This window comes from Romboutsia lituseburensis DSM 797, from assembly GCF_900103615.1.
Classification (GTDB): domain Bacteria; phylum Bacillota; class Clostridia; order Peptostreptococcales; family Peptostreptococcaceae; genus Romboutsia_F; species Romboutsia_F lituseburensis.
This window is the reverse complement of the sequence record NZ_FNGW01000001.1, coordinates 115,344-346,029: the sequence shown is the minus strand read 5'-3', so window position 1 is coordinate 346,029 and position 230,686 is coordinate 115,344. Positions and strand designations below refer to the sequence as shown.

The 230,686-nt window shown below is 26.9% G+C and carries 205 protein-coding genes, 8 tRNA genes, 2 riboswitches and 1 other annotated feature (2 of these 216 only partly in view); of the genes, 184 read left to right on the top strand and 29 right to left on the bottom strand.

From position 1 onward, the window contains the following. Together BLP75_RS01580 and BLP75_RS01575 are read left to right on the top strand one after the other, a co-directional pair. A protein-coding gene (locus BLP75_RS01580; RefSeq protein WP_242872358.1) for a DUF975 family protein crosses the window boundary here: on the top strand, window positions 1-177 show its end. It extends 450 nt beyond the left edge of the window; the window shows 177 of its 627 coding nt (coding positions 451-627); the start codon falls outside the window, past its left edge; its stop codon occupies window positions 175-177. Window positions 178-330: 153 nt separating this feature from the next. Next, window positions 331-1,620, top strand: coding sequence for a DUF308 domain-containing protein (locus BLP75_RS01575; RefSeq protein WP_092722198.1), 1,290 nt, complete (start codon window positions 331-333; stop codon window positions 1,618-1,620). A gap of 53 nt (window positions 1,621-1,673) precedes the next feature. Here BLP75_RS01575 and BLP75_RS01570 read toward each other — a convergent pair whose 3' ends face one another. Continuing rightward, window positions 1,674-2,036: a C-GCAxxG-C-C family (seleno)protein gene (locus BLP75_RS01570; protein ID WP_092722196.1), complete on the bottom strand. Its 363-nt coding sequence runs from the start codon at window positions 2,034-2,036 to the stop codon at window positions 1,674-1,676. 362 nt (window positions 2,037-2,398) lie between these two features. Between BLP75_RS01570 and BLP75_RS01565 the strand changes: the two genes are divergently transcribed. From BLP75_RS01565 to BLP75_RS01490, 16 genes are all read left to right on the top strand, one after another. Further along, window positions 2,399-2,731: a rhodanese-like domain-containing protein gene (locus BLP75_RS01565; RefSeq protein ID WP_092722194.1), complete on the top strand. Its 333-nt coding sequence runs from the start codon at window positions 2,399-2,401 to the stop codon at window positions 2,729-2,731. A 254-nt stretch (window positions 2,732-2,985) separates the two neighbouring features. Next, window positions 2,986-5,481, top strand: a complete 2,496-nt coding sequence (cdr, locus tag BLP75_RS01560) for a CoA-disulfide reductase (protein WP_092722192.1) — start codon at window positions 2,986-2,988, stop codon at window positions 5,479-5,481. 156 nt (window positions 5,482-5,637) lie between these two features. Continuing rightward, window positions 5,638-6,351: a LytR/AlgR family response regulator transcription factor gene (locus BLP75_RS01555; protein WP_092722190.1), complete on the top strand. Its 714-nt coding sequence runs from the start codon at window positions 5,638-5,640 to the stop codon at window positions 6,349-6,351. Beyond that, complete coding sequence (locus BLP75_RS01550) at window positions 6,345-7,709, top strand: ATP-binding protein (RefSeq protein ID WP_092722187.1); 1,365 nt, start codon at window positions 6,345-6,347, stop codon at window positions 7,707-7,709. The genes BLP75_RS01555 and BLP75_RS01550 overlap by 7 nt, the downstream gene beginning before the upstream one ends. A 130-nt stretch (window positions 7,710-7,839) precedes the next feature. Continuing rightward, entirely contained in the window at window positions 7,840-10,392 is a 2,553-nt protein-coding gene (locus BLP75_RS01545) for an ABC transporter permease (protein ID WP_092722185.1), read from the top strand. Between the two features lie 152 nt (window positions 10,393-10,544). Further along, window positions 10,545-10,910 (top strand): hypothetical protein, encoded by a 366-nt coding sequence (locus BLP75_RS01540; RefSeq protein WP_092722183.1) that lies wholly within the window; start codon window positions 10,545-10,547, stop codon window positions 10,908-10,910. 188 nt (window positions 10,911-11,098) lie between these two features. Further along, window positions 11,099-12,415, top strand: coding sequence for an ABC transporter substrate-binding protein (locus BLP75_RS01535; protein WP_092722182.1), 1,317 nt, complete (start codon window positions 11,099-11,101; stop codon window positions 12,413-12,415). A gap of 156 nt (window positions 12,416-12,571) precedes the next feature. Beyond that, a complete protein-coding gene (locus BLP75_RS01530; protein ID WP_330385768.1) occupies window positions 12,572-13,516 on the top strand; it encodes a carbohydrate ABC transporter permease in 945 nt (314 codons plus the stop codon). Further along, window positions 13,516-14,334, top strand: coding sequence for a carbohydrate ABC transporter permease (locus tag BLP75_RS01525; protein ID WP_092722180.1), 819 nt, complete (start codon window positions 13,516-13,518; stop codon window positions 14,332-14,334). The genes BLP75_RS01530 and BLP75_RS01525 overlap by 1 nt, the downstream gene beginning before the upstream one ends. Window positions 14,335-14,715: 381 nt before the next feature. After that, a complete protein-coding gene (locus tag BLP75_RS01520) occupies window positions 14,716-15,729 on the top strand; it encodes a LacI family DNA-binding transcriptional regulator (RefSeq protein ID WP_092722179.1) in 1,014 nt (337 codons plus the stop codon). A gap of 21 nt (window positions 15,730-15,750) precedes the next feature. Continuing rightward, window positions 15,751-16,431, top strand: coding sequence for a beta-phosphoglucomutase (gene pgmB, locus BLP75_RS01515; protein ID WP_092722177.1), 681 nt, complete (start codon window positions 15,751-15,753; stop codon window positions 16,429-16,431). A gap of 26 nt (window positions 16,432-16,457) precedes the next feature. Next, window positions 16,458-18,770 carry a glycoside hydrolase family 65 protein gene (locus BLP75_RS01510; protein WP_092722175.1) on the top strand — a complete coding sequence of 771 codons (2,313 nt, stop codon included), beginning with the start codon at window positions 16,458-16,460 and terminating at the stop codon, window positions 18,768-18,770. A gap of 198 nt (window positions 18,771-18,968) precedes the next feature. After that, window positions 18,969-19,982 (top strand): SH3 domain-containing protein, encoded by a 1,014-nt coding sequence (locus tag BLP75_RS01505; RefSeq protein ID WP_092722173.1) that lies wholly within the window; start codon window positions 18,969-18,971, stop codon window positions 19,980-19,982. A 227-nt stretch (window positions 19,983-20,209) separates the two neighbouring features. Further along, window positions 20,210-21,877, top strand: a complete 1,668-nt coding sequence (locus tag BLP75_RS01500) for an NEAT domain-containing protein (RefSeq protein ID WP_092722171.1) — start codon at window positions 20,210-20,212, stop codon at window positions 21,875-21,877. Then, window positions 21,870-22,475, top strand: coding sequence for a class D sortase (locus BLP75_RS01495; RefSeq protein ID WP_092722169.1), 606 nt, complete (start codon window positions 21,870-21,872; stop codon window positions 22,473-22,475). Before BLP75_RS01500 ends, BLP75_RS01495 begins: the two co-directional genes overlap by 8 nt. A 295-nt stretch (window positions 22,476-22,770) precedes the next feature. Continuing rightward, window positions 22,771-23,730: a hypothetical protein gene (locus BLP75_RS01490; RefSeq protein ID WP_170139087.1), complete on the top strand. Its 960-nt coding sequence runs from the start codon at window positions 22,771-22,773 to the stop codon at window positions 23,728-23,730. A gap of 50 nt (window positions 23,731-23,780) precedes the next feature. Here BLP75_RS01490 and BLP75_RS01485 read toward each other — a convergent pair whose 3' ends face one another. Next, window positions 23,781-24,704 carry a CPBP family intramembrane glutamic endopeptidase gene (locus tag BLP75_RS01485; RefSeq protein WP_092722165.1) on the bottom strand — a complete coding sequence of 308 codons (924 nt, stop codon included), beginning with the start codon at window positions 24,702-24,704 and terminating at the stop codon, window positions 23,781-23,783. A gap of 297 nt (window positions 24,705-25,001) precedes the next feature. Between BLP75_RS01485 and BLP75_RS01480 the strand changes: the two genes are divergently transcribed. From BLP75_RS01480 to BLP75_RS01375, 22 genes are all read left to right on the top strand, one after another. Beyond that, window positions 25,002-25,358 (top strand): GntR family transcriptional regulator, encoded by a 357-nt coding sequence (locus BLP75_RS01480; protein ID WP_092722163.1) that lies wholly within the window; start codon window positions 25,002-25,004, stop codon window positions 25,356-25,358. Between the two features lie 11 nt (window positions 25,359-25,369). After that, window positions 25,370-26,062: an ABC transporter ATP-binding protein gene (locus BLP75_RS01475; protein ID WP_092722161.1), complete on the top strand. Its 693-nt coding sequence runs from the start codon at window positions 25,370-25,372 to the stop codon at window positions 26,060-26,062. Further along, window positions 26,055-26,882 carry a hypothetical protein gene (locus tag BLP75_RS01470; protein WP_092722159.1) on the top strand — a complete coding sequence of 276 codons (828 nt, stop codon included), beginning with the start codon at window positions 26,055-26,057 and terminating at the stop codon, window positions 26,880-26,882. Before BLP75_RS01475 ends, BLP75_RS01470 begins: the two co-directional genes overlap by 8 nt. Before the next feature lie 15 nt (window positions 26,883-26,897). Continuing rightward, window positions 26,898-28,133, top strand: coding sequence for a hypothetical protein (locus BLP75_RS01465; RefSeq protein WP_092722157.1), 1,236 nt, complete (start codon window positions 26,898-26,900; stop codon window positions 28,131-28,133). 42 nt (window positions 28,134-28,175) lie between these two features. Further along, the gene (locus BLP75_RS01460; protein WP_092722155.1) at window positions 28,176-28,811 is read left to right on the top strand and encodes a VanZ family protein; all 636 of its coding nucleotides are present in this window, start codon (window positions 28,176-28,178) and stop codon (window positions 28,809-28,811) included. An 85-nt stretch (window positions 28,812-28,896) separates the two neighbouring features. Next, window positions 28,897-29,412 (top strand): VanZ family protein, encoded by a 516-nt coding sequence (locus BLP75_RS01455; RefSeq protein WP_092722153.1) that lies wholly within the window; start codon window positions 28,897-28,899, stop codon window positions 29,410-29,412. A 359-nt stretch (window positions 29,413-29,771) separates the two neighbouring features. Beyond that, window positions 29,772-31,745, top strand: a complete 1,974-nt coding sequence (locus BLP75_RS01450; RefSeq protein WP_092722151.1) for a sensor histidine kinase — start codon at window positions 29,772-29,774, stop codon at window positions 31,743-31,745. Between the two features lie 237 nt (window positions 31,746-31,982). Next, window positions 31,983-32,636 carry a hypothetical protein gene (locus BLP75_RS01445; RefSeq protein ID WP_092722149.1) on the top strand — a complete coding sequence of 218 codons (654 nt, stop codon included), beginning with the start codon at window positions 31,983-31,985 and terminating at the stop codon, window positions 32,634-32,636. A 91-nt stretch (window positions 32,637-32,727) separates the two neighbouring features. Next, window positions 32,728-32,928 carry a hypothetical protein gene (locus BLP75_RS01440; RefSeq protein WP_092722147.1) on the top strand — a complete coding sequence of 67 codons (201 nt, stop codon included), beginning with the start codon at window positions 32,728-32,730 and terminating at the stop codon, window positions 32,926-32,928. A 145-nt stretch (window positions 32,929-33,073) separates the two neighbouring features. Continuing rightward, entirely contained in the window at window positions 33,074-33,721 is a 648-nt protein-coding gene (locus BLP75_RS01435) for a response regulator transcription factor (RefSeq protein ID WP_092722145.1), read from the top strand. After that, window positions 33,714-35,102 carry a sensor histidine kinase gene (locus BLP75_RS01430; RefSeq protein ID WP_092722143.1) on the top strand — a complete coding sequence of 463 codons (1,389 nt, stop codon included), beginning with the start codon at window positions 33,714-33,716 and terminating at the stop codon, window positions 35,100-35,102. Before BLP75_RS01435 ends, BLP75_RS01430 begins: the two co-directional genes overlap by 8 nt. Window positions 35,103-35,342: 240 nt before the next feature. Then, a complete protein-coding gene (locus tag BLP75_RS01425; RefSeq protein ID WP_092722141.1) occupies window positions 35,343-35,711 on the top strand; it encodes a GntR family transcriptional regulator in 369 nt (122 codons plus the stop codon). Beyond that, window positions 35,711-36,409: an ABC transporter ATP-binding protein gene (locus BLP75_RS01420; protein WP_092722139.1), complete on the top strand. Its 699-nt coding sequence runs from the start codon at window positions 35,711-35,713 to the stop codon at window positions 36,407-36,409. The genes BLP75_RS01425 and BLP75_RS01420 overlap by 1 nt, the downstream gene beginning before the upstream one ends. Continuing rightward, a complete protein-coding gene (locus BLP75_RS01415; protein ID WP_092722137.1) occupies window positions 36,403-37,185 on the top strand; it encodes a hypothetical protein in 783 nt (260 codons plus the stop codon). The genes BLP75_RS01420 and BLP75_RS01415 overlap by 7 nt, the downstream gene beginning before the upstream one ends. 320 nt (window positions 37,186-37,505) lie before the next feature. Then, window positions 37,506-38,207: a response regulator transcription factor gene (locus BLP75_RS01410; RefSeq protein ID WP_092722135.1), complete on the top strand. Its 702-nt coding sequence runs from the start codon at window positions 37,506-37,508 to the stop codon at window positions 38,205-38,207. Window positions 38,208-38,316: 109 nt separating this feature from the next. Continuing rightward, window positions 38,317-39,708, top strand: coding sequence for a metallophosphoesterase (locus BLP75_RS01405; RefSeq protein ID WP_092722133.1), 1,392 nt, complete (start codon window positions 38,317-38,319; stop codon window positions 39,706-39,708). Between the two features lie 24 nt (window positions 39,709-39,732). Continuing rightward, complete coding sequence (locus tag BLP75_RS01400; RefSeq protein WP_092722131.1) at window positions 39,733-41,124, top strand: metallophosphoesterase; 1,392 nt, start codon at window positions 39,733-39,735, stop codon at window positions 41,122-41,124. An 18-nt stretch (window positions 41,125-41,142) separates the two neighbouring features. Beyond that, window positions 41,143-42,531, top strand: coding sequence for a metallophosphoesterase (locus BLP75_RS01395; protein ID WP_092722129.1), 1,389 nt, complete (start codon window positions 41,143-41,145; stop codon window positions 42,529-42,531). A gap of 24 nt (window positions 42,532-42,555) precedes the next feature. Continuing rightward, window positions 42,556-43,947, top strand: coding sequence for a metallophosphoesterase (locus BLP75_RS01390; protein WP_092722127.1), 1,392 nt, complete (start codon window positions 42,556-42,558; stop codon window positions 43,945-43,947). 24 nt (window positions 43,948-43,971) lie between these two features. Continuing rightward, window positions 43,972-45,363 (top strand): metallophosphoesterase, encoded by a 1,392-nt coding sequence (locus BLP75_RS01385; protein ID WP_092722125.1) that lies wholly within the window; start codon window positions 43,972-43,974, stop codon window positions 45,361-45,363. A 39-nt stretch (window positions 45,364-45,402) separates the two neighbouring features. Beyond that, the gene (locus BLP75_RS01380; RefSeq protein WP_092722123.1) at window positions 45,403-47,529 is read left to right on the top strand and encodes a HAMP domain-containing sensor histidine kinase; all 2,127 of its coding nucleotides are present in this window, start codon (window positions 45,403-45,405) and stop codon (window positions 47,527-47,529) included. Between the two features lie 163 nt (window positions 47,530-47,692). Next, complete coding sequence (locus BLP75_RS01375) at window positions 47,693-50,002, top strand: glycoside hydrolase (RefSeq protein WP_092722121.1); 2,310 nt, start codon at window positions 47,693-47,695, stop codon at window positions 50,000-50,002. Between the two features lie 97 nt (window positions 50,003-50,099). On the opposite strand, the gene BLP75_RS01370 is transcribed toward BLP75_RS01375, so the two are convergent. Next, on the bottom strand, window positions 50,100-51,428 hold the full coding sequence (locus BLP75_RS01370; RefSeq protein ID WP_092722119.1) for a uracil-xanthine permease family protein: 1,329 nt from the start codon (window positions 51,426-51,428) through the stop codon (window positions 50,100-50,102). Window positions 51,429-51,747: 319 nt separating this feature from the next. Here BLP75_RS01370 and brnQ (BLP75_RS01365) point away from each other — a divergent pair, with 319 nt between their 5' ends. From brnQ (BLP75_RS01365) to BLP75_RS01350, 4 genes are all read left to right on the top strand, one after another. After that, a complete protein-coding gene (gene brnQ, locus BLP75_RS01365; protein ID WP_092722117.1) occupies window positions 51,748-53,070 on the top strand; it encodes a branched-chain amino acid transport system II carrier protein in 1,323 nt (440 codons plus the stop codon). Window positions 53,071-53,355: 285 nt separating this feature from the next. After that, a complete protein-coding gene (locus BLP75_RS01360) occupies window positions 53,356-54,252 on the top strand; it encodes a glycoside hydrolase family 73 protein (RefSeq protein WP_092722115.1) in 897 nt (298 codons plus the stop codon). Between the two features lie 99 nt (window positions 54,253-54,351). Then, window positions 54,352-54,981, top strand: coding sequence for a hypothetical protein (locus tag BLP75_RS01355; RefSeq protein ID WP_092722113.1), 630 nt, complete (start codon window positions 54,352-54,354; stop codon window positions 54,979-54,981). 27 nt (window positions 54,982-55,008) lie between these two features. Further along, complete coding sequence (locus BLP75_RS01350) at window positions 55,009-55,488, top strand: LURP-one-related/scramblase family protein (RefSeq protein WP_092722111.1); 480 nt, start codon at window positions 55,009-55,011, stop codon at window positions 55,486-55,488. Between the two features lie 88 nt (window positions 55,489-55,576). On the opposite strand, the gene BLP75_RS01345 is transcribed toward BLP75_RS01350, so the two are convergent. Further along, complete coding sequence (locus BLP75_RS01345; protein ID WP_092722109.1) at window positions 55,577-57,199, bottom strand: carbon starvation CstA family protein; 1,623 nt, start codon at window positions 57,197-57,199, stop codon at window positions 55,577-55,579. Continuing rightward, the gene (locus BLP75_RS01340) at window positions 57,196-57,693 is read right to left on the bottom strand and encodes a DUF8052 family protein (protein ID WP_092722107.1); all 498 of its coding nucleotides are present in this window, start codon (window positions 57,691-57,693) and stop codon (window positions 57,196-57,198) included. The genes BLP75_RS01345 and BLP75_RS01340 overlap by 4 nt, the downstream gene beginning before the upstream one ends. Before the next feature lie 259 nt (window positions 57,694-57,952). On the opposite strand from BLP75_RS01340, the gene BLP75_RS01335 reads away from it, so the two are divergent. Together BLP75_RS01335 and BLP75_RS01330 are read left to right on the top strand one after the other, a co-directional pair. Further along, window positions 57,953-59,419 carry a DEAD/DEAH box helicase gene (locus BLP75_RS01335; protein ID WP_092722105.1) on the top strand — a complete coding sequence of 489 codons (1,467 nt, stop codon included), beginning with the start codon at window positions 57,953-57,955 and terminating at the stop codon, window positions 59,417-59,419. A 21-nt stretch (window positions 59,420-59,440) separates the two neighbouring features. Next, window positions 59,441-60,301 (top strand): RelA/SpoT domain-containing protein, encoded by an 861-nt coding sequence (locus BLP75_RS01330; protein ID WP_092722103.1) that lies wholly within the window; start codon window positions 59,441-59,443, stop codon window positions 60,299-60,301. Between the two features lie 49 nt (window positions 60,302-60,350). Here BLP75_RS01330 and BLP75_RS01325 read toward each other — a convergent pair whose 3' ends face one another. Then, the gene (locus BLP75_RS01325) at window positions 60,351-62,324 is read right to left on the bottom strand and encodes a sensor histidine kinase (protein WP_092722101.1); all 1,974 of its coding nucleotides are present in this window, start codon (window positions 62,322-62,324) and stop codon (window positions 60,351-60,353) included. A gap of 302 nt (window positions 62,325-62,626) precedes the next feature. Here BLP75_RS01325 and BLP75_RS01320 point away from each other — a divergent pair, with 302 nt between their 5' ends. From BLP75_RS01320 to orr, 8 genes are all read left to right on the top strand, one after another. Further along, on the top strand, window positions 62,627-64,024 hold the full coding sequence (locus tag BLP75_RS01320) for a sigma-54 interaction domain-containing protein (protein WP_092722099.1): 1,398 nt from the start codon (window positions 62,627-62,629) through the stop codon (window positions 64,022-64,024). Between the two features lie 347 nt (window positions 64,025-64,371). Beyond that, the gene (gene ord / locus BLP75_RS01315; RefSeq protein ID WP_092722097.1) at window positions 64,372-65,436 is read left to right on the top strand and encodes a 2,4-diaminopentanoate dehydrogenase; all 1,065 of its coding nucleotides are present in this window, start codon (window positions 64,372-64,374) and stop codon (window positions 65,434-65,436) included. A 102-nt stretch (window positions 65,437-65,538) separates the two neighbouring features. Next, on the top strand, window positions 65,539-65,847 hold the full coding sequence (gene ortA, locus BLP75_RS01310) for a 2-amino-4-oxopentanoate thiolase subunit OrtA (protein WP_092722095.1): 309 nt from the start codon (window positions 65,539-65,541) through the stop codon (window positions 65,845-65,847). Beyond that, window positions 65,840-67,264 carry a 2-amino-4-oxopentanoate thiolase subunit OrtB gene (gene ortB, locus BLP75_RS01305; RefSeq protein WP_170139090.1) on the top strand — a complete coding sequence of 475 codons (1,425 nt, stop codon included), beginning with the start codon at window positions 65,840-65,842 and terminating at the stop codon, window positions 67,262-67,264. Before ortA ends, ortB begins: the two co-directional genes overlap by 8 nt. Before the next feature lie 47 nt (window positions 67,265-67,311). Beyond that, complete coding sequence (locus BLP75_RS01300) at window positions 67,312-67,686, top strand: ornithine aminomutase subunit alpha (RefSeq protein ID WP_092722093.1); 375 nt, start codon at window positions 67,312-67,314, stop codon at window positions 67,684-67,686. After that, complete coding sequence (gene oraE, locus BLP75_RS01295) at window positions 67,680-69,887, top strand: D-ornithine 4,5-aminomutase subunit OraE (RefSeq protein ID WP_092722091.1); 2,208 nt, start codon at window positions 67,680-67,682, stop codon at window positions 69,885-69,887. The genes BLP75_RS01300 and oraE overlap by 7 nt, the downstream gene beginning before the upstream one ends. Before the next feature lie 3 nt (window positions 69,888-69,890). Further along, window positions 69,891-71,282: a GlmL-related ornithine degradation protein gene (locus BLP75_RS01290; protein ID WP_092722089.1), complete on the top strand. Its 1,392-nt coding sequence runs from the start codon at window positions 69,891-69,893 to the stop codon at window positions 71,280-71,282. Next, window positions 71,267-72,361, top strand: coding sequence for an ornithine racemase Orr (gene orr, locus BLP75_RS01285; protein ID WP_092722087.1), 1,095 nt, complete (start codon window positions 71,267-71,269; stop codon window positions 72,359-72,361). Before BLP75_RS01290 ends, orr begins: the two co-directional genes overlap by 16 nt. A gap of 66 nt (window positions 72,362-72,427) precedes the next feature. Here orr and BLP75_RS01280 read toward each other — a convergent pair whose 3' ends face one another. After that, on the bottom strand, window positions 72,428-72,967 hold the full coding sequence (locus BLP75_RS01280) for a hypothetical protein (RefSeq protein ID WP_092722085.1): 540 nt from the start codon (window positions 72,965-72,967) through the stop codon (window positions 72,428-72,430). 415 nt (window positions 72,968-73,382) lie between these two features. Here BLP75_RS01280 and BLP75_RS01275 point away from each other — a divergent pair, with 415 nt between their 5' ends. Continuing rightward, the gene (locus BLP75_RS01275) at window positions 73,383-76,598 is read left to right on the top strand and encodes a ligand-binding sensor domain-containing protein (RefSeq protein ID WP_242872357.1); all 3,216 of its coding nucleotides are present in this window, start codon (window positions 73,383-73,385) and stop codon (window positions 76,596-76,598) included. 177 nt (window positions 76,599-76,775) lie between these two features. Next, window positions 76,776-77,762: a TIM barrel protein gene (locus tag BLP75_RS01270; protein WP_092722083.1), complete on the top strand. Its 987-nt coding sequence runs from the start codon at window positions 76,776-76,778 to the stop codon at window positions 77,760-77,762. Between the two features lie 127 nt (window positions 77,763-77,889). Here BLP75_RS01270 and BLP75_RS01265 read toward each other — a convergent pair whose 3' ends face one another. Further along, a complete protein-coding gene (locus BLP75_RS01265; protein ID WP_092722081.1) occupies window positions 77,890-78,237 on the bottom strand; it encodes a winged helix-turn-helix transcriptional regulator in 348 nt (115 codons plus the stop codon). Window positions 78,238-78,390: 153 nt separating this feature from the next. Between BLP75_RS01265 and BLP75_RS01260 the strand changes: the two genes are divergently transcribed. From BLP75_RS01260 to BLP75_RS01240, 5 genes are all read left to right on the top strand, one after another. Further along, entirely contained in the window at window positions 78,391-79,110 is a 720-nt protein-coding gene (locus BLP75_RS01260; RefSeq protein WP_092722079.1) for an SDR family oxidoreductase, read from the top strand. A 130-nt stretch (window positions 79,111-79,240) separates the two neighbouring features. Further along, window positions 79,241-79,972, top strand: coding sequence for an SDR family NAD(P)-dependent oxidoreductase (locus BLP75_RS01255; protein WP_092722077.1), 732 nt, complete (start codon window positions 79,241-79,243; stop codon window positions 79,970-79,972). Window positions 79,973-80,120: 148 nt separating this feature from the next. After that, window positions 80,121-80,196: riboswitch (cyclic di-GMP riboswitch) on the top strand. Window positions 80,197-80,422: 226 nt separating this feature from the next. After that, window positions 80,423-82,498 (top strand): methyl-accepting chemotaxis protein, encoded by a 2,076-nt coding sequence (locus BLP75_RS01250; RefSeq protein ID WP_092722075.1) that lies wholly within the window; start codon window positions 80,423-80,425, stop codon window positions 82,496-82,498. Window positions 82,499-82,712: 214 nt separating this feature from the next. Continuing rightward, a complete protein-coding gene (locus BLP75_RS01245; protein ID WP_092722073.1) occupies window positions 82,713-83,303 on the top strand; it encodes a class I SAM-dependent methyltransferase in 591 nt (196 codons plus the stop codon). Between the two features lie 16 nt (window positions 83,304-83,319). After that, window positions 83,320-83,838: an ECF transporter S component gene (locus tag BLP75_RS01240; RefSeq protein WP_092722071.1), complete on the top strand. Its 519-nt coding sequence runs from the start codon at window positions 83,320-83,322 to the stop codon at window positions 83,836-83,838. 59 nt (window positions 83,839-83,897) lie between these two features. Here BLP75_RS01240 and BLP75_RS01235 read toward each other — a convergent pair whose 3' ends face one another. Next, window positions 83,898-84,428: a hypothetical protein gene (locus BLP75_RS01235; protein ID WP_092722069.1), complete on the bottom strand. Its 531-nt coding sequence runs from the start codon at window positions 84,426-84,428 to the stop codon at window positions 83,898-83,900. 269 nt (window positions 84,429-84,697) lie between these two features. Between BLP75_RS01235 and BLP75_RS01230 the strand changes: the two genes are divergently transcribed. The 4 genes from BLP75_RS01230 (at window position 84,698) to BLP75_RS01215 (ending at window position 90,385) form a co-directional block, all read left to right on the top strand. Beyond that, window positions 84,698-85,402 carry a response regulator transcription factor gene (locus tag BLP75_RS01230; RefSeq protein WP_092722067.1) on the top strand — a complete coding sequence of 235 codons (705 nt, stop codon included), beginning with the start codon at window positions 84,698-84,700 and terminating at the stop codon, window positions 85,400-85,402. After that, window positions 85,374-87,572: a sensor histidine kinase gene (locus BLP75_RS01225; RefSeq protein WP_139149815.1), complete on the top strand. Its 2,199-nt coding sequence runs from the start codon at window positions 85,374-85,376 to the stop codon at window positions 87,570-87,572. Before BLP75_RS01230 ends, BLP75_RS01225 begins: the two co-directional genes overlap by 29 nt. A 361-nt stretch (window positions 87,573-87,933) precedes the next feature. After that, on the top strand, window positions 87,934-88,533 hold the full coding sequence (locus BLP75_RS01220; protein ID WP_092722063.1) for a hypothetical protein: 600 nt from the start codon (window positions 87,934-87,936) through the stop codon (window positions 88,531-88,533). A 145-nt stretch (window positions 88,534-88,678) separates the two neighbouring features. Continuing rightward, window positions 88,679-90,385, top strand: a complete 1,707-nt coding sequence (locus tag BLP75_RS01215) for a PAS domain-containing sensor histidine kinase (protein WP_092722061.1) — start codon at window positions 88,679-88,681, stop codon at window positions 90,383-90,385. A 42-nt stretch (window positions 90,386-90,427) separates the two neighbouring features. On the opposite strand, the gene nhaC is transcribed toward BLP75_RS01215, so the two are convergent. Next, window positions 90,428-91,864 (bottom strand): Na+/H+ antiporter NhaC, encoded by a 1,437-nt coding sequence (nhaC, locus tag BLP75_RS01210; protein WP_092722059.1) that lies wholly within the window; start codon window positions 91,862-91,864, stop codon window positions 90,428-90,430. Window positions 91,865-92,219: 355 nt separating this feature from the next. Here nhaC and BLP75_RS01205 point away from each other — a divergent pair, with 355 nt between their 5' ends. After that, entirely contained in the window at window positions 92,220-93,014 is a 795-nt protein-coding gene (locus BLP75_RS01205; RefSeq protein ID WP_092722057.1) for a putative ABC transporter permease, read from the top strand. Between the two features lie 39 nt (window positions 93,015-93,053). On the opposite strand, the gene BLP75_RS01200 is transcribed toward BLP75_RS01205, so the two are convergent. Beyond that, window positions 93,054-96,215 (bottom strand): DEAD/DEAH box helicase, encoded by a 3,162-nt coding sequence (locus BLP75_RS01200; RefSeq protein WP_092722055.1) that lies wholly within the window; start codon window positions 96,213-96,215, stop codon window positions 93,054-93,056. 332 nt (window positions 96,216-96,547) lie between these two features. Here BLP75_RS01200 and BLP75_RS01195 point away from each other — a divergent pair, with 332 nt between their 5' ends. The 34 genes from BLP75_RS01195 to BLP75_RS01030 all read left to right on the top strand — a co-directional run bounded on the left by BLP75_RS01195 (window position 96,548) and on the right by BLP75_RS01030 (window position 124,053). Then, window positions 96,548-97,426: an N-acetylmuramoyl-L-alanine amidase family protein gene (locus BLP75_RS01195; RefSeq protein WP_170139091.1), complete on the top strand. Its 879-nt coding sequence runs from the start codon at window positions 96,548-96,550 to the stop codon at window positions 97,424-97,426. Window positions 97,427-97,524: 98 nt separating this feature from the next. Beyond that, complete coding sequence (locus BLP75_RS01190) at window positions 97,525-98,457, top strand: DNA-processing protein DprA (protein WP_092722051.1); 933 nt, start codon at window positions 97,525-97,527, stop codon at window positions 98,455-98,457. A 129-nt stretch (window positions 98,458-98,586) separates the two neighbouring features. Then, window positions 98,587-99,123: a hypothetical protein gene (locus BLP75_RS01185; RefSeq protein WP_092722049.1), complete on the top strand. Its 537-nt coding sequence runs from the start codon at window positions 98,587-98,589 to the stop codon at window positions 99,121-99,123. Between the two features lie 145 nt (window positions 99,124-99,268). Beyond that, window positions 99,269-100,318 (top strand): endonuclease/exonuclease/phosphatase family protein, encoded by a 1,050-nt coding sequence (locus BLP75_RS01180; RefSeq protein ID WP_242872356.1) that lies wholly within the window; start codon window positions 99,269-99,271, stop codon window positions 100,316-100,318. 190 nt (window positions 100,319-100,508) lie between these two features. Beyond that, on the top strand, window positions 100,509-100,730 hold the full coding sequence (locus BLP75_RS01175; protein WP_092722045.1) for a YdbC family protein: 222 nt from the start codon (window positions 100,509-100,511) through the stop codon (window positions 100,728-100,730). A 366-nt stretch (window positions 100,731-101,096) separates the two neighbouring features. Beyond that, entirely contained in the window at window positions 101,097-102,965 is a 1,869-nt protein-coding gene (locus BLP75_RS01170) for a sensor histidine kinase (protein ID WP_170827920.1), read from the top strand. Between the two features lie 194 nt (window positions 102,966-103,159). Further along, a complete protein-coding gene (asnB, locus tag BLP75_RS01165; RefSeq protein WP_092722041.1) occupies window positions 103,160-104,998 on the top strand; it encodes an asparagine synthase (glutamine-hydrolyzing) in 1,839 nt (612 codons plus the stop codon). Window positions 104,999-105,228: 230 nt separating this feature from the next. Then, the gene (locus tag BLP75_RS01160; RefSeq protein WP_092722039.1) at window positions 105,229-105,873 is read left to right on the top strand and encodes a hypothetical protein; all 645 of its coding nucleotides are present in this window, start codon (window positions 105,229-105,231) and stop codon (window positions 105,871-105,873) included. A gap of 6 nt (window positions 105,874-105,879) precedes the next feature. Continuing rightward, window positions 105,880-106,557, top strand: coding sequence for a nitrite/sulfite reductase domain-containing protein (locus tag BLP75_RS01155; RefSeq protein WP_092722037.1), 678 nt, complete (start codon window positions 105,880-105,882; stop codon window positions 106,555-106,557). A 2-nt stretch (window positions 106,558-106,559) separates the two neighbouring features. Next, on the top strand, window positions 106,560-106,745 hold the full coding sequence (locus tag BLP75_RS01150; RefSeq protein ID WP_092722035.1) for a DUF1858 domain-containing protein: 186 nt from the start codon (window positions 106,560-106,562) through the stop codon (window positions 106,743-106,745). 126 nt (window positions 106,746-106,871) lie between these two features. Beyond that, entirely contained in the window at window positions 106,872-107,699 is an 828-nt protein-coding gene (locus BLP75_RS01145; RefSeq protein ID WP_092722033.1) for a DUF3298 and DUF4163 domain-containing protein, read from the top strand. Window positions 107,700-107,892: 193 nt separating this feature from the next. Then, complete coding sequence (locus BLP75_RS01140) at window positions 107,893-109,314, top strand: NAD(P)/FAD-dependent oxidoreductase (protein WP_092722031.1); 1,422 nt, start codon at window positions 107,893-107,895, stop codon at window positions 109,312-109,314. Between the two features lie 2 nt (window positions 109,315-109,316). Next, window positions 109,317-110,210 carry an FAD-dependent oxidoreductase gene (locus tag BLP75_RS01135; RefSeq protein ID WP_092722029.1) on the top strand — a complete coding sequence of 298 codons (894 nt, stop codon included), beginning with the start codon at window positions 109,317-109,319 and terminating at the stop codon, window positions 110,208-110,210. A 241-nt stretch (window positions 110,211-110,451) separates the two neighbouring features. Further along, window positions 110,452-111,180: a DUF975 family protein gene (locus BLP75_RS01130; RefSeq protein ID WP_092722027.1), complete on the top strand. Its 729-nt coding sequence runs from the start codon at window positions 110,452-110,454 to the stop codon at window positions 111,178-111,180. A gap of 189 nt (window positions 111,181-111,369) precedes the next feature. Continuing rightward, window positions 111,370-112,056: a GntR family transcriptional regulator gene (locus BLP75_RS01125; RefSeq protein ID WP_092722025.1), complete on the top strand. Its 687-nt coding sequence runs from the start codon at window positions 111,370-111,372 to the stop codon at window positions 112,054-112,056. A 235-nt stretch (window positions 112,057-112,291) separates the two neighbouring features. Then, window positions 112,292-113,143, top strand: coding sequence for an SDR family oxidoreductase (locus BLP75_RS01120; protein ID WP_092722023.1), 852 nt, complete (start codon window positions 112,292-112,294; stop codon window positions 113,141-113,143). A gap of 9 nt (window positions 113,144-113,152) precedes the next feature. Further along, the gene (locus tag BLP75_RS01115; RefSeq protein WP_242872355.1) at window positions 113,153-113,767 is read left to right on the top strand and encodes a bifunctional 4-hydroxy-2-oxoglutarate aldolase/2-dehydro-3-deoxy-phosphogluconate aldolase; all 615 of its coding nucleotides are present in this window, start codon (window positions 113,153-113,155) and stop codon (window positions 113,765-113,767) included. Beyond that, window positions 113,748-114,767 carry a sugar kinase gene (locus BLP75_RS01110; protein WP_092722019.1) on the top strand — a complete coding sequence of 340 codons (1,020 nt, stop codon included), beginning with the start codon at window positions 113,748-113,750 and terminating at the stop codon, window positions 114,765-114,767. Before BLP75_RS01115 ends, BLP75_RS01110 begins: the two co-directional genes overlap by 20 nt. Before the next feature lie 16 nt (window positions 114,768-114,783). Beyond that, complete coding sequence (gene uxuA, locus BLP75_RS01105) at window positions 114,784-115,830, top strand: mannonate dehydratase (protein ID WP_092722017.1); 1,047 nt, start codon at window positions 114,784-114,786, stop codon at window positions 115,828-115,830. 252 nt (window positions 115,831-116,082) lie between these two features. Next, window positions 116,083-117,483 (top strand): glucuronate isomerase, encoded by a 1,401-nt coding sequence (gene uxaC, locus BLP75_RS01100; RefSeq protein ID WP_092722015.1) that lies wholly within the window; start codon window positions 116,083-116,085, stop codon window positions 117,481-117,483. Window positions 117,484-117,502: 19 nt separating this feature from the next. Beyond that, window positions 117,503-118,513 (top strand): TRAP transporter substrate-binding protein, encoded by a 1,011-nt coding sequence (locus tag BLP75_RS01095; protein ID WP_092722013.1) that lies wholly within the window; start codon window positions 117,503-117,505, stop codon window positions 118,511-118,513. A gap of 22 nt (window positions 118,514-118,535) precedes the next feature. After that, complete coding sequence (locus BLP75_RS01090) at window positions 118,536-119,042, top strand: TRAP transporter small permease (RefSeq protein ID WP_092722011.1); 507 nt, start codon at window positions 118,536-118,538, stop codon at window positions 119,040-119,042. Between the two features lie 18 nt (window positions 119,043-119,060). Then, complete coding sequence (locus BLP75_RS01085; protein ID WP_092722009.1) at window positions 119,061-120,368, top strand: TRAP transporter large permease; 1,308 nt, start codon at window positions 119,061-119,063, stop codon at window positions 120,366-120,368. Window positions 120,369-120,680: 312 nt separating this feature from the next. Continuing rightward, window positions 120,681-121,619 carry a metal ABC transporter solute-binding protein, Zn/Mn family gene (locus BLP75_RS01080; protein WP_170139093.1) on the top strand — a complete coding sequence of 313 codons (939 nt, stop codon included), beginning with the start codon at window positions 120,681-120,683 and terminating at the stop codon, window positions 121,617-121,619. Between the two features lie 9 nt (window positions 121,620-121,628). Beyond that, a complete protein-coding gene (locus tag BLP75_RS01075; RefSeq protein WP_092722005.1) occupies window positions 121,629-122,351 on the top strand; it encodes a metal ABC transporter ATP-binding protein in 723 nt (240 codons plus the stop codon). A gap of 18 nt (window positions 122,352-122,369) precedes the next feature. Next, window positions 122,370-123,197 carry a metal ABC transporter permease gene (locus BLP75_RS01070; RefSeq protein WP_242872354.1) on the top strand — a complete coding sequence of 276 codons (828 nt, stop codon included), beginning with the start codon at window positions 122,370-122,372 and terminating at the stop codon, window positions 123,195-123,197. 176 nt (window positions 123,198-123,373) lie between these two features. Further along, a tRNA-Lys gene (locus BLP75_RS01065) sits at window positions 123,374-123,449 on the top strand. Between the two features lie 5 nt (window positions 123,450-123,454). Continuing rightward, window positions 123,455-123,543 (top strand) — tRNA-Ser (locus tag BLP75_RS01060). A gap of 6 nt (window positions 123,544-123,549) precedes the next feature. Further along, window positions 123,550-123,626: transfer RNA gene (locus BLP75_RS01055), tRNA-Arg, on the top strand. A gap of 13 nt (window positions 123,627-123,639) precedes the next feature. Continuing rightward, window positions 123,640-123,715: transfer RNA gene (locus BLP75_RS01050), tRNA-Lys, on the top strand. Window positions 123,716-123,720: 5 nt separating this feature from the next. Next, window positions 123,721-123,809: transfer RNA gene (locus tag BLP75_RS01045), tRNA-Ser, on the top strand. Between the two features lie 5 nt (window positions 123,810-123,814). Next, window positions 123,815-123,890 (top strand) — tRNA-Asn (locus tag BLP75_RS01040). Between the two features lie 4 nt (window positions 123,891-123,894). After that, window positions 123,895-123,969, top strand: a tRNA-Thr gene (locus BLP75_RS01035). A 7-nt stretch (window positions 123,970-123,976) separates the two neighbouring features. Continuing rightward, window positions 123,977-124,053, top strand: a tRNA-Arg gene (locus tag BLP75_RS01030). A gap of 93 nt (window positions 124,054-124,146) precedes the next feature. On the opposite strand, the gene BLP75_RS01025 is transcribed toward BLP75_RS01030, so the two are convergent. Next, on the bottom strand, window positions 124,147-125,337 hold the full coding sequence (locus BLP75_RS01025; RefSeq protein ID WP_092722003.1) for a dicarboxylate/amino acid:cation symporter: 1,191 nt from the start codon (window positions 125,335-125,337) through the stop codon (window positions 124,147-124,149). 322 nt (window positions 125,338-125,659) lie between these two features. On the opposite strand from BLP75_RS01025, the gene BLP75_RS01020 reads away from it, so the two are divergent. The 6 genes from BLP75_RS01020 (at window position 125,660) to BLP75_RS00995 (ending at window position 134,227) form a co-directional block, all read left to right on the top strand. After that, window positions 125,660-127,633 (top strand): sensor histidine kinase, encoded by a 1,974-nt coding sequence (locus BLP75_RS01020; protein WP_092722001.1) that lies wholly within the window; start codon window positions 125,660-125,662, stop codon window positions 127,631-127,633. A 91-nt stretch (window positions 127,634-127,724) separates the two neighbouring features. Next, window positions 127,725-127,985 (top strand): hypothetical protein, encoded by a 261-nt coding sequence (locus BLP75_RS01015; RefSeq protein WP_092721999.1) that lies wholly within the window; start codon window positions 127,725-127,727, stop codon window positions 127,983-127,985. Between the two features lie 294 nt (window positions 127,986-128,279). Further along, window positions 128,280-128,383, top strand: a riboswitch (glycine riboswitch). A gap of 189 nt (window positions 128,384-128,572) precedes the next feature. Next, window positions 128,573-131,098, top strand: coding sequence for an aminomethyl-transferring glycine dehydrogenase subunit GcvPA (gene gcvPA / locus BLP75_RS18545; RefSeq protein WP_092721997.1), 2,526 nt, complete (start codon window positions 128,573-128,575; stop codon window positions 131,096-131,098). Window position 131,099: 1 nt separating this feature from the next. Then, on the top strand, window positions 131,100-132,557 hold the full coding sequence (gene gcvPB / locus BLP75_RS01005) for an aminomethyl-transferring glycine dehydrogenase subunit GcvPB (protein ID WP_092721995.1): 1,458 nt from the start codon (window positions 131,100-131,102) through the stop codon (window positions 132,555-132,557). A 184-nt stretch (window positions 132,558-132,741) separates the two neighbouring features. Then, the gene (locus tag BLP75_RS01000) at window positions 132,742-133,218 is read left to right on the top strand and encodes a C-GCAxxG-C-C family protein (protein ID WP_330385767.1); all 477 of its coding nucleotides are present in this window, start codon (window positions 132,742-132,744) and stop codon (window positions 133,216-133,218) included. A gap of 22 nt (window positions 133,219-133,240) precedes the next feature. Continuing rightward, the gene (locus BLP75_RS00995) at window positions 133,241-134,227 is read left to right on the top strand and encodes a TDT family transporter (protein WP_092721991.1); all 987 of its coding nucleotides are present in this window, start codon (window positions 133,241-133,243) and stop codon (window positions 134,225-134,227) included. Window positions 134,228-134,272: 45 nt separating this feature from the next. Here the strand turns inward: BLP75_RS00995 and BLP75_RS00990 are convergent, their stop codons facing one another. After that, window positions 134,273-135,229, bottom strand: a complete 957-nt coding sequence (locus tag BLP75_RS00990; RefSeq protein ID WP_092721990.1) for a calcium/sodium antiporter — start codon at window positions 135,227-135,229, stop codon at window positions 134,273-134,275. 271 nt (window positions 135,230-135,500) lie between these two features. Here BLP75_RS00990 and BLP75_RS00985 point away from each other — a divergent pair, with 271 nt between their 5' ends. From BLP75_RS00985 to BLP75_RS00965, 5 genes are all read left to right on the top strand, one after another. Continuing rightward, a complete protein-coding gene (locus BLP75_RS00985) occupies window positions 135,501-137,024 on the top strand; it encodes a YceG family protein (RefSeq protein ID WP_242872353.1) in 1,524 nt (507 codons plus the stop codon). A gap of 23 nt (window positions 137,025-137,047) precedes the next feature. After that, window positions 137,048-138,130, top strand: a complete 1,083-nt coding sequence (locus BLP75_RS00980) for a toxic anion resistance protein (protein ID WP_092721988.1) — start codon at window positions 137,048-137,050, stop codon at window positions 138,128-138,130. A 92-nt stretch (window positions 138,131-138,222) separates the two neighbouring features. Continuing rightward, window positions 138,223-138,822 carry a TerD family protein gene (locus tag BLP75_RS00975; protein WP_092721987.1) on the top strand — a complete coding sequence of 200 codons (600 nt, stop codon included), beginning with the start codon at window positions 138,223-138,225 and terminating at the stop codon, window positions 138,820-138,822. Between the two features lie 30 nt (window positions 138,823-138,852). Continuing rightward, window positions 138,853-139,434 carry a TerD family protein gene (locus BLP75_RS00970; protein ID WP_092721986.1) on the top strand — a complete coding sequence of 194 codons (582 nt, stop codon included), beginning with the start codon at window positions 138,853-138,855 and terminating at the stop codon, window positions 139,432-139,434. Window positions 139,435-139,446: 12 nt separating this feature from the next. Beyond that, the gene (locus tag BLP75_RS00965; RefSeq protein WP_092721985.1) at window positions 139,447-140,034 is read left to right on the top strand and encodes a TerD family protein; all 588 of its coding nucleotides are present in this window, start codon (window positions 139,447-139,449) and stop codon (window positions 140,032-140,034) included. 64 nt (window positions 140,035-140,098) lie between these two features. On the opposite strand, the gene BLP75_RS00960 is transcribed toward BLP75_RS00965, so the two are convergent. Continuing rightward, window positions 140,099-141,259, bottom strand: coding sequence for a site-2 protease family protein (locus tag BLP75_RS00960; RefSeq protein ID WP_092721984.1), 1,161 nt, complete (start codon window positions 141,257-141,259; stop codon window positions 140,099-140,101). Window positions 141,260-141,393: 134 nt separating this feature from the next. Further along, the gene (locus BLP75_RS18320; protein ID WP_242872352.1) at window positions 141,394-142,173 is read right to left on the bottom strand and encodes a nucleoside triphosphate pyrophosphohydrolase; all 780 of its coding nucleotides are present in this window, start codon (window positions 142,171-142,173) and stop codon (window positions 141,394-141,396) included. A gap of 584 nt (window positions 142,174-142,757) precedes the next feature. Between BLP75_RS18320 and surE the strand changes: the two genes are divergently transcribed. The 5 genes from surE to BLP75_RS00930 all read left to right on the top strand — a co-directional run bounded on the left by surE (window position 142,758) and on the right by BLP75_RS00930 (window position 148,002). Then, window positions 142,758-143,516: a 5'/3'-nucleotidase SurE gene (surE, locus tag BLP75_RS00950; protein ID WP_092721983.1), complete on the top strand. Its 759-nt coding sequence runs from the start codon at window positions 142,758-142,760 to the stop codon at window positions 143,514-143,516. 174 nt (window positions 143,517-143,690) lie between these two features. After that, complete coding sequence (locus BLP75_RS00945; RefSeq protein ID WP_092721981.1) at window positions 143,691-144,173, top strand: deoxycytidylate deaminase; 483 nt, start codon at window positions 143,691-143,693, stop codon at window positions 144,171-144,173. 203 nt (window positions 144,174-144,376) lie between these two features. Beyond that, window positions 144,377-145,354, top strand: coding sequence for an SPFH domain-containing protein (locus BLP75_RS00940; RefSeq protein ID WP_092721979.1), 978 nt, complete (start codon window positions 144,377-144,379; stop codon window positions 145,352-145,354). Between the two features lie 306 nt (window positions 145,355-145,660). Next, complete coding sequence (locus BLP75_RS00935) at window positions 145,661-146,236, top strand: beta-class carbonic anhydrase (RefSeq protein ID WP_092721977.1); 576 nt, start codon at window positions 145,661-145,663, stop codon at window positions 146,234-146,236. A 404-nt stretch (window positions 146,237-146,640) separates the two neighbouring features. Next, a complete protein-coding gene (locus tag BLP75_RS00930; RefSeq protein WP_092721975.1) occupies window positions 146,641-148,002 on the top strand; it encodes a short-chain fatty acid transporter in 1,362 nt (453 codons plus the stop codon). A gap of 72 nt (window positions 148,003-148,074) precedes the next feature. Here BLP75_RS00930 and brnQ (BLP75_RS00925) read toward each other — a convergent pair whose 3' ends face one another. After that, window positions 148,075-149,421, bottom strand: a complete 1,347-nt coding sequence (gene brnQ, locus BLP75_RS00925; protein WP_092721973.1) for a branched-chain amino acid transport system II carrier protein — start codon at window positions 149,419-149,421, stop codon at window positions 148,075-148,077. Window positions 149,422-149,529: 108 nt separating this feature from the next. Further along, window positions 149,530-149,788 (bottom strand) — a binding site (T-box leader). 103 nt (window positions 149,789-149,891) lie between these two features. Beyond that, window positions 149,892-150,425: an ECF transporter S component gene (locus BLP75_RS00920; RefSeq protein WP_092721971.1), complete on the bottom strand. Its 534-nt coding sequence runs from the start codon at window positions 150,423-150,425 to the stop codon at window positions 149,892-149,894. 358 nt (window positions 150,426-150,783) lie between these two features. On the opposite strand from BLP75_RS00920, the gene BLP75_RS00915 reads away from it, so the two are divergent. The 10 genes from BLP75_RS00915 (at window position 150,784) to BLP75_RS00870 (ending at window position 160,040) form a co-directional block, all read left to right on the top strand. Then, a complete protein-coding gene (locus tag BLP75_RS00915) occupies window positions 150,784-151,554 on the top strand; it encodes a dimethylarginine dimethylaminohydrolase family protein (protein ID WP_092722815.1) in 771 nt (256 codons plus the stop codon). Window positions 151,555-151,964: 410 nt separating this feature from the next. Continuing rightward, window positions 151,965-152,642: a YczE/YyaS/YitT family protein gene (locus BLP75_RS00910; protein ID WP_092721969.1), complete on the top strand. Its 678-nt coding sequence runs from the start codon at window positions 151,965-151,967 to the stop codon at window positions 152,640-152,642. Between the two features lie 173 nt (window positions 152,643-152,815). Beyond that, window positions 152,816-153,280, top strand: coding sequence for a MarR family winged helix-turn-helix transcriptional regulator (locus BLP75_RS00905; protein WP_207645414.1), 465 nt, complete (start codon window positions 152,816-152,818; stop codon window positions 153,278-153,280). Next, window positions 153,277-153,777 (top strand): GNAT family N-acetyltransferase, encoded by a 501-nt coding sequence (locus BLP75_RS00900; protein WP_092721965.1) that lies wholly within the window; start codon window positions 153,277-153,279, stop codon window positions 153,775-153,777. The genes BLP75_RS00905 and BLP75_RS00900 overlap by 4 nt, the downstream gene beginning before the upstream one ends. 261 nt (window positions 153,778-154,038) lie before the next feature. Continuing rightward, window positions 154,039-154,524: a thiol peroxidase gene (gene tpx, locus BLP75_RS00895; protein WP_092721963.1), complete on the top strand. Its 486-nt coding sequence runs from the start codon at window positions 154,039-154,041 to the stop codon at window positions 154,522-154,524. A 284-nt stretch (window positions 154,525-154,808) separates the two neighbouring features. Further along, entirely contained in the window at window positions 154,809-155,723 is a 915-nt protein-coding gene (locus BLP75_RS00890; protein WP_092721961.1) for an ABC transporter ATP-binding protein, read from the top strand. Further along, on the top strand, window positions 155,723-156,973 hold the full coding sequence (locus tag BLP75_RS00885; RefSeq protein WP_092721959.1) for an ABC transporter permease: 1,251 nt from the start codon (window positions 155,723-155,725) through the stop codon (window positions 156,971-156,973). Before BLP75_RS00890 ends, BLP75_RS00885 begins: the two co-directional genes overlap by 1 nt. A 133-nt stretch (window positions 156,974-157,106) precedes the next feature. Next, window positions 157,107-158,132 (top strand): PspC-like choline-binding domain-containing protein, encoded by a 1,026-nt coding sequence (locus tag BLP75_RS00880; RefSeq protein WP_092721957.1) that lies wholly within the window; start codon window positions 157,107-157,109, stop codon window positions 158,130-158,132. A gap of 44 nt (window positions 158,133-158,176) precedes the next feature. Further along, a complete protein-coding gene (locus BLP75_RS00875; protein ID WP_092721955.1) occupies window positions 158,177-158,950 on the top strand; it encodes an EFR1 family ferrodoxin in 774 nt (257 codons plus the stop codon). Window positions 158,951-159,203: 253 nt separating this feature from the next. Next, window positions 159,204-160,040, top strand: coding sequence for a class I SAM-dependent methyltransferase (locus tag BLP75_RS00870; protein ID WP_092721953.1), 837 nt, complete (start codon window positions 159,204-159,206; stop codon window positions 160,038-160,040). 53 nt (window positions 160,041-160,093) lie between these two features. Here BLP75_RS00870 and BLP75_RS00865 read toward each other — a convergent pair whose 3' ends face one another. Next, a complete protein-coding gene (locus BLP75_RS00865) occupies window positions 160,094-160,663 on the bottom strand; it encodes a hypothetical protein (protein ID WP_092721951.1) in 570 nt (189 codons plus the stop codon). A 183-nt stretch (window positions 160,664-160,846) separates the two neighbouring features. On the opposite strand from BLP75_RS00865, the gene BLP75_RS00860 reads away from it, so the two are divergent. The 3 genes from BLP75_RS00860 to BLP75_RS00850 all read left to right on the top strand — a co-directional run bounded on the left by BLP75_RS00860 (window position 160,847) and on the right by BLP75_RS00850 (window position 163,606). After that, complete coding sequence (locus BLP75_RS00860; protein ID WP_092721949.1) at window positions 160,847-161,227, top strand: CGGC domain-containing protein; 381 nt, start codon at window positions 160,847-160,849, stop codon at window positions 161,225-161,227. Window positions 161,228-161,539: 312 nt separating this feature from the next. Further along, window positions 161,540-162,088, top strand: a complete 549-nt coding sequence (locus BLP75_RS00855) for a DUF4878 domain-containing protein (RefSeq protein WP_170139095.1) — start codon at window positions 161,540-161,542, stop codon at window positions 162,086-162,088. Between the two features lie 171 nt (window positions 162,089-162,259). After that, window positions 162,260-163,606, top strand: a complete 1,347-nt coding sequence (locus BLP75_RS00850) for an MATE family efflux transporter (RefSeq protein WP_092721945.1) — start codon at window positions 162,260-162,262, stop codon at window positions 163,604-163,606. 85 nt (window positions 163,607-163,691) lie between these two features. Here the strand turns inward: BLP75_RS00850 and BLP75_RS00845 are convergent, their stop codons facing one another. After that, window positions 163,692-164,405, bottom strand: a complete 714-nt coding sequence (locus tag BLP75_RS00845; RefSeq protein WP_092721943.1) for a carbonic anhydrase — start codon at window positions 164,403-164,405, stop codon at window positions 163,692-163,694. Window positions 164,406-164,659: 254 nt separating this feature from the next. Between BLP75_RS00845 and lexA the strand changes: the two genes are divergently transcribed. The 6 genes from lexA to BLP75_RS00805 all read left to right on the top strand — a co-directional run bounded on the left by lexA (window position 164,660) and on the right by BLP75_RS00805 (window position 169,622). Then, complete coding sequence (gene lexA, locus BLP75_RS00840) at window positions 164,660-165,265, top strand: transcriptional repressor LexA (protein ID WP_092721941.1); 606 nt, start codon at window positions 164,660-164,662, stop codon at window positions 165,263-165,265. Window positions 165,266-165,391: 126 nt separating this feature from the next. After that, entirely contained in the window at window positions 165,392-165,994 is a 603-nt protein-coding gene (locus BLP75_RS00835) for a hypothetical protein (RefSeq protein ID WP_092721939.1), read from the top strand. Window positions 165,995-166,252: 258 nt separating this feature from the next. Beyond that, window positions 166,253-167,008 (top strand): hypothetical protein, encoded by a 756-nt coding sequence (locus BLP75_RS00830; RefSeq protein ID WP_092721937.1) that lies wholly within the window; start codon window positions 166,253-166,255, stop codon window positions 167,006-167,008. Between the two features lie 374 nt (window positions 167,009-167,382). Continuing rightward, window positions 167,383-168,033 (top strand): YidC/Oxa1 family membrane protein insertase, encoded by a 651-nt coding sequence (locus BLP75_RS00820; RefSeq protein WP_092721933.1) that lies wholly within the window; start codon window positions 167,383-167,385, stop codon window positions 168,031-168,033. Between the two features lie 676 nt (window positions 168,034-168,709). Continuing rightward, a complete protein-coding gene (locus tag BLP75_RS00810; protein WP_092721929.1) occupies window positions 168,710-169,285 on the top strand; it encodes a hypothetical protein in 576 nt (191 codons plus the stop codon). Window positions 169,286-169,298: 13 nt separating this feature from the next. Continuing rightward, entirely contained in the window at window positions 169,299-169,622 is a 324-nt protein-coding gene (locus BLP75_RS00805; protein ID WP_092721927.1) for a hypothetical protein, read from the top strand. A gap of 32 nt (window positions 169,623-169,654) precedes the next feature. On the opposite strand, the gene BLP75_RS00800 is transcribed toward BLP75_RS00805, so the two are convergent. Beyond that, window positions 169,655-171,067: a bifunctional metallophosphatase/5'-nucleotidase gene (locus BLP75_RS00800; protein WP_092721925.1), complete on the bottom strand. Its 1,413-nt coding sequence runs from the start codon at window positions 171,065-171,067 to the stop codon at window positions 169,655-169,657. A gap of 270 nt (window positions 171,068-171,337) precedes the next feature. Between BLP75_RS00800 and BLP75_RS00795 the strand changes: the two genes are divergently transcribed. From BLP75_RS00795 to BLP75_RS00775, 5 genes are all read left to right on the top strand, one after another. Then, window positions 171,338-171,745: a helix-turn-helix domain-containing protein gene (locus BLP75_RS00795; protein ID WP_092721923.1), complete on the top strand. Its 408-nt coding sequence runs from the start codon at window positions 171,338-171,340 to the stop codon at window positions 171,743-171,745. A 13-nt stretch (window positions 171,746-171,758) separates the two neighbouring features. Beyond that, a complete protein-coding gene (locus tag BLP75_RS00790) occupies window positions 171,759-172,079 on the top strand; it encodes a hypothetical protein (protein ID WP_092721921.1) in 321 nt (106 codons plus the stop codon). 82 nt (window positions 172,080-172,161) lie between these two features. After that, a complete protein-coding gene (locus tag BLP75_RS00785) occupies window positions 172,162-173,022 on the top strand; it encodes an SDR family oxidoreductase (RefSeq protein WP_092721919.1) in 861 nt (286 codons plus the stop codon). 252 nt (window positions 173,023-173,274) lie between these two features. Then, window positions 173,275-174,336, top strand: a complete 1,062-nt coding sequence (locus BLP75_RS00780) for a helix-turn-helix domain-containing protein (RefSeq protein ID WP_170139096.1) — start codon at window positions 173,275-173,277, stop codon at window positions 174,334-174,336. 65 nt (window positions 174,337-174,401) lie between these two features. Then, the gene (locus BLP75_RS00775; protein WP_092721915.1) at window positions 174,402-175,256 is read left to right on the top strand and encodes a PhzF family phenazine biosynthesis protein; all 855 of its coding nucleotides are present in this window, start codon (window positions 174,402-174,404) and stop codon (window positions 175,254-175,256) included. A 78-nt stretch (window positions 175,257-175,334) separates the two neighbouring features. Here BLP75_RS00775 and BLP75_RS00770 read toward each other — a convergent pair whose 3' ends face one another. The 3 genes from BLP75_RS00770 to BLP75_RS00760 all read right to left on the bottom strand — a co-directional run bounded on the left by BLP75_RS00770 (window position 175,335) and on the right by BLP75_RS00760 (window position 176,617). Further along, the gene (locus BLP75_RS00770) at window positions 175,335-175,835 is read right to left on the bottom strand and encodes a hypothetical protein (RefSeq protein ID WP_092721913.1); all 501 of its coding nucleotides are present in this window, start codon (window positions 175,833-175,835) and stop codon (window positions 175,335-175,337) included. Between the two features lie 210 nt (window positions 175,836-176,045). Further along, window positions 176,046-176,249: a helix-turn-helix transcriptional regulator gene (locus BLP75_RS00765; protein WP_092721911.1), complete on the bottom strand. Its 204-nt coding sequence runs from the start codon at window positions 176,247-176,249 to the stop codon at window positions 176,046-176,048. Window positions 176,250-176,254: 5 nt separating this feature from the next. Further along, window positions 176,255-176,617, bottom strand: a complete 363-nt coding sequence (locus BLP75_RS00760; RefSeq protein ID WP_092721909.1) for a DUF3796 domain-containing protein — start codon at window positions 176,615-176,617, stop codon at window positions 176,255-176,257. A gap of 1,091 nt (window positions 176,618-177,708) precedes the next feature. Here BLP75_RS00760 and yjeM point away from each other — a divergent pair. The 3 genes from yjeM (at window position 177,709) to BLP75_RS00740 (ending at window position 181,188) form a co-directional block, all read left to right on the top strand. Then, window positions 177,709-179,229 (top strand): glutamate/gamma-aminobutyrate family transporter YjeM, encoded by a 1,521-nt coding sequence (yjeM, locus tag BLP75_RS00750; protein WP_092721905.1) that lies wholly within the window; start codon window positions 177,709-177,711, stop codon window positions 179,227-179,229. A gap of 343 nt (window positions 179,230-179,572) precedes the next feature. Continuing rightward, window positions 179,573-179,953 (top strand): hypothetical protein, encoded by a 381-nt coding sequence (locus BLP75_RS00745; protein WP_092721904.1) that lies wholly within the window; start codon window positions 179,573-179,575, stop codon window positions 179,951-179,953. A gap of 278 nt (window positions 179,954-180,231) precedes the next feature. Beyond that, window positions 180,232-181,188 (top strand): DMT family transporter, encoded by a 957-nt coding sequence (locus BLP75_RS00740; RefSeq protein ID WP_092721902.1) that lies wholly within the window; start codon window positions 180,232-180,234, stop codon window positions 181,186-181,188. A gap of 74 nt (window positions 181,189-181,262) precedes the next feature. Here BLP75_RS00740 and BLP75_RS00735 read toward each other — a convergent pair whose 3' ends face one another. After that, window positions 181,263-181,631, bottom strand: coding sequence for a helix-turn-helix domain-containing protein (locus tag BLP75_RS00735; RefSeq protein ID WP_170139097.1), 369 nt, complete (start codon window positions 181,629-181,631; stop codon window positions 181,263-181,265). 196 nt (window positions 181,632-181,827) lie between these two features. Between BLP75_RS00735 and BLP75_RS00730 the strand changes: the two genes are divergently transcribed. The 4 genes from BLP75_RS00730 to BLP75_RS00715 all read left to right on the top strand — a co-directional run bounded on the left by BLP75_RS00730 (window position 181,828) and on the right by BLP75_RS00715 (window position 187,007). Continuing rightward, entirely contained in the window at window positions 181,828-182,637 is an 810-nt protein-coding gene (locus BLP75_RS00730; protein ID WP_092721898.1) for a hypothetical protein, read from the top strand. Window positions 182,638-182,779: 142 nt separating this feature from the next. After that, complete coding sequence (locus BLP75_RS00725; RefSeq protein WP_092721896.1) at window positions 182,780-183,583, top strand: Fic family protein; 804 nt, start codon at window positions 182,780-182,782, stop codon at window positions 183,581-183,583. 695 nt (window positions 183,584-184,278) lie between these two features. Then, entirely contained in the window at window positions 184,279-185,565 is a 1,287-nt protein-coding gene (dcm, locus tag BLP75_RS00720) for a DNA (cytosine-5-)-methyltransferase (RefSeq protein WP_092721894.1), read from the top strand. Between the two features lie 77 nt (window positions 185,566-185,642). Next, window positions 185,643-187,007, top strand: coding sequence for a Sau3AI family type II restriction endonuclease (locus BLP75_RS00715; RefSeq protein ID WP_092721892.1), 1,365 nt, complete (start codon window positions 185,643-185,645; stop codon window positions 187,005-187,007). 479 nt (window positions 187,008-187,486) lie between these two features. Here the strand turns inward: BLP75_RS00715 and BLP75_RS00710 are convergent, their stop codons facing one another. After that, window positions 187,487-188,638: a PDDEXK family nuclease gene (locus BLP75_RS00710; protein WP_170827919.1), complete on the bottom strand. Its 1,152-nt coding sequence runs from the start codon at window positions 188,636-188,638 to the stop codon at window positions 187,487-187,489. A gap of 368 nt (window positions 188,639-189,006) precedes the next feature. On the opposite strand from BLP75_RS00710, the gene BLP75_RS00700 reads away from it, so the two are divergent. From BLP75_RS00700 to BLP75_RS00595, 23 genes are all read left to right on the top strand, one after another. Next, window positions 189,007-189,240 carry a hypothetical protein gene (locus BLP75_RS00700; protein ID WP_092721890.1) on the top strand — a complete coding sequence of 78 codons (234 nt, stop codon included), beginning with the start codon at window positions 189,007-189,009 and terminating at the stop codon, window positions 189,238-189,240. A 225-nt stretch (window positions 189,241-189,465) separates the two neighbouring features. Further along, on the top strand, window positions 189,466-189,627 hold the full coding sequence (locus tag BLP75_RS18050; RefSeq protein ID WP_170139098.1) for a PDDEXK family nuclease: 162 nt from the start codon (window positions 189,466-189,468) through the stop codon (window positions 189,625-189,627). 674 nt (window positions 189,628-190,301) lie between these two features. Further along, on the top strand, window positions 190,302-190,745 hold the full coding sequence (locus BLP75_RS00695; protein ID WP_092721888.1) for a hypothetical protein: 444 nt from the start codon (window positions 190,302-190,304) through the stop codon (window positions 190,743-190,745). 62 nt (window positions 190,746-190,807) lie between these two features. Beyond that, complete coding sequence (locus BLP75_RS00690; protein WP_092721886.1) at window positions 190,808-191,575, top strand: hypothetical protein; 768 nt, start codon at window positions 190,808-190,810, stop codon at window positions 191,573-191,575. Between the two features lie 251 nt (window positions 191,576-191,826). Further along, complete coding sequence (locus BLP75_RS00685; protein ID WP_092721884.1) at window positions 191,827-192,648, top strand: SH3 domain-containing protein; 822 nt, start codon at window positions 191,827-191,829, stop codon at window positions 192,646-192,648. A 189-nt stretch (window positions 192,649-192,837) separates the two neighbouring features. Then, a complete protein-coding gene (locus BLP75_RS00680) occupies window positions 192,838-193,740 on the top strand; it encodes a LysR family transcriptional regulator (protein WP_092721882.1) in 903 nt (300 codons plus the stop codon). Window positions 193,741-193,982: 242 nt separating this feature from the next. Further along, window positions 193,983-195,188: an acetyl-CoA C-acetyltransferase gene (locus BLP75_RS00675; RefSeq protein WP_092721880.1), complete on the top strand. Its 1,206-nt coding sequence runs from the start codon at window positions 193,983-193,985 to the stop codon at window positions 195,186-195,188. Window positions 195,189-195,381: 193 nt separating this feature from the next. Further along, a complete protein-coding gene (locus BLP75_RS00670; RefSeq protein WP_092721878.1) occupies window positions 195,382-196,194 on the top strand; it encodes an enoyl-CoA hydratase-related protein in 813 nt (270 codons plus the stop codon). A 49-nt stretch (window positions 196,195-196,243) separates the two neighbouring features. Beyond that, window positions 196,244-197,086 (top strand): 3-hydroxybutyryl-CoA dehydrogenase, encoded by an 843-nt coding sequence (locus BLP75_RS00665; protein WP_092721876.1) that lies wholly within the window; start codon window positions 196,244-196,246, stop codon window positions 197,084-197,086. Window positions 197,087-197,200: 114 nt separating this feature from the next. Further along, complete coding sequence (locus BLP75_RS00660) at window positions 197,201-198,325, top strand: acyl-CoA dehydrogenase (protein ID WP_092721874.1); 1,125 nt, start codon at window positions 197,201-197,203, stop codon at window positions 198,323-198,325. Between the two features lie 28 nt (window positions 198,326-198,353). Then, complete coding sequence (locus BLP75_RS00655; RefSeq protein ID WP_092721872.1) at window positions 198,354-199,151, top strand: electron transfer flavoprotein subunit beta/FixA family protein; 798 nt, start codon at window positions 198,354-198,356, stop codon at window positions 199,149-199,151. Window positions 199,152-199,207: 56 nt separating this feature from the next. After that, complete coding sequence (locus tag BLP75_RS00650) at window positions 199,208-200,182, top strand: electron transfer flavoprotein subunit alpha/FixB family protein (protein ID WP_092721870.1); 975 nt, start codon at window positions 199,208-199,210, stop codon at window positions 200,180-200,182. 80 nt (window positions 200,183-200,262) lie between these two features. Then, window positions 200,263-200,643: a 3-aminobutyryl-CoA ammonia lyase gene (kal, locus tag BLP75_RS00645; RefSeq protein ID WP_092721868.1), complete on the top strand. Its 381-nt coding sequence runs from the start codon at window positions 200,263-200,265 to the stop codon at window positions 200,641-200,643. Between the two features lie 22 nt (window positions 200,644-200,665). Continuing rightward, window positions 200,666-201,511 carry a 3-keto-5-aminohexanoate cleavage enzyme gene (gene kce / locus BLP75_RS00640; RefSeq protein ID WP_092721866.1) on the top strand — a complete coding sequence of 282 codons (846 nt, stop codon included), beginning with the start codon at window positions 200,666-200,668 and terminating at the stop codon, window positions 201,509-201,511. A gap of 21 nt (window positions 201,512-201,532) precedes the next feature. Beyond that, window positions 201,533-202,186 (top strand): 3-oxoacid CoA-transferase subunit A, encoded by a 654-nt coding sequence (locus BLP75_RS00635; RefSeq protein WP_092721864.1) that lies wholly within the window; start codon window positions 201,533-201,535, stop codon window positions 202,184-202,186. After that, window positions 202,187-202,846 carry a 3-oxoacid CoA-transferase subunit B gene (locus tag BLP75_RS00630; RefSeq protein WP_092721862.1) on the top strand — a complete coding sequence of 220 codons (660 nt, stop codon included), beginning with the start codon at window positions 202,187-202,189 and terminating at the stop codon, window positions 202,844-202,846. It begins immediately after the preceding gene. 16 nt (window positions 202,847-202,862) lie between these two features. Next, a complete protein-coding gene (kdd, locus tag BLP75_RS00625) occupies window positions 202,863-203,894 on the top strand; it encodes an L-erythro-3,5-diaminohexanoate dehydrogenase (protein ID WP_092721860.1) in 1,032 nt (343 codons plus the stop codon). A gap of 18 nt (window positions 203,895-203,912) precedes the next feature. Beyond that, the gene (kamA, locus tag BLP75_RS00620) at window positions 203,913-205,163 is read left to right on the top strand and encodes a lysine 2,3-aminomutase (protein WP_092721858.1); all 1,251 of its coding nucleotides are present in this window, start codon (window positions 203,913-203,915) and stop codon (window positions 205,161-205,163) included. Between the two features lie 110 nt (window positions 205,164-205,273). Then, window positions 205,274-206,293, top strand: coding sequence for a lysine 5,6-aminomutase reactivase subunit KamB (kamB, locus tag BLP75_RS00615; RefSeq protein WP_092721856.1), 1,020 nt, complete (start codon window positions 205,274-205,276; stop codon window positions 206,291-206,293). A 33-nt stretch (window positions 206,294-206,326) separates the two neighbouring features. Continuing rightward, window positions 206,327-207,766 (top strand): lysine 5,6-aminomutase reactivase ATPase KamC, encoded by a 1,440-nt coding sequence (kamC, locus tag BLP75_RS00610; protein WP_092721854.1) that lies wholly within the window; start codon window positions 206,327-206,329, stop codon window positions 207,764-207,766. A gap of 18 nt (window positions 207,767-207,784) precedes the next feature. After that, window positions 207,785-209,362, top strand: a complete 1,578-nt coding sequence (kamD, locus tag BLP75_RS00605) for a lysine 5,6-aminomutase subunit alpha (RefSeq protein WP_092721852.1) — start codon at window positions 207,785-207,787, stop codon at window positions 209,360-209,362. Next, complete coding sequence (kamE, locus tag BLP75_RS00600) at window positions 209,362-210,147, top strand: lysine 5,6-aminomutase subunit beta (RefSeq protein ID WP_092721850.1); 786 nt, start codon at window positions 209,362-209,364, stop codon at window positions 210,145-210,147. Before kamD ends, kamE begins: the two co-directional genes overlap by 1 nt. 235 nt (window positions 210,148-210,382) lie before the next feature. Beyond that, window positions 210,383-211,867 carry a Na+/H+ antiporter NhaC family protein gene (locus BLP75_RS00595; protein ID WP_092721848.1) on the top strand — a complete coding sequence of 495 codons (1,485 nt, stop codon included), beginning with the start codon at window positions 210,383-210,385 and terminating at the stop codon, window positions 211,865-211,867. Between the two features lie 176 nt (window positions 211,868-212,043). Here the strand turns inward: BLP75_RS00595 and katG are convergent, their stop codons facing one another. Next, window positions 212,044-214,239 (bottom strand): catalase/peroxidase HPI, encoded by a 2,196-nt coding sequence (gene katG, locus BLP75_RS00590; protein WP_092721846.1) that lies wholly within the window; start codon window positions 214,237-214,239, stop codon window positions 212,044-212,046. Window positions 214,240-214,439: 200 nt separating this feature from the next. On the opposite strand from katG, the gene BLP75_RS00585 reads away from it, so the two are divergent. The 6 genes from BLP75_RS00585 (at window position 214,440) to BLP75_RS00560 (ending at window position 222,665) form a co-directional block, all read left to right on the top strand. Further along, window positions 214,440-215,129: a hypothetical protein gene (locus BLP75_RS00585; protein WP_092721844.1), complete on the top strand. Its 690-nt coding sequence runs from the start codon at window positions 214,440-214,442 to the stop codon at window positions 215,127-215,129. 13 nt (window positions 215,130-215,142) lie between these two features. Next, entirely contained in the window at window positions 215,143-215,895 is a 753-nt protein-coding gene (locus tag BLP75_RS00580; RefSeq protein ID WP_092721842.1) for an EFR1 family ferrodoxin, read from the top strand. A 168-nt stretch (window positions 215,896-216,063) separates the two neighbouring features. Continuing rightward, complete coding sequence (locus BLP75_RS00575) at window positions 216,064-216,996, top strand: hypothetical protein (protein ID WP_092721840.1); 933 nt, start codon at window positions 216,064-216,066, stop codon at window positions 216,994-216,996. Between the two features lie 92 nt (window positions 216,997-217,088). Next, window positions 217,089-218,417 (top strand): putative DNA modification/repair radical SAM protein, encoded by a 1,329-nt coding sequence (locus BLP75_RS00570; protein ID WP_092721839.1) that lies wholly within the window; start codon window positions 217,089-217,091, stop codon window positions 218,415-218,417. An 11-nt stretch (window positions 218,418-218,428) separates the two neighbouring features. Further along, the gene (locus tag BLP75_RS00565; RefSeq protein WP_092721837.1) at window positions 218,429-219,190 is read left to right on the top strand and encodes a TIGR03915 family putative DNA repair protein; all 762 of its coding nucleotides are present in this window, start codon (window positions 218,429-218,431) and stop codon (window positions 219,188-219,190) included. 190 nt (window positions 219,191-219,380) lie between these two features. Continuing rightward, window positions 219,381-222,665 carry an efflux RND transporter permease subunit gene (locus BLP75_RS00560; protein ID WP_092721835.1) on the top strand — a complete coding sequence of 1,095 codons (3,285 nt, stop codon included), beginning with the start codon at window positions 219,381-219,383 and terminating at the stop codon, window positions 222,663-222,665. 56 nt (window positions 222,666-222,721) lie between these two features. Here BLP75_RS00560 and BLP75_RS00555 read toward each other — a convergent pair whose 3' ends face one another. After that, a complete protein-coding gene (locus BLP75_RS00555) occupies window positions 222,722-222,934 on the bottom strand; it encodes a DUF378 domain-containing protein (protein ID WP_092721833.1) in 213 nt (70 codons plus the stop codon). Between the two features lie 189 nt (window positions 222,935-223,123). Here BLP75_RS00555 and BLP75_RS18045 point away from each other — a divergent pair, with 189 nt between their 5' ends. From BLP75_RS18045 to BLP75_RS00530, 6 genes are all read left to right on the top strand, one after another. Further along, complete coding sequence (locus BLP75_RS18045) at window positions 223,124-223,273, top strand: hypothetical protein (RefSeq protein ID WP_170139099.1); 150 nt, start codon at window positions 223,124-223,126, stop codon at window positions 223,271-223,273. Then, a complete protein-coding gene (locus tag BLP75_RS00550) occupies window positions 223,270-223,998 on the top strand; it encodes a protein kinase domain-containing protein (RefSeq protein WP_330385770.1) in 729 nt (242 codons plus the stop codon). The genes BLP75_RS18045 and BLP75_RS00550 overlap by 4 nt, the downstream gene beginning before the upstream one ends. A gap of 86 nt (window positions 223,999-224,084) precedes the next feature. After that, window positions 224,085-224,651, top strand: coding sequence for a hypothetical protein (locus BLP75_RS00545; protein ID WP_092721829.1), 567 nt, complete (start codon window positions 224,085-224,087; stop codon window positions 224,649-224,651). A gap of 175 nt (window positions 224,652-224,826) precedes the next feature. Then, window positions 224,827-226,188, top strand: a complete 1,362-nt coding sequence (locus tag BLP75_RS00540; protein ID WP_092721828.1) for a radical SAM protein — start codon at window positions 224,827-224,829, stop codon at window positions 226,186-226,188. Between the two features lie 25 nt (window positions 226,189-226,213). Beyond that, window positions 226,214-227,209 (top strand): lysylphosphatidylglycerol synthase transmembrane domain-containing protein, encoded by a 996-nt coding sequence (locus BLP75_RS00535; protein ID WP_092721826.1) that lies wholly within the window; start codon window positions 226,214-226,216, stop codon window positions 227,207-227,209. Window positions 227,210-227,276: 67 nt separating this feature from the next. After that, window positions 227,277-227,849 carry a TetR/AcrR family transcriptional regulator C-terminal domain-containing protein gene (locus BLP75_RS00530; RefSeq protein ID WP_092721824.1) on the top strand — a complete coding sequence of 191 codons (573 nt, stop codon included), beginning with the start codon at window positions 227,277-227,279 and terminating at the stop codon, window positions 227,847-227,849. 102 nt (window positions 227,850-227,951) lie between these two features. Here the strand turns inward: BLP75_RS00530 and BLP75_RS00525 are convergent, their stop codons facing one another. Beyond that, a complete protein-coding gene (locus tag BLP75_RS00525) occupies window positions 227,952-228,890 on the bottom strand; it encodes a LysR family transcriptional regulator (protein ID WP_092721822.1) in 939 nt (312 codons plus the stop codon). A 177-nt stretch (window positions 228,891-229,067) separates the two neighbouring features. Between BLP75_RS00525 and BLP75_RS00520 the strand changes: the two genes are divergently transcribed. Together BLP75_RS00520 and BLP75_RS00515 are read left to right on the top strand one after the other, a co-directional pair. Further along, a complete protein-coding gene (locus BLP75_RS00520) occupies window positions 229,068-230,258 on the top strand; it encodes a M20 metallopeptidase family protein (protein WP_092721820.1) in 1,191 nt (396 codons plus the stop codon). Window positions 230,259-230,358: 100 nt separating this feature from the next. Further along, window positions 230,359-230,553 carry a (2Fe-2S)-binding protein gene (locus BLP75_RS00515; RefSeq protein ID WP_092721818.1) on the top strand — a complete coding sequence of 65 codons (195 nt, stop codon included), beginning with the start codon at window positions 230,359-230,361 and terminating at the stop codon, window positions 230,551-230,553. Window positions 230,554-230,605: 52 nt separating this feature from the next. Here BLP75_RS00515 and BLP75_RS00510 read toward each other — a convergent pair whose 3' ends face one another. Further along, window positions 230,606-230,686, bottom strand: partial view of a sporulation protein gene (locus BLP75_RS00510; protein WP_170139100.1) — the final stretch only. 693 nt of this gene lie beyond the right edge of the window; 81 of the gene's 774 nt are visible here — the last part of the coding sequence; its start codon lies off the right edge, out of view; its stop codon occupies window positions 230,606-230,608.

Genomic DNA, 230,686 nt, shown 5'->3' with positions numbered 1-230,686 from the left:
TCTATGATGAAAGGTCATAAAATGGAATTATTTATACTAGAATTAAGCTTCTTAGGATGGTTTATATTAAGTATAATTTCATTTGGAATAGGATTTATATGGTATATGCCATACTATGAAATGACAGTAACTAATTTCTACTTAAACTTAAATAAAAAAGAAATACTAGATATATAATAAAAGCTCACCTTATAAGGTGGGCTTTTATTATATAGTGTTCGTTATCATAGCTTTAAAAATATGTAATAAATTTAAAAAATATGTTACAATATGGATGAAATAATTTGAATTACTATTTATATATGATATTAAAAATGGGGGGAGGAAAAAATGAAAATATCTATAAATAAATCATATGTTAACAGAGGAAATTTAATTTTTACGGGAATCTCATTAATGATTATAGGGGCCATTATTTTATATGGAAAGACTAACTTCTTAAATATAATTATAAAAGCTATTGCAATTGCATTAATTATAAATGGAACTTCTCAAATTATAAGTAGGTTTGTAAAAAGAAAAGATAATATAAGCCAAAATATTACGTTAGGTCAATCTATGTTAAATTTAGCATTAGGATTTGGAATATTTTACTTAAAAAATATATCTCTATCTTTATTACCTATAGTATTTGCATTATATTTAATAATAAATGGTACAGTTAAGCTAATTTCAATATATATATACGCTAAAAACCATACTAATATAAAATTAGGACTAATAATTGAATGTATAGTATATTTTAGTTTTGGAATTACATCTTTATTTTCACCATTAATGCATTTAGATACAGTACTTGTAATTATAGCTATTTACTTTATTTTATTTGGAATTAACTTTATAAAAGACTTTATAAGAGAAATACTACCTGTAAGTACAAAGACAAAATTAAAAAGAAAAGTCAGAATAACATTACCTGCTTTTTTAGTAGCACTAATACCACATACAGTTTTAAAAAAGATAAATGAATATCTTGAAATTAATGATTATACTATAGATGACATAGATAAAAAAGTTGATGATGATGTAGACTTAGAAGTGTTTATACATGTAACATCTAATGGATTTGGAGTAGTAGGCCATGTAGACTTATATTACAATGGAGAGATAATATCTTATGGAAATTATGATGAATCTTCATATAAACTATTTGGAATAGTTGGAAAAGGAACATTATTTATTTGTGATAAATCTAAGTATATCAAGTTTTGTACAAGTTATTCAAAGAAGACATTATTTAGTTATGGATTAAAATTAAATGATGAACAACGAAAAAATATAGAAGAAAAAATAAATGAAATTAAATCGAATTTAGTAGAATGGAAGCCTCCTATTGTTTTAGCTAATGATGAACATAATATAGATAATTATAAAGATTATGCAAGCGAGTTATATAAATCAACTGGAGCAAAGTTTTTCAATTTCAAATCAGGAAAGTTCAAAACTTATTTTGGACTAAATACAAACTGTGTATTATTAGCCGATAGTGTAATCGGTAATTCGGGAACAGACATACTTGGAATAGGTGGGATAATAACACCTGGTACGTATTATGAATATCTAAAACGCGAATTTACGAAAAGAAATAGTATCGTAGTTAGTAGAAACATATATAGATAAATATATAATATAAAAAATGATTCCTATTATTTATTAGGAATCATTTTTTTATACTAACTTTCTAATACTTCATTTAGTGCATCATAGCTAAAATCTATTATCTCAGAACAGCTAATTTTATTTTGCTTTAATTCTTTACATATTTCTGTATTATACTTCTCTTTAACTTTAGTCATCAACTCTTTTGAATATTTTCTAGCTTCATTTTGATCTAATTTATCATCTCTTCCTTTTAGATATCCAATTACAACAACTGAAGCATTTACAGCACCGCAAATACTACCAACTGTCATACCAACACCCATACCACTACCAATTGATATTGGTATATCTGTATTATGCTCTTCATTATATGATTTAATTATTGACTCAGCACAAGTATATCCTTGGCTATGGTAAACTGATGGTTTTGTCATTTTATTCATCCTTTCTGATGTTAAAAATTATTTTTAGATTCATAGGTTATATTAAACGATCCAAATTTACAAACTTTATTATTTGAATGGTTTAATAAATAGTATTTGTTAAATAATCAAAATTAATTTAATTACTAAATATCTTTTTAAAATTACTACATAAGGTATATTTTTCTTAAATATTTAAGATATATATTATTGTTTTAAATTAATATGATTTTTAGTTTAATATAAAGGAAAACATAAGTATGTGATAACATCACAAATTTATAGATATGTGATATTATCACATACTTATAAAGAATATTTTTTTATAATTAAATACTAAGATCAAAATATAAAAAAACAAAGGAGAGCAAATTATGAAGTTTTTTTATGACTTATTTAAAGGAAAAAAATACAGTGATATAGATGGTGAAGAATTAAAAGAGATGATAAAAAATGATAAAAAATTGATATTACTAGATGTTAGAAGTAAGGGAGAACATAGTTCTTTTAACATTCCAAAGTCTAAAAATATACCATTAGGTGAATTAAGTTTAAGTTTAGATAAATTAAAATCATACAAAGACCGTAACATAGTAGTTTACTGTGCATCTGGAGCTAGAAGTAGATCTGGAGCAAAAATACTTACTAAAAATGGATTTGAAAATGTTTATAATTTAAAAGGAGGAGTATATAGTTATAAAAAATAGGTTTTAAATAATAGAGATAGAAAGGAATTATAAGATTAATTATAAAGAATAATAGTTGAAATTTAAGGGTGTAAAGATAGTTAAATATTTTTACACTTTCTTTATGTGACAAAGTTACAGAACTATTTTTGAATAGATAATATAATGTAAATATGTTAAATAATTAATTACCATTTTTGAGATATTAAAAAGATAATTAACAAACAATATAATTATTTAAATATATAATTTATATTTGGAATAGGAGAGAAATTATGTCTAAAAAAATAGTTATTGTAGGTGGAGTAGCAGGTGGTGCATCAACTGCAGCTAGACTTAGAAGGTTAGATGAAAATGCACAGATTATAATGTTTGAAAAAGGCGAATATATATCTTTTGCAAACTGTGGACTTCCGTATTATATAGGGGGAACAATAAATGAAAGAGAAAAATTAATAGTTCAAACTGTTGAAGCTATGAGCTCAAAGTTTAATTTAAATATAAGAAACTTAAGTGAAGTTGTTAAAATAAATAAAGAAGAAAAAAAGGTAGTAGTTAAAAACCACAAAAGTGGCGAAACATATGAAGAAACTTATGATACATTAGTTTTATCTCCAGGAGCAAATCCTATAAAGCCACCAATACCAGGTATAGATGAATGTGATAATTTATTTACATTAAGAAATATACCAGATACGGATAAGGTTAAAGCATATGTAGATAATAAAAAGCCAAAGCATGCAGTAGTAATAGGTGGAGGGTTTATAGGTCTTGAAATGGCAGAAAATCTTCATGAACTAGGTATAAAAGTTACACTAGTAGAAGCAAGTGATCAAGTTATGGCTCCTCTTGATATAGAAATGGTAAGTATAGTACATGACCATTTAATAGATAAAGATGTTGAATTAATACTAAAAGACGGAGTAAATTCATTTGCTGATAAAGGTGGCAAAGTTATATTATCTAGTGGTAAGGAAATCGTTACTGACATGATAATATTATCAATTGGTGTTAAGCCAGAAACTACTATTGCAAAGGATGCTAATATTAAGCTAAACGAAAGAGGCGCAATTGTAGTTGACGAGTATATGAAAACATCTGATGAAAATATATACGCCCTAGGTGACGCTGTAGAAATAATGGACTTTGTTAACAAAAAGCCAACTATGATACCTTTAGCTTGGCCAGCAAATAGACAAGGAAGAATAGTTGCTAATAATATATGTGGTAAAAATGAAAAATACAAAGGAACATTAGGTTCTTCAGTTGCAAAAGTATTTGACTATACAGTAGCAACTACAGGAAACAATGAAAAAATATTAAAAAGACTTGGTATTGATTATGAGGTAATTCATATACATCCAGGATCACATGCAGGATATTATCCAGGGGCATTTCCTATAGCTATGAAAATGACTTTTGATCCTAAAACAGGAAAGATATTTGGGGCACAAGGTGTGGGAATGGATGGAGTTGAAAAAAGAATAGATGTTATGGCTACAGCTATAAAGGGTGGACTTACAGTATTTGATTTACAAGACATTGAGCCTTGTTATGCTCCACCATACAATTCAGCAAAAGATCCAGTTAATATGTTAGGATATTATGCAGAAAATATAATAGAAGGTATGGTTGATACTGTACAATGGCATGAAGTTGATGAAATAATTAAAGCTGGTGGTGTAATAATAGACGTCAGAGAAGAGTTTGAATTAGTTACAGGCACAATGCCTCAATTTATTCATATACCTTTAGGACAATTAAGAAATAGATTAAGTGAAATACCAACAAATAAAAAGTTATACGTTACTTGTCAAGTTGGGCTAAGAGGGTATATTGCATGTAGAATATTAAAAGAACATGGATTAGACTGTACAAATATTGATGGAGGAATAAAAACTTATCAATTTGTCAAAAGAGCAGAAAAAAGTATATCTAAGCAAAATAAAAATAATAATAAAAAATTAGAAATAAAGGATGAGAAATCAACTATGAAATTAGAAGATATAGATATAACTGAAATAAATGCACATGTTACACTAGATGCATGTGGACTTCAATGCCCAGGTCCCATAAGAAGAGTATTTGAAGAAATAAATAAAATGGAAGAAGGACAAGTGTTATTAGTAAAAGCTAGTGATCCAGGATTTAGCAAAGATATAAGTGCTTGGTGTGAAAAAACAAGAAACACATTATTAAAAGCAGAGTTTGATAAAAATCAAAAAGCATTTATTGCAATAATAAAAAAAGGGTCACAAAATATAGTAGCCAATCCTAGTTGTTCAATAGAAGCAAAAGAAAAAAATGGAGCAACAATGGTAGTATTTAGTGGTGACTTAGATAAAGCAATAGCATCATTCATAATAGCAACTGGAGCTGCATCAATGGGCAAAGAAGTAACAATGTTCGTTACATTCTGGGGACTTAATATACTTAAGAGAAAAGATAGACCTAAAGTATCAAAGGATACTATGGAAAAAATGTTTGATGTAATGTTACCATCTCATACAGGAAAACTTCCATTATCTAAAATGAACATGGCTGGAATGGGTCCTAAAATGATAGAACAAATAATGAAAAAGCACAATGTAGATGATTTAGATACATTAATAACAAATGCTATAAACATGGGTGTTAAAGTAGTTGCATGTTCTATGAGTATGGATTTAATGGGAATTAAAAAAGAAGAATTTATAGATGGAGTAGAATTAGGAGGAGTTGCTGCATATTTAGGAGCAACAGAAGATTCTGGATTAAATCTATTTATATAGTTGAAAATTATATAATCATAAATAAAAAAGCCTGGAATGAAATTTCATTTCAGGCTTTTTATTGTAAATTTATAAAGCATATAACTAGAATTGTACTATATTTTTGATATAATTAATATGGCAAGTATAAAGGGGAAACAACATTGGAGGAAGTAAATGTTTAAAATAGCAGTATGTGAAGATGAAAAAGATCAAAGAGAGTTAATAAAAGACTACTTAACAAAAATACTAGATGAAATTAATTTGTCATATGAAATAATCACATTTAGCTCAGGGGAAGAGCTTTTTGAAAATTATCCTAATGATGTAGATATATTTGTACTAGATATATTAATGGATGAAATCAATGGAATGGATATTGCAAGAAAAATAAGAGAAATAGATGATAAAAATGTAGAGATAATATTTACTACATCATTAGTTGATTATATCCAAGAAGGATATGAAGTAAGAGCATATAGATATCTATTAAAGCCATTAAAATATGAAGATTTAAAAAAACATATAACAAGTTGTATAAATGAGATAAGCAATAGAAATAAATATATATTAGTAGATAATAAAAGTAGTATATTAAAGATAAAAGTAAATGAAATAACATATATAGAAATAAAAAAAAGAGACATGACTATATATACAACTAGAGGAAATTATCAAATTAAAAGCACTATGGATAAAATAGAAAAAGATTTAGAAAATCATAATTTTTATAGATGTCATAAAAGTTTTTTAGTAAACATGGAGTATGTAGATAATATAAAACAATACATTGCCAAACTTGAAAATAAAGAAGAAGTTCCTATTAGCAGACATAGATTTAAAGATTTTAAAATTAAATTCTTTCGCTCAATGGGAGATAAGTTATGCTAGAGCTTAAAATTTACGAATCTACCCAATTAGTGAATGCTATATTTTTTGTAGTATCATTTTTTGTCCTGATAAAAAGAATGGGATATAAATATAAAGCAAAAGGTATATTTCTTAATATAATAAATATTATTTTAGTGATTTTATTAATAAAAATTGAAACAAAATATTATGTTATATCAAAAGCTATAATAAAATCGATAATTTTATTTGTTTTGATTTGTAAGGTTTCATATTCATTTAGATTAAAAAAAGCTTTAACTTATTCCGTATTATATAGCTTAATATATAAAGGTATACAAGTTACTCTTCATATTGTTATATTTGATATTTATGTAATTATGACAGACATATTTAATTTTAGATGGGATATTGAATTTGATATTTTAAATACTATAATAATAAATTTTATCATTTTATTAATTGTGTATCATTTCAATAGACTTAAAAATCTATCTATCAATAAGAAGTGTTACATTTATACTACAATCACAATAATAATAAATGCTCTAATAATATTATTTTTACGTAAAGCATCTGATGATGTATATGAACTTTATAGTGTAGTTGCTGATAATAATATAAATACAAAAAAGTTAAATTTATGTATGCCATTTATTAATTTTGGAGATTTAGTATTACCATATATAATAGTTGCTAGTAATATAATTTTTATATTTTCACTTATAAAATTTTTAAAAGCAACTCAAGAAAAAGCTAAGATTGAAGTACTTAATGAAAAAATTGATATGCAGTATAATTATTACTTAAATATAAAAGAATCTCAAGAAAAAGTCAGAAGAATTTATCATGATATAAATAATCATATGACAAACATTAATATAATTCAAAATCAAAATAAAGAAGTAAGCACTTATATAAATAGTATAAATAAAGAAATAAATGATTTTGAAAATACATATAATACAGGAAATATAATATTAGATATTATTCTAAATGAAAAAAGTAAATTGTGTAAGTTAAAAGATATAGATTTATATTGTAATATAGACTTTTCAAAATGTGATTTTATAGAGATGATAGATGTATCAAGTATATTTTCGAATTTAATAGATAATGCAATAGAGGCATGTGAAAAAATCCAAGATAAAGAATATAAAACATATATAAATATAAGAGGAACAATCGTAAAATCATATTATATTTTAAAATGTGAAAATAGTAAAATTAATAAAGTTATATCAAAAAATAATAAGATATTAACTAGTAAAAAGGACAAGTACCTACATGGTATTGGTATTGAAAGTATAAAATCATCAATTAAAAAATATGATGGAGAAGTAGATATTCAAATTGATGAAAATAAATTTACAACTACAATATATATAAAACTTAAATAAAATACATGACAGTTATGACTGTTAAAGTACCAGTTATGCTATATGTATTGAGTATAAAATTAAAGGGTGTTATCTTTTTAAATATAAAAGGTAACATCCTTTAATTTTATAAAAATAACTGGGGGAAAATATGAAAGTTAGTATTAAGTTAGCAGTAGCATATCTAATAAGTCAAAAGGGAAAAAGTCTAGCTCTTATAACTAGTATATCTTTGGCTGTAATGCTTATATTTACTTTAAATGTTATACCAGAGACTCAAAGCAAGATAAATATTGATAAAGCATATAAAAATTTTAGCGATTATCATGTAGAGTATAGCAATTTAAGTGATGATGTAAGTAATAATCTAAAAAATGAGAAAGAAATAAAAGAAATTTATGATGTAATAAACTTTGGAAATATTGTAGATAAAAATGGAGTTTCTATAAACTTAAATTCTTATAATAAAGATTTTTTAGATGCTTATGGATACAAAATGATAAAAGGGTCTTTCCCTAAAAATGATAATGAAATAGTAATAGAAGAAAAAGCATTAAGAGAAATGAATTTAAGCAATGAATTAAATCAAGAAATTAATTTTAATGTTGTTAAAAAATATGTAGATAAGAATAATGAAAATCAAATTTACACTAAACCTAATAAATTTAAATTAGTTGGAATAATACAAAAGCCAGAGGATTATTATAAGGACAATGAATTTTTTAGTGTAAAAGGATTTACTAAATTTTCAAATAGCCAAGACATAACTCCAAATGAACTTTTATCTCATAGTGGAGTTTTAAAGTTTAACACCGAAAATCCTAGTATGACTATGGCAAATAAATTTATAGGAAAATATAGATTAAATATACGTGACTTTGAATTAAATGTAGGTCTTAGTAATGTTTTAAATGAGTATCAAGAAAAAAAACTGACTAAATTTAGTATAACCAATAAACTAATTCCAATGATATCAGCAGGATTAGTTATATACAATATATTTAATATTATATTAATTGATAAAATCAATCAAATTGGAGTTCTTAGAGCTATTGGTATGAAAAAGAAAAATATAAAATATATGATGATTATTCAAAGTGTAATAGTTCTTATTATAGGACTAGTTATAGGATTTGGAGTAGGATATGTAGTTTCCTTGATAGGCATAAATAGTATTTATGGACAAAACAAAAGTATCTATGTAAGCAAAGAAAGTATAATTGAGCCTTTAATATTAGCTACAATAGTAGTTTTTATTTGTAGCATACTATCAACACATAAAGCATCAAAAATATCTCCTGTTGAAGCTATAAAAACTACCAATAGATACTCAAAAAAGCAAAAGGATAGATGTTATCATAAATTAATTAAAAAAGTATTTGGACTAACAGGCGAAATGGCTTTTAAAAATATTTTAAGAGATAAAAGTAAAACTATTTTATCAATACTTTCTATAAGTCTTGCAGGTTCACTTTTTATTAGCAAGATTGCATTTTATAATGATGATAAAAATTTGGATAACAGTAGTCTATCAATAATATCAATGGGAGATACTGATGTTATTTTAAAACATAATAGTAATAATTCAAATGAATTTTATGTTAATTATAATAAAGATTATATTGATAATATATCAAATATGGAAAATATTAGAGAAGTTATACCTAGTATAAATACGAGTGCATATTTAAAAACTAATATAAATAGTATTACAGATGATGCTAAATCACTAACATCACCAAAGCAAGACAATTTAGAAGTAAACATGGGTATAAAAGGATACAATAAAGATTTTATAAAAAGCCTTGGAAAATATATAAAGTCTGGAGGTAATATAAATGATGAATATATAGATAAAAATGATTCTTATCCTAGTGCATTAATTTCAAATTATTTTTATTCATCAGACCAACATTCAAATGATACACAAGTTTTAAAGAAAATAAAAGTAGGAGATATCCTAAAAGTCAAAGTTTGTGTAAATGAAAATGGATATTTAAAGTATAAAGATCAAAAGATAAGAGTAGCTGGTTTATTAAACAAAGATTATGTAGTAAATCAAGATGGGGGTATGGACTCTTTATTTCAAGTTATATTAAATGAAAATGATTTTAAAAGTATAACTAATATACAAAACTACAATAAATTATCAATAAAATTAGATAATAAAGACAATAAAAAAATACATAAAGACTTAGAAAAAGTAGTTAAAAATAGTTCGTTTAAAGAAATAGAAAGTAAATATAAGTATGAAAAATATGATATAGAACAATCACAACAAAATAAAAAAGAAGTATTAGTATCAGTAATTCTTACACTTATAATATCAGTAATAAATATAATTTGCATAATTAAAGCTAATATTATGATTAGAATAAAAGAATTGTCAACACTTAGAGCTATTGGTATGAGTATAAAAAATATCAAAAAAATGATTATTAAGGAAAGTATTATATATGCTATATTTAGTACAATATTGTCTGCTATATCAGCAACATTAAGTAATTTTAAATTTGCATATATGATAAATAAAGCAGGAGCTGAAGTAATTGGAGCAGAAAATAGCCTGTCTTACAGTATACCAATAAATGAAATACTTCAATTTGGAATAGTTACAATAATAATTTGCATATTAGCAACATATTTATCTGCAAATAAATTAGTAAAATTAAGTATAGTAGAAGGTTTAAAAATAAATGACTAATGGAGTAAGTAAAATGAGTAGAATATGATTTTTTATTAAATATAAAATATTAGAATAGAAATTTATTTTTACTATAGAAATGTCAAATAATATCTTTAAAATTATCAACATAGAATAGTATAGAAATGAAATAAATTGCATAGGGGATTTTTATGAGAAAAATATTATTGCCACTGACTATTCTTGTAATATGTATATTAGTAATATACATATATGGTAATTCCAAATTAGAACCTTCAAGCTATACGGTAACAAATAAATATAAATTTACTTTATATGAAGGTAACGAACTTAATTATAAAAATACAAATCGTATTTTTTTAATCATTATAGCAGTATTTACATTTGCTTTTGGAATAATAAATTCTAGAATAAAAACAATTAAAAAAAATCTTAAAAATAATGAAGAAAACTTAAATATTAAAACGAAACTTAAAAAATTAAATATACTAAAATTTGTATTAATAGCTATTTATTTAATAATTGGAGTATATTTTCTTTTTATAATAAATAGTTAATATATACTCTCTAACATTTTGTTAGGGAGTATATTTTTTGTATCAATAAGTAGCTATACAGATTTTACAAAAACTATAAAAAATTTATTCAGAAAACGGTTGCACAAAAAAGTTTCTCATGCTACAATTCAAGTATAAAGACGATGCAAGCGATTGTCTAAAAAATAAAAAATAGGGGGATTTTTCACATGGGACTAAAGAAAATATTAAGTCTAGTTACGGTAACAATGTTAGTAGCATCGAGTGTAGTAGGATGTAGTTCAAGTGGAGGTGACGCATCTAAAGACGCAAAAGGAGATCAAGTTAAAGTAGATATCTTCCAATTTAAAGTAGAGGCTAAGGACGCTCTAGAAAAAGCCGCTGAAGTTTATGAAGAAAAAAATCCTAATGTCGACATAAACATAGAAACAGTTGGTGGAGGTAATGATTACGGAGCGGCTTTAAGATCTAAATTCCAATCAGGACAAGAACCAACAATATTTAACGTAGGTGGTCCACAAGATGTTAAGGACTGGGATGGAAAGCTAGAAAATTTAAAAGATGAGCCTTGGGTAAAAGAAGCATTTGATGGAACATTAGGTTCAGTTACAACTGATGATGGAATATTCGGTATGCCATTTAACCAAGAAGGATATGGATTTATATATAACAAAGAAATATTTAAAAAAGCTGGAATAGACCCAGCAACAATAACAAGTTATGATGCACTACAAAAAGCTGTTGAAACTCTAGATTCTAAAAAAGGTGATTTAGGACTTGATTCAGTATTTGCAGTACCAGGTAAAGAAAAGTGGGTTACAGGACTTCACTTATTAAATACAGCTTTAGCTAATGAGTTTGAAAGTGGAAAGCAAGCATATGAAGCTAAAGAATTAGGATTCAAATATAACAAAGAATTAAAAGATTTATTAGACTTACAAGTTAAATATGCTTTCAAACCAGATGGAAAAAATGGATCTATAAATAGTGTTGACTACGCTATGCAAATAGAACAAAAATATTCAACTGGAAAAGTTGCAATGGTACAAATGGGTAACTGGGCATATGGAGGAATAGAGGGAGTTAACAAAGATATAGCTGCTAACTCTGGAATATTACCAATGCCAGTAAAAGGTGTTAAAGAGGATTGTATACCTGTAGGTGTTCCAATGTACTGGTCTATAAATAAAAACAAAGATGATGCTGAAAAGAAAGCAGCTAAAGACTTCTTAAATTGGTTATACACTTCAGATGAAGGTAAGAAAATGATAATAGAAGACTTCAAATTTATACCAGCATTTAAAGGATATGAAAGTGATACATTACAACCAAAAGATCCATTATCAGCAGATGTATTAAAATATGCTAATGAAGGAAAAACTATGCCATGGGTATTCATGGGATATCCAAGTGGATGGGGAGAAAATGTAGTTGGTGCTGATATTCAAAAATATATAGATGGAAGCATGAGCTGGGATGATTTAGTTAAAAATGCACAAAAAACTTGGGCAGAAGAAAGAAAATAATATATAAGTAGAAATTAACTATAGGGCGCTATTTTAGAGTAAGTTTGTACTTGTACTTTAAGGTAGCCCCTTATCTTAAAATTATAGAGATAAGAGTAAGACATAGAAGTTAAATATAATCGGAGTTTAAAAAAAATCCATTAAGGGGGAAACGTAATGTCAGTTAACACTGAAGTAGTTAAGGATGAAAATAAAGCTACTAATAAAATGAACAATAAAAAAACTAAGTCTAAAAGAAGTAAAAAAAATAACCTAGCATATTGGGCTTTTGTAGGACCTAGTTTATTTGCATTTACGTTAGTAATATTTATACCTCTAGTATTAGGTATATACTATTCATTTACTGACTGGAATGGAATCAGTTCACAAATAAATTTCGTGGGATTTGAAAATTACATAAAAGCTTTTTCAGATGAGTCATTTAGAAACTCATTCATATTTACTACTAAATTCACTGTAGCATCAGTAATAGTTATAAATGTTATAGGGTTTTTATTAGCACTTCTAGTAACTAGAGAATCGAAAATAAGTAATTTACTAAGAACAATATTCTTTATGCCAAATTTAATTGGTGGTTTAATTTTAGGATTTATATGGCAATTCATATTTGTTAATGTATTCAATGGAATAGGTGAAGCTCTAGGTCAACAGTGGCTTATGGGGTGGTTATCTAATGAAACAACAGGATTTTGGGGAATGGTAATCATAGTAGCTTGGCAAATGGCAGGATACGTTATGGTTGTATATGTAGCAGGTTTACAAAATGTTCCACCAGAATTAAATGAAGCTGCAAAAATAGATGGAGCTAACTGGTGGCAAAGATTAAGAAATATTACAATACCAATGGTTAGACCAGCATTTACAATAAGTTTATTCTTAACACTTTCTAACTCATTTAAATTATTTGATCAAAACTTAGCACTAACAAATGGTGGACCAGGTAATGCAACTCAAATGATAGCACTAAATATTTATCAGACAGCATTCTCACTTAATAAAATAAATTTAGCACAAGCTAAAGCTGTAATATTCTTTGTATTAGTTGCAGTTATAGGTTTAGTTCAAGTATATATTACTAAAAAAGGTGAGGTGGAAGCATAATGAAAAACAAAGTATCAAAATGGGGAATGAATATTTTAGGAGTTATATTAGCAATAATTTGTTTATCTCCTTTTTATATAGTAATTGTAAACTCATTTAAATCTAAAGGAGAATTATTTGAAAGTACATTAGCTCTACCTAAAGCAGCAAACATAGATAACTATACAAATGCTTGGGAAAAGCTAGATTTTATAAAAGTACTAGGAAACTCATTGTTTATAACAATTATAAGTGTTTTATTTATAATATTATTCGCATCTATGGCAGCATGGATGTTACAAAGAACTAATTCAAAGATATGTAATATAATATTAGTTATTTTAGTTGCTTCGATGTTAGTAACTTTCCAATCAATAATGTTACCTCTTGTAAATATAATGGGTAAATTAAATCTTCTTAATGTACCAGGAATTATATTTATGTATATAGGATTTGGATCAGCCTCAGCAATATTTTTATATCATGGATTTGTAAAAAGTATTCCAAAAGAACTTGATGAAGCTGCATTAATAGATGGATGTAATAAGTGGCAAACATTTAGATATATAATATTCCCACTTTTAAAACCTATATCTATAACAGTTGCAATACTTAACACTGTTTGGATATGGAATGACTTCTTATTACCATCACTTGTAATTAATACACCACAAACTAGAACTATACCTCTATCAATGTTCTTCTTCTTTGGACAATATACAAAGCAATGGGATCTAGCACTTGCAGGATTAGTTTTAACAATAATACCAGTATTAGTATTCTACTTCTTTGCACAAAAACACATAATAAAGAGTGTTACATCAGGAAGTATAAAATAGGCAAAGTTAACTCATATATTTAATATAGCTATGCTAGTTAAAAATCACCTTCCAGCATAAATTTTTAATTGTTTGTATACACATTTAGCTAGCATAGTTAGAAAAATAGTAATTAATATATACAAATTGGATAAAAATGGTTTAGTTGTATTGAAATTCTGTGGAAATACTGTAAACTTGAAGATACCATAATTTTTAATAAAAAATTAAAAATTATAAATCCTAATTACGAATACTTTTTAATATATTTAGAGTTGTTTAATATTGCCTAAAATAAAATTAAAATGGTTAATATAAGTATTTAGTAGATTTTAATTAATATAAGATGAAAATATCAGTAGAGCTTATTAATTATTAAGTACTGTTATATGGGAGGAAAAAATGAAAGTTACAATAAAAGATGTGGCTAGAGAAGCGAATGTGGCAACATCGACGGTATCTAGAGTATTATCAGATAATCCAAGAATAAGTGATGAAACTAAAAAAAGAGTAAATGAAGCTATAAAAAAGCTAAATTATAAACCAAATCCAATAGCTAGAAGTCTAGCAAAAAATGAAACAAGAATATTAGGGGTAGTACTTCCAAGTGATGCTAATGATTTACTTGCAAATCCATTCTTTATAAATGCTATGAAGGGGATGAGTATGTATGCACAAAGTAAAAACTATTATATAACTTATGCTTTTAGTAAAAATGAAGAAAATGAAGTTGAAAATATAAAAGAAATGACAAGTAGCAATTTAGTGGATGGAGTAATACTTTTAAGGGTAAGAGAAAATGATGAAAGTGTAAGATATTTAAAAGATAAAAAGTTTCCATTTGTAGTAGTTGGAAGACCTGAATATCCTAATGAAGTTTTATGGGTAGATAATAACAATTTTCAAGCTATGTACAAAGTTGTTAATCAGTTAATAAAAAAAGGTCATAGAAAAATAGGATTTGCAGGTGCTATGAAAAATCTAAACATGTCTAGAGATAGATTTGAAGGATATAAAAAAGCATTGGAAATGAATAATATAGAATTTGATGAAAATTTAGTTGTACACAAAGATGAATTTAAGGAATATGAAGGAGAAAGTGCGTGTAAAGATCTTTTACAAAACAAAGATATAACTGCCATTGTAACAATAGATGATTTACTTGCATTTGGAGTTTTAAAAGAGCTTAGAAGACAAAAGATTAAAAATATAGCAGTAGTAGGTTTTAATAATACTCAATTAGCGCAGCATCAAAAACCACCACTAGCATCTGTTGATATAAATGCAGATAAGCTAGGATATCAAGCTACTAAGCTACTTATACAAACATTAGAAGATAATAAAGAGAGTGAAACTACTCACTATATTGTAGATACTGAGTTTGTTGAGAGAAAGTCTTTTATTAGCAACAAATAAGATTAAACGGGGAGATAATAAATGATAGAAGCTTTTATATTCGATTTAGATGGGGTTATAACAGACACTGCTAAATTTCACTATTTAGCATGGAAAGAGTTGGGATTAAAAATAGATATAGAAATAGATGAAGAGTTTAATGAAAGCTTAAAAGGCATAAGTCGAATGGAGTCTTTAGAAAGAATATTAATCAAAGGAAACAAACAAAATGAGTTTACTTTAAAAGAAAAAGAAGACTTAGCTAATGATAAAAATAAATATTATGTTGAGTTAATTAAACACATTTCACCTAAAGATATATTGCCAGGAATAGAGAATTTATTAAAAGAGATAAAATTAAATAATATAAAAATAGGACTAGCTTCAGCTAGCAAAAACGCAACTATGGTTTTAAATAATCTAGGACTAAATAGTTACTTTGACTTTATAGCAGATGCAGCAAAGTGTAAAAACAGTAAGCCAAATCCAGAAATATTTATAATGGCAGCAAATGGCTTAGATGTAGATCCACTAAATAGCATAGGCATAGAAGATGCGATGGCAGGTATTGATGCTATAAACAGTGCAAATATGTACTCGGTAGGAGTTGGAGATAAAGATTCTTTAAATAAAGCAAATATAGTGTTTGAAAACACACAAACTATAGATTTCAATCAAATAGTAAATTCATATAAGGCTTGTAAGTATATAACAAATATATAAATATGAATAATTCAGGGGGATTTTTTATGAGACGTTTATTTGATAATATAAATGAATGGAAGATAATACAAGATAAAATAGAATTTGATGAAAATAGACTAGCAGAATCTATAATGAGTTTAGGTAATGGGTATATGGGGATGAGAGGAAATTATGAAGAAACATATACCAACGATAGTCATAGAGGTTCATATATAGGAGGAATTTGGTATCCAGATAAAACTAGAGTAGGTTGGTGGAAAAATGGATATCCAAATTACTTTGGAAAAGTTCCAAACAGTGTAAACTACATAGGAATAGATGTATATATAAATGGTGAAATATTAGACTTAGCAAAAGCTAAAGTAATCGACTTTTATAGAGAATTAGATATGAAAAATGGAGTGCTAACTCGTAAGTTTGTAGCCGATGTAAATGGAAAGAAGATAGAAGCATCAGTAACTAGATTTCTAAGTGTAAAAACCAAAGAATTAGGTGTTATAAAATATGAAGTTAAAGCATTAAATTTTGATGGAGAGATAACGTTTACACCGTATTTAGATAGTGATGTAAAAAATGAAGATTCTAATTATGAAGAAGCGTTTTGGGTTAATGTAAGTACTGAATCTAGTGAAAAATATGGAAATGTGGTTGCAAGAACTAAAGATAATCCATTTAATACAGAAGTATTTACAATATGTGCAAATATGAGTATAAAAACTAATAAAGAACCAAAAGAAAATACTTATATGAACAAAGAATATTATAGTGAAAATAAAATAGTATTAGATATTAAAAAAGATGAAACTGTATCTATAGAAAAGTATGTTGCAATAACTACTACAAGAGATCATAATGAAGCTCATTTAATAGAAAAGTCAGAAGAGATACTTAACGATCAAACAATCAAAGGATATGAAACAGTATTAAATGAGCATATGAATGCTTGGAACAAAAGATGGGAAAGTGCTGATATTAAAATAGAAGGCGATACATTAGCACAACAAGGTATAAGGTATAATTTATTCCAACTATTCTCAACATACTATGGTGAAGATGCTAGATTAAACATAGGACCTAAAGGATTTACAGGAGAAAAATATGGAGGGGCTACTTATTGGGATACAGAAGCATATTGTTTACCAGTTTATTTAGGCGTAGCGCCAAAGGAAGTATCAAGGAATCTTTTAGTATATAGACATAATCAATTAGATAAAGCAATAGAAAATGCTAAAAAGTTAGGTCTAAATGGGGCACTATACCCAATGGTAACATTCAATGGAGAAGAATGTCACAATGAATGGGAAATAACATTTGAAGAAATACACAGAAACGGAAGTATAGTATATGCAATTTATAACTATACAAACTATACAGGTGACTTTGAGTATATAAAAGAAAAAGGAATAGATGTAATAGTAGAAGTAGCGAGATTTTGGGCTAGTAGAGTACATTTAAACAAAAGACGTAATTTATATATGATTCATGGAGTTACAGGACCTAATGAATATGATAATAACGTAAACAACAACTGGTACACTAATTACTTAGCAAAATGGTGCTTAGAATACGCAGTTAACAATATAAAATGGTTAGAAAAAGAAAATATACAATCAGTAAATAGAAATAATGTAGATAAAAAAGAATTAGAGAATTGGTTAAAAATAAGTTCTAAAATGTATTTACCATATGATGAAGAGTTAGATATAATAGTTCAACACGATGATTTCTTAGACAAAGAACTTATAAAAGTTAAAGATTTACCAAAAGGAAATCTACCATTAAATCAAAACTGGTCATGGGATAAAATACTTAGATCATGTTTTATAAAACAAGCAGATGTATTACAAGGAATGTACTATTTTGGTAATAAATTTAGCAAAGAGGAAAAGAAAAGAAACTTTGATTTCTATGAACCATATACAGTTCATGAATCATCTTTATCACCAAGTATATACTCTATAATAGCATGTGAAATAGACAATTTAGAAAAAGCTTATGAACTTTACTCAAGAACTGCTAGACTTGACTTAGATAATTATAATAATGACACAGAAGATGGGCTTCATATAACTTCAATGTCGGGGGCTTGGCTTTCAATAGTGCAAGGATTTGCAGGTATGCAAACGTTTGAACAAAGTCTTAAGTTCGCACCAAAACTACCACAAAATTGGGATGGATATAGTTTTAATATAAATTATAGAGATAATCTATTAAAAGTTGAAGTTAATAAAGAAGATGTTAAAATATCAAATATGAGTAATAAGTCAATAAATGTTAGTATATATGGCGAAGAATATAAACTAGAAGATAAAATAGTTATTCCTATAGAAGTTAATAAAAATTTATGTAATGCTTAAACGTAAAAAAATTGATATAAAAGTACTTGATTTATGAAGGTTAATAAATCAAGTACTTTTTTTGTAATAATTTTACAAAGTGATTTCAATAACATCAATTAGTACAAACAATGTAGAATATAATATTTAAAACTAGCATTTGTCGTGTATAATAGTATTCAGGTGATATTATATAGCAATAAATGGGAGAGTATAACTATGAGCAAAATATTTTTACAATTCAAAAATAAACTTAAGGAAATCGTATTAACTATACTTTTGATTGGTACAACCGTTATAAATGTAGATGCAGTATCTAAAGAAGCCCTAACTACTGAAAATGTGAATTTAAGGACAGTAATGGATGCTAAATCTGAAATATTAACTACAATAGAAAAAAACTCTGAAATAGAAATAGTACAAGAAAATGATACTTGGTGTAAAATAAAGTACAAAAACAAAGAAGGTTATAGTGATAAAAAATACATAAAAACAATAGATAGATATGCAAGTGCATTGGGGGAAGTTTCTGTAGGTTATGATAAATTAAATGTAAGGGATAGTGCTAAAGATACAGATAATGTGTTAGGAAATCTTACGACAGGTTCTAGTGTTGAGATAATAGGAGAAGTAGGAGAGTATTATGAAATTAATTTTGAAGGTAAAGTAGGTTATGTGTTAAAAAAACATATAAAAGTAAATGACAGTAGTATTAAAAATTTAGATGCAAAAAAACGTAAATTTGTAATAGCAAATATACATACTTTAAATATGAGAAGTGGACCTGACACAACATATGAAAGGATTTCAAAAGTACGCAAAGATGCAGTATTAGATGTAATAGCTAGTTATCCTAACGAATGGTTAAAAATAAGATACAATGGCAATATAGGCTATGTTTCTAGAGACTTTGTCAAAGATATAAAAAACATAAATACTTTAAGTAAAAAAGTAAAAGTTGTAGACAATGTTGATACTTTGTATATGAGGCAAACACCTTCTTTAAATGCAAAAATAATTAAAGAATTAAAAAGTGGGCAAAAGGCAAATGCAATTATAGATGGGTCAGCTAAATCAGGATGGATAAAGATAAAAGAGGGTAATTTAGAGGGATATGTAGATGCTAACTATGTTGAAGAGTATAAGTCTAAAGGGAATAGTAGCATAAAACAAACAATAAATGATATGTTAGATAATATGGTAGATAAGATATTCAATTTTATATCAAATTAATTTTAAATAATAATCTAATTATAATAGAGCCATTGAGTGAAAAATAAATTTCACTCAATGGCTCTATATTTTTTAGCAACATTGATTTTAAAAAATAGAATTATTGGAAATATTCTAAGTGAATTAATTTACAACATTTGGTAGTCAAAGTATAATATAATATAGATTATAGGGACTAATTATGGATAAAACAAAGTTTAAAGGATAAATACCTAGGAGGATAAAATATGGCTTTAAAAAAAATTAAGAAGAAATGCTTAGCTATAGGGCTTACAGTAGTTTTTTCTGGAGGAAATATATTATTAGCTAGTGCAAATGAAACTGTAAATAATAATGATAAAATTTTAAAAATAGAAGAAAAAAATAAAAATGAAGAAATAAAAACAAGTGAATTTAAAAATAAAATAATAATGGAAAATGAATCAGATAAGGAAAAAAACTTAAATAGAGAAAATCTAAGTGAGACTAGTCATGTAGAAGAAAAAGAAGGAAAGATATATGTAACTTTAAACTTCAACGAAAAAATTGATGATAAAAATCATTTAGAAATATTAGTAAATGATAAGAAAGTAAATCATGAAACAATAGAAAATCAACTAAACAAAGATAATACAAGTGTAAAATTTGAAGTTAGTTCATTACAAGATAAAATAACTATTAAAAAGAACATAACTGATTTAAATAAACAAACTAAATATGATATTGTTTTAATTAAAGACGCTGTAAATGAAGAGTCTACAAATAAAGAAGAAAATATAAATAAACCACAAAATAATACAAAACCAGTAGATAAAAATATTCAAGCTAATGAAAATAAACAACCAAATATAGGAAAATCAGAAAATCAAACATCACAAGTTAAAAATATTAAATCTAATACAGGTAAATTAAGCTCAATAGAAAACACAATAAAAGCTAGTGATTCATCACTTGAAAGTTTAGCTAGAGAATCTCTAGGTAGTACTAGTTACATAGAAGAAATAGATGGTAAAACATATGTGCAGCTAGAATTTGTAAATAACATATCTAAAGATAAAGAATTAGAAGTAATAGTAAATAACAAGTCTGTAGACTATAATACATTATCGAAAAATTTAGATAGTGGAAAAATTACAATAAAGTATGAAGTACCAAATTTAGATACAGAATCTACTGTAATGTGTAAAATAAAAAATTCAAATGGAGAAACAAAAGACATTGAATTTAAGGTATCACTTAAAAAAGATACATTAAAATATATAAAAGATATAACAGCAACTAATATAAATAATGTAGAAAATTCAGCTAATAATAGTACAATTAAAAACTTAAATTCTACAAAAAAGACATATAATCGTGGTGGTCAGATACTACAAAAACCATCAACAAGTGGAAAATTAAGTTCTATAAAAAATGATGTTATTACATTAAGTGAAGAAGCTGAAGAATTAGCTAATGCACAGTTAAATGATATTACATTTATAGAAGAAGTTAATGGAAAAACATATGCTATATTTGACCTTGTAGATGCAGTAGAATCAGAGTCAAGTGTGAAAATAGAGGTAAATAACAAACAAGTATCATATGAAATTTTGTCTAGTCATATAGCAAAAGGTAGAATGAGAATAAAGTTTGAAATACCAAATGTATATGCAGATATAAAAGTAAAAAGCTATATGGAAAGTAAAAAGAAAGATATAGAATATAATGTAAAGCTAATCAATAGTACTTTAAAAGTTGAAAATGAAAATTCAACTCAAACAAATAATAACAACAATAACAATAATAATTCATCTACAACTACAAAGCCTAAATTGCCACAAACAGGTATTGGATTTGATGGTGCTATGATAACAGGGCTTGGGGCAACTATGATAGTAGCTGGAGCAGCCTTAACTAAGAAAAAGGATGAATAAAAAAATTAAAATGAAAAGCAAACACAGAAAAATAATAGGAATAACCCTTATAGTATTAGGATGCTGTATAGTAGGTGTTAGAGTTGGTGGAAAATATTTATTTGAGCAATCAAGTAAACAAGAGGTAAATGAATTTTTAGAAAAAGACATACCAACTATTGATACAAAAAAGAATCAATCCGTAAAAGAAATATACAAAGATATAAAACCTGGAGATAAAATAGGAGTTATTGAAATAAAAGATCTTGGAGTACAACATATAATAGTAGAGGACACACAAGAAGCGCAAATTAAAAAAAATGTAGGCCATTTTATAGAAACATCAATGCCTGGTCAGTTTGGAAATTTCTCATTAGCAGGTCATAGAAATAATTTATATAATGAAGTATTTAAAGGATTAGCGGATGTTGAAATTGGAACAGAAATAGTGATAAAAGCATTAAATGGAGAATTTAAATATCAAATATATAAAAAAGAAGTCATAGAACCAGACAATTTTGATGTTTTAAGTCAAGATTACGGTAAAAAAGAAATGACTATAATCACTTGCACAAAAGACGGAAAAAAAAGAGTTTGTGTAAAAGCTAAAATGATATAAGGATTAATAGATTAAGATTTAAAAAACATTGAAAAAAATAAAAAGCTCTTATGACTAAATCTAGTCATAAGAGCTTTTTTAATTAGCGGACGAAGTCGTTGGCGACATGAAGTGTAGTGCCCACGCAGTGGCTTAAGCGAAGCGAATTTTGTATTATAATGATAATAGACTACTAAAAAATAATACTTTAAAAGTTTAGAAATATTTAGAAAAATTACAAAAAGTTAGAAATAAAGATATATAGTTTTTAATGTGATATTATTAGTATTGAAATAGAAATATGGAGGAGTTTAAAATGAATAAACATATAATGGGGTTAGTATTAGCAGGATTAATATGTGTAGGGGCGCAAGCTGAAAAAACATATGCTAATGAAGTTCAAGTAAAAAATAATATTGTATCAGCTCAACAAAGCAAATCATTAAATGGATGGGTAGCAAATGAGTATTCTTGGAGCTACTATAAAAATGGAGTAATCTTAAAAAGTCAGTGGATAAAAGATAACGGTAAATGGTATTATGCTGATGAGTATGGTTATATAAAAGTAAACGTAACAGATAAAGTTGGAAATAAATTTTATATATTTGATCAAAATGGGGCTATAGTAGAAAAAAGTGGATGGATTAAGATGGGTTCACTATGGTTCTATGGAAATAAAGATGGAAGCATAAAAGTAAATGAATGGGTAAAAGAAAATGGTAAATGGTACCATTTAGCTGGTGAAAGTAAATTATATGACTACTATGGAATGTTGGATTCAAGACCAACAGCATATGTAAATGGAAAATGGTATATGTTTGATAAAAATGGAGCTATGCTTTCTCCTAAAAAAGGATGGGTTTCACATCGTGGAAACTGGTTTTATTCAAATGGAGATGGAACAGTAAAAAGTAGTGAATGGGTAAAAGAAAATGGTAAGTGGTATTATCTAGATGGACCATTAGAAGAACATCATTATGGTGGAATAATGGCAGCAAATAAAACAGCATATGTAAATGGAAAATGGTATATATTTGACGCAAGTGGTGCTATGAATTATAAAAAAGGATGGATTAAAGCAAACTCTTACTTTGGTGAAAGTCAAGGATGGTATTATGGCAATGGAGATGGAACTGTAAAAGCAAATCAATGGTTAAAAGAAAATGGAAAATGGTATTACTTAGGTGGATATGGAATGATGTATAGTAACACACAAGAAGATATAAATGGAAAGATGTATAATTTTGATCACAGTGGAGTATGCTTAAATCCTTAAAAATAATAAAAGCTCTTATGACTTTAGTCGTAAGAGCTTTTTATATAATTCTATAATATAGATGATTTTTTAAAACATCCTTTTTTATCTAAAAACAACAAAATTAAAATAGAAGCAACTAAAATAATAGTACTAACAATACCAGCTTCAGGACCAAAAACACCGCCTGTAACAAAATCGCTACCAATTAATTTAAAATCCATCAAACTTCCAACAGGAACATTATTACCACTAACTTCAAATCCAAATAAGTTGCCCTGAGCAAAATTCCAAGCACTATGCATTCCACAAACAGCCCATAAGTCATTTGTTTTAATAACACAAAGTCCGTAAAATAAACCAACTAAAGCTATATTTATTACAGCAATATAATTTACATTTGGATTTAATAAATGCATAAATGAGAATAATAAAGAAGAAACTATTAAACCTAAAGTTATATTATATCGAGCACCTAATACATTCATTAGCCATCCTCTTGTAAGAATCTCCTCAGTACCACCTTGAATAATCCAACCAACTAAAAATATTAAAATAACTGGTAATGTAGATAAACCAACAGGCTGAATTGGATTTTTATCAATTGTTATATAGCCAAATCCATATAGAATTAAAACAATTATACCCATCATAATAATACCAATTAAAAAGCCAATTAGATATTTTTTTATCCAACTATCCTTAGCAAATCCGATAGATGAAATCTTTCTTTTTTCGATGACTTTAACTCTAAAAAATACAAGTAATGATGAAAATGCAAATAAAACTAAAGAGATCATTAAAAGAATTGGTTCTTGATTTAAAATAAAAAATTCAGAGTTATTAAAAGCTAATAAAAATGGTAATAAAATAAGTTGACCGATTAAATTACCGCCATACATAAAAATAAGCAGCAATATTACTGCCCAAATTATATTGGGAAGTTTTTTACTTTTCCTAGCCTCATCAACAAGGCTTACATTTCGTGTAAACATAAATATCTCCTTTATAAAATTAAAAATATTGTACTCAAATTAATTATATATAAATTACCAATAAATAGCAAAGTGATAAAACCATATACTTATTTACAAAAAAATATAATTTACAATTATAAATAAGTTTTTATTATAAATAAGTATATTACTTATGTTCACAGTTTATCTAAAAACCAAAAAATAACTTATTAAATAAAAAAATAAAAAATTCACTTGCAAATAAAAGTGTATTACATATATAATACAGATATAAGGTGTATTACTTTAATAATACAGTGACACGGAGGTGTATATATGAATTTTATCGCAAATGATAGAGAACCAGTATATCTTCAAATTATAAGATATATGAGACAACAAATAGTAAAGGGAGAGCTTAAGCCAGGGGACCCTGTACCATCGAGAAGAGAGATGGCAGTAAGTATAAAGGTAAATCCAAATACTGTACAAAAGGCATATAAGGAGATGGAAGAGATGGGAGTAATAAATACAGTTAGAACACATCAAAGTAAAATAACTACTGATGAAAAAATAATATCTAAAATAAGAAAAGATCTTATACATGAATCATTAGAATTATTTATATCAAATATGAAAGCAATAGATGTTGAAAAAGAAGAAATTATCAAAATCATAAAAGAGTCTTACTAGGAGGAAAAGTTATGATAGAAGTAAAAAATGTAAGTAAAAGATATAGAAAAGTAAAAGCACTTGATGATATATCATTTACTATTGAAGAAGGAAAAATAACATGCATACTAGGTATAAATGGTGTTGGAAAATCAACAATATTAAAAGCCATAAGTGGATTAGTTAGATTAGATAGTGGCGACATACTTATAGATGGAGAAAAATTAACTTACAATACATATAACAAACTTGCTTTTGTACCAGATATAGATATACATTTTCCACAGATGACTATAAAAGAAAGTTTTGAATTTATGAAGGACTTTTATAAAAATTGGAATGAAGAAAAAGCATATGAAATGCTTAAAATGTTTGATTTAACAGATGACAGACGTATATGTAAATTATCAAAAGGGAACAAAGCAAGAGTTAAGATAATACTTGGATTTGCACAAGATGCAAAATACATTCTTTTAGATGAGCCTTTTTCAGGAATAGATATATTTAAAAGAGAAGAATTTATAGGAATTATGGCAAAGTATATGAGTGATGAACAAAGTATAGTAATAACTACTCATGAAATTGCTGAAATTCAAATGATAGTAGATGATGTAATACTAATAAACAATGGAAAGCTAGTAGAAAAATTCAATGCAGAAGAGCTTCGTGAAAAAGAAGGAATGTCTATAATTGACAAGATGAGGGAGGTTTATAAAGGTGAATAATATATTAAATTTATACGATATAGAATTAAAAAGAATATATAAATGGTACCTTGCGCTATTATCAATATTATTAGTTGGTAATATAGGAACTGTTGCAAGACATATTAGAAATATAATAATAAGAGTTGCAAGTGATACAAAATCAAAAGAAAGTTTAAGTCTAATGAGACTTCAACAAGCAAAAAAATATTTATATGAGACACATATTTTAAATATATATGAATCAACAATTTTACTATTAGGTTTAGCAGTTTTAATTTGTTTAGTGTATGCATTAATTATATGGTATAGAGATTTTGTAGGAAAAAACAAAACAGGATATACATTATTTATGTTACCAAACAATAAATTCAATGTTTATATAGCAAAAGCTATAACTATAGTAGTTATGATATTTGGAGTTATGCTAATGCAAATGTTATTTTGGGGAGTGGATATTTTAATATTAAAAACAGTAACAAATGTACCTATGAAGGAAATATTTGGTCTTGCAAATAACATGAATGGTGTTATTAGAAACTTAACATTAATTCAACCATATTTAATAGACTTTATAATGATAAATATAATAGGTGTAATACTTGCAGTTTTAGTAATATTTACAGCAGTTATGATTCAAAAGTCTTTTAAAATTAAAACACTAGGAATAGCACTAGGAATTGTATATGTATTTGCATCAATAATAATATTTGCACGTATAGGAGCAGCAACTCCATTCTCAGATAAAAATTTAATGGGACATATAATTTACTTTATAGGACTGTTTGTAGTATCAGTAGGATTATCATATACACTTTTAAATAAAAAAGTGTATATATAGAGGAGGGGAATTAGAATGAATAAAAGAGCATCAAAAATAGTATTAGTTACAACAGTAGGCCTTATGCTTTTAACAACGGTTAGTATAGGTATAAGTAATAAAGAAAATTATGAAGTTATAGATATAAATGGAAATAGAAGTGTTTTAGATAATGTAAATGTAGTGTATCAAGATCATAAAGGATATTATAAAACATCAGAAGTAAAAATATCAAAAGACAATATAGAAGTAAAAAAACATTCAAAAGATGCAGTAAGATCACTTCCACTTAAAAAGGAATATAGAGAAAATAGAGATATATTTAAATCAGTTAACAATAGTGAAAATATGTATAAGATAGAAAATAACATAGGAGAGATACATGTATCAAAAGATTACAAAACTAGTGATCATGGAGAACTGTATGCAAATGTAACAAATAGAGATTTAAAATCTAAAAAAGATGATTATTATGAAATACCTCTTAACTATAAATTTAAAAACAATAATGACAATAATTCAGTAAGTCAAACAATAGTATATAACAATGAATTATATGTATTAGTTGGGATAGATAAAAGTCCAGGGTACTTAGATGAAGAAGAAACAGTTTCAATTAGCAAAGGTTGCTTAGCTAATATATATAAATTAGATTTAGAAAATAAATCATCAGAGCTTGTAGCAAGTAGAGTAGTAGCAGATAAAGACGAGCTATCTAAATTAAGTTATACATCATTTAAATATGAAAATACACTTTATTTTATAAAGGAAACTATAGATAATTCAAATAAAGATAATATGAAGAAAAAATTTGAATTGATGAGTTATGACTTTAAAAATAATAAGTTTAATTCAGAAAAAATGCCTTTCGATATGGAAGCTAATAATAATATAAGTAATTTCTATGTTGAGGGAGATAAGGTAATATTTTTAACAAATGATATTGCTAATAAAAATAAATTATCTATGAAATTATCTACACTTGACTTAAAAAATAAAAAATGGATAAATCAAAATGAAGAGTACAACATAAGTGTAAATGATAATAAAGATGGAATATCTATAACAAGCATGAGATATATAGATAATAAATTATATCTAATAATTGACTCTAGTGAGTATGCAGAACAAACAGGACCAAGTGCTCCATTAAATAGACAATATTTATACGTTATAGACAAAAATACTAAGAAAAATTTATACTCAGGAATAATAAGAAATGACTCAACATCATATGTTTCACCAAACATATTAACAAATGATGAAATATAAATATATAGTTAAATAAGGTTTGTTTGACAAGGGGGCATTTAGATGCAAATATTAGGACGGGATATTTTAATAAGCTTATTAATTGTCATAATTATTATGTATACAACTTGCAAAAAAGATAAGCTAAGTTATATATATAAAATAGGAATTACCTTACTTTGTATAACTATGGTTATAGTATTTTCTTTAACAGGTGTTTCACCTATGAGTGGATTTAATATTAGTATAAATATACATGATATAGAATTTATCCCTTTTGCTGGGATAATTGAGATGATTAAAGGTGGGGTAACTTTTTATTTAATAATAAATATTTTAGGCAATATTATAATGTTTATGCCAATAGGATTTTTAGCACCAATATTATTCAATAAACTAGATAATTTAAAGTCAACTGCTATACTTGGATTTTGTATATCATTATTTATTGAATTTACACAGTTATTTTTAATTAGAGCTACGGATATAGATGATTTAATACTTAATACTTTTGGTACAATATTGGGCTACTTAGTATTTAGTTACTTAAAGAAATCAATTCCTGAATTTAGAAGAAACATTATTGACCAGTCAAGAATTATTCAAAATCAATTTATGTTGCCAGCATGTATAATCATTCCTTATATGGTAATTGTAATATTTGGTTTTTATGATAGATATATTTATTTTACTGGATAATTGATATAATCAATTTTCGGAGGTATTACTATTAGCAATGTAACATCAGTATTAACATAAGCGAATCAAAAGAGGGGGAGAATTTATGAAAGATAGCAGTAAAATTACAAAAACGACTAAGATACTATTTATTGTTTATTTAATTGCTATTTTTGAAATAATTGTTTTTAAATTAGAAATTCCGTTTAGTAGAATGGGTTACCTTAGAAATATAAACTTAATTCCATTTTATGAATCATTAATTGTAAACGGAAAAATTGATTTTTCAGAAATTTTTATGAATATGATAATTTTTATACCTTTGGGTATATATACAGAAATGTTATTTTCTAAGTGGTCTACTATCAAAAAAATATCTGTTATTTTCATTGTAAGTTTAATATGTGAAATATCACAATTTGTTATGGCTATAGGTGCTTCTGATATTACAGATATTATTAATAATACTTTAGGTGGCATAGTAGGATTATTGATAATGTATATTTTAGTTAAATTGTTTAAAGAGAAACATAAAATATATAAATTGATGAACATTCTTGCTACAATTGGAACAACCTTTATGGTATCTTTATTATCTATTCTTGTATTGGTTAATATATAATTTAACATTTTCAAAATATATGAAAATAGAATAACTTCATATAAGGATAGATTGTAAAATTAGAGCATGAGTTTAATTGAATTTTAATTAATAATTTTAAATACTGTAGTTTAATAAAAGTGGACAAAGCTAGCTTTGTCCACTTTTATGTGTTTCGTTATCAACCCTTATTTAAAACATAGCAAAATTTAAAATGCTTTTTTACAAAAAATAAAATTTTCGGCAAAAGACATTAACTGTTAAAAGAAATCGAAAAACGTTAAATTAGTTTACAATATTTAAATTTTAGTGTGAAAATGATATAATATTATCAAAATGAAAACGTATAAAGTACAAAATTATACGAGGGGGAAGTTTATATGGAAAGTAAAAAAGCAGGGGAAAGTGTCCGATTAATATTTGGAATTATGTTATTTATTATTAGCTTTGTAGTAACCAGCAATTATATAATTGCAGATTCAAGACCTGAATATAAACATGTTTTATATATCAGTTCATATAATCCAAATTTCGTGTCATTTAACGATCAAGTTAACGGGATAAAAAAAGAAATTGGTGATAATGTAGTACTACAAATTGAGTACATGGATACTAAAACATTTTCTAGTAAAGAAAATGAAGAAAATTTTTATAATTCAATAAAATATAAACTAAAAAATTATAAAAAATTTGATGTTGTTGTATGTGGGGATGATAGAGCTTTAAATTTTTCATTAAAGCATAGAAATGAGTTGTTTAAAGATATACCATTAGTATATTTAGGAGTAAGTGAAGTTAAATTAGCAAGTGAAGCAAATAATGAAGATAATGTTTATGGTGTAACGGAATTTCCATCTATAAAAGAAAATATAGACTTGATTAGTAGACTTCATAGTGGAAAGAATATAATAGCTATAACTGACAATCCAACTGAAGCTTCTACTGAGATAAAGGAGTTTTATAACTATAAAAATGAATATAAAAGCCTTAATTTTGAGCACATATCATTGGCTGAAATTACATTTGCAGATTTTGCAAAACGTTTAAGCAAATTAACTGACGATGATGTATTATTAGTGATTTATGCATATACAGATAAAAGTGGAAATGTATTAGGGATAGAAGAGTCATCAAAATTTATATTAGAACATACTGATGTACCTGTATATGGAGTACTAGACTACCATGTAAAAGAAGGATTCATAGGCGGTTCAACTATTAGTCATATAACTCAAGGTGAAGAAGCTGGGAAAATGGTTAAATCTTTACTTGAAGGTAAAAAACCGAAAAGAAAAATCATAACTGGAGACTCTATAAATCATTATACATTCAACTATAATACTATGAAAAAGTATGGTATAAAAAAATGGGATATACCAAGAGGAAGCGAGATATACAATGATCCAATAGATATATTAAAAGACTATAAGGAAGTTGTTATTGCAACCATTATTTTATTAATAAGTCTTATAATAGTAATAATAGTACTTGTTCTGTATATGATAAAAAGATTGCATTATGAAAAAGAATTATTAAAAGCAAAAGAATTAGCTGAAAACACAAATAAAGCTCAGAACAATTTTATATCAAATATAAGTCATGAATTAAGAACGCCTATAGCAGTTATAATGTCATCTAATCAATTATTAGAGTTAAACATAAATAAAGAAAAAAGCAATTATTTTGAAAGTAATGTACAAAAAACTAGTATAATTAAACAAAATTGTAATAGGTTGATTAGACTTACAAATAACATTATAGATATAGCAAAAATAGATTCTGGATTTATGAACTTAAAGACTAAGAATATAGATATAGTGTTTTTAATTGAAAGCATAGTAAATTCTGTTGTACCATATGCAGCAACTAAAAATATAGATATTGTATTTGATACTAATGAAGAAGAAGTTATAATGTCAATTGATCCAGACAAGATAGAAAGAATAATATTAAATTTAATGTCTAATGCTATTAAATTTTCCCAAGAAAATACAAACATATATGTAACTGTAGAAAAATCAGAAGATACACTTATGTGTTCTGTAAAAGATACTGGAATAGGTATGGAGAAAAAACATTTAGAAAATATATTTGAGAGGTTTACTCAAATAGATGATATAATGGTAAGGAAAAATGAAGGCAGTGGAATAGGATTATCTCTTGTAAAATCATTTATAAATCTACATGGAGGAGATATTAAAGTTAAATCTAGTGTTGGTGAAGGTAGTGAATTTACAGTATATTTACCAATAAAATTAGATGAAAACAGTGAATTAGAAATTACATATGAAGTAAGTGATATGGATGCGGTAGTATTAAAAACTGGCGTTGAGTTTTCTGATATTTATTTCTAAATTTGTTTATAAAATAGTAGTTTTAACGACTTAGTATTTACTTAAAATATATGATAAACAATTTGTAACAAAGGGTGTATTAATTAATGAAAAAATTCATTTTAATACATCCTTTATTAGTTTTGGTATAATTTTAAAGTGAACTATAATACACAATATACTAAAATATAAAGAAAATTAAATTAAAATAAGCTACAATTGTATTAATGATTAAAAATGTCAGGGGGGATGCTTTTAATGGATGAAAAATACATTGGAGTAATTATTAAAAATCAAGATGACAAAATATTATTATACAAAAATAATTATTACATAAAAATTAAACTACAAGAAGATGAGGACATAAGTTTAACAATAAAAAATACACTTAAAAAATATATAAATCAAGAATCATATAGGATGGTTAAATATTATGATAAAGCTATAAAAAATGAAAAAAGCTTAATTAATAAAGACGACAATATAAAAATGTATGTAGTTGAAGTTATATCATATGATGAAAAATTAAAATTTATGAAACCGCAAGAGCTATTAAATCATCTAAAAAAATCACCAAGTAAAACTTTCTATGAATTGATATTTGTAAAGTATAAGCCATACAAAGAATTAGCAGAGTCTTTATTAGCTATGGTTATGATATTTTTAAGTACTATTATGATGATTAGTACTAAATACTTAGGAGTAAATAACTTTATGCTTAAATTGCCACTTATACTTCAATTATTATTATTAGTAGTTATATTTGTAGGTGTATTTAAATATTTAACACCAGTGTTAGTAAAAGTATTTATGAGAAAAAATATAGATATTAGAAAAAGTAGTACTATAAAAAGTATAACTACAGTTATAAGTATAGTAATGATGATGGGGGTAGCTACAGGATTAATATAAAATATATTCTAAAATATCTATTAATATAGATTAATTAAAATGAATATTTATAAATATCTAAGATATAAAAATAAATATAGAGGTGGTAAAGATGATAAAAAAGATAGGTCTTATAAAAGAAATTGCTAGTAAAATAGGCAAAAAGAAAGCATATGAATTACTTGATATGGTAGAGGGTAACCAGCCTTTTGTAGCAGAAGTAAAAATAAAAAAATCAGGAATAAAATCTAAAAAAGAAGAAATAACATTAAAAGAAAATCAAAAAATAATACTTGAATACATAGAAGATTAAAAAGAAATAATAGTTTTTAAGAGGGATTTGTTAATATATAAGTTAGCAAGTCCTTTTATATTATAGTCTAATTTTGTAACGAAGATGTAACAAAATTAGACTATAATATAAATTGAAATATAATGTATAGAAATGGAAGTGCAATATGAATATATTAATAGCGGATGATGAATTAAGTATGCTAAAAATACTTCAAGCATACTTTAAAAAAGAAGGATACAATGTATTAACAGCAAAAGATGGACAAGAAGCATTAGATTTATTTTATACAAATAAAATAGATTTAGCTATATTAGATTGGATGATGCCTAAAATAGATGGAATAAATGTATGCAAAGAGATAAAAAAGAAAAGTAACACAAAGGTTCTTATGTTAACTGCAAAAAGTCAGACAGAAGATGAAATTGATGCTCTAAGTTGTGGTGCAGATGATTATGTAAGAAAGCCTTTTGATCCAAGAGTACTTATAATAAGAGCAAAAAAGTTAATAGGAGAAGATGAAATATTAAAAATAAAAGATTTAAAAATAGATTTTAAGACAAATAAAGTATATAAAGATGAAGTTGAACTAAATTTAACTAAAAAAGAATTAGAGCTTATAAAATGTTTTGTAGATAATAAAGGCATAATTTTATCAAGAGAAAAATTATTAAATTTAGTATGGGGTATAGATTACTTTGGAGATGATAGAACTGTAGATACACATATAAGAAGATTAAGAGCAAAAATAGGTGAAGAAATGATAATAACACATAGAGGAATAGGATATAGCCTGGAGGGAATTAATGACTAAATTAAATAAAAAGCTGTCTATAAGTATATGCATAGCAGTAATATTAGTATCATTTGTTTCCTTAAATATAAATAAACTATTTATTCATAGATACTATTTACACGAGAAAAAACAAATTATAAATAATCTAGGAGAAGATATATCTAAATTAAGTACGCAAAAACTAATGTCAGAAATAAACAACTTGGAACAAGAAAACAATGTAACAATTGTTTATACTCAAGTAAATTTAAACTCATCAAATGTTGAAGATGAAGTGAGTGAAAATTTCTCACATGAATTTTGGAAAAAAGGAATAAGTTTGAAAAAGTTTTGGATATCAAAGGATTCACTGTACAAACTTAATGATCAAAGTGTAAATAAGATATATAACCAAGGAAAATCAAAGTACAGCTTATTAGTTAAATTTATAAAAAAAGATGATTATATTTTTGCAATAGGAACTACAATAGAACATTCACAAGAAACTATAGAAATTATAAATAGATTTAATATAATGATGAGTGCATTTTCTGTAATATTAATCTCTATATTAACTTTTATATTATCTAATAAAATAATAAAGCCAATAGAAAAACTAAAATTACTATCTAATGATATATCAAAGTTGAAATTTAGAACAGAAGAAATAAAAACTAATGATGAGATAGAAGAACTATCACAAAGTATAAATAAAATGAGCGTAAACTTAGAAAAAGCTCACAATGAGCTTAATAATAGGAATGAAAACCTAAAGAGATTTATATCTGATGCATCGCATGAAATGAAAACACCAGTAGCACTTATAAAAGCATATGCTATAGGAATACAAGACAATATAGATGATGGCACGTTTATAGATACAATAATTGAGCAAAGTGAACATTTAACAGATCTTATAAATACATTGCTTTATTGGTCTAAATATGAAAAGAAAGAATTTAACATGTGCAATTTTGACTTAAAGGAAAAATTAATTCATTGTATTAAAAAATATGAAATCCTTATAGAAGAAAGAAATATAAAATTAAATATAAAAATAGATGATGATAATTTTATGATAAATGCTGATGAAGATAGCATAGAAATAGTTTTAAATAATTTAATAAGTAATGCAATAAAATACAATAGTAACAATAAAATAGATATATTTTTATTAAAAGATAATGATGAAATATTTGTATGTGTAAAAAATGGAATAAATAATATAAATAAAGAAGAAATAGATAACATTTGGAAGCCGTTTTATGTACTTGAAAGCTCTAGAAGCAAGGAATTATCAGGAACTGGGCTAGGACTTAGTATAGTAAAAGAGATACTAGAAGCGCACAAATTTGAGTATGGAGCAGATATAAATGATGAAGATATAGAATTTTTCTTTGTAGTTAAAAAAATGATTTAAAATAAAAATAAAAAATAAATATATAGAGTAATAAAGAGAGTGTCTCAAAATGATTTTCTTAAATCGTTAAAAGGGACACTTTCTTTTTTATATTAAAATATATCTAATTTATTTTGAAGCAGCGACTTATTCGATTAAAGTTTAAATAATCTATTATGTTTTAAAAAGATGTTTGACAAACTTAATCCAAAGATGTATCATTGTATTAAGTGATTAGTACAATAATACGGAGGTGTTAAAATGGCATTTGAGTTTAATGATAATAAACCTATATATATTCAAATAGTAGATATTCTAAAGATTAAAATAATATCGGGAGAATTAGAGGCAGGGTCAAAACTAAGGTCTGTAAGAGACTTAGCTTTAGATTTTGAGGTAAACCCAAACACAATGCAAAGGGCTTTATCAGAATTAGAAAGAGAAAACTTAATGTATAGTCAAAGGACGAGTGGTAGATTTGTAACAGATGATATAGATACGATAGTACATTTAAGAGAAGAAATGGCACGAATAGAAATAGCTGAATTATATAGTATGCTTATAAAATTGGGATATAAGAAAGAAGAATTAACACAAATTATATTAAGAAATTTAAAGGAGATGGAGTAATGGAAAACATCGTAGAAATAAAAGACCTTAATAAAAGTTACGCAAAAAAAGAAGTTATAAAAAATATGAATCTGAATATCCCAAAAGGTAAAATAGTAGGATTACTTGGGCCTAATGGAAGTGGAAAGAGCACACTAATAAAATTAATGAATGGACTACTGCATCAAGATAGTGGAGAAATATTAATAAATGGAATAAGTCCATCAATAGAAACTAAAAAAATAGTATCTTATTTACCTGAAAGAACATATTTAAATGATTGGATGAAAGTTAAAGATTTACTGGAGTTCTTTAAAGATTTTTATGAAGATTTTGATATAAATAAGGCTAATAGCATGATAGATAGTCTTAAGATAGATGTAAATGAAAAATTAAAAACTATGTCTAAGGGAACCAAAGAAAAAGTTCAATTAATATTAGTTATGTCTAGAAAAGCTAGTTTGTATATACTCGATGAGCCAATAGGAGGAGTAGACCCTGCTGCTAGAAGTTATATATTAAAAACTATACTCTCAAACTACTGTCAAGGAAGTACATTACTTATTGCAACGCACTTGATAAGTGAAATAGAGAGCATATGTGATGATGTAATATTTATATCTAAAGGAGATATTGTATTACAAGGCAATGTAGATGAGATAAGAGAAGAAAAAGGGAAATCTATAGATTCTTTATTTAGGGAGGAATTCAGATGTTAAGTAAACTACTAAAATATGAGTTAAAATCAACTGCAAGAATATTTTTACCACTTTATGTTACATTATTGATAGTTGCAACTATTAATGGATTATTTATAAATTCTGAAATATTTAATGCACAAGGATTACTAATGATGATATTTGGAGCATTACTCATAGCTTTATTTGTTATAACCGTAATAGTTTTAATTCAAAGATTTAGTAAAAATTTATTGGGAGATGAAGGTTATTTAATGTTTACTCTGCCTGTAAAATCTTCTTCAATACTTATATCTAAGTATTTAGTGACTATTTTATGGACTGTGCTTAGTGGATTTGTATCAGTGATTGCATTCTTATTAATAATATTAATATCTTCATGTATTAGTGGTGGTATTAATATATCAGAATATATGCAAATATTAAGTGAATTTATGAAAACTATATTTTCTAGTGAGTACTTATCTTCTGCTACAAATATAATGTTAGTTATATTTATTAGCTATTCAACATTTGTTTTTACTGTATACTTAGCTCTTTCTATGGGGCAGTTACCAGCATTTAATAAGCATAGAAACCTGGCATCTATTGCTAGCTTTATAGGTATAAATATTATTTTTTCTTTTATAAAGAATGCAATTATAATGATGTTAGTTAAAGCTCATGTTGAAAACATGCAAATATATGGATTAAGTGGAATGATTGGTAATTTTAGGACATTTATGAACATTATTTTACTTATAGGGCTATTCTTTGGAACTAGGTTTATATTAGATAAGAAATTAAATTTAGAGTAAGTATAATAATTAGATGATCAAATAAAACATAATATGCACTAGATGTAAATCATAAAGAAAAAGCTAATCTAAATGTTGAGATTGGCTTTTTTTCAGTATCAAATAAATCTGAAAGAATTGAAAGACTTATGTAAGGCAATTAAATAGTAATAAAAAGTTTATTAAAAATCGTAAGAAATTCGTAAGAATTATATCAGAGTTTTGTAATATTTATACTTTATTATATAAGTATAGATAAGCAAAAGTACAAAAATTAGAAAAGAGGTGACTTATATTGTATAATATATATGGAAAAAGAAGGAAAGTAGGTAAAAAAAGGGATGTACAATATATTAGTAGTGGATGACGATCAACAAATTGTAGAAGCAATAGAGATTTATTTGAAAAATGAAGGATATAAGGTATTTAAAGCTTATGACGGCATGGAGGCGCTAGAAATTCTAGTACACCAAGACATACATTTAATACTTATGGATATAATGATGCCAAAGCTAGATGGAATGAAAGCCACAATAAAAATAAGAGAAAGCAAAAACATACCAATAATAATATTATCTGCAAAAAGTGAAGATGTAGATAAAATAATGGGTCTTAACGTAGGGGCAGATGATTATATAACAAAGCCTTTCAACTTATTAGAGCTTATCGCAAGAGTAAAATCAAATCTAAGAAGATATGTAACTCTAGGAAATTATCAAGATCAGCCAGTATCCTGTAAAAAAATATTAAGTAGCGGAGGATTAGAACTAGATTCAGATACTAAAGAAGTCAGAGTAGATGGAGAAAATGTTAAAGTAACTCCTATAGAATATAAAATTTTAAAGCTTCTACTTGAAAATAAGGGGAGAGTATTTTCAATAGATGAGATATATGAAAATGTATGGAACGAAGAGAGTTTTAAAGCTGAAAATACAGTAGCAGTGCATATAAGAAGGATAAGAGAAAAAATAGAAATAAATCCAAAAGAACCTAAATATTTAAAAGTAGTATGGGGAATCGGGTATAAAATTGATAAATTATAATGATTATTTAAGTTATAAAAAATATGTTTCAATGAACTAATACTTTAATATTATATTTCACGCAAACGTGAAAAGTTAAAAAAATATCAAAAACACCAGGGGCAATATTATGAATAGAAAAGCAATAATGACAATGATAGGAATATCAACACTATTAGTATCAGGATGTAGTGCAACAAAAACAACAGAGATAAATGTATTAGCAACAACAGATTTACATGGTAGTATTCCATATGAATTAGGTGAATATGCAAAAAACGAATTAAAAAAAGAAAAAAATGTAGCACTAGTAGATGCTGGAGATTTCATAGATAGATATGATAGGGGTGCTATGGATAAATATTTTGAATTAAAATATGAGGATGAGCAGAATAATAAACAGATTCATAGAGAGGTACCTCTAGCAAAAGATATGAAAGAAATAGGATATGACGCTGTAGTGCTTGGAAATCATGAATTTATATCAGGTAATAAATTTTATTTAGATGGTATAGTATCAGATTTTAATAAACAAGGAGTAGATGTATTATCTGCAAATACATACAATAAAAATGGATCAAATTACGTAAAGCCCTATGTCATAAAGAAAGTAAAAACTTCTGATGGTGAAGTTAATCTAGGAATATTAGGACTTACAATAAAAGAAGTGGGAAGAGATTGGTATTGGGATAAAAATTGGAATAGAGTAGAAGCAAAATCAATAGAATTAAAAGACCAACCAGGGTTTGAAGATTTATATATGAAGGACTTAGTAGAAGACGCTAAAACATATGTAAAAGAAATGAAAAAAGATGGAGCCGATGTAATAGTTGCAGTAGCACATACTGGAGAAAAGCCTAAAAATCCAAAACACCCAGGAAATAGAATACAAGATTTAGCTACACAAGTAGATGGAATAGATGCAATAGTAGCAGGTCATAACCATGAACAAATAAAACAACATGATTATACAAATAAATCAGGTGAAAAAGTAATAGTGACTGAACCTGGTAAACGTGGAGAGTGTATCTCTAAAATAAATTTTAAACTAGAAAAAGACGAAGACACGTGGAAAATTGTAGAAAAATCAAGCGATTTAAAACAAATTGAGCAACCTCCTTTGAGTGAAAATTTTGATGAATTTTTTAACGGGTTCCGTGATATAGATGAAGATGTTAAAGAAATAAATTTAGAAAAAATAATATCCTTTAAATGGGATAAAGCATATTACTTTAAAACTCCAATAAATAAATCAGAAATATACGAAAAAGTAGGATACAAATATAACAGTCTTTCAGATATTGTAGATGAGAATATGCTACAAATAGTATTTATGGAAGGTGAAAAAGTAGTTTGTCATATATGCATTGATAAGAATCTATTTAAATTTGATATTAAATTTGATGAATCAGACTATGAAGGTAATACAGTAACTATTTACCCAAATAAAAATGATAAATTTAAAGTGCAAATGAAAATGAATAAAGGATATCAGAGTATATACTTAACGCATACAAAATAGCAATAAAATATAAGGGGAAGCTTTATGAAAAGAAAAATAATAATATCAATATTAGGGATATCAACACTATTAGTATCAGGATGTAGTTCGACTAAGACAACAGAAATAAATGTATTAGCAACAACAGACTTACATGGGAGTATACCATATGAGTTATCTGAATATGCAAAAAATGAGTTAAAAAAAGAAGAAAATGTAGCCCTAGTAGACGCTGGAGATTTCTTAGATGGAGATGGTGGCGGTGCTATGGATAAATACTTTCATTTAAAACGCAAGGATTATGAAAATAATAAACAAATTTATAGAGAAATGCCTTTAGCAAAAGATATGAAAGAAGTAGGATATGATGCCGTGGTACTTGGAAATCATGAATTTGTATGTAGTGATAAATTTGATTTAGATAATATAGTATCAGATTTTAATAAACAAGGAGTAGATGTATTATCTGCAAATACATACAATAAAGATGGTTCAAATTATGTAAAGCCATATATTATAAAGAAAGTAAAAACACCTGAAGGAGAAGTTAATCTAGGAATATTAGGACTTACAATAAAAGAAGTAGGCGAAAAATGGGATTTTGATGAAAATGGAAATAAAATAGAAGCGAAATCACTAGAATTAAAAGACCAGACAGGATTTGAGGATTTATACATGAATGACTTAGTAGAAGATGCTAAAACATATGTAAAAGACATGAAAAAAGATGGTGCTGATGTAATAGTTGCAGTAGCTCACACAGGAGAAAAACCTAAAAAACCAAAACATCCAGGAAATAGAATCCAAGATTTAGCTACACAAGTAGAGGGGATAGATGCAATAGTTGCAGGTCACAATCATGTACAAATAAAACAACATGATTATACAAATAAAGCTGGAGAAAAAGTAATAGTTACAGAACCAGGTAAACATGGAGACTGTATTTCTAAAATAAATTTTAAACTAGAAAAGGACAAAGATAATTGGAAGGTTGTAGATAAATCAAGCGATTTAAAACAAATTGAACAACCTCCTTATGATAAAAATTTAGACGCATTTTTTAAGGGAATAGAAAATGTAGATGAGAAAACTGAAGAAGTAAACTTAGGAAAAATAATACCATTTAAATGGGACAAGGCATATTTCTTCAGATCACCAATAAAAAAAGAAGAAATATACAATAAAGTGGGATATAAATGGAGAGACATTACAGCTGCTGAAAATCAAAATAAGATGCTAATGGCATTTATGGATGATAAAAAAGTAGTTTGTTATTTATATTTTGATATTGAATCAATGGGTATGACTGTAAAATTTGATGAATCACAATTTAAAGATAATGTAGCAACTATTTATTCAAGTAAAAATGATAAGTTTAAGATAAAAATAAATAAAGAAGATTTTAGTATTTATCTAACACATGTAAAAAATCAATAACATATAAGGGGAAATTTTATGAAAAGAAAAGTAGTAATGACAATATTAGGAATAGCAACACTATTAGTATCAGGATGTAGCACACCAAAAACAACAGAAATAAATGTATTAGCAACAACAGATTTACATGGTAGTATACCATATGAGTTATCTGAATATGCAAAAAATGAATTAAAAAAAGAAGAAAATGTAGCACTAGTAGACGCTGGAGACTTCTTAGATGGAGATGATGGTGGAGCTATGGATAAATACTTTGAATTAAGACGTGGGGATTATGAAAATAACAAACAAATTCATAGAGAAATGCCTCTAGCAAAAGATATGAAAGAAATAGGATATGATGCTGTAGTACTTGGTAATCATGAATTTGTGGCAAAGGATAAATCTGAATTAAGTAACATAATATCTGATTTTAATAAAAAAAATATAGATGTGTTATCTGCGAATACATACAATAAAGATGGTTCAAATTACGTAAAGCCATATATTATAAAAAAAGTAAAAACTCCTGAGGGAGAAGTTAATTTAGGAATATTAGGGCTTACAATAAAAGAAGTTGGTGAAAGTAAGTATTGGGATGAAGAAAGTGGAAAGCTTGTAAAAGCAAAATCACTAGAACTAAAAGACCAACCAGGATTTGAAGATTTATATATGAATGACTTAGTAGAAGATGCTAAAAAATACGTAAAAGATATGCAAAAAGATGGTGCTGATGTAATAGTTGCAGTAGCGCATACAGGAGAAAGACCTAAAAAGCCAAAAAATCCAGGAAATAGAATACAAGATTTAGCTACACAAGTAGAAGGAATAGATGCAATAGTGGCAGGCCATAATCATGAACAAATAAAACAACACGATTATACAAATAAAGCTGGAGAAAAAGTAATAGTTACAGAACCTGGTAAACATGGAGACTGTATTTCTAAAATAAACTTCAAGTTAGAAAAAGATAAAGACAATTGGAAGGTTGTAGATAAATCAAGTGATCTAAAACAAATCGAACAACCACCTTACGTGAAAAACTTAGAAGATTTTTTTGCAGGCTTAGCTAGTATAGATGAAAAAACAACAGAAATAAATTTAGCAAAAATAATACCATTTAAATGGGATAAAGTATACTATTTTAAAACTCCAATAAGTAAAGAAGAAATATACGATAAAGTAGGATATAAATGGAAAAGTATAGCAGACAATATAGATAAAAATATGCTACAACTTGTATTTATGGAAGGTGAAAAAGTAGTTTGTTATATATCTGTTGATAAAGAATTATTTAAATTTGATATGAAATTTGATGAATCGGACTATGAAGGTAATGTTGTAACTATTTATCCAAATAAAAATGATAAATTTAAAGCCAAAGTAAATAGAAATGATTTTAGTCAATATTTAACACATATAAAATAGCAATGAAATGTAAGGGGAAGTTTTATGAAAAGAAAAATAATAATATCAATATTAGGAATATCAACACTATTAATATCGGGGTGTAGCTCAACGAAAACAACAGAAATAAATGTATTAGCAACAACAGATTTACATAGTTTCATACCGTATGAATTAGGTGAGTATGCAAAAAATGAGTTAAAAAAAGAAGAAAATGTAGCCTTAGTAGATGCGGGAGATTTCATGGGTAGAGATGATTCTGGTGCTGTGGACAAATACATTAGCTTAAAGAATAATGATGATAAAAATAACAAAAAAGTTTATAGAGAAATGCCTTTAGCAAAAGATATGAAAGAAATAGGATACGATGCCGTAGTACTTGGAAATCATGAATTTGAATCAAGGGATAAATTTGATTTAGATGGTATAGTATCAGATTTTAATAAACAAGGTATAGATGTATTATCTGCAAATACATACAATAAAGATGGATCAAATTATGTAAAGCCATATATTATAAAGAAGGTAAAAACCCCTGAGGGAGAAGTTAATCTAGGAATATTAGGTCTTACAATAAAAGAAGTAGGTGAAAAATGGCATTGGGATGAAAATGGAAATAAAGTAGAATCTAAATCACTAGAATTAAAAGACCAGCCAGGGTTTGAAAATTTATATATGAATGACTTAGTAGAAGACGCTAAAACATATGTAAAAGATATGAAAAAAGATGGTGCTGATGTAATAGTTGCAGTAGCTCATACAGGAGAAAAACCTAAAAAACCAAGAAATCCAGGAAATAGAATACAAGACTTAGCTACACAAGTAGAAGGAATAGACGCAATAGTGGCAGGTCATAATCATGAACAAATAAAACAGCATGACTATACAAATAAAGCTGGAGAAAAAGTAATAGTAACTGAGCCTGGTGATCATGGAGATTGTATTTCTAAAATAAATTTCAAACTAGAAAGAGACAAAGATAATTGGAAAGTTGTAGAAAAATCAAGTGATTTAAAACAAATTGAACAACCTCCTTTAGGCAAAAATGGAGGGCAGTTTTTTGAGGCAATATTTAAGATACATGAAAATGATAAAGAAATAAATTTAGGCAAAATAATACCATTCAAATGGGATAAAGCATATTATTTTAAAACTCCAATAAGTAAAGAAGAAATATACGATAAAGTAGGTTATAAATATAAAAGTCTTCCAGATGTAGTCGATGAGAACATAGCACAACTTGTATTTATGCAAGGTAAAAAGGTAGTTTGTAATGTATCTGTTGATAAGAACTTATTTAAATTTGATCTTAAATTTGATCAATCAGACTATGAAGGTAATATAGTAACTATTTACCCAAATAAAAATGATAAATTTAAAGTGCAAATGGAAATGAATAAAGAATATCAGAGTATATACTTAACACATACAAAATAGCAATAAAATGTAAGGGGAAGCTTTATGAAAAGGAAAATAATAATATCAATATTAGGGATATCAACACTTATAGTATCAGGATGTAGTTCAACAAAAACAACAGAAATAAATGTATTAGCAACAACAGACTTGCATGGAAGTATTCCATATGAACTATCAGAGTACACCAAAAACGAAATGAAAAAAGAAGAAAATGTAGCCCTAGTAGACGCTGGAGATTTCTTAGATGGAGATGATGGCGGTGCTATGGATAAATATATGGATTTAAAACGCGATGATTTTGAAAACAAAAAACAAATTCATAGAGACATGCCTCTAGCAAATGATATGAAAGAAGTAGGATATGATGCTGTAGTACTTGGAAATCATGAATTTGTAGCAAATGATAAATTTGGTTTAGATAATATGATAGCGGATATTGAAAAACAAGGAATAGATGTACTATCTGCAAATACATATAATCAAAATCGATCAAATTATGTAAAGCCTTATATTATAAAGAAAGTAAAAACATCACAAGGAGAATTAAATTTAGGGATACTAGGTCTTACAATAAAAGAAGTCGGAGAGAAATGGGATTTAGATGAAAATGGGAATAAAGTAGAGGTATCATCCGAATTAGAAGATGACCCACTATACAAAGGGAAGCTATATATGAACGACTTAGTAGAAGATGCTAAAAAGTATGTAAAAGAAATGAAAGCAAATGATGCAGATATAATAGTTGCAGTAGCACATACAGGTGAAAAACCTAAAAAGCCAAAAAATCCAGGAAATAGAATCCAAGATTTAGCTACACAAGTAGATGGAATAGATGCAATAGTAGCAGGTCATAATCATACTCAAATAAAACAACATGATTATACAAATAAAGCAGGTGAAAAAGTAATAGTAACTGAGCCTGGTGATCACGGAGATTGCATTTCTAAAATAAACTTTAAACTTGAAAAAGACAAAGACAATTGGAAAGTTGTAGATAAATCAAGTTCTTTAAAACAAATTGAGATACCTCCTTTAAGTGAAAACTTTGAAAAGTTTTATGCTGCAATAGCCATGGTAGATGAAAAAACTAAAGAAATAAATTTAGGAAAAATAATACCGTTTAAATGGGATAAGGCATATTATTTTAAAACGCCAATAGCTAAAGAAGAAATATATAATAAAGTAGGATACAAATGGAAGAGCATACCAGATAATATAGATGAAAATTACCTTCAGTTAGTATTTATGAATGGTAAAAAAGTAGTTTGTAGCTTATCACTTGATAGAAATATATACAGATTTGATATGAAATTTAAAGATGAGGATTTTAAAGATAATGTAGTAACTATTTATCCAAATAAAAATGATAAGTTTAACATAGAGAAAAATGAAGAAAATTTCAATGTATATTTAACACATATACAAAATCAATAAATAGATACGATTTAATCTAATTATGAAAGTGAGGGAGCTATGAAAAATAATAAAAAAATAAAATTTACCCTATTAATTATATCAATGTTATCACTGGCGATATTTTTAACATCATTACCAACAATTTTCATGTATGCAATGAACAGTAATGGGGTAACAACAAGTTATATGCATGATGATAAAAAACTTATAGAAGAAGATTTCTATAAAAGTCAAGCATTTGATGAAGCAGTAATGAGACCGATTATAGGTTATCTAAATACAGCAGTTACAAGTGAAAAAGATTTGAAAAACAATGAGAAAAAAGAATTAGATCAAAATAAAAAAAGAGCAAAAGAAAATTTAAGTAATTTAAGTAATGTAGAATTTATAGTAATAAACAAGGATACAAATGAATACTACACAAATACTTCAGCAAAGGACATAGAAGAATTTGAAGGTATTGTAGCACAAAAGCAGAGAAAAGCTGGTTGTGTAGTAGCAGATATTGTATCAGAAGATAAAAGCATTCAATACAACAAAACTATAAATACAAAATTATATACAAAAATGGATTCAGAAGGAAGACTAGCTAGTTTAATAAATATAGATAATATACATATACAAGTTGCTGTTACTAAAAATATAGCATCAGGTGATTGGATATATAGAATATATAAAGGTTATCAAAATGATGTATTATTTTTCAAAGTAGCAGGAGGCGTATCTTTTGTATCATTAATAGTATGTTTATTATCTATAATACTTTATAAATTATCTAAAGTAGAATTATTTAGTAGAGATAGTTTTGCTATAAAAGTTTTAAATAAGATACCTATAGAGCTAAGGTTATTGTTAATACCAGTAGTTTTATTTTATGGATTTTGGCTAGTAAATTCACTTTCATATATATACTACGATGCATATTATTATGATGTAGTATATAGTATTGTATTCAGTATATTATATTTATTTATTGTATTTATGCTGATATATATAAGTGGGAAACAAATAAAAAGTATAAAGAGCAAAGATGATATAATAAATCAAAGTTTAATAGTAAAGATATTAATATTATCAAAAAAGATACTTAAAAATCTTAATGAAAGAAGAAAAAATATTCTTCAAAAAAGAAAAGATGCAACTACAAAATTACTTAAATCAAATCAAAATATGCCTTTAATAAAAAGAGTAATGATAATAGTAGGTATAGGGATAGTAGCAAACACAATTATAAGCTTTATATGTGTATTACTTTGGGCTAGTTTTGAATTTGTAGGTGCTATAATTGCTATGATACTAAGTAATGTTGTCTTAGTAGGATTAGCATATCTTCTAATAAAAAAACTAGCATATTTAAGTGATATAATAGAAGGAGCAGAGAACATAAAAAATGGAAATTTAAGCTACAAAATAGAAGTGAAGGATAATGACAACTTTACAACTTTAGCACAAAACATAAACAATATAGGGGAAGGTCTAGAAAACTCAATAGACAAGCAATTAAGAAGTGAAAGAATGAAAAGTGAGCTTATCACAAATGTAAGTCATGATTTAAAAACGCCTCTTACATCTATAATAAATTATATAGACCTTATAAAAGATGAAAAAAACATACAACCAGAATATATAAATGACTATGTAAACGTATTAGATTCAAAATCAAAAAGACTAAAATCATTAATAGAAGATTTATTTGAAGCTAGTAAAGCAAGTAGTGGAAATATAGAATTAAACATAGAACGTATAGAGTTTGATCAGCTAATAAGACAAGCCATTGGAGAAGTAGAAGAAAGACTATTACAATCCAATCTAGATATTAAACTTAATATACCAAAAGAAAAAATACACATAAATGCAGATGGAAAAAGACTATATAGAGTTTTAGAAAACTTATTATCAAATATAGCTAAGTATTCACTTTCAAACACTAGGGTGTATATTGACGTAACAACAGAAGATCAAAAAGTAAAATTAGTTATGAAAAATATATCTTCTTATGAACTAAATTTTGATGCAGAAGAAATAGTAGAGAGATTTAAAAGAGGAGATGAATCTAGAAATACAGAAGGTAGTGGATTAGGACTAGCTATAGCAAAAGATTTAGTTAACATACAAGGTGGAAACTTTGATATAGATATAGATGGAGATTTATTTAAAGTTACAATAGAATTTTTCACAGTTTAAATAATGAAAAGAGATAAGTAAACAAACTTATCTCTTTTTTATGCTTAAGGAAATTACGACTACATTATAAATTAATTAAATATATAATGTCTTAATTAAAAAATTTAATTTTGTAACATTTGCGTAACACAATTAATTTAAAGTAATATTCGAGGTGAATATTATGATAAAAAGAAAAAAGATTATATCTACTATTTTAAGTGTGATCATGGTAGGAGGAGTTATATCAGGATGTAGCAACAAAGATATAGGAAAAACTACAGCTAAAAAAGAAGAAGTTAAAAATCTAGATTTTACATTTGATGTTAATCCAGAGAACTTTGAAGTGACAGTAAATTCAAATAATAAAACAGAGCAAGTGTCAATGCCACAGGAAAAAAGAGAAGTAACAAATTTAAAAAAATCAGAGAATAAAGTTTCATGGACATACCCAAAAGAAAATTTGGATGTAAGTATTGAAAAAGACAATAATCATTTAGATGTGGATATAAAATCTAATAATAAAGAAGAAAATAGCTTTACATGGCCGAGCGTAAGTGGAGAAAGTTATACACTTCCTTTACAAGAAGGCAAGTTTATACCAAGTAATGATAAATATTGGAAAGAATTTTTAAATGATCAAGTTTACAATGTATTAGAAAACTTTTCAATGCAGTTTTTCTCTGTAAACAAATCAAATTATGCACTAACATATATTATAAAAAATAAATATAACAATGATATAAAGTTTGATACTAAAAATGATATAAACTTTTCATTTAAGCATGAATACCCAAGTATAAATAAAAACAAAGAATATGGATTTGAAATATATATAACAGACAACAATGTAGTTGATATAGCTAAAACATATAAAAATTATGTAGTAGAAAAAGGGGAATTTAAAACACTAGAAGAAAAGGCAAAAGAGAATAAAAATATAGAGAAGCTATATGGAGCTCCACAAATATATTTCTGGGAAAAATCAGCCATAACTGAGAGTGATATAAAGTGGCAAAATTTAAAGTCATCTATTAGCCCAGAGCTGGAAAGTTGGATAAAAGAGTTATTAACTACAAAAGTAGAAGATGGAAAAGAAGCAGCTAAGGTATTTGATGATATCAAAAAACAAGATTATATAGATAAATATCAAAAAAATCAAATAGTATCTGCATTTAATTCTATGCTTCAGCTAAAAGAATTTTATAACCAAAGTATATTTAAAAATACTAATAGTGATATAGATAGTTTAGTAAAAAAGGGTGTTGGGAATTTAAATAAAGTAGAATTAGTAAAACTTAATAAGATGTTATTAAAATCAGAATTAAAAGATAGCACAATTAATGTGAATGAATGGTCAAAACACAATACACTTGATCTGATAGATGAAATGAAAAAATCAGGGATGGACAATGCATGGATCGGATTTGATGATATAGAAGCTGGATATGTGTCTCCTGAATTTGTAAAAAAAGCTGAAGACTATGGATACTTAGTTGCCCCATATGATTCATATCACTCTATACACAAGCCAGGTGAGGAAAAGTGGAGTACTGCTACATTTGAAGATAAATCATTATATGAAAATGCAACAGTAGAAAATAAAAAAGGTAAAAAATATGAAGGATTCCAAGGGACGGGTAGAAAATTAAATCCAACTTTATCGCTACCAAGTGTAAAAGATAGAGTAAGTAAAGTTATGGAAAATGGATATGGATTTAATTCATGGTTTATAGATTGTGATGCAACTGGAGAAATATATGATGATTATTCTAAAAATCATATAACAACACAAGAACAAGATTTAAAAGCAAGACTTGAAAGAATGTCATATATTAGAGATGAAAAAAATATGGTAATAGGGTCAGAAGGTGGAAATGACTTTGCAAGCACGACAGTAGCCTTTGCACACGGATTAGAAACACCTGCATTTTCATGGGTAGACCCAGATATGAATAAAAATAAAGATAGTAAATATTATGTAGGAAGATATTATTCTAAGACAGGTGGAGTTCCAGAGGTATTTGCAAAACAAGTTCCAGTTAAAGAAAAATATAAAAAAGTATTTTTAGATTCGGAGTATTCTATACCACTATTTAGACTAGTATATAACGATTCTGTAATCACATCTTATCACTGGTTATGGGGAATTTTTAAAATACAAGATGAAGTTAATAATAGAATGATGAGAGAAATACTATATAATACGCCACCAATGTATCATATAGATAGAAATGAATGGGATAAGTACAAAAATGAAATTAAAGAACACAATGAAGTTTGGTCAGCATTTAATAAAAAAGCTATAAAAGAAGAAATGACTGATTTTAAAATATTGTCAGATGATAAATTAGTTCAAATGAGTCAATTTGGAGATGATTTAAAAGTTGTGGCTAATTTTTCAGATAAAGAATTTAAATATGAAAATGATAATGTAAAACCACACTCTCTTATAATATATGATAAAAATGAAAAAACTATATATCAACCATAAATAAAAACATATCAAAGGAGCTATCTCAAAATATAGAGAAGCTCCTTTTTATGTATAAGGAATGCATGATACTTCAAAAGTATTTATAAATATAAAGCTATTCTTCTTTTAAAATTATATTAAGTATTAATGCAGCAATAGTACCAACACTTATACCAGAACCAAAAATCATCTTTAAAGATTGAGGAAGGTTGCTTAATAAATCAGGTCGAGTAGTTACACCAAGACCTAATGCTATAGAAACTGCAATAATAAGAAGGCTTCTATTAGTCATATTAACTCTTGATAAAGTTTTTATTCCACTAGCAGCAACTACCCCAAACATTACAATTCCAGCACCACCTAAAACAGGTGTAGGTATAGACGCTATTATAGAACTTAGTTTAGGAAATATTCCAAGTATCATCATTATAATACCGGCAATAACAACCACATGTCTGCTAGCTACTTTAGTCATGGGTATAAGTCCAATATTTTGACTGAAAGTTGTATTAGGTCCACATGCTAAAAAACCAGCTATAAAGCTACTGATACCATCAGCCAAAATACCACGGCTTAAATCTTCGCTATTTAAAGTTTTTTCAGATGCTTCTCCAACACCAATTAAACATCCAACTGTTTCTATAACAGTTACAATATACGCTATAATAAACGGAATAAGCCCAGCAATGCTAAATTTAATACCGTGTTCTAAAATAAGTGGAATTCCAGGTATACCAAATAGTGATGCAGTTTTTATTGGTTCAAAATTTATAAGCCCTAAAGGTATGCAAATTAAGTATCCGAATGTCATGCCAATAAGAATTGATGCACTACTAAATACACCTTTTCCATATCTGTTTAAAAGAACAACGATAGTCATTACAATTAATGCTACACTGATATTTAATAAGCTTCCATAAGATGGATTTCCTATTCCACCGGCACACCAGTCCATTGCTACAGGAATTAATGTAAGACCTATAAGCGTTACAACTGTACCAGTAACCACAGGTGGGAAAAATCTCATTAGTGGTTTTATAAACTTGCTAAGAATCATTTCTATAAATGAACCTAATATAGTAGCTCCAAGTATTCCTCCAAGACCCATAGAAGAACCTACGGCAATAGAAGGGCCTACAAATGTGAATGAAGTTCCCATAACACAAGGCAATTTTGATCCTACTTTACTTATACCATTAGATTGTATAACAGTAGCTATTCCAGCTACAAATATTGCAGCACTAACCATCATGGCTGTAGATCTAACATCAAAGCCTAGAGCACCACTAAGAACTAAAGGAACAGCAATTATTCCTCCAAAAGCTGCAACAATATGTTGAAATCCAAGCAATATAGCGTGTTTTAAATCTGGCCTATCATTAATTTGATAATGTAAATTAGACTTTTCTTTTTTACTTTTGTGTGAATCAATTATTTGTGACATAAATAATTCCTCCTAAATATTAGACTTAACTACATTAAAGATAAGTTTTATATATTGAAATATAATTACATAAAGGGAAATTAATGACAAAAAAATATGTTAAAAATAGGTAAACTATGAACATTCAAAAATTAGGAGTATAAATTTAAATAAAGTTCCTACTTTAGGGCAAAATAATGTTAAGAATATGTTAAGAAAATGATAAGAATTCATACAAATGCTAAGAATAAGTTAAATAATTCGAATTTTATTGAATATTTAGACAAAAAAATATACAATTACTTCAATACAATAACTATAAAAAACATAGGGGGCGCTTATGAAAAAACAATATAAAGATACCATAGTTGTAGGGTTTGCATTATTTGCAATGTTCTTTGGGGCAGGAAACTTAATATTTCCTCCGTATTTAGGTCTAGTATCCGGTAGTCATTGGTTAACAGGATTTAGTGGATTTGTAATAGCAGATGTAGGATTAGCCTTATTAGCAATATTAGCAGCAGCTAAGTGTCAAGGAGATATAAGTGTAGTACTTGGCAGAAGTGGGAAAACAATTTCAAGTATATTAGCAGCAGCAATCATGATTTGTTTAGGGCCACTTTTAGCAATACCAAGAACAGGAGCAACAACATTTGAAATGGGAGTTGCACCTATATTTAGTGGATTTAGTCCAATATTATTTTCAGTAATATTCTTTGGCTTAACACTTGTACTTACAATAAAGCCATCAAAAGTTGTAGATATTATAGGACAATATTTAACTCCAGCATTATTGGTAGCACTAATATTTTTAATTATAATGGGTGTGGTATCGCCACTTGGTGACTTAAGCCAGCCAGCTAAAATAGATGCAATATTTGCAGAAGGTATATCTCAAGGATATCAAACAATGGATCCATTAGGAGCAATAGCTTTATCAGCTGTAGTAATAATATCTCTTGGACAAAAGGGATATAAAAAAGAATCTGAGAAAGTAAAATTAACATTACAAGCAGGTGTTGTTGCAGGAGTAGCACTACTTATAGTATATGGAGGTCTTGCATATTTAGGAGCTACAGTTGCTGGTCAGTTCAAAGGAGTAAATCCAGCTGATATAAATCAAACAGCATTAATAGTAAACATAACAGAGCAACTACTAGGTCAACCTGGTAAAGTAGTGTTAGCAGTTATAGTAGCACTAGCTTGTTTAACAACTTCAATAGGTCTTGTTTCAGCAACAGCTCAATATTTTTCTAAAATATCAAATGGAAAAGTAAAATATGAAACAATAGTAATTGGAGTATGTGTATTTAGTGCAGTAGTAGCTAATTTTGGTGTTAGTACAATAATCACATTCTCTGCACCAATATTATCAATAATTTATCCTGCTACAATAGTTTTAGTATTAATGACTTTATTTAGTAGTAAAATTAAAAATGATAATGCTTTTAAATTTGCAACATATGTAGCATTACTTGTAAGTGTTATTACAGTTGTAGATAGCATGGGAATTAAGATGGCATTTATACACAAATTACCTTTTGATAGTTTAGGATTTAACTGGATAGTTCCTGTTATAATTGCTGGTATAGTAGGTAGCTTAATTCCATCAAAGAAAGCGATAAATAATGATAGTTTAAATCAAGATATTATAAATAAATAAAAAAATATAACTTAAAAATTTATAAATATATTTTAAATTAAAAATAATCTAAGTGGATGTAGAAATTATATTTACTTAGATTATTTTTTTTCATTTTGTAACAATTATGAAACAAAATTAATATATACTATATTTATGGAGAAAATATGGAGAAAAAAGTAGAAAAATGTTTAAGTGCTTGTAAATAGATGGTAAAATATTATCTTGTAAATAAGTTTTTTAATATTAAACATATAAGTATGATAAGCGCTACATAATAAGGACAGTAAAGGAGATAGTTATATAATGAAAAAAAGTAAAATATTAATTTTAATTGTTGCTCTAATAGTAATAGCCGGGGGAACTGGATACGGTTGTTATAGGTGGTATTCTTTGAAAGAATTAAATAAAGAACAAATAAAAATAAGTGACTATATAGAATATACAGATCTTGCAAGTGAAAATACAGCACAAGTAAACTGGAAGTATGTAGCTGCAATAATAGGTGTTATAGAAAATAATAACTTTGAAAAAGCAACAACTAATGAAATAAAAGAAGTAGCTAAAATGTTTGTTAATGATAAGCATAAATTAAATTCTTTAGATAAAGTACTAGATAAAATAGGATTTAGTAAAAGTGAAAAACAAAGAACATACAATTATATAGAAGATTTAAAATATTATGGTTTAACACCAAGCAAATTAGAATCAGACTCTGAGTATATTAAGTTTATAGAAAGCATAAAAGAAGGGGCAACAACAAATTATAAAAAATATAAGATACTTCCTTCTATAACAATAGCTCAAGCAATACTTGAAACAGGATGGGGACAATCTGAGTTAGCAAGCAAGTATAACAATTTATTTGGGATAAAAGCAGATAAGTTTTGGAAGGGTGAGTTTGTTACTTTAGAGACTAAAGAGTTTTCTGGAACTGTAATAAATGACAAGTTCAGAAAATATAAAGATAAAGATCAATCAATATATGATCATGCCAAATTCTTATATGAAAATAAAAGATATAGAGAAAATGGAGTATTTGAATCAAATACTTATAAATATCAAGCAAATGCACTTCAAGAAGCTGGATACAGTACTCTTATGAATGACATGGGAGAGAAAATATATGCAAAACAATTAATACAGTTAATACAGCAATACAACTTACAATTAATAGACAATGAGGCTCAAGGTCAAAAATAGATAAAAAAGAAATCTCTATAAATGAGATTTCTTTTTTATTATCATAAATAATTAGTAATATCCATATAAATTACAAAATATAATTTATATGGGGGAGTTATGAATAGTATAGATATAATAAGTAAAATTAAAAAAGACCTTATTAATAACGATATAAAAGCTATACAAAAATACAAACTACAACTCATAAAAGATTGCAATATAAGAGATACTAACGACAAAGAATTAATAAAATGTTATAATTATCATGTCAAATTAATACGAAAAATTAAAAAATATCTAAAAGGGTCAACTGGTTATGATATAATTATTAATGCGAAAGAACATCAAAAATCCAATCTGATTACATTAGTTTCTAAAATAAATCCAAATGAAATAAATATAGGAATATCTGTAGATATAAGATTGCTAACAGGAAGTAGAGACGAATCTTATATGGACTGCACTTACTATCCAAGTCAAAGCACAATATATATAAATGATTTTAGGTCAAGTATAAGTAATAGAGGATATGGAAAAATTATATTAGATAATCTAGATGAAATACTAGAACATCTAAATAAAATATTAGAAAAACATTGTTTAAATAGGATAATGATCATAAGAGGAAAAATGATTGCTAATAAACATATTATAAGTGAAGAGAATCTTAAAAAAATGTATATAAAGTATGGATTTGAAGTAGATAATTCAAATAATATACTTAAAGTATTAAATGAAATAATATAGACAATCTTACATATTGGGGGAGATATAATGAGGTATTATATGAAGTCTAAGTTTTTTAAATTAAAGGAAGACTTCTGGATAAAAAATGATCAAAAAGAAAAAGTGTACTTTGTAGATAATAAGTTTTTAACAATGGGTCTTCAATTTGATATAAGCAAAGGAAATGAAATTTTATATTATGTAAAAGAGAAATTACTTACATTTATGAGTAAGTATGAAATTTTTGAACAAGATAAGGTTATAGCTAAAGTAAAACAAAAGGTAACGATTTTTAGAGAAAAAATAGAAGTAGAAAGCAAGTATGGAAATTTAGAAATAGTAGGAAGTATATTTGATTATAATTACAGGATTTATCAAAATAAAAAAGAAATAGCTCATGTTGCAAAAGAAATTTTCTCTTTTACAGATAACTATTACATAGATATAAATTTTGAAGATGAAGCTTTTATACTATGTTTAGTTGTAATAGTTGATAATATAATAGATAAAAATAATAGTGCTTCATAAATAAAAACTACTACCTAATCATATTAAACAAATATGAAAAGGTAGTAGTTTTATTAATTTATATTAAATACTTTTAAAAATTTACTTATTAGTTAGTAGATTCACTTTTTTTCTGTTTAAAGAAGTTTAATGCTTCTTTTATAAGAATTAGTGCTAATACTAAAAGGGCAAGAGCAAAAAATACTAAAATATAATTTACACCAATATTAGCTTTTATATTGAAACATAATGAAACTATAGTTACACAAAACATAAATATTATCGGTATAATAAATTCTTTGCAACCTTTTTTAGTATTATAAAGCCATATAGCTATTGCCATTAATGCAATTGCAGCAAGTAATTGATTTGCAGAACCGAATATTGGCCATATTTTTTCATATCCCATAACAGCAAGAAGTCCAGAACATAAAACAGTTATTATTGTTGAAACATACATATTAGATAAAGGATTTTTTTGAGTGGCTTCTTTATTATCAAGACCATTTGTGTCAAAGAATTCTTGGAATATAAATCTACCAAGTCTTGTAGCCGTATCAAGTGAAGTAAGAGCAAATGCAGATATTGCAAGTGCTGTAAATGTTTTACCTATGGCAAAAGGTATACCAAATGATGCCATAAAGTTAGCTATACCTTCAGAGAATACATTAACTGGACCACCATTTTTTAATAAATCTCCAAATTGAGCATTAGATATATAAGCAACAGTTATAAGAGCAACTATAGCAAGTAAACCTTCTATAAGCATTGCACCATAACCAATTTTTTTAGCATCAGATTCTTTGTATAATTGTTTAGCAGATGTACCAGAACCAACTAATGAGTGGAATCCTGATATAGCACCACATGCAACTGTGACAAATAATACTGGGAATAAATATTGACCATTTACACTAAATCCAATAAATCCATCCATTTGTATTTCTGGTCTTAATATAACTATACCTAAAAGGGCACCTATTATCATAGCGTATAATAAATATGAATTTAAATAATCACGAGGTTGAAGTAATATCCAAACAGGAGTAACAGATGCAACAAATATATATAACATAAGTATTACTATCCAAACAGGTTTAGATAAAGATAATGGGAATAAGAATCCTAAATAAATACATCCAAATAATAATATAACTCCAACAATTGTAGCAGGTAGTATAGGCATTTTAAATCTATAAACAGCTATACCAAATAAAACTGCAAGTATCATGAAAAATACAGATGCACTAGCTGCCTCTGGTGTTGATACGAAGTTGTCAGCAACTATATTTGCAAATGCGGCAACGACTAAAACTAATGTTAACCAAGCAAATAAAGCAAATAATTTTTTACCTTTTTTACCCATATTAACTTCTATTATTTCTCCGATTGATTTACCATCATGTCTAATTGATGCGAATAAAGAACCAAAGTCCTGAACGCCACCAAAGAATACACTACCGATTAAAACCCAAAGAGTAACTGGTATCCATCCAAATATAGCGGCTTGAATAGGACCAACTATAGGACCAGCTCCAGCAATTGAAGCAAAATGGTGTCCTAAAAGAATAGGAGATTTAGCAGGAACATAGTCAATACCATCATATTTTGTATGAGCAGGAGTTTTTCTATTATCATCTACTCCCCATTTTTTAGCTAGATATCCACCATAGCTTATGTATGCAATTATTAAAATAACTGCACTTACTAATAACAATGTAAATGAATTCATTTAAAGACCCCCTTATAAAAGTTTATAATATCTTTAGACTCATTATTATAGAAAAGCTCATTAGTTGATTTATCATGTAAAATAATTCTAGTGCTAGCATAGCCCTTTAATCCCAACATGTAGCTTTTCCTTTTTTTATATTTTCTTATGTAGGTTTTTAAATTAGATTCAATGAAACTGGCTGATAAAAAAAGTGTGATAACTGAAGTCATATGATTTTCATTAGTTTTTACGATGTTACTTAGTGCATAATCTGCAAAAGGAAGTACATCTTTTTCTAGATATTCTTTAGATAGGCTGTTTACTTCTTTAGCAAAAACATATTCATTATTATCATAAGAATATATTACTTTGTCTTTACTAAGAAAAAATTTAGAGTTAGTTAATAAAAATTCTCCCATAAAATCAAAACTATAATTTTCAATGCAATAATCATCATATATGTTAAATGAGTTTTGCAGAGAATTTTTTAATTTACTTAAAATATTTAACACCTCCTTAACAAATCTTAATTAAATTCTAGTACTTTGTATTCATAAATTCAACCATAAAAGAGAATTATATATATAATGTAAGTGTTAGTTAAAATTATTTTAAATTTCACAAGAAAAGTTAAGATTGTGTAAAAATATCTTAACTAAAATAACTAAGAAAAATGATAAATTGATACTAAAATTTTTGAAAGTAAAAATAATTATATAAATAGAAAATATGGTATAATTAGTAGTTGCATAAAACATAAGGAGCAAAAAAATGAGTAAAGAAAATAATACATTTAGAAAATTTAATTTAGATAAAGAAATATTAAAAGCATTAAACAATTTAGAATATAAAAGACCTTCTAATGTTCAAACGAAAACCATACCTCAATTAATAAATAAAAATGATGTAATTGTAAAATCAAAAACAGGTAGTGGGAAAACAGCAAGTTTTGCAATTCCAATATGTGAAAATATAAATGTTGAAGACAATAATGTTCAAGCTTTAGTAATCGTTCCAACAAGAGAGTTAGCACTTCAAGTAAAAGAAGAAATATCAAATATTGGAAGATTAAAAAAAGTAAGGTGTTGTGCCATTTATGGTAAACAACCTATTAAAGAACAAATATCTAGCTTAAAACAACGTGTTCACGTGGTGGTAGCTACTCCAGGAAGAATTATAGATCATATAAAAAGAGAAACTATCAATATAAAAAACTTAAACTATTTAATAATAGATGAAGCAGATAAAATGCTAAATAAAGGATTTATAGAGCAAATTGATACTATATTTGAAAACTTACCAAAAAATAAAACAGTTGGGTTATTTTCGGCAACAATTGATGAAGATATAGAATATGTATGCAAAAAATATATGAACGAAGCATTAATTATAGACGTGGAAGAATCTGAGGCAATAAATGAAAAGCAAATAGATGAAAATTTGATAAGAGTAGATCAAAATGAAAAATACAATACTTTAAAAAATATTATTTATAGTGAAAATCCTAAAACTGTAATAATATTTGCAAATACAAGAGAAAAAGTTAATAAAATTTATAATCAGATGAAAAGGGATAAATTTTTAGTAAGAGAACTTCATGGAGATATGTCACAGGATAAAAGGATATATGTTATAAAAGATTTTAAAGAAAATAAATTTAATGTATTAGTTAGTAGTGATGTTGCTGCAAGAGGAATACATATTGAAAACATTTCCTTGGTAATAAATTATGATATACCTAGAGATAAAGAAAACTATATACATAGAATAGGAAGAACGGGAAGAAAAGATAAATTTGGAAAGTCTATAAGTATAGTAACAGATAAAGATGAAAAATATATAAATGAGATACAAGACTATATAGGTTATAAAATAAATGAAATAGAAAAAATAGATGAAGATGATATTGTAAATGGAAAAATAAAATTTGAAGGTAGTCAAATCAAAATTTTAAAGAATAAAAGAAATAAAGATATTAATAAAAAGTCACATAGTGAAGTAACTAGAATATATTTAAATGCTGGAAAGAAAAAGAAAATAAGAGTTTTAGACATAGTAGGATCACTAAGTAATTTGAAAGAAATAAATGGAGATGACATAGGTGTAATAGAAGTATGTGATTTGTGTTCATATGTAGACATATTAAATCATAAGGGAGAGCAACTTCTAAAAAATTATAAGCAAATTAATATAAAGAAGAAACCTGTAAAAATAAAAAGAGACAATCAAAATATATAGTCAGATTTTTGGGAGGCATATATGCTTAGAAAAGAGGAATTTTTAATAAAGCACAATATTAGTAATGAGTATTTAATAGAAAATGATATAAGCTGGGAGAATTTAACTGAAATATATAATGATTTTAATAAATATAGAAAAAGCTATGAAACTCAAGCTGACTTAATAGCGAACATACTTAGAGGACATCATAAAGTCCATTCGGTAAAAACCAGAGTAAAAGATGCTGAGCATTTAATTGAAAAGGTGATAAGAAAAACTGAAGACAGAAGGAAAAAATATGGTCAAGATTTTAAGTTTACTGTAGATAACTATAAGGAAGAAATAACAGATTTATTAGGTATCAGGGTAATACATATATTTAAAGAGGATTGGGAAGAAATACATGATTTTATAACTTTAATGTGGAATGTAATTGAAATTGTTGCAAACATAAGAGAAGGAGACAATACAAGGAAATTTGAAGAACTTGGAATAAAGGTATGTTCTAGATTATCAGGTTATAGATCTGTACATTATCTAATTGAATCTTATCCAACAACAAAAAAAGTAATATCTGAAATTCAAGTAAGGACAATCTTTGAAGAAGGATATGGAGAGATTGATCATCAGCTTAGATATTCCTTAAATGAAATACCTGAAATACTTGAACAAAATTTAATGTTATTAAATCGTATAGCTGGAAGTTCAGATGAGATGGCATCTCTTATAAATATGTTGAGTAAGAGCTTTGATGAAATAAATTTAAAACACAATAGAAGTATAAATATAAAGGATCAAAAGATTTTAAATCTAAAGAATAGAATTAAAAATAGCAAAACATTAAATGAATATGATAAAAGTGAGTTAGTAAAAGAAATAGAAGATATATTAAAAAAATAAATTATAAAATAAAAAAGTTATCTAAAACATAGATAACTTTTTTATTAAGTTATTTAAATATATCTGATAATTCAATATCTGTGTTCCTATCTAAAGAAGGAATATCTCTATAAGATTGAGTGGATAAATTAGAGTTTATTGGAAGTTTAATAATAAATGAAGTTCCTATATTTACTTCCGACTTTACATCTATAGTTCCTTCATGTAATTTTACAAATGATTGAACTATCGATAGACCAATTCCGCTTCCCTCATTTTGCCTAGTTAGACCATTATCTATTTGCATAAATTTATCAAATATTTTAATTAAATTTTCTTCCTCTATTCCAATGCCGTTATCATCAACCCTAAACTCAAAATATTGTTCATTTGTAATTATAGTTGTAAGTATAACACCTTTTGGTTTTGAAAACTTTATAGCATTAGAAAGAAGATTTAAAACTATTCGTTCTATTTTTTCTGGGTCTACAACCATATCTAATTCCTCTGTATTTGTATCAAATACAATATCTAATTCCTTTGAATTTGCATATGGTATAACTGAAAGAACAGATTCTTCAACTAAATTTATTATATTAACTTTTTGAGGCTTTAAGCATACAAAGCCAGAATCTATTTTAGCTACATCTATAACATTATTAATTAGCCTAAGTAATCTATTTGAATTTTGATTAATTATATCTAAGTTTGAATCAATACTTTCCATAGTTTTATAAGGTATTTGATTGTGTAAGTCATTTTTTGTTAATAATATTTTTAATAGTTGATTAGCAGATGTTATAACAGCTACAGGTGTTCGAAGTTCATGACTAATAGTAGCTATAAAATTACTTTTAGCAATATTTGCATCTTCAGCAATTTTCATAGCTTTTCTTAATTCATTTTTATGCTTTACCGTTTTAAATGTATGTGAAATTAGTGCCAATAAAATTAATATAAGTCCTGCGAAAACAAAAATAACAGGGAATAATAAATCTTTGTATCTATTCCAAAAAGGTATAGGTTTATTTAATACGATGGAATCAGAAGGAATATTTCCTTCAAATATATTATTGCGCTTTAAATTACTATAATTAAACATCCAAAGATTAGATTCTTTAGGGTATATAATTTTACACTCATTTGTATTATTTGTTAGCATATTATTTAATAAATTAGATGCTAGTAAGGCTTGATTTTGGTGGTCTATAACTTTACCACCAATTATATTAGTTCCATTAACAATACTATCCATAATATCGTAGTTAAGTGTTGTAAATACTGGAGCAGAAATATTATTTTTGACAACTTCTATAGCGTCTTTAACAGATAAGGGACTTTGAATACTATCTCTATAAGGATACACAAATAAAACAACATCATTTCTACTATCAATTTTAGAGAGTTTATCTAAAAATGAATCATTTACCTTATTGGGAATTGATATATTAGTAAAATCAAAGTTTTTATATTTATCTTTAAGCTTATAAAAATCTGTAATTTCTTTATTATAAACAAGACTGTCTCCTGTTAATAATATTATATTTTTATGTCCACCATAAATTTTTCCAATAAAATCAACTGTTTCATATATTGAAGCATATTCAATAACACCAGATATATTTTTTTGCTTAGCTAATTTTATGTTATTTTCATCTGTTGCTCCAAAAAAAACAGCTGGCATATCTTTAAATAAGCTATCTCTGTATTTTAAAGCAAAGCTTAATGCAGCATCATCCCCTAATATTACAGCATCAAACTTTCCGTAGTTTTCAAATTTTAACTTTAGGTAGTTATAAAAATTTTCTTCAAAATCTTCTCCTCTAAATTTTTTTACATCTAAATATTCAATAGTTACATCATATCTTTCATCTAAACTCTTAGCCATTCCTCCAAGTTGATCATTAAAGCTTATAAACTTAGGAGAGTAAGAGCTTATGAATAAAATATCTTTTCTTTCTTCTGCATTTGACGTTTTAGGTACAAAAGCAAATAAGAAAGAAATAAAAATTATAATAGATAGTTTTATTTTTCCCTTTTTCATTTTAATCCACCTTTATGTAAAAATATATTAATAAGATAAATTATACCAAAAAATGGAATATATATCTAAGAAATAACAAAAAAATAATAAAGTTTAAATAAAATGTATAAAAACATAGAAAAATGTCAAAAAAAATCTCTTTTACAATTTTAACTCTCAATCATTATATATTAAAAAGGAAATTTATCGTTTTTGTATAATTGTTATATTAATGATGCTTTTTTTCAATAGATCCAAAAAAATAAAAATAATACATAAAGAATTAAGAACTTTTAAATAGGTGAACTTAGGGGGCAAAACTTATGAAAGAAGAAATATATAGTGAGGTAATTGAAAAAATAATAGAAAGCATTGATGAAGGCATACACTTTATAAATAAAGACGGAGAAACTATTATTTACAATAATGCCATGGCTAAATTAGAACAAATGGATAAATATGATGTTTTGAATAAACCATTTGTAGATGTATTACAAAGTATGGAGATAAAAAATAGTACATTACTTAAAGTGTTAAAAAATAAAAAGTCTATAAAAGACAATATACAAAAATATTTAAATAAAGATGGAAAAGAGATTACAACTATAAATACTACAGTACCAATAATTGTTAAAGGCGAGCTTTTAGGTGTATTGGAGATATCAAAGGATATGACACAAATTCAAATATTATCTGAACAAATTTTAAAGATGAAAGAAGTTAAAAATAACAAAATAACAAATCATGAAAAAGTAGGATATAAATTTGAGGATATAATAGGTGAAAGTGACACTATAAAAAAAGCTTTATCAATATCTAAAAAAGCATCTAAAAGTGATGCAACTGTTTTAATTTATGGAGAAACTGGAACGGGTAAAGAGTTAATAAGCCAATCTATACACTATGATAGTAAAAGAAAACAACAGCCATTTATTGCACAAAATTGTGCGGCTCTTCCTGAAAGTTTATTAGAAGGAATATTATTTGGTACTGTAAAGGGAGGATTTACAGGAGCTATAGATAGACCTGGTTTGTTTGAACAAGCGAATCAAGGAACTATATTGTTAGATGAAATAAACTCTATGCCTCTTCAACTACAAGCTAAGCTACTTAGAGTTTTACAAGAAGGCTATGTAAGAAGAGTTGGAGGGACTAAAGATATACCTGTAGATGTTAGAGTTATAGCAACAACAAATGAAAATCCTAGGGATATATTAAATGAAGGAAAAATAAGAAAAGACTTATATTATAGATTAAATGTTATTTATATAGAGATACCTCCTTTAAGAGAAAGAGGAAATGACATCATACTTTTAGCAAATAAATTTATTGAAAAATATAATAAAAAGCTAGATAAAAATATTAAGTATATTTCAGACTCAGGAATAAAAGAGCTTAGAAATCATTATTGGCAAGGTAATGTTAGAGAGTTAGAAAATACAATATATTCAAGTATGAGTATGATGGATGATGAAGATATTTTAACTAATGAGATGATAAATATAAATGAATATAGAACTAATATTGCTGAAAATGTATATGTAGTTGATGTTGATGCTAAGCCACTTGATTGGGTAGTAGCAGATATAGAAGAACGATACATAAATGAAGCATTAGATAAAACTAATGATAATGTAACTAAGGCAGCTGCTATATTAGGTTTATGCAGACAGAATTTACAATATAAAATGAAAAAATATAATATAAAAAGAAGTAAGTAATTATTTTTAGTTAAGCACTAAAATGGTATATTTTAATATTTATTGAATAATCTTTATAAAATATAATATAAGAATTAGATTAAATAGTTAAAGAGCAAAAAATTTTGCAGTATATGCAAAATTTAATGCTCTTTTTTTATTAAAAAGCAATATACGGACGAGTATTTTTTAATAATTGGAAATTTTCTAAAAATATTATTTTTTATAATTTTTAAAATAGTATTTATTTCACACGCTTTGAAACTGTTTTAAATTTTAAAAAAATAAAAAAAATAAAATTAAATAAAAATTTGGCATGGTAATTGCTTAAATAAAAGACAGAAAAAATAATAAGGGGGAATTAAAAAATGAGAAATGTTAAAGTTGGAATTTGGGGATTTGGAGCAATGGGTAGTGGAATGGCAAAAATGCTTCTTAAGAAAAAAGGAATAGATATAGTTGGCGTATGCGATATGCATCCAGAAAGAGTTAATAAAAGTATGTATGAAGTTTTAGGTTGTGAAAGAGGAGAGAAACCAGAAGTTATAATAAACTCTGATGCAAATGTAGTATTCACAGAAGAATGTGCAGATGTAGTATTAATTGCAACAGATTCTTTTACAAAAGGGGCATTTGATAAAATAAAACATGTTTTAGAAAGAAAAATAAATGTTATATCAACTGCTGAAGAAATGGCATATCCACAAGCTCAAGAACCAGAATTAGCTAAAGAGTTAGATAAAATAGCTAAGGAAAATGGAGTATCAGTTTTAGGTACTGGAATAAATCCTGGGTTTGTACTTGATTTATTAATACTTGCATTAACTGGAACTTGTGAAGAAGTAGATTACATAAAGGCTGCGAGAGTAAATGATTTATCTCCGTTTGGAACTGCTGTTATGGTAGAACAAGGAGTAGGTGTTACTAAAGAAGTATTTGAAAAAGGTGTAGAAGATGGATCTATAGCAGGGCATGTAGGATTCCCTGAGTCTATAAGAATGATAACTGACGGAATAGGATGGAACTTAGAAAAAATAGATCAAACTAGAGAACCAATAATGAGTAATGTATATAGAAAAAGTGAATATGCAGAAGTTCAAGCAGGAAATGTAGCTGGATGCAGACAGTGTGGATATGGATATGTAGATGGACAAATGAAAGTAGAGATGGAACATCCACAACAAATATTACCTCATTTAGAAGGTTTGTCTACAGGTGATTATGTAAGTATAAAAGGAACTCCAAATATAGATTTACAAATAACTCCAGAAATACCAGGTGGAATAGGAACAATAGCTATGTGTGTAAACTCTATACCACATGTAATTAATGCAATACCAGGACTTAAAACAATGTTAGATATACCAGTTCCAAGAGCTATAATGGGTGATGTACGTGAGTTAGTGCAATTAAAAGAAAATGTAGAAGCATAAAATATTTGCTTTTAAATATATAAAAATATAATTAAATATTCGTGCTAGTTAGCTGTTATGACAAAAACTTAGCTAGCACGAAATAAAAGGGAGATTGTTGATATGGATGCTAAACGTGGTGATTGGGTTATAATTCACAATATTGTACTTAATCCCAGTCAAAGAGCTCCACAAGTTCCAGAGGATACAAAAGCTCATCCTTTAGAAATGTGGGTTAAGGGATTTATAGATAATGATGCTAATATAGGAGATTTAGTAAAAGTAAATACTATAACAGGAAGATGTGCAGTAGGGAACTTAGTAAAAGTAAATCCTTATTATACACATGATTATGGAAAATGCATACCTGAGTTACTTCAAATAGGAATTCAAGCAAGAGATATACTATTTGGAGGTGAACTAGATGATTAAGGAAAATAGCTATGAAGCTGTAATGAATAGAAAAAATGAAATAATGAAAAATGCAATAGGAATAGATTATGCTGAATTTGAAAATAAAGGAGTTTCATTTGATTATGAAAAAATGATGAGAGAAACAGGTTACTCATTAGAAGAAATAGAAACTATACAATCAAATTATGCAGTAGGAAATACTCCTATAGTAGAACTTAAAAATATAACTAAATTAGCAAGAAAAGTTGCTCCAAAAGGTAAAGGGGCTAGAATATTTATAAAAGATGAAGCAGCTAATGCTTCTGGAAGTTTTAAAGCAAGAAGAGCTGCAACTGCAGTTTATCATGCAAAAAAAATGGGATATAAAGGTGTAATAGCAGCAACTAGTGGAAATTATGGTGCAGCAGTTGCATCACAAGCCGCTATGCAAGGATTAAAATGTATAATAGTTCAAGAATGTTATGATAGCAGAGGTATAGGCCAACCTGAAATCATAGAAAAAGCAAGAAAATGTGAAGCTTATGGTGCAGAAGTTGTTCAATTAACAGTAGGACCTGAGTTATTTTATACGTTCTTACTTATGTTAGAAGAGACAGGTTATTTTAATGCATCATTATATTCTCCATTTGGGATAGCTGGAGTTGAAACATTAGGATATGAAATAGCTATGCAATGTAGAGAACGATTAGGTAAAGATCCAGATATAGTAGTTTGTACAAATGCAGGTGGAGGAAACTTAACAGGAACTGCAAGAGGTTTAATAAAAGCAGGTGCAACTGACACTAAAGTAGTTGGCGCAAGTGTAAATTTAAAAGGACTTCACATGGCAAGTGATAATCAATTCAATAAAAAATCATTTACAACAGGTCATACAGGATTTGGAATACCATTTTGTACTTGGCCGGATAGATCTGATGTACCAAGATCAGCAGCAAGACCACTTCGATATATGGATAGATATGTAACAGTTAATCAAGGCGAAGTATTTTATATGACAGAGCTTCTTGCTCAATTAGAAGGATTAGAAAGAGGACCTGCAGGAAACACTTCACTTACTGCTGCATTTAGTTTAGCTCAAGAACTAGATGAAGATCAAATAATAATAGTTCAAGAAACTGAGTATACAGGAGCTGGAAAACATATAAATCCACAGCTTACATTTGCTCGTGAAAATGGTATAGAAATTAAGTTTGGAAATCCACAAGATGAAATCTGTGGAGAAAATTTAATATTGCCATCACATCCAAGTCTAATAAAATCAAAAGATATAAACATTGATAAGATAAGAAAATCATATATAAAAAATGCTATAGAAAACAATAATGTATCTTCATTAAGTGATGAAGATATAAGGTTCTTAGCTAAAGATTGTAAATGTAGTGAAGAATTTGTAAAAGATGTAGAAAAAGAGTTATTGTCTATAAAGTCTTGTTAGATATTTGCTAGTATAAACAAAACTAAAAAATAATTAGGGGGATTATCATGAAAAAAAGATTAGATGATTTTCAAGAACGAAGAACTCACTTAGCTAATTTGAGTGATCAAGAATTAAAGGATAGATTTTGGAAGTTAGCAGAAGAAATAGTTACTCCAATGCTAGAGCTTGGAAAGAAAAATACAAGTCCATCAATAGAAAGATCTGTTCTTTTAAGAATGGGATTCTCTTCACTTGAAGCTAAGGAAATAGTAAATGGTGTACTTGAAAATAATCTTATAAGTAAAGGTGCAGGTCATGTTGTATACAAATTAGCAAGAGAAAAACAGATAAGTATAAGAGAAGCAGGACTTATGTTAGTGAATGGGAAATGCTGGGATGAGGTAGTTAATTTATTTGCTAAGGAGGGTGTATCATGCTAAAAGAAAATAAAAAATTAGATATAGAATATATATTAAAAGATCTAGAAAACTACGTACCAAAAAGAAGGGGTTGGACTTGGAGAGAAAATGAAAAAGATTTAGAAATGGGACCTTTTAAATACCAAGATTGTTCAGCTCCTTTAAAAGATAGTGTAGCACTTCCATCAGCAAAATATTTTAACAATATAGATCCTCAACCAAAAGCAGTAATAACAACAGAAATAGCTTCAGGTAGATTTGAAGATGATATAAGAAGAATGAGAATGGCAGCTTACCATGGAGCGGATCATATAATGGTTATAAGAACAGCTGGTCAATCTCACTTTGATGGGCTTATAGAAGGTACACCACAAGGTATAGGGGGAGTACCTATAACTAGAAAACAAGTAAGAGCACAAAGAAAAGCTTTAGATTTTATAGAAGAAGAAGTAGGAAGACCAATAAATTACCATTCTTATGTAAGTGGAGTTGCAGGACCTGAAGTTGCTGTAATGTTTGCAGAAGAAGGCGTAAATGGAGCACATCAAGATCCTCAATACAACGTATTATATAGAAATATAAATATGATAAGATCATTTGTTGATGCTTGTGAAGCAAAAACTATAATGGCATTTTCAGATATGGCTCAAATAGATGGGGCTCATAATGCAAATGCAACTGCTAGAGAAGCTTGGAAAGTTATGCCAGAACTTATGGTTCAGCATGCTTTAAACTCAATCTTTTCTGAAAAAGTAGGAATCAAAAAAGAAAATATATGTTTATCAACAGTTCCTCCAACAGCACCGCCAGCTCCATGTTTAACTCTAGACTTACCATATGCAGTAGCACTTAGAGAACTATTTAGTGATTATAAAATGAGAGCTCAAATGAATACTAAATATATGGATTCATCAACTAGAGAAGCTACAGTAACTCATGTTCTTAACTTATTAACATCAGTTTTAACAAGAGCTGATATACAATCTACTATAACTCCAGATGAAGGAAGAAATGTTCCTTGGCATATGTATAACATAGAAGCTTGTGACACTGCAAAACAAGCACTAGTTGGTATGGATGGACTTATGGATATGATAGAACTTAAAGAAACTGGACAATTAAGAGATACTGCTCGTGAATTAAAAGAAAGAGCTGTATTATATATGGAAGAAATAATAGAAGCTGGAGGATACTTTGAAGCAGTTGAGCAAGGATTCTTTGTTGACTCAGGAAATTATCCAGAAAGAAATGGTGACGGTATAGCTAGAAAAATAAAAGACGGAGTAGGAGTAGGTACTGTTTATGAAAGAGATGAAGACTACTTAGCTCCAGTAACTGCTCACTATGGATATAATAACGTAGCTCAATATGATGGAACTTGTGCACTAGATCCTGCAAAATTGATAGATGGATGTACATTTGAAGATCCTTCAAAAATAATATATATAGATGAATTAGATGATATGGATAATGTAAATGTTAGACTTAAAGAAGTAGCAGAATTTAGAAATTCTACTAAAATAAAACCAGAAATGGAATGGTGTGCTGATGGAACAGTAATGCTTACTATGATGTTACCAACAGACAAGAGAACTGCAGAATTTGCAGCACTTGAATTTGCTAAAAAAATGAATTTAGAAGATCCAGAGGTTATAAGTAGAGAAGTAATGCACTCTGCTGAAGGTACTAGAATAGAAATAAAAGGAAAAGTTCCATTTAGTATAGATATAGCTGATTTAGTTATACCAGAAGAACAAAAAATAATGACTGATGAAGAAATAAGAGCAGATATAGAAGCAAAACCATTTAAAATAGTTTGTGCAACAGTAGGCGAAGATGAACACTCTGTTGGACTTAGAGAAGTAATTGATATAAAACATGGTGGAATAGAAAAATATGGTATAGAATGTCATTACCTAGGAACTTCTGTACCAGTTGAAAAATTAGTAAATGCAGCAATAGAATTAAATGCAGACGCAATATTAGCTTCAACTATAATAAGTCATGATGATATACATTATAAAAATATGAAAAAAATGCATGAGTATTGTATAGAAAAAGGAATAAGAGATAATATTATATTAGCCGCTGGAGGAACACAAGTTACGCCTGAAATAGCAGTTGAAAATGGAATGGACGGAGGATTTGGTAGAAGCGACAGAGGAGTTAATGTTGCTACATTCTTCGTAGAAAAAAGAAGAGAAAGAGAAGCAAATAAATAGTATATGAAAATAGATGTATTAGTTGCTGAGATAGGCTCTACAACAACAGTTGTAAATGCCTTTCTCGGCATTCATACAAATGACCCTAAGTTTATAGGTCAAGGACAAGCACCAACAACTGTATTTGAAGGCGGAGATGTAAGAAATGGTCTTAACGGAGCGATAAAAGATTTAGCTGAAAAATTAGGTGTAGATAGCATTGAATATGATGATATGTTTGCAACATCTAGTGCAGCTGGTGGGCTAAAAATGACAGTTCATGGACTTGTGTATGATATGACTGCAAAAGCAGCTAAAGAAGCGGCTTTAGGTGCAGGAGCAGTTATACACAAAGTAACAGCTGGAAAGATAAGAAGAACAGATATAAAAGAAATAAAAGAAATTAAGCCTAATATAATTTTAATAGCAGGTGGAGTGGATTACGGAGAAAGAGATACGGCAATTTACAATGCAGAGCTTATAGCAGGACTTAATTTAGGAGTACCAGTTATATATGCAGGAAATATTGAAAATCAAGAAGAAATAAAGTTAATTTTTGAAGATACAAATTATAAACTTTATATAGTTGATAATGTATATCCAAAAATTGATTATTTAAATATAGAACCAACAAGAGAAGTAATACAAAATGTATTTGAAGAGCATATAACAAATGCACCGGGAATGGAACATATAAAAGATTTAGTAAATGAAAATATAACACCAACTCCAGGAGCAGTAATGGAAAGTGCAAAACTTCTTAAAAAGCATATAGGTGACTTGATAGTTATAGATGTAGGTGGTGCAACAACAGATTTACATTCTGTAACAGAAGGTAGTGAGGGTATAAATAGAATACTAGTAAATCCAGAGCCCGTAGCAAAAAGAAGTGTTGAAGGTGATTTAGGTGTCTATGTTAATATGAAAAATATAGTAAATCTTATAGGTAAAGATAAGCTACAAGAAGAGCTAAAAGACATTAATATAGATGAAATAATGGATAATTATTTGCCAATACCAAAAACACCTCAGCAGAAAGAATTTGTTGAGAGACTAACAAGAGAAGCTGTGCTTCGTGCTACAAAAAGACATGCAGGTACTATTCGAAATGTATATGGTGCAAGTGGAAAAAGTAAAATAGCAGAAGGAAAAGATTTAACTGAAGTTAAATATGTAGTAGGAACTGGTGGAGCTTTAACAAGACTTCCTAAAAGAGTAGAAATAATGAAGTATATTTGTGAATATAACAAAAACAAAGATTTATTATTCCCAAAGGAAAAAGCAAAAATTCTAGTTGATAATGATTATATAATGGCATCTCTAGGCGTTTTATCTAAAAAATATGAAGAAGCATCCCTAAAGCTTATGTTAAAAAGTTTAAATCTAGAGGAGGAAAGTGAATGTACCCTAGGTTAGAAATAAATATTCCTAAATTAAAACATAACGTATCTACATTAAGTGATATATGTAAAACTCATAATTTAGATATGGCTATGGTTACAAAAGTATATTGTGCAATACCAGAAGTAGTAAAAGAAATAAGTCAAGAAAATGTAGATTATTTAGCAGATTCTAGAGTAGAAAATTTAAAAAACTTACAACATATAAATTTACCTAAAATATTACTTAGGATACCTATGATTAGTGAAATAAAAGATGTAATTGAATATGTTGATATAAGTTTTAACTCAGAATTAAAAACTATATATAAATTAAATGAAGAGGCTAAATCAAAAGGAAAAATTCATAAAATAGTTTTAATGTTTGATTTAGGAGACTTGAGAGAAGGATATTTTGAAGAAAATGAATTTTTTAAAGTAGTTGATGAAGTTTTAAGGTTAGAAAATATAAAACTATTTGGTATAGGAACAAATTTAACTTGTTATGGTGCTATAATGCCATCAACTGAAAACTTAGGAAGATTAGCTAGATTATCTAAACAAATAGAGAGAGATTATAATATGCCTTTAGAATTTGTTTCAGGAGGCAACTCTAGTTCAATAGATTTACTTCAAAAATGGAATATGCCAGATGGAATAACTAACTTAAGATTAGGCGAGGCTATAGCACTTGGTCGTGAAACTGCTTATGGAAATATAATAAAAGGAACATACCAAGACGCTTTTAAGTTAGTTTGTGAAATAGTTGAATTAAAAGAAAAGCCATCTTTGCCTATAGGTGAAATAGGTATGGATGCATTTGGCAATGTACCTGTATATGAAGATAAAGGAATATTAAAAAGAGCAATAGTAGGGATAGGAAAACAAGATATAAACATAGATGGTATAATGCCAGTAGATAAAAAAATAGAAATATTAGGTGCAAGTTCAGATCATATGATACTTAATGTAACTAACAGTGAGAAAAATTATTCAGTTGGAGACACTATTGAATTTTTAGTTGAATATGGAGGTCTTTTAACTGCTTGTACAAGTAAATATGTTTTTAAAGAGTTAATATATAATGAAAATAAGGAAGAAGTAGCATATAATTAAATATAAAGTATTTATAAAGCCCATTAATTTTATTAAAATTGATGGGCTTTATCTATAGTTATAATTTTATTTAAAATAAGTATAACGCCTTTTACGAGCATTACGACGTTTTTCTTCTAACTCCCTTTTATGACTCTCTCTTCTTAGTCTCATATATTCCAATTCCATTTGTTTTCTCATTTCTTTTTCGGTTATATAAATTGTAATTAAAGCTGATATGTACTTTATTGTTGCTAATAAACCTATAATTATAGAAAATAGCGGTAAAACATTGATTGTTAAAGATTTATTTAAAGTTATTTCTAATACTGCTAAGTCTTTAAAATAATAAATTAATAGACATGGAATCCATGCCGCTATAATACTTAAAAATAATAAAAATTTAGATTTATTATCTTCAGATGAGGCAGCATTTAATAATAGAAAAACTATTAAACATATAACTGTTGGTGCTAAAGAAAATTGCACAGAGTTAATCGTATTGCCAGGATTAATTTTTACGTTTAGGTATACGACGGTATATGCAACTATTTCTATTAACAGCAAAATTGAAATTAAGTTTGATATAAATTTACCTCTAATAAATTTTTCGCGTTTTTTCTTCATATTTTCCTCCGTTTATTGATTGATGAAAATTATATATGGAACTATTTTACATAAATATATCTGAATTTTATAATAACACATATTTCATGTAGAAAAATGTAAAAAAATAGGGAAAAATATTATAATATATTTTCATTCAAAAACATAATAATTTGAAATAAATTAACCTAAGATGAATTTAACCAATATAGTATATTGGTTAATACAAGAAATATAGGTTATCATAAGAAAGATTTAATTATAAAAACAATAATTTTTTATAAATAGATTATTATTTTGATTTTAATAAATAAAAATCAAAAAAAATGTAGAAAAAAGAAGAATAAATAAATGTAAAGCTTTACCAAGGCCATAAAAATAAATATAATATAATTAGGAAACATTTTACTAAAAATTAAATAATGGAGGAGCTAATTTGAAAAAAAGAGTAAGTATTAATTTAAGTGTTAAAAACAAATTAATACCTATATTGTTAGTTATATTTTTATACACAAATACTTCTTATGTATTTGCTCATAGTTCAAACATTCAATTTAAAAATATAACTATAGATGATGGATTATCTCAATCGACAGTTGAAGCTTTATATCAAGATAGCAATGGATATATATGGATAGGTACTAATGATGGACTTGATAGATATAATGGATATGAATTTAAAAAATATAAACAAGGCAATGATCCATCTACTAATATAGCTAGTAATTATATACTATCCATTAAAGATGATAATAAGAAAAATATATGGGTGGCTACAGTAAGTGGTTTAAGTAAAATTGATACAAAGAGTAATAAAGTAACTAACTACTTTGATACTAAGGAAACTGGTAATTTATCCAATTATAATGTATGTGATATACTGATTACTAAAGATAGTGAAATTTTAGTGGCAACGGGTGATGGATTAAATATATATGATGAAAAAAATGATAGTTTTAAAAGAATTCTCAAAGATAATTTAACTAGTCAAGATATATATAGTTTAGATCAAGATGAAAACGGAAATATATGGATAGGAACGTATGGTGGATTAAATAAAATAGATGTAAAAACAAAGAGTGTTAAAACTTTTTATAGTAAAGATAAAGAGTCAATAAGTGAAGATACGATTTATAAAGTTTATAGCGATAAAAATGGATATGTGTGGGTTGGTACATTTAGTTCAGGGTTAAATAAGATCAATATAAACACAAATAAAGTTACAGTATATAAAAATATAGATGAAGATAGTACTTCTCTTCCAGGAAATTTTGTTAGAAGTATACTAAAAGATAGTGAAGATAATATATGGGTAGCTACAGATAGAGGTATTGCTAAATACAATGAAGATAGTGAAGCGTTTTTGAACTATAGCAATGATTTAGGAAATCGGTACAGCTTATTAAATGATGATGTATTTTCTTTAATGCAAGATAATACCGGGTTAATTTGGATTGGAACCTATGAAGGAATAAGCTTATTTGACCCAAGAAATAATATAACACATTATAAAAAAAGGCCATCAGAAAAACAGTCTTTAAATAGTAATGTTATACATGGAATATATGAAGATGATAGTGAAAATTTATGGGTAGGAACTAGATCTAATGGCATAAACATCATAAATAGAAAGAAACATACAGTACAATATATAACTAGAGATAACGGGCTTAGCAGTAATTCTATAAATTATATAACTGGTGATAAAAACTATATATGGGTTGCAACAAATGATGGATTAAATAGGATAAATAAAAAAACAAATGAAATAAAAATTTATGGAACAAAAGAAGGAATAAAAAATAATAAAATTAAAAGCTTATGCTTAGATAGCAAAGGATATCTATGGATAGGAACTGAAAATAGTTTAGGTATATTAAATACTACAAATGATGAAATGAAAGATATGGATTATATATTTGATAAGTATAAAATAAATGATAAATATATAAGTGCTATACATGAAGATTCACAAGGAAATTATTGGATAGGAACGTTTAAAGATGGTGGATTAATAAAAGTAGATACTAAACATAATGCAATTAAAAACTATAAAAAAGATTTAAGAAATAACAATAGTATAACTTCAAACTCGATAAGATGCATAATAGATGATACTAAAGGCAATATATGGGTAGGAACAAATTATGGATTGAATAAATTTGATTTAAAGACACAAAAATTTAAATCATATACAGAAAAAGATGGTCTAAGTAGTAATACAGTGTATGGAACTTTACTAGATGATAAAAAAGATATTTGGATGAGTACTAATTATGGGATATCAAAATTAGATGCAGAAACTGACATATTTACTAATTATAATGTTGCAGATGGATTTCAAAGTAATGAATTTAATGCAGGTGCCTATTTTAAAAACAATAAAGGCGAACTTTTCTTTGGAGGCATAAATGGGTTTAATATATTTGAACCGTCTCAAATATATCAGGACAGAACGAGTATACCAAGTGTTAAATTTGATGAATTCATAGTAAACGATGTTTCATATAAAGATATAAATAATATGAAATTTGACTATACAGGAAATTCAATAAGAATAAAGTATTTTTTACCAGACTATAAAGATACAAAAAATAATAGATACTACTATAAAATAGAAGGTCATGATAGTGATTGGAATGTTACTGATAACAATGAAATAATTTATAAAGATCTTGACCCTGGTAAATACACATTTGTTATAAAAGCAATAAATCATCATGGTATTGAAAGTAAGGAAAGTAAAGTAACATTTATTATAAAGCCTCATATACTTTTAAGCTCAATGGCATTTTGTATTTATATACTAATAATATCAATTATATTGTATTTAAATGCAACTAAGGTTAAAAGGTTGGATAGGTTAGTAGATAAAAAAACTTTACAACTACAAAAAGAAATGATAAAAAATAAAAAACTTTTTGACAAACTTATAAAACTTGAACAAAATAAAACTAACTATTTTGTAAATTTATCCCATGAGTTGAGAACACCTTTAAATGTAATATCTACAACTCAGCAGCTTATATTAGAATTAAATAAAAGAGATGAAGGTATTGATAAAGAAAAAATAGATTACCATACAATAGTTATGCAAACTAATACAAATAGACTTCTTAATTTAATTAATAATATAATAGATACATCTAAAATAGAAGATGGAAGTTATAATATAGACATTAAAGAAAATGATATAGTTTATTTAGTAGAAGAAACCTGTTTATCACTAAAAGATTATATAGAATCCAATGGATTAAACCTAATTATAGATCCTGAAATAGAAGAAAAAATAATAGAGTGTGACAAAGATGAAATAGAAAGATGTATAGTTAACTTAATAAGCAATGCAAAAAAGTTTACACCTAGAGGTGGTAAAATAGAAGTAACTATAAAAGATTTAGATGATTTTGTACAAATAAATGTATGTGATACAGGGATAGGTATACCAAAAGATAAACAAGATCAAATATTTAATAGATTTAATCAAGTAGTAGATGAAAATTATCATCAAAAAGGTGGAAGTGGTTTAGGCCTTACTATTACGAAACATATAATAAATCTTCATAATGGTGATATTTATGTAAGTAGTGAAGAAAATAAAGGGAGCACTTTTACTATATTACTACCAGTTAAACTGAATAAAAATATATAGTAAAAAATAGACTATGAAGTAAATTTACATTATAGTCTATTTTTATTGATTATTTTTAAATTATGACAATATTAAGTCAAAAACAGAAAATAGTTGATTTTAATTAGAAGTTGAATTAATCTATATGTAAAATTTAGTAATTAGAAAATATATAATTTTAAAGTTGGGAGAGAAAAAATGCTTAAAATAATTAATTTATCTACATATAAATTTGATATGGATAGATATGAGAATAATAGTGAAAATATAAACAAATTTTTAAAAGATCATAAAGTAGATGCAATAGAATTATTAGCACCATTAGGATATCAAGAAGAGTTAATCTCAAAAGATATTATAAAAGGAGTACATTTAAAACATTATCCAATGTGGCTAGATTTTTGGAACGGAAATAAAGATGGACTATTAGATGACTTCAATAGTGTTGAAGATGTAATAAACTTTTATGGAGGAAATAGCAAAAAAGATATAATAGATCATTATAAAAAAGAAATAAAGGCTGCAGAAAGCTTAAATGCGGAATATGCAGTTTTTCATGTATCTCATGTAAAATTAAAGCATTGTTATAGCTATGATTTTACGTATACAGATAAAAATGTCATAGACTCAACTATAGAACTTGTAAATGAGATATTTAAAGATTTAGATACTAACATAACTATACTTTTTGAAAACTTATGGTGGCCAGGCCTTAGAATGGTAGATTGTGATTTAGTAAAATATTTTATTGAAAATATAGAATATGAGAATAAAGGATTTATGTTAGATACAGGTCATTTACTAAATACAAATTTAAATATAAATACTGAAGAAGAAGGAATAGATTTTTTAATTGACACAATAAATAATTTAGGAGAACTAAAAAAATATATAAAAGGAATTCATTTAAGCAAATCAATTTCTTCAAAATATGTAAAAGAGCAAATATCTAAATTTAGCAATACGGGTAAAAAGATTGATGTATTTAACGAAGAGGTTTATTTTCATGTAGCTAAAATAGATGAGCACAAACCATTTACGAACAAGAAAATAAAGGATTTAGTAGATATGATAAATCCAAAATACTTAGTATATGAATTTATAACAACATCTCTAGAAGAGTTAAGTAAATATATAAATATACAGGATAATACTTTAGAGCTATATAAAAAAGTGTTTATATAGAACGGTTATTATATTTTTAGAATATGCTTTAAATAATATAGTTAAGATTGTAAAAATAAATATCGATAAAATCGCAAAATAAAAAGTGTTTTATATTAAAAATATAAAACACTTTTTATTTTGAAAATTATTTACATTGTGGATTAATTAGTTCGTATCTATCATCTAAATTTTTTTCTCCCCATTCACACATTGCTTCAAGTATAGGGTATAAGCTCATTCCTTTTTCAGTTATACTATACTCAACCTTAGGAGGTACTGTTGGATAAACTGTTCTAGAAACTAAATTATCATCTTCTAATTCTCTAAGTTGATTAGTTAAAGTTTTATGAGAGGTATGATTTATAAATGATTTTATTTCTCCAAACCTTTTAGTACCATTTTCTATTAAATAATAAAGTATAAGAGGTTTCCATTTACCTCCTATAGCATTTAAAGTTATCTCCATTTCGCAAGTTAGACTACATTTTTTCATGAATTTTTTAAGACCTCCAAAAATAACGTCATTGAAATTACACAAAGGTTACCTTAGTTTCCCTATGTAACTATAATGTGCGTACTTAAATTAAAATATTAATTTATATATAATTATAACATAATTAATAAGAAATGAAGGAGAGATATAATTATGAAAAAATTAATAGTCGTGACAGGAGCAAGTTCAGGGATAGGAAGAGAGATAGCTAAGAAATTTTCAAATAATGGTCATCCAGTATTACTGCTGGCAAGAAGGTTAGAAAAAATGGAAGAATTAAATTTACCAAATTCTTTATGTAAATCAGTTGATGTTACTAATTTAGAAATGGTAAGAGAAGCTATAAAAGAAGCTGAACAAAAATTTGGAAAAGTAGATTGTTTAATTAATTGCGCTGGAATGATGTTATTAGGTCATCCTCAGGAACAAAACTTTGATGAATGGAATGACATGATAGATCTTAATATAAAAGGTATATTAACAGGAACTAATATAGTTTTAAAAGATATGGTTCAAAGAAATGAAGGAACTATAATAAATATAAGTTCAATAGCAGGAAGAAAAACTTTTGATAATCATGCAGTATATTGTGGAACTAAGTTTGCAGTCCATGCTATAACTGAAAATATAAGAAAAGAAGTATCTCAAAGTAATGTAAGAATGATAACTATATCACCAGGGGTAGTTGAAACACCTTTATTATCTCATACTACGGATGAGAATATAAAATCTGATTACAATGAATGGAAAAAAAGCATAGAAGCAGGATTAGAGCCAGAGAAAATAGCTAGTTGTATAGAATTTGCATATAACCAACCACAAGATATTTGTATAAGAGAAATTGTTATAGCAAAAACTAAGCAAGCGGATTAATAAAAGTACATTATATAGCCTACAAATTACTAAATTATAAATATAATTTAGTTAATTTGTAGGCTATAATACTTATATATTCAAATACAGACGAACTATAAATATAAAAGGTTAAGGAGAGTCTAAAACTATGTATAAAAATAAAGTAGTATTTGTAACAGGAGCTGCAAATGGATTAGGAAATGCTATAGCAAAAGCTTATGCAAAGTTAAATGCATTTGTAATAGCAATAGATATAGTAGATACAAAATTTAACGAAAAGAATATAGATTTTTATAAAGCTGACTTAAAAAGTGAAGATCAAATAAAAAATGTATTTAAAGATGTTGTAAAAAAACATGGATCAGTACACGTGCTAATAAACAATGGAGCTATAAGTAAGTTTAATAAATCTATATTTGATATAGAATTAAGTGAATTTGATGACGTTATATCAGTAAATCTTAGAGGTAGTTTTATATGTTCAAAAGAATTTATAAAGGCAAACGAAGGTGAGAACTATGGAAGAATAATAAACATAGCATCAACGAGGTTTAATCAAAATGAAGCTGGATGGGAAGCTTACGGGGCATCAAAAGGAGGATTAATATCCTTAACTAATACTATGGCTATATCTTTATCAGAAACACCTATAACAGTTAATGCAATTAGCCCTGGATGGATTAAAGTTGATGATTATGAATTATCAGATATAGATAAAAAGCAGCACCCATCTGGAAGAGTAGGTGTGCCAAAAGATATTGTTAACGCTTGTCTATTTTTAACTAATGAAGATAACGATTTTATAAACGGATCAAATATTATTATTGATGGTGGAATGACCAAAAAAATGATATATATAGATGATAAATGGAATTTATAATAAAAAATACACAAATATTATATGGGAATATTATAAATATTGAACATTTTATATTAAAATTAAAAATAATTTCATAATATTACATATTATTGTAAATATTTACAAATTTTAATTTTTATGTTAATATATGCTGAGTATTATATTATAAAAATTTAATAGGCAAACCCGGAGTGATCCGGTGACGCAAAGCTATAGGGACTTTTTTAAGTTAGCCAGTTGCATAAATTATCTTTTAAAAAAAGAGTGTAAACTATAAAAAGAGTGTAAGCGGGCTTAAGTTTATGCTCTTTTATTTTTTTGCAAAATGCAGTATGTCTAACTATTAAAATAATTAGTGAAGAGGAGGTTTATTTATACAAATATATTTAAAGTAACTAAGCTTATTTATGGGAAAACGTGTTAATAAAATAGCAAAGGAAAAATGGTAAAATATAAAAGGAGAAAATACGAATGAAATTTCAGTTCAAACTAAAAAGTAAGGATAATCAAAAAGATAAAAGTATAAAAACTCAACTTACTTTAATAATAGTATGTTTTGCAGTTATTAGTTGTGTATTTTTAGGGTCAATAACAAGTTTTTTAACTTATAAAAGCTCTGAAGAAATTTTATCGAAAACGGTTGTAGAAACTACTAAACAAGCTTCTGAAAATGCAGCAGCTAAAATAAAAAATGTTCAAAATGCAGCGATTCAAACCGGTATTATGCAAAAAATATCAGATCCTAAGGTAAGTGTTGAAGAAAAACAAGAAATTATAAAGCATCAAGAGAAATTATATGGATTAGCATTAGGTCAAATTATAGATGTAAATGGAAAAGATATCTTTAGTGGAAAGGACTATTCAGAGAGAGATTATTTCAAAATTTCTATGAGTGGTAAAGAATACTTAAGTAGTCCAGTTATAAGTAAAGTAACAGGAGATTTAACTCTTGTAGTTTCAGCTCCTATTTGGAAAGATGGTATACAAGGAAGTGAAATAGTTGGGGTTGTATCATTTGACCCACCTAAAGAACTTTTAAATGATATAGTAAAAGGAATACAAGTAAGTGAAAATAGTTATGCATACCTTATAGATAGTGAAGGTACTGTAATTGGTCATAAAGATGAAAGTCGTATAGGTGTAGCAAACTCTATAAAAGAGTCTCAAACAGACGAAAGTCAAATGCCTTTTGCAGAAGCTGACAAAAAGCTTATATCAGGACAAACAGGATATACAACAGCGAAGTTTGATGGGCAAAGATGGATGTTAGGTTATGCACCTGTAAGCAATAGTAATGGCTGGGGTATAGGTGTAATGGCAAATGCAAAAGATTTTATGGGTTCAACATATCGTTCAATGATAATAACAGCAATAACTACAATTGTAGTTACAATAATAGCATTTGCGGTAGCTATAATATTCTCTAATAAAATAGGAAATCCATTAAAATCATGTAGTGAAAGATTAAAATCATTAGCAGAAGGTGATTTAAACTCAGATACTATTGAATTAGACGCGAATAATGAAATTGGTTTAGTAGCAGATGCTACTACTAATATCGTAGAAGACTTAAGAAGTATGATAAATGAACTTACATATATGTTAACAGAAGTTAGCAATGGAAATTTAGATGTTGAAGTAGATAATGAACATTTAAATGAGTTATTTAGAAATGATTTTGCCCCAATACTATTAGCAGTAAATAAAATTGTAGAAGGTTTAAATGATACTTTATCTCAAATAAATGTAGCAGGAGAACAAGTTTCAGTAGGTTCTGATCAAGTTGCTGAGGGGGCTCAATTATTATCTCAAGGAGCGACAGAACAAGCTAGTTCGGTTCAAGAGCTTTCGGCAACAATAAATGAAGTTTCAATGCAAGTAAAGCAAACTGCACAAAATGCAGAAAGAGCAAAACAAATTTCTATACAATCAAGTGCAGCTACAGAAAAAGGTAAAAAGCAAATGCAAGAAATGATTGCAGCTATGAATGAAATAAGCAATACATCTAATCAAATAGGAAATATAATAAAAAATATAGATGATATAGCGTTCCAAACAAACATATTAGCTTTAAATGCAGCAGTAGAAGCAGCTCGTGCTGGTGAAGCTGGTAAAGGGTTTGCTGTTGTAGCAGATGAAGTAAGAAACTTAGCGGCAAAATCTGCTCAAAGTGCAAAGGATACAGCAGAGTTAATTGAAAAATCACTTTTAGCAATAGAAAATGGAAGTGGAATTGTTTCTGAAACTGCAAAATCTCTTGAAGAAGTTGTTTCTGGAGCACAAAAATCTGCTGATGTTATACAAGAAATAGCAAATGCAAGTAATGAACAAGCTCAACATATAAACCAAGTGAATATAGGTGTTGAACAAATATCAGTCGTTGTTCAAACGAATTCAGCAACAGCAGAAGAAAGCGCTGCAGCTAGTGAAGAATTATCAAGCCAAGCGGAAATGTTAAAGGAACTTATAGGAAAGTTCAAGTTAAAAGAAGAGCAAGGTGGAAAATTCTTTGACGGTAAGATATTATTTGATAGCGAAGAATTTTAAATATTAGATTATTTAATAAAATTATAGTAAATAATATTTAAAAAAATGTAATACATAAAAATATTGAGAGAAAATGTCTAACGAAAAAGATTGAAAAAGAATCATATATAATGATACTATGAAATTGTAATAAAGCCATGAAGGTTTGATACTCTTAAAAGAGTAATAATCTTTATGGCTTTTTTTATGTAAAATATATTTTTAGGGGGATAGTATGGAGCAAAGAGATTTTTTTGATAGTATAGCCAAAGAATGGGACAACATTATAGAAGTAAATGAAGAAAAAATTAACACTCTTTTATCTAAAGTAGATATTAAAGATAATGACAATATACTAGATGTTGGAACTGGGACTGGTGTCTTAATACCATTTTTAAAAAATTTAAACACAAAAGGAATTATAAAAGGGGTAGATATATCAAGTGGTATGCTAGATATAGCTAGTCAAAAATTTAAAGATACTAAAAATGTATCATTTGAAGCTTTAGATATAGAAAACTCTAGTTTAGAAGAAAAATATGATAAGATAATTCTTTATTCAATGTTTCCTCACCTAAAAAATAAAACAAATACTATTAAAATATTGGTTGAAAATAACTTAAATAAAGATGGAAAGCTTATAATAGCACATTCAAATAGTAGAGAATTTTTAAATAATATGCATAAAGAAAAAGATAAAAGCGTAAGTGAAGATAGGCTTATACCAATAAAAGATCAAAAAACTTTATTTGAACAAGTTAATTTAAATGTGTTAGATGCTTATGAGGATGACGAGATATATTATCTGGTTGTAAATAAAAAATAATAGGGGGATGATGATTATGAGAAATAAAAAAATAGTTTTATCAGGTTTATTTATAGCATTTGGAATAATATTTCCAATGATATTTCATACAGTTAATTTAGCAGGACCAATATTTTTACCAATGCACATACCAGTACTAGTAGCAGGATTTTTATTGGGACCGATTTGTGGTGCTATTGTAGGAATTTTAACTCCAATACTAAGTGGATTTATGACAGGGATGCCACCAATAATTCCAGTGATGCCAATAATGGCATTTGAACTTTGTGCATATGGGTTAATAACAGGATTTTTATTTAGAAAAACAAATCAAATATATATTTCATTAGTAGGGGCAATGATAGGTGGAAGACTATTTGCATTATTAGGTGCATACATAGTATCGATAACTATAGCACCACAAGTTAGTCCTATGATGTTTGTGTTTGGAACTTTAGCTAAAGCAATACCAGGTATGTTAATACAATTAATATTTATACCAATATTAGTTAAATTTATTACTAATAATAAGGAGATTTCAAAAGTATTAGCTTAAAATTAATCTATCTAGCTAAAAGTTAAATATATTAGCTAGATAGATTTTTTGATTATAATTTAAATATATTTAAATTGTATTTTCATATCTGAAAAGATCTTATTTACATCTCTTTTTATATTATAATTTTTCCTTTCTATAAATACTAATGTTATAGCCTGCCACAATACCACAGTAGCACAGGTATCAAATATTGAGGCTATAAGATTACTTCCAAGAGTAATTAAAAAATTTTGTATAAAATACCAAGCCATAAAAAACATTGCTGATAAAAATAAATAATAAAGAAGTCTTTTTTTTCCTGTATTTATAATAAACTTATCCATGTCAGATTTAGAATCATAAAAATTCTCAATAGCTTGTATAGCTAAAATCTCTTCTTCAACATTTTTTGAATTGTAAGGAATATAGATTTCTAAAATGACATTAGTATTCTTACTTTGTTTTAAATCTAAAACTTTATTGGATATAAAAGAATCTATATCATCTCTTAAATCTCTATTTTCAATTAAACTAAAGTCAAACTCATAAAAAAGGTCTTTATAGGAATCGACTTTTATTGGAATTATATAACTATTTTCTATATTCATATTTTCACCTATATAAATTTAATTACTAATTGTAAAATTCCCTATATCTATAAATATTATTTATTTAAGTTTAAATTTTTTACTAAATTTCTTTAGGAAATCTTTAGAATTATATACCAAAAATCTTAAAAGTTTAGATATATTATATTAACTATAGAAGAAATAACAATAGTAAAGGAGGAAAAATTAAATGTATAGATTGATGATAAATAAAAAGTTACCTATGATATTATATAATTATGTAAAAATATAATTTAGTGGGGTATAAGATGAACAATTATAATATTTTAGTAGTAGAAGATGAAAAAGATATAGCATTAGCTATACAAGCTTATTTAGTAAACCAAGGATACAATGTTTTTATAGGCTATAACGGAATTGAAGGCTTAGAAATTATAGAAAAAGAAAATATACACTTAGGTATTGTAGATATAATGATGCCTAAAATGGATGGTATAGAATTTACTATGAAAGTAAGAGAAGATTATGATTTTCCTATAATAATGTTATCTGCAAAGTCAGAAGAAATTGATAAAATAACGGGTTTAAATATTGGTGCTGATGATTATGTGACAAAACCATTTAAACCATTAGAGTTACTAGCTAGAGTAAATTCTCAGTTAAGAAGATATAGTAAATTTTTAAATATGGTTCAAAAAGATATAAAAAATGAAAATTTATTTACTATAGGAGGGCTAGAACTAGATACATCAACAAAAGAAGTAAATGTAGATGGTAATTTTATAAAAACAACTCCTATAGAATTTAAGATATTAACACTTCTTATGAAAAATCCAGGTAGAGTATTTTCAGCAGATGAAATATATGAAAAAGTTTGGAAAGAAAGAGCAGTTAATACAGATACAATTATGGTTCATGTAAGAAATATTAGAGAAAAAATAGAAATGAACCCAAAAGATCCTAAATATTTGAAGGTGGTGTGGGGTGTTGGATACAAAATTGAAAAACAATAAATTTATAATAAATATGGTAGTAATAATATCAATATTAATAGCATCAATAGGAATGTGCTTAGTTTATCCTAAAATAGAAAAAGATAGCGAAAAATTTGGTTATAATATATTTGAAGAAGGATACAGATTTTTAAAAGAAATTCATGTAGCTAATTACTCTTTATATTATCAGTGTAAAAAATATGGTGAAGAAAAACAAATAAAGCCATCAGAAATTTTGGCTGAATATAGTGAAATATACAAGCAAGAACACGAAGATGATTACTATACACAAAATGATTATTCTAATTATAAAAAAGAGCTAGATAATAAAATATATGATTTGAATAAAGAGCTCAATACTGAATTTAAAAATTTAGAATACTATGCTATTGATAAAGAAAGTAAAGAAATTAAAAAAAAATCAAATGGGAATATAGATATATTATTAGATGAAAAGGCAAGTAAAAGTGATATATTAAGTTTAAATAATAATTATAGTTTTTATTTAGTATTAGATTATGATGAAAATGCTAATATTAAAGTAGAGAAAATACATGGTGCAAATAAAGAAGTTATATTAAATAATTTAGAATCTTTGCAAAGAGATAATGTATTAGATATGAATTATGCATCAAATGGAGCTACTATAAAGCCTATATCTAATATGAAATTTGTTTATGCAGTACCAAACAAATTAGTTGCAGGAGATAAGATATATGATTTTAAAACATGGCAAGAAAATTATTCTTATACATCGGCCTCATACTTATATATAAACATAGCTATGCTATTTATAGTATTACTGTTTATAATAATTCCATATAAAGAATTAAAAAATATATTTAAATTTGATAAATTGAGTAAAATACCTTTTGAGATAGTTGCCTTTATAGTGTTAATGGCAATTGCATTTATATATGGAAGCAGTGAAATCATAATAAGTCCAACTATAAAGCAGCAACTTATTGATTTTAATCGAATTCAATTAAATGAAACTGTAAAAAATACATTAGTATATTTATTAAATATGATGTACTGGATATGTTGTTTTTCAGCAATCTTTATAGGTATTCTTACGACTAAACACATAGTTAAAATTGGAATAAGAAATTATTTAAGAGAAACATGCTTAATTTACAAAATTTTAAGATGCTTAAAAAATAAGACTAAAAACTTAATTAAATGGTGCTGTGATATAAAATTAAATAGTGAGGATAATAAAAAAATTATAATTTTGCTATTAATAAATTTTGTGGTTTTATCTATAATGTGTAGTGCATGGTTCTTTGGAATATTTGGATTAATAATATATACACTTTTATTATATGTATTAGTTAAAAAGTACCATAATAAGGTGAGACAAGATTATTTAAAATTATTAAATTTAACAAGTGAAATAAGTTGTGGAAATTTAGATATAGACACAAATGAAGATTTAGGAACATTTAATGTATTAAAGGATGAAATTTCAAATATACAAAAAGGATTTAAAAATGCAGTAGATGAAGAAGTTAAAAGCCAAAAAATGAAAACTGAGCTTATATCAAATGTAAGCCATGATTTAAAAACTCCTTTAACTTCAATAATTACTTATGTTGACTTATTAAAAGACACAAACTTAAGTGAAGAAAAAAGAGAATTGTATTTAGATACATTAGAAAAAAAATCTCAAAGATTACAAGCATTGATAGAAGATTTATTTGAAGTTAGCAAAGCTACAAGTGGCAATATAACTCTAAATAAAATAGATGTAGATGTAGTATCTTTAATGAAGCAGACATTACTTGAATTAGATGATAAGATAAAAGAATCATCTCTTATGGTTAGAAGTAATTATCCTAATGGGAAAGTAATACTTTCATTAGATAGTCAAAGGATGTTTAGAGTATTTGAAAACCTTGTAATAAATATAACTAAGTATGCTATGCAAGGATCTAGAGTATATATAGATATAATAGAAAATGAAGAATATGTAGAAATAAGCTTTAAGAATATGACTAAAGATGAAATTACATTTAATATAAATGAATTAGCAGAAAGGTTTGTAAGAGGAGACAAGTCTAGAAATACAGAAGGCAGTGGTCTAGGTCTTGCTATAGCTAAGAGTTTTGTAGAATTACAAGGTGGAATATTTAATTTAAGTATTGATGGTGATTTATTTAAAGTAGTAATAAAATTTGCTAAGTAATATATTGAATTAAATGTATGTTTATGAAATAATATAGTCGACAACATAAAAAGGGGTGACATTATGAACAAAGACTACTATTGTCCTTATTGTGAATCAAAACTTGAAGAAATGAATAGCTGAGGTTCTATAAGTTATTTTTGCATGGAATGCAAAATGTTGATTTCTAGAAGTAAAAAACTTACAAAAGAAGAACTCGAAGAAAGAAAAAAAGAAGAAAATTAGATCTATATTATAAAACTACACTCTAATTAGAGTGTAGTTTTTATTTGTATATTTAACTAAAGTTTAACATAATTTTTAAGCCGAATCTGATATAATTTACATGAAATTTTACATTGAAAAATTATGAGGTGATTCTATGGATGAGTACATAGGAATTGTTATAAAAAATCAATGGGACAATATACTATTACATGATGGAAATTTTTATATAAAAACTAAGGTGAAAGAAAATAGCGATATTATAAATACAATAAAGACAGAAATTGCTGAAAACTTAGATAAAGAAATTTTTAAAATAAAAAAAGTTTACAAGGAAAAGTTAGAACATAGATATGAAATTTTAACTATATACTTAGTTGAGGTTGGAGTATATACAAATGATTTTGAATTTTTAAAAATAGATCAAATACCTAAAGAAATATATTCATTTGAGGATAAAGCTTTTTTTGAAAAATATATCTTAAAAGAAGATGAATATACAACTTTATTATCATCTATATTTAATTTATTTATATTAATTGGAATTGTAGATATACTTCCAATAATAAAATCTTATTTAAATTTACAATTATTTTCTATGGGAGTAATATTTACAGCAATATTATTTTTTGTATTCAAGAACATTATAGGACCTAAGATAGCAGAAAATTTAATTAAATTTAATTTAAATATAAAAATAGCTAATAGTATAACCACGATAATAATAATTTATTATTGTATAAAACTTATCAGATAAGTTAATTTAAAATAGTATTTACTAAATTTACCTTTATAAAAAGTATAAGAAATATAGAAATAGTTACAAATTTATAAATTAACAAGGAAATTATCTAAAAATGTAGAATTATACTTGTAGATGAAGTCTTGTGGGGGTTATATCAATGAAACAGTTTTTGGATAATTTAGATACTTGTGTAATAATTTTAGATAAGCAATTAGATCCAGTATTATGCAATGAAAAGTTGTTAAATAAGCTAGAAATTAATAGTGAGGATATATTAGATATAAAAATAGTTATAGATGGAAAAGAAGAAAAGAATATAATAAGCGAAATTATAGAAGAAAGCAAAAAAATTAAAAAATTAAAATTAGCCATACGATTAATTACATCAAAAAAAACTATAGAGCTTGAAAGTAAAATAGTAGAGGATACTTTTTTAGACAAAGACGTGATAATAATTTTTAGTGATAATGTAAAGGTTATAAACTTTAATGAAAATGTAGAGAATACAACAATAGAAAAAAGTATAAAAAAAGAAATAGATAAGACGGCTAAATGTATAGAAAGATTAAATAAATTATTAGATAATTTAGAAGAGGGTAAAGATGTAAGTAAACTTATAAAAGCGCAAGATTTAAAAAAAGATATAGAAGTAATGTTAGGCGAAATATATAAATCTAAGCTAATAAAGAAGGATTTTGAACTATTACTAGGCATTTCTGTAGATTTAGTAGGAAGCATGGCGATTAACGGTCAAATAAAAACATCTACTAAAGCATGGAGTAAATGCTTAGGATGGAGCGAAAAGGAACTATTAAACTTTAATATATTAGATCTAGTACATGAAAAAGATAAAGATGATTTTATTAATATATTGATAAGCTCCGATGAAGAAGTAAAAACTATAGAAAATAAGATAAGATGTAAAAATAATACTTATAAATGCTTTAGGTGGAGAATTAAGCTAATAAAGGAAAGAGAAACATTTGCATTTACTATAAGAGATATAACCAAAGACGTAGAAGAACAAGAAAAAAGAAAGCAATTAGAAGAGGCTATTGCTTTAGAAAGTATAAAAAATGAATTTTTTGCAAATATGTCTCATGAATTTAAAACACCCTTAAATATAATTCTAGGTACGATGCAGTTAATTACAAAAAGTTATTCTGATGATAACATAGTTTGTAATAACAATTTTGATTTAGACAAGTATCTTAAGTTGATAAAACAAAATTCATATAGATTACTAAGACTTGTAAATAATTTAATAGATATGACTAGAATAGATAATGGATACTATGAGATTAAACTCGCAAATCACGATATTGTAAAAGTAGTAGAAGATATAACACTATCCGTTGCTCAGTATATAGAAGGTAATGGAATAAATTTAATATTTGATACTAATTATGAAGAGTACATAGTGGCATGCGATCCAGAAAAGATAGAGAGAATACTATTAAACTTATTATCAAACTCAATAAAATATACAAAACAAGGTGGATATATATATGTTAATCTTAATATAGATAAACATAATATAAACATATCCGTTAAAGATAATGGAGAGGGTATAGTAGAAGAGAAGTTACCAATAATATTTAATAGGTTTGTTCAAGGTAATCATATATTAGCTAGACCTTGTGAGGGTAGTGGAATAGGTCTGTCGTTAGTGAAATCACTAGTAGAAATGCATGATGGAAATATAAATGTTGAAAGTAAAGTTGGAGTAGGAACAGAATTTAAGTTTGATATTCCTAATAAAAAAATAGATGTTAATGAATATCAAAGTACAATATCTTCATCAGCAGAAAGTAGTAAAATTGAAAAATGTAACATTGAATTTTCGGATATATATGGCGTATAAATAAAAAATGCTTACCTAAAATTTAGGTAAGCATTTTTATTTTTAAGCTAAGCTTTGATTTTCAGGGTTTTGTAGTTTCTCTATTTCATCTTCAGATATAGTTTCAATTTTAAATTTAATAGCTATTAAGAATAAAGAAACTAAAGGATTTATTAAATTTAAAAAAGCATAAGGGAAGTAAGCAAATGTACTAACTCCTAATGTACCATATATGTAAGCACCACATGTATTCCAGGGTACTAGTGCTGAACTCATTGTACCACTGTCTTCAAGCGCTCTTGAAAGCATTTTTGGATGTAATCCTCTTTTTAAGTATTCATCTTTATACATTCTACCAGGTATAACTATTGAAAGGTATTGTTCACCAGCAACTGCATTTGTTAGGACACATGTAGCCATTGTAGCAAATACAACGCCAAATGTTCCTTTTGCAAACTTTAGTATAGAAGAAGCTAAAACTTGTAGCATTCCTGTTTTCTCTAAAATACCTCCTAAAGATAAGGCGCATATTGTAAGTGATACAGTAGACATCATAGACATTAATCCACCTTTAGATAGCAAGTCATCAACTGCAGCAACTCCACTAGAAGAAACAAATCCACTATGAGCAGTGTTAATAATATCTCCAACAGATGCTCCTTGGAATACTATAGCGAATACAAATCCTAAGACAGCACCAGCTATAAGCCCTGGAATTGCAGGAACTTTAAATATTACTAATGTTATAACTATTATTGGTGGAATAAATAAAATAGGAGATAATGTGTTAAATGAACTTGCCAGAGTTTCTCTGATTAAAGTAATTTGAGATAAATCTAAATCTTGTCCAACATATTTCATTCCCATAAAACCATAAATGATTAAACAAATAATTAATGATGGAACTGTGGAATAAAGCATAAATTTTATATGATCAAATAAATTAGTACCAGCCATAGCAGGAGCAAGGTTAGTAGTTTCTGATAGTGGAGAAAGCTTATCTCCAAAGTATGAACCTGATATTATAGAACCAGCAACTAATGGTGCGGGTATCCCTAACCCTTGACCGATTCCTAGAAGTGCAACACCCACTGTTCCCATAGTAGTCCAGGAAGAACCTGTAGCTATAGATACAATTCCACAGATTAATACAGTTGCTACTAAGAATATTTGTGGTGATAGAATTTCAAGCCCCCAGTATATCATAGCAGGAACTATACCACTGATTATCCATGTTCCAATAAGAACACCTATTATCATGATTATTAAAATAGCTTGCATAGCCATTTTTATAGTTACAAACATACTTTCTTCTAGTTCACCCCACGAATAACCTAATCTGCAAACTGCGATAAGTGCAGCAACAATAGTACCTCCAATCAATGGAACATGAGGAGAAGCCCCAAATTTAAAAATAGAAACACCTAAAAATAATACTAAACATCCTATAGGAATTAATGCATCAAATAACGTAGCTTGCCTTTTCTGTTTATCTTCCATATGGTATAAAAACCCCCTTAAATTTTTAATCTAACTTATAGATGAAAGTTACGAAAGGATATGCTTTTTAGTTTTATAAAGCAATTTTTGTGCCAAAATAAAATATAAGGCCGTAAAAATCAGATAATAAAGTTTAAATATTTAGACAATTTAGAAAATATCAATGTTAAGAAAATTTAAATATATTAAAAAAATTTAATGAATCTTTAACATTTGTGAACTGAAATTTTTAGCAAAGTGCAAATAAATATGCAGAATTGCAAAAATATTTGCACAACTAAGCTATAAGAGTAATAACAAAATATAAATACATTCATAGAATAATATAATAACTTAGAGTTTAAGGGTGATATAAATGAGGGTATTTTTAGAAATTATATTATACTTCTTCATATATGCATTTTTAGGGTGGATTAGTGAATGCATTTATTGTTCTATCGGTCATAAAAAAATTATAAATAGAGGTTTTTTAAATGGCCCAGTATGTCCTATTTATGGATTTGGTGCATTGATTGTTATTTTTTTTCTTAAAAGATATGGAAATAATATTTTTGAGCTTTTTTTATGTGGAATAATAGTAACATCCATACTTGAATATATAACTGGTTATTTGCTAGAAATGTTTTTTAAGACAACATGGTGGGATTACTCAAGAAAAAAATTTAATATAAAGGGAAGAGTATGTCTCAAAAACTCTTTATTATTTGGAGCAATGTCAGTTGTATTAATTAAAGTAATTCATAAGAGTATATCTAGTTTTATATTATCTATACCAACATTATTTTTAATATTTTTAGCAATAAACAATCTTATACTACTTTGTATTGATTTAAGTTTTACTATATTATCTATGAATAATTTAAAATACAAATTAAAATCATTAGAGGAGTTAACTATAGAGTTAAAACATATAAATATAAATCCTGAAAGATTTGATGAAGATAATATTAAGAGTTTATTGGAAAATCTTAAAAATAAAGGTGAAATAAAAACAGAGAAAATTGAAGAAATTATAAAAAAACTATATACCATAAAAAACAAATCAATAAATCAAAGGCGAATAATAAAAGCATTTCCAAATATGAAACATAAATATAGCCATGAAAGATTTAGTAGTCTTAAACAAATTATAAAAAATAAGCATAAATAAAAAAGAGTTATTATAAAAAATTATAATAACTCTTTTTTATTAATTAAATAAATCAATTATTTCTTTATCAGAAAGACTTCTAAGAGTATTTTGATTAGAGAGATCACCATTTATAAATTCTTCAATAAGTTCGTTTTTATTTTCTTGAAGTTTTATTATTTTTTCTTCTATAGTTCCTTTAGCTATTAATTTAATAACCTCAACAGCATTTTTTTGACCAAATCTATGAGCTCTGTCACTAGCTTGGTTTTCAACTGATGGATTCCACCAAGGGTCAAAATGTATAACAACATCTGCACTAGTTAAGTTAAGACCTGTTCCACCTGCTTTTAAAGATATTAAGAATACTTTATTATTGTCGCTAGTATTAAATTCATCAACAAGTTTTAGTCTTTCCTTAGCAGGTGTTTGACCATCTATATAAGAATAAGATATATTATTTTTATTAAGTTCATTTCCTAAGTTTTTAAGAACAGAAGTGAACTGAGAGAATAAAAGTATCTTATGACCATTTTCAATGTAGTCATTTAAAAGTTCTATTGTAGTTTCTATTTTTGAACTTTTTTTATTATAGTCCTCTAAAATTATTCGAGGATCTAAACATAATTGTCTTAATTTTGTTAAGTAAGAAAAAATAACTATTCTATCTTTTTTAACATCTTTTTCTTGAAGTTTTTTACTTAAGTCAGAAACATAAGTACTATATATTTTTCTTTGATCTTTATTTAATTCTACAAAGAACTTTTTCTCGATTTTCTCTGGTAATTCTTTCATAACCTCAGATTTAGTTCTTCTTAGAATAAATGGCTTTATTAATTTTTTTAAGTTTTCACTATTATTATCACTATATATAAATAAGTCTTGGAATTTACTTTTATTATATAAATATCCCGGCATAACAAAATCAAAAATAGACCATAATTCCATTAAATTGTTTTCTATAGGTGTACCAGTAAGAGCAAACTTAACTTTAGCATTAACATTTTTTACAGCTTCTGTACTTAATGCAATTGGATTTTTTATATTTTGTGCCTCATCGATTATACAGTAATTAAATACTGTATTTGAATAGCTTTCTAAGTCATTTCTAAGTGTTCCGTAAGTTGTTATAACTACATCATATTCATTTATTGATTCAATTGCCTTTTCTCGATCTTTTTTATTTCCATGAACTAATAAAACTTTTATTGTAGGTGCAAAAGTTTCAAATTCATTTTTCCAATTATAAATTAAAGACGTTGGTGTAATTATTATACTTTTACACGTATCACTTTTTTTAGATAATAAGAAACTTATAGTTTGTAAAGTTTTACCAAGTCCCATTTCATCTGCAAGTATTCCACCAAACTCATAATGATTTAATGTGTTAAACCAATTAAGACCATCAACCTGATATTCTCTTAAGTTAGCTTTTAAATCATTTGGAACATCGATCTTTAAAGTTTTTATATTTTCAAATTTTTTAGATATATCTTTTACTAAATCTTTTCCTGAAATAAAATCTAAATTTTTATTTTCAAAAAAGTCATTTAAGTAAAGCATTTTACTATTATGAATTTTAGATGACTCACTATTATTAACTAAGTCTAAATTGTCTAAAAGTTCAAAGAAATCTTTTGTTTCTTTTTGCTCAAGATTTAAAAAGTTACCATTTTTTAATTTATAAAACTTAGAATTTTCTTTAAATGCTAATATAATATCTTTGTATTCATCTTTGTTTATATCTTCTATATTAAATGAAAAGTCTAAGTATCCATCAACTCCATCTCTTAGTGATGCTTGAATAGATGATGAGTTATATATTTTCTTAGCTTTGAATTTATCTGAATAATAAACATCTCCAATTTCTTTTAAGTTTATAATCTCTTCACTTAGAAGTTCATAAAGTTGTTCATCAGTGCCTTTAAATACAAAAAAGTTACTTTCAAAACTAAACCCTAAAGATGTAATCTTATCTTTTATTATTTGTTCTTTATCTAAATCATTAAGTATAAATTTAGTTCCATTTTCATCATCATATATATACTTAACATCACATATTATAGTAGTTCCCTTAAGATCAAAATAAAACTTTGTTTTAAATGAGTTGACTATATTATTTTTTATTTCATTGTCTATACTAATAGATTTACAAAATTGAGATAGTTTAGGTATTAAATTACTAAAAACACCTTGTGTATCTTCTTTATCGAAACAAATGCTTTTCTGTTCTTTAAGTGCAGAGTAAAGATTTACATAGTTATAGCTGTAATTAGATGATAATAGATATATATATTCATTAAATAAGACTACATCACCTTTGCTTGTAAGTGGAATTGGTAAATCATTATTAGCTTTTAATTTTATTTTTCCATCCTCATTTTCTACATCAAAAGAAATTGGTAAAGTCTGAGTTGAAATTTTAGGACTATACACAGTATCATTTAATGTAAGAGTGAATGGTATATCTTTTAAATTATTTAAAAATAGCTTTAATTCACTTTTACCTATATGCATTAATTTAGGATTAGATACACTCAAATAAGATGATAAATTATTGCCGTAGTTTTCTAATATATCAATTAAATTATCATATTTAGATTCGAATATATGAATATTAGGATTATAAGTGAAATTTTTACCATATTGTAATGTATATCCGTTAGCTTTAGCATATGCAAAGTCTTTAATATTTTTTAACACGTACATTTTATCTTGACCTATTTTAAAATCTGCAAAAACTTTTTCGTCTTCTATAGATACATTTACTTCTAAATTGATAAATTCTTTTTTTGAGTTATCAAAATGAAAAAGCAACTTTTTATTAGGTTGAGAAGGTACAACTACTAAACTTTCTTTTTCTGTTATCTTAGTAACTAATCCAGTAGCATAATCTCTCTTTGCTAATTGAATGCCATATATAGAAGTTGCTGCTATATGTTTACATATAAAATAAGAATCAGTAAGACTTTTTGCTCTAAAATCTTCACACGTACATCTAGTGCTAATTATTTTCATATCATTTATATCAATAGCAACATACGTTGGGTAAACTTCATTATAGTATTCTGATTCACAAATTCCTTCAAAAGAAAGTATACTTTCACTTGTATTAAAGGTAACATGATCGACTAATCTTCTATTAAAGTATTTAATTCCCCTAACCCATCTAGAGGTATCCGTTCTCGATTTAATTAAGTCTTGTATTAGTTTAAAATCCAATGTATTTCACCCCACCCTCATATTTAACTAAAAAATATTTTTTAATATTTTTAATATAAAGTATAACAGAAATAAAATTAATATATTTTATATTAAAAACAATAAAACCATGAACTTTAAATATACTACACTTTAATACATTTACACAAGTAAAAAATAAATTTAATTAGTAAGTACATATTTATGTTCCTTTTAATAAGATAATATGAGACAGAAAACTATATTCTTAAAATTTAATAGCTTAATAGATATTAATAAATACTATAAAGTAGTATTTGAATTAAGCTAAATTTATAGACGGAAATTATATAACTTAAATGGGAGTTGATAAAATGAAATTGTTAATTTTAGATAGTGGTCATGCTGAGTACGTTCAAGGTAAAGAAGCACCTGACAAATCAATGAGAGAATGGGAATTTAATGCTGATATGCAAAATAGAATAAAAGAATTAGCTCAAAAACATGGATTAAATGTTTATTTAACAAATCCTAATCCTGAAAAAAAAGATGAGATGGGATTAACAAAGCGTGCAGAACTAGCAAATGATTATTGGAAATCTCAAAATAAACCTCCAGCACTATTTTTTAGTATACACTCTAACGCGTATCAAACGGAGTTTAATGCGGCAAGAGGAACAGAAACATATGTTGCATCAAATGCTAGTCAAAGTTCAAAAGATGCAGCTAAATATGTTCAAGACTCAGTTTACAAGATGATAAAATCAATAGATTCAAATGCAAAAGATAGAGGTGTTAAGGTAGCTGATTTTACGGTTATATATAAAGCTCAGATGCCATCAATATTAGAAGAGTATGCATTTTATACAAATAAAGATGATTTGAAAATATTAAAAGAATATAGAGCTGAATTAGCAGAAGCTACAATGCAAGGTGTTTGTAAATATTTTGGAATAGAATATAAGCCAAGTCAACCAGAAAAGCCAACAGACCCTCCTGCAGTTCAAGAAGAATTATACAAATACTGTGTTGTATATAATAGTCAAGTTGATGAAAATATAGCACAAATATTAAGTTGGCATTTGAAATATTGTATAGTAGTAGATTTGAGTATTTATAAACCTGGTTTAGGAGAAACTGTATTTGTCATAGGAGGAGCATGTGAAAAGTTAAAAGGTAATTTTAATTTCCAGGGAAAAGACAGATGGGAAACATTAGATATGGTTATGCAGTATATAAATAAAAATAAGTAAAAATTAAAGCATATGCTACTATTTTATTATAGTAGCATATTTTTATATCTAAGTGGGAACCTACAATAGAAAATAGATATTTAAGGAGCTTTTAATATATGGATAATATAGTATTGACATTATTATGTATACCCAGTATAGGAAGAAAAACAGTGCTTAGTTTAATAAAAGACATGGAAAAATTACCTTTAAATGAATTAGATTTATTAGAAATTTTTATAAATAGCAAATTAAAAAACAAAAGAATATATCTACCTACACTAGATGAAATAAAAAAAGCTAAAGAAAAAAGTTATAATATAATTTTAAACTCTAACAAAACAAATATAAAATACATAGATATACTAAATGAAAAGTTTCCTAATAGTTTAAAGCAAATAGACGATAAGCCGGTTATGCTTTTTTACAAAGGTAACTATAATTGCATAGAAAAAACTGAAAAAATAAATATTATTGGAAGTAGAAATGCAAGTGTTGATGGATTAAAGATGGCGTATAAATTAGGATATGATTTTGGAAAAGATAAGTACTGTGTAGTAAGTGGACTAGCTATAGGATGTGATGAACAAGCTCATAAAGGATGTTTAGATGGAAATGGAATTACACTAGCAGTACTTCCCTCAGGAATAGATAAAATATATCCTTATAGAAATAATTATCTAGCTGAAAACATAATTGAGAATAATGGGTGTTTGATAAGCGAATATCCTATTGGTAAAAATGTATCTAAAAATCAGTTTATAGAAAGAGATAGAATACAAAGCGGAATAAGTAAATGTGTTTTACTATGTGAATCAAGTTTAAACTCAGGAAGTATGCACACTATAGATTTTGCAAAATCACAAGGTAAAATTATTTCGTGTGTAGATATAAGTGCAGATGGAAATGAGAAAATAAAAAAAGACGACAGATGTGTAGTTATAGATAATGAAAAAGACATAGAAGAATTAAAAGATAAAATAAATAATTTAAAAAGAGATAAAAAAGATAAAATAAATAATATAGAAAAACAGCTAAAGTTTATGATATAAAAAAATAAAACAATTGTAGAAAATTGTAGAAAAATATTCAAAATACTAAAGAATTATGATATTATTATCCTACTCATATGAAAAATTTATATGTTGTTAATATAAATTAAGGAAAGGGAAATATTATAAATGGAACAAATAAGAATTAGTGTAGATGAACTTAAATTAAGTGGTTTTATAAACTATTATGAAGATAATATAAAAGAAATGCTTTATGGTCAAAATGAATCTGTAACTAGAATAAATTTAATAGATAGAGATTATATGGACGTAATAACTTTTGATGAAGACTATGAAGAATTAGAAGATGCAAGTGACTACGAAAGAGTATTACTAGATGAAGAATATGCATTATTATTTATAGTAGGTCAAACGTATGAAGGCCAAGAAAAGTTTGAATTTATAGATGGTACTAAGTACAGTTTAAAGCATTATAAAGGTGATGAGTATTCAGATAAACATACTATAAAAGATATAGGTGACTTAAGTATAGATTTAGATCATTATGTAGGTGTTTTAATAGATACAGAAGATGTAGAGGGGAAGGATTTTGTTATAAGTGTTGTTAATTATGAGAGAGGTTCAAATCCAAGGATAATAGAAGTAGAAGAATGTGGAGATTTAGAAGAGATAATAAATAATTTAATTGAAAGATTTACTATATAGATAAAAAGGCATACTAAATGTAAAAATAATTATTAATAGTATGCCTTTTTTACATAAAAAATAAAAATACGTCCTATTAATTATATATGTATGATACTATTTACATATAATAAATCAAAAGGAGTATCATATGAAGGGGAAAAGTATGATAAAAATAATATTGGGGATCTTAGTCTTTTTTATAATTATTATAGGTAGTTATATATTGTTTATGATAGTTACTGATTATAAGCCAGAAAGTGAAATTAAAATAAACATAGAAAATAATAAAAAACGATACATAAAAAATAAAGATGAAATATCTATAACAACTTTTAATATTGGATATTGTGGAACAGATAAAGATATAGATTTTTTTATGGATGGAGGAACACAATCAAGGTCTATTAGTAAAGAAAAAACTTTAGAAAATCTAAATGGAGTTATATCAGAGCTTGAATCGTTAAATTCAGATATATATTTTTTACAGGAAGTAGATAAAAGAGCAACAAGAAGCTATAAAATAAATGAATATGAAACTATAAAAGAAAAATTCAAAACTTATGGATTTACGTTTGCTATAAATTATAAAGTACCATGGGTTCCAATACCAATATCCAAGCCACATGGACAAGTTTTATCAGGACTTACAACAATGTCAAAGTACTATATAAAAGAGAGTACAAGGTATGATTTACCGGGAAAAGAAAGTTTTTTAGTGCAACTTGGAGAGTTGGATAGATGCATTATGGTAAATAAAATACCTATAAAAAAATATAAAGACCTAGTACTTGTAAATGCCCATTTATCTGCATATGATAAAGGAGGTAAAATAAGAAAAGAACAGTTAGGATTTTTAAGTGAATTTTTAGAAAATGAGTATAATAAAGGAAGTTATGTTGTAGTAGGTGGAGATTGGAATCAACAAATTCCAGGAACTCATTTTACCTCATTTAAAACAACGCAACAAAAACCTAATTGGTTACAAGATATACCAAAGGATTTTAAACCTAAAGGTTTTAGGTGGGCTTATGATAAAGAAGTCCCAACGTCTAGAACTATGGATATAACTTATAAAAAAGGAGAAAATCTATTGTCAGTTATAGACGGTTTTTTAGTTTCGGATAATGTAGATATTATTGATGTATCTGGTAAAAACTTAGAGTTTAGACATACTGATCATAATCCTGTAACAATAAAATTAATGTTAAAGTAATGAATTTAAAATTCTATATTAAATAGTGATGAAGTTGTATTTTTAAATAAGATATAGGTAATATATATAATATTTTAATTAAGCTTACGAAAATAAGTGATGAAGCAAAGAAAAATTATATTGAAATGATAAAAAGTTATAATAAAAAATAAATAAAATATAGTAAAATAACTAATGTGAGGTGAATAAAATGGCAGGCATAAAATTTGAAATACATGAAGAAATAGGAATTTTATCAGATTCATCAAAAGGATGGACAAAAGAGTTAAATATTATAAGTTGGAATGGAAATACTCCTAAATTTGATTTAAGAGACTGGTCTCCAAATCATGAAAAAATGGGCAAAGGTATAACTTTAACTAATGAAGAATTAAAGGCTCTTAAAAATTTATTGAATGAAATGAATTTATAATAAATAGCCCCATGCACAATTTGTGTATGGGGCTAAAATTTTAACAAAATTTATATATAATTTGCATTTCAAAACTCACTAATAATATTTTTAAATATAAAAATAAATATAGAATAAATTAAAAATAAAAAAATATAAAAAATATAATAATAGTTTTTTCTTTCAAAAATAATGAAAATATAAATAAATACTTAATTAATTATATTATTATGTTAAATTAATTTAAAATACATATAAAAACAAAATTATACTATAAATAATAAAAAAATCTATTTTAGTATAAAAAATTCACTTTTGTTTTTATATATAATATAATAGAAGTATTGTGATTGTTAATTTAACAAGATGGGGGGCATTTATTTATATATGTTATCAAATGAGGAGTATATAAAAATAATTTTGGATAGTCCTGTACCTTGCATGTGGATAGAATATACACGTAAGGAAGATGAATACTATATAAACATATTAGGGATAAATGGTGAATTAGACAAAATAAAAAAAGATGTTTTTAAACTTAACTTTGATTATAAGCTAGATAAAGAATTGTGTAAAAACTTTATATTAAATATCGAAGATGGTGTTAAACAATTTAAAGTTTTAGAATATGTTAGTCTTTTAAATTCTTTTTATAAGATAGATGTTAAGCATATCAGTAAAAATAAATATATAATATGGTTCACTAAAAAAATAGAGATAGATGAAAATATAAAAGAATTAATTAAAAAAATGGATGTTTATTTGTGGTGTAAAGATAAAAATGGAAAGTATGTTTATATAAACAGGCCTTATGAATCATATAAATACGCTACACCAGAATATATTATAGGAAAAAATGATTTTGAAATTTTTCCGAAAGAAATAGCAGAGAGATTTGTTAAAGATGATAAAGAACTTCTAGAGGGGAAAAAAGATTATGTAGAAGCCTTATCATTTTTTAATGAAAACTGTTATGATGGTATAAATAAAGTGGTGAAAGATGAAGATGGAAATATAATAGGTACAATAGGCATGTGTGCAAATACTTTATGGAAAGATAGAAAAACAATAAGTGATAAAATTTCTGACTCTAGAATGTTAGAATTAATAAGCGATACAATACCTGATAGTATATTTTTTAAGGATGTAAATGGGATTTTTAGGCATTGTAACAAAGTATTTGCCGAGAATAGAAATATGACAAAAGAAGATATAATAGGCAAAAGTGAAAAAGAAATTAATACATTAGACAAAAAAATAAAAAAATACGAAGCTGAGGAAAAAGAGATTGTGAGAACTAAAAGATCATTAATAACCACAAACTCTTTTGAAGCTAGTGATGGAAGAATAATGTATTTTGAAACTATAAAGGTGCCATTTTTAGATGATCATAAAATGGTTGGTGGGGTACTTGGTATTTCAAGGGATATATCACATAGAAGAGAAGCTGAATTAGAATTTGAAAGATTACGAATGGAGTTCTTTGCAAATCTCTCCCACGAGTTTAAAACACCATTAAACCTTATATTTAGCTCAATTCAATTAATTGAATTTATGATGGATAAAGGAGATGACAGCAAAGACTACCGTACATATACTAATATAATTAAACAAAATGGATATAGATTATTGAAAATGGTAAATAATTTAATAGATAGCACAAGGTTAAATGCAGGATGTTTAGAGTTCAATCCAATAAATTATAATATTGTGGAGTTTATTGAAAATATATGTGACTCAGTTCAATACTATTCTAATCAAGAACATATAAAGTTAATATTTGATACAAATTTAGAAGAAAAAATTATGGCATTTGATTTAGAAAAAATGGAACGTATAATGTTAAATCTATTATCTAATGCGATCAAATATAACAATGAAAATGGACAAATAGAGGTTGGTTTAAACTTTACAGATGAAAGTCTAGAAATTAGTGTGAAAGATAGTGGTATAGGAATACCAAAAGATAAATTAGATGAAGTATTTTTATTGTTTAAACAAGTAAACAATAGAATGACGAAAAAAAGTGAAGGAAGTGGAATTGGTTTATCAATAGTAAAATCACTGGTTGACCTGCATGGAGGAAGTATAAGTGTTTATAGTGAACAAGGTCAAGGAAGTGAATTTATTGTAAATATTCCTATAATAGTATGTGAATGTAAAAAACAAAAAATAGAAAAGATTAAGCACAATAAATATGTTGAAAATATAAATATAGAGTTTTCCGACATATATACAGCTGTAAAATCAGTATAGGAAAATCAGACACAGTATAATTTAGTATTTTATATTGTGTCTGATTTTCATTTTTTATATAAAATTTTATAAAAAATTTAAAAAAAATGAAACTTTATGAAACTTTTTTGTAGTGAACTTAGTCTTATATAGTGGAGAGAAATAATTAATGCAAGATAAATATATTAAGTATATATTTACAGGAAGGATTTAGTATGTGTGGATTTTCAGGTTTTGTAGATAATATACAAAATAAATCAAAAGTTTTAGAAAAAATGATGGAACGTATAGTTCATAGGGGTCCAGATGAAAAAGGTGAATATCTGGATAGTGATGTAGCATTAGGATTTAGAAGATTAAGTATAATTGGTGTGAGTAATGGTATGCAGCCACTGTACAATGAAGATAGAAGCTTAGTACTAGTATTTAATGGAGAAATATATAATTATAAAGAATTAAGAAAAAAACTATTAGAAAAAGGACATGTATTCAAGACAAGTACTGACAGTGAAGTTTTGATACATTTATATGAAGAGTATAAAGAGAAAATGGTAAATAAATTAAGAGGTATGTTTGCCTTTGTAATATGGGATGTAGATAAAAAAGAGTTATTTGCAGCTAGAGACCATTTCGGAATAAAGCCCCTATATTATACAGAGGTAGTTGAAGGCTCGAATAAGTCGTTTATATTTGGTTCAGAAATTAAAAGTTTCTTAGAACATCCAAACTTTAAAAAAGAAGTAAATAAAAATGCATTAAAGCCGTATCTAACTTTTCAATATTCTGTTTTAGATGAAACTTTTTTCAAAGGCGTATTCAAGCTAAAACCAGGTCATTTTATGACCTATAAAAATGAAAAGCTAGAAATTAAGCAATATTGGGATATAAATTTTAAACAAGAAAATATAACATTAAAAGAAAGTGTTAATCGTATACAAGAAGTCGTAGATGAATCTGTAAAAGTTCACAGTGAAAGTGAAGTTGCAGTAGGGGCATTTTTATCAGGTGGAGTTGATTCAAGCTATATAGTTAGTAATCTAATGCCTGAAAAGACATTTTCAGTTGGATTTAAACAAGAACAATTTAATGAGACAAGCTTAGCAAGTGATTTATCGAATATGTTAGGTATAGAAAATATACAAAAAACACTTACAGCTGAGGAATGTTTTGAAAAACTACATGATATACAATATTATATGGATGAGCCTCAATCAAATCCATCTTCAATACCACTTTATTTCTTGTCAGAACTTGCAAGAGAACATGTTACTGTAGTTTTATCAGGTGAAGGAGCAGATGAAATATTTGGTGGATATGAATGGTATGATGAAGATGAAAAATTAAAAGAATATAAAAAGTTACCATTGTACATAAGAAAGCCATTAGGATTAGTAGCTAAGAAATTACCACACTTTAAAGGAAGAACAACTATTATAAGAGGTGGTTGCCCTGTAGAAGATCATTTTATAGGACAAGCACTAATATTTGAAGAAAAGGAAGCAAAAAGTATTTTAAAAAATAGATATAAGGATTCTTTATCTATAGAAAATATAACTAAACCTGTATATGATAATGTAAAAAATCAAGATGATATAACTAAGAAGCAATATCTTGATTTAAAATTATGGTTAGCTGGGGATATACTACTTAAAGCTGATAAAATGAGTATGGCTCATTCACTTGAATTAAGAGTTCCTTTTTTAGATAAAGAAGTTATGAAAGTAGGAGAATCCATACCTACTAAATATAAGATTGATAAAACAAATACTAAGGTTGCTTTAAGAGAAGCAGCTAAGAAGAAATTACCAAAAGAATGGGCTAAAAGAGAAAAAAAGGGATTCCCTGTACCAATAAGATATTGGTTTAAAGATGAAAAATATTACAATATAATAAAAGAATCATTTACTAGTGAATATGCAAACGAGTTTTTTGAAACTAAAAAAATAGTTAAACTTCTAGATGAGCATTTTAATGGTAAAAAAAATAATGCAAGAAAGATATATACTATATACACATTTTTAGTATGGTATGAGAAATTCTTTATTAATTTTTAGTATTTTACAAAAATAAAATATAAAAATAGAAAATAATTACCACACATTTTAAATTAATTTAAAGTATGTGGTAATTATTTTTTATTTTGTAACATTTGTTACAGTAAATTTCAGTTATATTTTATATAATAAATCAACAAGAAAGAAAAAATTAATAAAATAAATATTTAAAATACTTAAAAAAATTAAGGTAATAATAAATATATATAATTTAATAGAAGGAGAATTTTATGAGTCAATTTTTAGCACCAATACACACTTGGTTATTTAATAAAATAAACTTAACACAGGATTTAGAAAGCAATATAGTAAAGGTACATATAGATACTTTTGGTGAAGAAGTATTGAGTGTACAAGAAGAAGCTATAAAATTATATGGTGAATATATACAAAACAAACCATTAGAAGAATTAATCGATGTTAACAATATACATGGATGGTTACAAAATAAAATAATTGAAGTAGAAAGTAGAAGTGCATATATAATAAGTAAATACTACGATAGATACAAAGAAAAAAGTAAAGAGTTAAGTACAGAAGAATATAAAAAACAAGCTATTGAATGTGCAAATGATGAAAGTAACAGAGTAAATTCACCAGACAACGTTTATATATCATTAAATAACTATATATTATCAGGAATGCCGTGTGACAGAGCTACTTCTATTACAGAAAAAAATGATGATTATGTAGTATTTGAACAAGTAGGATGTATACACAAAAAAAATTATGAAAAAGGTAATGGAAATTTAAACTATCTTTATGAACTTAAAGATTTATGGATAAAATCATTTGTAGAAAATTTAAGTGTTAAATACTTATATAACAAAAAAGAAAAAGATGGAGTTACTATTAATATAATAAGAAAGGTATAATTATTCATGAGTAATTATGGAAATTTACAAAAAATAAAAAATGGAAAAAGAACTTATGGAATAACACCACATATACCTGGTGGATTTGTATTACCTGAGACTCTTATAAAAATAGCACAAGTTGCTAAAAAATATAATGGAGTAATAAAACTAACATCAGGGCAAAGAATACTAATAACTAATTTAAAAGAAGAAGACTTGGAAACTATTTGGCAAGAATTAGGTATGGAACCTGCTGTAAAAAATCAATATTCAGTTAAAAATGTAGAAATGTGCCCAGCAAATTTTTGCAAGCGTTCAAAATATCCTACAATAGGTATTGGAACAAAAATAAGTAAAAATTTTCATGGTATGCTACTTCCAAACAGAACTAAAATTGGGGTTGCAGGGTGTAGAAATGCTTGTACAAGTGTATATTCAAAAGACATTGGAGTACTAGTTGATATAGATGGTAAGTTTTTTATAACAGCAGGAGGAAGCGCTGGATTTTATCCAAGACAATCGGATATAATAACAAAAGGTTTATCAGAACAAGAAGCATATAATTTAGTGGAAGTAATATTAAATTATTATAATGAACATGGTCAAATGGGTGAAAAACTTGGAGACTTTATAGACAGAATAACAATAGATACATTTAGAAAAGATGTATTACAAATATCAAATTTAAAGGAGTGTTTATAACAATGATAACAAAAGATACTATAATAGCAGAGATAATAAAAGTAAATCCTAATGCACCACAAATACTTATGAGTTTTGGTATGGGATGTATAGGATGCCCTTCAGCTCAAATGGAAACATTAGAACAAGCATGTGAAATTCATGGCTTAAACTTAGATGAAATAATAGAAAAATTAAATGAAAAATAAGAGTTAAACTACCTTTATTACGAAGGTAGTTTTTTTATTATAAAAATCATATGTTATTTCTAGTATAGATATAAAAATATAGAAGAAACTATATTTACAATAAATAAAATATAAGGAGTACTTATAATGAGAAAAACAAAACCAATAGCATGCTTAAGTCTAATAACTATACTTTTAAGTACATCTTTTTCATATGCTAATTTTAATAAAAAAACTATTGACGATAAAGCTGACTGTATAGAACTTCCATTATTTAAATCTAAACATAGCTCTATAAATAATATTTTTACTATAGAAATGAAGAAGATAGATGAAAATAAAGAATTTTTTAAAGCAGATATTCATTACCCAAATTTAAAAATAAAAAATAAATACTTAGATGATGAAAACTCGAATATAGAATTTATTGAAGATATTAATAAACAAATGTTTAATTATATAAATGATTTCAAAAACAGAATTGAAGAAGAATCAAAAGAATATGAGAAACAATATAAAACTATATTCTCTAAGGCTAAAGATCAATATGTAAAATATCAGTATGAAGCTTATTCTGATTATCAAGTTACATATAATAAAAATAATTTAATAAGTATACCTATAAAATTATATGAATTTACAGGCGGAGCACATGGAATGAGCTATTTGAAATCTTTTAATTATGATTTAGAAAATAAAAAAGAATTAAAATTAAAAGATTTGTTTAAAGAAAATGTTAATTACAAAGAAATTGTTAATAAATTTATAAATGATGAAATTTCAAAAAATAAAGATATCTATTTCACAGGAGATGAAGGATTTAAAAGTATAAGTGATAATCAAAGTTTTTATATTGATAATGATGGTATAGTGATCTATTTTGGACTTTATGAAATAGCACCATATTATGTGGGAATTCCTAAGTTTAAATTAACATGGGATGAGTTTGGAAAATACTTAAAATACAATAAATAAATAAAAAAATAGCCTTGATAATATTTTTAAGGCTATTTTCTTTTGCAATTATAGTAAATTTATTTATTAAAAATATTAATGATTATCATATTGTATATCAATTTTACCTATATATATAAAAGATATATAATAAATATATAGATTGAGCAAGATAAAAATGATTAAGTTAGTGAAATTAAAAGGAGCGATGTTTATGAAAGATATAGCTATCATAGGAGCTGGAGTTGTAGGTTGTTCTATAGCTAGAGAGCTATCAAAATATAAATTAGATATAATTGTATTAGATAAAAATGAAGATATTTGTGAAGGTGTTTCAAAGGCTAATAGCGGAATAATACATGGCGGATTTAATGAAAAAAGAGATAGTTTAAAAGCAAAGTTAAATATAGAAGGAAATCAAATGATAGAAAAGTTATCAAATGATCTAGATTTTAAATTTAAAAGAAATCAAGCATTAGTCTTAGCTTTTAATGAAGAGGAGACAGAAAGACTAAATTATTTAAAACAAAATGGTGAAGCAATAGGGGTTTCAGGACTTGAAATAATAGAAAAAGAAGAAATTTTAATAATGGAACCAAATATAAATAAAGATGTAAAAAAAGCATTATATGTTAAAAGCTCAGGAATTGTAAGTCCTTATGAAATGACTATAGCATTAGCTGAAAATGCTTGTGAAAATGGAGTGGAGTTTAGCTTAGGAAGTGAAGTTATAGATATAAAAAAACATAACGATGTATATGAAATGAATTTAGAAAATGGACAAGCTATTAAATCTAAAATAGTAATAAATGCATCTGGATTAGCTGGAGCATTTATCAATAACTTAGTAAGTAGCAAAAAATATGAAATAAATCCAGTCAAGGGTGAATATTGCTTGTTTGATAAAGTTGCAGGCAGTTTATGTAAAAAAACCTTATTCCAAGTACCTAGTAAGTTAAGTAAAGGTGTTTTAGTAACTCCTACTGTAGATGGAAATCTTTTATTAGGACCAAACGCTAAAGCTAATAATACTATTTTAACTTCTAGAGAAGGAATTGATGAAATAATTCAAAAAAGTGAGAAAACTATAAAAAGCTTACCTCTAAATAGAGTTCTAAATACATTTAGTGGATTAAGACCTAAGACTAAAGAAGAGGATTTTATAATAGAAGAAGCTTTTGATGCTAAAAATTTTATAAATGTAATTGGAATAGATTCGCCTGGGTTAACAGCAGCACCTGCTATTGGATCTTATATTGTTGAATTGATAAAAGATAAAATAATACTAGAAGAAAATAATAACTTTAAATTTAATAGAAAAGGTATAACTAAATTTAATGAACTTAGTATAGAAGAAAAAAATAAATTAATAGCTAAAAATTCATCTTATGGAAAAATGGTTTGTAAATGTGAGTTAGTTACAGAGGGTGAAGTATTAGAAGCTATAAATAGACCATTAGGTGCTAAAACAGTAGATGCAGTTAAAAGAAGAACTCGTGCTATGATGGGTGGTTGCCAAGGGGTAGGATGCATGATTACAATAGGAAATATATTAAGTAAAGAATTAGGAATAGATATAAGTGAAGTAAATAAGAATAACAAAGATTCAAATGCTATAGGATTTAAGGAGGAGTAATTATGAGAACGTATGATTTAGTTATAGTAGGAGCAGGTGCTGCGGGTATTTTGTGTGCAATAAATGCTGATAAAAATAACATAAATAATGTACTATTAATTGAAAAAGATCCTATATTAGGAGGGGCGTTAACATTAGGAGACTATAATATAAGCAAAAACAAAAATATAACAGGTAAAGAGTACAAAAAAGAACTCTTAAAAAAGCTTGATAATTGCAAAAACGTAGAAATACAATTATCTACTATGGTTTTAAAAATAGATGATAACAATGAAATTATTTGTACAAGTGAAAAAAATGGAATAGAAAAAATCAATGGAAAAAATATAATTTTAGCCAATGGAGCAAAAGAAGGAAGTAGAAAAGCTGTTACCATGGTTGGTGATAGATGCTCAGGTATCTTAACTTTATCAATGGCTAAGAAAATTTTTAATATGGATAAAATTATTCCAGGAAAAAATATACTTATATATGGGAATGCAACTTTATACATGTTAGAAAATGATTTGAAAAAGCATAATGTAAATGTAGTTGGTATTATTACAAAAGATAATAGTAAAGAGACTTTTAACCTGACAGATAATATATATGAAAGTTATGATATAACTTCTATACAAGGAAATGGAAGATTAGAGTGTGTTACTTTATCTAACAATAAAAAAACTATAAAAGTAGATTGTGATACATTAATATTTGCAAATCCTATGCTTAGTGATGGATTAGTTGCAATGAGAAGCAATATAAATCTAAATCCTGAAACTACAGGTCCTTTAGTAAATGAAAACTTTATGACATCAAGAGAAACTATATTTGGTTGTGGCAATGGAATTTATATACATAATTGTATAGAAAATATTGAAAAGGAATGTATAAATATTATAAATAATATAAAATAATAAAACAAATATAATTTTATAAAAACTCTTAAAGTGATTTATATAGAAATAAATTTCTTTAAGAGTTTTTGTTTTTACATAAAATGATTTTGTTTTATATAGAAATATATTAATAGATAAAAACTATATCAATTGTATGGGTAAATTTTATATTTTTATAGAATAATTTTTAATTAAAGCACAATCACGCTATAAGTTGAATATAGATATTATAGGTAAAAATTTAAGGGGAGGTATCGTTATGAGTAGAGCAGAGTTAAAGCAACTTTCTAAAAGTCAATTAAAAGGCAATTGGAAAGTACCTGTATTATTAATGCTAATATATTCAGTTGTAGTAATTTTAGTATCTATAATTCAAAATCATACTGATTCAGGACTAGGTATATTTATAGGATTTTTAGTATCATTAGGAATAGAAGTGTGGGGATTTGTAGGCTTTTCTAAATTTTTCTTGAAATTTAGAGAAAATCCGAATAATTCTAAATTTGAGGATGTATTGGTATCTAAAAGTGCATTATTAAAATCATTAGGATTTGTAGTAATAATAGGTATTATAGGAGCTATAATTGGTGGAATTATAGGGGTTGCAGCAGTTGCATCGAGTGTTAATTTTATATTTGGAAATGGTGGTTTGAGCGCAGTATCATGGCTATTAATAGTATTATCAATAGTTTTAGGTGTATTACTTACTATATTTAGCTTAGCCGTGTCAATGACATCATATATAATTGTAGACAAAGAACAACTAGGATTAATTAAAGCTATGAAACTTAGTATAAAAATGATGAAAGGTCATAAGTGGGAATTATTTGTTATTCAATTAAGTTTTATTGGATGGGCTATTTTAGGTCTTATTACATTAGGGATAGGATATTTATGGTTAACTCCATACATGACACTTACTATAACTAACCTATACAAAGAATTAGATAAAAATAATAGTTTAAAAGTAATAGAAACGGACATATAAGTTATAATGGATACAAAATAATTTAAAAATAAACTTGAGAGTATTTTAAAATTATAAAAAAATTTTAAAATACTCTTTTATTTTATAGAATTAAGATATATTATTAAAAAGAAAAGTAAAAATACTAATATACTAGATTATATATTGTTAATTGTCTAACATAGATTAAATTAATACATAGGAGGAATAATGATACTTTACGAAAAAAAACATAAAGAAACAGGAAAGGCTTATGCGTATAGAGTTTTAAAAGATAACATAATGTCATTAGATTTAAAACCAGGAGAGCTACTTAGTGAATCTGATTTATCTGAAAAACTGAATATATCGAGAACTCCAATAAGAGAAGTCTTAATGAGATTGAAAAATGAGCATCTTATAGAAGTTAAGCCACAATCAGGTACATATGTGTCTTTGATTGATAGAAGTCTCATAAATGAAGCAATATTTATGAGATCTATATTAGAAAAAGAAGTTTTAAGAGAAGCTTGTAATGGTTTTTCAGAAGAATTATTTATGGAATTAGAAAAAAACTTATTTGCACAAAAACTAGTTTCAGATAAAGACGGAAAAGAACTTGAATTTCATAATTTAGATAAAAAATTTCATAAGTTAATATTTTTGGGATGTGAAAAAATAAATATATGGGAAAGCATTATGAATATAAGTACTCATTATAATAGAATGAGACTTTTATCTGAAATGAAAAGTAATAAAATACAAATAATAAATCAGCATGAGCAAATGCTAGATATAATAAAAAATAAAAAGTTTGATGATATTGAAGACTATATAAATATACATATAGTATCTCCTGCTAAGGAATGGGAAATATTAATAAATGAAAATGAAGAATTAAGAGGATTCTTTAAATAATAAATAATTTAAACTTAAATTCAAAAATAAGTCTTCTAATGAAGGCTTTTTTGTTTAGGTAAAATTGTATTTATTAAAAAATATAAAAATAGAATTAAAAATAAAATAAAATTAAAAAATATTTATCAAAATGACAGTTAATGTAAAAATATAAAAAAAAATAGGAAAAGGTATTGCATTGAGAAAAACGATATGCTAGTATACAAGTATAGAAGATGAAAGGAAGGTACAACAAATGAAATTGCCATTTAATATTGATCTAAATAATAAAGTAGCTGTAGTAACAGGTGGAACAGGAGTATTATGTGGAGCTATGGTTGATGCATTAGCAAAGTGTGGAGCTAAAGTGGCTATACTTGCTCTAGGTAAAGATGCATGTGAGGCTAAAGCTAAAGAAATAATAGATAATGGTGGATGTGCCATAGGAATAGAAACTAACGTATTAGATAAGGAAAGTTTAAAAAGAGCACATGAGATAATATTAAAAGAATTTGGACCATGTGATATATTAATAAATGGAGCTGGTGGAAACCATCCAAAAGGAACAACAACAAAAGAATACTTATTAGAAGAAGATTTAGATAATGAAGAATTAACATCATTCTTTGACTTAGATCCAAAAGGAGTAGAATTTGTATTTAACTTAAACTTCTTAGGAACATTACTTCCATCACAAGAGTTTAGCAAAGACATGATAAAGAGAGACGGATGTACAATAATAAATATATCTTCAATGAATGCGTATACTCCTCTTACAAAGATACCTGCATACTCAGGGGCAAAAGCAGCAGTAAGTAACTTTACTCAATGGTTAGCAGTACATATGTCAAAAGTAGGAATAAGAGTAAATGCAATAGCTCCAGGTTTCTTTGTAACTGCTCAAAATGAAAAACTATTATTTAATGAAGATGGAACTCCAACTGAAAGAAGCAATAAAATACTAAATAGTACACCGATGGGAAGGTTTGGGGAAGCAGATGAATTAATAGGAACATTATTATACTTAGTAAGTTCTGATGCATCAGGATTTGTAAATGGTGTAGTAATACCAGTAGATGGAGCATTTAGCGCATATTCAGGAGTATAGGAGGATATTATGTTAAACACTATAAAAAATGAAGGAATAGTAGCTGTAATAAGAGCTAAAGACCATGATGAAGCAAAAGGATATATAAATGCTTGTGTAAATGGTGGAATAAAGGCACTAGAATTAACTTACTCAATTCCTAATGTTGTTGAATTAATAAATGAATTAAGAGATGATGAAAGATTGATACTAGGAGTTGGAAGTGTTTTAAATGCTAAAATGGCAGAAGATGCAATTTTAGCTGGGGCTACATATGTAGTAAGTCCAGGATACAATAAGGAAGTAAATGAAGTTTGTAAAAGATTAGACACTCTTTATCTTCCTGGATGCATGACAGTTAGTGAAATAATGAATGCACTAGAAAATGGAAATAAAATGGTTAAATTATTCCCAGGTGATGTATTTGGACCTAAATATGTTAAAGCGGTCAAAGCTCCAATACCACAAGCTGAAATAATGCCAACAGGAGGCGTTAGTATAGATAACATAGATAAATGGTTTGAGATGGGGGTTTCTTGTGTAGGAGTAGGGAGTTCATTGTTCAATGCAGGAAGTTTAAAAGATATAGAAAAACTAGCTAAAGAATTTGTGGAGAAAATAAAAGATGTTAGAAGCAAAGAATAATAAAATTTTAGGTTTTGGAGAAATAATGCTAAGACTTACACCATCTAATAATCAAAGAATTATGCAGGTTAATTCTTTTGATGCAACCTATGGAGGTGGAGAAGCAAACGTTGTTTGCAGTTTAGCTAACTTTGGCCATAAAACTAAATATATAACTAAGCTACCTAATAATTCGTTAGGAGATAAAGTTATAAGAGACTTAAAAAGTTATAATGTAGATACAAGTAATATATTACAAGGTGATGGTAGACTTGGAATATATTTTTTAGAAATAGGACATGGGCTTAGAAGTACAGAAGTTATATATGATAGAAAATATTCGGCTATATCCATGGCAAATAAGAATGAGTTTAATATAGAAAAAATGCTAGAAGATGTTAGATTAGTACATTTATCTGGAATAACTCCAGCCTTAAGTAAAGAATTATATGATTTAACTATAGAGATAGCGAAGTTTGCTAAAAATACTGGTATACTAGTGTCCTTGGATTCTAATTATAGAGCTAAGTTATGGAGTTTAGAAAGTGCTAAAGAATTTTTAGAAGAAATACTTCCTTATGTAGACATAGCATTTTTAGGTAACTTAGATATGGTCAATATATTAAAGTATGAATCAAAAAAAATAGAATATGAAGAAAGTCTAAAAGATTTATATGAAAAATTATTTAAGAAATATCCTAATTTAAAATATGCAGCATGTACAAAAAGAAGTGTACATTCAATAAATAATAATTCTTTAAAAGGTTATTTATTTGATAAGGAAAGTTTACATGTATCAAATGAATACAATTTTGATATCTTAGATAGAGTTGGTGGAGGGGATGCTTATACAGCAGGAATACTTCATGGAATATTAGAAAATTTAAGCTCTAAAGAAACTGTAGAATTTGGAACTTGTGCAAGTGTTTTGAAACATTCAATAAAAGGCGATATAAACCTAGTTGACATGGGTAGTGTATCAAGTTTGATAGAAGAAGGATTACAAAATATAAAAAGATAATTTGGGGGATGTAAATATGGAAATGACGTTTAGATGGTATGGACAAGATGACCCTGTAAAAATAGAGTACATTAAGCAAATACCAGGAATGAAAGGTATAGTAACAGCAATATATGATATACCAGTAGGAGAGACTTGGCCACTAGATAAAATATTAGAATTAAAAAAGACTGTAGAAGATAATGGATTAAAACTTTCAGTAATAGAAAGTGTTCCAGTTCATGAAGATATAAAATTAGGATTACCTACAAGAGAGAAGTATATAGAAAACTATAAAGAAACTATAAGAAATTTAGGAAAAGCTAAAATAGAAACAGTATGTTATAATTTTATGCCAGTATTTGACTGGACTCGTTCAGATCTTAACTATGAACTTGAAGATGGATCAACTTGTCTAATATATGATGAAGAAACAGTAAAGAAAATGGATCCAGCATTAGGGGAATTAGAACTTCCAGGATGGGATACATCATATGGGGAAGGTGGATTAGGCGCATTACTTGATAAATACAAAAATGTTGATGAAGAAAAGCTATGGGAAAACCTAGAGTATTTTATTAAAGAAATAATACCAGTAGCAGAAGAAAGTAATGTGAAAATGGCTATACATCCGGATGATCCACCATGGTCAATATTTGGACTTCCAAGAATAATAACAAATTTTGAAAACTTAGAAAGATTTATAAATCTTTATGATAGTGAATACAATGGAGTAACACTATGTACAGGATCATTAGGTTGTACAAAAACTAATGATGTTGTAGAGATGGTTAAATATTTTGGAAAAGAAAAAAATAGAATAAACTTTGTTCATTTAAGAAATGTATTAATAACTGGAGATAGTAGTTTTAATGAAGTTGCTCATTTATCAGAATGTGGTTCGCTAGACTTTTATGAAATAGTAAAAGCATACTGTGATTATGATTTTAAAGGACCATACAGACCGGATCATGGAAGAATGATATGGGGTGAAACTGGAAGACCAGGATATGGGCTATATGATAGAGCATTAGGTGCTGTTTATATAAATGGATTGATAGAAGCTATAAACAAGAATAAATAGCTAAAAATGAAGATGTTTCAGAATGAATTTTATCTTAGTTACTAGATTTATATATAATTTATTATATTTACAGATAAATTATTTATAAAAAATAAGTATGTTAAAAACATAATTAGAATTAAATGATAAAATATTTTGAAACTCTTCATTTACAATGGAAAATATTGAAGAAAAATGAAACATATTGGAGAAAAAAATTTAATATGTTAAAATTTAATATGAAAAAGATAGTAAATAGCTGAGGAGAATACAATGAAAAAATTTATGGACAATGATTTTATATTATCTAGTGAGACAGCTAAGACCTTATATCATAATAATGCTTCAAAAATGCCGATATTTGATTATCACTGTCACTTACCTGCGGTTGAAATAGCACAAGATAAAAAATATGAAAATTTAACTCAAATGTGGCTATACCATGATCATTATAAATGGAGAGCTATGAGAAGTTTTGGAATAGATGAAAAATATATAACTGGAAATGCAACTGATTTTGAAAAATTTTATGAGTTTGCAAAAATGATGCCATATTTAATTGGTAACCCTATATATCATTGGTCACATTTAGAACTTAAAAGATACTTTAATGTTGATGAAACTCTAAGTGAAAAAACAGCAAAAGATATATGGGAAAAATGTAATAGAGAAATAGTTGAGAATAAGTTAACTGCTAAAAGATTAATAAAAATGTCTAATGTTGTTTATATTGGAACAACAGATGATCCAGTAGATGATTTAGTATATCACAAACTTATAAGTGAAGATAAAAACTTTGAATGTGAAGTTAGACCGACATTTAGACCAGATAAGGCTTTGAAAATACAAAGCAAAGATTTTAAAGATTATATAGAAGTATTAGGAAAAACAGAAGGTGTGAAAATAAAAGATTATGAAACATTAACAAAAGTATTAGAAAAAAGATTAAATTATTTTGTAGACCATGGATGTAATATAACGGACCATAGTTTAGAAAGAGTTTATTTTGATCCTTCTACAAAAGAGGAAGTTTCAAATATATTTGTTAAAGTTTTAGAGGGTAAAGAAATAGATTCAAAAGAAGCTCAGAAATATACTACATTTACTTTGATAGAATTAGGAAAAATGTATAGCGAGAGAAATATGGTGATGCAGCTTCATATAGGTGCCCTTAGAAATAATAATACAAGAATGTTTAATTTAGTTGGAGTAGATGCAGGATTTGATAGTATTGACGATGGGGAAATCGCTTACTCTTTATCTAAACTATTAGATAGTCTAGATATTGAAAATAAGTTACCAAAAACTATTTTATATTGTTTAAATCCTAAAGATAATGAAGTTTTAGGAACTATGATAGGTAACTTCCAAGGTGGACAAGTTGCAGGAAAAGTTCAATTTGGGTCTGGATGGTGGTTCAATGATCAAAAAGATGGTATGGAAAGACAACTTATGGCACTATCTCAATTAGGTCTTATTAGTAAATTTGTAGGGATGCTTACAGATTCAAGAAGTTTCTTATCATTTACGAGACATGAATATTTTAGAAGAATACTTTGTAACTATATAGGAACTTTAGTTGAAAATGGAGAGTATCCGTGTGATTTAGATATATTAGGTGAAATAGTACAAGATATATGTTACAACAATGCTAAAAAATACTTTCAAAAATAATCCTAGGGGGAATTTATAAATGAATAAGAGGATTAAAGCTCTTTTGCTTGCAGCTATAACTAGCTTATCGGTAGTTGGATGTAGCTCTAGCAAAGATAATGAAGCAAAAGTTATGAGAGTTGCTCATAACCAAGGTGAGGAACATCCAATACATTTAGCACTAAAAGAATTTGAAAAAATAGTAGAGCAAAAAACGAATAATGAAATAGATATACAAGTATACCCAAATGAATTGCTTGGAGGTCAACGTGAAGCTGTAGAGCTTACTCAAACAGGTGCTATCGATATAGCTGTTGGTAGTATAAGTTTACTTGAAAGTTTCAATAAATCTTATAGCGTCTTCAATCTTCCATACTTATTTGATAGTAAAGAACATTATCACTCTGTAATGAATGATGATGAGATAATGAACAAAATATATGAATCAACTAGAGAATCTGGATTTGTTGGTCTTACTTGGTTTGATGCAGGATCAAGAAATATGTATACAACAGATAAGCCAGTAATGAAGCCGGAAGATTTAAAAGGTAAAAAGATAAGAGTTCAACAAAGTCAGACTAATATAAGAATGATGGAATTGTTAGGTGGATCAGCTACACCTATGAGTTTCGGTGAAGTTTATACAGCTTTACAACAAAAGGTTATAGATGGAGCTGAAAATAATGAACTAGCCTTAACTAACAATAAACATGGAGAAGTTGCTAAGCATTATTCATACAATCAACATGCCATGATTCCAGATATACTTATAATGAATTCTAAGTTATTAGATAGTTTAAGTGAAGAACATAGAAACATAATATTAGATGCAGTTGATGAAATTAATAAATTTGAAGTTGATGCATGGGAAGATAAAGTAAATGAGGCAGTAGAACAATCTAAAAAAATGGGTGTTAATTTCTATTATCCAGATATAGAACCGTTTAAAGAAAAAGTTTTACCACTTCATGAGGAAATGACTCAAGATAATGAAGAAATTAAAACTTTATACAATAAAATACAAGAAAAAGCACCAAAAGAAAGTAAATAAATACTAGTAGGGAGGAATTAAGATGAATAAATTAAGAAATGTATTAAATAAGTCAATAGAAGTCATATGTATGTCACTACTAGCATTTATGGTAGTTTTGGGAAGTTGGCAAATAATTACTCGTTATCTGCTAAATAATCCAAGTACAGTATCAGAAGATTTATTAATATATTCATTTGTATGGATGGCATTACTTGGCTCAGCTTATGTATTTGGTAAAAAAGATCATATGACTATGGTGTTTTTTAGACAAAAACTTGAAAATAAAAGTCCTAAAGTAAAGTTAGGGTTAAGTATAATGACTGAATTAGTAGTATTAGTATTTTCTGCGTTAGTTTTAGTATTAGGTGGAATACAAATAAGTAACTTGGCTATGGGTCAGATATCACCAGCATTAGGTATTCAAATGGGATATATATATTTAGCATTACCATTATCAGGGATAATAACAATAATATACAATATATTAAATTTATTTGATTTAAAACAGGAAGTAGCAAATTCAAAAAAATTATTAAATAATAATTAATCTGAGGGAGAGAAGATTATGGAATTAGCATTTCAAGCAGGTACAGCTATCGCTATTGTATTTCCAATATTACTTTTATTAGGTATACCAATATCTATAACTATAGGGATAGCTTCTATATTTGGTATACTTACTACATTATCATGGGATGTAGCAGTTTTAACTGGGGCACAAAGAATATTTACAGGAATAAGTAGTTTCTCATTATTAGCAATACCGTTTTTCGTATTAGCAGGTATAATAATGAATAATGGTGGTATAGCTTTAAAATTAGTAAATTTTGCAAAAGTACTGAGTGGTAAATTACCAGGGTCTTTAGCACATACAAATGTAGTTGGAAATATGTTATTTGGGGCAGTGAGTGGTTCGTCAGTAGCAGCCGCTGCTGCTATAGGTGGAACAATGTCACCGCTTCAAGAAGCTGAAGGCTATAATAAAAACTATAGTGCAGCAGTAAATATAGCTTCTGCACCAACAGGGTTATTAATACCTCCAAGTAACTCACTAATAATATACTCATTAGTAAGTGGAGGAACATCAGTAGCAGCTCTATTTATGGCAGGATACATACCAGGTATATTATGGGGATTATCAGTAATGATAGTTGCATTTATACTTGCAAAAAAATATAAATATTCATCTAAATATAATATAAGTTTTAAAGAAGCTATTAAAATATTTGTAGATGCACTTCCAAGTTTAGCGTTAATATTTGTAATAATAGGTGGTATAGTAGGTGGGATATTTACAGCTACAGAAGGAGCAGCAGTAGCAGTTGTTTATTCTTTCATACTATCATTTTTCTTCTATAAGTCTATAAAAATAAGGGACATACCTAAAATATTATTAGATACAGTTGAGATGACAGGAATAATAATATTTTTAATAGGAGTGTCATCTATAATGTCTTGGGTTATGGCATTTACAAACATACCTAATGCAATAACAGAAATATTATTAGGAATATCTTCAGATCCAGTTGTAATATTATTAATAATGAATTTAATACTATTAATAGTTGGTACATTCATGGACTTAACGCCAGCAATACTAATATTTACACCTATATTTTTACCCATAGCTAAAAATTTTGGGATGGATTCGGTTCAATTTGGTATAATGCTTATATTTAACCTATGTATAGGTAATATAACACCACCAGTTGGTAATACATTATTTATAGGATGTAAAGTTGGTAAAACTAAAATAGAGGATGTAATAAAATACTTGTTACCATTTTATCTGGGTATATTAGTAGTTTTAATGCTAGTAACATTTATACCTCAAATAAGTTTATTTATACCAAAACTTATGGGAATGATTTAATAAAGAATAATATTAAAAGTAAATTTAAGTGGGATTATTATACTAGAAGGTCTGAAAAGACCTTCTTTTTGTATATAAATTATTATTATTATATTTGATAAGGTTATTAGATTTGTTAAGATTTCATATTATTATATTGATGTATATGGAATTTATAAAAAACTATTGACAAAAATGTCAGTCAATAAGATAATAAGTATAATGATAATCATTATCAAATACAAATTTAAATTAAAGTTTGTCTATTACTTAAATTATTGGGACATAATTAAGTTAAAAAAGAAATTTTACATAAATAGGAAGGATGATAATATGAAAAAAATATATTTACTATTAATGAGCTTGTGTATATCTATAAGTGTTTTAGGATGTTCAAAAAATGAGACTATAGATGAAAATAAAGATAAGATAAAAGTATATACAACTGTATTTCCAGTTTATGATTTTGCGAAAAATATAGGAAAAGATAAAATTGATTTAAATTACATAATACCACCAGGAACAGAACCACATGATTATGAAATAACACCTAAAGTATTAAAAGATATTCAAGATGCAGATTTACTTATTAAAAATGGATTAGGGATTGATAGTTTTGTTGATAAAATTGAAAGTGAGTCCAATTTAAAAGTTGTAGTAGCAACAAAGGGAATAGAACCTTTAAGTTATGAGGATAAAAAAATGAACAATCATTCTCATGAAGAAAATGATGATAATCACAAACATGGAGAATATGATCCTCATGTATGGTTAGATGTAGATTTAGCAATTAAGGAATGTGAAAATATTAAAAAGGCTTTAATAGAAGCTGATGAAAAAAATAAGACTTACTATGAAAATAATTATAATGAATATGTCCATAATTTAGAAAAGATAAGAGATAAATATGATTCAGAGTTAAGTAATATAAAAAATAATAAAATAATTGTGTCTCATGATGCGTATGGATATTTATGTGAAAAATATAATATAGAGCAAATTTCAGTTACAGGAATAACTCCAAATCAAGAGCCTTCTCTTAGTAAAGTAAGCGAAATATCAAACTTTGCAAAAACAAATAACATTGGATATATATTATTTGATGGTCTTGTAAATCCTAAAGTAGCTCAAACTATAGCTAATGAAGCTAATATAAAAACAGAAACACTATACTCTATAGATGGAGTTACAAAACAAGATTTTGATCATGATGAAGACTATATATCATTAATGAATAAGAATTTGGATACATTAAAATTGATTTTAAAGTAGGGAGCAAATATGGAGAATGTAATTAAATTTGAAAATGTAAGTTTTGGTTATGATGAAAAGCCCATATTGGAAGATATTAATTTAGAAATACATAAGGGAGATTATGTAGGGATAATAGGTCAAAATGGAGCTGGAAAAAGTACATTATTGAAACTTATGATAAATGAAATAAAATCAGTAAAAGGTAAAATAAAAATATTTGGAACAGATATAAATGCCTTCAATAGCTGGGAAGAAATAGGATATGTAAATCAAAAGTCAAATTCATTTTCATCATCTTTTCCTGTGACAGTAAGAGAAGTTGTAGCAATGAATTTAGTTTCTAAAATAGGTCTATTCAAACGGATAAAAAAGAACCATCTAAAAGAAGTTGATGAAGTCTTAAAATTAGTTGGAGCTTATGAATATAAAGATAAACTTATAGGAAGCTTATCAGGAGGACAGCAGCAAAAAGTATTTATAGCTAGAGAGCTTATGAAATCACCTAAAATATTATTTTTAGATGAACCAACAGTAGGCATTGATATAAATGGACAGCGAGAATTTTATAAGTTGTTAAAGGAACTAAATGAAAAGTTGAATCTTACAATAATTATAGTTTCGCATGACTTATTTATCGTTAAAGAAGAAGTGAAAAATCTTGTATTAATTAAAAATCACAATATAAAGTTTATTCAAAATGCAAAAAGTGATATAAGTAAAAATATGATGTTAGATTTTTTTAGTAATTAGAATTTGGGAGGAAGTAGTTTGGAAATTTTTCAATATGATTTTATGTTAAGAGCATTATTTGCATCTGCCATAGTAGGATTTATATGTCCCCTTATGGGAATGTTTATAGTGTTTAAAAGATTATCTTTAATAGGAGATAGTTTATCTCATATAGCTTTATCTGGAATATGTGGTGCTACATTGCTTGGTATGAATCCTATTTTAGGATCATTAGTTGCATCAAGTTTAGCAGCCATTTTAATAGATAGATTAAGAACGAGTCTAAAGGAATATGCAGATTTATCTATTGCAATTATCATGGCTTTAGGTGTAGGGATATCAGGGATATTAATTAGTATGTCAAATGTAAACTTTGATTTATTTTCATTTATGTATGGAAGTATAGCTACAGTAAATAAAGAAGACATAGTTATAATAGTTTTAACAGCTTTGGTTATAGTGTTTTTTATAGCATTGTTTTTTAAAGAACTTTTATTTATAACTTTTGATGAAGATAATGCTAAATTTTCTAGAATACCTGTTAAATTTATAAATAGTATTTTCATGATTTTAGTGGCTGCAAGTATAACCATAACATTAAGAATAGTTGGTGTATTATTAGTGTCGTCATTAATAGCTATACCTGTTGCAACTAGCATACAAATAGCAAAAAGCTTTAAAAATGCAATGTTTTATTCGATTTTATTAGGAGAAATTGCAATAATATCTGGCGTGATAATTTCTTTTTATTTTGATTTAGCTCCAGGAGGAACTATTGTTATAATAAGTGTTATGGAACTTTTAGTCATAAGTTTAGTAAGTAAGATTAAAAATAAACATAAAGCTAAAATAAATTTTAAATATTAGTAAATATAAATAAAAAAAATGTAAAAAATTAAAAAGCTGAAATTATTGAAAATAAAGGGATTTAAGGTAAAAAATGAAAAAAAATATAAAAAATATTTGAAAATGTATTGACGAATTAAAAAAATGTAACTATAATAGTCTTTGCAAGTGAGAACTTCACAAAAACAATAAGAAATGATCCATTAGCTCAGTCGGTAGAGCACCTGACTTTTAATCAGGGTGTCCCGCGTTCGAGTCGCGGATGGATCACCAAGTACGGAGAGGTGTCCGAGTGGTTTAAGGAGCTGGTCTTGAAAACCAGTGATGCTTAACGGCACCGTGGGTTCGAATCCCACCCTCTCCGCCACAATGTGGGTGCATAGCTCAGCTGGATAGAGCAACGCCCTTCTAAGGCGTGTGTCCGGGGTTCGAATCCCTGTGCGCTCACCAATTTAATATTTATGATCCATTAGCTCAGTCGGTAGAGCACCTGACTTTTAATCAGGGTGTCCCGCGTTCGAGTCGCGGATGGATCACCAATTACGGAGAGGTGTCCGAGTGGTTTAAGGAGCTGGTCTTGAAAACCAGTGATGCTTAACGGCACCGTGGGTTCGAATCCCACCCTCTCCGCCAATTATGGGAATATGGCTCAGTTGGTAGAGCAATTGACTGTTAATCAATGGGTCACAGGTTCGAGTCCTGTTATTCCCGCCAATATGCTAGTGTGGCTCAACGGTAGAGCAGCTGACTTGTAATCAGCAGGTTGTAGGTTCGATTCCTATCACTAGCTCCATATATATGGGTGCATAGCTCAGCTGGATAGAGCAACGCCCTTCTAAGGCGTGTGTCCGGGGTTCGAATCCCTGTGCGCTCACCAATTAAACTCTTAGATATAATCTAAGAGTTTTTATTTTTATAGAATAAAAAACTATAATAAAAAGCCTTTGGTAAAATTACCAAAGGCTTTTTATTAAAATTCCACAGATTCTTCTTCACTTTTTATATTTTTCTTATCGGCTATTCCAGTAAGCATAAGTGTTAATGCTCCATCGCCAGTAACATTACAAGCTGTACCGAAACTATCTTGTAATGCAAATATAGTTAAAATAAGAGCTGTACCTGTTTCATTAAATGCTAAAACACTAGTTATAAGTCCTAAAGATGCCATTACTGTACCTCCAGGGACACCAGGTGCACCTATAGCAAATACACCTAATAAAATTATAAATATCACCATAGATGATACACTTGGAAGTTTCCCGTATAGTATTTGAGAAACTACCATAACAAAGAATACTTCTGTTAAAACAGATCCACAAAGATGTATATTAGAGCATAGTGGAACTGAAAAGTTTAAAATATCTTTTCTTAATACTTTAGATTTTTTAGCACATTCTAAAGCTACTGGAAGAGTTGCAGCTGATGACATACTTCCTACTGCTGTTAAGTAAGCTGGGCCATAATGCTTTAAAACCTCCATAGGGTTTTTGCCAGAGATAGCTCCGCCTATTGCATAAAGTAATGCAAGCCATATAAAATGACCAATTAAAACTATAACTATAACTTTTATAAATACAGGTAAGTGGTTAGTTATAGAACCTTCATAAGCAAGAGATGCAAAAGTTGTAGCTATAAAATATGGTAATAAAGGAATAACTATTCTGTTAACCAAACTTAAAACTATATTTTGGAACTGATCTAATAATTTTTCAAATAAATCTGCTTTTGTCCAAGCTATTGCAAGACCTAAAATTATAGATAAAAATAATGCACTCATGACAGGCATAATTTGAGGAATATCTAATTTAAAAATAAGTTCTGGTAATTGTCTTAGACCTTCATTAGTAGATTGAATTGACAATTTTGGTATTAGCATATACCCGAATATAGCTGAAAATGTAGCTGCACCGACTGATGATATATAAGCAAATCCAACAGCATACCCTAATAATTTAGAAGCATTGCTTTTTAATTTGGCTATAGAAGGTGCGATAAATCCGATAATTATTAAAGGAACCGCAAAGAATATTACTTGACCTAAGATATACTTTAAGGTAACTATAATATTCATGAAAGAAGCAGGAGCATAGAAACCTATTAATAGACCTATTACAACTGCTAATACTAATTTAAATATTAAGCTGTCAAATACTTTTTTCATAAAAATACCCCCATTATAATTTATAAAATGACATATATTGGTAAAAATAACCACTATTAATTTAAATAGTAGTAAATATTAACAATATAATCAATAAAATGTTAAATTTTTTTAATAATTTCAAGATTTTATATATTAAGAATAATATCAGAATAAGTATTAAACAGTTAGTTTTAATTTATAAAAAATATAACTTATTTGTTTATTTAATAAAATATAAATAACTTCCTTAACAAAACCTTTAAAATAATGTAAAATATATATTATGATTGTGAAATAATGTAAAAAATAGGGATTTAATGAAATAGGGGAGAAATGACATATGGGGGGGAAACTGTTAAAACATATTTTGGGTATCATTCTTTGTGCAATGATATCGTTTTCGTGTGTGCAGAAAATATACTCAGATGATAATAAACATGAAGGTTTTAATGTACTTATATTAAATTCATATCATCAAGGACACTATTGGGAATCTAATATATTAGACGGATTAAAAAAATATATGGAAAAACACAAAGAAGATAACATAAATTTTAATGTCGAATACTTAGATTTTAGAAACAAAAATGACATAGAATATATAGATTCATTAAAAGAAATGCTTAATAAAAAATATCATAAGGGAAGTATAGATGCTATATATACAGTAGACGATGAAGCATACGAGTCTTTCAAAAGAGAAGTGTTTAATAAAAAGAGTAGTTTTTATAAAATACCTTTGGTTTTTAGTGGAGTAGATAATAAGCAACGATGTTGTACAAAAGAAAAACAGTATATGTCTGGAATCTACCATACAGATGATAGCAAAAATTTAATATCAATGATAAAACGATTAAATCCTGATGTTAAAAATATCAATGTTATAACAGAAGAATCTTTATACTGTAAATCGGTAAGGTCGGAAATTGATAATGCTATTAAAATATATGCAGATAATACAATAAATATAAGATATATGGAAAGCGATTATATACAGGATATAGTATATAAGTTAAATGAATTAGAATATGCAGATAATAGTATAAATATAATTGCTGGTGAATTCCAAAATAAAGCTTCTTTAAAATATTTGAATCCAAAGGATACTATAAAAATAATAAAACAAAGTAGTAAAAATGCGATTTACTCAAATGATCAAACATATATGAATGCGAGTATATTAGGGGGATGTATAGATATTGGTCAAGAACAAGCAGCGATAATTGGAGAGATGATTTTAAAAATAAAAAATGGTCAACCAATATACGCTATACCGTATGAAATAGAGCCAGTGGCTAAAGAATATATTGACTATAATAGTGTGTATGAATATAATATAAATCCATTTAACATAAGTAAAGAATCAAAAATAATTAATAAAAAAAATTATCAAATTCTTGTTCCCATATGGATGAAAAATTTAATTATTTTAGTAATATTTTTTATTATAGTAGCGACTATATTATGTTTTAATCATGTAGTTAATCGTAAAAAAGATAGAAAGAAAAGAGAAGAAGAATATGCTAAAGCACAAGAAAGAGATAAGTTGAAAACTGACTTTATAGTTAATTTGAGTCATGAATTAAGAACGCCTATAAATATAATTTTAGGAACCACTAAAGTACTAGAAAGAAATATAATGAATGAAAATATAAATAAATTGGATACAGTAAATAAACTAAATAATATCAACCAAAACTCATATAGATTGCTAAAAATATCTAATAATATAATAGATATTACAAAGGTTGAGTCAGGAATGTTTAATTTAAAAATGCAAAACTGTAATATAGTAAATATAGTTGAAGAAATATTTACATCATCAGTAGAATTTGCAAATAAGAAAAGTCTAAAAATGATATTTGACACAGATGAAGAAGAAATAATTATAGCTATAGATAAATTTCAGATTCAAAGGGTTATTTTAAATTTATTATCAAATGCTATAAAATTTACAAATTCAAAAGGTTATATAAATGTTTATATAAAAAAAGACTATAGATATGTACTTATAGAGGTAAAAGATAGTGGTGTTGGGATACCTGAAGATAAAATAAATAAAATTTTTTATAGATTTTATCAAGTAGATAGCTTAATGACACGAAAAAGTGAAGGTAGTGGTATAGGACTTTGCATAGTTAAAGATATTGTGGAAATTCATGGTGGAAAAATTGAAGTAGAGAGTAAAATTAATTTAGGAACCACTTTTAGAATATATCTTCCTAGAAAGATTATAGAAGATGAGACATCTGATGATAATTTGCATATATTAGATATTGAAAGTGTTGTAAACTTAGAAATGTCAGATATTTAAAAAAGTAGTATTTTAACTTAAAAAATAGTTGACAATATAAATAAATTAATAATAAACTAATTTTAATGATTATTAAGAAAGAAGGTACAACATGGAAGAAATATATAGACTAATAGAAGAAAAAATAAAAAATGCTGGATATGATGGGAATGTAAGTGGTGAAGAAATATACGATGAAATATGTGACGAGATAGAAGAAAAAGAAAATGGAAGTTACATATTTATGTCTAAAAAAGAAGATGATGTTTTCTTCGAATATCAAATAGATATAATGGATGAAAACTTTAATTTATCGTACATAGATATAAACACTCCACAAGGAAAAATACATGTGGACTTTGATGCTAATTAGTATATAGTAAAAAAGAGTTATTTTAAAATAACTCTTTTTTTATGGGAATTTTAAATTATATTTATAAATAGACATATAAATTAAAGTGCATATATAAAAAATATTTTTTAAAATATAAAAATTATTCATATGAGAATTTAAAATTAAAAATATTTACAATAATAAATGATTTTAGTTAAAAAAATTAATGCAATAACATATTATTGTTAAAAAAATAATTAAAAAAAGTTTAAAAAAAAGTTGACTTTATAGAATTTAATTCATACAATTATATCAAAATCAAATATTTACCAAATGAGATTGGCGAGAGAGACCTAAAAATTTAGGAGCCGAAGAAGCAATTTAAAAATAGCCAAATTTTTAAAGAAACTTTCAGGCAAAGATATCGTTAATTGATGGGAATCTGGAAAGACTTATAGAATATAAGTCACCGAAGGAGCAAAATAATTTTAAAATTATTGAAACTTTCAGGTCTATAAACAGAGGATATACAGGCAACTTTATTTGTTGTGTTTGTACATCCTCTTTTTTAATGGAAAAATAAAAAGATTATAAAAAAGATTATATAAGTAAGTGGAGGTATTTCAATGAGTGAGTCAGTATGCATAGTAGAATTAAAAAGAACTAGTTTATATGAAAAACATAAAGAAATGGGTGCTAAGTTCTTAGAATTTGGAGGCTGGGATATGCCTCTTGAATATGAAGGAATGATTAAGGAACATGAAGCTGTAAGAAACAGTGCTGGAATATTTGATGTTTCTCATATGGGAGAAGTAATAATAGAAGGAAATGAAAGTGAAAAGTTTATACAAAACTTAGTAACAAATAATATAGAAAATATGAAAGAAGAAGATATTATTTATACGCTAATGTGCTATGAAAATGGTGGCGTTGTAGATGATTTGTTAGTTTATAAATTTAATGATGAGAAGTTTTTATTAGTTATAAATGCAGGCAATATAGAAAAAGACTTTGATTGGATGATAAAAAATAAAGAAAATTATGATATAGATATAAAAAACATATCAAAAGAAATATCTCAATTAGCAATACAAGGACCAAAATCTCAAGAAATACTTCAAAATATTGTAGATATAAGTTTAGACGAAATTAAGTTTTTTAATTTTAAATCAGGTATAAATATTTTGGGCATAAAATGTATTGTATCTAGAACTGGATATACAGGTGAAGATGGATTTGAAATTTATTGCAAAAATGAAGATGTAAATAAAATATGGAGCGAATTATTAAATATAGGTAAAGAGAACTTAAAACCAATAGGGCTTGGAGCTAGAGATACTTTAAGATTTGAAGCATGTCTACCTCTATATGGAAATGAAATAAATGAAAATATATCTCCTTTAGAAGCAGGACTTTCATTCTTTGTAAAACTAAATAAAAATAAATTCATAGGTAAAAAAAGTTTAGAAGCACAAAAAGAAAGTTCAGTTAAAAGAAAATTAATAGGATTTGAAGTTTCAGGAAAAGGAATAGCTAGACATGGATATGATGTACTAGCAAATAATGAGGTAATAGGATATGTAACAACAGGATATTCATCACCTACTTTAAATAAAGTTATAGGTCTTGCACTTATAGACTCAAAATATTCACAATTAGATAATGAAATAGAAATAGCAATAAGAAAGAAAAGAGTGAAAGCTACTATTATAAAAACACCATTTTATAAAAAGCAATATAAAAATATAGAAAAAGATAATTTAAATAAAGATGATAGTAAAATTCAAAATGACAATCAGATAAATCAATTCTCATATATACCAACTACAAGCGAAGATAAAAAAATAATGTTAGATAGTATAGGATTAAGTTCAGTAGATGAATTATTTCTAGATATACCGAGTGAACTAAGATTAAATAGAAGCCTAAACTTAGAAAGTGCTAAAAGTGAAATAGAAGTAAGTAAATGTATAAATAAATTAGCAAATAAAAATAAAAACTTAAATAATTTAACGTGTTTCCTTGGAGCCGGAGCGTACGATCATTATATTCCATCAATTATAAATCATATAACTTCAAGAAGTGAATTTTATACAGCCTATACACCATATCAAGCGGAAATAAGTCAAGGTACATTGCAAGTAATATTTGAATTTCAATCAATGATAGCAGAACTTACAAAAATGGAAATAGCTAATGCATCTATGTATGATGGAGCAACAGCAGCGGTAGAAGCTTGTTTAATGGCCATAGGTCAAACTAAACGTAAAAAAATTATTGTATCTAAGACTGTTAACCCAGAATGTAGAAAAGTATTACAAACTTATATGCAATTTAATAAATGTGAAATAGTTGAAGTGGATTTTTGTAATGAATATGGAATTACAGACATTAATAAATTAAGAGAAAGTGTAAATAAAGACACAGCGTGTGTTTTAATACAAAACCCTAATTTCTTTGGAATAATAGAAGAAATGGAAGAAATAGAAGAAATAGTTCATAAAAACAAAGCTCTTCTTATTATGAGTGTTGATCCTATATCTTTAGGAATATTAAAATCCCCAGGGGAAATAGGTGCAGACATTGTAGTTGGTGAAGCTCAGTCATTAGGTAATCCTTTAAACTTTGGCGGGCCATATGTTGGATTTATGGCAACAAAATCTAAATACACAAGAAAAATGCCAGGCAGAATAGTAGGAGAAACGATAGATAGTGATGGAAATAGAGCATATGTATTAACTTTACAAACTAGAGAGCAACATGTAAGAAGAGAAAAAGCAACATCTAATATTTGTTCAAATCAGGCTCTAAATGCATTAACAGCATCAATTTATATGGCTGTAATGGGAAAAGAGGGATTTAAGGAAGTATCAAGTCAATGTATTAAAAAATCACATTATGCATACAATCAATTGATATCAAGTGGAAAATTTAAACCTGTATTTAAAGGAAAATTCTTTAAAGAATTTTTGTTAAAGTCAGTAGATAATATAGATGAAGTTAATGATAAGTTATTAGAAAGTAATATATTAGGTGGGTATAACGTAGAAAACGAATATTCAGATTTAAAAAATACAACGTTACTTTGTGTTACAGAAAAAAGAACTAAGCAAGAGATTGATAAGTTAGTTGAAGTTATGGAGGGAATGTAAAATGATAGAGTACAATAAAACATTAATAGAGATATCTAAAATTGGTAGAAAAGCATACTCACTTCCTAAGCTTGATATAGAAGATATTAATATAAATGATTTAATAGAAGAAAAAAAATTAAGAAAAGAAGAACTAAATTTACCAGAGGTTAGTGAGTTAGATATAGCTAGACATTATACTCTACTTTCAAACAAAAATTTTGGAGTAGACACTGGATTTTATCCATTAGGATCATGCACTATGAAATATAATCCTAAAATAAATGAAGATATGGCTAATAACACATCATTTACAAATATTCATCCATATCAATCAACTAACACAGTACAAGGATCTTTAGAATTAATGTACAATTTATCAAAATCTTTAGGTGAAATAACAGGGATGGATGAAGTAACTCTACAACCAGCAGCAGGATCTCATGGAGAATTTACAGGACTTATGATGATAAAAGCCTATCATGAAAATAGAGGAGATTTTAAAAGAACTAAAGTTATAGTTCCGGACTCATCTCATGGAACAAATCCGGCAAGTGCTTCTATGGCAGGATTTAAAATAGTCCAAATAGAATCAGATAAAAATGGAGCAGTTGATATAGAAAAATTAAAAGAAGCTTTAGATGAAGAAGTAGCTGCATTAATGCTTACAAACCCAAGTACTCTTGGATTATTTGAAAAAAACATTAAAGAAATTGCAAATTTGGTTCATAATATAGGAGGACTTTTATATTATGATGGAGCAAATATGAATGCAATTATGGGCATAACACGACCTGGTGATATGTGGTTTGATGTGGTTCATTTAAATCTCCATAAAACTTTTTCAACTCCTCATGGAGGTGGAGGTCCTGGTAGTGGCCCAGTAGGCGTAAAAAAAGAATTGATACCGTTTTTACCAGTTCCTATAGTTGAAAAGAATGAAGATGAATATGTATTAAATTATAATAAGCCTAAATCAATAGGAAAAGTTAAAAACTTCTATGGGAATTTTGGTGTATTAGTAAAAGCATATTCTTATATACTAACTATGGGAAAAGAAGGATTAAAAGAAGCTAGTCAAGTTGCAGTTTTAAATGCTAATTATTTAAAAGAAAAGTTAAAAGAATATTATTATTTACCAATAGATACAGTATGCAAACACGAGTTTGTCCTAGGGGGAATATGTAAAGGTCATAGTGAAGTCAAAACTATGGATATAGCAAAAAGATTATTAGATTATGGGTATCATCCACCTACAGTATATTTCCCTTTAATAATAAATGAAGCAATTATGATAGAACCAACAGAAACAGAAAATTTAGAAACTTTAGATGGATTTATAGAAACTATGGTAGCAATAGCAAAAGAGGCTAAAGAAAATCCAGAAATAGTTAAAAATGCCCCATATGATACTATTATAAAAAGAGTAGATGAAGCTAGGGCAGTAAAATCGCCAATACTTACTTGGCACAATAAATAAGCCATAAATATACAAAATTGAAATAAATTCCTAGAGCCCAAGAGAAATCTTGGGTATTTTTTTAGTGACGTATAAATAAAATCTATAATTCAATCGATATATATACGAAATATCTATTTTACATTTTCATATTTTTTAAGATAAAATAGTTCAGTAAATTATATGAGTAGATAGGAGAATGAATATGATAAAAGAAGCAAACAAAGAAGAAGCTAAAATTAAAAAAATAGAAGAGGTAAGAAATATAGCAGAAGGGTACTTTATAAGAGGAGAATTTTTCTGTTCAGAAGCTGTTGTAAAGACTATTAATGATTTATTAGGTAAACCATTTGGTGATGATGTAACAAAATTAGCATCTGGATTCCCAATAGGAATAGGAAAATCAGGTTGTGTATGTGGTGCAGTAAGTGGAGGAGTTATGGCTTTAGGAATGTCATATGGTAGATGCCACGGTGAAGCTATGCATGAAGAAATGTTTACACATTCTGCTGATTTACACAATCATATAAAAGGGATGTATAAAAGTACTTGTTGTAGAGTTATGGTTAAAGATTATGCGTTTCAATCTCCTGAAAGAAAAGCACACTGTGTAAAAATAACTGGTGAGGTTGCTGCATTTATAGCAGAGAAACTAATAGATAACAATAAAATAGAATTATAAAAATTATTAAAGGAATTATATTATGACTATATCAAATAAAGAAAATCTGAAACAAAAATTAGAAAATATGCCAATAGCTATTGTAGCTATATCGCTTGGATTTATGAGTATATCGACTGCGCTTGTTGATTTCAATATTTCATGGGTTAGACATTTTGCAGTATTATTTGCAATTATATGTATAGGACTTATAATGTTAAAATATATAGTATATCCTAAAAAAGTTTTAGAAGAAATCAAGCATCCTATCTTAGGGAGTATTTATCCAACTATTTCTATGACATTAATGGTTATATCCGTTTATATGATTCAATTTAATAAAATGTTAGGTCAAGGGTTATGGCTATTTGGACTTATATTACATATTTTAATTTCTATATTATTTTTCATGGAAAGATTTAAGAGCTTTAAAATAATAGATTTAATTCCAAGTTGGTTTATACCAACCGTTGGAATAGGAATCGCAGCTGTAACTAGTAAACCGATGCAATTACCTGTAATCTCTAAATTAGTATTTTATTATTCATTATTTATCTTTATAGTTGTGGGAATATTAATGATTTATAGATTAACTTTTATGGACAAATTGAAAGGCCCTAAAAGGCCAACCTTAATGATAATGGCAGCACCAGCTAGTATATGTTTAGCAGGATATATAGCAATATCTGATGCACCAAATAAAATGTTTATAAATGCTTTAGCACTATTAGCATATGTAACGACATTAGGTGGATATATATTAATTCCTAAATTAATAAAAGCAAAACAATTACCTGCATTAGCACCACTAACATTCCCTTTAGCTATAGGGGTTATAGCTAGTCAAAGATATGTAAAATATCTAGGGAAAGTAGAGTCTGCAATGCAAGGCTTAGCTAGAATTATTTTATATATTCAATTAATTATTGCTATAGCAGTTATTGGATATGTAGTGTTTAGAACGATACAATTTTTAATCAATACTTTCAAACCTAAAAAAGAATTAGTTACTCAAGTTAATAAAATATAAGTATCTGATAATAAAAAATAGACTATGAATATAGTCTATTTTTTATTATCTCATTATAGTATATGCCATATATGCAAAGTACAATGCGATTAATACAAATCCATGTTTTTTTACTAAAGAATTGTCCTTTTTCATAAATAGATATAAAAGAACAGTTATAAATACCATAAATATTATATCAATAAGAGCTAATGCACTTATAGTTATAGGATTTATAGTAGTGGCTAAGCCTAGGACTAGTAATATGTTGAAAATGTTAGAACCGATAACATTTCCTATAGCTATTTCAGTTTCACCTTTTTTAATTGCAACAATAGAAGTAACGAATTCTGGTAAAGATGTGCCTATAGCTACGATAGTTAAACCGACTAAGTTAGCACTCATACCAAATGATGTAGCAATAGTAGTTGCAGAGTTAACGACCATATCTCCACCTACAACTATACCTACTATACCTATTAAACTAACTACAATAGTCTTAGGCATTGATATTTCTTCAGCAACAGAAGCTTCAACTGCAACAGCTGTTTCACCTTCAACTATGTCTTCCTTAGAACTTACTGTTTTAGCTGATCTAACTGTATATATTAAGAAGTAAGCAAATACAGCTAAGAATAAAATACCTTCTATTCTACTTATGTTTAAATTAGCTCCAAATAATAGTAACATAGCACTTACAAGTATTAAAAAAGGAGCATCTTTTTTAATAGTATTTTTTTCAACTGGTAGTTTTGCTATTAAAGATGAAACCCCTAAAACCATAAGTATATTGAAAAAGTTAGAGCCAACAACGTTAGCAACGCTCATGTCATTTTGTCCAGCTAAAGAAGATGTAATACTTACTGCAGCTTCAGGAGCACTAGTTCCCATAGCGACTATTGTAAGTCCTATAACCATAGCTGGAACGTTAAATTTCCTTGCAATAGATGCAGCACCTTCAACAAATATATCTGCACCTTTTATAAGGAAAATAAATCCAATTATTAATAAAATAAATGCCATAATATTCCTCCTAATAAATATCAAATTGTGTATATTATATAAGTTTGAGTATACCATTATAAATGTTTATTTGCAAATTATTAAAATAAATAATAGTTATATTTTAAGAATGATTTAATTTATAAAAACTAAATAGTTATGAAAATAATAAATTTAAAGATTTAAAAGAAAAGGTTACAATGATTAAACTTAAAGTTATAAATTTTATGATATAATTAAAATAGCAAAACTTGTAGTTAAATAATACAATTATGCAGAAAGGGGATTTCTAGTGGAGGCAAGTTTTAAATATGTCATTAGTACCATGTATAAAAATAAAAATAGTTCTTATTTTTATAGATTTATAGGTATAAAAGACAAGCAAGAGTATGATAATGAGTTAAAAACTCTACAATTAAAATGTAGTGAAATAGAAAATAAAGTAGTTATATTTGACAATGAGATTCCTTTAAGCGGAGAGATGGAACTTATACAATATATATATAATGAACTTCAAACTATGAATTTAAATGATATAGTAAATCAAGATATAACAATATTTGATAATTATGAAATAAATAATAAGTTTTTATTAGCATTGCAGTATGTAGTTGATTTATCTATAAAAAATGAAAATTTCTTCAATGATAATGTAAGAAATAATTTTATAACTAAGATTATAGTGTGGACATATATGTATTTAAAAGATATATCATTTGATGGAGATATTAACCCAAAATGTATATATTATGGAAGTATAAGTAGACATGAAATATATTTTTTAATGCTTCTTAATAAAATGGAGATAGATGTTATATATATAAATCCATTAAAAGAAGAATACTTTGATGAAATTGATATATATAATGTAAGTAAATGTATAAAAGAAATACAAATTGATGTAATAGAAACTTTTGAAGAAAGATGTAAAAGAGGAAAATTAACAGAAAATATAGAAACAATAACTAAGCAGATTCAAAGTGAAATTCATGAAGAGCTTTTTGTAAATACAGGTATATTTAAACCATGGCAATTTAGAAGTGGGTTTACTAAAAGTGTACTCCTTGATACTATCTTAGAAGATATATATATATATTACAATGAACCAGCAAAGCTAAGAGAAGGATTTGAAGTAGAAGGCAAAAACGTTAAAGTTCCATGTTTCTTTAAAAAAATTGATGGTGAACACTTAGAAAAATTTGAGTATCAAAAATTGGTTAGATACTGTATAGAATCATCATCAAATACTCTATTTTTTAATAATGGAAACATATCAAATGATATAGATGTAAGTGGAGAAATGTTTGAATTAATGTTTTGTCAGCTAAGTGATGGAACATTTGATATAGAAGAAGTTAAGAAGTTAGATATTTATAAGTTTAAAAAGTATAGTGATGAAACACAAAACTTTTTATTAAATAAATTTAATGAAGTGATAAAAAGAAAAGATTTATATTTAAATAAATTAGACAAAGATGATGTACTTAAACTTTTAGTATTAGTATTATCTTTAAATGAGGAAATAGTAAGGCTTGTTGATAATTTTGACTTTGTAGACAGAGTTCCCAAAATTGTTATATATTTAAATAATGAAGATACTATAAATGATAATATGAAGTTATTAATAGGATACCTTCATAATATAGGAATAGATATTATAATATTTAATCCATCAGGACTTTGTAATATTTCAAATATCATAAACAGTGAAAGATTTAATTCAACAAGGCTTCAAAATATAAATTATAAATCAAATTATAAGTCATTAATAAGAACAAACACTAAACAAAGTGTTTTTTCAAAATTATTTAAATAAAGTCATGTAGGAGAAGAAATATAATGAATGAATTTAATGAATTTGGTAATGAATTAGAAATCATTGAACAAAGTGATTTATACAAGCAAAATTTAAGACAAATGAGAGAAGTTCAAGATTTAACCAACGAGATTGAAGTACAAAATATAAACTCAATAATTCAATTTGGACAAAAAGCTAGTGAAAATATATCAAAAATATCAGATGAGTTACTAGCATCTATTAAAGAAGTAAAAGCTGAAGAAGCTAGTGAAATGTTACTTAGCCTTACTAAGATAATGGATAAATTTGATATAAAAGAGTTTGATAATCAAAAACAGCCAGGATTATTAACAAAACTATTCAAAACGGCAGGAGATACAATAGCTAAACTATTCCAAAAATATGATACTATGGGATATGAAATAGAAAAAGTATATATTTTATTGAAGAGATATGAAAGTGAAATAAAAGAGGCAAATGTAAAGCTTAAAAAGTTATATGATGGGAATTTAGAGTATTACAAACAACTAGAAAAATATATTGTTGCTGGTGAATTAGCGGCTGAAGAAGTTGATATGTATATAAGTCAATTTTCAAATGATATGACTATGAATATAGATGAAAAGCAAATGATGGTTCAAAAACTTGAGGTTTGTAAAGAAATGTTACAACAACGTTTATATGATTTGAAGGTTGCAGAAAATATTGCTATTCAAGCAGCTCCAATGATACAAACTATACAAATGTCAAACTTTAATTTACTTAGAAAAATAAATACATCATTCATAATAACGCTACCAATATTTAAGCAGTGCTTAGCACAAGCAATAATATTAAAAAGACAAGAAATACAAGCTAAGTCATTAAAGCAATTAGATGACAAAACTAATGAACTTATAATGAGAAATGCACAATCTACTGCAAGACAATCAGTAGACATTGCTAAAATGGCTTCAGGAAGCGTTGTAGCTATAGAAACATTAGAAAAATCATATCAAACAATTATGAAAGGTATAGAAGACACTAAAGCTATACAAGAGGAAAATAAATCAAGACGTGTTGAAAATACTATGAAGCTAGAACAAATAAAATCAACTATGAAAAGAAACATAAGTGGAGTATAAAATAATTGTTAAATAAGGGTAACAAAGCCTGAAAAATTTAAAAAATAAATAGAAGTATTTTAAAACGATTATATGAATAGGAGAGATTAGTTATGGCAATAAATTTAGGGAGAAGTAACAATACTGTAAATGCATTAAATTTACAAAAAAATGATATACTTGATTTAACAAAGAAAAACCCAGGTCTTGAGAAAGTAGTGTTAGGTGCAGGATGGGATGTAGCAACTATTGGACAAGATTTTGATTTAGATATAGCTGCGTTTTTATTAAACTCAAATGGCAAAGTAGCACAAGTTCCTAATGATGTAATATTCTTTAATAATAAATTTAGTGATGGAATATGCTTAGAGGGTGATAATAGAACTGGTGCAGGAGATGGCGATGATGAAAGAATTCAAATAGATTTAAGCCAAATAAGAAGCGATGTACAAAAGATAGTATTTATGGTTACTATACATGAAGCTCAATCAAGAAGACAAACATTTGGTATGGTAAATAATTCTTATGTAAGACTATTAGATGTTAAAAACAATGAAAAAGAAATTTGTAGATTTAATTTAAAAGAAAATGGTTCTACGGTAACATCTGTAGTATTTGCAGAACTTTATAAAGATGGATATGATTGGTATTTTAAAGCAATAGGTGATGGTAAAATAGCAGACTTAAATGGTATGCTAGGACTATACATGTAATAAAATTTATAGACGTAAAGGGGAAATATAATGAGTTTATTAAACTTACAAAAAAATGATATATTAGATTTAACAAAAAAAGACCCTTCTTTAGACAATATAGTATTGGCAGCAGGATGGGACGTTGTTAAAAAAGGTTTCTTTAGTTTTGGATCAGCTGATATGGATTTAGATTTATCAGCACTTTTATTAAATGAAGATGGAAGATTAATAGGAGAAGAAGGTATAATATACTTTAATAACCAAAGAGGTAGAGGTATATTCTTACATGGAGATAATAGAACTGGTGAAGGTGATGGTGATGATGAAAAAATATCAATCACATTAAGTAATTTACCAGAAAACTGCAAAAAAGTTATGTTTAGTGTAAACATATACCAAGCGAAAGAAAGAAGACAAGATTTTTCAAAAGTTAAAAATGCTTATGTAAGAATTTTAAATAGCGATAAAGGTAATATAGAAATATGTAGATACAATTTAAGTGAAGATGGACAAAATGCTACATCTTTAATATTTGCAGAACTTTATAAAATAGGATCTGACTGGAACTTTAGAGCTGTTGGAGAACTTTTACAAGGTAATTTAACTACATTAATAAATAAATATAAATAAGAGGTGGATAAAATGGGTATAAATTTAGGTGGACAAGCTCCAATATTAAACTTACAAAAAAATGATATATTAGATTTAACAAAAAGAAATCCTGGACTTAAAAAAGTTACATTAGGTGCAGGATGGGATATATCAAATGGTGGCGTTGATTTTGATATAGATATAGCTGCATTTATGTTAGATGCTAATAATAAATTTAACACTGTATCAAATGTAATATTCTTTAATAATAAGCAAGGTCAAGGTATATCTTTATCAGGTGATAACAGAACTGGTGCTGGTGAAGGTGATGATGAAACTATAAACATAGATTTAGATGCAATAAGCCCTGTTATACAAAAGATAGTGTTTGTTGTTACTATACATGAAGCTCAAGCTAGAAGACAAACATTTGGAATGGTAAACAATTCTTATGTAAGATTACTAGATACAGCAAATAATAATAGAGAGTTATGTAGATTCAATTTAAAGGATGATGGTTCTACGGCTACATCAGTATTATTTGCCGAACTTTATAGAGATATGGGTGAGTGGCAATTTAAAGCTGTTGGAGAAGGAAAAATAGCGGACTTAAATGGAGTACTTGCTTTATTTAGTTAATTAAATACTTAAATCTAAAAATAAAGCTATTACAAGATTATTTGTAATAGCTTTATTTTATAGATTATAAAGAAGTATCGGTAGTGCTATCAGAGACTAAAAATTTATTTTTTATAAATTTAATTATTTCAACTTCTCCATACACTTCACCTTTAACAGGGTATGTGTTTTTTAATTTTTCAAATTTTGTTAAGTAATCATCCGCTTTTTTTCTATTTTTTTCTATTATCAAGTTATAAGCATACATTAAACGAGCTCTACTTATGTAACAATTAGTTGCCTTTATATATGATTTTAATTTTTTTGTATATAATTCATTTATATTATCTTGGTTTTGACCTCCTATTATCTCATAAAAAAGCAACTCACATTTTATTTCATTTTCAAACAATTTAAGTATATTAGGTGAATAATTAATTAAAAATTCATAACAGCTTTTAGCTTTATCAAACTCTAGCCTATCATGATAATAACTAGCCTCAATACATTTAATACTACAAATTAAAGGATTACTAAAATCAGATTTTTTATCAATTTCAAACCATTCAAGTGGCATATCTTTAATTCTCATACCTTTGCTTAAAAGCCCGTGTACCTTTAATTGAATATAAAAGCAGTATTTCATAGTGCTATTTTTTAGGATGGATAATATATTATATCCATCGTTAGAAATTCCGCCTATTTTCATTGGAATACCATTAGTTAAAATAGCAATTACACCAAATATAACCATACCGTATAAAAATTGAGACAAATATATATTTGTTGAAATTGATGAATATATTATAAAGCATAATATAGAAACTAAAGCATTCATTAAAACACCGCCTAGATTATATAAAACATATGAACATTTTTGGTAATCATCAATCTTAGGCATCATAAGGCATTGACCACCAGTTCCTTTTACAGTGAATTTTTTTATACAAAATTTATTATTTTCTTTTATAAGAGTAAATTTACCAACTCTAAATGATACAAATTCATAACCAGACATTAATCCAAACACTAAATGACCTGCTTCATGTAAAATCGTTTGAACCAAAATTGAACTTAGAAAAAGTATAAAACTAAAAAGAGATCCTAAAAAACTTATTTCAGTTAGCGCACTTTGGTCTAAATGCTTTGTTCCTAAAAAACCAGCAATAAATCCACAACCAAGCATTAATAAAAATGTAATTATAAAATATAAAATTTCTTTAATATTTTTTTTATTTTTAGACATTAAACTCCTCACTTTCCTTGTATATGTAGTTTGAATACCATATTATACCATGATTGTAACATACAAAAGCCTTCTATAGGATAGGTAAACATAATTTAACTGTTTACTTATATAATAGAAGGCTTTTAGTTAATTTATCTAATCCACATATTTATAAAATCCCAATCATTTACAGAACCATCAGAATTTAGTATACCTAAAAATTCACCATCAGCTTTACCAACTTGCCATATAGCTTGCGCAGAAGTACTTTCTTGAGAAATATTATTATCATATATATATTTAAAGAAAGTTTCTTTACCACGACCAAAAACTTCAGAAACGTAAGCTACAAGATAAATATCAATGCAACTAGCTCCAAAATAAGACGGATGATTAAGTAGAATATGTTTTTTTATAATATCAATGCATTTATTTTTATCGCTATTTAATATATCCATTTTTATATCATCTAATTGATAAGATTTATAACTTATTTTTTCCCATGGTTTTAATTTGGAAATATCACCTTTAAAAAAAATTAGTTTATCTATAGTATCTTTTAAACTGCAAATAGTTGGTATAATTTTCGTATGAATATCTATTCCTCTTAAATTATTTGGAAGCTTATAAGTTTTCTTTAAAATTATATTCTCATTAAATCCCCCATGAGAATTTTTTTTATCATCTCTTTTATTTAGTAAATCTTTTTCACTATACCCATATTTAGCTCCTATAGCAAAAAGAACTTCCATAACATCGATAATTTCATCTATATTTTTATCGAAAAAAAGTTCACAAACTTCTTCATTAAGTTTTTTGTAAAGATAATTTAAAGCTAAATCATTGTTAACAACTTCAACTTCACATTTTTTACCGCTATTCCTTATTATGTCAGGAATATTGTCTCTAACCAATTTGTCGTAAAATACCATATTAAAAATACCTCCCAATAAATCCCTATATAAAATTATAATTGTAGTAATTACTAATGTCAAAATGCTTAATCAATCAAAATATTATAAAATTCTTTGCAGTATATTAAAAAAATACAAGAAAATAAAATGTAAAATGCGATATATGTAATAAAAAGATGATAAAATGGTTGTAATGGAATTTTGTGTATGAAAAAATATTTTATGGAACAATAGGAACTAATAAGTATATTTGTTATTGTAATGCTAGAGGGTATAAATTTTCCTTTACCAAGTGAAGTTGTACTACATTTAGCTGGAATAATTGCATCTAATTTAAATACAAGCTTTATAACTGTATTAGGAACAAAATAATATTTATTTTTATAGTAATTTATTATAAAAAAAAGAAATATACTAAATTAAAAAAATAAAATAATACTTATTTTAAAATTAGATAAAACAGGCTATGTAGATCAATAAAATCTATAATAGTCTATTTTAATTTATAAAATTAATTAATATTTTAAAATCTGGTTAATGATTATTTATTAAACTAATATTAAGTTATAATTATATTAAGCAAAAAAATAGGAGGGAAAGTAATGAATATATTAATAACTAACGACGATGGAATAAGAGCAGATGGGATAATAGAATTAGCTAAGGCAATGTCAAACATAGCTAATGTATATGTTGTAGCTCCAGAAAGTCAAAGAAGTGCAACAGGTCATGCAATAACGATACATAGTCCTATAATGGTAAATGAGGAGTTTATAGCTGATAATATAAACGCATACTCTATAAGTGGAACGCCTGCAGATTGTGTAAAACTTGGAATAGAAGGTATTTTTAAAGATATTGATATAGACTTAGTATTAAGTGGTATAAATAATGGACCTAATTTAGGTACCGATGTTATATATTCTGGAACAGCATCAGCAGCGATAGAAGGTCTTGTGCAAAATAAGCCATCAATAGCTATATCATATAATGAATTTAATGTTACCAAAGAAACTTATAGAGAAGCTTCTAAACATGTTGTAAAAATAGTTGATAGTGTAAAAGATAAATTAAATATTTTAGAGGATTGCATATTAAATGTAAATATACCAAATAAAGAAATAAAAGGAACAAAAGTAACTGTTTTAGGTGAAAGAAAGTATGAGAATGTAATGGAAGAAAGATATAGCCCATACGGTAAAAGATATTTTTGGATAGGTGGAAAAATAAAAAATATAGAACAAGTAGAAAATAATGATATAGATTGTGTAGAAGAAGGATATATATCTATAACACCTGTAAATATTGATATGACAAATAAAAATAAGGTTAATTATATAAAAGATTTAAATATTTTTTAATAAAAATAATGAGCGATATACATTTTAAAATTAATACTTATAACTATTTAGAATATAATAATGTTAGTCGATTTTTTATATAATACTGTATAAATTTGTAAAAATAATATACAATATAAGAAATGTAACAAATATTATTGTGATACAACTAATGTTTATACGTAGGAGGATAATATGAAGAGAAACGATTATATATCTTGGGACGATTACTTTATGGGAATTTCTTTATTATCTGGGATGAGAAGTAAAGATCCATCTACTCAAGTCGGAGCATGTATAGTAGACAAAAATAATAGAATAGTATCAATTGGATACAATGGATTTATAAATGGATGTAGTGATGAAGATTTTCCTTGGACTAGAGATGGAGAATTTTTAGAAACAAAATATCCATATGTAGTTCATGCAGAGCAAAATGCAATATTAAATGCCAGAGGAAAGTCATTAGAAGGATGTAGTATATATGTGAATTTATTCCCTTGTCACGATTGTGCAAGAAATATTATTCAGTCAGGAATAAAGAAAGTATACTATCTTGTAGATAAATATGCAGATACAGACTCTATAAAAGCATCAAAATATATGTTTAATAAAGCCAATGTAGAATTAATTCAATTAAAGCCCAGTATGGATAAGATAGAAATAGAATTTAAGTAATATATAAAAGTGTCTAGAATTTTTAATTTTAGGCACTTTTACTTTATATAAAATTTATACTTCTATAAAATGGCAATCAGCTTGTTTTTATTTTTGTTAAAGCTATTGTACTAAAAGGAAAAGATTGTCATAATAAAAAGGGGAACCAATACTCTTAAGTAGAAGTATTATAGTATATAAATTTATTAAAGGAGGGAATAGATATGGGAGATAGTCAATTTGACTACAAAGAAAAAGAAGCAAAATATTATAATGGTATAATAGCTTTACTATTAATACTATTATGTATCGTTATCTCTATAGGTACAATAGTATTTGGCGCAATAAATGAAAATGCATTTTTCATAGTGCTAAGTATAGTAGTTTTAGTTATAAGTTTTATATGTTTAGGTGGATTAAAGATATTAAATCCAAAAGAAGCTTTAGTGTTAGTTTTGTTTGGTAAATATTATGGAACAATAAAAAAGGAAGGATTTTTCTGGGTAAATCCATTTTGTTCATCTGTAAATCCAACTTATTCACCTCAAATGATGCAAACAAAGATAAAAAATCAAGAAGATTTAGAAGTGTCTATTCACAGCAATAGCAAAAAAATATCTTTAAAAACTATGACATTAAACAATGAACAGCAAAAAGTAAATGACTTATTAGGAAATCCTATAATAATAGGAGTAGTAGCTATCTGGAAGATAGTTGAACCTACAAAAGCTGTATTTAACGTAGATAATTATAAGACATTTATATCTATACAATGTGACACAACTATTAGAAATATTGCAAGACTTTATCCTTATGATGTTTCTGAAGACGGGGATGAAAAATCTCTTCGTGGTAGTAGTCAAGAAATCGCAGATAAATTAAAAACTGAGCTTCAAAGTAGAGTCGATGAAGCTGGAATTGAAGTAACAGAAGTTCGTATTACTCATCTTTCTTATGCACCAGAAATAGCAGCTGCTATGTTACAGCGTCAACAAGCAGAAGCGATAATAGCTGCTCGTAAAAAGATAGTAGAGGGAGCTGTCGGAATGGTTGAAATGGCTCTTAATAACTTAAATGATAGTAATATTGTTAATTTAGATGATGAGAAAAAAGCTGCTATGGTAAGCAATTTATTAGTTGTGCTTTGTGCTAATAAAGAAACGCAGCCAATTGTAAATAGTGGATTAAACAATCAATATTAATAATTAAATAGTAATATGAAATCCCCTATATATTGAAGACTTAAAAAGTACTTTTTTATATAGGGGATATTTATAATGCTAAAAAATTATACATTATAGATTTATACAGTTAATAAAAATAAATTCAAAGTTATTACAGATAATAAATAAAGAACTATAAAGAAAAAATAGTTAGACTATTTTAAAAATTTATAATATAATATATTAAATTTAATAAAAATGTATATAAATGTAGATTTAGTATAGTAAAGAAATTTAATAATGATTTAATATATAAAAATATTTAGACAAAGAAGGGAAAAGGCGATGAATAACAAAACTAGAAAATTAGATAAGCTATTAGAATATAATAAAGCATTTGTAGAAAATAAAGAGTATGAAAAATATGAAACATCTAAAGAGCCAGATAAGAAAATAGTAATATTGTCATGTATGGATACAAGACTTACAGATTTGTTACCTAAGTCTATGAATCTAAAAAATGGAGATGCTAAAATAATAAAAAATGCAGGGGCAACTATAATGCATCCTTTTGGTAGTATCATGAGAAGTATTATTGTAGCAATTTATGAATTTGAAGTAGACGAAGTACTTATAATAGGACATCATGGATGTGGTATGTGCAACTTAGATACAGAAGTTTTACTAGATAAAATTTTAGCCAGAGATATATCTGAAGATACTATAAATACACTTTCAAATTCAGGGATTAATGTTTCAAAGTTTCTACATGGATTTGAATCAGTAGAGGAGTCTATTGAAGATAGTGTAAATGTTGTTAAAAATCATCCATTAATACCTAAAGATATTATAGTTCATGGACTTGTCATATCTCCTCAAACAGGGAAAATAGATATTGTAGTTGATGGATATAATAGTTGAAATTTATAAAAAATAAATAAAAGAGTATAAAAATTATTTTTATGCTCTTTTTTTATTTAAATAAATATAGATTATATATATATAACTAAAAGTTATAAGGATATAGTTTTTTTGAATTTCACAAAAGATATTTAAGTAGCTACACTTTAATTAAGGACAATGAATTTGGCAATGTGGCATAGGCAAATAAAAACAAGCATACATATATATAAAATTGTGTTAATTAAAATTAATAAAGAATTTATTATATATGAAATAAGAAATTTTACAGAGGTAGATTTAAAAATAAGTTAAAATTTAAAATAAATAAAATAGATATTAATGAATATTAATATTATAAATTTAAAGTATTTAAAATCATTAAGATTTAAAATTTGAATACTTTATAAAACTAGGAGGGAGATATGTTTAAAAAATTCACAAATGGATGTGTCAATTTAGTTCAAAACTATTTGCCAGATCCTTTCTTATTCTGTATCATGATTACATTTGTTATATTTTTATCAGGTATTGTATTTACAGGTCAAGGTCCTATAGATATGGTGGTCCATTGGTCTGGAGGATTTTGGAGTTTATTAGCATTTGCCATGCAGATGGCTCTTGTATTAGTACTAGGACATACATTTGCAAGTGCACCATCGTTTAGAAAGCTATTAGATAGGTTAGCGAAAATACCTAAAAAACCAGGCCAAGCAATATTAATGGTAACTTTTATTTCATCGATAGCTTGTCTAATTAACTGGGGATTTGGATTGGTTATAGGTGCTATATTCGCTAAAGAGCTAGCTAAAGAAGTTGATGGAGTTGATTATAGGGTATTAATAGCATCAGCATATTCTGGATTTTTATTATGGCATGCAGGATTATCAGGATCAATTCCTTTAACATTAGCAAGTGGAGGGGAAACTGTTGTTAGTGCAACTGCAGGAGTAATAGGAGCACAAGGTGTTCCAACGAGTGAAACTATATTTTCACTATCAAATGTTATAATAGTAGGAGTTTTAGTTTTAACATTGCCCCTATTAAATAAAGCAATGCATCCAACAGAAGATAAAGTAGTGGTAATAGATAGAAATTTATTAAAAGATGAAGAAGTATTTGTGGAAATGAATAGAGGCGAAATGACTCCAGCAGATAAATTAGAAAATAGTAAAATAGTAAGTTTATTAATATCTTTAATGGGATTTATATATATCATATATTATTTTATAAATAATGGATTTAATTTGAATCTTGATATAGTCAATTTTATATTCTTGTTTTTAGCAATAGCTCTTCATAAAACACCAAAAAGATTTTTACATGCATTAGGTTTAGCTGCTAAAAATGCTGGTCCAATAATGCTTCAATTCCCATTCTACGCAGGTATAATAGGTATGATGACAGGTACTAATGCAGATGGATCTTCTTTAGCAATTTTAATATCTAATTTCTTTGTATCAATTTCAACAAATGTAACATTCCCAATGTTATCTTTCCTAAGTGCAGGAATAGTAAACTTCTTTATACCATCAGGTGGGGGGCAATGGGCTGTTCAAGCTCCAATAATGATGCCAGCAGGGGAAGCACTTGGTGTTAATCCAGCTAAAACTGCCATGGCAATAGCATGGGGTGATGCTTGGACAAATATGATACAGCCATTTTGGGCATTGCCAGCACTAGGTATAGCAGGACTTGGTGCAAAAGATATAATGGGATTTTGTATAGTAGACTTATTATACTCAGGAGTTATTATATCTATGGGACTTATGTTTATAGGTATGTAATTAAAAATATATTAATATAACATATAAAAAGCAGAGATTAATCTCTGCTTTTTATAATTTGCTATTTGATAGTTATTTTAAATTTTCACCTTGTGCAAATATTTCATTGCTTAAGTTGTTTTTTATAGTAGTAGATAATAACCCTAAAATTATACCAAATAGAGCAGGAACTACCCATCCTAATCCTTGTGAATATAAAGGTAATTTACTAAGTAGATCAGAAATAAAATCTAATTTAAAACCTACTTGAGATAAGGCATCAACTATACTTACAACACCAGTAAATAATATAGTAAATTTATAAACTAAAGAACTTTCTTTTAATAAATTATCAAGCATAGATAAAACTATAAGCATTATTGCTATAGGGTATATTGCATTTAGTACAGGTACTGATATAGCAAGTATTTTAGTTAAGCCTAAATTAGCAAGTACCATACTTGAAAGAGATAAAATTCTAACGAAAGATTTATAAGATATCTTGTTTGTAAGTGTAGCAAAATATTGGCTGCAAGAAGTTATAAGTCCTACACTAGTAGTTAGACAAGCTAATGTGAATGTAGCAGCTAGTAAAATTGCGCCAGGTTTACCAAAAATATAAGTAGTAACATTTGTCAATGTTTGTGCACCATTTTCAGTAGCACCAAATCTAAATCCACTAGTAGCTCCTAAATGAGCAAGCAATGAATAAATTAAAACTAGTAATCCACCAGCGATAAGTCCTGCTTTTATAGATATAGAAACAACAGTTTTTTCATCTTCAATACCTTTAGATTTTATTGCTAAAGCTATAACTATACCGAAATTTAGGGCAGCTATTGTGTCCATAGTAAGATAGCCATCTAAGAAACCTTTAACTAAAGGATTAGTTGAATAATCTCCACTAGCGACACTATAACTACCTAGTGGTTTAAATAATGATCCTAAAAATATTATAGCGATTAAAAGTAGAAGTAAAGGAGTTAATACTTTACCCATACGATTTATTAATTTTGTTGGAGATAATGAAAGCCAATATGCTACTGAAAAGAATATAAATGTAAATAAAAATAATGCAAATGACTTTGAAATAGTTTGAGGTAAATAAGGTGAAACAACCATTTCAAAAGGTAAGCTTCCAGCACGCGGTATTCCCAAACCAGGACCTATTGATAAATACACTAAAACTGTAAAAACTACTGCAAAAACATTATTAACTCTTTTTGCTAGATTAGTAAGTCCACCTGATTTAGCAACAGCAACTACCCCTAATACAGGAAATCCTACAGCTGTTATAAAAAATGCTATCATTGCTAACCATGTTTTATCTCCCGCTGATTGACCAAGAAATGGCGGAAATATTAAGTTTCCTGCTCCAAAGAATAAAGAAAAAAGCATTAAGCCGATAAGTGATAAATCTTTTTTTGATAAAGTGTTCATTTTAAAACCTCCTAATTAAATTAATATTTTTTATCCGTGCATTATATCACCTTCAATGTCCATAAATATTCCCCCTTTCGAAAAATAAAAAACCGCCCCTTGTAAAATACAAGGGACGGATTATCCGTGTTACCACCCTAATTCTACAAATAAAGGTATAATAAATAAACCTATTTGTAGCACTCAGTTACGTATCTAACAATACGCTTATCTTTTAACGGTGACAGATACCGGCAACACTTACTAAAAATTGTTCAGTATTGCTTCTCAGAGATGATTTTTAGTAAAACTTGAACATTGGTTTTCAGCAAACACCAACTCTCTGTAGAACAAGATAATACTTACTTTTTCTCTTCGTAGAATTTTTTTATTTTATTTGAAATTTATTAATTTAATAATATATATGATTTTAAATGATGTCAATAATATAAAAAAACTTTTTTGAATTATTTTTATTTTTTGATAATTAGCTATCTACATGTGTTTGTATCTAAATTTAAATATCCAGATTTACGCAAAGTTTTTCTAAGGGCTAAAGAAAGTGGTATTGAAACTATAATACCCATAGAAGAACTCATCAAAGAACTAGGTATATTTAATAAAGCTGCTTCAAAACTACCTATAACGAAAGTCCAAGCAACAACATATCCAATTAAGGTCCATAAAGACGCTGCAAATAGTCCTAACAGATTTATAAAAAAGTTATTTCCGCTGTTTTTTCCTATATGAGCTATACTTCCAGCTATAAATCCAGCTATACCTTTTATAGCAAAAGACCATAATGTGTAAGGTGAGAAACCTAATAATAGATCAAAGAAAGCAGAACCTATAGCCCCAGCTGGACCAGCATATTTTCCTCCAAATAATATAGCTAAAGTAAAAATCATAGCACTACCTAAATGAACCATAGCACCATTTCCAAAAGGAACTTTTATAAAAGTTGCAATTGTGCATAATGCTGAAAACATACCCACATAAATTATATATTTTGTATTTTTATTCATACAAATACCTCCATACAATTAGTTTTATATACTAAAATGTAAACAAAATAGTATGATTATGAGAAAAGCTTATCATACAATTGTTGGGAAAAACAATAAATATAAGAAAATTGATATAATAAAAATAATTGTATTGATACAAATATGCTTAACTAAAGCAATATGTAGATAAATTGTTACTATTATAAAAATTTTACGAACTTTTAACAATAATTAAATATTTATAACTCATATACATATTATAAAATGCTATTGTTTAATTAGAATGCATAAATTTTAATATTAGCAAATGTTATGAATATAAAGTTTTAATTTAAGTTTTGAAAATAAATTATATTTTGGAGGTAAGTTATTGAATATGTTTAAAAATGTAATAGTAAAAAGACCATCAAGATCAATGGTCAATGGAATAACATCAGCTCCTGAGCTAGGAAAGCCAGATTATGAATTAGCATTAAAACAACATGATGACTATATACAAGCTTTAAAATCTTGTAATGTTGAAGTTACAGTATTAGAAGCAGATGAAAGATTTCCTGATTCATGTTTTGTAGAAGATACAGCGGTAATAACTAAAAATTGTGCTATTATATGTAATCCAGGTGCAGATTCAAGAAACAAAGAAATTGAAGATATGAAAGAAACTATTAAGAAGTTCTTTTCTGAAGATAAGATAGAATATATAACATCTCCTGGTACTGTAGAAGGTGGAGACGTTATGATGGTTGGTAATCATTTTTACATAGGAAAATCTTTTAGAACAAATGAAGAAGGGGCTAGACAATTTATTGAAAAGTTAGAAAAGCATGGCTATACTGGATCTATAGTTACATTAGAAGAAGTACTACATTTAAAAACAGGATTGGCATACTTAGAAAATAATAATCTTTTAGTTGCTGGTGAGTTTATAGATAAAGAAGATTTTAAAAATTTTAATAAAATAGTAATAAGTCAAGATGATAGTTATTCAGCTAACTGCATATGGGTTAATGATAATGTAATAGTGCCATATGGGTATAACAAAACTAAAAGAGCAATAGAGAAGGCAGGTTATAATGTTATAGAAGTAGATACATCAGAATATAGAAAACTTGATGGAGGATTAAGCTGTTTATCACTTAGATTTTAATTAGAGGTTAGATAAAACTAGATATTAAATAAAAAAGTTTACATAATTTAAAAATATGTAAACTTTTTTTATTTTATTTAAGATAGGATCCTATATGTTTTTTATTCACATAAAAAATAAAATTTAATTTTTATTATTGTTATAATAAAATAAAATTTTAGATGAATATAAAAAATTATAACTTGAAAATATGAAATATAAATTTTATAAAATGGCTAAAAATCAAGTGTTCAAAAGTTTGAAAAATAATAGTAAGAAAAATAAAAATATTAAAACAAATTAAAATAAAGTAAAAAAATAACAAACTTTATTGACAGATTTTTGAAATTATATTATTCTTTAAAAGTCAATAAATCAAGTGTTTAGCTTAAAATCAATTGAAATGTTAGACATACTTAGGGGGAATATATATGAACAAACTTTTAAGCACTGTGAAAAGGTTAACATTATTTTTTATAGGAATGAGTATAATCCAATTTGGAGTTGCACTATATTTAAGAACAAATATAGGATCAGATCCATTTACAATTTTCACACAAGGCTTAGCATGTGCGTTAAATAATATGGGGTTAAACGCTACGACTGGTACTGCAAACAGAATAATATTAGTAGTATTATTTGCAATAATATTTTTAGTTCAAAAAAATCATATAAAAATAGGTACTTTAATATGTGTTATTGGAGTTGGGCCAATTATTGATATGGGTGTAAACGTTGTTTCGCATTTTCCAATAAATACATATGGCTATGCTTTAAAGGTAGGTCTAGTAGTATTAGGGTGCTTTATAATAGCTATAGGATTCTCTATACTTTCATCAACTAATGTAGGGGTAGCACCAAATGATATAATACCATTTATAATACAAGATAAGCTAAAAGTAGAATATCGTTGGATAAGAATGGGTCTTGATGCTACATTTTTAATTGGAGGTTATTTCTTAGGAGGTACTTTAGGTATTGGAACAGTTATAGCAATGCTTATAACAGGTCCTTTTATACAAACATGCTTACCACATGGGGAGAAATTTGTTAACTTTATCTTAAATGAAGAGATGGTAAATAATGGAGTAGAAGATATTAATATATAATTTTTTTGATAGTGATGAAAACTCTTTCATGGTAATTTATAATTACTAGGAAAGAGTTTTTTTATATACGAAGATATTATAACTTTGTACATAATAAAAATAGTTGAAAGTTCAACTATAATGTTGTATATTATATTTAGTTGAAAGTTCAACAAAATTAAGGGGTGAATCAAGTGGAAAAACTGACTAATGATATATTAAGAGAAATAGGAAGCTTATCCAGAGCAATACATTCGATAAGTGATATAAAATACAAAGAACTAAAATTACAAAAAGGTCAATTTACTTTTTTGACTAGAATATGTGAAAATCCTGGCATTAATTTTATAGATTTATCAAATATGCTTAAGGTAGATAAAACCACAACAACAAAAGTTGTTCAAAAACTAATTAAAGTAGGTTATGTAGATAAGATACAAGATGAAACCGACAAAAGAGGATATAATTTATTTCCTACACAAAAATCAATTGAAGTATACGATTTAATAATAAAAGAAGAAAACAGAAATATAGAAGTATGCTTAGATAAATTTACAGAATCAGAAAAAATGGTAATAAATCAATTGGTAAAAAGAATGAGCAAAAATATAGAAACAGACTGGAAGAATAAAAAAAGTAAGAAGGAGAGTTTTAAATGATAAGAAAAGCTAGTTTAAATGATATAAATAATATAATGGATATAATAAAATCTACGGTACAAGAAATGAAGACTTATAAAAATACTCAATGGGATGAAAATTACCCTCAAGCTAAAGATTTTATAGAAGATATAGAAAATGAAGACCTATATGTAGAAACAGAAGGTGAAGAGTTAAAAGGTCTTATATGTATTAACTATATAGAGCCGGAAGAATATGAAGACTTAAAATGGAAATCTAATGATAAAACTATGGTAATACATAGAATGGCAGTTAATCCTAAATTTAGAGAACAAGGTGTAGCAACTAAATTGATGAAATTTGCAGAACAATTAGCATTAGATAATAATGTTTTTTACTTAAAAACAGATACTTATTCAATAAACACGAAAATGAATTCATTATTTAAAAAATTTGACTTTAACTTTGTAGGTGAAATGATTTTCTTAGGTAAAGAGAAACCATTTTATTGTTATGATAAATTATTAAAAAAGTAATTTTGAATTTATCAAGTAGATTAAATAGCTATATATTAGTATTTATACATTGAAAATACTAATATATAGCTATTTTGTATTATTGACTTATTATCTATTACAAAATACAGCACATCATTTTTTTACTATTAGAAATTAAATTGAAAAAAATAAATCTTTTGAAATAATTAAAGATTAAATTTTTTAACTGTGGGTATCAATATATTACAAACGTTAAGAATAATTAGTGATCAATATAGATTACATAGGAGGTATATAGATATGAAAGTAACATTCCAAGGAGCGCCATTAACTTTAGAAGGAACTCAAGTAAAAGTAGGAGATACTGCACCAAACTTTACAGCAGTAGGTAATGATTTAAATCCTGTATCTTTAAATGATACAAAAGGAAAAAGAGTATTTTTATCTGTACCATCAATAGATACACCAGTATGTGATATGGAAGTTAGAAAGTTTAATACAGAAGCATCAAAATTAAGTAATGTTGAAGTTTACACAATATCAATGGATTTACCATTTGCACAAGCTAGATGGTGTGGAGCAGCTGGTATAGAAAATGTAAAAACAGTGTCTGATTACAAAGATAGAGAATTTGGTAAAAACTATGGAGTTTATATCAATGAATTAGGATTATTATCAAGAGCAGTATTTGTTGTTGATGAAAATAATAAAGTTGTATATGTAGAATATTTACAAGAAATAACTGAAGAACCTAATTATGAAGCTGTATTAAATGCTTTAAAATAATATAATATATTAATTAAAATAAGTAACTGGAGGTATATCTATCTCCAGTTATTTTTTTGTCGTTTACTATTCATACCCTAAAAACAACTATTCAGGCTCATTATATTTTAATTTCTAAAAACATATGCTAACTTAATATGTGGCTTAACTGCTTTGTAAATAACTATATAATAAATCTAAAACTTAATATAGATTTATTTAAGTTTCAAGTAGTTTTAGTGAAGTGAGACTTTTATAGTTTTCATGAATATGTATAAATTTCAAGTCAAGAGGGGGGAGTTAATATGAAACTAGAAGTGAAAAATTTAAGAAAAAGTTTTTCAGAAAATGAAGTATTACATGGAATATCTTTTTCAGTTGAAAGTGGGAAGGCCCTTGGATTATTAGGGAAAAATGGAGCTGGTAAAACAACAACAATTCGTATATTAATGGATGTATTTAAAGCTAATTCAGGTGAAATATTACTTGATGGAAAGAAGTTTAAACCAAGAAATTATCAAATCGGATATTTACCTGAAGAGAGAGGATTATATCCTAAAAAGAAGGTTGCAGAGCAAATAGTTTATTTAGCAGAGTTAAGAGGATTATCATCAAAGAATGCAAAGCAAAATACAAAGATGTGGCTTGAAAAATTAGGGGTAGATGAGTATTCAAATAAAACACTAGATAGTTTATCAAAAGGAAATCAGCAAAAAGTTCAGTTAGCTCAAACTTTAGTATGTAATCCTGAAATAGTTATATTAGATGAACCATTTAGTGGATTAGACCCAATTAATGCACAAATACTTAAAGATACTGTTAAAGAATTAATAACACAAAATAAATTAGTTATATTTTCTAGCCATCAAATGAGTTATGTTGAAGAATTTTGTGAAGAGATAGCTATAATAAATAAAGGTGAAATAGTACTAAGTGGAAATCTTAAAAATATTAAAAAAGAATTTGGAAAAGATAGACTTATCTTAAGTGCTAATGACATAACAATAGATGAATTAAAGAATATAATTGATACTAAGTTTAGTGATTTAGTAATCGTAAATGAAGTTAAAAAGAATTATTTAATTGTAGAGTTAATTGATAGTAAAACAAAAAATCAACTTTTACAAACTTTAATAAATGAAAATATAGACATAGAAAAATTTGCGATATATGAACCAGATTTAGCAGATATATTTGTAAAGAAAGTTGGTGAAAAATAATGAGACAATTTTTTACTGTATTAAAATTTGAACTGGGAAACTATTTCAAAAAGAAGTCATTTATAATAAGTACTGTGATAATTTCATTATTAATTATAATAGGGCTGTCTATACCGAACTTTGTAGATATGTCATCAATACTATTTGATGAAGATCAAAATAAGACTAAAGCTGAAGATATTGTAGATGAAGAAAAATCTAATTTAGCAATATATGATCAAAATAATGCTATATCAAATAAGGATACATTAAAGACTTATTTTCCAAATTCAAATTGGAAAGTAGTAAAAAGTCAAGATGAGTTAAAAAAGCTAGTGGAAGATGAAAATGTAGAGGCAGGGTTTAATGTTAAAAACTTAACTGAATATAACTATATCGTTCAAAATACTAGCCTTAATGATGTAAATGAAGAACAGTTTAATGAATTTTTAAAAAATGAATATGTAAAATATAAAACTTCTAATGAAGGAATAGATTTTGATAAGGTGAACTCAATATACAATACATCTATAGTTTCTAATATTGAAATATTAGGAAAAGATAGTGCAAATAACTATATGTATGCGTACATACTAATTTTTGCACTTTATATGATGATTATAATGTATGGTCAATTAATTGCTATGAGTGTAACCGCTGAAAAAAGTAATAGAGCAATTGAAGTATTAGTGACGAGTACAAACACTAATAATTTGATTTTTGGTAAAGTTATTGCTGGAGCAATAGCAAGTATAGCCCAAGTTGCAGTAATCATGTCATCAGGCCTTATATCATACAAGTTAAATGGTAAGGTGTGGAATGGAGTGTTGGATAATATATTTAAGATTCCATCAGAATTAATATTGACATTTGCCATATTTGGAATATTAGGATATATATTCTATTCATTTATATTTGCAACATTAGGAGCTTTAGTATCAAAGACAGAGGAAATAGGAACAAGTGTTGGTCCTGTAATGATGATATTTATAGTCGCATTTATTATTAGTATATTTGGTTTATCAAATGGGAATAGCACTTTAATGAAAGTTTGTTCATATATACCATTTGCATCTCCAATGACTATGATAGCAAGGGTTGGATCAGGGTCAGTTACATCTATAGAGTTTATAATATCTTCATTAATACTAATTGTATCAACAGTACTAGTAGGAATGGGTAGCTCTAAGATATACAGAATGGCTACACTGATGTATGGTAATCCAGTAAAACTTAAAAATGCGTTAAAATGGATTAAGAAAGAAAAATAAATATAAATAGAGCTGTCAACCTAAGATAGGCTAAAGTTTCATATTTAAGTATTTGTTATTTTAATTAGCACAAATCGCGGTTAATAAAAAGTATATAATAAATAGTGAGTTTAAAATATAGGGAGAGAGAAAAATGAAACTAAATAAAATAAGTACTACAGCGCTTATAAGTGTTGTTATATCAATGGGGGCTATATCTTTTGCAAATGCAGACAATACAGATAAGCAAAATCAATTAGATCAAAACATAGCAAAGCATTCTAGTACAATAAATTATGGTTGGGTGCAGGAAAATAATAATTGGAATTTTTATGAAAATAATGAAAAAATAAAACAAAATTGGTTGAGAGATAATGGAAGATGGTATTACTTTGATGAAAATGGAGTAATGATTTCATATGAATCAAAACAAATAGGTGAAAGAATATATGTATTTGGTAAAAGTGGAGCAATGGTAGAATCAAAAGGCTGGATAAAAGCTATGGAAGATAAAAATATAATAAATAATTATGGTGAAAGTTACTTTTATTCAAATGGAGATGGAACAGTAAAGAAAAATGATTGGGTAAAAGATAATGGTAAGTGGTATTACTTTAATCCTGAGGGGGTCATGCTTGCAAATCAAATTGTATACGATGGCAAAATGTATGCACTTGATGCTAATGGAGCTATGATAGAGAAAAATGGATGGATAAAAACTAAAGAAATAACATATAGTGATGAGGTATGTGGCGTTTTAGATGAAGATACTTATGGGGATGGAAATTTTGTAATCAAAAATATTTATGTATATGGAAATAAAGATGGAACTTTAAAAACAAGTACCTGGGTGAAAGACAATAATAAGTGGTATTATTTAAATAAAGATGGGATTATGATTAAAAATGTTTCGGAGCAAATAAATGGAAAATACTATATTTTTGATAAAAGCGGAGCTATGATAGAAAAGAAAGGTTGGATTAAAAGATCTTATAAAGACGGTTACGATAAATATTTCTATGGGAATGGAGATGGAACTATAAAAACCAATTCATGGATAAATGATAATGGAAAATGGTATTATTTAGTTCAGGGTGGACAAATGCTATCAAATACACATTATTATATAAATGGTAAAGATTATAAATTTGATAATAACGGAGTTTGTTTAAATCCATAAGAATAGTTTATAGATAAAATTTTCATAAGGATGTGTTATATAATATGTTAAATACAGGAGCTGTAGTATTTTTTTCTGGTACAGGAAACACAAAGTATATAGCTAAACTATTTAAAGAGAGATTTAAAGACGAAAATGTAAATATAGAGTTAATAGACATACAAAAAGAAAATAGTATAAAAAAAGATTACGATTTTTATATAATAGGCTCACCGATACATGTTGAAAAGTCTCCAAAGATTTTAATGGATTGGATTAGCAAAAACGTGCCTACATCAAATAAAAAATGTATTACATACTATACACTAGCAGATGATGGACATAAGAAATATAGAGTTGATTTGGCAAAGATTATGAAAGAAAAAGGATACGATGTAATTATAAATGCCTCTATAAAAATGCCTAATAACTATTATCATGTTATTTTTAAAAGAGATAGCGATGAAGTTATAAAAGAAGCATTAGAAGAGGCTCCAAGTAAAGTTGATAAAATAGTTAAAGATTTTTTAGCAGAAAACAGGAGTGAGATAGCCTATAACAAACAAAGCAAAAGTATGAAATTAATATATGATATGTTTTTAATTTATGCTAAAAAATATGCTAAGAGAAAATTTTCAGTTGATAAAGATAAATGTATAAATTGTAAAATCTGTGAAAATGAATGTCCTACAAAAAATATAACAATGAATGATAGAGATATTACTTTTTATAATAAATGTATAGGCTGTGAAAAGTGCATACACAGATGTCCCACAAATGCTATTTTATATAAAAATAAACCTTTTGAGCCATATAAAATAGAAGAGTATTTAAAATAATCTTAAATATATGATTACGTATTAAAGCGGATAAAATCTAAAATAGATACTATAATTATATTAAATTTCAGATAGTTAATAAAAACTATAAAAAGATTGTTGAAATATGAAATTTAATATGATACACTTTTATTGAAATTAAGATATTTGAAAATATCTTAACAGGTCAGAAGACTTTAAGTCTCTGGCCTTTTTTGTATTTCAATACTTATATATAGTTTTTGTATAAAGTATTTGCAAGGGGGAAAATACCATGGAAAATTTAGCTTATTGGAAAGAAAAATGGGAAGAAGAAGGTAAAGACTACGTATTAAGCAAAAATACTAAAGATAAAAATATAGAAATCTGGAATAAGTCATCAAAGACTTATGATGAAGCAGTTGGGTATGAACGAATAGACGAAGTAATAAGTAACCTTGAAAGATTAGGATATATAAATGAAGAGAGTATAGTTTTAGATATTGGATGTGGAACAGGAGCATACACTATACCTCTAAGTGGGATTTGTAAAAAAGTATATGCACTTGATTATTCAGATGGAATGCTTAATGTATTGCAAAACAAAATAAATGATCAAAAGATAGAAAATATAGAGATATTAAATAAGGATTGGAATAATATAGATTTAGTATGTGAAAATATGAGTAAAAAATATGATTTTGTTATTTCTAGCTTAAACCCGGGATGCTATAATTTTGAAAGTTTATTAAAGATGAATGAAGCATCAAAATCATATTGTTGCTATATATCAACAAATGGCAAGTACAAGAATGAAATAATAAAAAAAGCAGATGAAGAAATAATCGGTTATAAAATAAAGCGAAGTGATATCAGTAATGTAATTTATCCTTTTAATATATTATACTTTAGTGGTTATGAACCTAAGATTTTTTATTCATCTAGTAGTTGGATATATAAAATGTATGAAAAAGAAGCAATAGAAAAGCTTGAAAATAGATACAATAAATATTTAGATAATAATATTAGAAGTAAAATAAAAGACTTTGTTAAAAGGAATATGAAAAATGATTTATTTATAGAAGAAAGTGAAAATACATTAGGGATAATAACTTGGGAAGTAAGCTATTAATTTATAAAAATAATGATAGAACACAATTATTGCGAACTATCATTATTTTTAATTTATTTTAATTTATTCATTTTTAAGTATATAACTAAATCGTTTTCATTTTTACCAATTTTAAAATCTTTATCTAGATTTATACTTTCTGTAGTTACACCTTTTTTATTTGTACTATATACTACTATAGGTAACTCTTTATCTAACTGAACCTCTTTTTTATTATCTAATATAGAAAGGGCAAGTCCATTTTCAGATTTACTGAAGAAATCTAATAAAAAGCCTAAAGATGAATCTTCTACTCCAACTTGTGTTATATTAACTTGCAAATTCCCATCACTTTCATGTAAACCAATAGATAAATCCCTGGTTTTATTTTTAACCATACTTTGTATTTGTAGTAAATCGTGACTTTCTTTAAGTTTACCATAATTATATTCTTTGGCATAAATTTGAATATCATATTTTGCTTTTTCTAAAGATTCTATATGATAATCAACTCCTACATCAAGTACACTTTCATTTTTACTTTCTTTATTTATTGTAACTTTAGTATTCAAATTTGCATTACTACATCCTATTAATAGTGTTGTGAAAATAAGCATCGATAATAGTAAATATAATTTTTTCAAAATCCCACTCCTCCTAACTATAATATATTAACATATTCTGATAAATCAATGAACACATTAATAGTAAAAATTAAAACTTTTAGATTTCTAACATTATTTGATCTGGTTGAATTTAGTAAAAATAGTGTATTATATAAAAAGACAATATTAAGATTTAGACAATATAAATAGGAGGTAGGTTTTATGAAAAAAGTTGCAATATATATATGTGGTGAAGTTTCTAAAAGATGTACAGCAAATGGATGCTTAAGAGCTTTTAATGAAGTAGAAGATTCTTTTAGTATATATGAAGATGAAGGTTGTAAGTTAGTAGCAGTAAATACTTGTAATGGATGTGATGAAAAACCATTAGAAAATTTAAATGTAAAAATAGAGAAGCTTCAAAAAGCAGATGTAGATACAATACATTTATCAAGCTGCTTAAGATCAAGGTGTAAACACTATGAAGAATATGTTAATGAATTTGCAAAGCATTTTGATGTTATTGGATATACACATGGTTCAAAAGAAGGTAAAAAAAATAACAATATAAATAAAAGCTGTATAAATTCTAAAAATAAATAGATTTTATAGAATTAAATTAATTGTATAAGTATAAAAAGGAGTTGACTAGAAGTAAGGTTTTACTTCTTTTTTTATGTTTATAAATAAAAATAATTTTAAAAAGTTATTGTTAATCCCTTTGTTTTTCTCATACTTTCAAGTGAATTGTAGATTCTAAAAAATATAAAGTCAGAGATTTTGATAAACTTCGACATGCAATATATTGTATTATTTTTAATGTGCGTAAAAATATGATAAATCATAGATTTAAGCTAGTACAATAGATATGTACGACAATCGCAATAAAAATAACTTATAATGAGGGGAAATCATATGAAAAACAAACTAAAATTAATGGTAATGATATTAATATCTATGGTTGTACTAACAGGATGTGGGAGTAAAAGTCCTAGTGAGGTTGTAGATATATACTTTAAGGAAGTTAAAAAAGGGGAGAATTCTGATTTAGAAAAATATGTCTTTGAAAATATGGGAAAAAATAAAAAAAGTGAAGAAAATAAAAATCCTAAAATGGAAGAGGCGTTAAACGAATATATGTCTAAGATAGATGTAAAGGTACTAAAAGAAGAAATAAAAGATGATAAGGCTTCAGTAGATGTAGAATTAACTGGACCTAATTTTGCAAATATAACAATGGAGCTTTTACAAGAAAGCTTAGCTAATGCTTTTAATGGAGTTGAGGTAAAGTCAGATGATATGAGTAATACTATTTTAGAGAAAGTTAAAAGTGGTAAGATAGAGACTAGAAAAGGTAAGATTAATTTAACTAAGGTTGATAAAGAATGGAAGATAAAAAATGATGAAGACTCAATGTCACTAATTCTTGGAAAATCAGATACATTAAAAAATACATCTAATTAAAAAATTATATGTTTAATAAGTAAAACAATAAAAAAGAGTATCTCAAAATTAAAATTTGATTAATTGAGATGCTTTTTTTATAAAAATTAATATACTTTCATGTTAAACAGTATAAAGAATATAGTTTATTATAGATTCAAAAGACTACATATGTATAGGGGAGATTTATATATGATAGATATGACTAATGGAGATTGTAATAAGTCTATTTTAAAGTTTGCATTACCTATGATTATAGGTAATATATTTCAACAAATTTATAACTTAGTAGACAGTATAATAGTTGGGAAATTCATAGGAGCAAATGCCTTGGCAGCTGTAGGGTCATCATTTGCTATTGTAGTATTTTTAAATTCTATAATAATAGGGTTGACTATGGGTGTAGGGATTATGCTTGCTCAGTATTATGGATCAAAGGAAATGGATAAGTTTAAAGAAACTATAATTACCTCAATAATATTTATAGGTGGAGCTACGATATTTATAATTATTATTTCTATTTTTGGGATAAATAAAATACTAGAGTTATTTAATATGCCTGCTGAATTAGCTAGTGATTCAATGAAGTACTTAATAATAATTATATTAGGATTAATATTTACGTTTATATATAACTTATCAACTGCATTATTAAGATCTATCGGAGATTCAAAAAGACCATTATACTTTTTAATAATAGCATCTCTAATAAATATAATATTAGATTTAGTATTTGTCTTGAAACTTAATTTAGGAGTAGAAGGTGTTGCTATAGCTACAGTAATAGCACAATCAGTTTCTGCTATATTGAGTAGTATATATGTGTATAGAAAAATTGATTTTATAAAAATATCCAAGTGTGATATAAAAATAAGCAAAAATATATTTAAAGAAGTTATTAGATACTCTGTATTAACATCAATACAACAGTCGATTATGAACTTTGGAATACTCATAGTGCAAGGATTAGTAAATACATTTGGAGCAACTGTTATGGCGGCATTTGCTGCAGGGGTTAAAGTTGACTCTATTGCATATATGCCTGTACAGGATTTTGGCAATGCATTTTCTACATTTGTTGCTCAAAATAAAGGCGCAGGAAAAATAGATAGAATAAAAGATGGAATAAGAAGTTCCATTAAAGTGATAATTATATTTTGCGTAATCACATCATCCTTAATAATTATATTTTCAAAAGATATAATGCTTTTATTTATAAATAAAAATGAAACTGAAGTAATAGCTTTAGGAGTAGAGTATATTTCAGTAGTAGCAATTTTTTATGTATTAATTGGATTTTTATTTATGTTTTATGGGTTATTTAGGGGGATAGGATTATTAAATATATCTATAATACTAACTATAGCATCACTTGGAACTAGAGTTGTTTTAGCATATGTATTATCGGAAACAAAGCTAGGAGCTAGCGGTATATGGTGGTCTATTCCAATTGGTTGGGCTTTAGCAGATATTATAGGTGTTATATGTGTAAAATTAAAATTAGGGAAAATAGTTAATGAAAAGAGATTAGAAGTATAATAAATTGTTTTATTAAAATACTGGAAAAATAAATTACCTTATAACTGTATCAAAGTATATTGAAAATACAATGATACAGTTATTTTTATTTGCCTAATAACATTACTTTACCAGTTTCTAAATTATAATTTGCACCTATAATCATAACCGAATTATCGGATATATGTTTTTTTACAACTTTATTTTCTTTTATAGTATTAACTGAATTTTCAATATTAAAATTTATAGCTCTTTCACCCACTTCATTGTCACTACCACCTAAAGCTTTAGATTTTTCAAAGCTAGGTACAATTTTTTGTATAGTCTTTGCTAAAGACCCACTAAGCTCATTAATATTTTTAGCTGCGTATACAGCTCCGCATTTTTGATGACCCATAACGACTACTAGGGGGATCTTTAAATCCTCAACAGCGTACTCAAGGCTCCCCAATACAGAATCATCTATAACATTACCAGCTACACGAATAACAAACAACTCGCCTAATCCTGTATAAAATATATCTTCAGGCACAACTCTAGAGTCAGAACAAGTTAGAATAACAGCGTACGGCTTTTGACCATTTTGATATAATGATTTTCTAAGTGAGCTATCAATAGGAGAACTATTATAAGATGCATAAATAAATTTTTCATTTCCTTTCATCAACCTATTTAAACTTTCACTACTTTTTTGGCTTGTATTTGAGTAAGTTTCAATTGTAGTAGATTCATTAATATATTTAGTACTAATTGCTAAAATTGCCAATATAGAAAGTATACTAAGTGTAATTATTAAAGAAAATTTTTTATTATTTTCCATGGTAACCTCCTAACAAAATAACTAAAGTATATTTTTTACATTTTTGTTAAGATATATTCTTTATTAGGTTAAAAGTTTTACAAAATAAAGACATTACTAGAAAAAAGTGTTTAAAATATAATAAAAAAAGGTAAATTTAAAATATAAAAAAGAGACTTACATAACTAATAGATTTGAGTAAAAATATATTGTATAATATAAAATAAAAAGAATTTATCTAAACTTTCAATTGAAAAAGAAAAGGTGGATATAATATGAAGAAAAAAGGGTCAAAAACTAAACAAGAGCAACTTACATTTGAAGTACTTAATAAAAAACAAAAAATTAAAAAAAATACACAAAATTACAATGTGTACGATTGTATAGAAAAGTATAAGTATGTAGGGATAGAGAATTATAAAGAATATTTATTTGAAAAAGATACATCATTAAACAAGTGTGTAATATCATCTCTTACAGGTGAAGAAGTAGATTCTTTAAAGTTACCACTATTAAGTGAGATATCAGCAGGATTACCAATATATATGAATGAAGAATATGAAGAATATTTCTATATTCCACATGATGTGATTAGGTCAAATAAAGATTTATTTATGCTTAAAGTTAAGGGAGATAGTATGATAGATGCAGGAATTGATGATGGAGATTATGTTGTTATAAAAAAGGATAACAATCTTAACAAAAGAAGTATCGTAGCTGTAGAAGTAGATGGTCATGCTACCCTTAAAAAGTTTGAAGTACAAGGAAATAAATTAATATTATTACCTGAAAATATAAATTATGAACCTATAGTAGTAAGTGCTGATGAAGCTAGGATTATAGGACGTGCAATTGGTGTTGTAAAGTGTAATGTGAAATAGGAGTGTATATAGATTTGTTTTGAACAAATCTAGTGCACTCCTATTTAGATTTGAAAATTATCCTAATATTTTATATATAAGTTTGACAATATATTAATATACATTGTTTTAGAAAGGTTATAAGATATGAATAAAAAAATTGGAAAGATCACATTAAAATCAATATTGGTATTATTAGCAATACCTATAGCATTATTAGTAATTATATTTATTATATATTATGGTATGATCTCACATAATGGCAAACTTATTGAAACATCATTAGAACCATTTGATAGTGTATTTAAAGCACCAGATTCTTTTTATGTTTTAGATGCCACAAAGTGGAAAAGAGAAGAAACTATAAAATCTCCAATTTTCACACTTTGTGAGGAAATTACTATAATAGAAAGAGATTCTAAATTAGTTAAACAGATAACCGAGATACTAAATAATAAAGATTTTAAGTCAATTACACATAACGAATATGAAAGAAGTGAAGCTAATCCAAATAAAGAAGTTCATTTTTGGCTAGCATCAAGTGCGGATACAAATGATGTATCGAAAAATTATTACCCATTTGAAGTAATAATCTGGAAGGATAAAACTTTATATTTATTTACATCAAAAGGAAAAGAACAAAGGTATTTAAAGAGCTCAATAACAGACGATGAATTAAAATTTATTGAAGAATTGTATAACAAAAGATATGAAGAAGAACATACAGATTATTATTCATATAATAGTTAAAAGTACTAGTGATAAAACAAAGATAACTCTATCTCATATAGTGTGATGCATTATATAAGATAGAGTTATTTTTATTTATTTTAATATAGTATTTATAATTAATTATCTTATATGTATATAAAATAATTAATTGATTCTAAAAAATATATAATACACTGGTAAATTACAGAAAAAACTACAAATTTCTACAAAATAATCGATTTCATGATACAATATATAATGCAATATTTTAAGCTAAGTAAAAATGGAGGATGTAAAATGAAAAAATTATTTAAATTCTTGATGATGTTGCTTTTAATTTCAGCAGCTATATCATTAGGATTATTTGTATTATGGTTATTAGCTAGTGGATTTGTAGTGAGCTACCTTTTTAAGGCTAAAGAGAAATATGATAATATGAGTGATTTCTTTAAAGAGGCAAAAAACATAATTGCTGTAATTTTATCTGTAGTTTTATTAATAGTAGTTCCAATTACTTTTAAAAAAGCATCAGATGAATATGATGAAAAATTAAGACAACAGCAAAAGCAAGAAGCTATTTTAGAAGAGCAAAAACTAAAGGAACAAGAAGAAAAGAAAAAAGAGGATGAAAGAGCTAGTATATTAAATGCTAAATCAAGATTTAACAAAGATCAAAAAAATGGTAAAGATATTGAAGATGCAGGTATGTTAACTGAAGAGGAAATAGAAAAACACAATATAACTGAGGATGAAATAGCTAGATTTAATAAAGATAGAGAAGAAGCTATTAAAAAATATGAGGAAAAAGAGCTAGGAAAGAAATATGAAAGTTTAGCAAAAACATATGCTAGAGAAAGTATTATTTCTACAATAAAAAAAATTAGAACTATAAACTCTGAATATAGTGAGGATATGACTAAGTTTATAGTAAGAGGATCTTATACTGGTAAAAATCAATATGGTGCAGATGTTAGAGGCGGGTATGAAGTTGAATTTGACTTAAGTACTGGAGAGATGATCAATATAATTATAGATAAGGAAAGAGTGCAATAATAGACAAGAATAATGTTTATAAATATTTACAGTACAAGCTCTATATACTATACTTATATTAATACTTATAAAAATTCTAATGAGGTGAACGAATGAAGTTAGACGTAGATAGCATATGGTACATATTAATCTATATGACGTTTTTAATATCCATAATTGGATGTCTAGCTTGTTTTTGTAAAAAAAGTATATCTCATCAAATTGAATATATTTTAATAAAAAATATATTTCTAAATAGATTTAAGTATTCTGAAATACTAGAGCCACGACAGTACTTTAGTTTTCAGAAATATGATGTTTGGAGATACTGTAGCTTATTTTAATTGAAATGAACATTTTATGACTAAAATTTAAAAATTAAAGGAGAAAATAAAATGAATTTCATTTCAAATATATTACAAGATTTATTAAATACATTATTCAGTTTTACAGGAGATTTAGGTGTTGCTATAGTGATCATAACTTTAATAGTAAAGTTGCTATTAATGCCGTTATCTTTAAGACAAAAATTTGCTATGAGAAAACAACAAGATTTGGCAGAAAAGATGAATCATATAAAAGAAAAATATAAAAATAATGCCAAAGAACTTGAAAAGCAACTGCAAAAACATTCAGTAGAAAGCATGAAAAGTATGTTAGGATGTTCAACGCTTTTACTACAAATGCCTGTAGTTTATGCTTTATATAATACATTTTTAAATATGCCACAAGGCTCAACAAGTGTATTAATTCCATGGATAAGTAGTTTAAATGTATCTGATAATTTATTTATAATACCTTGTATATATACATTAACTATGTTAGCTCCAAGTTTAATAAGTTTTATACCATACTTTAAGGCAAGCACTCAAGTAGCCTTTAGCAAACAAATGGTCATATCTACAGTTATAATGAGTTTTGTATTAACACTTAGGACTCCTGTAGCCATAGGGTTATATTTTATAACAAGTAGTATATATTCATTAATTGAGGATGTTTGCTTTAGGATATATGTTAAACAAAAAAATAGACTAATTGTTAATTAATATAAAGAAAATCAGCTATCTTGCAAAAGGGGTAGCTGATTTTTTTATTAACTTAGAATAAATTCTTATTTTTAGTTTTTTTAAATAATAAATCAAAAAAATTAGTTCCAAATGACATACCAAAAGATATTGCTATAATACGAACTATATCAAAACTATCATAGTCAAAAATTATAAAAAATAGACTTGGAAATAAGAAGTAGCCTATAAAATACTTTGTAAAATTAATAATTCGACTTTTAAAATCTATACTGTTTAAACTTTTTAACCTAACAATAGTAGTAACACCTATAGTAATTAAACATAAGAACCAATTTATCAAGTATATGGCAATGAAACTGTTAACAAATTGCTCGTTTTTTAAATTAAGAAATATAGGTAATAAAATTGTTAGAACTGTTGTTATTATAATTGAAATTTTAGCCATGTTGTTACCTTTCTTTAATATTGTAATATTTTACTAAAAATACTTAGTATTACATTATAAATTATCACCAATTAGATTTCAATGGATTGTGAGTTAATAGTACGATTTCTTACCTAAATAGCTATTTATTAATAAGATTACAGGATATTCACTAAAATAATAATTTATTTTATAGCATCATAAAAGTACTATTATTGGAAAAAAAATGATTATAATGTATAATATAATAACATTACTGGAGGAACAAACATGAACAAAGATATAAAAATACTTTTAGATGCTTTTCCAAAAAAGTTAGAGAATCATATTAAAGTAGTTTTTGAAATTATATACTTTAATACTGAACTATGCACTATTGATACTTTTGATATTCAAATAGATGAAGAAACAATACATATTCCTTCAAGAATATATTGTGAGGAACCTAATGAAATTGAAGAAACAAAAATGACATATCTTCAAAGGCAAATATTAAATTGCTTTTTTACTCGTCACCACAATGGGTATGTAAGACAAAAGAGATTAAGGCAGATATTTACTAAAGGGAGTATTGAAAAATGGATGATTCCCTACATATTACAATTAGCAGGAGAGTATGTTGAAGAAATTCTTAGAGACATAAATATGAATATAGAATTAATTGATGCAGACGATTTCAGAGAGTTTATTAGTAGTAATAAGGATTTTATAAAGATAACTGGAGATAGAATAGCGAGTTATTGGAATGAATATTATAAAAAATCTATAGACAAAGATGAATACGCTGGGTTCAAGATTAAAGAGAAAGTTAACTGTTTAAATATAAAAACTAAAGTGAAGTTTTAGATTGAGGTGAATTATGACAGCAAAGGAATTTGTAGAATTATTTTATATAGAAAAAGATGAAACATTGAAATTGTATTTTGAAAAAATGAATAATACACAAGTTGGGTGTGAAATACAGAAGCTTGGCCTAAATCAAGAGCAAATGGAAAAAATGAAAAGTATTATTGACACAGTTCTTATAGATACTTTTTATACAATTTTGTTAGGATTAGATGGAGAAGCATCGATAGGAAATGTTCAACAAACTTATAAAGTGTATGATGAAGATGATCACTTAATATCAGAATGCGGTGAGCTGGAAGAATATGCATATGAATATTTTCATGAAAATAAATAACTAATTAAAAGTAGGATTGATCCTACTTTTAATTAGTTTGTATGAGTTAAATAAGCAGTGAGCCATAATCCATCAATTTTAATTTTAAACTTATCATTATCTTTTGGATACATAGTTACTACACTATTTTTATACTCTGATTTATCAAAATTTAAATAAAGTGATAAATATTTGCTATATCCACAAAAATGGCATACAACCTTGTCATTTTTCATAAATACAATTTGAAGCATATCTTCATCATTAGCTGGCTTTATATCTTGCCACTTATATCCAATAGTTTTATATATAGCTTCCGATGAAGTTTTTGGTTCAAAAACATAAACTTTATCCCAATCAAAAGGAGTTATATCGCTTAAATGAATAGTTTCTTTCATCTTATCTGATTTTAATTCTTTTTCTATAAAATCCTGAATACTACTCTTAAAGGCATCAAAATTTTTATCTTCTTTACTTTTTTCAAACTTAGTTAAATCACTGGATTTGTCAACAATATTCCATTTGTTATTATTCTTTTCTAACTCGAAATTAATTTTAGATATACATTCTCCGTATTTACCTGGTTGAGTAACTATAACTTTTTTACCTGATTTGTTTTTGTAAGTATGCTGAGGTATTTCCTTGTGAGTGTGTCCTGCTACAATAGCATCTATTCCATTTATTTCTTTTGCAAGCTCTTTTATTCTATTTCCAGGATATTTATTTATATCACTTTCTTCGCCTGAATGTACAACAGCTAAAATAATATCTGGATTTTCCTTTTGCATAACAGTGACCCATTTATTAGCTTCTTTAATTAAGTCTGTCATATATAACTCACCATTGTATCCTTGGAAATCTTTTAATCCTTCAGATGTTGCTTTTGCTTGTCCACTTGACGATTCATCATAAGTTTGACCAACTTCTTGGATAGTTAGACCTAGTATTCCAACCTTAACATTTCCATCTGGTGCAGAAATATCTTTTATTAGATAAGGGTCTACGTAGTTTTTTCCGTCTTTCTTATATGTATTTGCTGATAGAATATCAATATCTTGTTTCTTAAAATCTTTTACTAGATTGTCTAGTTGAAATTTATTATTTTTTATAAATTCATGATTTCCAAGAACCACAGTATCATATCCTACTTCTTTCATTTCCTTGGCAATAGGCACTTCTAAATACTTTTTATTATTGTACGCATCATCACTCCATTTTGTATCGAAATATTTGTCCATAGGAGAACCACTTTTACCCAAATCAAAAAAATCCCCTGCATCTACTAAAAGAGTATTTTTATCCTTGGCTTTTTCATTTTTTATATATGAAGTTAACTCATATGGCAAATAACCATGCAAATCAGTAGTAGCTAATATGCTTACCTCTGTGTTTTTAGTTGAGCTACATCCCGATAGTGAGAATATGCTTGCCCCTAGCATAATCCCTATCATTATTTTCTTTTTCATAAATTCCCCACCTTTTGAATTATATTACATTAAATGCCATTTACATTATTACATAGAAAATAATAATTTACAAATTATGGTAAAATAATTAATTGATTTTATAAATATAGATTTTAGAAAAAATTTAATCTGATATAATTAAAGGATAAATGAAACGTTGAAAAATAGCCATGTCAAATTATTTTGACATAGAAAAAAGTGTCATGTAAAAGAGGTTTGATAGACTAACTAAGTTAAATATGACAAGATGATAGAGAAAGGAGAAGTGTTATGGAGGTTGGGAGTAAATTAAAAAAAGCAAGGATAGATTCTAAGTTAACACAAGAAAAAGTAGCGGAGGAAATACAAGTTTCTAGACAGACTATATCAAATTGGGAAAATGAAAAATCTTATCCAGATATCATAAGTGTAATAAAATTGAGTGACCTATATAATATTAGTTTGGATGAATTACTGAAAGGAGATTCCAATATGATAAAACATTTAGAGGAAAGTACAAATATAGTAAGTAGCAATAAAAAACTATTAATGGCTATTGGAGTGAATGTATTATTAATGATTTTATTTATATTATTCAATAGTATTATATCGAAAAATAATTATTTGATTATTGGAACTGCATCTATTGGTGTATTGAGCACAACAGTGCTATTTTACCAAATAATAAAGAAATTTTAAGGAGGGGATTTATATGAGCTGGTATTTAATTGTATTAGCTTTTATTATGATATTAGGAGCAACAACTCTTACTTATCAAGTTTATAAAATGACAGAATTAGATGCTATAAGTAGAGGGTTTAAACATCCGAAACTTTGGGGAGTTTTTTCATTAAGTGGTAATACAGGAGGTGGTTTACTGATATACCTGATAGGAAGAAGAAAGTATCCATCTTCTATGAGTGAAGCAGATAAATCAGTAATGGAATCGAGAAAAAAGAGAGCAGGGGTATCTTTAATTTTTATGGCATTATCGTCAATTGCTTTATTTGCAGTTTGCATTTTTAAACTTTAAATATATTCATGAATGGATAATTTAATATAGTGTGGAAACCATAATTAAGAAACTAAAACTTAGAAAAAGGAGTAATTGAATTATGGTTTTTCCAACAGAATTTCCAAAGCAACATCAAAATCACCAGCCTGGATTTGAATATGAAATGACTCCAAATCCAATATATGATAATCCTCTATATAATAAACCAAATGATAAATTAAAAGATAAAGTAGCTATAATATCTGGCGGAGATAGTGGAATTGGAAGAGCGGTTGCTCTTGCTTTTGCTAAATCTGGTTGTGATGTAAGTATAATTTATTACAATGAAGATGAAGATGCTAAAATTACAAAACATAAAGTAGAAGATGAAGGTAGAAAATGTATTTTAATTAAAGGTGATATAAGAGAAAGTGAATTTTGTAAAAAAGCTGTTCAAACTACATTAGATGAATATAAACAAATAAATATAGTAGTTAATAATTCAGCAGTACAATATGAAAAACAAAATTTAATAGACATAACGGATGAACAATTTGATAAAACTTTCAAAACTAATGTTTATGGAGCATTTTATTTAACAAAGGCAGCAATTAATCATTTAAAATGTGGAGACTGCATAATAAACACTACATCTGTTGTTGCTTATCATGGACATGAAACTTTAATAGATTATTCTATGACTAAAGGAGCTATGACAGCATTTACAAGATCTTTGTCAATGCAACTTGCAACTAAGGGTATAAGAGTTAATGCTGTAGCACCTGGACCTATATGGACACCACTTATACCTTCTAGTTTTGATGAACAAAAGGTTTCTAAGTTTGGAAATAATACTCCTATGAAAAGAGCGGGTCAACCTGTAGAATGCGCAGGTGCATATGTATTTTTAGCTAGTAATGAAGCATCATATATTACAGGGCAAACTATACATATAAATGGTGGAGAAATTGTAAATGGTTAGATTGTAGATTTTTATTAAAAATATACCCCCTGTGTAACGATTTGTTATATAGTGGGTATTTTGTTTTTAAAAATAAATTAGAGTATAAACCTTTAGAGTAAATAAACTATATTAACTAAGAATTAAATTTATTAACTAATGGTTAATAAATTTAATAAAATACTTAACTACATGTCCATTGTTACTTGATTAGCATAAATGTATAATTATAGTATAAAATCTTATAAATTAAGAGAATTCAGGGAGATATTAATGGAATTATATATTGGCGAGGTTATAAATAAATTAAGAAAAGAAAAAGGTATTACACAAGAAAAACTAGCGAATGCATTAGGAGTTTCAGTAGCGGCAGTTTCTAAATGGGAAAACAAAAGTACATACCCAGATATTACGATGCTACCGTTAATAGCTAGATTTTTCAATACTACTATAGATAAACTTCTAAATTATGAAATGGAAATTTCAAATGATAAAGTTATGGAACTGGTTAGAGAATGTGCTACTTTATTTGAAAAAGATACTGTTGAAAATGCAATAAGTAGGTGTGAAAAGTATTTGAGAGAATACCAAAATAATTTGTTTTTGAAGTTTAGAATGGGTTCATTATATATGATGTCTATTGGAAGTGCTAATAGCGAGAAAGAAGCTAAAAAAATTTTGAAAAAGGCAATAAGTCTTTTAGAAGAATCATCAAATAGTGAAGAACAAGAAATTAGTGAAACATCAAAATTTATATTAAGTTCGTTATACACAATGGATAATCAATTTGACAAAGCTGAAGAGGTTTTATTAACCTTACCAAAGGTAAATACTGATAGAGATGATATGTTGATAGGATTATATATAAATCAAGACAAGCTAGATAAAGCTAAAGAAATTTTAAAAACATTAACTTATAAAAGAGTAAGCAATATTATAAATTGCTTAGATAATTATGTAGTTATATCCAATAAAGAAAAAGATAACATAAAAGCAAAATCTATATTAGATATAAAGGACAATATAATAAAAGCATTTGATTTAGAAGATATATATGGTGCAAGTAGTTGTATAATGAGGTTAGGGATATATACAAAAGAAAAAGACATTGAAAAAACTATACAATACGTAAAAAAAATAGTTGAGAGTTCTAATAAGGAGTATGATTTAAAAAATCATTTATTATTTGATGAATTAGAGTTGTTTAAAGGTGTTCACTCAAAAGAATATATGTTATCTAATATTAAAAAAATAATAACTGAAGATACTTATGATTTTGTAAAAGAAGATCAAAGGTACATTGACGTATTAGATAGATTAGATAATATGATATAAAACATATTTTACACTGATGAAAAGTAGGTATAAGAAAGAATAAGTATATAAGGGGGATAGTTACTATGAGTTTAAAAAAATACATAGTAAATGCATTTACTAAAGAAGGTACTGGTGGAAATGGTGCAGGTGTAGTTTTAAATTGTGAAAATTTAAGTGTTGAAGATATGCAAAATATAGCTAAAGAAATAAATTTATCAGAAACAGCTTTTGTACAACAAAGTGATAAAGCTAATTTTAAAGTTAGATTTTTTACACCAACAGAAGAAGTAGATTTGTGTGGACATGCTACAATAGCTACATTTACTTTACTTAGAAATTTAGAAATTATTGAAAAAGGGGTATTAACTCAAGAGACTAAAGCTGGAATTTTAAAAGTGTACATAGATAAAAAGGATGTTTTTATGGAACAAGAAAAAGCTAAGTTCTATGAGGTTATACAAGACGAAGAAATACTGAAATCTCTTAATATAAATAAAGATGATTTAGATGATACTATGCCAATTCAAATTGTATCTACAGGACTTAGGGATATATTAATACCAGTAAAAAACATTGAAGTTTTAAATAAAATATCACTATGTAAAGATCTTGTGACTAATATATCTAAAAAATATGATGTTGTTGGATATCACGTATTTTGTATAAGTGAAAATGATACGTATGTAGCTCATTGTAGAAACTTTGCTCCTTTATATGGTATAGATGAAGAATGTGCAACAGGGACTTCTAATGGGGCGTTGTGTAGCTATTTGTATAAGATGAAAAAGTTAGAAGGCAGAGATTTAAACAAACTTGTATTTATTCAAGGTGAAGCTATGAACAAGGCTTGTGAGATTGTATGTAAATTAAATGTAGAACTTGATGAAATTGTTGAGTGCTTAGTTGGGGGAGAGGGAGCTATTATACGTGGTTATTAATGTATAACATTAAAAAGTCGTATACGAAAATATGGATTCATTTTCGAATACGACTTTTTATTAAATAAATTATATTGTTTAGTTATCTAGATATTCTATTTCTATATCATCTTTAGCATCAATGCTAAGTTTAATATCACCCTTAGCGTTTTTACCAACTAATTTTAATCGACTTTCTCCTTTACCAAGTGAGATTTTTTTAGTTCCCTTACCTGTACCTTCTACAATGGTTGTTACTTCATCATCTGGATTTATTAAGACTAATTTAAACTTACCTGATATAATATTGGCATTATAGTTTATGCTTATAGTACCACCGTCTTTTGTATTTAGATTATAAATAGTATCCATACCAGTAAATTTAAACTTTGATTTTAAAGTTCCGTCAATATTACTACGAACTTGATTAAAGTAAGAATAACTATCTGATTTTTCTATTATCTTAGAATCATTTTCATAGATGCTTTTCTGATAATTACCAGCATAATTGTTAATAACATAGCCAGATACTCCTATAATACCTGTAATCACTATTACCACAGTAACTATAGTCATAATTAAAATTTTTTTATTTATCATTATTGTCCTCCCATAGCTTCATATAAAAATATATCTTTCTCATATTGCTATTTACATATAATACTATAGAAATAACCTTTAATGTGCAATATATAATGGCTTTAGAATTTTAATATTATACAACTTATCAAATTGCTTATTAAATAAAAAAGCTGTACATAAAAACACATATTTTCATGTACAACTTGTATATTTAACTCTATTAACAAATTAAAATTCGAATATAAATAATTCTTCAAGAGGTGTATTTAACTCCTTTGAAATTCTAACAGCTAATTCAAGAGAAGGATTATATTTAGCATTTTCTAAGCGAGCTATAGTTTCTCTTCTAACATTAACCTTATTAGCTAATTCTTCTTGAGTCAATTCATTAAATTGACGATATTTTTTTAGATTACTAATAAACTTTGCCATAATTTTTAGTTACCTGTATCAAATTTATAAGTTAAAAATGCCCATAAATTCATTGATATTGCAAAAGTAAGTGCTACTATTAATACTTGTAGTCTATAAAGCATTAATAAATCTACTGTATATAGTCTAATTAATACACTTGCCACAACTGCTAATAAAAATCCTATGTAAAATGCTATACAACCGGCTCTCTGTTTATTAGAAATTAATCTCTCATCTTCATAAGTTCCTAGCTTACACCACCAATACACAGATAAATTGCCAAAGAACCCAAAATATAAAAGCCCTAGTGGATCACCATTTAACTCCTTAAAACCTAAAAAACCAAATAGTGCAAAGAAAATTGTATATTTATTTACCCCTTTCATAACCAAATCCCCCTTAATCAATGTGATATATTTATATCTCTATATTACATATATATCACATTGATTTTTAGATTATGACTGAAATGATAAATTAACATTGAACTTAACAATACAATATAGATATACTATGTACTAAAAATTTAAATTAGCTAACACAACAGTGCGTGTGAAAATGTCCATCATTCCAATTAGGATCTGAATGACCATTACGTGAATGAAATCCATTAGTATAATCTGGACATTCTCCTCCACTTCTATGGCAGATATGTCCCTTAGTAGAATCTAAACTCAGTGTACTTAATTTTGGTTCTTCCCATTTTTTCATATTATCACCTCACATATAAAAATATATATTAAATTTTAATATGTGTAGAGATGTATAGATACTGTACTATAGTATACTTTATACTACCTATATTATTAATTTGTAGTAAAGAAAAAGTATACTATAGAACCTGAATTTTAAGGTTCTAATAGGCAAGTTAATATGGAATTTATTTATATTATTTTTGAGAAATTAAAAAATAATGTAAATAGAACAAACATTAGTATTAGTCTATAAATTATCTATTTTGCACAAAATTTTGAAATTGAATAGATATACATATTAGGGTATCAAAATTTTGATAAAAAGTATTGAGATACATAAAGTTATACATAATTAAAAATTGAAATATACATTAAAATAATATATAGATAATAGCTAAGATAGCATAGAAGATATCTTAGTTAAAGAGAAAAGTACTAAATGTAAAATTAATTATGGAGAAGTTGGTATTAGGACCATACAGCTTTAAAAAATACAATTGAATAAAAAAAAAATACTTTGTCTATAATTCTAAAATTTTAAAAAAAGAAAAAATTGGAAATTTTACAACTAAAATTAAGTATGTTGTTTAAAATAATCGAAGCGTGTATAATTCTTTTAAGTTGTAATATATATATTTATTTTAATAAAAAATCTACATTATTTAAGCTTTATTTTGCACTAAAAAACTAAGAACTTATATATTTAGTTATCGTAAAAATGTAGATATAAAATTAGAATACATATAATATTTTATGAAAAATGAATATAGGGGTGTGAAAATATGGGGAATAACGCAAAAAAACTTACACTAGTATCATTAATATTAATGATATTTACATCAGTATTTGGTTTTACTAATATGCCAAGATCATATTACTTAATGGGATATGGGGCTATTCCATGGTATGTATTAAGTGCATTATTATTCTTTATACCATACGCATTTATGATGGCTGAATATGGTTCATCATTTAAAAATGAAAGTGGTGGTATGTATTCTTGGATGGAAAAATCAGTAGGTCCAAAGTTTGCTTTTATGGGTACGTTTATGTGGTATGCATCTTACATAGTATGGATGGTTAGTGTATCTTCAAGTATATGGGTACCGCTTTCAAACGCAATAATGGGATCAGATGTTACATCTACATGGGGCATATTAGGGTTAGACTCAACTAAGATTTTAGGTCTATTAGGATGTATGTGGATAATATTTGTTACATTTGTAGGAAGTAAAGGTGTTGAAAAAATAACTAAGATAACTTCTATAGGTGGAACATTTGTTGCTTTATTAAATATAGTTTTATTAGTAGGAGCAGTATCAGTAGTAGTATTAAATGGTGGGGAATTATCTCAACCAATTGAAAGCTTCTCTCAAGCTTTCGTAGTATCTCCTAATCCTCAATATCAAACACCACTAATGGTATTATCGTTTGTTACATTTGCAATATTTGCATTTGGAGGACTTGAAGTTTTAGGTGGATTAGTTGATCAAACTGAAAATGCAGAGAAAAACTTCCCTAAAGGTCTTGTTATTTCTGCAATAGTTATATCAATAGGATATGCAGTAGGTATATTTGCATGTGGTATGTTTACTAATTGGTCAGAAGTTTTATCTGGTGAAAATGTTCATTTAGGTAACGTTGCTTATGTATTAATGAACAACCTAGGATATCAATTAGGAAGTGCTATGGGAGTAACTGAAACAGTAGCTATACAAATGGGTGATTGGACAGCTAGATTTGTTGGATTCTCTATGTTCTTAGCATTAACAGGAGCATTCTTTACATTAACTTATTCTCCATTAAAAACTTTAATCTCTGGTGCACCAAAAGAAGTATGGCCAGGAAAACTTGGAGAAGTAAAAAATGGTATGCCAATAAATGCTATGAAAGCACAAGCTGTAATAGTTATAATTTTAATATTAATAGTTTCATTTGGTGGAAAAGGAGCTTCTCAGTTCTTTAGAATACTAACATTAATGACTAATGTTGCAATGACAATACCATACTTATTCTTATTAGCAGCATTCCCTAAATTTAAGAAAAAACAATTAGATGGTGAAGTTGAAAAAGCATATGTAGTTTATAAAACTCATTCAATAGCTTTAATATCAGCATTAGTAGTAGGATTGTTAGTTGGATTTGCTAATATATTTGCTATAGTTCAACCAGCAATAGATGGTCAAATATTTGACTCAATAATGATGGTATTTGGACCAACTTTATTTGGTGTAATAGCACTTTTATTATACTCTAACTATGAAAGAAAACATGTTAAAAATAAAAATATAAAAAATGTATAATTAATAAGATACCTCTATGTCGTTAAAACCGACGTAGGGGTATTTTTTACGTATAAGGAAATTATGACTATATTATAACTGTAGATATGATACAGGGGTATTATCACATAAATGAATAAATATTTTGTATATTTAATAAATAAATGCTTAGGATATAAAAAAACTTGCCGATATAATAAATATATATAATTTCTATAAAACAATTATGAAAAATATGTAAAAAACAAGTAATGACAAATTTCGACAAGTGAGTTATATTATTATATAAATAAATTTAAATAATATTTTATGTAAATTATAGAAATAAAACATAGAAATAATCATCTAGGAGGAAGTTGACACAATGAGGAAAAGAACACGTAAAACTAAAAAAAGGTATAAAAGAGAAGTAATCTGTATATTTGGATTAATAGTAGGATTAGTCTTAGGAATAGTTATATCTCCAAAAGGAATAAGCAAAAAAGACTTTTTTAAAGTAAGTAAAGAGTTGGATTACTCTAAAGGTAAAATAATTGACTTAAATAGAGATATAGAGAATTTAAATGATGAATTATCTAAATTAAGGCAAAAAGAAAAAAGTGCGAAAATATGGTTTGAACTAGATGATAGTATGAAACAAAAGATAAAAGAACACGTACAACAATCTGAAGAAAATGAAAATGTAGGAACTGATAAACTGGAAAATGATAAAGCAGTAGACAATGAATCAGGTATGGAAGGCTAATACAAAAACAAATACTAAAAACTTATATGTAGTAAAATAAACTCCAATAAATATAAACTTATGATAATTATATTTGTTGGAGTTTTATTATTACAAAAAACGACTATTACAACAATTCACAAAATAATGAGCTATACTATAAGTAGTGATAATTATATAGATATATAACAATACTTGCAATAATAACAATGTAAAGGTGAAAAGGGGGGATATGCTAATGGGCATAAATATAACTAATACTTATAAAGGTATTTTTAAATTACATACAAGTATTAACCATGGAAAATATTTTAGAAAATAAAATTAGTACAAAGCATCAAGGATATATATTGGTAATTATTGCAGGTATACTTTGGTCGACAACTGGGTTATTTGCTAAAAATCTAATGGTAAGAGGAATAAGTACATTACAAGTTGCTTTTATTAGATTATTTCTAGGAGCGGTATTATTATTTTTTTATTGTATTATAAAAGATAAAAGTTTATTAAAGATTAATAAAAAGACATTTATATACTGTTTAGTGATGGGACTTATATGCCAAGCTGGGTTTAACACATTTTACTTTACAGCAGTAGATAAAGTTGGGGTATCTACTGGAGCAATACTTTTATACACTTCACCTATATTTTTAACAATATTATCTAAATTAGTATATAAAGAAATTATTAATGCTCAAAAGATAATAACTGTTGTAATTTGTTTTGTAGGATCAGTATTAGCAGTTACAGGTGGAGGATTTAAGGATTTGAATATAAGTGGGATAGGTATAATTTTAGGCATTTTAGCTGCTATATCTTATGCTTGTATGTCTATAATAAGTAAAAAAGTGCTAGAGGAAGCTAACAGTATAACAATATTATTATATAGCTTTTTCATGGGCGTATTATTTATGATACCAATTTCTAAACCATTAGAAATAATTGCTCACATAAAAGATATGACTATATTACCTTATATGATAGGATTAGGGACTATATCAGCAGCAGGAGCTTATATATGCTATATAGAAGGCATATGTAAGGATATAGACTTATCTATAGCTGGCATACTAGCATCTGGAGAACTTATAGGATCTGTAATTTTAGGATGGATAGTATTAAAAGAAGAATTCTTGTTTATTAAGATGGTAGGCATAATACTAATGATAGTGTCTGTTGTTTTTTCTATACTAAATATAGAGAAACTCAAAAAAATATTTAAAAAAGAAGTGTTAGAACATGAAGTATCTGAATAGATATATTTGTTTAAATTAGATATCAAAAAAGGCTTTGTTAATTAACAAAGCCTTTTAAAAGTTAACCTGTATACCTATATACCTAAAGAGTCAAAATAAATCATACATATTTCTTTAAAAACGATATCTTTTTCCCTTTGTGGAATATCAGGGTTTTTAAAAAATAGATCAGATAAATATAATATATAATCATGAATTGAAGAATTATGAGCAAAAAATCTATCTCTATAGGTACCTAATAATAAATAATCTACTGTTACCTCAAAATAGTCAGCCAAATCCATTAATGTATTAATTTCAGGTTTTCTTTTATTTTTTTCGTATTGAGATATTGATGACTTTGATAACTTACGTCCTGATACTTTATAAAAATCATCACATAGCTCCTGTTGTTTTAACCCTTTTTCTTTTCTTAAAGCTTTAAATCGTTCCCCAAAACTCAAACCAAACACCTACCTTATCTCGGAGAGATATATCTTTTAAATTTATGTATATAGAAATTATAAAGCTAATATAAAACTTTGTCAAAAAATGAGAGGATTTTAGTGTTTTTTATAATTTGATCATGCCTATATAAGTTAAGCTTTTGCATTAATAGTGTATAATAAATATAGCAAATAGATAGAGAGAGGATAAAATATGATATTAGAAACTATAAAAACTACTTTTATATTAACCATATCTATGATAGGAGTATTTGTCCTATTTGGTATGATCTATAATTTTATAGAGAAAAAAAACTCAGCTTATATTCAACAAGCATTTGGATTTAACGGTATTTTAATAACGGGTGTTATAGGAACAACTATACATGAATTAAGTCATTATTTAATGGCATTAATATTTGGTCACAAAATAGTGGAAATTGAATTGTTTAGACCAAGGGCAGCTAAAATTGATGGTGTGCTAGGCTTTGTAGAGCATAGATATAACAAGAGAAGCTTGTATCAAAGAATAGGTAACTTTTTTATTGGAATAGCACCTATGATATTTGGAACGATAGCTATAAGTATTAGCTTCAGGCTATTACTCCCAGAGATGTTTTTAAAGTTAAACATTTCAGAGTATATAGATTTAATTAATACAAATAATCTTCAAGATATATATTTACTTTTAGCAAATAACTTTAAGCTATTATTTGAGATGGTATTTAGTATATCTAATTTGATAAATTTTAGATTTTGGATTTTTTTATTCATAATGTATTCAATAAGTACACATATGTCCTTAAGTAAAGCAGACTTAAAAAACTCTGGTTCTGGACTAATATGTATATTTGTAACTACTATGTTTGTTTCTGTTATATGTACAGTTTTAAAAATTGACTTATCAGTACTACAGTCAGTATTTTTAAAATACAACTTGTATTTAACTTGTTTTTTAGCATTAGGGCTTATATTTGGTTTAATTAGTTTAGGAATTTCATTCTTGCTCTATAGATTTAAGTGATTTTTGAATGACATAAAGATAAACAGAAATAGACAAAAATAAATAATAGATATTCTATTAAATGATAGTCTAAGTTTTAGAATTAATAGTGTATATATAAGAAAAGTAAATGGATTAATCTAGTGAAAGAAGGGATTGAAATATGTACACAAAACCATCATATACAAAGTTGACAGAAGATAGAATCGACAAATCTGAAAAGAAAAATAACTGGGAAGTTGCAATAGGGTTAAATGAAGTAGATAATTTAAAACCTTCGAAATATCTTATACAATTAATGCAAGATTCAATAGAAGGTAAGAAAACATATAAAGAAGTAGAAAATGCTCTTTACTCTTACTACAAAGAACTTGATCCTAACGATGAAGCAATTATTCAGAATGAAGAATGTGATTTGGTATCTGTTAGAATAGTTCAATTATTAGAAAATGGAAGTTTTAAATTTAGTCCAATAACTTTAAAAAGTATTCATAGAGCTTTATTTAAAGATTTATTCAAAGGCGAATTGGAAAGATACGTTGGAGAATTTAGAGATTATAATATAAGTAAAAAAGAACCTATACTTGGTGGAGATAGCGTTATATATGGAGATTATAATGATTTAATGGATATATTAGCATATGACTTTGAAGAGGAACGTAAAAAAAGTGCTAAGGTATCAGTTAGCAGATTAGCTAGATTTACATCTTCAATATGGCAAGTACAGCCATTTTGTGAAGGCAATACAAGAACAACAGCAGTATTTATTATAAAATACTTAAGAAGTTTAGGGTATAACGTAAATAATGACTTATTCAAAAAACATTCACTTTACTTTAGAAATGCTTTAGTATTATCTAATTATTCAGATGTAAACAGAAACATTAGGTCTGATTTTAAGTACTTAGAATCATTCTTTGAAAAATTATTAATAGATACTAAGATAGAATTAGAAAAGATGAGTTAAGTCATTATTTGAATAAAGAAAAAATAAAAGCTTTTGGAGGATATCCATATAGATAGGGTATGCATACCGTATTTTAAAAATTTTTGAGTCTGAAATCAACTTGAAAAAAATCTTGGAGAAGAATAAGAATAAACATAAGAATAAGAATAAGAACAAACATAAACATAAACAGAAATATAAAAAAATAGATAATAGGTATGTTATTAAATGATAGTCTAAGATTCAGAATTAATAGGATATAGTATAAAAATAGCAATATATATATTCAAGAAAATTAAAAATAATTTGATATATTAAGTTTAAATTTAATAAAGATTTTGTTTATTTTATAACTATAAGAATGTAAAGAGCTTTATGTAAAATAAATTTGTTTACATTCTTTTTAATGCCAATGATAACTCTTAAATTAAAGATAGTAGATGAGGGTATGAATATTAGATATTTTTTAGATTTAGAAAATACAGTAAACTCTATCATAGTATAAACAATGATGATTAATTATAAAAAATAAACAACATAAGTTTGACTTAGTGAAAAATACGTTCTATAATAATAAAAGAAAATATAAAAATTACTATAATAATATTTAAAATTAATAAAGATAATAATACTTTATATAGATTAATTGATTTTTTCAAACACTAAAAAATATAGTATAATGAAACATAATGCTTATACAAAGGAGGAAATTACGGATGATAAAAGTATGCGAATTATTCGCTGGAGTTGGTGGGTTTAGACTAGGTCTAGAAAGTGCTTCAGATGAATTTAAATTTGTATGGGCGAACCAATGGGAACCAAGTAAAAAAGTACAACATGCTTTTGACTGCTATGTTAGCCACTTTGGAGTTGAAAATCATGTTAACACAGATATATCACTGGTAGATAAAAACCAAATACCAAACCACGACCTATTAGTAGGAGGATTTCCTTGCCAAGACTACTCAGTAGCTAGAACGGGAGCGAAGGGAATACAAGGAGTAAAAGGGGTTTTATGGTGGCAGATTAGAGACATACTGGAAGCTAAGAAACCTAGATTTGTATTACTAGAAAATGTTGATAGACTATTAAAATCACCAGCAAAACAAAGAGGACGTGACTTTGGAGTAATGTTAGCGTGTTTTAATGATTTAGGATACTCAGTAGAGTGGAGAGTCATAAATGCAGCTGAGTACGGATTTAGCCAAAGAAGAAGAAGAATATTTATATTTGCATTCAAGAGTGATACGGATTATGCAAAGGATATAAATAGAGAAAACCTTAGAGAATGGATACATGATACAGGATTTTTCCAAAAAGAATTCCCGATACACGAAATAAAAGACGTAAACGGAAATAACCTAATATCATCATTTGAAGATAAAGTAGTTGAATACAAGCAAGAAGTTATGGAATATAATGACATAGTAGATATATCTGATAATTTCAAACTAGAATTTGAAAATGCAGGTATAATGAGCAATGGAAAAATATACACAGAAAAAACATTCCCTAAGTACAATGGAACGTTTACATTGCTAAAAGATATATTAGAAACAGATGTAGATGAAAAGTATTATTTAGACGGAGATGAAGCAAAATTAGCTAAATGGGAATACCTAAAAGGAGCTAAAAAAATAGAGAGAACTAGCAAAACAGGACATAACTATATATTTAGTGAAGGACCACTAGCATTTCCAGATCCAATAGACAGACCTGCTAGAACAATGCTTACTAGTGAATCATCAGTAAATAGAAGTACTCATGTAGTAAGAGATCCTCAAACAGATAGACTAAGGTTAATAACACCAATGGAAGCAGAAAGACTTAATGGATTTAAGGATAACTGGACTAATAGTGGTATGCCAGAAAAGTTTAGATACTTCTGTATGGGTAATGCATTAGTAGTAAGCTTAGTTAAAAAAATGGGAAATGCGATAAAAAGTATAGTTGATAATGAAGAGCAAGCAAGTGCATATGGTGAAGTTGCAATAACTAAATAGATAGTGTAAATTAGAAGTGTATAATGTTAATATTATGCACTTTTATTTTGTAAAAATATGATGGGGGAAAATTAAAATTGAATTACAATGACAAATCAATAGGCTCTATACTAGAGTATGCTAATAAACTAGTAGGAAAAACATTTGGAGAGATAGATAAATACGATAGATTAGAAGAGAGCAAGGGCAAAGGAAACTTAGGACAAGTAGTAGAGGAGAGCTACTTTGGATACGAGGTTAATTCTAGAGCAGAAGCAGACTTTGTACATGTTGGAGTAGAGTTAAAAGTAACACCATATAAAGTAAATAAAAACAAAACTATATCAGCTAAAGAAAGATTAGTTTTAAACATCATAAACTATATGGAAGAATATAAAAAAAGTTTTGAAGAAAGTTCATTTTGGACGAAAAATAAAGAATTACTACTAGTATTTTATGAATGGAAAAAAGAAATAGATAGAAAGGATTATGTAGTAAAAGATGTTATGCTACATAATTTCTCAGAAGAAGATTTAATAGTTATTAGAAATGATTGGAAAACTATAGTTAATAAGATAAAATCAGGTAAAGCACATGAATTATCAGAAGCAGATACAAACTACTTAGGGGCATGCTCAAAAGGAGCAAACAAAAATTCAGTAAGAATTCAACCATTTTCTAATGAACTAGCTATGCAAAGAGCATTTTCTCTAAAGTCATCATATATGACGTACCTTATTAGGAAACGACTAGGGATGCAAGGAGAAAAAACAGTAAGTATACTAAAAGGAACTAAAAAAGGAATAGAAGAACTATTACATGATAAATTTAGTCCCTATTATGGAAAAAGTATAGATGAAATTTGTAGAATATTAGATATTAATATAATAAGTGCGAAAGGAACTTTACCAAAAAATTATGCACAGATAATCTCTAGCCGTATACTTGGAGTAAAGAATAATAAATTAGACAATATAGAAGAGTTTTCTAAAGCTAATATAAAATTCAAGACTATTAGAATTGAAAAGAATGGAAAAATAAAACAACATATGTCACTAGAAACATTTAAGTATACAGAAATAATAAAAGAAGAATGGGATGAGTCACAACTTAGAAATACATTTGCTGAGCAGAAGTATTTATTTGTAGTATTTAGATATGATGAAAATGATGTACTTAGACTAGATAAGATAAAGTTATGGAATATGCCATTAAATATTTTAGATACCAAGTTAAAAGAAACATGGGAAGAGACAATTAAAGTTATAAAAGAGGGACTAATTATAGAGGTTAAAGGCAATAAGAAGTATGACAATATGCCAGCATCTACTTTTAATAGAGTATGTCATACAAGACCTCATGCCCAGAATAGCAGTGATACATATCCATTGCCAGATGGAAGGGAGCATGTTAAGAAATGTTTTTGGCTAGACAAAGAATATATCCTATCATTAGTTAAGTAAATATTAATAAAAATAGATTGTATAGCAAAATAGGTTATTTATTCTTTGTAAGGAATAGATAACCTATTTTTATTTATGGATAAAATATTTAATAATAATAACTAATAATATATAATTTTATATATAAGGAAATAAGGAGAAAAATGGTGAAAAATAATATTATATTTTATAAATAGACTCAAAAGTACAGGATGGAGATGATGCATATAATTATTTTTAGAACAAGATTCTACAAAACTTATTTTATGTTAGATAAGGATTTTATTAACCTAAAAATATAGAATTAAACGATTATATTAATTTAAATATAAATAATGAAATTAATATATAGACAAATAAAAAACAGCTAGAATACATTAAATATAATAGAGAAGAGGTATTTTTAGATAATAATAAATAGCAACTAACAATAAGTACTATACATAGATATAGTAAAGTTACTATTTTAAATAGATAATCTTACTATATATATAATAAACTTATTTAACTTCTAAGAAATTAAGCTGATTAGAAGCTTTGTCATAGGAATATTCAATAAATCTAATATTTTTCCAAATATCTGTAACTATAGGTCTTCTACCTTTTGTGTAAGTTCTAGAGCAAATAGATTTAGAGTAATCAATAACATCTTGAGGAATATAACTAGCAACAACAAAGGCTTCAATCATAGAATAGTCACCATAAGCATATTCATGATTTATCCAATCAACGTACTTCATTACTTGATCAATTAAATCTGTTTTAGCAGTATCTTTTTTTATTTCTACTACTAAATATTTTGATATAGTATCATATCCTTTTATATATCTATAACCAAATATGTCCATCTTGTCCATATAATCTATAGGTTTAAAAGGAGATGCTATAACTTGGTGTGATATATAATCCCAATGCCCAAATAAAGTATTTTTATTGTTAGATAATTCATCTAAAATATGAGCTTCAATAGCCATTTCATGTCCTATTTTAGTATCTAAACTACATGAAAATAAAATATCCTTAGAGCTTGCGTTATATGAAGGTGTTATTTTATTACTTATTTTATTATGGAAATTATCTTTAAATATAATTATTTCATTTGAATTTTTAGAACCTATAAAATTTTCATTTCTCTTAAGTATTATATCTCTTAAAGCTTTATTTTCTTGATTGTCAATTTTTATAAAAGACAACTTCCAAAACGATCTTAATATTTTAAATCCATTAGGATTAGAAGATAAAACATCATCAATATCTATCCCCTCTCTAAAGAAATTAGGTTCAGGTTTAAATGTACAGATACATCTATTATTTATACTATCTGTTCCTGTATTTAACAAAATAGAATTTTCTATATTTTTATAATCAGGAATATATGGAACTAATGCATCCGGATAATTACTAAATTTACAATCGAAATTTATATTAATTAAAGTACCTACTCCATAAATTTTCCTATCATTAAAAAAATATACATTATCTCCAGGCTTCATTGAAAAATAATCAGCAAATGTACCTTCATGATGTGTTTTCCATACTATTGAACCATCTCTTTTCACAGTAGGAGGCGAAAGATTAGTTGAATAAACTCCATTCTCCACACAAAAATCTAAAGCATTTATATCATTTAAACTAAAAATATATCCAGCCATAGTAACTCCCCCATAATTAAACTATTTGTATACTAATTGATATAGTAACTACAGATAAGTATAATATTTATTAGATGAATTTAAAATAGATAATTTAAGTAATTATTAAATGTTGAAATATAATGATAAATCTATAGACTATACATTAGAGCATGCAAATAAACTTTATATGTAAAATCTTTGGAAAAATTGATGAATATGATAGATTAAAAGATAGCAAAGCTAAATGAAATTTAGTTCAAGTAGTAGAAGAGAGACATTTTGAATATGAGGTAAATTCTAAGGTAGATGCAAATTACTTAAGATCATGCTCAAAATAAGCCAATAAAAATTCAGTTAGACATCACCAAATTTTAGATATATCAGCTATGCAAAGAGCTTTTTCACTAAAATCATCATACCTGACTCACTTAACACGAAAAAGATTAGGAACTAAAGGTGAAAATACAGTTAGCATACTTAAAGGAACTGAAAAAGGTATAGAAGAATTATTAAATGATAAATTTAGACCGTATTATGGTAACAGTATAAATGAAATATGTGAAGAATTAAATATAAATTTAATTAGTAAAAATGGCGCTTTACCTAAAAATTATGCTTAAATTATATCTAGTCATATTCCTGGAATAAAAGATAATAAGTTAGATAATATTGAAGCGTTTTCTAAAGCTAATATAAAGTTTAAAACTATTAGAATTGAAAAGAATGGAAATATAAAGCAGCATATCTCATTAGAAACCTTTAAATATACTGAAATAATAGTAGAAAATTGGGAAGAAACTGTAAAGTAGACAAAAGAAGTAAAGGGAAATAAGAAGTATTATAATATGCCAGCTTCTACATTTAATGGGGTATGTTATAATAGACTCTATGCTCAAAATAGTAGTGATACGTATCAATTGCCTTATGGAAGAGAATATATTAAGAAATGGTTTTGGTTAGATGGAGATTATATATTCTCAGTAGTAAAATATCATAAAAGATATTAGAAGATAGAGGTTAAACAGAATGGCAAAAGCAGATAAACAATCAATTTATTACAATAGAATGAAATAAATAAATCTCCTAAAAATGCAGTAGGATATAATATATTAAAGCATATGGTAGAGAACTTAAATTATAAATATGAACAAATAGAAGAGATATTTAATAATAATAACATAAATGTTGTAACTGTAGAGTTAGTAAAGAAAAAATAAAATATATCAAAAGAAAGAGACAAAGCATATAAAGATGAGTTTGGAAATTCTAGAACTAGACAAAATAGTTACTTACCAAGAAGAAACACACCTTTCTTAACATGTAAAGATAATAATGGAAATACTATAGAATTTGGTGTTTGGACTGAATGGGAATACAAAAAATTTCCTAAATTTAAAGAATATATAGAAGGACTAAACCTAGGATATAAAATAGAAGAGGAAATTGATTCCTTAGGCAATGATGATATAAATTACGAAAATAAAGATATAAAAATTAATGAAGAATTAACTCACTTAACAACATTACTAAGATAAAATGAATAAACCATGTCCCTAAATTACTAAATATGATATAGGAGCAAAGATAATAACAACTAAAGCCTTGGATTATTCCAAGGCTTTTCAAATATCAATATATGTTATAATGAATACAACTATACAATGTAACAGGGGGAGTAACTATGGAGGCTGAGCATAAAGTTGGGGGATTATGTAATATGGTATATATACTATACATAATATTTCTAATCCAGCCAATTAAAAGCTTGATAAATAGTGGTATCATAAGCACTGATATAAAACTATTTCAAATAATATACAATATAGATATTGGGGATAAAATATGGTACTTTATTTTTCAAATCATGTTTTTATTTTTTATATTTGTAGCAATAAGCGCAGAATCAAAAAACATATCGGACTGTGAAGAAAAAGGAAAGATAAAAATATTAAACAAAGAGCTATATCCATATAAAATATTTATAGCACTTAATATTACAGGAACTATAATACTTTTAGTATTAACAAAAGATAAAGAATTGTTCTTACCAAGTATATTATTAATAGCTACGAGTATACTTTTGAACTTTTCTAAGAAAATGTATTTTCATTATTTACAACTATAGATGGTGTTTGTACTGGAGTATATGAAGATCGTAAAAAAAATTCTGTTTTTTATAGGGTTGTTGTGACTGATTACAAAAACAAGAAAGAAATCTGTTTAAAGTTAAATGAAACTTATTGTGTAGATTCAATGGACAACATAAGTGTAGTTCATGGAGTTTTTTCTAAACAATGTATTTCTATTAATAATATTAAACAAAATGAAGGCAATGCAGGGAGTTTTGTTATTTTCTTAATACCACTACTATTATTTGGAGGATTTAATATAAAAAATGAACCTGTTGAACCGATACAACATGAGCAATATCAGGACGCTACAATTATAGAACATAAGGGGGAACCTGTACCTTTAGATAAATTAGGAAAGTATAAGGTTATAGATATTTCTAGTGAAAAAAATTATAAAGGTGTTGATATTGAATTAGATAAATTGTATTTAGGTAAGAAAGGATCGAAGTTACTTTTTAGTGTTACAAATAATAATGATAAAGGAATGGTTTTAAACTTAGATTATAATACTTTTATTAGAAGTGACCAAGGACAAAATTCAAATATATTGATTCCTGGTGTGAAGTACAATTTAGAGATGGATATTTTACAAAAATATAATAAGAAGTCTGCTAAGGAGCTAGTTGTTAATTTGGAGTATACTTTATCGGAGACAATTCTTTTTGAGTATTTAGATTATACTAATAACAATTTTTATCCTTTAAATGTAGTAGATAGTAATTGTGAGATAGTTATAGATTTAGTTAAAGAGGATTCTAAAATAAACTTCAGCGATTATGATCAATTTTATAAAAAACAAGATGATATAGTCAAATTTCAATAATATAAATAGGATTGTATTGTAATGAAAATTAAAATAAATTAAAAAGTATTAAAGCCTTGGACTATTCCAAGGCTTTTTTGAATATATACTACATATGAGAAAATTTATTAATAATAATTAACATAAAATCATAAAACTTTTAAGTGTAGATTAAACGTCTATAGGTATGTAATAAAAAAGACAAATGAAAATTACTGACTACAAGGGATGTATTTAAAATAAGTAAAATTATAAGAAAGAAGGGTTAAAAAATGGGGTTAAAAAAATATGCATCAACATTAGTAATAGGGGCTATGGTATTTACAAGTGGGGGAGTTATTTCACATGCACAAACTGATAACACTAGTAAAGCAGCAACACCAGTAACAACAGTTTCAACAAAGGCAAATGATAATATAACAGTATTAGATAAAACAGGTACAGCGACACACGACGTATATATAAGGGATAATAGCAATACAAAAGGGAAAATATTAGGAACACTAAATAAAAGTAAAACAATAAAAGTAACAGGAAAAACAAAATACGGTTGGTACAAAGTAGACTATAATGGAAAAGTAGGATATGTATATTCTAGTTATGTAAAAATAGATGCAACATCAGATAATAATTCAAATAATAATAATGATAATATAACAGTATTAGATAAAACAGGTACAGCAACACACGACGTATATATAAGGGATAATAGCAATACAAAAGGAAAAATATTAGGAACACTAAATAAAAATAAAACAATAAAAGTAACAGGAAAAACAAAATACGGTTGGTACAAAGTAGACTATAATGGAAAAGTAGGATATGTATATTCTAGTTATGTAAAAATAGATGCAACATCAGATAATAATTCAAATAATAATAATGATAATATAACAGTATTAGATAAAATAGGTACAGCAACACACGATGTATATATAAGGGACAATAGTAATACAAAAGGAAAAATATTAGGGACACTAAATAAAAATAAAACAATAAAAGTAACAGGAAAAACAAAATACGGTTGGTACAAAGTAGACTATAATGGAAAAGTAGGATATGTGTATTCTAGTTATGTAAAAATAGGTGCATAAATAGAAAATGGCATGAGTTTGATATAGAATCAGACTCATGCTATTTTTTATATGTAAATTACCCATATTGCTAGTATTTTACAATAATGTTAATATGGAGTTAAGGGGAAGTAAGAATTTAAACTACATACATATAAAATTATATACTGACAGGTATATACAAAATAAAGGGAGAGAGGGAATAAGAATATGAATATAAAAGAGATAATATACTTCTTAGAAGTAGTAAAAGAAACTAGTTTTACTAAGGCTGCGAATAATTTATATATATCCCAACCAGCTCTTAGCAAAGCAATAAAAAATTTAGAGCAAGAAGTACAAACGCAATTAATCGAAAGAAATACAAAAAAATTTAACTTAACATATGAAGGTGAAATATTTTATGAAAATGCAAAAAAATCTATTGATATTATCAATACAGAAATATTTAAGCTTCAAGATAGTATAACAAATTGCAGGAAAACATTAACACTAGGGATACCACCAGTTATAGGCAGTGTCTATTTTACATCTGCTGTGGCTAAATTTAAGCAAGAGCATCCAGATATAGATATCCAGATAGTAGAAGAGGGAGCCAATAATATAAAATGTAGGATAGTAGATGAAAGTATAGAACTTGGAGCAGTAATATTTCCAGTAGAAGAAGATAATATAATAGCCTCACAGATAGTAAGTGGAGATATAATGCTAGCTATAAGTACAGATCATCCTTTAGCTAATAGAGAAAGTATTGATATGAAAGAACTAAAAGATGAAAGGTTTATTGTATTTAATGAAAATTTTATGATGTATGATAAAACAATAAATGCATGCAAAGATTCGGGATTTGAACCAAATATAGTAATGAAGATGTCACAATGGGATTTTATATTAGAGATGGTAGCTCTAAATTATGGAATAGCAATGATGCCAAAACCAATAGTTCAACGATATAAAATGAATGGAATAAATATGATACCTATATCTAATCCTGAAATAGACTGGAATATTGGTTTTATAGTTAAAAAAGATAAATATATGTCTAAAACATTAAAGCTATTTGTAGAATATGCAACAAATCATATCAGAAAAGAACATGAAAAACACAAATAAGATAGTCAATTGAAAACAACACAAATAAGTTAATATTTTGATGAAATAAATAGTAAATATTTTTTTGAATAAATACAATTTGTTAAACTTATAACTAAAAGTTATGAGCTTATAGTTTTTTGGAATTTTACAAAGAAGCCCTATCTATATATACTTATGTTAAAGAGAGAAACTTCAAAAAAAGATATAAAAATTGGAATAGAGACAAATTTCGAAGATTTAAAAAACAGGGGGAAAAGAAAATGTCTAAAGTATATATAGTAGATGCAAAAAGAAGTCCAATCGGTAAGTTTTTAGGGGGATTATCTACAGTAGCACCAGCAGAACTTGCTGGTCAAGTAATTAAATCAGTAATAGAGACTAATAAGGTAGATGCAAGTAAAATAGATGAAGTAATACTAGGTAATGTATTACCAGCAGGTCAAGGTCAAGGGATAGCAAGACAAGCAGCATTAAATGCTAATATACCATGTGAAGTTCCAGCTTATGGAGTAAATATAATATGTGGAAGTGGTATGAAAACAGTTATGACTGCATATTCACAAATAAAAGCAGGAATGGGAGACTTAATAGTAGCAGGTGGGGTAGAAGTAATGTCTCAAGTTCCATATGTAACAGAAACTTCAATAAGAACTGGTAGTAAAATGGGTGGTATGAACCTTAAGGATAGTTTAGTATTAGATGGTTTAACTGATGCATTTAATAATTACCATATGGGAATAACTGCTGAAAATGTATCTGAAAAATATAATATAACAAGAACTATGCAAGATGAATTTGCTTTCAAATCTCAACAAAAAGCAATCAATGCAATAGACAGCAAAAGATTTGTAGATGAAATAGTTCCAATAGAAGTGAAAACAAGAAAAGGTTCAGTAATAGTAGATACTGACGAATATCCAAATAGAAATACAGATTTAGAAAAACTTTCTAAATTAAGACCTGCATTTAAAAAAGATGGAACTGTAACAGCAGGAAATGCATCTGGTATAAATGATGGAGCTAGTATAGTTCTTGTAGCATCTGAAAAGGCAGTTAAGGAACATGGATTAAAGCCAATAGCTGAGTTAGTATCAGTAGGCCAAGGAGGAGTAGATCCTTCAGTAATGGGACTTGGACCTGTACCTGCTATAAAAGATGCCTTAAATAAAGCTGACATGAATTTAACTGATATGGAGTTAATAGAGTTAAATGAAGCTTTTGCATCTCAATCATTAGGTGTAATAAAAGAGTTAAAAGAACATTATGGTGTTGATGATGCTTGGTTTGAAGAAAGAACTAATGTAAATGGTGGAGCAATAGCAATAGGTCATCCATTAGGTGCATCTGGAGCTAGAATAATAACAACACTTTTACATGAAATGAAAAAGAGAGAATTAAAACATGGGTTAGCATCTCTTTGCATAGGTGGAGGAATGGGAACTTGTGTAATAGTTAAATCAATATAAACAATCAACCTTAAAAGTAAACTGATTAAATGAAGCATTTATTATGAAAATATATGAAAAAAAATATACATATATAAAAATTTATACAAAAAAAAGGTTTTTCAACAAATGTGTAGAAATATAATATATAACCACAAACAAAAACGAATTTTGAAAAAATGTACTTAAGTTAATAGTATAAGAGGGTGGTAAAATGTTTAAAAATTTAAATTGTACTAAATCAGGGAATATTTATACAATTAAGATTACTAGAGAAAAATATTTAAACTCATTGAATGAAGAAGTTTTACAAGAATTAGACAAAGCTGTTGATATTATATCTAGTGATGAAGAAATTTATGTAGGAATAATAACAGGAATAGGGAAAACCTTTGTTGCAGGTGCAGATATAGGAGCAATGAAGGATATGAGTTTCAACGAAGGTGTAAAATTTTCTGAGTATGGAAATTCCATATTTAAAAAAATAGAAAACTGTGAGAAACCAATAATTGCAGCTATAAATGGATTTTGCTTAGGTGGGGGATTAGAACTTGCTATGAGTTGTGATATTAGAATAGCAAGCCAAAATGCTAAGTTTGGTCAAGTAGAAGCGAATCTTGGAATAATTCCAGGTTTTGGTGGAACTCAAAGACTACCTAGGATAGTTGGTATAGCAAAAGCTAAAGAACTTGTATATACAGCACAAATAATAAAAGCAGAAGAAGCTGAAAATATAGGTTTAGTAAATAAAGTAACAACAAAAGAAGCATTGCTAGATGAATGCTTAGAAATGGCCAATTTAATAGCTACTAAAGGACAAATAGCACTTAGATATGCTAAAAATGCTATAAATAATGGTTATGAAATGGATATAGATAAAGGTATAAATTTAGAAAGTAATTTATTTGGATTATGCTTTGCAAGTGAAGATCAAGAAGAAGGCATGAGTGCTTTCTTAGAGAAAAGAGAAGCAAAATTCATAAACAATATTAAAAAAGTAAATAGTTCATTAGAAGGTAATGTGTAATATTTTATACATTGAAATATATACATTTTATATTTAGGGGGAACACATCATGAAAGTAATGGTAATAGGCAGCGGTACTATGGGAAGTGGTATTGCAGAAGTATTTATATCAAATGGGCATGAAGTAATTCTTAGAGATATAAGTGAAGATATTGTAGATAAAGGTGTTAAATTAATAACAAAGAATTTAGATAGAAAAGTATCAAAAGAAAAAATAAAAGAAGAAGATAAAGTTCAAATATTAAGTAGACTTGAAAAAACTATAGATCTTGAAAAAGCAAAAGACTGTGATTTAGTAATAGAAGCTATAGTTGAAAATATACAAATTAAAAAGCAATTATTCAAAGACTTAGATGATATATGTAAGAAAGAAACTATATTAGCAACAAATACATCATCTTTATCAATAACAGATTTATCAGTAAGCACAAACAGACCAGATAAAGTTATAGGAATGCACTTCTTCAATCCAGCACCAGTTATGAAATTGATTGAAGTAATAGACGGCATGCTAACATCAGAGCAAACACATCAGACAATATTAGAATTATCCACACAATTAGAAAAAACACCAGTAAGCGTAAAAGAATCACCAGGATTTGTAGTTAATAGAATATTAGTACCTATGATAAATGAGGCAATAGGAATATTTGCAGAAAATATTGCTAGTGCAAAAGATATAGATGATGCTATGAAGTTAGGTGCAAATCATCCAATAGGTCCTCTAGCATTAGGAGATCTTATAGGTTTAGATGTATGCCTAAATATAATGGAAGTACTTTATACTGAATTTGGAGATTCAAAATATAGACCACATCCGCTTCTTAAAAAGATGGTTAGAGGTGGAATACTAGGAAGAAAAACTAAAAAAGGATTTTACGATTATAACTAATTTATTTAAAAAAGAAGTTAATCTAGAGCTCCTACACTATGTATAGATGGATGTTGAGGAACTAGTTTAATCATAAAAAAGCTAATCATTTTCAGAAAAGAGGGGAAATTTTTAATGGAAAAATATGAATTATTAAAACAAATGTATAGTGAGTTTACACAAAATGAGGTAGCTCCTATAGCCCATGAAATAGATGAGGAAGAAAAGTTTCCATATGAAACTGTTGAAAAATTGAGTAAATATGGATTTTTAGGAATACCTTTCCCTAAAGAGTATGGTGGAGAAGGTGGAGACTATTTAGGTTACTCAATGGCTGTTGAAGAACTATCTAAAGCATGTGCAACTACAGGGGTAATAGTTTCAGCTCATACTTCATTATGTGGAAGTCCTATATTTGAGTTTGGTACAAAAGAGCAAAAAGAAAAATTCTTAGTTCCTCTAGCTAAAGGTGAAAAGCTAGGTGCATTTGGTTTAACTGAGCCTAATGCAGGTACGGATGCATCAGGTCAACAAACTATAGCTGTATTAGATGGAGATGAATATGTATTAAATGGTTCAAAAGTATTTATAACTAATGCAGGACCAGCTGATACATATGTAGTAATGGCTATGACTGATAAATCTAAAGGAACTCGTGGAATATCAGCTTTCATAGTTGAAAAAGGAACTGAAGGTTTCTCTGTAGGGAAAAAAGAAAAGAAATTAGGAATAAGAGGATCTGCAACTTGTGAATTAATATTTGAAAATTGTAGAATACCTAAAGAAAATATGCTAGGAAGAGAAGGTCAAGGCTTTAAGATAGCTATGAAGACACTAGACGGTGGTCGTATAGGAATAGCAGCTCAAGCTCTTGGTATAGCTCAAGGAGCATTAGATGTTACAGTTAACTATGTTAAAGAAAGAAAGCAATTTGGTAGAAGCTTAGCTGCATTCCAAAACACTCAATTTGAGTTAGCTGATATGAAAACTAAGGTTGAAGCTGCAAGACATTTAGTATATGATGCTGCAACTAAAAAAGATTCAGGCAAATCATATGGTGTAGAAGCTGCAATGGCAAAACTTTATGCTGCGGAAGTTGCAATGGAAGTTACTACTAAAGCAGTTCAACTTCATGGTGGATATGGATATACACGTGAATATGAAGTTGAAAGAATGATGAGAGATGCAAAAATAACTGAGATATATGAAGGAACAAGCGAAGTTCAAAAAATGGTAATAAGTGCAAACTTACTTAAATAGTCTTGAGAGAAATTTGGGAGGGAAAAACATGAATATATTAGTTTGTATAAAACAAGTGCCAGATACAACAGAAGTGAAGTTAGATCCTAAAACTGGTACATTAATAAGAGATGGAATTCCAAGTATAATAAATCCTGATGATAAAGCAGGGATAGAAGAAGCAATAAGCATAAAAGAGCAAACGGGAGCTACTATAACTGTATTAACAATGGGACCTCCTCAAGCTAAAAATGCACTAAAAGAAGCTTTAGCAATGGGTGCTGATAGAGCTATACTTCTTACAGACAGAGCATTTGCTGGAGCTGATACACTTGCAACTTCAAAAACAATAGCAGGTGCTATAAAGAATATAGAGCATGATTTAATAATAGCAGGAAGACAAGCGATAGATGGAGATACTGCACAAGTTGGTCCTCAAATTGCAAATCATCTTGGTATACCATCAATAACATATGTTGAAAAGATGAAAGTTGAAGGAGATACTATAACAGTAAACAGAGCGTTTGAAGATGGGTATCAAGTTATAAAGGCTAAGATGCCAGTACTTGTAACTACTTTAAAAGAAATGAATAGTCCAAGATACATGAAAATATCTAGAATATACGATTGTATGTCAGAAGATAAGATAGAAACTTGGGGATTAAAAGATATAGAAGTTAACTTAGAAGAAATAGGATTAAAAGGTTCACCAACTAAAGTTAAGAAATCTTTCACTAAAGGGGTTAAGGCTAAAGGTACACTTCATGATGTAGGTGAAAAAGAAGCGGCATTATTAATGATAAACTCTTTAAAAGAAAAGTTTATAATAGCTGAAGCAAAAGCTTAAAAAATGATTTGGCAAAAAATTACTAACTAAAGTAGTAATTAATAGGAGGAAAAACGATGAGTGTAATGGTTTTTGTTGAACAAAGAAGCGGAGAATTACAAAATGTTTCTTTGGAATTATTAGGAAAAGGTAGAGAGTTAGCTGATAAAATAAATAGTAAATTAAGTGCTGTATTATTAGGCCATAATATAGAAAATTTAAGTGAAGAACTTATACAATATGGAGCAGATGAAGTAGTTTGCGTTGAAGATAAAAATTTAGATGTATACTTAACTAGTACATACACTAAAGCCCTTACAGAAGTAATAAATAAAAAAGATCCAGATATAGTTTTAGTAGGAGCAACTACAATAGGTAGAGATTTAGCTCCAAGAGTAAGTGCTACTATAGGAACAGGGCTTACTGCAGACTGTACATCTCTTGAAATAGATGAAGAAAACCAAGGATTATTAATGACTAGACCAGCATTTGGTGGGAATATAATGGCTACAATAATATGTCCAAACCATAGACCACAAATGAGTACTGTAAGACCTGGAGTTATGAAAAAGCTAGAAAGAGATATAGCTAGAACAGGTAATATAGAAAAGATAAACGTTGATTTCTCAGAGTGCGATAAGAATGTAGAAGTATTAAAATATGTTAAGGAAAATGTAAAAAAAGTTAACATAGAAGATGCAAAGGTTCTTATATCAGCAGGTAGAGGAATTGGTTCTAAAGAAAATATGGATGCTGTATATGAATTAGCAGATATATTAGGAGCTGAAGTAAGTGCTTCTCGTGCTGTAGTTGATGCAGGATGGGTTGATAAATCTCGTCAAGTAGGTCAAACAGGTAAGACTGTAAGACCAGATGTATATATTGCTTGCGGTATATCAGGAGCAATACAACATTTAGCTGGTATGGAAGAGTCTGAATATATAATCGCTATAAACAACAATAGCAATGCAGCAATATTTGAAGTAGCAGACCTTTCTTTAGTAGGAGATGTTAATAAAGTAATTAAAAACTTAATACAAGAGTTAGCATAGAAAAAAGATTTTAACTAATTGGTATAGGTAAAAATCTATACCAATTAGCTAATATATATATTCATTAGGGGGGACTTAATATGAAAGCAATGATAAGAATGAGAATGGGAAGCCATGATGCACACTATGGTGGAAATTTAGTAGATGGTGCTAAAATGCTTCAATTATTTGGGGATGTAGCTACTGAGTTACTTATTCAAAATGATGGGGATGAAGGTTTATTCAAAGCATATGATAGTGTTGAATTTTTAGCACCAGTATATGCTGGAGATTATATAGAAGCTGTTGGAGAAATAGTTAATGTAGGAAATAGTTCAAGAAAAATGGTATTTGAAGCTAGAAAAGTTATAGTACCAAGATTTGATATAAGCGATTCAGCAGCAGATGTTTTAGAAGAACCAATAGTAGTTTGTAAGGCAAGTGGAACTTGTGTAGTACCTAAAGATAAGCAAAGATATTAGTTTAAAGGGGGGGCCGCTTAATATGGAAAAAGTAATAATTACAGCAGCAATAAGTGGTGCAGAAGTAACAAAAGAACATAATGAAAATGTACCATATACTGTAGAAGAAGTAGTAAGAGAAGCAAAAGCTGCTTATGATGCTGGAGCTAGTATAATACATCTTCATGTAAGACATGATGATGGTACTCCAACTCAAGATATAAATAGATTTAAAGAATGTATGGATGCAATAAAAGAGGTTTGTAAAGATGCAATTGTTCAACCTTCAACTGGAGGGGCAGTTGGAATGAGCAATGAAGAAAGAGTACAGCCTGTAAACTTACATCCAGAAATGGCAACATTAGATTGTGGTACTTGTAACTTTGGTGGAGACGATATATTTGTTAACACTGAAAATACTATAAAAGAATTTGGGAAAAAGATGATAGAATTAAATGTTAAGCCAGAAATAGAAGTATTTGATAAAGGCATGGTAGACATGGCTTTAAGACTTAACAAAAAAGGATTTATAAATGATAATATGCACTTTAACTTTGTAATGGGAGTTAATGGCGGTATAAGTGGAACATATAGAGATTTAATGTTTATGAGACAAAGCATACCAAGTAATGCTACTTTCACTGTAAGTGGTGTAGGAAGATGCCAGTTTGATATGATAGCACTAAGTGTGTTAATGGGAGGGCATGTCCGAGTAGGATTCGAGGATAATGTTTATATGGAAAAAGGTGTAAAAGCTAAATCTAATGGAGAATTAGTTCAAAAAGCTGCAAATATTGTCAGAGCATTAGGAAGACAAGTAGCTACACCAAAAGAAGCTCGTGAAATATTAGGTTTAGAAGTTAAGGAATTAACAGCGCAAGAAGCTTAAAATATATTAGGGGGAAAAAACATGAATAAGGTTATATCTTTAGAAAAATTAAAAGATATTTTTAAAGACGATATGACTATTATGATAGGTGGATTTTTAGGATGTGGTACTGGTGAAAAACTTATAGATGCACTTATACAATCAGATGCTAAGAATTTAACTATAATAGGAAATGATACTTCTTTTGTCGATAGAGGTATAGGAAGATTAATAGTAAATAATCAAGTAAAGAAAGTTATAGCTTCACATATTGGAACTAATGCACAGACTGGTCAGTTAATGAATGAAGGGAAGCTTGAAGTAGAATTATCTCCACAAGGAACTCTTATAGAAAGAGTAAGAGCAGGAGGATTTGGCTTAGGTGGAATATTAACTCCAACTGGGGTAGGAACATTAGTAGAAGAAAATAAACAAAAAGTGAGTGTTAATAATAAAGAGTACTTATTAGAAGAACCATTAAGAGCAGATGTAGCGCTTGTTAAAGGTAGTATAGTAGATGAATTTGGTAACACAGTGTACAAAGGAACTACTAAAAACTTTAATCCAATGATAGCAATGGCAAGTGATATTGTAATTGTTGAAGCAGAAGAATTTGTAAATACTGGTGAAATTAATAAAGAAATGATTATGACTCCAGGTGTAGTAGTAGATTACATTGTAAAGGAGGCTAATTAAATGAATCCTAAAGAAATTATAGCAAGAAGGGTTGCCCAAGAATTTAAAGATGGTCAATTAATAAACCTAGGAATAGGACTTCCAACTTTAACTACAAATTATATTGAAGATGGAATAAATGTAACTTTCCAATCAGAAAATGGAATGGTTGGAATGGGAAAAGTTGCAGATAAAGATGAAATAGATTTAGATATAACAAATGCAGGTGGACAATATGTAACTATAAATGATGATGGAGCTTTCTTTGATACAGCAACGTCTTTTGGATTAATCAGAGGAGGACACGTTGATGTAACAGTATTAGGAGCTTTAGAAGTAGATCAAAATGGAAACTTAGCTAACTGGATAGTTCCTGGGAAAATGGTTCCTGGTATGGGAGGAGCTATGGACTTAGTAGTTGGAGCTAAGAAAGTAATAGTTGCAATGTTACATACTGCTAAAGGAAAATCTAAAATACTTAAAAATTGTACCCTTCCATTGACTGCAAAGAATGTAGTTGATATGATAGTAACTGAACTTGCTGTTATGAAAGTAACTGAAAAGGGATTACTTGTAACAGAGATCAGTGAAGGGGTAACTGTTGAAGAATTAATAGAGATGACTGATGCAGACTTAATCATTTCAGAAGATTTAGTATGTAGAGAAGTACAAACAATATAACAAGGGGGATACAAAGATGAGAGGATGCAAATATGGGACACATAGAGTAGTTGGGGAGAACGTTTTACCACAACCAGCTAAAAAAATAAGCAATGATATGAACATATATGATAATGAAATATTAATAGATGTTCAGGCTTTAAATATAGATTCAGCAAGTTTTACTCAAATAGAAGAAGAATGTAATCATGATGTAGAAAAAATAAAAGCAAAAATATTAGAAATAGTAGAAGAAAAAGGTAAAATGCAAAATCCAGTAACAGGTTCTGGAGGAATGTTAATAGGAACTATAGAAAAAATAGGTTCTGATTTAGAAGGTAAGATAGATTTAAAAGTAGGGGATAAGATAGCTACACTTGTTTCTTTATCATTAACACCATTAAAAATAGAAGAAATAGTAGATATAAAATCAGATATAGATAGAGTTGAAATTGAGGGGAAAGCGATTTTATTCGAAAGTGGTATATACGCAAAATTACCAACAGATATGGAAGAAACATTAGCACTAGCTGCTTTAGACGTAGCAGGAGCACCTGCTCAAACTCAAAAGTTAGTTAAAGAAGGTCAAAGTGTTTTAATATTAGGGGCTGCTGGTAAATCAGGAATGCTTTGCTGTTATGAAGCTAGAAAAAAAGCAGGTAAAACAGGTAAAGTAATAGGTCTTGTAATAAATAAGGAACAAGCAGATTTCATAAAAGAAAATGATCTTGTTGATGAAGCGATAATAGTAGATGCTCAAAATCCTAATGCAGTTTTAAATAAAGTATTAGAAGTAAATGATGGTAAAGAAGTAGATTTATCTATAAACTGTGTAAACGTTTCTAACACAGAGATGAGTACAATATTACCAGTTAGAGATGGAGGAATAGTATACTTCTTCTCAATGGCAACTGCATTTACAAAAGCAGCGCTTGGAGCTGAAGGTGTTGGTAAAGATGTAGATATGATAATAGGGAATGGATACACTAAAGGCCATGCAGATGTTACATTAACAGCGTTAAGAGAAAGTGAAACTTTAAGAAATATATTTAAAAAATTATACGTATAATTAGGGGGGTAAATAACCATGGAAAGAAAAATATTTAAAGATGTTAGCAATGAATTATGGAATGATTGGAATTGGCAAGTTAAAAACAGAATAACAACTGTTGAAGAACTTAAAAAGTATATACCACTTACAGAAAGTGAAGAACAAGGAGTTCACGAATGTCTTAAAACTTTAAGAATGAGTATAACTCCATACTACTTATCATTAATTGATCCTTCAAACCCAAATGATCCAATAAGAAAGCAAGCAATACCAGTATCATCAGAACTTAAAGTTTCTGAAGCTGACTTAGATGATCCACTTCATGAAGATGGAGATTCACCAGTACCAGGACTTACTCATAGATACCCAGATAGAGCGTTATTATTAATAACTGACCAATGTGCAATGTATTGTAGACACTGTACAAGAAGAAGATTTGCTGGTCAAAATGATGGGGCTCAACCAGTAGATAGAATAGATAAAGCTATAGAATATATAAGAAATACACCAGTTATAAGAGACGTATTATTATCAGGTGGAGATGCACTTTTAATGAGTGATGAAAGATTAGAATATATAATAAGTAAATTAAGAGAAATACCACACGTTGAAATAATAAGAATAGGAAGTAGAGCTCCAGTAGTTATGCCTCAAAGAATAACTGATGGTTTAGTAAATATGCTTAAGAAATACCATCCAATATGGTTAAATACTCACTTCAACCATCCAAATGAAATAACAAAAGAATCTAGAGAAGCTTGTGAAAAAATGGCAAATGCAGGTATACCTCTAGGAAACCAAAGTGTTTTATTACGTGGAGTAAATGACTGTATGCACGTTATGAAAAAATTAGTTAACGATTTAGTAAAAATAAGAGTTAGACCATACTACATTTATCAATGTGACTTATCTAACGGTATAGAGCACTTTAGAACTCCTGTTTCTAAAGGTATAGAAATAATAGAAGGATTAAGAGGTCATACATCAGGATACTGTGTACCAACATTTGTTGTAGATGCACCAGGTGGTGGTGGTAAAACACCAGTTATGCCAAACTATGTAATATCTCAAAGTCATGATAAAGTAATACTTAGAAACTTTGAAGGTGTTATAACAACATATACAGAGCCACACAATTACAGCCACACATGTCAATGTGAAGTTTGTAGAGGAGAAAAGGAAGTTCATAAGGTAGGTGTAGCTGGACTTTTAAATAATGAAAGAATGACACTTGAACCAACTGAATTAGATAGAAAGAAAAGAGAGTTATCTGCTCAATTAGGTTAATATAAAAACTAAAAAGTAAAAGATATTATAGAATTAATTCTATAATATCTTTTACTAATAAAAGTATACATCGCTTATTGAAATGATATTAAATTTATAAGGAATAAGATATGAATAAATTAAGAGAAATACTAAAATATAAAAGTATGTCGATTATAGGCAATTATAAGAATGTTGGAAAAACTACTACCTTAAATTACATACTTAAAGAGTGTATAAGTAAAAATATAATACTGGGCCTTACCTCAATTGGAGTAGATGGAGAAGGTGTGGATGCAGTTACTAATACTTATAAACCTAGAATATATGTAAATAAAAATACAATAATAGCCACAGCCAGTAGTTTAGTTTTAGGAAGTGATATAACAAAAGAAATTCTAGAACTAACAAACATAACAACGCCCCTGGGAAATATAGTTATATTTAAATCATTAAGCGATGGATATATAGAACTTGCAGGTCCATCTATAAATACTCAGATAAAATATATATGTGATAGACTAAAGTATTATGGAGCAGATTTGAGTATAGTGGATGGAGCTTTATCTAGAAAAACATTAGGATCACCATCAATAACAGAATCAACTATATTTTGTAGTGGAGCTGTAATAAATAAAGATATTAATAAGGCTATAGAAAAAATTGTATATGAAGCTAATATTTTAAATCTTGATAAAGTTAATGATAATAAATTTTATGAAGTTTATGAAAATATAAATTCTAAAAAGGTTAGCGTAGTAAATAATGATTATACCTATAAAAGCTTAGATATTAATACAACTTTAAGCTCTTCAAAAGAAATTATAGATAGTATAGATGATAATACTAAATATATAGTTTTTAATGGAATAGTTACTGATGACTTTATAAATACAATGCTAAAAAGTGGGAAAGATTACAAAAATATCACTATATTAGTTGAAGATAGTACAAAGATATTTTTAGAAAAAGATGTATTTGAAAAATTTATAAAGCTTAAAGGTAAAATTAGAGCAATAAACAAAGTAAATCTAATAGGCATAAGTATAAATCCAACTTCGATAGAAGGTTATAGCTTTGATGAAAAATATTTTATAGATACTATACAAAGTAAGACTGATATAAAAGTATTTAATGTAATGAGTTTTTAGAAAATAAGCTTTTAGGAACAAGAAGGTGATCATATTAAGTCATTTATAACACACGAAGTAAATACGATTACACCATATGGAGAAATAGAAAAAAGTAATATTAAGATATATAAAAAAGAAAACAAGCTTAAGTTGATAAAAGAACTGAGCTATGTTGAAAATATGATTAGTAGTTTAAACAAAAATAAAGTGGTGTATGAGAATATACAATATGAATTTTGTAAAGTAAAAAATATAAAAAATACAATTATAAGATTAGAAAATAAAAATGTATTGGATGAATTAGAGTTATTTGAAATTAAAAATTTTGCTATAAATGTTAATAAAATAATGAAGTATTATTTACAGTTGAATATAAATGTAGATTATATAAACTTTAAAAGTTTAGATAAAATTGTAAAGCTATTAGACCCAGATGATTTGAAGCTAACAACTTTTCAAATATATGGGGCTTATAGTAAACGATTATTACGTATAAGACAAAATAAGCTTAACGTAGAAAAAGAAATATTTAGTTCAACAGATATAGAAATCATAGAAAAATTAAAAAAGAAAAGACTTGAGATAGTTATTCAGGAAGATCAAGAAGTCCTAAAAATAAGGAAAGCTTTAACTGAAGAATTATACAATTATTTAATAGATATAAAAGAAAATATAAAAAATATAGGAAAATTAGATCTACTTATTGCAAAAGCTGATTTAGCAATAAAGTATAATGCTATAAAACCAAGTATAAATGAAGAAAATAAAATTTATTTTAAAGAGCTTATAAATCCAAATCTTCAAAAACTTTTAGATTCACAAGGAAAGCAATATATACCAATAAGTATAGAAATTGACAAGAAAATAACCATAATAAGTGGAGCTAATATGGGTGGAAAAAGTGTAAGTATGAAAACCATAGCACTTAATTTATACTTATTCCAATGTGGATTTTTTGTATTTGCTAAAGAAGCAGATTTATGCATATTAGATTTTATATATTTAGTAAGTGACGATATGCAAGATATAAACAAAGGTTTAAGTACCTTTGGAGCAGAGATAATAAAATTAAAAGAAATAACAAAGCTTATTAAGATAAGAGATGGGTTCATAGCATTAGATGAATTTGCAAGAGGAACTAATCCAGTAGAAGGTAGATTACTTTTAAAATCAATATGTGAATATTTTAAACAGTATAATTCAATAAGCTTAATATCTACTCACTTAGATGATATAGATATTAGTGATGTTGACTATTACCAAGTAATAGGATTAAAAAATGTAAACTTTGAAGGATTAAAACGTCAAATAGATTTAAAGATAGGTAGAGATAAAAGTTCAAATGGAGTAAAAATACTTCAAGAGTATATGGACTATAGAATGGAAAAAGTAAGCAAAGAAACTAAAGTTCCAAAAGATGCTATAAATATATGTAAGTTATTGGGTCTTGATAATGAAATAATTAATATAGCAAATAAATTAAGTAAATAGGAAGCCAAGGGGGATAATATGAGTAAGTTAAATTTAGATTTCAGTATAGTTGAGAAAGCTCGTAAATCAGCACAAAACATAGCATTAGATACACAAGAATTTATAAACAAGCACACTACAGTAACTGTTGAAAGAAGTATACTAAGATTACTTGGAATAGACGGTGTAGATGAATTTGGTGTACCGCTTCCAAATATAGTTGTAGATAGTATAAAAAATTCTAATAATGGATCTTTAGGAATGGGTGTTGCTTATTATATAGGTAATGCTATGATAAACACAGGACTTAATCCACAAGAGATAGCAGAAAAAGTAGCTAAAGGGGAATTAGACTTAACTTCACTTAAGGAAAACGATGTATTTGAAGTTAAGCTTAAAATAAATGAAATAGCTAAACAAAGTGTAAATCAAATAAAAGAAAATAGAAATAAGAGAGAAGCATTTTTAAATGAGTATGGAGATAAAACTGGTCCATATTTATATTTAATAGTTGCAACAGGTAATATATACGAAGATATTACTCAAGCAGTAGCTGCTGCTAAGCAAGGGGCAGATATAATAGCTGTTATCAGAACAACAGGACAAAGTTTACTTGACTTTGTACCATATGGTGCTACTACTGAAGGATTTGGAGGAACTTTTGCAACAGGTGAAAACTTTAGATTAATGAGAGAAGCACTAGATAAGGTTGGAAAAGAATTAGGAAGATATATAAGACTTTGTAACTATTGCTCAGGATTATGTATGCCAGAAATAGCAGCATTAGGAGCTCAAAATAGATTAGATGTTATGCTTAATGATGCATTATATGGAATATTATTTAGAGATATAAATATGAAGAGAACTATGATAGATCAATACTTCTCAAGAATAATAAATGGATATGCTGGTGTTATAATAAATACTGGAGAAGATAACTACTTAACAACAGCAGATGCAGTAGAAGAAGCACATACTGTACTTGCATCACAATTTATAAATGAGCAGTTTGCTTTAATAGCAGGACTACCAGAGGAACAAATGGGTCTAGGCCATGCATTTGAAATAAGTCCAGATGTTGAAAATGGATTCTTATATGAATTAGCTCAAGCTCAAATGGCTAGAGAAATATTCCCTAAAGCTCCACTTAAATATATGCCACCTACTAAATTTATGACTGGTGATATATTTAAAGGTCAAGTTCAAGATGCTTTATTTAATATGGTAACAATAATGACAGGTCAAAAGCTTCATTTATTAGGAATGCTTACAGAGGCTATACATACACCATTTATATCTGATAGAGCTTTATCTATAGATAATGCTCAATATATATTCAATACTATGAAAGACTTAGGCAGTGAAATAGAATTTAAAAAAGATGGTATTATGTGTACTAGAGTTAATGAAGTACTACATAAAGCATATGATTTAATAGCTGAGATAGAAAAAGAAGGATTATTTAAAACATTAGAACAAGGTAAGTTTGCTGGAATAAAGAGACCAGTTGATGGTGGAAAAGGACTAGATGGAGTTGTTATAAAAGAAAATGTATACTTCAATCCATTTGTAGAGTTAATGTTAGAAAAAGATTTAGTGTTAGGGGGTAGCTGCTAATGAGCGGATTATATTCAATGGAAAATAAGACATACGATAAGAACCTTGATTTAAAAAATGTAAAACCATATGGAGATACTTTAAATGATGCTAAGGTACAAGTGAGTTTTACATTGCCTGTAAAGGATGATGAAAAAGGTATAGAAGCTGCAAAACTTACAGCTAAAAATATGGGGCTTTCTGAGATAAATGTTGCTCATCATAAATCACTAGATAGTGAATTTACATTCTATGTAGCATATGGAAGTTTAGAAAAAGGTGTAAATTATGAAGACATACATGTAGAAGTAGCACAAGAAAATACAATGGATAAATATGAAATAGAAAATTATATAAAAGAAAATATAAAAAGAAATGTAGTAGTAGTTGGAGCTAGTACTGGTACAGATGCACATACTGTTGGTATAGATGCAATAATGAACATGAAGGGTTATGCAGGAAACTATGGATTAGAAAGATATGAAGGAATAGAAGCATACAACTTAGGTAGTCAAGTTCCAAATGAAGATTTTATAAAAAAAGCAGTAGAGCTTAAAGCAGATGTATTATTAGTTTCTCAGACTGTAACTCAAAAGAATATTCATATAGAAAACTTAACTAACTTAGTAGAATTATTAGAAGCAGAAGGTCTTCGTGATAAGGTTGTACTTCTTTGTGGAGGACCTAGAATAAATCATGAACTTGCAAAAGAATTAGGATATGATGCAGGATTTGGACCAGGTAAATTTGCGCAAGATGTTGGAAGCTTCTTTGTAGAAGAATTAGTTAATAGAGATTTAATATAATAAATTTAAACTAGTATATTAGCAACTACCAAAACTATAATATTTACTAACAATATGAGAAATTTTTCTTTAAATATCAATAAAATGTTATATTAAAGTTATAATTAAAAGACTTATGTACTATATAATTATACATTAGTACATAAGTCTATAAAATAATTGATAGTATAATGCATAGTGTAAATAAAAAACTATCAAAATTATACAATATCAATATATCAAGGAGGCTCACCTTATGGGGTTTTGGGTTGGACTATTTAAGTTTTCACCAGTATTTGTACTGGCAGGTTTAATGATTTCAGGGATGGATTGTTTAATAGCAGCTCCAATAGCTACGATATATGCATTTATTGTAGCATCAATAACAGATAAGTTTAAGTTTAATGATTTAGTTGATTGTGCAGTTGATAATGTAAAACATTTAAATCTAGTTTTTTTCATACTAATGCTTGCATATGCAATGGCTGAAGCATTTATGTCAACAGGAGTAGGCGCATCTTTAGTAAATATAGCACTTTCTCTAGGTGTAACAGGAAGAACCGTTGCAGTTGTTTCATTTTTAGTTACTGCTGTACTTTCAGTAGCTACAGGAACATCATGGGGAACATTTGCAGCATGTGCTCCAATATTTTTATGGTTAAACCACATGGTTGGTGGAAATATTTTATTAACTACAGCATCTATTGCTGGTGGAGCTTGTTTTGGAGACAATATTGGACTTATTTCAGATACAACTGTAGTAAGTTCAGGGATACAAAGTGTTGAGGTTGTAGATAGAATTAAATCTCAAGGACCTTGGTCTATAATCTGTTTAGCCATAACAGTTGTTGCTATATTTGTATTAAGCATAACTATGGGATTACCTACTGAAGCTACAAATGCTGCAGCTGCTATAAATCAGATACCACCTCAAGTAATAGTTGATTTAGAAGCTGCAAGACCATCAGCAGTAGAATTATTGAATCAAGTAAAAACAGGAGTACCATATTACATGGCAATACCATTAATATTAGTTTTAGTAGTGGCGGTAAAAGGATTACCTACACTAGCTTGCTTATCTATTGGTATAATCTCATCATATATACTAGGAACTTTTGCAGGTACTGTTGAATCTTTAAATGCTTTCTTAGATTTGATGATGTCAGGATTTAAAGAGGCAGGTTCATGGGTTATAGTAATGATGATGTGGGTTGGAGCATTTGGTGGAATAATGAGCAAGATGAAAGCATTTGAGCCACTATCAACATTAGTATTAGCAATATCTAGAAATGTAAAACAACTAATGTTTATGAATGGGGTACTATGCTTTGTAGGAAATGCTGCACTTGCAGATGAAATGGCTCAAATCGTTACAGTAGGGCCTATAACTAAAGAATTAGTTGAAAAGAATGTAGATGGTAGTGAAGAAGATTTATACCAATTACGTTTAAGAAATGCAACATTTTCAAGTTCTCTAGGAGTATTTGGTTCTCAATTAATACCATGGCATGTTTATATAGGGTTCTATGTAGGAATATTAAGTGCAGTATATCCACTTCATAATTTCGTACCATTTGATATTATAAAGTATAATATTATGGCATTTATCACAGTTGGATCAATACTTCTATTAACATTAACTGGTCTTGATAGATTTATACCAAAATTTGGGTTACCAAGTGAACCACAAGTTAAATTAAAGAGAAAAGAAAAAGGTCAAGAAAAAAATAACGCAGTTTAGTAAATATTACAATTATAGAAAATAGCTAATATACCTAATTAGTTTAATAATTTATTAAAATATTAAAAAATTATAAAAAATCAGATTAAATAATCTGAAAAATTTAAATGCTAAGTCAATTAAATTAATGAATAGCAAATAAAAAAGCCGTGGATTATTCCAAGGCTTTTTTATTTTTAGCAAAATTTTACATCATATCTATCGGCATTCATTACTTTATTCCAAGCAGATACAAAGTCTTTTAAGAATTTAACTTGAGATCCTTCGCTTGCATACACTTCAGAAATAGCACGAAGTTGCGAATTAGAACCAAAAACAAGGTCAACTCGTGTTCCTTGCCACTTTAATTTTCCTGTTGTTCTGTCACGTCCTTCAAATAATTGTTCATCAGAGGATGTAGATTTCCAGACAGTATTCATGTCTAAAAGATTTACAAAGAAGTCATTAGTAAGAGTTTCTGGTCTATTTGTAAAAACACCGTACTGAGATTTTTTGTGATTAGCGTTTAATACACGCATACCACCTATTAAAACGGTCATTTCAGGTGCAGTTAAAGTTAAAAGTTGTGCACGGTCAATTAATAATTCTTCTGGGCGAGTTGAATAATTTGATTTTAGATAATTTCTAAAACCATCTGCATTTGGTTCAAGTACATCAAATGATTTGATATCAGTATCTTCTTGTGATGCATCTGTACGTCCGGCAGTGAAAGGTACTGTAATTTTATATCCTGCTTTTTTTGCTGCTTTTTCAATACCCACGCACCCAGAAAGGACAATCATATCTGCTAAAGAAACCTTTTTATTGTTTAACTGTGAACAGTCAAAATCTGATTTTATTTTTTTAAGAACTTGTAAAACTTTATTTAATTGCTCTGGCTCATTAACATCCCAAGATTTTTGTGGCTCAAGACGAATTCTAGCTCCATTTGCACCACCACGTTTATCAGATCCTCTAAAAGTAGATGCAGATGACCAAGCTGTATAAACAAGTTCTGATATTGACAATTTAGAATCTAAGATTTTCTTTTTAAGATACTTAATATCATTTTCATTAATTAATTCATAATCAACTTTTGGTACAGGATCTTGCCAAATAAGTATCTCACTAGGCACCTCAGGACCTAGATATCTTGAAATAGGACCCATATCACGATGTGTAAGCTTAAACCAAGCACGTGCAAAATCATCAGCAAATTTATCTGGGTTATTTAGATAGTTTTTAGCAATTTTATTATATATAGGATCATAGATAATAGCTAAGTCAGTTGTCATCATCATAGGTGGGTGTTTTTTTGTTGGATCATGCGCATCTACAACTAAATCTTCTTCATCTACATTTTTAGGTGTCCACTGATATGCTCCAGCAGGGCTCTTAATTAATTCCCATTGATATTTGAATAATATTTTAAAATATCCCATATCCCATGTTATTGGATTTGGTTTCCACGAACCTTCTATTCCACTACTAATGGTATCAGGTCCCATACCTGTTTTATAGGTATTTTTCCATCCAAATCCTTGTTGTTCAATAGGAGCAATATCTGGAGGAGGACCAACGTATGTAGCAGGAGCTGCACCGTGACTTTTACCAAAAGTATGACCACCAGCTATAAGAGCTACAGTTTCTTCGTCATTCATAGCCATACGTGCAAATATTTCTCTAATATCTTTTGCAGAACCAACTGGATCAGGTTTTCCATCTGGTCCTTCTGGATTTACATAAATTAATCCCATTTGAACTGCGGCTAGTGGATTTTCAATTTGACCTGTTTCAGGGTTTTTATTACTACCAAGTATTTTTGATGGTGATCCCCAATAGATATCTTGTGGTTCCCAAACGTCTATACGTCCACCACCAAATCCAAAGGTCTTAAGCCCCATTGACTCAAAAGCACAGTTACCTGATAGTATCATGAGGTCTGCCCATGAAATTTTATTACCATATTTTTGTTTGATTGGCCAAAGTAATCTACGAGCTTTATCTAAATTAATGTTATCAGGCCAACTGTTTAATGGTGGAAATCTCTGTGATCCATCACCTGCACCACCTCTACCGTCACTTATCCTATATGTTCCTGCACTATGCCATGCCATACGAATAAAAAATGGTCCATAGTGACCAAAATCAGCTGGCCACCAGTCTTTAGAATCTGTCATTAGATTATATAAATCTTGTTTCAATGCATAAAAATCAAGTTTATTAAATTCTTTTGCATAATTAAATTTGGGACCTAATGGATTGCTTAAATATGAATTTTGTCGAAGAATATCTAGGTTTAATTGATTAGGTAAACATTCCATATTTGATGGTTCATTTCCGGATATAGAGCTACTTGATCTCCCAGTAAATGGGCATTTTATTTCTCTCATTTGGCGATTATCCTCCTTTACTTTGTGGATGCTTTAAAATTAAGTACTAAATATATCATTAAATAATATGTGAATATATTTTTGATTATGTGTTGTTTATATTAAGAAAGCTCATAAGAATAAATAAACAAAGTATCTATTATACTTATATATTATGATTTTATAAATGAAACTTAAATATGTTATTGGAGGGATGATATATGTATGATTTGGAAGAACTAAGAAATAAAATTTTAAATAAAATAAAGAGTAAATTTGATATAAAACAATTAGATATGAATTTTAAAGAAGAATTTTATTATCCAAAATCAATACATCTTCTTAAATTTAATATAGAACAATATCAAATAAAAAACTTAGGAAACTTGGCGATATTGAAAGGAAAAGGGCTTGGCATAATGAAAATGTTAACAGTAGTTTTCACTCCTTCCATTACAAAAGACATACCCCTTGTAATAATAGATTTTATCAAAATGGCAAATAAAAGAACTGTATTTATAGAATTTTATACAAATCATATAATTCAAAAGGAAAGTATTAATGGTTTAGAAAATAGACTTGAAAAACTAAATATTAAATACGAGTATATAGAAAACTATATTGAGAGCATTAATTGGTATACTACTCTTAGAAATAAATACTCTATATTAAAAAAATCAACAAAAAAATATGATAAAATATTATATGAGATGGTATTAGAAAATTTGGAAGAATACTTAAGCTATGTCCAAAATATAAAAATAGAAAGCAATGAAAAAAATACAAAGTTAGAAACCTTTATAAATGATTTGATATACAAAGGAAATCCATCAACATCTGTATTAGAGAAAGCTTTAGGAAAAGAAGAAACTATAAAACTATTTAAAGAAATAATATTTAATTATAAATAGGGGGTGGACTTTTATGATAATGTTATATTTTTCAGGAACAGGAAATTCAAAGTATATAGCAAATTTGTTTACTCAAAAAATAGATGGTGAATGTTACTCTATAGAAGAGCAGATAGATTTTGAAAAAGTGATACAACAACATGATACAATTGCTTTTTGCTATCCTATATATGGATCTTGTATTCCTCGTATAATGAGAGAATTTGTTGCTAAATATGTTGAAAATCTTAAAGATAAGAAGTTAATAATATTTTGTACTCAGCTAATGTTTTCAGGTGATGGAGCTAGAGTTTTTACAGATTTATTGCCTGATGGATATGGCGAAGTTATTTATGCAGAGCATTTCAATATGCCTAATAACATATGCAATACCAAACTTTTTAAAATAAAAAATGGAGAACAAATCAATAAATTTTTAAGAGAAGCAGATAAAAAGATGAATCGCGTATGTGATGATTTAAAACAAGGTAAAGTAAAAAAGCGTGGGTTTAATAAATTTTCTAGTTTCTTAGGAAAAAGTCAGAGTGGACATTGGCCACAGATTGAAGAAAAAAACAGGAGTTCAGTAAAGATTGATGATGATTGTATAAATTGCAACCTGTGTGTTAAGATATGTCCTATGAAAAATCTTACACCAAGTGATGAGGGAATTATTCAAAATAATAATTGTATTATATGCTATAGATGTGTAAATGCTTGTCCTAAGAAGGCAATTACAGTTTTAATAAATAAAAAGCCTAAAAAACAATACAAAGGAATAGGGTAAATATTAATTAATAGTGAATGGAGTAACTTAAAGTTATTCCATTTTATTTTAAAGATTAATTAATCAACTCTGTAATTGGAATATAATTACATATCATGCTAAAATATAACTAACAATTATATAAGGTAAAACTTTATTAATAAAAAATAGGAGTGAGTAGGGGAAAATATGTTAGAACAAATAAATATACAAATAACCAATGCAAAAAATGAAGTAGCTAAAAAATACGTATTACAAAATAAATTAAATGACCTAAAAATAGAACTTCAAAAGGCTGAAGGAGAGCTAACTAATTTAGAAAATAATCTTAAAAAAGAAAAAAAGGACGTAGATAATTTAAAAAAGCTATCATTATCAAATCTAATATCTACGGCAATGGGAAGCAAAGCAGATAAAATAGAAAAAGAAGAAAAAGAATATTTAATGGCAAAGCTTCAATATGACAAGTGCCAATCTAATGTAAATTTAATAAAATCTAATATTAATGATATAACAAATAGATTAAGCGGTTTATCAAAATGTGAGAATATATATGATAATTTATTAAAGAAAAAAATTGAGTTAATAAATGTTTATGGTGATGAAAGTACAAAAAACAAAATTATATACATTGAAAAAAATATTGATATGTATTTAAAAGAGATGAAAGAGGTTGATGAATCAATTTATGTTGGAAATGAATTATTAGATGAAGTAAGATCTGCTAAAAAGTTATTATCATCAGCAAAGGCGTGGAGCACTTTCGATATATTTGGTGGAGATTTACTAAGTTCTATGGCAAAACACAGTAAAATTGATGATGTGCAATGGCATTTATCTAAAATTTCAAATTTAATAAAGTCTTTTAATAAGGAATTAAAAGATGTAAATATTAGCGGGATTAGTTTTTCTAGCTCAACAAAGACTTTTGATATTTTCTTTGATAATATATTTACTGACTTATCAGTAGATAAACACATAACTGATTCTTATGACAATATATGTGTTTTAGAAGTGAAGATTGAAAATATTTTGAGCAAGTTAAAAAGAGATAGTAAAGATTTAAAAGAGATAATTGATTGTAAAAGAAGAGAATATGATGAATTTATAAAAAATATATAAAGCATTAAAATAATATGATTGAAATACTTACATTAATTACAGTTGACCCCAATTCATAAAAACTATAAAATATCATTTATGGTGGTGATACTATGGAGATAAAAGATAAACTAAGAATACTATCAGATGCAGCAAAATACGATGTATCATGTTCATCTAGTGGTAGCAAAAGAAAAAACACTAAAAATGGAATTGGAAATGCATCATCAAGTGGTATATGCCACACCTTCACTCAAGATGGTAGGTGTGTATCACTTTTAAAAATACTTATGACGAACTATTGTATATATGATTGTAGTTACTGTATAAATAAAAAATCAACTGACTCAGAAAGAGCATTATTTACGCCAGATGAGATATGTAATTTAGTAATAAATTTTTATAAACGAAATTATATAGAAGGATTGTTTTTAAGTTCTGCTATTATAAAAAATGAAAATTATACTATGGAAAAACTTTATGAAGTGGTATATAAGCTTAGGAACAAGCACAATTTTAATGGATATATACATCTAAAAGCAATACCTGGTGCTTGCGAAGATTTAATTCAAAGATGTGGAATGTTGGTTGATAGAATGAGTGTTAATATAGAACTTCCATCTGAAAGTAGTTTAAAATTATTAGCGCCTGATAAAAACAAAGATAAGATACTTTTGCCTATGAAAAATATAAGAAACAATATTATTCAAAATAAGGAAGAGAGAAAAAAGTTTAAAAATTCAAGTTTATTTGTACCAGGTGGTCAATCGACTCAGCTTATAGTAGGTGCGACGGATGAAAGTGATTACAAAATACTTAATTTAACTAGTAGCTTATATGATAAATATAAGTTAAAAAGAGTTTATTATTCTGCTTTTGTAAATACTACTAATCATAAAAATTTACCTGATATAAAAAATCCACCTACAATAAGAGAACATAGATTGTATCAAGCTGACTGGCTACTTAGACTTTATGGATTTAAAGCTGAGGAACTTCTAAATGAAGACAACCCTAACTTTGATATAAATTTTGACCCCAAAACTGATTGGGCTCTTAAAAATATTAATTTATTTCCTATTGAAATAAATAAAGCTCCATATGAAATGCTACTTAGAGTGCCAGGAATAGGTATGAAATCAGCCCAAAAGATTATTGCAACTAGAAGAGTTTCTAATTTAAGGTTTGAAGATTTAAAAAAACTCAGAGTTACTTTAAAAAGAGCACAGTATTTTATAACATGCAATGGAATTTATTATGGTGATACTAAATTTGATGAGATGTTTATAAAAAATAGATTAACACCGGATATTGATTTAAATATAATAGATAACGACTCTTCTCAATTAAGTTTTTTTGATAAGATATTAAATCCAGTACAAATATTAGATCCTACTAATTTATTAGATGATAAGTTTAGTTCAATTATGGGAGATCTTTAAGAGGTGATTACTTGATAGTTTATTTATTTGATGGAAGCTTTGAAGGATTATTAACTTCAATATATGACTCTTATTACTCTAAACCTCATGCTGATTATATATATAGTAAACAGCAGTATAAATACAATCTATTAGATGATGCCAAACATATAGATACGGATTTAGAAAAATATGAAAAAGTATATAAAGCTATAGAAACCAAAATATCTAAAAATGCATTGAATAAAATATATTTAGCTTATTTATCTGATATGTATGATTGTTATAGTTATATTTATAGATATGTTGTAATGGGATTTAAAGTAGGATGTGAAATAGATCTTCATAAAAATAATGATACAGTTATATACATAGATAATTGTGCAAAAAAGGTATCTCTTGAAAGGCATCGTATGATGGGATTTGTAAGATTTAAATCGTTCAATAATATACTTATAAGCAAAATTAATCCTACACATAACGTATTAGAACTTATTGCTAAACATTTTTCAAAGAGATTGTCTAATGAAAACTTCATTATATATGATGAAAATAGAGATTTAGCTTTGATTTATAATAAGTCTAGTTATTACATTACAAATGTAGATGATAAATTTAAAAAAATGCTAGAAAGTATAGATGATAATTTTTATGAGGAATTGTGGAGTGAGTATTTTAATAGTGTTAATATCCCTGAACGTGAAAATAAAAAGCTTCAAAGTAGAATGATGCCTAAAAGGTATTGGAAAAATTTGAGTGAGACTAGTAATATAGAATCTAAAGAAAAAGTTTAAGAAATTCATGTTTATTGATAAAATTTAGATTTACTAATATAAATAAAAAAAATGCTATACTGTAAAATAATAATATCTTACAGTATAGCATTTTTTTGTATACAAGGATTTTATCCATAATAAGTGGGAAAAGTATTAATACGAAAAGCCTATAACGGGTAGAGTTTGAGGATAAGAAAGGGGCATAATTATGATACCAAAATTTAGTGTAAAAAGAGTATATACAGTAGCAGTATCGGTAATTATCGTATTAATACTAGGGGCAGTTTCATTTATGAATATGACAACGGACTTATTACCAAGTATGGATTTACCCTATGTAGTAGTAAATACACCGTATCCGGGTGCAAGCCCAGAAAAAGTGGAAGGTTTTGTAACAAGGCCATTAGAACAGTCTTTATCAACAACAAGTGGTTTGAAAAATATTAGTTCAACATCATCTGAAAATGTAAGTTCAATAATACTTGAATTTAACCAAGATGTAAATATGGACTCAGCCATGATTGATATAAGTGGAAAAATTGATATGGTAAAAGGTAATCTTGAAGATGAAGTAGCTACACCAATGATTATGAGATTAAATCCTGATATGATGCCTGTGATGATGCTAAGTATAGACATAGAAGGTATGGATATAAACCAAGTTACTGAATATGTAAAGGATTCTATAATACCTAGATTTGAGCGTGTAGAAGGCGTAGGCTCAGTAGTATCCCAGGGGTTAATAGAGAATAAATTAAAAGTGACATTAGATAAAGAGAAAATAAATAGCATAAATAATAAAGTTATAGCAAATTTAGAATTAAAATTTAAAGAGCAAGAGAAAAATTTAATAAATGCTAATGATGAAATTAAAAAATATAAAGAATTATTAAAATCTCAAACAGGATTAAAAAAGAAACAGATAGAAGAGGCTCAAAGGGAGATAGAAAATAGAGAGCAACAGTTAAAAGAGGCTAATGATCAACTTAAAGCTGCTAAAGATAGTGCATACAAAAGTGCAGATATAGCAAATAAAATAACCCCTGAAATGATAGGAAATATTTTAATGGCTGAAAATTTTTCTATGCCAGCAGGTCATATTAAAAACGGAGAAACTCAGTACTCTATCAAGGTAGGCGAAAAATTTAATAGCAAAGAAGAAATAGAAAATTTACTTTTATTTGATACAGGAGTAGAAGGCGTAGGAACGATAAGATTAAAAGATGTAGCAAAAGTAGAATTTAGTGATAATTCTAATGAAACATATACAAATATAAATGGAAATGAAGGTGTAATATTAACGTTTCAAAAGGCAAGTAACTACTCAACAACAGATGTTAGCAAGTCTATAAATGAAGCCATAAAAGATATGTCAAAAGGTAATAAAAATGTACATATAACAACACTTATGGACCAAGGTGTATATATAAATATGGTTATAGATAGTGTTTTAAGTAATCTAGTATATGGTGGAATACTTGCTATAATTGTGCTTATGATATTCTTAAAGAGTTTTAGAACAACAGTTATAGTAGCGTTTAGCATACCTATAAGTTTATTGTTTTCACTTGTTTTAATGTATTTTAGTGGTGTAACATTAAATATAATATCTTTATCAGGCTTAGCATTAGGGGTAGGAATGTTAGTGGATAATAGTATAGTTGTTATTGAAAATATATATAGATTAAAAAATGAAGGTATGAGTAGCGTAAAAGCTGCTATATATGGAACAAATCAAGTTGCAGCAGCTATAAGTGCATCTACATTAACTACAATATGTGTTTTCTTACCAATAGTATTTACACATGGTATGACAAAACAATTATTTGTAGATATGGGACTTACAATAGCATATTCATTAGTAGCAAGTTTACTTGTAGCAATTACATTAGTACCTGCTATGTCATCAAGATTAATTAACAATATAGGAAACAAAGAACACAAGTGGTTTGATAAGTTTGTTGATTTATATGAAATTATGCTTAAAAAATCATTAACTCATAAATGGGTAGTATTGTTATTTGTAATAGGATTATTAATTTTTAGTGGATATAGTGCAATTAATATGGGAACAAGCTTTATGCCCACTATGGATTCAACTCAGATGAGTGCCACAATGACTATGCCAAAAGAATCTAAAAGAAGCGAAACTATCAAAACAAGTAATGAATTTATAGATAGAATTTTAACTATAGAAGATGTAGAAACAGTAGGAGCATTAGAAGGAAACCAAATGGGACCTACAAAAAGTGGTGACATGTCTTTTTATATAATATTAAAAGAAAACAAAAAACTTTCAAACACTCAAGTAGAACAGGCAATTTACAATAAAACAAAAGATATGAATTGTAAAATAGATGTTTCAGCCTCTAATATGGATATGAGTGCATTAGGTGGATCGGGTATATCGATACAAGTAAAAGGGAATGAATTTGATATGCTACAAAAAATATCAAATGACATAGCTAATATTTTAAAGGATGTAAAAGGAATAAAAGATATATCAAATGGACTTAAAGACGCAGATACAGAAATTCGTATAATAGTAGATAAAAATAAAGCTATGGAGTATGGTTTAACTGTAGCTCAAGTTTACCAAAGTGTATCTAAAGATCTAGAAACTGAAAAAACATCAACAAATGTATCAATAGAAAATAAAGAATATCCAGTGATTATTGCAAACTATAATGATATATCAAGAGACACAATACTTAATCAAAAGATAAAAGCTAGTAAAAGAAATAAAGAGGTAGAAATAAAATTATCAGATATTGCTAAAATACAGGAAGCAAAAAGTTTAAACGCTATAAAACGTGAGAATCAATCAAGATATATGACAGTAAGTGCAGGTATAGATAAAGGATATAACATAGGATTAGTAAGTAGAGATGCTGAAAATAAATTAAAAGATTATAAAGTGCCTAATGGATATAGTGTAGAAATGAAAGGTGAAAATGAAACTATAAACAAATCTTTAAAAGATATGATTTTAATGGGTGCTATGGCGATAGCTTTTGTTTATTTAATAATGGTTGCACAGTTTAGTTCATTATTATCTCCATTTATAGTAATGTTTACTATACCACTAGCATTTACTGGAGGATTATTAGCACTTTTAATAACAGGAAATGAAATAAGTGTAATATCAATGTTAGGTTTTTTAGTACTTTCTGGAGTAGTTGTAAATAACGGTATAGTTTTTGTTGATTATATAAATCAATTAAGATTAGAAGGTAAAAATAAAAAAGATGCTATAATTAAAACTGGTCGGGACCGCATTAGGCCAATACTTATGACCGCAACAACAACAATACTTGCAATGTCTACTATGGCAATGGGAGTTGGTATGGGATCAGAAATGAGTCAAGGACTTGCAATTGTAACAATTGGAGGACTTTTATACTCAACAATACTAACTTTATTTGTAATACCTATACTTTATGATTTATTACACAAAAGAGAACTTAAGCCAATTATAATAGATGAAGATTAATATTTTTTAATAATAAAGAAAGAAGGTATCTAGTACTAGATACCTTCTTTACTATATTAGAACACTGATAATACAAACTGAGTACCTACATATAATGCTGATAACCCTACTAAACCATAAACTATTTGACTAAGAGTGCTTATATTTCCGAATTTACCTCCACCTGCTAATAGCGCAGCAACTAAATCAAATTTAAATAATCCTACTAATCCCCAGTTGATAGCTCCTATTAAAACCAAAGTAAGACAAATATTATAAATTAAATCCATTTAAATTCCTCCTTTGTACATTTATACTATTAATATTTCCACAATTAGGAATAATATTCTAAAAATAACATAAATTATAGTTTTAAATAATAAGAGCAAAAACATACAATATAAATTAAAATGTAACATACAATAACAACACTTCATATAATCTAATAAGATATTAAAATTATATAAGAGGTGAAGTCTATGGAAACTTTAAAAGACCAATCATATCAAGGATCTAGCCACTATAAAAGATTAGGAAAATCAAAAGCATCAAAAAGCGGCTCTAAGTCAAGTGCATCAAAAAGTGGATCTAAGTCAAATGTATCAAATAGCAAACCATATAGTGCATAACTGGAGGTGAAGTCATAGACAAGCGTTATAATCCTACCGACAATATTAATCAATATAATATACTAAAAATAATAGGTGAAGGAAAATATGGAATAGCATATTTAGCTCAAGATATAGATTTAAACAAATATATCTTAAAACAATTAAAAAATGAAATGCTAGAAGTTACAAGAAAAAAACTATTCTATGAAGAAGAAATACTAAAAAATTTAGATGATAATAGATTTCCTAAATTTATTGAAAAGTTTAATTATGAAGACAATCTAATATATGTATTAGATTATATAGAAGGAAAAGATTTTGAAGATATATTATATGAAGATGAGCATGAATTTAGCAAAGAAGAAATATATGATATAGCTGTTCAATTAATAGATATAGTTGAACTGCTTCAAAAAAACAGTATAATTCATAGGGATTTAAGGACTCCAAATATAATCTTAGATAGAAATAATAAATTAAAATTAATTGATTTTGGACTAGCAAGGTATATAGATGATAAAAAATATGTAAAAGAAATAGATTATTGGTACATTGCAGATTTTTTAATACATTTATATTATTCATCATACTATAAAGAAAGTGATTTAGATGAAAGGCCTTGGTTTGAAGAGCTTGATTTAAATGAAAAAGAGTGTTTATTTCTAAAAAAATTAATGGGTATTGAAGGGTGTTATAAAAGTATAGATGAGATAAAGAAAAATTTTAAATATGTTATAAATTAAAAATAAAGCATATAGCTATAATATAAAGTTAAGGCTATATGTTTTATTTTTGAAATTTAATTAAATTTTAACTGGAGATGTGTATCGTGGCAAATATAAATCAAATACTAAAAATTAATAAAGGTAGTTTTAGAGTAAATCAATATTCTAAAAGACCTTTTAGAGCAATAGGTTTAATAGATGTTGAAATGAAATTTAATTATGGTATAGAGACTGTAACCTTAGCTTATTATAGATCATCAGGAACTAATGATGGTAAGGTTAAGGGCCTTTGGTATCCTATTGTAGGTATAAAGTTAAAAGAAGGAGAGTTTGATGAGTTTACAGATTATATAAACTACGTTTTATCTAATACTACATTAGATGGTACTGCAATCAAAGGTTGGCTTTGTAAATCAGTGTTTTTTGGAGAATTAGACGATAAATCTAAAAAGCCTGGTTTTTCTAATACTAAGCATTATGATTCTCTTTTAGAGATAGGTGAAACTTTAGAATATTTATATGATAATGGTAAATACTACAAAATGAAAAATTTAGATAGTAATAAATTAAATAATTTAGTATCTTCCCTAGAAATTTATGAAGGTAATAAACATACTCAAAGAGAAAATTTTGAGAAGTTTGTCCAAGATATATACAATCAATTTAAATAGTAAAATTTTAAATTAAAAATACAAAATATTAAATCTGTATATTCTATAATACAAATTTGATATTTTGTATTTTTTTTTAGACAAATCTAATAATTTGTATGTGCCTCAAAGATTATATTACCATAGTATGATTATATAAGTAATAAAATAGATTTTATATAGGGGGATGATTTGATTGAGTTTTACACATGAAGCAGGAAGAAGTGCATTTTCAACTTTAATAAATACTACATTAAAGTATATAGACAAGGATAGAGAGAAAAGTCTTTTAAAAATGGTTGATTTAGCAGAAGCTTTCATGGGGAAAAACTTTGACAAAATGTATTACGACGGGGCTAGAGAAATGATTAAAGATCCAGATTGCAAATGGATTAAGTATTTAAATAAAGCACTAGACGATATAGATCCTAATATAGTTAAAACTGCTGCACTAAATTTAGGATATGAAGCAGGCTTTTATGGTACTAAAAAAATTAGAAAGATGAGAGAATTACACAATTGCAATATTCCTTGGCTTATATTAATAGATCCGACTACCGCTTGTAACTTAAAATGTAAGGGATGTTGGGCTGCTGAGTATGGAAATAAATTAAATTTAAGTTTTGAAGAACTAGATAAAATAATTATTGAAGGTAAGGAATTAGGTGTGTATTTTTACTTATATACAGGAGGAGAGCCTTTAGTTAGAAAAGACGATTTAATAAAACTTTGTGAAAAACATAAAGACTGTGAATTCCATGCATATACAAATGGAACATTAGTAGATGATGAATTATGTGAGGAAATAAAAAGAGTAGGAAACTTTACTTTATCTATTAGTATTGATGGAGATGAAAAGGCAAATGATGACAGAAGGGGAGAAGGCACTTATCAAAAGGTTTTAAATGCAATGGATACTTTAAGGAAACACAAAATACTATATGGAGCATCAATTTGTTACAATAGTCAAAATGTCTATAGTGTAACTAGTGATGATTTTTTAGATATGCTTATAGATAAAGGTGTTAGGCTAATATGGTATTTCCATTACATGCCTGTAGGAAATGATGCTGTACTTGAATTACTTCCAACGCCAGAACAAAGAGAGTATATGTATCATAGAGTTAGAGAAATACGTAGTTTAGATGGTGGAAAACCAATATTCGCGCTAGATTTTCAAAATGATGGAGAGTATGTAGGTGGATGTATAGCAGGAGGTAAAAACTACTTGCATATAAGTGCAAATGGTGATGTGGAGCCATGTGTGTTTGTTCATTATTCTAGTGCTAATATTAAAGAAGTAAGCTTGTTAGAAGCTTTAAAACAACCTTTATTTATGTCCTATAGAGAAAACCAACCATTTAATGAAAATCATTTAAGACCTTGTCCAATGTTAGAAAATCCAGAACACTTGAGAAAAATGATAGAAACAACTGGAGCAAAATCAACAGATATAATATCTCCAGAGTGTGTAAACCATTTATGTGATAAATGTATACCTTATGCAAATAGTTGGGAAGAAACAGCAAATCGACTATGGGATGAAAGTAAAAAATAAATCTGATAATTAAGGGCGATTATAAGTGAAAAAAAAGAATATATTGAAATTGATATTTTTACTATTAATTATATTAATAGTCTGTAGTATATTTAAAGACTCACTTTCTTCAATTTTTAATCAAATAAAAGATATAAGTTTTTATGGTTTTATAAGTGTTTTAATTTTATCTATTATGTATAGTATTATTGAAGGATTTAATTTAAGTATATTAGCAAAGCAGTTTAATTCAAAATTCAAAATAATTAATGGAATTCTATGCTATTTTTACACTAGCTTTTATAAAACTGTGACTATGGGAAGTGGGTCTTATGTTTTTTCAATATATTATTTACAAAAAAATAATATATGTCCATCTCAAGGTATAGATGTATCAACTTTAAATTATGTATTAAATAAACTTTCAGTATTATTATTTGCTACAATATGTATTTTTTTTAATCATGAATTTATATATGAAAAATATTTTAACTATATAACGTTTATAAGTATTGTATATGTTATAACTATTTTAATTGTAGTTAGTTTAATATTTTTATGTATATCTAAAAAATTTCACAAGCTACTTATAAATTTATTAAATAAGTTAATTAAAAGAAATAAATATAAACAACAAATTAAATATATACAAAGTGAAATATCTAATATAAGAAATTCTTCTATGATTATACTAAGAAATAAGAAAGTTATATTATTTCAAATATCTATGAATTTGATTAAATATTTAATTCTTTATTACATTTCATATATAGCTTTAAGAGAAATGAATGTAGCAATTAATGTACATCAAGCTATTACTATAACTTCATTAGTTACTATACTTGCAGGTGTTATACCAACTCCTGCTGGAATTGCATCAATAGAATTTGTTTATGTGTTACTTTTTTCAATTGTTACAAATTCAGTAAATGTAGTATCAGCTATGTTAATATATAGATTTTCAAGTTTTATATTTCCATTTTTAATAGGTGGTATATATGTTATTTTAGACAAGATAATAAGTATTACTAAAGTTACTTAGATGTATATTTGCTATAAAACTTATCATATAGTTATATTATAAAAATGATAAGAAAGTAGGGATATACATGGATCAAAAAAGGGAATTGACTAAATATCTTTTACTTCAAAGTTTTAAAGAACTTATGCTGAAATATCCTTTCAAAAAAATTACAATTCAAATGATTGCAGATGGCGCCGGAGTTATTAGGTCTACTTTTTACAATTATTTTAAAGATAAGTATGAGTTATTAGAATATTGTGTTGAAGATGAAATAATGAGTAGTGCCTATGAATTGTTAGACATTGATATGGAATTAGAAGCTATAAAAATGATATTTGTACGTTTGGAAAAAGATAAAGCATTTATAAAAAAAGCTTTTGAGATAACGGGGCAAAATTCTTTTAGAGGAATTTTATCAAAAGCAATAGGAACAATGTTTTATAAAATGATTAAAAAGCACGGGCTAAATATATCAAGTGATGTAAGTTTTCTGACAGAAGAAAATATAGTTGCTTATTATTCATTGGGATTGGTATCAGCGATTGAATTATGGCTATTAGAACACGATAAAGTATGTGCAAGTGAAATGTTTGAGACATATATATACTTAATGTCAAATTCGGTTTTAGATCTTATGGATTATGGAATCAATATTTAGCATATATAGTTATAAAATAAAAGAGTCAAATTATGATAAGTTTAAAATCATAATTTAACTCTTTTTTTAGCTATAAATTTTATATTTATAAAAACATGAAATTTATACTGTGAATTTAATATTAGAATCTAATATATTCAAAAACTCAATTGCTGATGGTGACAAAATATTATTAGGTATTTTTATATACCCAAATTCAAATAAAATTTCATTTTCTATTCTTAGTTCTTTAAATACACCAGTAAAATTATTAATATTTGGCATAGGATTTAAATTAGGAAACTTCATTGTAAAAGTAACTCCATTTAATTCATTTAAACCAAACATTAAAGAATTATAATCGGTTACTTCGATCTTTTGATTAAATTTATCTAACCCTATATTAAGCAACAGAGAAGAATATAAAAAATCTTTAGATGTAAAGTTTAAAGCTACTAGAGGATAATTAATAAGATCAGTAATACCAACACAATCTTTAGTAGCTAAAGGATGATTATCCAACATATATGCATAGAGCTTTGTTGTAGATAAAGGAGTAAATTCTAGTTTATTTAAACTTAAAATATGATTAATTGAACTTTTTTGAGATTTATCAATACATATAAGCCCTAAATCAACAAAACCAGAGGATACATCATTAATTATTTGAGATATATTTGCTTGATTAATTTTAACATTCATATTTGAGTTTAAGTTTATTTTACAAAAATCAATAATGCTATAAAATGCAGTTGATATATACTGAGCTGATATAGATAAATCTACTACATTGTTAGTAGAATTACTTTTATTATCAGAAAGAACACTTATAGAATCGAAAGAGTTTTTTATGGAATTTGCATGTTCTAAAAATAAAGACCCTTTACTAGTTAGTTCAATTCCTTTTTTTGTTCTATTAAAAATTTTAAATCCTAACTCGTTTTCTAATGATTTTATAGAAAAACTTAAATTTGGCTGACTCATTAATAATGATTTTGAAGCTTTATTTATTGATCCTAGTCTAACAACTTCTAACACATGATTTATTTGTTCTAACTTCATATTAACTCCTAAATTTTAATTGTAATACATCTATAGTATTTGAAAATACTATAAATATACTTCTATATTTACAAGGGTTATAAAAAAAACTTATAACACCTTATAGAAAATTAAGATTATAAAAATAATATTAATATTATTATAATAACATTAATCTAAAAAAAATGGAGGCAAAAAATGGACTTAATAAAAGAACTTAAAGATATAGAAAATGAAATTATAAATTGGAGAAGAGAACTTCATAAAAGAGCAGAGGTTGGTCTAAATTTACCACAAACAGAATCATATATAAAATCAGAACTAGAAAAAATGGGTATAGAGTATAAGCTATATGAAAATTGTTCTGGAATTAGTGCAGTTATAGGAAAAAAAGAAGGGAAGGTTTTGGCGCTTAGAGCAGATATAGATGCATTACCAATAGAAGAGCAAAATGATTTTGATTTCATTTCTAAAAATAAAGCCATGCATGCATGTGGGCATGATGCTCATGGGGCTATGTTATTAGGTGTAGCAAAGGTATTAAAACAAAATGAAAATAGTTTAAATGGAAAGGTAAAGATTATATTCCAGCCAGGAGAAGAATATGATGGTGGAGCAAAAGTTATGATAGATGAAGGCGTTTTAGAAAATCCAAAAGTAGATGCTATTTTTGCTCAACATGTAGCATTATTGCCTGGTTTAAAAACAGGTATGGTTGTAATAAAAGATAATCAAGTTATGGCTTCTTCTGATAGGGTTGATATAAAAGTTAAAGGTAAAGGCGGTCATGCATCTACACCAGAAAGTTGTATAGATCCAATTATAATGGCAACCCAAGTTATAAATAATATTTATATTATGCTATCTAGAGAGTTTAGTGCTCTAGATTCTACTTGCATAAGTATTGTAAATGTTAAAAGTGAGCAACCAGATAGACCAGCTTATAACATAATACCAAATTATGTTGAAATAAAAGCATCTGTTAGATGCTTAGAGAATAAATCAAGAGATTATGTAAATAAACGAATTGAAGAAATTGTTAAAAATACAGTAGAAGGATTCAAAGGTAGTTATGAATATAATTATAAATATGGTTATCCAGCATTAGTTAACTCACCTAACATGACTTCTATAGTTAAAGATTCGGCTAAAGAAGTTTTAGGTGATAGTTCAGTAATTAATATGCCAAGAGGCGTTATGGGATCTGAAGATGCGTCTTATCTATTAGAAAAAGTACCAGGTGCATATTATGGAGTAGTAGTAGGAAACTTAAAGGAAGAAGGATACTATCCAGCACATCACCCTAAAATGAAAATAGATGAATCTGGATTAGTTAAAGGTGCCTTAGTATTAATGCAATCGACAATTAATTTTTTTAATCAAGATTAGAAATAAACTTATAAAATAAATTCAAGGCAATTAAATATAAAAGTGTATATAAGAACCTTTTGGGTATAAATAATATATATCTTAATTTTGGAGGTATCTTATGGATGTTAATGAAAGAGTATGTGGATGCTTTAACGTAACAGTTAAAGATTTAATAAAAGCAAAAGAAAATGGATGTAATAGTGTTGAAGAAATGATAAAAGAAACTAAGATGGGAACGTCTTGCAAAAGATGCAAAGACAAAGCTGAATTAACTGCATTAAAGGTGATATTAAATAGGCTTTATATAAAATAAAAAGTAAACTCCCCCCCTACCTATAAAAATTTTAGGTAGGGGGAGTATTATATTAAGAATATTTTCTTAAAGTATTTAAAATTTCATTGTAAATACAATCTACATTATGTAACTCATTATGAGTAAAGTGAAT

What these genes read in the sequence shown, in the direction of transcription:
- BLP75_RS00685 (WP_092721884.1), top strand. Translation starts at nt 191,827, where the DNA reads ATGGGGTTAAAAAAATATGCATCAACATTAGTAATAGGGGCTATGGTA.
- BLP75_RS01525 (WP_092722180.1), top strand. Translation starts at nt 13,516, where the DNA reads ATGAAAAACAAAGTATCAAAATGGGGAATGAATATTTTAGGAGTTATA.
- BLP75_RS00855 (WP_170139095.1), top strand. Translation starts at nt 161,540, where the DNA reads ATGAAAAACAAACTAAAATTAATGGTAATGATATTAATATCTATGGTT.
- BLP75_RS00875 (WP_092721955.1), top strand. Translation starts at nt 158,177, where the DNA reads ATGTTAAATACAGGAGCTGTAGTATTTTTTTCTGGTACAGGAAACACA.
- BLP75_RS01235 (WP_092722069.1), bottom strand. Translation starts at nt 84,428, where the DNA reads ATGAATATAGAAAATAGTTATATAATTCCAATAAAAGTCGATTCCTAT.
- BLP75_RS01135 (WP_092722029.1), top strand. Translation starts at nt 109,317, where the DNA reads ATGAGAACGTATGATTTAGTTATAGTAGGAGCAGGTGCTGCGGGTATT.
- BLP75_RS00850 (WP_092721945.1), top strand. Translation starts at nt 162,260, where the DNA reads ATGATAGATATGACTAATGGAGATTGTAATAAGTCTATTTTAAAGTTT.
- BLP75_RS00975 (WP_092721987.1), top strand. Translation starts at nt 138,223, where the DNA reads ATGGCAATAAATTTAGGGAGAAGTAACAATACTGTAAATGCATTAAAT.
- BLP75_RS01405 (WP_092722133.1), top strand. Translation starts at nt 38,317, where the DNA reads ATGAATAGAAAAGCAATAATGACAATGATAGGAATATCAACACTATTA.
- BLP75_RS00580 (WP_092721842.1), top strand. Translation starts at nt 215,143, where the DNA reads ATGATAATGTTATATTTTTCAGGAACAGGAAATTCAAAGTATATAGCA.
- kdd (WP_092721860.1), top strand. Translation starts at nt 202,863, where the DNA reads ATGAGAGGATGCAAATATGGGACACATAGAGTAGTTGGGGAGAACGTT.
- BLP75_RS18320 (WP_242872352.1), bottom strand. Translation starts at nt 142,173, where the DNA reads ATGGTATTTTACGACAAATTGGTTAGAGACAATATTCCTGACATAATA.
- BLP75_RS00835 (WP_092721939.1), top strand. Translation starts at nt 165,392, where the DNA reads ATGAATAAAAAAATTGGAAAGATCACATTAAAATCAATATTGGTATTA.
- BLP75_RS01020 (WP_092722001.1), top strand. Translation starts at nt 125,660, where the DNA reads ATGGGGGGGAAACTGTTAAAACATATTTTGGGTATCATTCTTTGTGCA.
- BLP75_RS01300 (WP_092722093.1), top strand. Translation starts at nt 67,312, where the DNA reads ATGAAAAAAAGATTAGATGATTTTCAAGAACGAAGAACTCACTTAGCT.
- BLP75_RS01575 (WP_092722198.1), top strand. Translation starts at nt 331, where the DNA reads ATGAAAATATCTATAAATAAATCATATGTTAACAGAGGAAATTTAATT.
- BLP75_RS01465 (WP_092722157.1), top strand. Translation starts at nt 26,898, where the DNA reads ATGAATAAAAGAGCATCAAAAATAGTATTAGTTACAACAGTAGGCCTT.
- BLP75_RS01425 (WP_092722141.1), top strand. Translation starts at nt 35,343, where the DNA reads ATGGCATTTGAGTTTAATGATAATAAACCTATATATATTCAAATAGTA.
- BLP75_RS01160 (WP_092722039.1), top strand. Translation starts at nt 105,229, where the DNA reads ATGAGTCAATTTTTAGCACCAATACACACTTGGTTATTTAATAAAATA.
- BLP75_RS01000 (WP_330385767.1), top strand. Translation starts at nt 132,742, where the DNA reads ATGATAAAAGAAGCAAACAAAGAAGAAGCTAAAATTAAAAAAATAGAA.
- BLP75_RS01480 (WP_092722163.1), top strand. Translation starts at nt 25,002, where the DNA reads ATGAATTTTATCGCAAATGATAGAGAACCAGTATATCTTCAAATTATA.
- BLP75_RS01175 (WP_092722045.1), top strand. Translation starts at nt 100,509, where the DNA reads ATGGCAGGCATAAAATTTGAAATACATGAAGAAATAGGAATTTTATCA.
- BLP75_RS01250 (WP_092722075.1), top strand. Translation starts at nt 80,423, where the DNA reads ATGAAATTTCAGTTCAAACTAAAAAGTAAGGATAATCAAAAAGATAAA.
- BLP75_RS01205 (WP_092722057.1), top strand. Translation starts at nt 92,220, where the DNA reads ATGAGGGTATTTTTAGAAATTATATTATACTTCTTCATATATGCATTT.
- BLP75_RS00915 (WP_092722815.1), top strand. Translation starts at nt 150,784, where the DNA reads ATGTTTAAAAATGTAATAGTAAAAAGACCATCAAGATCAATGGTCAAT.
- BLP75_RS01530 (WP_330385768.1), top strand. Translation starts at nt 12,572, where the DNA reads ATGTCAGTTAACACTGAAGTAGTTAAGGATGAAAATAAAGCTACTAAT.
- BLP75_RS00725 (WP_092721896.1), top strand. Translation starts at nt 182,780, where the DNA reads ATGTACACAAAACCATCATATACAAAGTTGACAGAAGATAGAATCGAC.
- BLP75_RS01230 (WP_092722067.1), top strand. Translation starts at nt 84,698, where the DNA reads ATGAACAATTATAATATTTTAGTAGTAGAAGATGAAAAAGATATAGCA.
- BLP75_RS00890 (WP_092721961.1), top strand. Translation starts at nt 154,809, where the DNA reads ATGAAACTAGAAGTGAAAAATTTAAGAAAAAGTTTTTCAGAAAATGAA.
- BLP75_RS01355 (WP_092722113.1), top strand. Translation starts at nt 54,352, where the DNA reads ATGAATAGTATAGATATAATAAGTAAAATTAAAAAAGACCTTATTAAT.
- BLP75_RS18045 (WP_170139099.1), top strand. Translation starts at nt 223,124, where the DNA reads ATGGAAACTTTAAAAGACCAATCATATCAAGGATCTAGCCACTATAAA.
- BLP75_RS01095 (WP_092722013.1), top strand. Translation starts at nt 117,503, where the DNA reads ATGAATAAGAGGATTAAAGCTCTTTTGCTTGCAGCTATAACTAGCTTA.
- kamE (WP_092721850.1), top strand. Translation starts at nt 209,362, where the DNA reads ATGAGCGGATTATATTCAATGGAAAATAAGACATACGATAAGAACCTT.
- BLP75_RS01125 (WP_092722025.1), top strand. Translation starts at nt 111,370, where the DNA reads ATGATACTTTACGAAAAAAAACATAAAGAAACAGGAAAGGCTTATGCG.
- BLP75_RS00910 (WP_092721969.1), top strand. Translation starts at nt 151,965, where the DNA reads ATGAACAAACTTTTAAGCACTGTGAAAAGGTTAACATTATTTTTTATA.
- BLP75_RS00655 (WP_092721872.1), top strand. Translation starts at nt 198,354, where the DNA reads ATGAATATATTAGTTTGTATAAAACAAGTGCCAGATACAACAGAAGTG.
- BLP75_RS01025 (WP_092722003.1), bottom strand. Translation starts at nt 125,337, where the DNA reads ATGAAAAAAGTATTTGACAGCTTAATATTTAAATTAGTATTAGCAGTT.
- BLP75_RS01185 (WP_092722049.1), top strand. Translation starts at nt 98,587, where the DNA reads ATGGAACAAATAAGAATTAGTGTAGATGAACTTAAATTAAGTGGTTTT.
- BLP75_RS01170 (WP_170827920.1), top strand. Translation starts at nt 101,097, where the DNA reads ATGTTATCAAATGAGGAGTATATAAAAATAATTTTGGATAGTCCTGTA.
- yjeM (WP_092721905.1), top strand. Translation starts at nt 177,709, where the DNA reads ATGGGGAATAACGCAAAAAAACTTACACTAGTATCATTAATATTAATG.
- BLP75_RS01215 (WP_092722061.1), top strand. Translation starts at nt 88,679, where the DNA reads ATGAAACAGTTTTTGGATAATTTAGATACTTGTGTAATAATTTTAGAT.
- BLP75_RS00795 (WP_092721923.1), top strand. Translation starts at nt 171,338, where the DNA reads ATGGAGGTTGGGAGTAAATTAAAAAAAGCAAGGATAGATTCTAAGTTA.
- BLP75_RS00830 (WP_092721937.1), top strand. Translation starts at nt 166,253, where the DNA reads ATGAAAAAATTATTTAAATTCTTGATGATGTTGCTTTTAATTTCAGCA.
- BLP75_RS00785 (WP_092721919.1), top strand. Translation starts at nt 172,162, where the DNA reads ATGGTTTTTCCAACAGAATTTCCAAAGCAACATCAAAATCACCAGCCT.
- BLP75_RS01350 (WP_092722111.1), top strand. Translation starts at nt 55,009, where the DNA reads ATGAGGTATTATATGAAGTCTAAGTTTTTTAAATTAAAGGAAGACTTC.
- BLP75_RS00845 (WP_092721943.1), bottom strand. Translation starts at nt 164,405, where the DNA reads ATGGAAAATAATAAAAAATTTTCTTTAATAATTACACTTAGTATACTT.
- BLP75_RS01265 (WP_092722081.1), bottom strand. Translation starts at nt 78,237, where the DNA reads ATGAAAAAATGTAGTCTAACTTGCGAAATGGAGATAACTTTAAATGCT.
- brnQ (WP_092721973.1), bottom strand. Translation starts at nt 149,421, where the DNA reads ATGAACACTTTATCAAAAAAAGATTTATCACTTATCGGCTTAATGCTT.
- BLP75_RS00675 (WP_092721880.1), top strand. Translation starts at nt 193,983, where the DNA reads ATGTCTAAAGTATATATAGTAGATGCAAAAAGAAGTCCAATCGGTAAG.
- BLP75_RS18050 (WP_170139098.1), top strand. Translation starts at nt 189,466, where the DNA reads ATGCCAGCTTCTACATTTAATGGGGTATGTTATAATAGACTCTATGCT.
- kce (WP_092721866.1), top strand. Translation starts at nt 200,666, where the DNA reads ATGGAAAAAGTAATAATTACAGCAGCAATAAGTGGTGCAGAAGTAACA.
- BLP75_RS01330 (WP_092722103.1), top strand. Translation starts at nt 59,441, where the DNA reads ATGCTTAGAAAAGAGGAATTTTTAATAAAGCACAATATTAGTAATGAG.
- BLP75_RS00780 (WP_170139096.1), top strand. Translation starts at nt 173,275, where the DNA reads ATGGAATTATATATTGGCGAGGTTATAAATAAATTAAGAAAAGAAAAA.
- cdr (WP_092722192.1), top strand. Translation starts at nt 2,986, where the DNA reads ATGTCTAAAAAAATAGTTATTGTAGGTGGAGTAGCAGGTGGTGCATCA.
- gcvPB (WP_092721995.1), top strand. Translation starts at nt 131,100, where the DNA reads ATGATAGAGTACAATAAAACATTAATAGAGATATCTAAAATTGGTAGA.
- BLP75_RS00810 (WP_092721929.1), top strand. Translation starts at nt 168,710, where the DNA reads ATGAACAAAGATATAAAAATACTTTTAGATGCTTTTCCAAAAAAGTTA.
- BLP75_RS00765 (WP_092721911.1), bottom strand. Translation starts at nt 176,249, where the DNA reads ATGGCAAAGTTTATTAGTAATCTAAAAAAATATCGTCAATTTAATGAA.
- brnQ (WP_092722117.1), top strand. Translation starts at nt 51,748, where the DNA reads ATGAAAAAACAATATAAAGATACCATAGTTGTAGGGTTTGCATTATTT.
- BLP75_RS01195 (WP_170139091.1), top strand. Translation starts at nt 96,548, where the DNA reads ATGAAATTGTTAATTTTAGATAGTGGTCATGCTGAGTACGTTCAAGGT.
- BLP75_RS00995 (WP_092721991.1), top strand. Translation starts at nt 133,241, where the DNA reads ATGACTATATCAAATAAAGAAAATCTGAAACAAAAATTAGAAAATATG.
- BLP75_RS01450 (WP_092722151.1), top strand. Translation starts at nt 29,772, where the DNA reads ATGGAAAGTAAAAAAGCAGGGGAAAGTGTCCGATTAATATTTGGAATT.
- BLP75_RS01535 (WP_092722182.1), top strand. Translation starts at nt 11,099, where the DNA reads ATGGGACTAAAGAAAATATTAAGTCTAGTTACGGTAACAATGTTAGTA.
- BLP75_RS00555 (WP_092721833.1), bottom strand. Translation starts at nt 222,934, where the DNA reads ATGGATTTAATTTATAATATTTGTCTTACTTTGGTTTTAATAGGAGCT.
- BLP75_RS01510 (WP_092722175.1), top strand. Translation starts at nt 16,458, where the DNA reads ATGAGACGTTTATTTGATAATATAAATGAATGGAAGATAATACAAGAT.
- BLP75_RS01260 (WP_092722079.1), top strand. Translation starts at nt 78,391, where the DNA reads ATGAAAAAATTAATAGTCGTGACAGGAGCAAGTTCAGGGATAGGAAGA.
- BLP75_RS01375 (WP_092722121.1), top strand. Translation starts at nt 47,693, where the DNA reads ATGATAAAAAGAAAAAAGATTATATCTACTATTTTAAGTGTGATCATG.
- oraE (WP_092722091.1), top strand. Translation starts at nt 67,680, where the DNA reads ATGCTAAAAGAAAATAAAAAATTAGATATAGAATATATATTAAAAGAT.
- BLP75_RS00585 (WP_092721844.1), top strand. Translation starts at nt 214,440, where the DNA reads ATGTATGATTTGGAAGAACTAAGAAATAAAATTTTAAATAAAATAAAG.
- ortA (WP_092722095.1), top strand. Translation starts at nt 65,539, where the DNA reads ATGGATGCTAAACGTGGTGATTGGGTTATAATTCACAATATTGTACTT.
- BLP75_RS01455 (WP_092722153.1), top strand. Translation starts at nt 28,897, where the DNA reads ATGAAAGATAGCAGTAAAATTACAAAAACGACTAAGATACTATTTATT.
- BLP75_RS01280 (WP_092722085.1), bottom strand. Translation starts at nt 72,967, where the DNA reads ATGAAGAAAAAACGCGAAAAATTTATTAGAGGTAAATTTATATCAAAC.
- BLP75_RS01110 (WP_092722019.1), top strand. Translation starts at nt 113,748, where the DNA reads ATGTTAGAAGCAAAGAATAATAAAATTTTAGGTTTTGGAGAAATAATG.
- BLP75_RS00775 (WP_092721915.1), top strand. Translation starts at nt 174,402, where the DNA reads ATGAGTTTAAAAAAATACATAGTAAATGCATTTACTAAAGAAGGTACT.
- BLP75_RS01120 (WP_092722023.1), top strand. Translation starts at nt 112,292, where the DNA reads ATGAAATTGCCATTTAATATTGATCTAAATAATAAAGTAGCTGTAGTA.
- BLP75_RS01145 (WP_092722033.1), top strand. Translation starts at nt 106,872, where the DNA reads ATGAGAAAAACAAAACCAATAGCATGCTTAAGTCTAATAACTATACTT.
- BLP75_RS01345 (WP_092722109.1), bottom strand. Translation starts at nt 57,199, where the DNA reads ATGAATTCATTTACATTGTTATTAGTAAGTGCAGTTATTTTAATAATT.
- BLP75_RS01080 (WP_170139093.1), top strand. Translation starts at nt 120,681, where the DNA reads ATGAAAAAAATATATTTACTATTAATGAGCTTGTGTATATCTATAAGT.
- kal (WP_092721868.1), top strand. Translation starts at nt 200,263, where the DNA reads ATGAAAGCAATGATAAGAATGAGAATGGGAAGCCATGATGCACACTAT.
- BLP75_RS01015 (WP_092721999.1), top strand. Translation starts at nt 127,725, where the DNA reads ATGGAAGAAATATATAGACTAATAGAAGAAAAAATAAAAAATGCTGGA.
- BLP75_RS01460 (WP_092722155.1), top strand. Translation starts at nt 28,176, where the DNA reads ATGCAAATATTAGGACGGGATATTTTAATAAGCTTATTAATTGTCATA.
- BLP75_RS01115 (WP_242872355.1), top strand. Translation starts at nt 113,153, where the DNA reads ATGTTAAACACTATAAAAAATGAAGGAATAGTAGCTGTAATAAGAGCT.
- BLP75_RS01385 (WP_092722125.1), top strand. Translation starts at nt 43,972, where the DNA reads ATGAAAAGGAAAATAATAATATCAATATTAGGGATATCAACACTTATA.
- nhaC (WP_092722059.1), bottom strand. Translation starts at nt 91,864, where the DNA reads ATGGAAGATAAACAGAAAAGGCAAGCTACGTTATTTGATGCATTAATT.
- kamB (WP_092721856.1), top strand. Translation starts at nt 205,274, where the DNA reads ATGAATAAATTAAGAGAAATACTAAAATATAAAAGTATGTCGATTATA.
- pgmB (WP_092722177.1), top strand. Translation starts at nt 15,751, where the DNA reads ATGATAGAAGCTTTTATATTCGATTTAGATGGGGTTATAACAGACACT.
- BLP75_RS01140 (WP_092722031.1), top strand. Translation starts at nt 107,893, where the DNA reads ATGAAAGATATAGCTATCATAGGAGCTGGAGTTGTAGGTTGTTCTATA.
- BLP75_RS01570 (WP_092722196.1), bottom strand. Translation starts at nt 2,036, where the DNA reads ATGACAAAACCATCAGTTTACCATAGCCAAGGATATACTTGTGCTGAG.
- BLP75_RS01190 (WP_092722051.1), top strand. Translation starts at nt 97,525, where the DNA reads ATGGATAATATAGTATTGACATTATTATGTATACCCAGTATAGGAAGA.
- BLP75_RS01485 (WP_092722165.1), bottom strand. Translation starts at nt 24,704, where the DNA reads ATGTTTACACGAAATGTAAGCCTTGTTGATGAGGCTAGGAAAAGTAAA.
- BLP75_RS00900 (WP_092721965.1), top strand. Translation starts at nt 153,277, where the DNA reads ATGATAAGAAAAGCTAGTTTAAATGATATAAATAATATAATGGATATA.
- BLP75_RS00980 (WP_092721988.1), top strand. Translation starts at nt 137,048, where the DNA reads ATGAATGAATTTAATGAATTTGGTAATGAATTAGAAATCATTGAACAA.
- BLP75_RS00595 (WP_092721848.1), top strand. Translation starts at nt 210,383, where the DNA reads ATGGGGTTTTGGGTTGGACTATTTAAGTTTTCACCAGTATTTGTACTG.
- BLP75_RS00800 (WP_092721925.1), bottom strand. Translation starts at nt 171,067, where the DNA reads ATGAAAAAGAAAATAATGATAGGGATTATGCTAGGGGCAAGCATATTC.
- BLP75_RS00920 (WP_092721971.1), bottom strand. Translation starts at nt 150,425, where the DNA reads ATGAATAAAAATACAAAATATATAATTTATGTGGGTATGTTTTCAGCA.
- BLP75_RS01420 (WP_092722139.1), top strand. Translation starts at nt 35,711, where the DNA reads ATGGAAAACATCGTAGAAATAAAAGACCTTAATAAAAGTTACGCAAAA.
- BLP75_RS00570 (WP_092721839.1), top strand. Translation starts at nt 217,089, where the DNA reads ATGGAGATAAAAGATAAACTAAGAATACTATCAGATGCAGCAAAATAC.
- BLP75_RS01435 (WP_092722145.1), top strand. Translation starts at nt 33,074, where the DNA reads ATGAATATATTAATAGCGGATGATGAATTAAGTATGCTAAAAATACTT.
- BLP75_RS00970 (WP_092721986.1), top strand. Translation starts at nt 138,853, where the DNA reads ATGAGTTTATTAAACTTACAAAAAAATGATATATTAGATTTAACAAAA.
- ord (WP_092722097.1), top strand. Translation starts at nt 64,372, where the DNA reads ATGAGAAATGTTAAAGTTGGAATTTGGGGATTTGGAGCAATGGGTAGT.
- BLP75_RS00760 (WP_092721909.1), bottom strand. Translation starts at nt 176,617, where the DNA reads ATGAAAGGGGTAAATAAATATACAATTTTCTTTGCACTATTTGGTTTT.
- BLP75_RS00990 (WP_092721990.1), bottom strand. Translation starts at nt 135,229, where the DNA reads ATGGCATTTATTTTATTAATAATTGGATTTATTTTCCTTATAAAAGGT.
- BLP75_RS00770 (WP_092721913.1), bottom strand. Translation starts at nt 175,835, where the DNA reads ATGATAAATAAAAAAATTTTAATTATGACTATAGTTACTGTGGTAATA.
- BLP75_RS00515 (WP_092721818.1), top strand. Translation starts at nt 230,359, where the DNA reads ATGGATGTTAATGAAAGAGTATGTGGATGCTTTAACGTAACAGTTAAA.
- BLP75_RS00560 (WP_092721835.1), top strand. Translation starts at nt 219,381, where the DNA reads ATGATACCAAAATTTAGTGTAAAAAGAGTATATACAGTAGCAGTATCG.
- BLP75_RS00740 (WP_092721902.1), top strand. Translation starts at nt 180,232, where the DNA reads ATGGAAAATATTTTAGAAAATAAAATTAGTACAAAGCATCAAGGATAT.
- BLP75_RS01335 (WP_092722105.1), top strand. Translation starts at nt 57,953, where the DNA reads ATGAGTAAAGAAAATAATACATTTAGAAAATTTAATTTAGATAAAGAA.
- BLP75_RS01475 (WP_092722161.1), top strand. Translation starts at nt 25,370, where the DNA reads ATGATAGAAGTAAAAAATGTAAGTAAAAGATATAGAAAAGTAAAAGCA.
- BLP75_RS01550 (WP_092722187.1), top strand. Translation starts at nt 6,345, where the DNA reads ATGCTAGAGCTTAAAATTTACGAATCTACCCAATTAGTGAATGCTATA.
- uxuA (WP_092722017.1), top strand. Translation starts at nt 114,784, where the DNA reads ATGGAAATGACGTTTAGATGGTATGGACAAGATGACCCTGTAAAAATA.
- BLP75_RS01555 (WP_092722190.1), top strand. Translation starts at nt 5,638, where the DNA reads ATGTTTAAAATAGCAGTATGTGAAGATGAAAAAGATCAAAGAGAGTTA.
- BLP75_RS00960 (WP_092721984.1), bottom strand. Translation starts at nt 141,259, where the DNA reads ATGTCTAAAAATAAAAAAAATATTAAAGAAATTTTATATTTTATAATT.
- BLP75_RS01245 (WP_092722073.1), top strand. Translation starts at nt 82,713, where the DNA reads ATGGAGCAAAGAGATTTTTTTGATAGTATAGCCAAAGAATGGGACAAC.
- BLP75_RS01430 (WP_092722143.1), top strand. Translation starts at nt 33,714, where the DNA reads ATGACTAAATTAAATAAAAAGCTGTCTATAAGTATATGCATAGCAGTA.
- BLP75_RS00880 (WP_092721957.1), top strand. Translation starts at nt 157,107, where the DNA reads ATGAAACTAAATAAAATAAGTACTACAGCGCTTATAAGTGTTGTTATA.
- BLP75_RS00730 (WP_092721898.1), top strand. Translation starts at nt 181,828, where the DNA reads ATGATATTAGAAACTATAAAAACTACTTTTATATTAACCATATCTATG.
- BLP75_RS01520 (WP_092722179.1), top strand. Translation starts at nt 14,716, where the DNA reads ATGAAAGTTACAATAAAAGATGTGGCTAGAGAAGCGAATGTGGCAACA.
- BLP75_RS01565 (WP_092722194.1), top strand. Translation starts at nt 2,399, where the DNA reads ATGAAGTTTTTTTATGACTTATTTAAAGGAAAAAAATACAGTGATATA.
- BLP75_RS01415 (WP_092722137.1), top strand. Translation starts at nt 36,403, where the DNA reads ATGTTAAGTAAACTACTAAAATATGAGTTAAAATCAACTGCAAGAATA.
- BLP75_RS00575 (WP_092721840.1), top strand. Translation starts at nt 216,064, where the DNA reads ATGTTAGAACAAATAAATATACAAATAACCAATGCAAAAAATGAAGTA.
- BLP75_RS00670 (WP_092721878.1), top strand. Translation starts at nt 195,382, where the DNA reads ATGTTTAAAAATTTAAATTGTACTAAATCAGGGAATATTTATACAATT.
- BLP75_RS01395 (WP_092722129.1), top strand. Translation starts at nt 41,143, where the DNA reads ATGAAAAGAAAAGTAGTAATGACAATATTAGGAATAGCAACACTATTA.
- BLP75_RS00745 (WP_092721904.1), top strand. Translation starts at nt 179,573, where the DNA reads ATGAGGAAAAGAACACGTAAAACTAAAAAAAGGTATAAAAGAGAAGTA.
- gcvPA (WP_092721997.1), top strand. Translation starts at nt 128,573, where the DNA reads ATGAGTGAGTCAGTATGCATAGTAGAATTAAAAAGAACTAGTTTATAT.
- BLP75_RS01400 (WP_092722131.1), top strand. Translation starts at nt 39,733, where the DNA reads ATGAAAAGAAAAATAATAATATCAATATTAGGGATATCAACACTATTA.
- tpx (WP_092721963.1), top strand. Translation starts at nt 154,039, where the DNA reads ATGAAAGTAACATTCCAAGGAGCGCCATTAACTTTAGAAGGAACTCAA.
- BLP75_RS00700 (WP_092721890.1), top strand. Translation starts at nt 189,007, where the DNA reads ATGCAAAGAGCTTTTTCACTAAAATCATCATACCTGACTCACTTAACA.
- BLP75_RS01290 (WP_092722089.1), top strand. Translation starts at nt 69,891, where the DNA reads ATGAAAATAGATGTATTAGTTGCTGAGATAGGCTCTACAACAACAGTT.
- BLP75_RS00805 (WP_092721927.1), top strand. Translation starts at nt 169,299, where the DNA reads ATGACAGCAAAGGAATTTGTAGAATTATTTTATATAGAAAAAGATGAA.
- BLP75_RS01270 (WP_092722083.1), top strand. Translation starts at nt 76,776, where the DNA reads ATGCTTAAAATAATTAATTTATCTACATATAAATTTGATATGGATAGA.
- BLP75_RS00930 (WP_092721975.1), top strand. Translation starts at nt 146,641, where the DNA reads ATGTTTAAAAAATTCACAAATGGATGTGTCAATTTAGTTCAAAACTAT.
- BLP75_RS00680 (WP_092721882.1), top strand. Translation starts at nt 192,838, where the DNA reads ATGAATATAAAAGAGATAATATACTTCTTAGAAGTAGTAAAAGAAACT.
- BLP75_RS01155 (WP_092722037.1), top strand. Translation starts at nt 105,880, where the DNA reads ATGAGTAATTATGGAAATTTACAAAAAATAAAAAATGGAAAAAGAACT.
- BLP75_RS00940 (WP_092721979.1), top strand. Translation starts at nt 144,377, where the DNA reads ATGGGAGATAGTCAATTTGACTACAAAGAAAAAGAAGCAAAATATTAT.
- ortB (WP_170139090.1), top strand. Translation starts at nt 65,840, where the DNA reads ATGATTAAGGAAAATAGCTATGAAGCTGTAATGAATAGAAAAAATGAA.
- asnB (WP_092722041.1), top strand. Translation starts at nt 103,160, where the DNA reads ATGTGTGGATTTTCAGGTTTTGTAGATAATATACAAAATAAATCAAAA.
- BLP75_RS01075 (WP_092722005.1), top strand. Translation starts at nt 121,629, where the DNA reads ATGGAGAATGTAATTAAATTTGAAAATGTAAGTTTTGGTTATGATGAA.
- BLP75_RS00860 (WP_092721949.1), top strand. Translation starts at nt 160,847, where the DNA reads ATGAAAAAAGTTGCAATATATATATGTGGTGAAGTTTCTAAAAGATGT.
- BLP75_RS01320 (WP_092722099.1), top strand. Translation starts at nt 62,627, where the DNA reads ATGAAAGAAGAAATATATAGTGAGGTAATTGAAAAAATAATAGAAAGC.
- BLP75_RS01360 (WP_092722115.1), top strand. Translation starts at nt 53,356, where the DNA reads ATGAAAAAAAGTAAAATATTAATTTTAATTGTTGCTCTAATAGTAATA.
- BLP75_RS00630 (WP_092721862.1), top strand. Translation starts at nt 202,187, where the DNA reads ATGAATCCTAAAGAAATTATAGCAAGAAGGGTTGCCCAAGAATTTAAA.
- BLP75_RS01130 (WP_092722027.1), top strand. Translation starts at nt 110,452, where the DNA reads ATGAGTAGAGCAGAGTTAAAGCAACTTTCTAAAAGTCAATTAAAAGGC.
- BLP75_RS01380 (WP_092722123.1), top strand. Translation starts at nt 45,403, where the DNA reads ATGAAAAATAATAAAAAAATAAAATTTACCCTATTAATTATATCAATG.
- kamA (WP_092721858.1), top strand. Translation starts at nt 203,913, where the DNA reads ATGGAAAGAAAAATATTTAAAGATGTTAGCAATGAATTATGGAATGAT.
- BLP75_RS01090 (WP_092722011.1), top strand. Translation starts at nt 118,536, where the DNA reads ATGAATAAATTAAGAAATGTATTAAATAAGTCAATAGAAGTCATATGT.
- katG (WP_092721846.1), bottom strand. Translation starts at nt 214,239, where the DNA reads ATGAGAGAAATAAAATGCCCATTTACTGGGAGATCAAGTAGCTCTATA.
- BLP75_RS01545 (WP_092722185.1), top strand. Translation starts at nt 7,840, where the DNA reads ATGAAAGTTAGTATTAAGTTAGCAGTAGCATATCTAATAAGTCAAAAG.
- uxaC (WP_092722015.1), top strand. Translation starts at nt 116,083, where the DNA reads ATGAAAAAATTTATGGACAATGATTTTATATTATCTAGTGAGACAGCT.
- BLP75_RS00695 (WP_092721888.1), top strand. Translation starts at nt 190,302, where the DNA reads ATGGAGGCTGAGCATAAAGTTGGGGGATTATGTAATATGGTATATATA.
- BLP75_RS00650 (WP_092721870.1), top strand. Translation starts at nt 199,208, where the DNA reads ATGAGTGTAATGGTTTTTGTTGAACAAAGAAGCGGAGAATTACAAAAT.
- BLP75_RS01390 (WP_092722127.1), top strand. Translation starts at nt 42,556, where the DNA reads ATGAAAAGAAAAATAATAATATCAATATTAGGAATATCAACACTATTA.
- BLP75_RS01180 (WP_242872356.1), top strand. Translation starts at nt 99,269, where the DNA reads ATGATAAAAATAATATTGGGGATCTTAGTCTTTTTTATAATTATTATA.
- BLP75_RS01440 (WP_092722147.1), top strand. Translation starts at nt 32,728, where the DNA reads ATGATAAAAAAGATAGGTCTTATAAAAGAAATTGCTAGTAAAATAGGC.
- BLP75_RS01255 (WP_092722077.1), top strand. Translation starts at nt 79,241, where the DNA reads ATGTATAAAAATAAAGTAGTATTTGTAACAGGAGCTGCAAATGGATTA.
- BLP75_RS00870 (WP_092721953.1), top strand. Translation starts at nt 159,204, where the DNA reads ATGGAAAATTTAGCTTATTGGAAAGAAAAATGGGAAGAAGAAGGTAAA.
- BLP75_RS01240 (WP_092722071.1), top strand. Translation starts at nt 83,320, where the DNA reads ATGAGAAATAAAAAAATAGTTTTATCAGGTTTATTTATAGCATTTGGA.
- BLP75_RS01445 (WP_092722149.1), top strand. Translation starts at nt 31,983, where the DNA reads ATGGATGAAAAATACATTGGAGTAATTATTAAAAATCAAGATGACAAA.
- BLP75_RS01410 (WP_092722135.1), top strand. Translation starts at nt 37,506, where the DNA reads ATGTACAATATATTAGTAGTGGATGACGATCAACAAATTGTAGAAGCA.
- BLP75_RS00520 (WP_092721820.1), top strand. Translation starts at nt 229,068, where the DNA reads ATGGACTTAATAAAAGAACTTAAAGATATAGAAAATGAAATTATAAAT.
- BLP75_RS01150 (WP_092722035.1), top strand. Translation starts at nt 106,560, where the DNA reads ATGATAACAAAAGATACTATAATAGCAGAGATAATAAAAGTAAATCCT.
- BLP75_RS00530 (WP_092721824.1), top strand. Translation starts at nt 227,277, where the DNA reads ATGGATCAAAAAAGGGAATTGACTAAATATCTTTTACTTCAAAGTTTT.
- BLP75_RS01500 (WP_092722171.1), top strand. Translation starts at nt 20,210, where the DNA reads ATGGCTTTAAAAAAAATTAAGAAGAAATGCTTAGCTATAGGGCTTACA.
- BLP75_RS01505 (WP_092722173.1), top strand. Translation starts at nt 18,969, where the DNA reads ATGAGCAAAATATTTTTACAATTCAAAAATAAACTTAAGGAAATCGTA.
- BLP75_RS01495 (WP_092722169.1), top strand. Translation starts at nt 21,870, where the DNA reads ATGAATAAAAAAATTAAAATGAAAAGCAAACACAGAAAAATAATAGGA.
- lexA (WP_092721941.1), top strand. Translation starts at nt 164,660, where the DNA reads ATGAAGAAAAAAGGGTCAAAAACTAAACAAGAGCAACTTACATTTGAA.
- BLP75_RS00665 (WP_092721876.1), top strand. Translation starts at nt 196,244, where the DNA reads ATGAAAGTAATGGTAATAGGCAGCGGTACTATGGGAAGTGGTATTGCA.
- BLP75_RS00660 (WP_092721874.1), top strand. Translation starts at nt 197,201, where the DNA reads ATGGAAAAATATGAATTATTAAAACAAATGTATAGTGAGTTTACACAA.
- BLP75_RS00710 (WP_170827919.1), bottom strand. Translation starts at nt 188,638, where the DNA reads ATGGCTGGATATATTTTTAGTTTAAATGATATAAATGCTTTAGATTTT.
- BLP75_RS01490 (WP_170139087.1), top strand. Translation starts at nt 22,771, where the DNA reads ATGAATAAACATATAATGGGGTTAGTATTAGCAGGATTAATATGTGTA.
- BLP75_RS01370 (WP_092722119.1), bottom strand. Translation starts at nt 51,428, where the DNA reads ATGTCACAAATAATTGATTCACACAAAAGTAAAAAAGAAAAGTCTAAT.
- BLP75_RS01220 (WP_092722063.1), top strand. Translation starts at nt 87,934, where the DNA reads ATGGATGAGTACATAGGAATTGTTATAAAAAATCAATGGGACAATATA.
- BLP75_RS01540 (WP_092722183.1), top strand. Translation starts at nt 10,545, where the DNA reads ATGAGAAAAATATTATTGCCACTGACTATTCTTGTAATATGTATATTA.
- BLP75_RS01085 (WP_092722009.1), top strand. Translation starts at nt 119,061, where the DNA reads ATGGAATTAGCATTTCAAGCAGGTACAGCTATCGCTATTGTATTTCCA.
- kamD (WP_092721852.1), top strand. Translation starts at nt 207,785, where the DNA reads ATGAGTAAGTTAAATTTAGATTTCAGTATAGTTGAGAAAGCTCGTAAA.
- BLP75_RS00965 (WP_092721985.1), top strand. Translation starts at nt 139,447, where the DNA reads ATGGGTATAAATTTAGGTGGACAAGCTCCAATATTAAACTTACAAAAA.
- surE (WP_092721983.1), top strand. Translation starts at nt 142,758, where the DNA reads ATGAATATATTAATAACTAACGACGATGGAATAAGAGCAGATGGGATA.
- BLP75_RS00635 (WP_092721864.1), top strand. Translation starts at nt 201,533, where the DNA reads ATGAATAAGGTTATATCTTTAGAAAAATTAAAAGATATTTTTAAAGAC.
- BLP75_RS00945 (WP_092721981.1), top strand. Translation starts at nt 143,691, where the DNA reads ATGAAGAGAAACGATTATATATCTTGGGACGATTACTTTATGGGAATT.
- BLP75_RS00790 (WP_092721921.1), top strand. Translation starts at nt 171,759, where the DNA reads ATGAGCTGGTATTTAATTGTATTAGCTTTTATTATGATATTAGGAGCA.
- BLP75_RS00935 (WP_092721977.1), top strand. Translation starts at nt 145,661, where the DNA reads ATGAATAACAAAACTAGAAAATTAGATAAGCTATTAGAATATAATAAA.
- BLP75_RS00525 (WP_092721822.1), bottom strand. Translation starts at nt 228,890, where the DNA reads ATGAAGTTAGAACAAATAAATCATGTGTTAGAAGTTGTTAGACTAGGA.
- BLP75_RS00820 (WP_092721933.1), top strand. Translation starts at nt 167,383, where the DNA reads ATGAATTTCATTTCAAATATATTACAAGATTTATTAAATACATTATTC.
- dcm (WP_092721894.1), top strand. Translation starts at nt 184,279, where the DNA reads ATGATAAAAGTATGCGAATTATTCGCTGGAGTTGGTGGGTTTAGACTA.
- BLP75_RS01325 (WP_092722101.1), bottom strand. Translation starts at nt 62,324, where the DNA reads ATGAAAAAGGGAAAAATAAAACTATCTATTATAATTTTTATTTCTTTC.
- orr (WP_092722087.1), top strand. Translation starts at nt 71,267, where the DNA reads ATGTACCCTAGGTTAGAAATAAATATTCCTAAATTAAAACATAACGTA.
- BLP75_RS00885 (WP_092721959.1), top strand. Translation starts at nt 155,723, where the DNA reads ATGAGACAATTTTTTACTGTATTAAAATTTGAACTGGGAAACTATTTC.